The organism is Megamonas funiformis, from assembly GCF_010669225.1.
Classification (GTDB): Bacteria; Bacillota; Negativicutes; order Selenomonadales; family Selenomonadaceae; genus Megamonas; species Megamonas funiformis.
Genome location: NZ_CP048627.1, coordinates 1,787,815 through 2,018,500, shown reverse-complemented (window position 1 = coordinate 2,018,500; position 230,686 = coordinate 1,787,815). Strand labels below are relative to the sequence as shown.

Sequence of the window (230,686 nt, the reverse complement as noted above, 5' to 3'; positions counted from 1 at the left end):
GCACCATATTTTTTGATGATTTCTTCAGGAGATACAACATTTCCTTTAGATTTACTCATTTTAGAACCATCTTTGATAACCATACCTTGAGTTAAAAGGTTTGTAAATGGTTCATCAAATTCTACAAGACCTGCATCTTTTAATACTTTTGTGAAGAAACGGGAATATAATAAGTGCAAGATAGCATGTTCAATACCACCGATATATTGGTCAACAGGGAGCCAATAATTGATAGCATCTTTGCTAAATGGAGCTTTATCATTGTGTGGATCAGCATAGCGCATATAGTACCAGGAAGAGCAGATGAATGTATCCATAGTATCTGTTTCACGTTTTGCAGGTGCACCACATTTTGGACATGTGCAATTTACGAAATCTTCAGCTTGAGCAAGTGGAGAAGTTGCACCAGTTTCAAATTTTACATCTTTAGGTAATTTTACAGGTAATTGTTCTTCAGGAACGAGAACTTCACCGCAATGAGGGCAGTAAATAATAGGAATTGGAGCACCCCAATAACGTTGACGGGAGATGAGCCAATCACGTAAACGATAATTTACACGACGTTTGCCGAGGTTATTTTCTTCGAGCCAATCAATCATAGCTGTGATAGCTTTACGATTATTCATGCCAGTGAATTGACCGGACTCTACAAGTTCACCATCTTCAACGTATGCATTTTCCATAGTTTCAAGTGTTAAATTATGTTCTTTATTTTGAATAACAATTTTCATTGGTAAATTGTATTTTTTAGCAAACATAAAGTCACGTTCATCATGAGTAGGAACACCCATAACAGCGCCAGTACCATATTCAAAGAGAACATAGTTTGTTACCCATACAGGAACTTTTTCACCATTGAATGGATTTATAGCATAAACGCCTGTGAACATACCTTTTTTCTCAGATTCACTAGAAGTACGTTCGATTTCATTCATATTGTGTACTTCTTCAATGAATTTTAAGATTTCTTGTTCGTTTTCTTTGCCTTTGATGAATTTTTTTACAAGTGGATGTTCTGCTGCAAGTACAACATAAGATACACCAAATACAGTATCAGGGCGAGTTGTATAAACAGAAATTTTTTCATTGTAATCAGGTACATCAAAGCTAAATTCAGCACCTTCACTGCGACCAATCCAGTTATCCTGCATGATTTTTACGCGGTTTGGCCAGCCTTCAAGTTTATCAAGGTCTTTTAATAATACATCAGCATAATCTGTGATTTTTAAGAACCATTGTTCAAGGTCTTTTTTCACTACTGTATCATCACAGCGCCAGCATTTACCATCAATAACTTGTTCATTAGCAAGTACAGTATGGCAAGTTTCACACCAGTTAGCAGAAGCTTTTTTCTTATAAGCTAAGCCTTTTTTATAGAATAATTCAAAGAGCCATTGAGTCCATTTATAATAATCTTCATGGCAAGTAGCAACTTTTCTATCCCAGTCGTAAGAAAGACCCATTTCTTTTTGTTGACGAGTCATATTTGCCATATTATCTTCAGTCCAGTCAGAAGGACTAACGCCATGTTTGATAGCTGCGTTTTCAGCAGGCATACCGAATGCGTCAAAGCCCATTGGATGAAGTACATTGAAACCATTCATAGTTTTATAACGAGCAATAACATCACCGATGGAGTAATTGCGAACATGTCCCATATGTAAATTACCAGATGGGTAAGGGAACATTTCAAGTACATAATATTTTGGTTTGTTTGGGTCCATATTAATCTGGTAAGCTTTTGTTTCGTCCCAGATTTTCTGCCATTTTTTTTCAATGGATTGAGGACAATATTTTTCCATAAAATTAACACTCCTATACTATTTTTGGACATTAAAAAAGCCCCTGGCAAAATGCCAGGGACGAATTATCGCGGTACCACCCTGATTGATAACAAAAAGTTATCCTCTTTAAAATCTTAACGGGATTAGCGGTGCTTTTGCACTCCTCCACAGCGAGTTCAATTACATGATTATAGGCTCGCATCAACCGCCTACTTTCTGAAAAATCCTTAAATAATTTACTACTCTGTATCATTGGATTTGAATTTGATATAAACAAATATCATTATACTTAGCTATAATATTAAAGTCAAGTAATATTGTTACATTGTTAATTTTTTATATAATTAAATACCTGATATTTTATAGGTGTATAATTGAGAAAAAATAGAAAAAAATTGAGAATATAGCAGTTTTTAAAATTGATTTCCTACTAAAATAATAGTAAAATATTTATGAGGTGATTTTGATGAAGGTTTCAACAAAAGGTCGATATGCATTGAGAACAATGATTGATTTAACAGTGAATAATACAGGTAATCCCATTCCGTTAAAAGATATTGCAACTAGACAGAATATAAGTTTGAAATATATGGAACAGATAATTTCTTTATTGATAAAAGCAAAATTAGTAAAAAGCGTGCGAGGAAATAATGGAGGTTATTTATTAGCAAAATCTAGTATGCAATACACAGCTGGCGATATTTTGCGAGCAGCTGAAGGAGATATGGCTCCAATTGCTTGTATTGAAAAAGATCATTGTAATTGTAATAGAGCTGATTATTGTAGTGTATTGCCATTTTGGTTAGGTTTGAATAAAGTGATAAATGGTTATTTAGATAGTGTTACTTTATCAGAATTGGCAAGACAAGCTAAAGAAAATAATGCAATGATTACTTGCCAACAAAATGAAAAAGAAAATAAAAAAGATAAAAAATAATCCTTAGTATTTATGCTGAGGATTATTTTATTTTACATAGGATTATCATAAATTAATCAATAAAATGAAAAAATGATTAAAATTATATTTTTTAAAAAATATACAAATTTACATTTTTTGTATTGTGTATATTTTATTTTGCCTATATAATATAAAAATATGACTATAATCGTAATACATTAAAAGAAAGGATTTTATTATGCAAGTAAAAATTAGTGATGTAGTTGTAACGGGTTTTGCATTATTTGCAATGTTTTTTGGTGCAGGAAATGTAATATTTCCTCCATATTTAGGTATGACCTCTGGAACAGAGTGGTTAACAGGTTTCTTATGTTTCATATTTATTGATGTATTTTTATCTTGTATCGGAATATTTACTATAGTTTATGGTGGCGGTGGCATTAAAGCCTTAGAAAGTGTTGTAGGTAAAATTCCAGGCATGATTTTAAATGTAGCAGCTGTATTATGTACAGGTGTATTGATTGCTCCACCAAGAACAGCAGCAACTACTTTTGAAATGAGTATTGCGCCATTTACAGATAAGATTTCCTTATTTGTGTTCTCTATTATTTTCTTTGGTATAGTATTTGCTTTTACTATTCGCCCTACACGTTTTGTTGATATAATCGGTAAATTTTTAACACCTGTACTCATTATTTGTACATTTATTTTGATTATCGCAGGTATCCTTAGCCCTATTGGTGAAATCGCAGCTCCAGTATCTCAAACAGTTGCTGAAGATGGTATCATCGCAGGTTATCAAACAATGGATATCTTAGTTGTATCTGGTTTTGGTCTTGTAATGCTCAACACTTTGCGTTTAAAAGGATATGTAGAACGTAAATCCCAGATAAAAGCAATCATTGGTGTTTGTATCGTTGCTGGTATTTTATTATCTTTAATTTATGGTGGTTTAGCTTATTTAGGTGCTACTTCTAGCATTGTTTTAGGTAATAATAATCTCAACCAAGCACAGCTTATTGTAGCTATTACAAATCATTTAATGGGTCATACAGGTATGGTTATTTTAGGTATAATCGTAGGTTTTGCTTGTTTGACTACTGCTGTAGGTCTTATCGGTTCCACAGCTTGCTTCTTTGAAGATTTTACAAACAAAAAAATCAAATATCCTGTATGGGTTGTTATCAATACATTAATTAGTATTTCTCTTTGTAATTTAGGTTTGACTACTATTATAAATGTAGCAGTACCAATTTTAACAACAATTTGCCCACCATTTATGATAACAGTATTATTGTTATTATTCCGCAATCAAATTAAAAATACTTTAGTTTATAAAGGTATTGCTTTAGTGGCATTTTTATATGGTTTGATTTCTACAATTCAATCTTATATGTAATTTTAAATTATTATTTGTGAAATATTTATGAGATAAAAATAAAAACTAGGGAGTATATTCTTCCTAGTTTTTTTATATAATATTATTTATCTTTTATATAGGCTATAGGTATAGCTATTGCTAGAAACTTCTACTAAATGATATAATTATAACAATAAAATAATTAATGGAGGAACAACGTTGGACGCAAAACATATTAGAAATTTTTCGATTATTGCTCATATCGACCATGGTAAATCTACTTTGGCAGATAGATTAATTGAATATACAGGTACGCTCACTGAACGTGAAATGGAATCTCAAGTTTTAGATAGCATGGATTTAGAGCGTGAACGTGGAATTACAATTAAAGCACAGACTGTGCGTTTACACTATAAAGCAAAAGATGGCGAAATCTATGAATTAAACTTAATTGACACACCAGGCCACGTTGACTTTAACTATGAAGTATCTCGTAGCTTAGCAGCTTGTGAAGGTGCGTTATTAGTTGTAGATGCTACTCAAGGTGTGGAAGCACAGACTTTGGCAAATGTTTATTTAGCTTTAGAACATGATTTAGAAATCATTCCTGTAATCAATAAAATCGATTTACCAAGTGCTGAACCTGAAATGGTAAAACAGGAAATTGAAGATATCATTGGTTTGGATACTTCTGATGCAGTACTTGCAAGTGCAAAAGCTGGAATTGGTATTGAAGATATCTTAGAACAGATTGTACAAAAAATTCCTGCTCCACCAGATGACAGTGATAAACCATTAAAAGCACTTATTTTTGACTCTTATTTTGATGCTTATAAAGGTGTAATTGCTCATATTCGCGTAATTGATGGTTCTATTAAACCTGGCATGAAATTAAAAATGATGGCAACAGGTAAAGAATTTGAAGTTACAGATATCGGTTGCTTTAGACCACAGCCAGTTAATATCAATATGTTAGAAACTGGTGAGGTAGGATTTGTCGCTGGTAGCCTTAAAAATGTGCGTGATGTTCGCGTTGGTGATACTATTACTGATGCTAATAATCCGGCTAGTGAAGCATTACCAGGTTATCGTGGTGTAACACCAATGGTATATTGTGGTTTATATCCAGTTGATAGCTCTGATTATGAAAATTTAAAAGATGCTTTAGAAAAATTACAATTAAATGATGCTGCACTTACTTTTGAACCAGAAACTTCTATTGCTTTAGGCTTTGGTTATCGTTGTGGTTTCTTAGGTCTTTTACACATGGACGTTATTCAAGAACGTTTAGAACGTGAATATAAATTAAAACTCATAACTACAGCACCAAGCGTTATTTACCATGTATATAAAACTAATAAAGAAATGGTAAAAATTGATAACCCAGCTTCTATGCCATCTCCTACAGAGATTGAACATATTGAAGAGCCTTATGTAAAAGCTACTGTAATCGTGCCTAATGATTATGTGGGACCTGTAATGGAGATTTCTCAAGAAAAACGTGGCGTATTCAAAACTATGGATTATCTTGATGTAAATCGTGTAATGGTAATTTATCACATTCCACTTAGTGAAATTATCTATGATTATTTTGATAAATTAAAATCTGCTACTCGTGGATATGCTTCACTTGATTATGAAATGACAGATTATCAGACATCTAAATTAGTAAAACTTGATATCTTGTTAAATGGGGATCCTGTAGATGCTTTATCCACTATTGTTCATGTAGATAAAGCAGCAGCTCGTGGTCGTCAATTAGCGGAAAAATTAAAAACTATAATTCCACGTCAAATGTTTGAAATTCCTATTCAGGCAGCAGTGGGCAATAAAATTATTGCTCGTGAAAATGTACGTGCTATGCGTAAGGATGTACTTGCAAAATGTTATGGTGGGGATATCACACGTAAACGTAAATTATTAGAAAAACAGAAAGAAGGTAAAAAACGTATGAAAGCTGTAGGTTCTGTAGAAGTTCCACAAGAAGCTTTCATGGCGATTTTAAAAATAGACTAATGGGATTTGGCATATATATTCATATTCCATTTTGTAAACAAAAATGTTTTTACTGCGATTTTGCTTCAACTGCAAAAAAAGTAGATGAAACTTTATATGAACAGTATATAAATGCACTTTGTCAGGAAATAACCATGTATCAGGCGTTATTTCCTGATATTTGTATTGATACGATTTATTTTGGTGGCGGAACTCCTTCGATTTTGCCACCAAATTTAATTATACGAGCATTAAATACTGTAAAGGCAAATTTTGCGTTAAATTCTGATATAGAAATAACTTTAGAAGCAAATCCAGGAACTGTAAATGAGCAAAAATTACAGTATCTTTATCAAAATGGAATTAATAGATTGAGTTTTGGTGTACAAGCAGTACAAGATGATTTATTGCAAAAAATAGGGCGAATTCACACGATAAAAGAAGCTGATATGGCTATAGAAATGGCTCAGAAAATAGGTTTTAAAAATATAAGTGTGGATTTGATGTATGGACTACCTGGGCAAACATTAGAGATGCTCAAAGAAGCTGTATTTTGGGTAGTAAATAAAAATATACAACATATTTCTATTTATGGTTTACAAATAGAAGAAAATACCGTTTTTGGCAGATTATATGACCAAGGGAAATTGATATTGCCATCAGAAGACGAAAGTGAAATGATGTATGATTATTTAACAGAGCAATTGCCTAAATATAATTACAATCGTTATGAAATATCTAATTTTGCGAAGATTGGTTATGAAAGTAGACATAATTTAGCTTATTGGCAAGATAAATTTTATCTAGGATTAGGAGCAGGCGCTCATGGATATTATAATCAAAAACGTGTGCAAAATCCTTTTGATATAGATGAATATATAAAAAAATGCAATCAAAAAATATTGCCGTTTATCAATGAGGAAATAGTAGATGAAAAAGCACATATTGAAGAATTTTGTTTTTTAGGTCTGCGCATGGCTAAAGGCATAGATAAAGAAATTTTTAAGCAAAAATTTAATACAGATATAGAAAATTTATACGGTGAAATTTTGCCAAATCTAGAAAAAGATGGGTTGATAATCAATACTCAAAAGTATATTTATTTAACCTTCAAAGGCATGAAATTTGGCAATCAAGTATTTAGTGAATTTCTCTTAGATTAATAAAAATACGAATTGATATGTAGTTATGATTTATAACCAAAAGACATTGATAATGCAGGGGCTTCTTTACAAAGAATGAATTTAGTTATATAATTAATTCGAGTATTAAATGTTTCGGTGTATATATATTATTTATCAAAGGTCATCTGTACGGGACGGATTTACGTTTAAATTTACAATAATAATGAATACTAAAAAATAAATATATATATAAATATAAATTTGGAGGTGCTTTTTTTTTGGCAAAGGAAGCTCAAAAATTGCAAATAATTCCTTTGGGTGGACTTGGCGAAATTGGTAAAAATATGACCGTTGTACGTTACGGTGATGATATTATCGTTATTGATGCTGGGTTGATGTTCCCTGAGGAAGAAATGCTAGGTATAGATTTAGTTATTCCTGACATTACGTATTTATTAGAAAATAAAGATAAGATAAAGGCTATTGTGCTCACACATGGTCATGAAGACCATATCGGAGCATTACCTTATGTCTTACGTCAAATTCCTAATATACCAGTTTATGGTACACGTTTAACTTTAGGAATTTTAGAAGGTCGTTTAAAAGAAAATGGAGTGGATTCTAGTAATCTTCATCCTGTATATCATGGAGATATAATAAGTGCAGGTTGCTTTACTGTTGGATTTATACGTGTAAATCATAGTATTGCTGATGCATGTGGTTTATCCATTAAAACTCCTATGGGTATGATTGTACACACAGGAGATTTTAAATTTGATTATACGCCCGTAGATGGTAAAATGACTGATTTTAGAGCTTTTTCTGATTTAGGAAATAGAGGCGTTTTAGTATTATTAGCTGATAGCACAAATGCAGAACGCGAAGGGCATACACCAAGTGAACGTACAGTAGGTATTGCCTTTGAAAAAGCTTTCCGTAAAGCTAAAAATCGCATAATTATCGCGACTTTTTCTTCAAATGTACATCGCATACAACAAGTAGTAGATACAGCTATTAAATATAATCGTAAAGTAGCTATTTTAGGCCGTAGCATGATAAATGTAGTAAATATATCTATTAAATTAGGTTATTTAAATATGCCTGAAGATATGTTAATCGACATTGATGAAATCAATAATTATCCAATGAACCAAGTGGTAATAATCACTACAGGTAGCCAAGGTGAACCAATGTCAGCGCTCACTCGTATGTCTACAGCAAATCATCGCAAAGTAGGCATTGTGCCAGGTGATACAATTATTATTTCAGCTACACCTATTCCTGGAAATGAAAAGTTAGTATCAAGAACAATAGATAATTTATTAAAACAAGGCGCTGATGTTATCTATGGACGTGATGAAGGAATTCACGTTTCAGGTCATGCTAGTAGAGAAGAATTAAAATTAATGCATAATTTAGTTCGTCCTAAATTTTTCATACCTGTACATGGTGAATATCATCATATCGTAAAGCATGCTAAATTAGCTGAAAGTATTGGTATGCCGAAAGAAAATATTTTCATCAGTGAAATTGGACAAGTTTTAGAATTTACACGTGATAAAGGTCAAGTAGTAGGTAAAGTAACTTCTGGTAAAGTATTAATCGATGGTCTTGGCGTTGGTGATGTAGGCAATATCGTACTTCGTGACCGCCGTCAATTATCTCAAGATGGTATCTTAATCGTAGTTGTTACTATGGATAAAGAAGGTCGCTTTATCGCAGCTGGCCCAGATATCGTATCTCGTGGTTTTGTCTATGTTAGAGAATCAGAAGCTTTGATGGAAGAAGCAAAAGAAAGAGTAACTTCTGCCATTGAACATTGCTTAGATAATGATATTACAGAATGGTCTGTAATAAAAAATGACATTCGCGAAGCTATTGGTAGATATCTTTATGAAAAAACACGTCGTCGTCCAATGATTTTACCAATCATCATGGAAGTTTAAAAATAATAGCTAAATTTAAAGAGAAGAATGTATATTCTTCTCTTTTTTATTATAAAAAATAAATTCTGAAAATATTTACAAATTTAATAGTAAGTAGTATAATTATATTATGAAATTAAAGAAAACGTTTACTAAAGAATTGAATAGAGAAAAAAATAAAATATATTAAAAATAAAATTGTTGATAAGAAAATTTTAAGAAGGGGGAAAGTATAAAGTTCAATAAAATTAAGTTTTTATAAATTTTCATGATAAAATAATAAAATTTTCACAATATTTAAAAATAAAAGTTAATATATCTATATTTATGGAAAATAGTAAACGTTTGCTAAAAGGGGAAGTTAAAAAATGGGAAGTTTAATTAAATTGGGTAAAAAATATTTTTTTGAATTTAGTATTTTAAGCATTATATTAATTTGGTCATCAAACAATGCAGTAATGAAAATAGGAATTGAGGAAATAGGACCATTTATCTATAATGCTTTACGTTTAATTATTGTAGCACTATTATGTTGGCTTTGGTTATATAAGACACATACATATAGAAAAATGCCATGGAGAGATTTAAAATATTTAATATTATTGGCTTTAGGTGGATTTTGTTTGACACAAGTTTGTTTAACTTTTGGATTATCAAAAACAACCGCAGGTAATGCATCATTAGCTTCAGCTATTATGCCATTAGCAGTAGTATTATTAAATAAATTGTTTAAACAAAATCCTTTGTCCAAAAATGTTATTTTAGGTTTAATTATTTCTTTTGTAGGAATGATGGCAATTATTTTTAGTTCAAATAAAGAGATCAGTTTTGCTAATCATCATTTAATTGGTACATTAGTAGTAGTTTTAGGACAATTTAGTAATGCTTATTATACTATTTATGCTAAGGATTTACTTAATAAATATTCTCCTTGTCAAATTGTAAGTTTTTTAATGAGTATTTCGGCTATTGTATTTTTTCTATTAGGAATACCAGAGTTACAATTTATAAATTTTGAAACTTTATCTAATGAAGCATGGATAAGTGTAGTTTATTCTGGAGTTTTTGCTCTTTGGTTAGGTAATATTGTATGGGTATGGGCTGTTGGTAAAATTGGTAGTGTAAGAACTGCAATTTATCAGTATTTGTTGCCAGTATTTTCTCTTATATTTGCATATATATTATTAGGAGAAACTTTAGTATTAGGACAAGTTTTAGGTACTATATGCATTTTAGTGGGAATGATATTAAGTAAAAAATAAACATTGTGAATTATTTTTTTTATATTATAAATTGTTATACTTATAAAAAATGCACTTTAAAAGTAGAATATCAATCTAACTTTTAAAGTGCATTTTGTTTATTTTATAAGACAAACATTTTTAATTTATTAGAAACTGTATGAATTTCTAGTGGTAATACAGGACCAAGTTCACCATCTAAATCACTTTCTACGCGGTCTGGGCAAGAGAATTTGAAATAAGATGCTTGTTTATAGATGATATTTTTATTATCAAAAGATGTTTTTCCTGCCACTGTATCAGCTACAATTTTCATCAATTCAGGAATATTACATTGTTTTAATAATATCATATCTAATTTACCATCATTGATTTTAGCGTCCATAGATATATTTTTGAAGCTAGCTACAACAGGTGAATTAACGACTAATACAAAGAAGATTTTTTCTTTGATGATTTCACCATCAGCTTCAATTGTGAAATCTAAACCGCGAAATCTAGGAAGTTCACCGAGTCCACGGAAATAATAAGCTAATTTACCAAAAGTATTTTTAAGACGAGTATCAACTTCATGAGCAACGCCTGTCATCATACCAGCACTGATTACATTAATAAAGTATTCATCACCGATAGAGCCAACATCTACATATTGAGTTTTTCCAGTGATGATACTATTGATATATTCATCAAATTTGGCATCAATACCAAGATGAGAAGCAAAATCGTTAGATGTACCACTAGGAATAATACCTACAGGTACGTCAAGATTTTCTTTTAAGGTCATATTGATTATTTTATGCAAAGTACCATCGCCACCAGCTGCAATGATACCATCGGCATTTACATTGCGTACGCAATTAGCAAAGAAAGGGTCAAAACTTTCTTTTTTAGTGCGGTAAGGCATGATGATACAGTCACGACTTTGAAATTGATTGATAATATCGTCTAATTTTTTCTTAAACATGGCATCACCAGAAACTGGATTATATGCCAATAGAAATTTTTTCATTTTATAATCTCTCCATTAATTTTTTAAAACACCAATTTTTTTGAAGAAACGAATACTAGGGGCACCAATCATAGGAATGCGTTCGATATCTGATTCCATGATACCACCAATTAAAATTAAGACAATAATATAGAAGAACATACCAACAAATAAAGATGCAAAAGTAGCTAAAGCATTGCTTGCTGTTTCATATAATAAGAATTCATAGCCAAAATGAATAATACCAGCCATGATAGCAGCAGAAACAATAGTTTTTAATAATTGCATGATTTCAATTTTATAATTGATATATTTATATAAGAAATATAGATTGATTAAAGCTGCAATACCGATATCAGCAACAGTAGCCCATGCAGCACCCATGATGCCGAGTGAAGGTTGTGCTGTTAATACCCAGTTTAAAATAACTTTAGCAATGGCAGCGATAACCATATTAATCATTGGAATAGTAGGGTGTCCAAGTCCTTGAAGAACACCAGTAGTAACTTGATGAAGACCAAGTAATACTATACTAAAGGATGACACCCAAACAGCAGGGCCTGCTCCAGGTGCATTGTAGATTAAAGTTGAGATAGGCACAGCTAACATCATAACTGTTACAAATGCAGGGAAACAGATAAAATTTGAAATACGCATAGCAGCTGCTGTTTGATTGAAACAACGTGTTTTATCTTTTAACGTACGAGCTTCAGAGATAGCAGGTACGATACTTACAGCAAGAGAAGCTGTTAAAATAGTGGAAAGATTGACAAGTGGTACAGCCATACCAGTCAAATAACCGAATAATTCTGTAGCTTCATTTACGCTATAACCAGCTACTTCCAAGCGAGCTGGTACGATTAATAAATCAAGATTAGATACAATCGGAAGCATGATACTAGCAGCAGAAACTGGAAGTGCCAATACAAAGATACGTTTAATAATCTTCCAGACAGAAGCTGTTTGAGCATCATTTACCGGTTTTAATTCATTGCCGTAGTTTTTGACAATATCTTTTTCTAATTTTATGTGGAAATAAACTAAAACCATGACACCAGTAATAGCACCAGCTAAGGCACCTAAGGAAGCACCAGCTGAAGCATATTCAAGTCCATAAGGTAAGAGGAGTTGAGCAAATAAAATCATGGTTACAACGCGGAATATCTGTTCAACAATCTGTGATACAGCAGTTGGTGTCATGCGTTGCCAACCTTGGAGATATCCTCGAGAACTAGCTAAGATAGTAACGAAGAATACAGCTGGAGCAAGTGCAATAATGGAATAATATGCACGCGGGTCACGCACAAATTGCCAATCTATGAGCCATTGAGCACCAAAATAGGTCAGCAAACTAAAAAATAAACCAGTGCAGAACATAAAGCACATGGAAATGCGAAAAATGCGTTTTGCCCCAAAAATATCATTTAAGGCAACTCTTTCAGCTGTTATAATAGAGATAGCTACAGGAACACCTGCAGAAGAAACGGTCAAGGCTAAAAAATAAATAGGAAAAGCCATTTGATAAAGACCGATACCTTCACCGCCTAAAACGCGGGAAACAAAAATCCAGTTTAATGAGCCGATAACTTTAACTACTAAGCTAGCGACTGTTAATATAAAAGTTCCTTTTAAAAAGCTTTCAGCTTTATGAGATTTTTTTGAAGTATTATCTTGTTCGTTAATGGAAAACACCTGCTTTAAAACATCATTTTCTTTTAATTGAAAAGACTGTATAATAGTAAATACAGCTTAAAAAAGTAATTATACTAGAAAATTATAGCATTTATCGTAAAACTATGCTAGTATATTTTACTTTTATAGCTATAAAGCTAGGATTAAGTAAGCATTGAATGAGTTTAAGTAAAATAAAAAAAGAAAGGAAAATTCTTATGGAGTATAATTATCTAGGATTTGATATAAATATTGGTAAATCAAAACCTGAAAATATTGTACATAGAGAAGTTGCTTGTCCATTTTGTGATGTGAAAAGTTTAAAAAATATCATAGAAATAAAAAATGATATGATATTATTAGAAAATAAATATCAAGTTTTACAAGAAGCTTATCAATTATTAATTATTGAAGGCAGTGAATGTAATGCAGATATTCCAGATTATACTTTAGAGCATATGCAAGAACTCATGCATTTTAGTATAAATCACTGGCTCAATATCATTAATAGTAAAAAATATAAAACAGTGCTTTTCTTCAAAAATCATGGGCCTTTATCTGGTGGAACTATGCGTCATCCACATATGCAAATTGTGGGCATTAAAAATTTAGAGTTTAAAAATATGTGTGATAAGCGCCAATTTGAAGGCATTAAAATTGCAAAAAAAAATAATGTAGTTATGAACTTGTCTACAAAGCCACGTGTGGGATTTACAGAAGTCAATGTGATTATGCAAGGTCTAAATGATATTGATACCTTAGCTGAATTTGTGCAGATAGGCGTCGATTATATTATGAACCATTTCAGCGTAAATTGTAGCAGTTATAATTTATTCTTCTATTTAATTGAAGGCAATATACATGTAAAAATAATGCCTAGATTTGCGACATCTCCATTATTCATTGGCTATAATATCGAACTTGTGCCAAATAACTTACAAGGGATTGCAAAACATATAAAACAATTATATTTTGACAAAAAAAACGACTAAGCATTTAAGCGTAGTCGTTTTTTTATTTATTAAATTACTTCATATCGTCTTCAGCATCTTGTTTTTCTGGTGGTACAGGGAACATTTCTAAATCTGGATTATTATCTTGAATCCAGCCTAATGCCCATTCGTTGTTTACAAGAAGTACAGGACGATCTTTCATATCATATACGAACATTCCACGGTCAGCACCACGGAGAGATTCTGGAGTTACAGGACGATTATCTTTGAAGCGAAGCCAACGAGCAACTTCAAATGGTTGCATATTCATGACTATTTCTGTATTATATTCGCTTTTTAAGCGGTATTCTAATACATCAAACTGCAATTGTCCTACAGTACCAACAATATAAGATTCCATACCAGCACCTGCTTGTTGGAATAATTGTACAGCACCTTCTTGTGTAAGCTGCATGATACCTTTTACGAATTGTTTGCGTTTCATAGTATCTTTAGCAGAAACACGAGCAAATCTTTCTGGTGGGAATACAGGGAAATCTGCAAATTTGAATTTGTGAGAAGGCATACAAAGTGTATCGCCGATACCGAAGATACCAGGGTCAAATAAACCAACAATATCTCCAGGGTATGCAGTATCAATAATTTGACGGTCTTGAGCTAAGAATTGTTGTGGCTGAGAAAGTTTTACAGCTTTGCCACCTTGCATATGATAAACGCTCATACCACGTTCGAATTTACCAGAGCAAATGCGAATAAAGGATAATCTATCATGATGAGCAGGGTTCATATTAGCTTGAATTTTGAAGATGAAGCCAGAGAAATTTTCATCATCAGGGCTGATAAGACCATCGGAGCTCATACGAGGTTGAGGAGCTGGTGCAAGACGAAGATATTCTTCTAAGAAACCACGTACACCGAAGTTAGTCATGGCACTACCAAAGAACATAGGTGTCAATTCACCTTTATTTACTTTGTCCATAGACCATTGTTCGCCAGCAACATCAAGTAAATCAATATCATCTAATAAAGCTTGATAATCAGTGTCGCCAATGATTTCTTTAGCTTTTGGGTCTTTTAAATCAAAAATTACAGACTCACGTTCTTCTTGACCATGAGATGTATCTTCACTGAATAATTCTACTTTTTCAGTTTCGCGGTGATAAATACCTTTATAATGACCATCTGTACCGATAGGCCAATTCATTGGATAAGAGCGAATACCTAAAACATCTTCGATTTCTTCCATTAATTCAAGTGGAGCTTTACCAAAACGGTCAAGTTTATTAACAAATGTAAAAATTGGAATATGACGTTGTTTACAAACTTTGAATAATTTTTTTGTCTGTGCTTCGACACCTTTGGCTACGTCGATAATCATGACAGCACTATCTACAGCCATGAGTGTACGATAAGTATCTTCACTGAAGTCTTGGTGACCTGGAGTATCAAGGATATTGATACGGCAACCAGCATAATCGAATTGAAGTACACTAGAAGTTACAGAAATACCACGCTGTTTTTCAATTTCCATCCAGTCAGAAACAGCATGACGTTGAGTTTTACGGGATTTTATAGAACCTGCTAAATGGATTGCACCTCCATAGAGCAATAATTTTTCAGTTAAAGTAGTTTTACCAGCATCTGGGTGAGAGATAATCGCAAAAGTACGTCGTTTTTGAATTTCAGTTTGTAATTCCGACAATTTAAATCCTCCTATAAAAAAATAGTACTATCTTTTTATTCTATCATAAGTAATGATAGAGTGGTAGAAGTTTATTAAAATAAGCATCATAATTAAGCATTATAATTAAATGTCCTGTAATAATATACATAAATATATATATTTAAAGGTAACAGATTTAAATATATAATTAAGAAATAGGGAATTTATTTACTAGATAGTACATATTATTTATTGCTTATTAAAAGATAAAAAATATAAAATTTTTAAATTATGTACTTGACTGTTGTAAACTTGTAAAGTATAATAAACAACATCAAGACTAAGACCTACATAAAGGAATTATAATAATTATATTTTAGGCCTATGCTGGGAGGAATCATAATGAATTTTTCTAAAAAACGTTTGCGCATAGCAGGATTACTTCTTGGTATGACAATGTTCGGTAGCATTTTCGCTGGTTGTGGCGGTGAAGAAGCAGCAAATAGTGATGAAATTAAAATCGGTGCCAATTTTGAAATGACTGGTAATGTTGCCAACTATGGTACAACAACATTAGAAGGTTTGAAATTAGCTATCAAAGAAGCTAATGACGCCGGTGGAATTAATGGTAAAAAAATTACTCTAGTTGAAGCTGATAATAAATCGGACCCTGCTGAAGCAGCTAACGCAGCTACAAAACTTATTTCTGATGACAAAGTTGTAGCTATTGTAGGACCTGCAACTTCTGGTGCAGTACAAGCTGAATCTCAGGTAGCAACTGAAAATAAAGTGCCAATTATCGCACCTGATGCAACAAGCCCTGATATTACAGTAGAAAATGGTCAAGTTAAACCATTTGTATTCCGTGGTTGCTTCATTGACCCATTACAAAGTAATACAATGGCAGCTTTTGCAGCTAACGAATTAAAAGCTAAAACAGCTGTTATTTATTTAGACTCTAGTACAGATTATTCTAAGAGTTTAGCTGAAGTATTTAAAAATAAATTTGAAGCTTTAGGCGGTAAAGTCGTAATGGAAGAAGCTTTCGTAGCTAAAGACCAAGACTTTAAAGCAACTCTTACAAATATTAAAACAGCAAATGCAGATATAATTTATATTCCTGCTTACTATGAAGAAGTTGGTAAAATTGTAAAACAAGCACGTGAACTTGGTATTACACAACCAATTTTAGGTACAGATGGTTGGGATGATACAAAAGTAGTAGATATCGCTGGTGCAGATGCACTTAATAATACTTACTTCATCACTCACTATACTGAAACAGATCCAGATGCTAAAGCTTTTGTAGATGCATTCACAAAAGAATATGGTCATGCTCCAGGTGTATTTGCTGCTCTTGGTTATGATGCAGGTAAAATGCTCGTTGATGCTATAAAACGTGCAGGTAGCACAGATCCAGAAGCAATTCAGAAAGCATTAGCAGAAACTAAAGATTTACAAGTTGGTACAGGTAAACTTACTGTTGATGAAAATCACAACTTGATCAAAAATGCTTTCATTATTGAAATGAAAGATGGTAATAAAGTTCTTAAACAAAGAGTTACACCAACAACAGCAGAAGGCTGATTATACTAGGTGAAAGGGCCGCAATTTTGCGGCCTTTCTTTGTGAAGGAGGAAAGTAAGATGGATTTTTTTGAGCAATTAATACAGCAATTAATCAATGGTATTTCCTTAGGTAGTATTTATGCATTGATTGCTTTAGGCTATACCATGGTATACGGTATTATCAAGTTGATAAACTTTGCCCATGGTGATATTTATATGGTTGGTGCGTATGTAGGCTTTTATGCTGTAACAATGACTAAGATGTCAATTATTCCAGCACTTATCATCTCTATGGTTGTTACTGGTCTTTTAGGAATTTTAGTAGAAAAAATAGCGTATAAACCATTGCGTAAAGCTCCACGTATATCACTGTTAATAACAGCGATTGGGGTTTCATTTTTCCTTGAATATACAAGTATGTATTTTGTTTCACCAACACCAAGAACTTTTCCAAATGTTATTGATTCCTTATCTTTAAATATTGGTTCATTTGTAATTAATGGACAGCAATTATTAATTTTTATTATTACTGTAATTTTGATGGTATTACTCACTTACATTGTACAGAAAACTAAAATGGGTAAAGCTATGCGTGCTGTATCTTTTGATACAGAAACAGCTCAACTCATGGGTATAAATGCAGATAGAGTAATTTCTTTTACTTTTGGTATTGGTTCAGCACTAGCAGCCGCTGGTGGTGTTTTAGTAGGTGTATATTATAACTCTATTGACCCACTTATGGGAATTATGCCAGGGCTTAAAGCTTTCGTTGCCGCTGTATTAGGTGGTATCGGTAGTATCCCAGGAGCTATGACTGGTGGTATTGTTTTAGGTGTAATAGAAGCTTTAGTATCTGGTTTTATATCTTCTACATTCCGTGATGCAGCAGCTTTTGCGATATTAATATTAGTATTGTTATTCAAACCATCTGGTATTTTTGGTAAGAATACTAATGAGAAAGTGTAGGTGTTAAAAGTGAATTCTCTTAGAAAAAAAGATATAATAACTTTAATACTTGCGATTGTTTTATTTGGCGTTTTGCAATTTTTGATGGCTGAAAGAATTATTGGCTCATTCTGGGAATTAAATATTTTCCTTGTATGTGTCAATATTATCATGGCAGCAAGTTTAAATTTGATAAATGGTTATACAGGTCAATTTTCTTTAGGTCATGCTGGCTTTATGGCAGTAGGCGCCTATGTTGGCGTAATTTTAACAGTTAATTTTCATTCTCCATTTATTGTGGCTTTATTAATTGGCGGTTTTGCAGCTGGTATTTTGGGATTTTTGATTGGTTTGCCAACATTGCGTCTAAAAGGTGATTATTTGGCTATCGCTACATTAGGCTTAGGGGAAATCATTCGTATTGTTATCATGAATATAGAGTATGTAGGTGGTGCAGCTGGTTTTAAAGGTATACCACATAATACGACTTTTCCATGGGTATTTTTTATAATGTTATTTACATTGTTCTTCATTAAGAACTTTGTTAATTCTAAATATGGTCGTTCTTGTATTGCTGTACGTGAAAATGAGATTGCAGCAGAAGCTATGGGTGTTAATACTACAAAATATAAAGTAATGGCATTTACTATTGGTGCTATTTTTGCTGGTATTGGCGGTGGATTATTCGCTCATTGTTTCTATATTATCAATCCATCTTCATTTACTTTTATGGCATCATTTAATTTCTTAATCATGGTAGTACTTGGCGGATTAGGTTCAATTACAGGTTCAATCGCTGGTGCATTTGTAGTAACTTTCGTATCAGCAGCACTTGCTAGCTGGCCTGAATTCCGTATGATTGCATATGCATTAGTATTGATTTTATTAATGTTTTATCGTCCACAAGGTCTTTTTGGTTATACAGAAATTACAAGCCTTAAGATTTTCCAACGTTTTAAGGGAGGTCGTGGATAATTATGGAATTATTAAAAACAGATGGTGTATCAAAAGTATTTGGCGGATTAAAAGCAGTATCTAATTTTGATATAGAGATAAATGAGGGCGAACTCATAGGTCTTATTGGGCCAAATGGTGCAGGGAAAACAACTGCATTTAATTTATTGACAGGTGTATATCAACCAACTACAGGTACTATTGATTTTGCTGGTAAAAGTTTAGTTGGATTAAAACCTTATCAGATAACTTCTCGAGGAATTGCACGTACTTTCCAGAACATAAGATTGTTCTCGGAATTAACTGTTTTAGATAATGTAAAGATAGCATATGATTCTCATGCAAAATATAGTTTAGTGGAGTCTGTACTTCGTTTGGGCAGATATTTCAAAGAAGAAGATGAAATCACTAAAAAAAGTCTAGAATTATTAAAGATTTTTAAATTAGAAGATAAAGCTTATGAAGTGGCAAAAAATTTACCATATGGGGCACAACGTCGCTTAGAAATTGCCAGAGCTTTGGCTACTAAGCCAAAATTATTATTATTAGATGAACCAGCAGCAGGTATGAATCCACAAGAAACACAAGAATTGATGGAAATGATACGCTGGATACGTAAAGAATTTGGTTTATCTATTTTACTTATTGAACATGATATGAGCTTAGTAATGGGAATTTGTGAACGCATCTATGTTTTGGAATATGGTTGTATTATTGCCAGTGGAACTCCAGAAGAAATTCAGAAAAATCCTGAGGTTATTAAAGCTTATTTAGGTGGGGAGGTGTAGAATTTATGTTAAAAATAAATGATATGAATGTTTATTATGGTGCAATTCATGCTTTAAAAGGAATTAGCCTAGAAATCAATGAAGGTGAAATAGTTACTTTGATTGGAGCTAATGGGGCAGGAAAATCTACAACTCTACGCACTATTTCAGGGCTTTTAAAACCAAAGACTGGTACAATTGAGTTTGAAGGTAAAAATATTGCCGGAATGCCAGCACAAAATATCGTAAAAGCAGGTATTTCTCAAGTACCAGAAGGCAGACGTGTTTTTGCAGAAATGACTGTTATGGAAAACTTGGAATTAGGTGCATTTATTCGTAAGGATAAAGCTGGTATTGCTAAAGATTTGAAAATGGTATTTGAACGTTTCCCAAGACTTGAAGAAAGGGTAAATCAACAAGCAGGAACTTTATCTGGTGGGGAACAGCAGATGCTTGCTATGGGACGAGCTTTGATGAGTAGACCTCGTTTACTACTTTTAGATGAGCCTTCCATGGGTCTTGCACCATTATTGATAAGAGAAATTTTTTCAATAATACAAGATATCAATAAAGCAGGCACTACAGTTTTATTAGTAGAACAAAATGCAAATATGGCACTTTCTATTGCTAATCGTGCATATGTTTTGGAAACAGGACGAATTACACTTTCTGGTGATGCCAAAGAACTTGCTGCTAGTGAAGAAGTAAGAAAAGCATATCTTGGTGGCTGATTTTATATAGATAATTATTGTATGCAGGGATTCGTTAGATTTATAGCGAATCCTTTCTTATAGGATAATAAAATAAATTTATATGAGGTGAAAAAAATGTTTGTTATTAATAGAATGACGAAAAATCCTATGACAGTAACAGCTGATACTAAAGTTGATGAAGTAGCTCATTTAATGAAAAAACATAATTTTCGTCGCTTACCTGTTGTAGATGATGGAAAATTAGTAGGATTTTTAAGCGATAGTGATTTAATGCGTGTAGCACCATCGCCTGCAACAACCTTATCAAGATATGAGATAAATTCGTTACTTGCAAAAATTTGCGTTCGAGATATCATGAAAAAAGATGTTGTTTCTGTAAATGTAGGTGCAACTATTGAAGAAGCCGCACTTATTATGTATAAAAATAAAATTGGTGGTATGCCAGTTGTAAGTAATATGGGTGCTGTAGTAGGCGTTATCACAGAAACAGATATTTTCAAAACATTTGTAGATGTAATGGGCTTAGCTGATGGAAAAACTCGTATTACTTTGGAAGTTACAGATAAAATTGGTGTAGTTAAAGATATCGCAGAAATCTTTGGACAAGCAGGTGTTAGCATTGATAGCTTGATAACTTGCAAAAAAGAAGATAATAAATACGAAATCGTTATTCGTGGCGATATTACTAATATTGATGATATCAAAGCAAAATTAGAAGCTAAAGGTTATAAAGTTATTCATACAGTAAAAATTGGCTGATTTATAAAAATAAAAATGCACTGCTAAATTTATATTTAGTAGTGCATTTTTTGTTTAAAGATTATTATTCAAGATATTAGGAAATAGTAGTCCACCATTTGTTGAATTTTTGATTGTTTTGGTCAAGAAATACAGTTTCCCCTAATAGTGGAGTGAGCAATTTATATGATTTATTTTGACTAGCTGTATAAATACGTTCAAAAGGATCTTGCCAATGGTGTGGGCTTAGAGCAAATTTTCCACAATGTACAGGTAAAAGTATTTTAGCTTGTAAATCCATAGTAGCTTGAGCTACTTCTTCTGGCATCATGTGAATTTGTGCCCAAGATGTATTATATTGACCATTTTCCATGATAGCTAAATCAAAGCCTTGGAAATAATCACCAATTTCTTGGAATTGAGGGCTATATCCTCCATCACCACTATAAAAAATTTTTTTGGTAGGTGTAATGATGGCAAAAGAAGCCCAAAGAGTTTTATTATTATCTAAAAATCTTCCTGAAAAATGGCGAGAAGGTAAAATATGAATTTTTAAATTATCACTAAGTTTTATTTCACGATACCAATCTTCATCATGAATTATATCAGGATTAAATCCCCAATGATAAAAATGACTACTAACACCTAGAGGGCAAACAATATGCTTGATTTTATGCTTTAGGCTCATAATAGTAGCATAATCTAAATGGTCCCAATGGTCATGAGAGATGATTAGAACATCAATATCAGGCATATCATTAGCTGTATATATATTTGTACCAGCAAAGGCTTTATTGATGAAAAATAAAGGAGAGGCATAATCACTGAATACAGGATCAACTAATATCTTGATACCATCAATTTGTAAATAAAAACTAGAATGACCAAACCAAACAAGTAAATTTTCTTTAGGATTTAAAGCGTTTAAATCTGTTTTTTGCGTAGGAATATTTTCCTTAGGTACAGTTACACCCTTAGTAGGAAATAGAATTTCTTTGATACCATTATAATAATTATCTTTATTGACTAAAACAGATGTAGACTCAAGATTTTGAAATTCCCCATTTACATAATGAGGAGATTTTAAAATCTTAGCTAATTTATCACCCTTAGGTGAACGACCAATCTTAGGCTGATTGATAAAACCAATACCACCCATAGCTAATAAAGCTGTAGTAATACCAGCTAATTTAAAGAAATTGCGACGAGAAATAGACATAAAAATTACTCCAATATATAATAATTAATTTAATTATACATATTGGAGTAAACTTAAAGTCAACATTTTATTCGTTTTTCTTTTATATAAAAGAAAAATGAACCAAAAAGAAAAAGCCCCGCAATATTGATTTTACTTTGGCAAAGATAAAACTATGTCTACAACGCTCTAAACTCGCTTCGCTCAAACAGTAGGACTAAAACCGTAGCCCTAATTTTATCTTTGCCAATAGCTTTCAGCTACCGTAAAAGTCTGCTAATGCGGGGAAAATTTGCATTTATTATAATTGGTTGTAATTTTAAGTTATTTAAGTATAACATTATTATTTGCTATGTAATAATTTGTAACTTATATTTTCCGTATTATAAAATTTTAGTGGTAACCAAAGGTTATTGAAAATAATTATCGCTGAATACGGTTTTAGTCTGAATGTTTGAGCGAAGCGAGTTTCTAAGCGTTGTATGAAGCGATAATTATTTTCAAAACTAAAATTTTATCTGCGGTGGGTATTCTTTTGTTACTTTTCTTTGCCCATCAAAGAAAAGTAAGTTAAAGTGATTATTTTTTTATTAGTAAGCATACAGATTCTACATGACCTGTTTGTGGGAACATGTCTACAGGTTGGATTTCTGTAGCTTTATAGCCTAATTCGTCTAAGATACCGATATCGCGAGCAAGTGAAGCAGGATTACAAGATACGTAGACAATGCGTTTTGGTCTCATGGCAGCGAAAGTTTTTAAAACTTCTGGTGCACAGCCTGCTCTTGGTGGGTCAGTTACGATTACATCTGGACGAAGTCCTTTGCGATAGAGTTGAGGCATTAATTTAGCAGCATCGCCTGTCAAAAATTCAGCATTTCTTATATTATTATCACGAGCATTGGCGATAGCATCGCGGATTGCTTCAGGTACGATTTCCATACCGTAAACTTTTTTTGCTTTTTGAGCTAAAAATAAAGAGATAGTACCTGTGCCACAATAGCCGTCAATTACAGTTTCTTTACCTGTTAAATTAGCATATTTTAAAGCACATTCATATAATTTTTCTGCTTGTTCTGTATTTACTTGGAAGAAAGAAAGTGCGGATATTTTGAATTTTAGACTGCCTAATCTGTCTGTGATATGGGAAGCACCCCAAAGAATTTTGCATTCTTTGCCCATGATGATATTATTTCTACCAGTATTGATATTTTGTATGACACTTGTCAAATTTGGGATTTTAGAGCGTAGGAAATTCACGATTTCACGCACGCGAGGTATTTTTGGTTGAGCAGTAACGAGTACGACCATACATTCAGTTTCATCGCGATTAGTGCGACCTACAACATGGCGTAAAAGACCATAATGAGTTTTTTCATCATAGACACTTAATTTAAACTTTGTAGCCATTTCGCGTACAGCATTGGCGATTACATTATTTGTATGTTTTTGAATATGGCAGTTTTCAGTATTGATGATATTATGACTGCTATGGGCATAACAACCAACGATAATACCTTCTTTTTTACTTCTGCCGATTGGAAATTGCATTTTATTGCGATAGTGCCATTCGTGAACAGATGGCATAGTAGGGTGAATGATGATATCTTTTTTGATGGCGATATGTTCCATCATATCGATTACTTTTTGCTTTTTAGCATTGAGTTGAGCTTCATAAGAATAATGTTGAAGCTGGCAAGCACCACAGTCATCATATACTTTACAGATTGGTTTTATTCTGTCTGAAGTTTTTTCAAGAATAGATACTATTTCGCCTGTAGCATAATTTTTTTTCACAAGTGTGATTTTAGCTTCTACAGTTTCTCCAGGAAGTGCATAAGGAATAAATACAGTGAAATTTTCAAAACGTCCAACGCCTTCACCGCTTTGCCCCATTCCTGTGATTTTTATTTCATATTTCTGTCCTACTTGAACAGGAATTTTACTTTTCATTAATTAAAAAATCCTTTCTATAATAAATAATTATTTAGCAAATGATACTTGAGTTAATAAATCAAGTGGTTTAGCAATTAAAATATCTGCGCCATTTTGTTTTAATTCATCAGCAGGTCTAAAGCCCCATAATACACCAACAGCTAACATATCGGCATTTTTGGCAGTCTGCATATCTACATCAGAGTCCCCAAGATAAGCTATTTCTTGAGGTTTTAATTGCCAATTTTGGGTAATCATCAAGACTTTGCCTGGGTCTGGTTTGCGTTTTAATCCAGCTTTATCGCCGATTATTTCGCTGAAAATACCTTCACCAAATAATAATTTTACGATATTTTTGGCAGCTTCATCATGTTTATTTGTACAAATACCGAGTTTTATATTTTGTTGTTGTAATTTTTTTAATAAAGTTAAGATATCTTCATAAGGAGCTGTGTGGTCTAAATTATGTTTAGCGTATACTTGCTTGAATTTAGCTAAAGCTTCATCTAAAAGATATTGTTTATCTTGAGGTAGGGAACGCTCCATTAATTTTTTTATGCCGTTACCTACACGATATTTATAACTTTCGATATCATGAGTAGGTAAATTATATTCAGTAAGTACAGTGTTTACACTATTTGCTAAATCTGTTAAAGAATTGACAAGAGTGCCGTCAAGGTCAAATATAACGCCTTTGTAGTTCATAAAATCAACCTTCTTATATTTGTAGTTTTATATTAAAAATTAGTATGTGATTTTTCTAATTCTAAGAGATAATTTTTTAATTTTAATCCACCTGCATAACCGATTAATTTTCCATTAGAGCCAATAACGCGATGACAGGGAATAATAATAGGCAGTGGATTTTTATTATTAGCCATGCCTACAGCTCGATATGCTTTAGGCTTATTGATTTTTTGAGCGATTTCTTTATAACTAGTAGTTTGTCCATAGGGAATATTTTGAAGTTCTTTCCATACTGCAAGTTGAAATGGCGTACCTGTTAATTTAAATGGTAAAGAAAATGTAGTACGTTTTCCTTGGAAGTATTCATCTAATTGAATAGTAGCCATAGATAAAAGCTCTGTTGTTTGTAACAGAGCTTTTTGTGGTTGCGTAAATTGAATATTAATTAAATGAGTTTCTGTCGCTACTAGATATAAAGAGATATTTTCAAATTGATATTTACAAGTGTAAAGCATAGTTAGACCTCTTTTATCATAGTGGTTAAAATTTCAGCGATTTGTTTTAATTTCCAAGGTTGCATTTTCAATACAGGTATGGCTCTTTTGTATTGATGTATAGTCGCCATGATGATGACATCACTAGTTTCTTTGCTCAAATCAGCACAATGACGAGAGATAGCAACTTCGCCACCTTTACTTAAAAATGTTTGTTTTAAAATATTGGCAGCTTTACTATTTACATCATAAAGTTTTATCACTTTGAAAAGAGCTTTATCTTGCATTATTTTTATGCCAGCATCAGTGCAGTGGATATCTTGCATAGCATGGCGTGCTTCATCAATAGTATTTAAATCTAATATTTCAGGTGAAAAATCATTTATCATTTTCATTTAACCTAAATAAGGATTGATTTGTTTTTCATAGGCAATAGTAGTTGCTCCACCATGACCAGGAAAAACAGTTAAATTTTCATCTAAAGTCAAGATTTTTGCTTTTAAATTGGAAATTAAATCAGTCATAGAGCCAGTAGGAAAATCAGTTCTACCAATAGAGCCAGCAAATAAAGAGTCGCCACTCATAACAACGCCTTCACCAACAAGGCAAATTCCACCAGGTGTATGCCCTGGAGTATGAATTACTTTTAGATTGCAATTGCCAAAAGAAATAATGTCGCCTTCATGTAAGATTATATCGGCAGGTTGAGAAATTATAGGTCTACCCATATAGCCATTTTCAGAAAGATTGAGATGTGGGTCAGTGAGCATACAAGCATCATCAGTATGAATAGCCAATTTTGCTTTTAGAGCTAAACCTAATTCTTTATTAGCGCCAATATGGTCAGCATGACCATGTGTATTTACAATATATTTAATATGAAGTTTTAAATTATCGACTACATTTAAAATACTTATAGCTTCATCGCCTGGGTCGACGATTATGCCTTCTAAAGTTTGTTCATCATATAAAATATAGCAATTTTCCATGATTGGGCCAACTACTAAGGCTTTTATTTTCATGATAATGCTCCTTTGTAATTTTTATTAGTTTATTTTTCTTTAGCAGAACTACTCAAATTACGACGAACGCTGTAAACATCTTTAAGACGGCGGAGAGTATTCATTAATTGTTCTGCACGAGCTAAATTTTTTGTATGGAAAGTAATAGTCATTACAGCAGTTTTATTGCTAGGGATACTGCGAGAAGAAATATTTTCAATATTTATTTTCGCATCAGAAATTCTAGCAATAATTTCAGTTAAGATACCTTGTCTATCGTAACAACCAACTTCGATAGTTACAGGATAAGATTGGTCTGTGCTGATATCCCAATTTACATCAATGACGCGCATCATATCATTGCCTTCACGCAATACATTTGGACAATCGGCACGATGAACAGATACACCGCGACCACGAGTTATATAACCGATTATTTGGTCGCCTGGGATAGGATTACAACATTTTGCTAAATGCACAAGGAAACCATCTTCACCTTCGACTAAAATACCATGACTTGCTTTTTTCTTAGATGTTTTAGGCTTGATTTTTTCAAGCATTTGTGAAATATCCGGAGGGGTGATTTCTTGTAGGTCTTTTTTATAAAAAGCAATGAGTTTACTCATAATGCTATTTACAGTGATACCACCAAAACCGATAGAAGCAAACATATCATCAGTATTTTGGATATTTAATTTTTGAGCTACTTGTAAAAGTCTATCATTTTTGGCTAAATCTTTAAAATTGTAGCCTAAATGTTTAGCTTCATTTTCTAATAATTCAAGACCGCGGGAGATATTTTCTTCACGACGTTGTTTTTTGAACCATTGGCGGATTTTTGTTCTTGTCTGTGAAGATGCTACAATATTTAACCAATCTGGACTTGGCCCATTATTTTGTTTATTGGTAATTACAGAAACGATATCACCGTTTTGTAAAGTATATTCAAGTGGAACAATTTTGCCATTTACTTTAGCACCTACACAGTGATTGCCGATATCTGTATGAATGTGATAAGCAAAGTCTATAGGGTTTGAGCCTTTTGGTAAATTGATAACATCACCGCGAGGAGTATATACGAATACTTCATCGGAGAAAATATCAATTTTGAGTGCTTCAAAATATTCGCGTGGGTCGGAAAATTCATCTTGAAGTGTAATCATTTGGCGGAGCCATGAAAGTTTTTTATCGTATTCGCTATTAGCTCCTATGCTTTTATTGCCAGCTTCTTTATATTTCCAGTGAGCAGCAATACCATATTCGGAAATAGCATGCATGGCAAAAGTACGAATTTGAATTTCAAGTGGAAGGCCATTATCTGTGATTACAGTAGTATGCAAAGATTGATAGCCGTTAGTTTTTGGTACAGCGATATAATCTTTAAATCTACCTGGTAGCGGTTTCCACATAGCGTGAATAATACCAAGTACAGTGTAGCAATCAGGGATAGTCTGCACTAATACACGCACAGCGAGTAAATCGAAAATATCAGAGATATCTTTATTGCTTTTTTTCATTTTGCGGTAGATACTGTAGAAATGTTTTGCTCTACCTTTGATTTCACCTTTTAAATGAATTTTATCAAATTCTTGCTGTATTTTTGCTACAGCGTCATTGATAAAACCTTGGCGTTCTTCACGTTTTTGGTTTACTTTATCGACTAAATCATAATAAGTTTCAGGTTCAAGATAACGCAAACATAAATCTTCAAGTTCCCATTTGATATTGGAAATACCAAGGCGATTAGCAAGTGGTGCATAAACTTCTAGCGTTTCTTTAGCAATGCGTTTTTGTTTTTCTTCACGCATATATTTTAAGGTACGCATATTATGCAAGCGGTCAGCTAATTTTATCATGATTACACGAATATCTTTAGCCATAGCTAAAAACATTTTGCGGTATGTTTCAAGCTGTTGATCCTCTTTGGATTTATATTTCATTTTGCTGAGTTTAGTTACGCCGTCAATGAGCATAGCAACTTCTTCGCCAAAGAGTTCTTTCATTTGTTCAATGGTATAGATTGTATCTTCCACAACGTCATGCAATAAGGCAGCAGCAATAGTAACCTCGTCGATATGTAAATCAGTTAAAATCATAGCAACATGTAATGGGTGTGTGATATACATTTCACCTGAAATACGTTTTTGGTCAGCATGTGCCTCATAAGCAAGATTATAAGCTTTAGTAATTAAATCAAAATTAGCTTGTGGATTGTAACTTTTTACGGTATTGATAATATCATCAATTGTAATATCCATATTATCAGTTTTCATCTTAATCACTCCAGAGATTATGAAAAACATAATCATAAAATTTATCGAAAGACTAAAAAGGAATATATAAAATTATAAAATAATGATAATATATATATATAACATAATCAAGATAATATATGTTTTATAATTTATCAGAGATGCGTTTTTATTTTTATATTGATGATAAAAATATATTTTAATGAAGGAATGGTGCAAAATGAATTTAAAAGCAGAAAAATTTAAAGCTTATATAGCAGAAAATAATATTACAAATTTCAAAGTAGAAGAAAGTATAAATAATAATGAAGAAGAAAATGCACGAGTTACTTTTCATACATATGTAAAAGTATTTGGTCAAAAATTGCCTGCTGTAATTGTAATGGATGAAAGTATTTATGTTATTTTACGCGTGCAGGTAATACCAGACATTGAATATATGAAAAATAAAGATGAATTCATTCGTTGTGTAAATGAGATGAATATAAATTATAAAGCAGTAAAATATTATCTAGGTGCAGATAATGCTTTATATTTAGATATGTATATTCCTAATAAAAATGATGATTTAGATGGTGAATTAGTAATGGATTTATTAAATGCAATTACAGTTCATTTAGAAAAGGAATATCCAAATTGGATGAAATTATTATGGAATTGATGATAAAACTCTAATTTGATACAGTAAAGATACAGTAAAAAAGCAAATAAAATAAAGTGAAAAGAAAGCCATTACTAAAGATATAGTGATGGCTTTCTTTTAGGAATGTTAATGTGTCATTAATAGGTAAGTAATCTTGACACTGTTTCTAAAAACCTTTACAATACTTCTATATGGTTACGTCAGCTATATGAATTTGTAAAGAATATTTAGAAAAATTTAAAGTAAAGGGGGGTGGAGATTATCGTTGAATTATTATTAGCGATAATACTTGCACTAGTTGTAGGCTTAGGTGCGGGCTATTGGATGAGAAAACGCAGTGCAGAATCACAAATTGGCTCTGCTGAAGCTGAAGCAAGAAGAATTGTTACAGAAGCCGAAAAACAGATTGAAACTAAGAAAAAAGAAGCAACTCTTGAAGCAAAAGAAGAAATACATAGAATGCGTCAAGAGTTAGACCGCGATACAAAAGACCGTAGAAATGAACTTTCCCGTCAAGAACGTCGTTTGGTACAAAAAGAAGAAAATTTAGATAGAAAAATTGATTCTTTAGAGAAAAAAGAAGAAGTTTTAAATCGTAAAGAAGCTGAGATTGATAAATCTCAAGCAAAAATAGAAGCACTTCATGCAAAACAGTTAGAAGAATTAGAACGTATTTCTGGACTTACTACAGAAGATGCACGCAGTATGTTACTTGCAGATGCTGAAATCGAAATCAAACACGATAAAGCTGTAATGATTAAAGAATATGAACAGCAAGCAAAAGAAGAAGCAGAAAAACGTGCTAGAAATATCATTTCTTTGGCTATTCAAAGATGTGCTGCTGACCATGTAGCAGAAACTACTGTTTCTGTAGTAGCATTGCCAAATGATGAGATGAAAGGTCGCATCATTGGTCGTGAAGGTAGAAATATTCGTGCTTTAGAAACAATGACAGGCATTGATTTAATTATTGATGATACACCAGAAGCTGTAATTTTATCTGGTTTTGATCCTGTTCGTCGTGAAATAGCACGTATTGCTTTGGAAAAACTCATTACAGATGGGCGTATTCACCCAGCTCGCATTGAAGAGATGGTAGAAAAAGCTCGTAAAGAAGTAGACCAACGCATTAAAGAAGCAGGAGAACAAGCTTGCTTTGAAACTGGTGTACATGGATTACATCCAGAAATTGTAAAATTATTAGGTAGATTAAAATATCGTACAAGTTATGGTCAAAATGTATTAAATCACTCTGTAGAAGTATCTCATTTAGCAGGTGTAATGGCTGCTGAATTAGGTGTTGATGTAAATCTTGCTAAACGTGGTGGTTTATTACATGATATAGGTAAAGCTATTGACCATGAAGTTGAAGGTCCACATGTTACTATCGGTGCAGATTTAGCGAAAAAATATCGTGAATCTGCTGATGTTGTAAATGCTATAGCTGCTCATCATGGTGATGAAGAAGCAAAAACTGTGGAAGCTGTACTCGTTGCAGCAGCTGATGCTGTATCAGCCGCACGTCCAGGTGCTAGACGTGAAAGTTTAGAATCTTATTTGAAACGTTTAAAACGTCTTGAAGAAATAGCAGAATCCTTTGAAGGTGTTGACCGTTCATTTGCTATTCAAGCAGGTCGAGAAATTCGCATTATGGTTAAACCAGAAAAAATGGATGATATCTCAACTGTTGCTTTGGCTCATGATATCACTAAGAAAATTGAAGCTGAACTTGAATATCCAGGACAGATAAAAGTAACTGTAATTAGAGAAACTCGTGTAGTTGATTATGCAAAATAAAGATAATAATTTCTTTTGACATAAAGTAAAAGCAAGAAAGTAGTTATTAATATTGATAACTACTTTTTTTGCATTAAATCTCTTTTTGGATAAATTGAATAAATAGATATAAAATGAGTTTGTGATTAATATTATTTGATTTTGCAGTGAGGTTACAATAATGCAAATTACTAAAACTAAAGATGAGAAAAAACCTAATATGGATTGTGTTAATTTATTGACATCAGTATTAATTTATTATCCAGAGATTAGCAAGATATCTATAGAACCAGATGAAAAAATATATATAAATTATATTATCCAAAAGATATTGACTGATGAAGAAATAGAAAAAACACGAACTTTATTAGAAGAATGTTTAAAGTCCTATCATTATTTAGAAAAAACGCAAGTGGAATGTGATGAAGTAAAAATAAATATAGAAGAAAAAGCTACTTTTATAACGATAAAAAGAGATATGAAAACTTTTTCTCATGGAGAACTTCGTTTAATAAATACGTTAATTAATGAAGAATTTGGCGAATTACTCATCATGGATACTGATAAAATTCCTATGATAGATAGTACAATGTTAGCGCAAATGGATTTAATAGATACGATGTTTGCAAGTTTGAAAATTAATCCAGTAGTAGAAAAAATGATAGGTATTCGCGAAGCTGGTAGAGTCATTGTATTTAATAAATAATTATAGATTTTGTGAAGAATAAAATAAGAGGAGAATTTATTTTGAAATTTTTAATTGTTGGTGATGTATGTGGTAGACCAGGTAGAGAAGCATTTAGAAAATATGTTCCAGAATTGAAAAAAGAACATAATATAGATGTAGTTGTAGTTAACGGCGAAAATATTGCAGGTGGTAGAGGTATCAGTCGCAAAACTTTAGATGAAATTTATCGAGCTGGAGCAGATATAGTAACTTCAGGTAATCATATTTGGGATCAAAAAGAAATTGTATCTTTTATAGATGATGAACCATTTTTGATAAGACCTGCCAATTATCCAGAAGGCGCACCTGGCAAAGGATATTGTATCTATCCATTTAAAGCTAAAAATATTGGTGTAATCAATGTATCTGGTAGAACATTTATGCCACCAATGGACTGTCCATTCCAAAAGGTCGACGAAATTTTAAAAGAAATTAAAAATCAATGCGATATTATATTAGTAGATATACATGCAGAAGCTACATCAGAAAAAATAGCTATGGGATTTTATCTTGATGGTAAAGTAACTTGTGTCGTTGGAACTCATACTCATGTGCAGACAGCTGATAATAGAATTTTACCTAAAGGAACAGCTTATATCAGTGATTTAGGTATGGTAGGTCCTTATAATTCAAGCCTTGGTATAAATGTAAATAATGCAATAGATAAATTCATCACATGTAGACCAGTGCGTTTTGAAATGGCAGAAGGTCCAAATATTTTTTCTGCTGTTGTTTTAGAATTAGCAGAAGATAATAGCGTAAAATCCTTTGAAAGAATACTATTTAACGAAGAATAAAGAATATACAAGTATACAGTTATAAAAAAAGAATTTTGGAACTTGTTTGGCGAACTTATATAATAATTCCTAATCGTTAAGGGGTGTACATTATGGAAGTATTAAGAGTATCAACAAAATCCAATCCAAATTCTGTAGCAGGAGCTTTAGCAGGAGTATTAAGAGAAAAAGGAACAGCAGAATTACAAGCAGTAGGTGCAGGAGCATTAAATCAAGCAGTAAAAGCAGTAGCTATAGCACGTGGCTTTGTGGCACCTAGTGGCATTGATTTAGTTTGTGTACCAGCTTTTGCTGATATAGAAATCGATGGCGAAGAAAGAACTGCAATAAAATTGATCATTGAATCAAGATAAGGTCGTATGAGTACATAGACTAAATTATTCATATTCGCTAATTACTTTTTAGGTTAAGTTGAATTTTAAGACAGGGTATGTCTAAGGTTTAGTAATTTATTTATTGAGCTTTAGACATACTTTGCGTTTAAGGATAATAACCATTATAATTATATATAATATGAAATAATAACTGTATTTTTAAAATATATTGTTGATAAAAAACGAAAAATTCTAAAAATATGTTAATTAAGTAGCTTAATATTGATAAAAAGGAGCATAAGATATGGATGTTATTGCGTTAGTAGGACCAAGTGGAACAGGAAAATCCCATAGAGCATTAATGGTAGCAAGACAAAATAAAGCTGATGCCATTATAGATGATGGGATTTTGATAAAAGACAATAAAATCATAGCAGGTCATTCTGCTAAAAGAGAAGCAAGTAAAATCATGGCGATAAGACGAGCTGTTTTTGTAGTGCCTGGACATGCCGAAGAAGTGAGAAATGCTATAGAAAAAGAACAGCCAAATAGAATTTTGATTTTAGGCACTTCTGAAAATATGGTGCATCGCATTGACAAAGCTTTGAATTTGCCACCAATTAGTAAAATTATCAATATAGCAGATATTGCTACAAAAGCAGAAATGGCAAAAGCTCAATTTTATCGCAATCGTGAAGGTAAACATATCATTCCTGTACCAACTATTGAGTTAAAACCACATTTTTCAGGTTATTTGATAGACCCAATACAATCATTTTTTAAAAAATCAAGTACAAAACGCCGTCGTTTAGGTGAAAAATCCATAGTACGACCAATTTTTAGTTATTATGGAAGACTTATCATAGATGATGCTGCAATTTTATCCATTATTAAGCATATTGCTAAGGATAAAGATTTTGATTTTAAAGCTTCACATATACATGTTGACCATGTTTGGGAAAAAGGTGAAGATAAAGGTATAAAAGTTTCTTTTGAAGTAGTTTTAAATTATGGAAGTCATATTCCAACAATGATACAAGGCATACAAAAAAAGATAAAAGAAGTCGTAGAATATATGACAGGTATGTTTGTGCATGATGTGGATATTGTAGTCAAAGGATTGAAATTTAAATAAAATATTGTATCGATACAATATTGACTTTTTTCGTATTTTAATTGACTTTTAACTAATAGATATCTATAATTTTAAATAAATTTTTTATTCTATTAGATAAAGGTGATAATATGGCATTAGAGAATTATAAAGCATTGACTATAGCAGGTTCTGATACTTCTGGTGGAGCTGGCATGGAAGCCGATTTAAAGACTTTTGAAGAGATGGGCGTTTATGGAATGGTGGCACTAACTGTAATTGTGGCACAAAATCCAAAAGATTGGGCTCATGATATCTTTCCTATAGATTTGCCTACTATTGAACGTCAGATTGCAACTGTTGGTGAAGGTATTGGCATTAATGCCATGAAAACAGGTATGTTAGGTTCAGCTGCTCTTGTAGAATTAGTAGCGAAATCCATAGATAAATATAATTTTAAAAATGTAGTAATCGACCCTGTAATGGTTTGTAAAGGTATCGACGCTATCATGGTACCAGAAGCAGCCGAAGCAATAAAATCTTTATTGGTAAAAAAAGCTGATGTAATAACACCAAATACAGTAGAATCTGCTTATCTTGCAGGTATGGAAAAAGTGGAAACTGTAGAAGACATTAAAGAAGCTTGTGTAAAAATCAATAAACTCGGTGCGAAAAATGTCATTATAAAATCTGGTAGTCGTGTAGATGGCGATTATATGGTAGATGTTTTATTTGATGGTAAAGAATTTACTATCCAGAAAAAAGCTAAGATGAAAAATATCTATAATAGTGGTGCTGGTTGCACTTTCTCCGCAGCAATAACAGCAGGACTTGCTAAAGGTTTAGATATCCATCAAGCTTTTGAAAATGCTCAAAATTTCATTGATAAAGCTGTAGCAAACTCATTTAAATTGAATGAATTTACAGGAGCATTAGCTCATTGGCAAACAAGATAAATAAGTAAAATAAAAAGTATCTTTTTCTGACTTATATTTCAGCTAGAAAAAGATACTTTTTTTATTTATATTTAATTGAAATTAGCGCGCAATAAAGCTATTTCTTGAGCATATCCATCATGGTCATTTGGTGTTTCTAAAATAAATGGCAAATGTTTCAATTGTGGGTGGTTTATAATTTTTATGATAGTATCAAGACCTATTTTACCTTGACCAATTTTTTCATGGCGGTCTTTATGAGTGTTTAAGTCATTTTTACTGTCATTTAAATGTATAGCTTTTAATTTATCAAGACCGATTATTTTATCAAAATCAGCTAGGACATTATTTAAATTATTTACAATATCATAACCGCCGTCCCAAATATGACAAGTATCAAGGCATACACCTATTTTATCTTGTAAATTGATACGCTCAATAATTGCTTGAAGTTCAGCAAAAGTTTTGCCAACTTCAGTGCCTTTTCCTGCCATAGTTTCTAATAAGACAGTAGTCTGCTGTTCAGGCCACATCACTTCATTTAAGCAATCACTGATAGCTTTGATGGCAAAATCTATGCCTTGCCCTAAATGATTTCCTGGGTGGAAATTATAATAATTATGAGGCAATTTTTCCATGCGAAGTAAATCATCAGCAATTGTTTGGCGAGCAAATTCGCGTACTTCTTCACGATTGGAACATGGATTTAATGTATAAGGTGCATGAGCTACTAATTTATGGAATTTATATTGTTTGGCTAAAGCTAAAAATTGTTGGACATCATTATCGTCTATATCTTTGGCTTTGCTACCACGAGGATTTCTAGTAAAAAAAGAAAATGTATTAGCATTTAAACTTAAAGCTTCTTTACCCATTTGCAAAAAACCTTTTGAAGAAGATAAATGGTTACCTATATATAAAATAAAAATCACTCCTATAATTTAAATTAATTAAAAATAAATATTAGTTAATATATATTATATCATAGCTAAAATGTTTTTTAAATTAACAGGATTTTTTTATTTATATAGTGAATTAATAAATTAGTAATTAAATAGAAAAAGAGGGATACAAATGGAAAAGGCAAAAACTTTATTAGAGATAGCGCGAATTATAAGCGGTAATGACGATGATGTATTAGCGGAAATAGAAGAGAGTATCGATAATATAGAAGCATATGCACAAGAGCATTTAGAAGAGTTTGAAGAGCGCAATATCAGTATAAAATATGATTCTGTAGAAGATTTGCAATGGCTAGTTACAGTGAATATTTTAGTCAGAAATAATTATGTAATGCAAATACAAGAAGATTGTAGTATTACTGATTTTGGTTGGAGCCTGAAGAGTTTGCGAACTTTTAAAGAATATAATCTAGCTTTGGATAGTAAGTTTGAAGAAGAAGATTATGAAATAGATAAATATGACTATAATGAAGATGATGAGTACGATTATTATAATGAAGAAATGGACTTTATTGATGATGAAAATATCATAAATTGGTGTAAATATCTTGATAGTAAATGGTTTGATGAAGATATTTGCATTGGTATGATAGATTTAAGTCCAGATATTTTCACTTTATTTTTAGCATCAGAAGAAAATCTTGAAGACTTAGAAGATTTGGCTGATAGTCTAGGAAAAGTAATATCTACAGTATATTAAAATGAATTTTAGGGCATAATAAAAGACACTAGATTATTTCTAGTGTCTTTATTTTTTAGTAGATTTAATTATTACTTCGTTCTGTTTGGCTTACTGCGATAGTTACAGCAGCATCACCTGTAATATTAAGACAAGTACGGATCATATCTAATACACGGTCAATACCAGCAACGAGTGCAAGACCTTCCATAGGAAGACCTACAGTCTGTAATACGAGTGCAAGCATGATAACACCAGCACCAGGAACACCAGCAGTACCTACAGAAGCAAGTGTACCAGTTAAGACGATCATAAGCATTTGACCTGCTGTTAAATCGATACCGTAAACATTAGCGATAAAGATAGCACAAACACCTTGATAAATAGCTGTTCCGTCCATATTGATAGTTGCACCTAAAGGAAGTACGAAGCTAGCAATGGATTTATTAGCACCAAGATTTTCTGTACAGTTTTTCATATTTACAGGAAGTGCAGCAGCGGAGCTACAAGTTGTGAAACCTAAGAGCATTGTTTCTGTCATACCTTTAAAGAATTTCAAAGGACTCATTTTGCCAAGTGTAGAAACGATGGAAGAGTATACAACAAGTGCATGAATGATACAACCGATATAAACAGTAACGATAACGGATAAAAGTGGTAATAAAACTTTGGGACCATTAGCAGCAACTACTGGTACTAAAAGAGCAAATACACCATAAGGTGCAAGGTTCATAATCATGGAGATTAATTTATAACTTACTTCTGCTAAAGAATCAAAGAATGTGAGAAGTGGCTGACCTTTTTTGCCTACAGCAGTGATACCAATACCAATAGCTAATGCAAACACAATGAGAGGAAGCATATCAGCTTTTGCCATAGTCATGATAGGATTAGATGGTATCATACCAACTAAAACGTCCATAAAACCAGGAGCTTCTTTAATATCAGGAGCTTTTTCAGCTACTAAATCCATACCTAAACCAGGTTGTAAAACAGAAGCTAAACCAAGGGCAATGATAAGAGCAACAGCAGTTGTTACTAAATATAACAAAATAACTTTGATACCAATGCGACCAAGTTTTTTTGTATCACCTAGACTAGCAACACCACAAACTAAAGATGCTAATACTACAGGTACAATAATCATTTTGATTAGATTGATGAACATTGTACCAAATGGCGCAAGATAAGCTTTGAGCCATGGTAAATTTTCTTCGCCAAGGATAAGACCAACAATTACGGATAAGATTAAAGAGATGAAAATTTTTACAGATAAGTTCATATCCAAAACTCCTTTATGTAAAATTTATTTTCTAAGAAATATGAATGATAAATAAAAAAGGCTCTTAGAAAAAATACTTGTATATTATATAAAATATTTTTTTGCTTTACAATATTTTTAGCTAATGAATAAAAAATACATTAAAGTACAAAATAAAAAGACAAGCCAAATGACTTGTCTTTTTAGAAGAGATTTTTTATTTTAAATTATCAATAGCAGATTGTTCAATAGCAAGACCGTTGCGATATCTAGTCATGAATGTTTCAAAACCTTCGATACCTTCTTTTGTTGGAGCAATAGTTTCGGCAACGCTATTTTTGAATACTTTAGTGCTTAAATATTCATCAAGAGATAAGTTTCCTTTATTATTCATATAATCAGCTAAGAGTGCAATACCCCATGCACCGCCTTCGCCTGCTGTTTCCATAACTGTTACAGGAGCGCCGATAGCATTAGCCATGATTGTTTGACCTACGCCTTTAGTTTTAAATAAGCCACCATGACCTAAAATTTGTTCGATAGTAACATTTTCTTCTTTTGTTAAAATATCTAAACCAGTTTTCATAGCGCCAAGAGCTGTAGAAAGATGTACGCGAATGAAGTTTGCTAAATTGAATTTGCTGTCGGATTTACGAACAAATAATGGACGACCTTCAGTAAAGCCTGTGATATGTTCACCAGAATGATAGCAATAAGCAAGTAAGCCACCGCAGTCAGCATCGCCTTCTAAAGCTTTATTATATAATGTGGAGAATAATTCGTTAGCATCTACTTTTACACCAAAGCTAGTGAGGCATTCATGGAAGAGGCTAATCCAGCTATTTAAATCTGTTGTACAGTTATTGGAATGAGCCATAGCTACTAAATCACCAGCAGGAGTAGTAACCATATCAAGTTCTTCATAAACTTTGGATAAATCACGTTCAAGAACAATCATAGCGAATACAGAAGTACCAGCAGATACATTACCTGTACGTTTTGTAACTGTATTTGTAGCTACCATACCAGTACCAGCATCACCTTCTGGTGGGCACATAGGAGTACCAGCTTGGAGTGTTCCTGTTGGGTCGAGAAGTTTTGCACCTTCAGCAGTTAAATAACCTGCATTTTCACCAGCAACTAAAACTTTTGGTAGAATTTCACGGATAGACCATGGATAATTTTTATCAGCGATATGTGCATCGAAATCAGCAAGCATTTTTTCATTGTAATCTTTAGTGTTGATATCGATTGGGAACATACCAGAAGCATCACCGATACCGAGTACTTTTTCACCAGATAATTTCCAATGAACAAAACCAGCCAATGTAGTGAAGAATTTGATTTTATCTACATGTTCTTCATTGTTTAAAATTGCTTGATAAAGATGAGCAATGCTAAATCTTTGAGGAACATTGTAATTGAATAATTTAATTAATTTCTGAGAAGCTTGACCTGTGATATTGTTTCTCCAAGTGCGGAATGGTACAAGTAAAGTATCTTTTTCGTCAAAAGCAAGATAACCATGCATCATTGCACTGAAACCAAGACCAGCTAATTTAGTGATAGTAACGCCATATTTTGCTTTTACTTCTTCAACTAAATTTTTGTAGCAACCTTGAAGACCAGCCCAGATTTCTTCTTCGCTATAAGTCCAAATGCCATCAATAAGGCTATTTTCCCAGTCATAAGCACCAACAGCAATTGGTTCATGGTCAGTATTAATTAATACTGCTTTAATACGAGTGGAACCGAATTCAATACCAAGAGTAGTTAAACCCTGTTCAATATTAGATTTAATCATTTCATTTGTTTGCATATTATAGAACCTCCGCACATATATTAATATTTATTAAGATTTTTGTAAAGTTGTATGATAAATATTTGATTTATCTATATTATATAGTATATTATAAATTATTTCAATTTTTTTAATAATTTATAACGACTTTCATAACAAAATCTATTATATATCAATATTCTAAGAAATAAAAGGGATTTTGTTGAATTTTAATAAATAATTTTTTTACTCAAAGAAGATTTTCACTATATGTACATGTTTATTTTATCTTATAAGTTGTATGATAATATATTATTTTGATAGTTTTAGAAGAAAATTAGTATTATAAATTATTATGATAAAATATTTGTAAAAAATAATAATTATTTGTTAGCTTTTGTGATGAAGTCACTGAACTATGATTGAAAATCATTTATAATAAAACCATCAAGTGAGATAACTTATAGAATTATTCAGTTTGGAGGCAAAAATAATGTTAGTACATGCAGATGCAAATGCTTTTAATAAATTATTAGAAAATAAAGGGACTTTTGTAGTAGATTTCTTCGCTACATGGTGTGGCCCTTGTAAAATGTTGGGTGCTGTACTTGAAAAAGTAGCTCCAGAATATGATTTTGATATTTTAAAAATAGATATTGATGAAAATGTAAAACTTGCTGAAGAATATGAAGTAATGGTAGTACCTACTTTATTATTCGTAAAAGATGGCGAAATTATTCATCGTGAATCTGGCTTCTTCTCTAAAGATAAATTTAAATCTTTAATAGATGCTTATTTAAAATAAAAACCTCAAAATACCAAAACCCCTTTTTATAATCCTGTACAAGATAAAAGCTGTAGTTTTTAAACTACAGCTTTTGTTTTTTATTTATGTCTTAGTTTTTGTAATTCAAGTCCTTCTTTTCCTGTTATTTCTTCAATGCTTAATTCTAAAATGCAAGTGCGTTTGATGTAGGTTTTTATTTCTTCTAGTCCTTCTGTAAAATAATCAGCAGAAAATTTACGGATAAATTCTTCTAGGATTATTTGTTTATCATTTTCAGTTGTGATTTCTTTAATAGTGCCAAAAACTATGACACTAGAATAAGCGGTAGTGAATTTTTCCGGAATGACAGTATCTTGATTTATGATGCAAAAAGAAGCTTTATTGTTTTGATGGATAATATCTAATTTGCGACCTATATTGGCACAGTGAAAATAGATTTTGTCATTGAGATATACATAGTTTAAAGGAACGGTATAAGGAAAAGATTTTTTATCGCAAAGTGCTAAAATACCATGAGTTTTTTGTTTTAGAATAGCTATATTTTCTGATGAAGGTAAAGCTTGTTTAAATCTACGCATAACAAATCTCCTTTAAGATAATAAATTAATATACATTAGTGCCATCAAAATGAGGTACAAATTTAGTCGTAGCTGTTTTGCCTTGTTGGATATAGCAATTTTTAAAGCCTAAATCAAGTGCATAATCTACAACTTTATCGTATTCAAAAGTCGTCAATTTGCGTTTTAATTTAGGGTGAGTAAGTGCTTTATACATAGGTGTATATTGGTTCATAAGGCTAAGATAAACATCATCATGATATTTTTCCCAGATATATTTTACGATTTCCATACTTTCTTTATAATACCATGGCAAGATTAAATGGCGAATGATGACGCCTTTTTGCATGATATTATCTTTAAATTGTGGTTTACCTACAAGTGCAAACATTTTATCAATAGCTTCTTTGACTACTTGAGGATAATCGGGAGCATGGGAAAATTCTTTGGCTGTATCTGGTGAGTAGTATTTAAAATCGGGTAAAAATACATCAATATAGTCTTTGAGCATTTCTAAGATTTCAACTCGTTCATAGCCACTTGTATTATAGACTACAGGAATAGATAGACCTTGTTTTTTGGCTAATTTTAGAGCTTCAATTATTTGTAAAACGTAATGAGTAGGTGTTACTAATTCTAAACAGTGGGCATTACGAGCTTGTTGTTCTAAAAAAATTTGAGCTAAACGCTCAATAGTTACAGGAAATCCTTTACCTTCAGTGCTAATTTCGTGATTTTGGCAGAAGATACATCTCATATTACAATGAGAGAAAAAAACCGTGCCTGCTCCATTTGTTCCGGATAGGCACGGTTCTTCCCATTGATGTAAGGATACGAGAGCAATTTCCACTTTATCACTAGCATGACAGACACCATAATTTTTAGTGCGGTCAACATGGCATAAACGAGGGCAAAGTGTACAATTTTGCATATCCATAAAAAACACCTTTTACTTAATGATTTGCTAATTTAAAAATAGCATAGACGTCTTGATAATTTAATGGTGAAAAATTACCGATGGTTTTTGTATTATTATCTGTACACATTGAAGTGAGATAAGTCAATTCTTCATCAGTTAATGTTTTTCCTACTAATTGGCTGATATTTATAGGTAAGTTTAGACTAGTGAAGAAGTCTTCAAAATGTTTGATAGTTTCAAGGGCAATAGTTTCATCAGTTTTATTTAATGTATCAATATTAAATAAGATTTTTCCTAGATGACAAAAACGCTGAATATCTTTTTGATAGATATATCTAGCCCATGATGACCAAATAGCAGTCAATGAGGCTCCATGAGTAGCGTTATATTTAGCACTTAATTCATGACCAAATTTATGTACACTAAAATCTTTAGTGCGACCAAGACCTGTTATATCATTGTGGGACAAAGAACCAGCATACATAATTTCACTATGAGCAATATAATTTGTAGGCTCATTTATCATGATTGGAGCTTGCGCGATGACATCTTTTAATAGACCTTCAGCTATATAATCTGTGAGATAATTATTTTGTTCTTTGGCAAAATAACGTTCTAATGTATGCATTAAAATATCGGCAATACCACAGGCTTTTTGATAATTTGGGGCACTGTAAGTTAATTGAGGGTTCATAATAGCAAAACATGGACGATTAAATGGCGTACTAAGACCACGTTTTTGACCTGTTTGTTCGTTAGTTAAAACAGCAGAATCACTTGTTTCACTACCGGCAGCAGCTAAAGTAACAATGCTACCCATAGGAGTAGTATTAGTCAAGGTTATTTTTTTTGTCCAGATATCCCAAATATCATTTTGTGGATATTTCAGACCATGTGCAATGGCTTTAGCTGTATCGATGACAGAACCGCCACCGATAGCTAAGACAAAATCAATATTAGCTTGATATGCTTTTTTTACAGCATCATTTACAAAGCAAACAATAGGATTTGGCTGAACGCCACCTAAGGTCATATAAGATAAATTATCATTGGATAATTGTTGACAAATTTTATCAAGTAGTCCAGAACGTTTTACTGAGCCACCGCCATATACTATTAATACATTATGACCATTGTATTTTTTGATTAATGAAGCAGTGGATAATTCACTATCTTTGCCAAAAATAATTTCTGTAGGACAGTAAAATTTAAATTTTTCCATAATAAAACCTCAACAAAATTAATTTTGAAGAATATCAGAAACAACTATATCAGATAATGAAGAAACGATTTTATCAGCACGAGATAAATCTTGTGGGCCAGAATTTGGATTATCATATGCGATACAATAAGCTCCAGCATCCTTAGCCGCCATAATACCAGCAGTAGCATCTTCAATTACTACGCAATCAGCTGGCGCAAAGCCTAAAGCTTTAGCTGTTAACTGATAAATTGCAGGGTTTGGCTTGCTAGCAGGAAGTTCTGCACCACTTAAAATATATTCAAAACAATCCATTAAGCCGAATTTTATTAAAACAGCATTGATAACTTTTCTATCAGCAGAAGAAGCTAAAGCTACAGGAATACCTTCGCTGTGTAATTGATAAAGTAAATCTAAAACGCCATCAATAGGATAGATGGAATTACTTTCTTGAATATATTCTAAATAAATGCGATGTTTATAATCGACCATTTCTTGAATAGAAACGGGAGTTGTAGCAAATTTGGCAAAATCTGTAAAAAATGCTTTGGCAGAACGACCAACATAGGCTACACAATCTTCCATACTACAAGGGATACCAAAATGTGTTAAAGTGCGTATTTTCATATCAGCATGAATGGATTCACTATCGATTATGACTCCGTCCATATCAAAAATAACTGCTTTCAATTAGGTGCTCCTCCATTTTATATATTAATATTGTAAGTAATTTTACACTTACAATAACTTAGCATATCATTCAAAATCTAAAACTGCAAGGATATTTAAATATATTTATGATTATTCATGGTTAAATTTATCGATTATGAAATTTTGAAAACGATGGGCAGCAAGGGAAAGAGGTTTATTAGCATACCATGCAAGACCGATATCACGAGTGCATTTTGGATTATCTACAGAAATGAATTTTATATCGAGATGTTCCATTCCAGGAATTTTAGGCACGAGTGAAACACCTAAATTAGCTGCTACTAAACTAGCTACAGTAACAATTTCATCACCTTCAAAACGTATTTTAGGGCGAATAGAAGCTACTTCAAAGATATGTTCAGTTTTAGTGCGTAAACCATACATTGGTTTTAAAGTAATAAATGGTTCACTAGCAACTTCTGTGATATTTATAGAACTGCGATGAGCAAGTGGGTGAGTTGAAGGAACGATGATAAATAATTCTTCTGTCAATAATGGAACCCAAGCGATGCCTTCAGAATTTATCGGAGAACTGCAAAGGCATAAATCGGACTCTCCTTTGAATAATTGTTTTGATAATAAGAAAGAATGATTTTGACTAAGGCGAAATTGTATTTTAGGATAGATTTTACGAAACTCTTTTAATAATTCTGGCACAAGATATACACCTAAAGAGTGCATAAAAGATAAATTTACAACTCCGCTATCTGGTTCAGCCATATTAGTTATATCTTGGCGGGCAGTTTCTAATTCTTGCAAGATACGTTCAGCATAAGTTAAAAAGGTTTGACCATATTGAGTTAAATTTACTTTACGGCTATCTCTGATGAAAAGAGGTATATTTAAATCTTTTTCTAAGCGACTGATTGAACGACTAAGTGCTGGCTGAGATACATTCAGAGATTTTGCTGCTTTAGTAAAGTTTTTTATATGGGCTAGAGCAACAAAATATTCTAGTTGATTTAATTCCATAAAAAAGCCTCCAAATCCAAACTAATGGTAGTATTTCTAATGTGAATACTTTATATTTGATTATATTATAAGCTAGATTTGATATTTTGTATAATTATATGAAGCAAATATTGACAATAAATTTAAAATATTTTATCATAAAAGAAAATTAATGCTGATATAGCTCAGTTGGTAGAGCAATGTATTCGTAATACATGGGTCGCAGGTTCAAATCCTGTTATCAGCTCCATTTTGACAGATAATATAATTAAAACTATAACAAAAAGCTACTTTATAATAATTATTATGATGAGTAGCTTTTTTTATTTAAATACTTGCAGTTGAATTTTTTCTGTGGTATTATGTGGTTCGTAACAAACAATAGTGAACAGTATCAATATATATTAATAATTTGAACTGTATCTTAGTTGTTTAATTTTAAATAAAATAATTTAATAAGGTAAAATTTAAAAAGAAAAAAGACGCTTGGATCACTATGACCGAGACGAACTTGCAGAATTTTAAATACAAAATATAGTTGATGGATTTTTTTGTTATGAAATCAAATCAATTATATTTAATCAATAGGGAAAGTGCATTTCGTGTCGAGATGTACTTTTTTTGTGCTTTTATGTAAGTTCATTATAGTCTCTTTTTGTTTGTTATAAGAACATTAAAGGAGAAGAAAAAAATGATTTTATGTCAAGATGTGGCTAAATTACGTGAATTAGTCGCTAATTTTAAGAAGGAAAACAAATCTATTGGTTTGGTACCAACTATGGGAGCATTGCATGAAGGTCATGCTTCACTTATTAATGCTTCAGCAAAAGAAAATGATATTACAATCGTCAGTGTGTTTGTAAATCCTACTCAGTTTGGGCCAAATGAAGATTATGAAGCCTATCCTCGTACTTTGGAAAATGACTGCATAGTGGCACAAAATGCAGGAGCAGATGTAGTATTTGCACCAAAAAATAAAGATTTATATCCTAATGAAGATATGACATGGGTAGAAGTTACAGGTGATATCACAAAAGTTTTATGTGGTAGAACAAGACCTATTCATTTCCGTGGAGTTACTACAGTAGTTAGTAAATTATTCAATTTATCTCGAGCAGATAGAGCATATTTTGGCTTAAAAGATGCTCAGCAAACAGAAGTTTTACGCCGTATGGTTGATGATTTATTTTTCAATGTAGAACTTCGCATTATGCCTATCGTTCGTGAAGCTGATGGACTTGCTAAAAGTTCAAGAAATACTTATTTATCTCCAGAAGAAAGAAAATCTGCGTTGATTTTATCTAAGAGTTTAAATTTAGCAAAAGAAGCATTTACTAATGGTCAAAGAGATGTGGAAGCTATATTAAATTTAGTAAAAGATACTATACAGACTGAAAAAACAAGTCAAATTGATTATGTAGAAATGTATAAATTGCCAGGATTAAAACCAGTAGAAAATAAAATTGAAGGCAGAGTATTATTAGCTTTAGCTGTAAAATTTGGTACAACTCGTTTAATAGATAATGTCATTTTGGAGGATAAATAATAATGTTATATAATATGTTTCATGGAAAAATTCATCGTGCTACAGTAACTCAAGCAAATTTAGAATATATGGGAAGCATCACTATTGATGAGGAATTATTAGAGCTTGCAGGTATTTTACCAGGAGAAAGAGTACAAGTAGTAAATAATAACAATGGTGCTAGATTAGAAACTTATACAATTGCAGGTAAACGTGGTAGCGGTGTAATTTGTTTAAATGGAGCAGCAGCACGTAAAGCACAAGTTGGTGATACAGTTATTATTATTGCTTATGCTATGATGACAAAAGAAGAAGCTCAAAATTTAGTACCTGATGTAGTCATGGTTGATGAACATAATCGACCAGTAAGAGTACGCGGTACAGAGCTTGAAGGCGAAATTGGTTAATATATAATATTATTTTAAATAGAAAATAGAATTTTATAAAATAAGTAAAAATAGGTTGAGCATGGATTTATGAAAATAAAGTCTAAAGTGCTTAACCTATTTTTTTTTAGTTTATTGCTATATAATAAAATTTAGCAATTTATGATGGAGATGATTTTGGTGAAATTAATAACTTTAGCAGGGCCACCATCTGTGGGCAAAACTTCTGTAATTTTGCGATTAATAGAAGTGTTACATAAAGAAAAACAAAAAGCAGGCGTTATTAAATTCGATTGCTTGACGACTTTTGATAAAGAACCATATGAAAAAGCGAATATACCGATACAGATTGGTTTATCAGGAAAATTTTGTCCAGACCATTTTTTTATCAGCAATATTGAAGAAGCTGTAGCTTGGGGAAAAAGTCAAAATTTAGATTATTTGATTACCGAAAGTGCAGGTCTTTGCAATCGCTGTTCACCATATATTCAAGATGTATTGGCCATTGGTGTAATAGATTGCTTATCAGGGATTAATACACCAAGAAAAATTGGGCCAATGGTGAAATTTGCAGATGTAATAGTCATCACTAAAGGAGATATTATTTCTCAAGCTGAACGCGAAGTATTTATGTATAATGTCTATCAAGCAAATCCTAAGGCACAAGTTATTTTTATCAATGGCATAACTGGTCAAGGTGCATTTATGTTGAAAAAATATATAAATAAAATTGAAGATATAGATACATTAGAAGGAAAAAAATTGCGTTTTACTTCACCAGCGGCTGTATGTTCATATTGTACAGATGAAATGCGCATTGGTGAAAAATATCAATTAGGTATGACTAAGAAAATGGAATTTAATTGATTAGGTGGAAATTATGGATTTTAAAGAATTTGTAGAAACTCATACAATTGGAGAAATAAAAAAAGCATATCCTCAAATCAAAGATTATTTGGATAATACAGGTCTATGGAATTTGCCAGATAATTTGACTTTTGCTAAGGCTTTTGAAGATATAGATGAGGAAGATTTATGGCAAGTTGGTATTCGTGATGGCAATATTGCTGATGAACTAAAAAAATATCTTTCAGCTATGCAGAATTTAGAAAATAAAGATGAAGTAAAAGTACATAAATTAACCATCAATGGTGGCAAAAATAAATTGGGCGAAGCTGAAAACATCCAAGTAGAGATTTTTTCAGGGCAAGTAATAAGTATTGTAGGGCCAACAGGTTCGGGAAAAAGTAGATTACTTGCAGATATCGAATGTTTAGCACAAGAAGATACACCGACAAAACGACAGATTTTAATTGATGATAGAATTTTAGATGATGAAGCTAGATTTAATTTAGAAGGAAAATTAGTAGCTCAATTATCACAAAATATGAATTTTATCATGGATATTACTGTAGAAGATTTTTTAACTATGCATGCTAAAGTTCGTTTAGGCAAAGAAATCGAAAATGAAAAGGCTATAATTACAAAATGTTTTTCTATGGCAAATGAATTAGCTGGGGAAAAATTTACTTTAGATACAAAAGTAACTCAATTATCAGGTGGTCAATCGAGAGCTTTGATGATAGCAGATGTGGCATGTATAAGTAGTTCACCGATTGTATTGATTGATGAAATTGAGAATGCAGGGATAGATAGACAAAAAGCTATAAAATGCTTAGCAAAAAGTGAAAAAATCGTCATTATGTCTACGCATGATCCATTATTGGCTTTAAATGCTGATAAACGCATTGTGATAAAAAATGGCGGAATTAGTAAAATTATAGAGACAACAGCAAAAGAAAAAGCTTGTATTGAAAAAATTCGCCAATTAGATGAAACTTTATTAAATATTAGAAGCAGATTGCGTTTAGGTGATTTGATAGAAAATATAAATTAATAATTGAAATATATAATAAGTATAATGAAAATAAAAGAGGTTAGTATTTTGAGATTTTTATTGAGTTCTATTGTTATTTGTTTGGGGATTATTTTTAGTAATATATTAAATGTAGAGGCTAGAATACCTTATACATATTTAAATATAGGAGGACTTACTCCTGATCAACAGATAGATTCTTGTTTTTATGTATATGGTAGACCAACAGCAAATTTGGCAGTGCGAAATTGCAATGGTTTTAATATAAATGAAGTAACTTATAATGGTGAATTGATGGTTTATTATATAAATGGCGGATATAATGAAAATGGCAGAATTAGAGCGATAATCTGCAATGAAGATAATATCACTACTAATTTGGGGATAAGAGTGGGCATGAACAAAAATGATGTATTATATGCTTATGGTGATCCTGATAGAAATTATAGAGAAACACAAGGGACTACTTGGTGCTATTTAGCCGACAGTGAAGATCATCCGAATATGCCACTATATTTTTTCTTTGATAATAGAGATGTTATTAAGACTATTGTTGTTGGTGATATAGGATATTATTATTGATAATTTTAGTGAGATTGATTAGTTAATTTAGCTAATCAATCTTATTTTTTGAGGTGAATTTATTGTTTACAAAGGAAAATATTATAATTGCTTTTTGGGAAATATATCGAGAAAAAAGTATTAATAAAATTATAATAAAAGAATTAATGGATAAAGCAGGATATCATAGAAGTGTATTTTATACATATTTTAAAGATATATACGATTTATTAGAGCAAGAACAAGAAGATTTTTTTATACAAAATATATTAAATTGTTTTTTCTTAAATCAAGAAGATAAATATACTTTAAAATATATATAAATTTTTTCGATTAGATAAAAATGATTTAAAAGCGGAATTGGCTGTCGAGTTTTTTATAAATGGACATCTTAATGCTTTATTATATATGTATAAATATAAAGATAGATTATCTATAGAAGATTATTTGGAGATTGTAAAACCGGTGATAAATAATATATTTGTATTGAAAAATCGACAGTAAAGAAATAATTGTCGATTGAACAGAAAATTTGCCTATGACATAATTAATATAAGGGCGGTGATATAATATGCCAAAGAAGAAAATTGCTTTAGTTGTGATATTGTTAATTATGTTAGTGAGTATAGGATGGTACTATTTTTGTTATGATAAAGTGGATAAATTGACAGCAACAGGTACGATAGAAGTAACAAAATATGATGTTACACCTAGATTAACAGGATATATAAGAAATCTTAAATTAGAAGAAGGAGATAATTTAAATTTAGGAGATTTTGTTTGTGAGATAGAACGAGAAGATTTGCAGGCTCAAAATATTGGTGATTGGCAAGCTGTGAAAGAAGCACAAGCAAAACTGCAAGATTTAAAAGATGGCGCAAGGAAACAAGAAATTGCTATGGCAGAAAATAGTTTGCAAAAGGCACAAGTCATTTTTGATAAAGCTCAAACTGATTTAAAAAGAAATAAAGAATTATATGATGTAGGTGGAATAAGTAAGCAAACTTTAGATGATATGCAAAAAGCTGTCGATGTAGCAGAAAAGGAACTATATATTGCTAAAGAAAATTATGATTTAGTTTTAGCAGGAACAAGACAAAAACAGATAGAAGCACAACAGCAACAGGTTGAAAAATTAATTGCACAAGCTAATGCCAATGAGAGTATTTTAGCAGATACAAAAGTATATAGTCCAATTACAGGAGTCATATTAAATAAAAATCTTGAAAATAATGAATATATTAATCAAGGACAAGCAATTTTGACTATAGCAGATTTAACAGATAGTTGGGTTATTGTATATATAGATATTGCTTTTTATTTGTAAATGATGGATTGTATAATGAAGTGCGACACCTAAAAAAATAAAAAACTCATTATGAATTTTCGTGTAAAATAAAGTTACCACACAAAACCTACACGAAAGGAAAATTCATAATGAGCTATCATCATCTTACCATATCTGAACGTATTCGTATAGAGGTTCTTTCTATTTTAGGTTATTCTACCCGTTTTATTGCTAAATTTTTACATCGTCATCATTCTACTATTGCTCGAGAACTTTCTCGCAATAAATTTGAAAACAATTATTGCTCTACATTTGCTCACAATAACTATCTTAAACGTCGTAAAAATTCTTCTTATTGTGGTAAATATAATGAATTTCTTTCTAATCTTATTTCTGAAAAATTAAATGAAAACTGGTCTCCAGAACAGATTTCTAATGCACTTTTAAACGGTAAACTTTCCTTTAAAACTATTTATAATTGGATTTATACTGGTAAACTAAAAGGTATTTCGCTCAAGAATTTACGGCATAAAGGAAAACGTAGAAAAAAGGAAACTCGTGGTAAATTCTTAATAGGAAGTAGTATTTCAACTAGACCAAAAGAGGTAAAATGTAGAAAAATTTTTGGTCATTGGGAGTTAGATACTATGGTATCTAGTAGAGGAAAATCTAAAGATTGTTTAGCAACATTTGTAGAAAGAAAAACAAGATTTTATGTGGCAATAAAAATAAAAGATAGAACAGCTTCATCAATGCTAGAAGTAATAAAAAAATTAGTGAAAGTATTACCAAAAAAGGCGTTAAAATCGTTTACGACAGATAGAGGAAAAGAATTTGCATGTTATAAAGAAGTAGAAAAATTAGATATAAAAGTATATTTTGCAGATGCATATGCAGCATGGCAAAGAGGTAGCAACGAAAATTCAAATGGGTTGTTAAGAGAATATTATCCAAAGAAAACAGATTTAGGACAAATATCTAATGATGATTTAATAGAAAAATTAATATTATTAAATAGGAGACCAAGAAAATGCTTAAATTGGGATAATCCATTTAATTTATTTTTAAAAGAAGTGTCGCACTTGGATTGACAATTCATCAAATATAAATAAATGATATTTTTTATTTTATAAATTGGGATAATTAAGCTGAAAAAATAACTAAATAATCCATTTTATTGTCCTGCTAGTACAACTAAATTGATAAATTTTTCGCTAGAATAAATTTAAAGAATATAGCAGAAGGTGATTTTATGGTAGATTTTTCAGCACAATATAGATTGATTGGGGCAAGGATAGCTTATTTTCGCAAATTAAAAAGATATACACAAGAAGAATTAGCATTTAGAGCTTCAATAAGCACATCATATTTATCAAGAATTGAAAGAGGAATTTATAGTAAAGGAGTACCGATATCTACATTAATGCAAATAAGCAAAGCCTTAGATATTGATATTAAATTATTATTTGAAGAAAAAATTTAGCCCAAAATTTATAGAAAAGTAAATAAAAAATATAGAAAGATATAATAGCTTTAAACTCAAAAAAGATATGATATAATATAGATTAATATCTTATGTAGAAGGTGGCTATTTATAATGAGCGAAAATTGTAATCATGATTGTGCAAGTTGCGGTACGACTTGTGGAGAACGTACAGCTCCTCAAAGTTTATTAGCACCAAACAATCCAAGTTCAAATATTAAAAAAGTAATTGCTGTAATGAGTGGTAAAGGTGGCGTTGGTAAATCCTTAGTTACTTCTATGATGGCAGTAACAATGCAACGTCGTGGCTATAAAACAGCAATTTTAGATGCTGATATCACAGGTCCATCTATACCAAAAGTGTTTAATCTTAAAGAAAAAGTAACAGGAACACAAGAAGGCATGACACCAGCACAGACAAAAACTGGTATAAAAATTATGTCTACAAATTTGATTTTAGATAATGAAACAGATCCTGTTGTTTGGCGTGGCCCTATTATTGGTGGAGTAGTAAAACAATTTTGGAGCGATGTAAACTGGGGTGAAGTGGATTATATGTTTGTGGATATGCCTCCAGGAACAGGTGATGTACCACTTACTGTATATCAATCTTTACCAGTTGATGGTATTATCGTAGTTACAACACCACAAGAACTCGTATCTATGATTGTAGAAAAAGCTGTGAATATGGCTGGATTACTCAGCGTGCCAATTATTGGTATTGTAGAAAATATGTCTTATTTTGTTTGCCCTAATTGCAATGAAAAACATTATATTTTTGGTAAATCAAAAGTAGAAGAAGAAGCTAATAAATATGGTATAAAACATACAGCTACACTTCCAATAAATCCAAGTTTAGCTCAAAAATGTGATGAAGGTAGTTTTGAAACTTTTGAAGGCGATTTTTTAAATTCTTTAGGTAGCATTTTAGAAGGAAAATAATTCATAAAAATAGAATTTAATAAGTAAACTAAAAAGTCTTTCTGTTTAAGCAGAAAGACTTTTTTTATAAAAAATATTTAAGATTAGAGGGAGTAAAATGAGTCAGCAAGTATATTTACCAAGTTATAGTATTGGTGAAGATGTATATAAGAGAGTACCTCAAATCTGCAGTAATTATGGCAAAACGGCAATTGTAATTGGCGGTGAAATTAGTTTAAGTAAAGTAAAAGATAAATTGCTTATTGCGATGAAAGGGACAGATATAAAATTATTGGATTTTATTTGGTATGGAGGTAATGCTACACGAGAAAATATTGAGCGATTAAAAAATATGAAAACAGTGCAAATGGCAGATATGATATTTGCTGTTGGCGGTGGTAAAAGTATGGATACATGTAAAGCTTTAGCAGATATGCTGAAAAAGCCTGTATTTACATTTCCGACAATAGCATCAAATTGTGCTCCTGTTACAGCTTTATGTATTTTATATGGCAAAGATAAAGTAGAATTTTATGATGCACAAAAACCAGCTATTCATTGTTTTATAGATACAAAAATCATAAGTAATGCACCTATAAAATATCTGCGTGCTGGCATTGGTGATGCTTTATCTAAACAATATGAAGTTTGTTTTAATACGAGAGGTAGAATTTTAAATCACACAAATAATTTAGGGGTACAAATAGCAAAAGATTGTTCAGAAAGATTATTGCAATATGGAGTAAAGGCATTAGATGATGCTCAAAAAAATATTGTATCTGATGAATTTATCCAAACTGTATTGACGATTATTGTAAATACAGGATTAGTTTCTGTTTTAGTAAATTTAAATTACAATAGTAGTTTAGCTCATTCACTTTATTTAGCTAGTGTGAAAATACCAGATTGTAAAGGTCATATGCATGGTGAGATTGTCAGCTTAGGTGTATTATTATTATTACTTGTGGATAAGCAATTAATACAGGCAGAGAAAGTATATGATTTTAATCAGAAACTAGATTTACCTACTTCTTTAATGGATTTAGGGATAAAAGATGTAAAGCAAATAATTGATTTAATTTTACAAGATAAATATTTAAGTTTTGCTCCATATAATATCACAAAAGAGATGATAAAAGAAGCAATAGATATACTCGAAACCTTAAAGCACAAGAAAACTTTTTGAGTTCTAAAATATTTTGATATATAATATATGTATTGGTTTTTCACGAAAATTGTAAGATAAGTAATAGATTATTTTTTATCAAGAATGAGAAAAAATATTTTGCAGTAGTGAGTGTACTCTGATTGTGATATACTAATAAAAGATTAAGTTATTACGCCATTAATAATAGAAAGGGATTTGCATGATAGAATTACCAAGCATTCAACAATTAGAAAATTTTATTATTTATAGCAAAGTAAAAGATATAGCAACGGCAGCTAGAGAAGCAAATGTTACTCGTTCGGCATTTAGTTTTCAAATGAAAAAATTGGAAGAAATAGTTGGTACTCAATTAGTTGTTCACGGAGAAAATACAATAGAACTTACTAAAGAAGGTCAAATCTTCTTAGCTAAAGCGGAAAAAATCGTATCGGAATTAAAACAATCTTTAAGTGAAATGAAAAAATTAGCAGGAGAAGAAGTTTCTTTATCTGTAGGTGCGTTGATGTCTTTAGGCGATGTATTTATCAATCAGCACTTAATTTATTTTAAAAAATACAACACTAATATAAAGATTAATGTTTATAATTTAGAAGCAAAAGAATTGATAAATCAGTTAGAAGCAGATAAATTAGATATAGTATCATCATTTTCCTTAAAGGATTTACAAGATGATGAATATGAAAATATATTTTTCTGTGATGAAGAAATGGTTTATTATGCGCCAAATATTGAGCATTTAGGTAATATCATCAATGTAGAAGAAATCGCTCAATATCCAATGGTACAGTATTCTCCATATTATTTAATGAATTCTACTATAAAGAACTATTTTAGTAAATTAGGTTGTCATCCTCAAGTGGAAGCTTGGTTTGCTACTCCATATGCGATTATGCATTATTGTCAACAAAATCAGGTGGGGGCTGTATTGCCAAAACGCTTGTTAAATGCTATGGGCTTTTTTGATGGTTATTATGATATAGAACCAGATTTTACTTTAAAATGCCATCTATTGTATAAAAAAACAAATCCAAAATATAAATATATAAAGATTTTCATTGATTATATCAATACTTTATATAATAAAAATAACAATAATTGAGTTTAGTGTATGCAGGATAATTGAAAATATGAATTAAAATCGTCAGTGTAAAAAGCTGACGATTTTTTATTATAAAATGTATGATTTTATCGTTGAAATGAATAAATTTGTGTTATAATAATAAACTATAATGTAATGATGTTAATCTAGGAAGTGATTTTATGACAAGAATTTCAGTTGAATTAGTACCAAGAGATATTGAAGTATTAAAAGAAGAAGTAAAAACAATAAAAGAAAAATTAAGCGATGTTGATTTCATTAATATTCCAGATTTGTTGAGTTGTGATACTAGAAGTTGGGACGGAGCAAATATTGCAAAAGCTTATTTCGATGATGTAGTACCACATCTAAGAGCGATGGATTTTGATTTTACAAAAGAGTTACCGATAAAAGATAAATTGAGAGAATATAATATAAAAAAAGTTCTTGTTATAGAAGGTGACCCACCACAAAGTATGCTTTATCAAGTATATCCAACAATAAGTACAGATATTATTAAAAAATTTAGTGAAGAAATGCCGGAAATTACAGTATATGCAGGAATTGACCAATATCGCAGTAGTATGAAAGAAGAAGAATATCGCATTCGCCGTAAGCAATTAGCTGGAGCAAAAGGATTTTTTACACAACCATTTTTTGATATGCGTTATTTAGAAATGTATGCAGACCTTTTAGATGGTTTAGATATTTATTGGGGAGTTTCTCCAGTTTTATCCGAACGCTCTGTAAGTTATTGGAGAAATAAAAACAATGTTATTTTTCCAAAGGACTTTGAACCAACATTAGAATGGAATATAGAATTTGCTCGTAAAGTGATAGATTTTGCTCGCAAACATAATCATAATGTTTATTTAATGCCAATAAAAGCAAAAATAATGCCATACTTAGAAGGTGTTTTCGCTAAATAATAAATCTAAAAGCTGTGAAATAAATTTTTTTCACAGCTTTTTTTATTTACAATTGAATTCTATAATAGTCATATAAAAAACTGAAAATTAAGTAAAAACTTAAAATTTTTTATAGTATGATAAATTTTTATTATGATATTGAATTTGGGAAATGAGGAAAGTGTTATGTTTAAGATTTTAAATAAGAAAGTTTTACATGAAAATATTTTACAATTTACTTTAGAAGCTCCTTTGATAGCGAGAAAAGCAGAGCCAGGTCAATTCGTGGTGTTAAGAGTTAATGAATATGGAGAGCGAGTGCCATTAACTATTGCTGATTTTGATAGAGAAAAAGGAACTATAGATATTATTTTTATGGTAATAGGTGCGTCAACCACTGTATTAGCATCATTAAATGCAGGCGATAGTATTTTAGACTTAGTTGGCCCTTTGGGTAAAAAAACAGATATTAGACCTGATATGGGAACTGTAGTTTGCATAGGTGGTGGAATAGGTGTTGCTCCAATTTATCCTATTGCTAGAAAGATGAAACAAGTGGGCAATCATGTGATAACAATTATGGGGGCAAAAAATAAAGATATTTTGATTTTGAAAGATGAAATGGAAAAAATATCTGATGAAGTTATTGTTACTACAGATGATGGCTCTTATGGTATAAAAGGATTTGTAACGACAGCACTACAGCAATTAATTGATAAAGGAATTGATATTGCTGAAGTAGTAGCTATTGGACCTGTTATTATGATGAAAACTGTAGCTGATACAACTAGACCATATAATATTAAAACGATTGTTAGCCTAAATCCTATTATGGTAGATGGTACAGGAATGTGTGGTGGTTGCCGTGTACAAGTTGGTGATGAAACAAAATTTGCTTGTGTAGATGGGCCAGAATTTGATGGTCATTTAGTAGATTTTGTGAATTTGATGGAAAGACAACGCATGTATAGACCTAAAGAAGAAATTGAAAAAGACCATATTTGTCGTTTAGCTAAAAAGGTTGAAGAAATGGAGGAAAAATAATATGCCTTTAGTAATGCAAAAACATGAAATGCCAGAACAAGACGCTAATGTTCGCAGAAATAATTTTGATGAAGTGGCTTTAGGATATACAGAAGAATTAGCCTTAGCAGAGGTTAATCGTTGTCTTCATTGTAAAGTGCCACATTGTAGAAAAGGTTGTCCTGTAGATATCGATATACCAGCTTTTATTGCTAAAATAAAGGAAGGCGATTTTGAAGGAGCAAATGCAAAAATCAAAGAAGCTAGTAGTTTGCCTGCTATTTGTGGACGCGTTTGTCCTCAAGAAAATCAATGTGAAAAATATTGTGTAATGGGAATAAAAGGCGAACCTGTGGGTATTGGTCGTTTGGAAAGATTTGTAGCGGATTATTGCATGCAAAATTGTGAAGAAAAAATAGAAAAAACAGTAAAAGATGATGCTCAAAAAGTCGCTATTATTGGTTCGGGACCAGCAGGATTAGCTTGTGCAGGTGATTTAGCGAAAAAAGGCTATCAAGTAACAATTTTTGAAGCTTTACATACAGCAGGTGGAGTATTATCTTATGGTATTCCTGAATTTCGTTTACCAAAAGATAAGGTTGTAAAACCAGAAATTGATAATTTGCGTAAGTTTATGAGCTTATGCAAGAATTTAATTTTGATGCTGTATTTATTGCTACAGGAGCAGGGTTACCTCATTTTATGAATATTCCTGGTGAAAATTTAAATGGGGTATATTCTTCAAATGAATTTTTAACAAGATGTAATTTAATGAAAGCATATCGTTTTCCAGAATATGCTACGCCTATTAATGTAGGGAAAAAAGTGGCTGTAGTAGGTGGCGGTAATGTAGCTATGGATTCTGCTCGAACTGCTTTGCGTTTGGGAGCAGAAAAAGTATATATTGTTTATCGCAGAAGTGAAAAAGAATTACCGGCAAGATGTGAAGAAGTAGAACATGCCAAACAAGAAGGTATAGAATTTAAATTATTGAATAACCCAGTAGCTATCTTAGGTGATGAAAAAGGATATGTAAAAGCTATTCGTTGTATAAAAATGGAATTAGGCGAACCTGATGCTTCAGGTCGTAGACGCCCTGTGGAAATACTTAATTCAGAATTTGATATTAATGTGGATACTGTGGTTATCGCTATTGGTCAAGGGCCAAATCCATTGATACAATCAACTACTCCAGATATGCAGACAAATAAGAGAGGTAATATCGTAGCTGATGAAGAAACAGGAAAAACTACTAAAGAAGGTGTTTTTGCTGGTGGCGATATTGTAACAGGAGCTGCAACTGTTATTTTGGCTATGGGTGCAGGTAAAAAAGCTGCTAAAGCTATTGATGAATATTTGATAGAAAAACGCAATAAATGATAAATTTAAATAGATTGATTTTAGGGCAAAGATATGTTGACCGAAAATCAATCTATTTTTTTTAGAAAAATTTTTTGCTATAATGCTTTTATATTTGAATAGAATTTTTTTAGAGGTATAAAATGAGTTTAATGAATTTTACAAGTATAGATTTTGAGACAGCTAATAAAAATCGTGATAGTGCTTGTAGTGTAGCTGTAGTTGTTATTGAAAACGGTAGAATGGTGGATAGTTATAATTCACTTATAAGACCGCCAGAAATGTTTTTTGAAGAAGGTAATATAAAAATACATGGAATTACTCCGCAAATGGTAGAAAATGCACCTACTTTTGCAGATATATGGAAAGATTTACGTATGTATTTAGATAATCGAATAGTTATAGCACATAATGCTTTTTTTGATATGGGCGTATTGCGCAGTTGTATTTGGAAATATAATTTAGCTAAACCACAGTTTAAAACAGCATGTACTGTTCAAATTGCTAGAAAAGTATGGCCACAGTTACCAAATCATAAATTGAATACATTGGGAGAATTTTTTCAGATACAATTTAAACATCATGATGCTTTAGATGATGCAAAAGTTTGTGCAAAAATTCCTTTAGTTGCAGGCAGAACTGTAGGTGTGGATAATATGGATAGTTTATTAAGAAAAATAGGTTTAGAAGAAAAAATATTTAAATCATAAAAATTTATAAAAAAGTGTTGACAAAAAATATTTTATAGTGATATAATAAATCTCGCATTCAACGCGAGTGCCAGATGCGGAAGTGGCGGAATTGGCAGACGCGCTAGACTTAGGATCTAGTGTCTTTCGGCGTGCAGGTTCAAGTCCTGTCTTCCGCACCATTTGAAATTATAGGCTTTACAGATTTTCTGTAAAGCCTTTTTTGTTTTTTTAAAATTATAAAGTTATATTAATTTAATAAATGAAATTGCATTTTTGAGGTATTATTGATTATTTTTGATTATAAGCATATAATTTAGATAGGATTTATTTCTAGTAAGAAAGGTTGAATTTCAATGAAAGTTTTATTATTAAATGGCAGTAGACGCGAAAAAGGTTGTACATATACAGCTCTTAGTGAAATAGCACAAACTTTAGAAAAACAAGGTATCCAAGCAGAAATAATTCATGCAGTACCAGAAACAGAAATTATTAAAAGTGTTGCAGAAAAAGTAAAAACTGCAGATGGTTTAGTAGTAGGTTCTCCTGTATATTGGGCATCTCCATCTGGGGAAATCATTTCTTTTATGGATAGATTATCTAGCTTAGCAGGTAAAGATTTATTACACAAACCAGCAGCAGCTGTCGCTTCCGCTAGACGCGCTGGTACAACTGCAACTTTAGATGTACTTGCTAAATATTTTACTTATCATCAAATGCCAGTAGTTTCTGCAAATTATTGGAATGTAGTACATGGCAATACACCAGATGAAGTGAAAAAAGATGCAGAAGGTATGCAAATTATGCGTGTTTTAGGTAATAATATGGCATGGCTTTTAAAATGCATTGAAGCAGGTAAAAATAATGGTGTACAAATACCAGAAACAGAAGCAAAAATAATGACAAATTTCATTCGTTAAAATAGAGTAAACAGAGTTATAACGATTTTTTATTTCGTTATAACTCTTTTTTTGTGGTAAAATATAAATATAGTAGCCGATAAAGAAGGTGTAAACATGGGGAAAAAATCATTATTGACTAAAGAGGATATTGATATATTAGAGTCTTGGGCTGATGGATACTTTTACAAGATTTTTTATTATTTAGAAGATTTTGTTAAAAAAGGTATAGAGCAAAAATTGTTTACTTTGGAAGAAGCAAAGGAAGATTTAAATATTGCTTTATGGTATGCATATGCAGGCAATAATATTGATATATATGAATATTATTACAAAGTGATAAATTGGATGCCTTATTCAGAAAAAAATGCTAAAGGCTCAGGCGCATGGTATTATCGTTATTCAGTGGCTTTGACTTATTGCAGTGATTTGGAAAAAGCATATAGCTATGCACAAAAGGGTGTACAAGAAGAAGCTGATTATCCATGGGGTTGGTTGAATTTAGCAAAATTACAATATCATTTTGGCGAAAAAGAAAAAGCAATGGCTTCCATAGAAAAGGGCTTATCTCTTGTGCCAGATGATTATGAATTTAAAGTTTTACAAGAGGAAATAAAGGCAAATTGTAGCTTAGAAGAAATGTTATGTCATTATATAAAACCAGAAGATGATGCATTTTTCAAAAATCGACAAATGTATAAACAGCATTTAAAAGAGAAAATGCAAGCTGTAGATGGAGTAATTTGTCATGAGGAGTCTTTGCAGAAGGTAAAAGAATTTTTAAAGGGCAATAAATGGCAAGAAAATAATCCTTATTGTACTTGTATGGTAAAGTTAGATGATATAACAGTAAAAATTGTTTTTACCATGAATAGAGCGATGTTGTCAAAGATAAATATAGATTGGTTAATTAAAGAGTATACCGACATAAAAGATAATTTATTGACTTATGATAAATATGATGTTGAATATAAATTGCAGGAAATAGAGATAGATAGAGATTATCAAATAAAATTAACTTATTATAATAAAAAGAAAAAATTATCTTTAGTTTTGGCTAAAGATAGTAATAAAAAAATTCAAGAAAATCATAATGAACATTTAAAAAATGACAAAGAAGTAGAAAATTTAGCTTTGACATTATATAAAAGAGATGAACAATTTTCTTATGTGGAATGTTGGTTTGAAGATGATAAAATCGTTAAACATTATGGTTTAGTTGGCGATAAGGGAGATATCAAAAAATATGAAAATTGTTCAATTGATGATTATAAATTATACTTAGATATCTTCGTAGGACGATATGAAAAATTAGGTTATATCTCATGGCGAGAATTCACGAAAAAGACTTTATTAATGAAAATCACTATAGAAGATAATGAACAGAATTTATGGAAAGAAGAAAATGAAGCGCCGATATATTTCCTTTATGAAATGGTACAAAAAGCTTTAGAAATTAATGTAGTGGGCTTTTTAAATGATTGGGGCTATAGAAGAAATGAAAAGAAAAATCTGTATGAAATCGACTTTTATTTTGATACGGTTGATAAAGATATAGCAGTGAATTTAGTAAAACATGTCATAGAAGTATTTTCAATGAATGCTAAATCAAAGGTAGAAGAAGTCATAGAATTAGCAGAAGTTAAAAATGGAGTTGTTTAATTTTTCGTTTATAATAGACAATGCCAAAAATATCTGCTAATGCCCAGCCGATAGGGATAGACCACCAAATACCAATTACTCCGATAGAAGGTATGCTAGCAAGGTAATAGGCAAGTCCTACACGTGTGCCTAATGAAATAATGGTTAAAATTACAGACATGCTAGGGAAGTTAATAGCACGATAAAATCCATATAATAAAAATAAAATGCCAATGCCAAAATAGAAACTACCTTCTATGCGGAGATAATCCACACCGATATTGATAATTTCCGTTTCAGAACTATCAATGAAAATAGTCATTAGAGGGCGAGCAAAGATAAAGACGCCAACAGATATAATTAAACAAAATAGAAATGAGATTTTTATAGCAGATTTAATGCCTTGTTGAATTCTATCTGTTTTTTTAGCACCGTAGTTTTGCCCAATGAAAGTAGAGAAAGCATTGCCAAAATCTTGTGCAGGCATATAAGCTAGTGAGTCTATTTTTACAGCAACGGTAAAGGCTGCCATTACTGTTGCACCAAAGCTATTTACAAGATTTTGCACGAGTAAAATTCCAAAATTCATTACAGATTGTTGTGTAGATGTTAATAATGAAGAATTAGAAATATCTTTTATCATGGCTAAATCAAATTTGCAATGTTCTTTTTGCGGAATTAATTCAGGGCATTTTTTTATAGTGTAGATTGTTAGACCTAAGGCACAAAAACCTTGAGCTATTACTGTACCGAGTGCAGAGCCTGCCACACCCATTTGAAAATTAACAACTAAAATAATAGAAAGAATAATATTGAAAAGGGCAGAACTGGCTAAAAAGATAAGTGGTGTTTTTGAATTGCCAATAGCACGAAGTAGACAAGTGAAATAATTATAAACAAAAGAAAAACTAAATCCGATGAAAATAATATAAAGATATGTATAAGTCAAATCGAAAATTTCGCTAGGAACTTGCATAAAATAAATGATTTCATCAATGTAAATAAAAATAAAAATATTTATTATTATTGTAAGTATTAATATTAAGATGAAAGAGATAAAAATACTAGATTTTAATTTGAAATAATCTTTTTCACCATAAAATATCGAAAATAAAGCTCCGCTACCCATACAAAGACCTAATAATACTGAGGTCAAAAAAATGATTAAGGCATAGCTTGCACCAACAGCAGCTAAGGCATCTGTGCCAATAAAATGACCAACAATTAAGGTATCGGAGATATTATATAACTGTTGCATAAGATTGCCTAAAATCATAGGCAGTGAAAATTTTAACATAGTCATCGAAACAGACCCTGTTGTTAAATCATATTTCATAATAAAAGCACCTCGCTTAGACTATAAAGAAAATATATTGCATAAGTTAGAAAATATTTATATAATAAATATAACTAATTAATTGATTAATTTATACTAATACTTAGAATAATGAAAAAATAATTCAAAAGAAAAGAGGAAAACTAATGGAGGCTTTAGTTACGATTATTAATAAATCAGGAGTTCATGCACGACCAGCAGCAATGCTTGCTCAAATGGGACGCAGATATACGTCTAAAATCACATATACAGCAAAAGGTATCACTGCTGATGGGAAAAATATCATTCCTATAATCAATTTAGGATTATCTTGTGGTACACAAGTGCTTATAACTGCTGAAGGTGATGATGAACAAGAAGCTATTAAAGCTTTGAGTGAACTTGTAAATAATCGTTTTGGTGAGCATCAATAATAATATTTATAACACAAATATATTAAGAAGTTAAGAGTTGTCTTCGCTCTGAAATTATGCTAATATATCTTATACAATTTAATGTTTTGTAAAAGACAATGAAAAAGAGAGTATAGATATAATTGAGTTGTGCAGAGAGAAAATTTATAGCTGAAAAATTTTCCAACCCAGTATCTAGAAAGTAGCTTTGGAGTCCTCATACCGAAATAATATTAAGTATGAGCGCAGATACAGCGTTATGTAATGAAGTTTTATCTGAATTTTATGTAGTTGATTTATAAATTTAGATAAGAAAAATTAGGTGGTACCGCGAAGATATCTCTTTCGTCCTTTTATGAGGAATGAAAGAGATTTTTTTGTGTGATTTTTGCCTGATTTAATTGAATAACTTTAGTTTTTGTGTGAAAAATAGGAGGTATTTTTTGATGGAAGAAACAAATATTCCAAAGGTTTATGACCCGCAATCTTTTGAAAAAAAATGGTATCAATATTGGGAAGAAAATAAATTATTCCATGCAGAAGTAGATGAAACTAAAAAACCATTTAGCATTGTAATGCCACCACCAAATGTAACAGGTCAGCTTCATATGGGACATGCTATGGATAATACTTTGCAAGATATTTTAATTCGTTTTAGAAGAATGCAAGGATACAACACTTTATGGATGCCTGGTACTGACCATGCAGGTATAGCAACTCAAGCAAAAGTAGATGCACAACTTCGTGAACAAGGTGTATCTCGTTATGATATTGGTAGAGAAAAATTTTTAGAACATGCTTGGGCATGGAAAGAAAAATATGGTAATCGCATAAAATATCAAATTCGTACACTTGGTTCTTCTTGTGATTGGGATAGAGAACGTTTCACTATGGACGAAGGTTGCTCTCATGCCGTTCGTGAAGTATTTGTACAATTATATAAAAAAGGTTTAATTTATCAAGGTAAACGCATAACTAACTGGTGCCCACACTGCAATACAGCACTTAGCGATATTGAAGTAGAACATCAAAATGAACAAGGTCATTTATATCATTTAAAATATCAAGTTGAAGGCGAAGATAGATTTGTAGAAATCGCTACAACTCGTCCTGAAACTATGTTTGGTGATACTGGCGTAGCTGTTCACCCTGATGATGAACGCTATAGCGATTTAGTAGGTAAAACTTTGATTTTACCAATCGTTGGTCGTCGTATACCACTTTTTGCTGATAGTTATGTAGATCCACAATTTGGTACTGGTGCAGTAAAAGTAACACCAGCTCATGACCCTAATGACTTTGATATGGGTGCTCGCCATAATTTAGAACAGATTGTAGTAATTAACAATGATGGTACAATGGCAGAAAATACTGGTAAATATGCTGGTCTTGATCGTTATGAATGCCGTAAACAATTAATCGAAGATTTAAAACAACAAGGCTATTTAATCAGCATTGAAGAACATGAACATGCAGTAGGTCATTGCTCTCGTTGCTCTACAACTGTAGAACCACTTGTATCTAAACAGTGGTTTGTAAAAATGGAATCTTTGGCAAAACCTGCAGCTGAAGCTGTAAAATCTGGCAAAATTAAATTTGTTCCAGAAAGATTTTCTAAAATCTATTGCAATTGGTTAGATAATATACGCGATTGGTGTATCTCTCGTCAGCTCTGGTGGGGTCATCGTATTCCAGCGTGGTATTGTGATGATTGTGGTGCAACTATCGTAGAAAATGAAGATGTAACAGTTTGTCCTCATTGTGGTAGCAAACATGTTCATCAAGATGAAGATGTACTTGATACATGGTTTAGCTCTGGTCTTTGGCCATTTGAAACTATGGGTTGGCCAGAACAAACAGCAGAATTAAAACAATTCTATCCAACAAGTGTACTTGTTACAGGATATGACATTATTTTCTTCTGGGTAGCTCGTATGGTAATGATGGGCTTAGAATTTGGTAAAGATATTCCATTTAAACATGTATTTATTCATGGTCTTGTACGTGATAGTCAAGGTCGTAAAATGAGTAAATCTTTAGGTAATGGTATTGACCCTGTTGAAGTAATTGAAAAATATGGTGCAGATACACTTCGCTTTATGCTCATCACAGGTAATACACCTGGTAATGATATGCGTTTTTATTGGGAACGTGTAGAATCTGCTCGTAATTTCGCTAATAAATTATGGAATGCTTCTCGTTTCATGCTTATGAATCTTGAAGGTTTTGACAAAACTTTTGTTCCAGAAGCTAGCGACTATACTTTAGCTGATAAATGGATTTTAAGCCGTTATGCTAAAACTGCTATCAGCATTACTGAAAACCTAGAAAAATTTGAATTAGGTGAAGCTGGTCGTTCTTTATATGACTTCATTTGGAATGAATTCTGTGATTGGTATATTGAACTTAGCAAAGCTCGTCTTTACGATAAAGAAAATGTTCGTCCACGTAAAGTAGCTCAATATGTTTTAGGTTATGTACTTGAACATACACTTCGCTTATTACATCCATTTATGCCATTTATTACAGAAGAAATTTGGCAACACATTCCACATGAAGGTAAGAGCATCATGGTGGCTGATTGGCCAACAGGTGAAGAAGCAAAACTTGATGATGCAAGCGAAGTAGAAATGACTACTATCATGGAAACAATCAAAGCTATCCGTAATATGAGAGCTGAAGTAAATGCAGCACCAAGTAAAAAAACAGAAGTAATTCTTCATTTAAGTGATGAAAGCTTAACAGATGTATTTGCTAAAAACAGTGGATATTTAGAAACGTTAGCTTCTGCTAAAAATGTAACTATTTTAGCAAAAGATGATGCAAAACCAGAAAATGCAATGACAGCAGTAGTAAATGGTGTAGAAATTTATTTACCTTTAGCAGGCTTAATTGATGTAGAAAAAGAAACTGCTCGTTTAAATAAAGAATTAGCTACATTAGATAAAGAAGTATCACGTCTTGATAAAAAACTTTCTAACGCAGGCTTTATTGCCAAAGCACCTGCTGATATTGTAGAGAAAGAAAAAGAAAAATTAAAAGGTTATGAAGAAAAACGTGAAGCAGTAAAACAACGTTTGGCATATTTAGCAACTCTTTAATTTTAGATTTTTTTATGAAAGGCGTAATAAAATGAATTATCTAGAATCGCTAGAATATCTAGATGAGCTTAGTACCTTTGGTACTAAGCTTGGTCTAGGTCGCATTAAACAATTGGTAACTTATTTAGACAATCCACAAACAAGATATAAAACTATACACATAACAGGAACTAATGGAAAAGGTTCAACAAGTTCTATGTTATCTAGTATTTTAACAACATCTAATATTAAAACAGGTTTGTATATTTCACCTCATTTAGTATCATATACAGAACGTATTCAAATAGACGGAAATCCTATAAGCGAAGAAGATTTTGCTGATTGTATTAGTGCTGTTAAAACTTTTGTGGATAAAATGGTTGAAGATGGCGAAGAGTCACCTACACAGTTTGAAGTTATTACAGCAGCGGCATTTTTGTATTTTGCGATTAATAAAGTAGAATATGCTGTCATCGAAGTAGGATTAGGTGGATTATTAGATTCTACTAATGTGGTAAAACCAGAAGTTAGCGTCATCACAAATGTGGCATTTGAACATGCTCATTTATGTGGAGGAACTTTAGAAGGTATAGCAGAGCATAAAGCAGGTATTATAAAAGATGGCGTACCTGTGGTTACAGCAGCAAAAGATATACCATTAGATATAATTAATCAAACAGCTGAAGAAAAAAATGCTGATATTTTCATAGCAAATAATGATTTTTCAGCTATGTTTGTGAATTTTGATGGGCAGTATCAAGAATTAAAATTTAGTTCTGAATTATTAGGAGTTAATTTCAATTATAAATTGAAATTATTAGGCGACCATCAAATAGAAAATAGTTCTTTGGCTATTATGACAGCTAGTATCTTAGGTAATAATGATGAACGTATTACTAGAGAAAATATCATTGATGGTTTAGCATTAGCAAAATGGCCAGCACGTTTTGAAGTATTTAATTTTGATGGACAGATTTGCATAGTAGATGGTGCTCATAATCCAGCAGGTATGATGATACTTCGTCAAAATTTAGATAAATATTATCCAAATGAAAAAAGAGTTATTCTTTTAGGTATATTAAAAGATAAAGACATAGATACTATGCTTATTGATTTATTGCGTGATGATGATGAAATCGTTATAACTACTCCAAATTCAGAAAGAAAAGCTTCTCCTGAATATATTGCAAGTAAGATATCAAATCATCGTGTAGAGACTTTTAATAATATGCAAGAAGCTTTAACTTTAGCTCGTCAGTGGGCAGGTAAAGATAAAGTTTTATGTATAACAGGTTCTTTATATTTGACAGGCGAACTGAGAAATATTTTAGTCAATGAAGCATGATTTTAGTAAAGGTATTTTTAGCTTTTAGAGTAGTAGGTGTATAGGTGGATATATTTAAAAAAAATAGATTGAATAATGATTGTAAACGATTGATGTTTTACATTGTTATAGCTATGGCAACAATGTTACCTTTTTCCTATGTTGTATCAAGTCTATTGTTAGTAGCTGGCTGGGGTGTTTTTGCCTATAAATCATTTAAGGGATTTTTTGAATGGAAACGTACAATACTTGACTTTCCAATTATGATTTTTGTGATTATATCTTTTTTATCCGTTTTAGTATCACCAGATTCAGCATTTAGTTTTTACAATTGCTATAATTTAGTTGGTCGATATGTACTTACATATTACTTAGTTGTGCAAAGTATAGATTTAAAAAATATAGGACAATTAAAAGTATTTTTAAGCTGTATAAGCTTATCTTTATTTATTGTTGTAATATATGGTTTTATGCAAGCATTTTTAGGTATAGGACTAACTTCTGAGCAAATAGTATGGACTGATGGAGCAATGTTTCCTGGATTAAAAACGAGAGTATTTTCCACATGGCAAAATCCTAATTTATTAGGTGGCTACTTTGATTTGATGTTAGGCTTGATGGCTGGAATGTTTTTATTGATAAAACATAAAATCGTTCGCATTGTAATCGCAGTTTTATTCTGTTTAACAGCCTTTTGTTTGACCTTGACATATGCTAGAGGGGCTTGTCTAAGTATTGCCTTAGTAATCTTTGTCTACAGTATTTTATATAATCGAAAAGTATTATTAGCATTGATAGGATTAGCTGTCATCTTATTGCTTTCAGATGCAACTTTAGTGGATAGAATGACATCTATTTTTACGAAAATGGATACATCTTCAGAAATGCGTCTTGCTTTTTGGGAAAGTACTATAGCGATGATTTTAGACCACCCATTATTGGGCATAGGTTGGGGTTCATATTTTATGGTTTATCCTAATTATGATTATTATATGCAGGGGAATTTTATAAAAATTGTACATGCACATAATATGTATTTGAATTTTATGGCTGAAATTGGTTTATTTGGTTTTGCAAGTTATATGGTTTGTTTCTTTGGTGTAATTTACAAAGCCTTTAAAGCACAAGTTATGAAATTAGATATATTGGTTAAAGCTATGTTTTTAGGCATAGGTTTAGGTTTATCTGCATTGGCATTAAATGGTTTTACAGATTATGTAATGTTTAATACAGAATTATCTATGCTTGTATGGCTATTTTCAGGAATTGTAGTTTCTGGATATAAAAATTAAATTAATAATATTATTTAAACTCAAGCCTTAAAGGAGTGAATGCAGTGAAAGAACAAACTATTTCTAAAGCAACTATTGATAGATTACCACTATATTATAGAACTTTGAGATTGGCTCAAGATGATGGCATGGATATCATCTCATCAGATGAATTAGGCCGTCGATTAGAATTAACACCGGAGCAAATTAGAAAAGATTTAGCTTTATTTGGTCAGTTTGGTAAAAAGGGAGTTGGCTATTATGTCAATGAACTTAAATTTAATGTAGGCAAGATTTTAGGGCTTGATAATCATTGGAATATTGCAATCGTAGGGATTGGTCATTTAGGTGTGGCTTTGGCTAATTATCAAAATTTTATTGCTTTAGGTTTTAATCTAGTAGCATTATTTGATAATGACCCCAATATTATTGGTAAGACAGTAAATCATGTAAAAGTAAAAAGTATTGATGAATTGCAAAGTTGTGCTAAAAATCTGAAGATAGATATTGGGGTTATTGCAGTACCTGCTCAATTTGCACAACAGGTCGCTGATAAATTAGTTAAAGCAAATATAAAAGGAATATGGAACTTTGCTCCTGTAAAAATGAGAGTCCCTGAAGATGTGAAAATTGTTAATGAAGATTTATCTGTGGGACTTAGTAGATTGTCGTATTATATTACAGGAAAATAGCTTTCTTTTCCTATAGTAAAACTTGACGCTTTTCCCTAGTAGTGGTATGCTTTTGTTAGTGATATGCGTTATTATTTATTAAAAGATGGAGTGTTGATTTTTTATAATTTTTATTTATTTTTTATTGAAGAATTATAAATAAAAAAATTTATTTCATAAATGATACAATAATCTTTGATTATCGTATTAGACAATGATATAATGGAACACGACATAATAATGCAACAATATATTTTGGTAAGGAGGAGAATTTTTAATGATTGACATTTTAGATCGTGTGCGTAATAAAGCTTTGCATGCGAAAATTGTCAGTGCACAAGAAGCTGCTGAGTTAATTAAACCAGGCATGAATGTGGGAACTAGTGGATTTACACCATCTGGTTATCCTAAAGCTGTGCCTTTGGCTCTTGCTGAACGCATGAAAGAACACCCATTTAAAATTAATTTATATACAGGTGCTTCTGTAGGACCAGAACTTGATGGTGCACTTTGTGAAGTTAATGGTATCGATAAACGTATGCCATATCAAACTAACAAATTATTAAGAAATTTAATAAACTCTGGTGAAATCTCTTATAGCGATTTACATCTTAGTGAATCCGCTCAGTTATTACGTTATGGTTTCTATGGTAAACTAGATGTTGCTATCGTAGAAGCTTGTGCTATTACAGAAGAAGGTAACATTATCCCAACAACATCTATGGGTAATACAGCTTCTTTCGTTCAACAAGCAGATATGGTTATAGTAGAAGTTAATACTAGCCAACCATTAGAACTCGAAGGTATGCATGACGTTTATGTGCCTCTTGATCCACCACATCGTCTTCCAATTCCTATTGTTAAGGCTAACGACCGTATTGGTACACCTTACATACCTTGCACTCCAGATAAAATTAAATGCATTGTTCCTTGTGATATTACAGATAAAACTCGTCCATTTGGTGAAATTAGTGAAGCTGATCACAAAATGTCTGAATATATCATTGAACTTCTTCAAGATGAAGTTAAAAAAGGTCATATGCCTAAAAATCTCTTACCATTACAATCTGGTGTAGGTAATGTAGCAAATGCAGTAATCAGCGGGTTCGTTGATTCTGATTTAAAAGACTTATCTGTATATACAGAAGTTATCCAAGATGGTATGTTTGACTTAATTGATGCTGGTAAATTAAACTTTGCATCTGGTACAGCATTATCTCCATCTCCAGACGGATTAAAACGTTTCTATGAAAATATCAAAGAATATAGAAAACATCTTTTACTTCGTCCACAGGAAATTTCCAATAGCCCAGAAGTTGTAAGAAGAATTGGTGTTATTGCTATGAATACTGCTATTGAATGCGATATTTATGGTAATATAAACTCCACTCATATCATGGGTACAAAAATGATGAATGGTATTGGTGGTTCTGGTGACTTCGCTAGAAATGCTTACCTCACTTGCTTCTTTACAGCATCTACTGCTAAAAACGGTCTTATCTCTTCTATCGTTCCTATGTGCTCTCATGTTGACCATACAGAACATGATGTAGATATCATCGTTACAGAACAAGGTTTAGCTGACTTAAGAGGTCTTGCTCCACGCGAAAGAGCTCGTGAAGTTATTAACAAATGTGCTCATCCAGATTATAAACCTATGTTAATGGATTATTTGGAAAGAGCAGAAGCTGCAACAAAACATGCACAAACTCCACATATTATTAAAGAAGCTTTGTCCTGGCATGAAAAATTCATGGAAACAGGTTCAATGAAATAATAACCTTTTTAGGGAGGAATTTAAAATTATGAGCAATGAAAAAGAAAAAATCCAAGCTGGCTTAGCTGAATATAACGCTAGTGTAGAAAAAACAGTTGCAAGATTCCCAGAACGTGGACATCTTCCAGAACAACGTTTATATACTCCACTTGACATTGAAGGTACTGACTACACAGAAGAAATTGGTTTCCCTGGTATGTATCCTTATACTCGTGGTGTTCAGCCTACTATGTATCGTGGTCGTTTCTGGACAATGCGTATGTATGCAGGTTTCTCCACTGCTGAAGAATCCAACAAACGTTATCGTTATTTAATTGAATCCGGTGCTACAGGTCTTTCTTGTGCATTTGACCTTCCAACTCAGATTGGTTATGACTCTACTGATGACATCTCCGAAGGTGAAGTTGGTAAAGTTGGTGTTGCTATCGACTCCTTAGCAGATATGGAAATCCTCTTCGATCAGATCGATCTTGGTAAAGTTTCCACTTCTATGACTATCAATGCTCCTGCATCCGTACTTTTAGCTATGTACATTGCAGTTGCTGAAAAACAGGGTGTACCTGCTGATCAATTAAAAGGTACAATCCAGAACGATATTCTTAAAGAATATGCTGCTCGTGGAACATATATCTTCCCACCACGTCCATCTATGCGTCTTATCACTAACATCTTTGAATATTGCTCTAAATATGTACCAAAATGGAACACAATCTCCATTTCTGGTTACCATATTCGTGAAGCTGGTTCTACTGCTTCTCAGGAAATCGCATTTACTATTGCTGATGGTATCGCTTACGTTGAAGCAGCTATCAAAGCTGGTCTTGACGTTGATGCTTTCGCAGGTCGTCTATCCTTCTTCTGGAATGCTCATAACAACGTACTTGAAGAAGTTGCAAAATTCCGTGCTTCCCGTCGTATCTGGGCTAAAGTTATGAAAGAAAGATTTGGCGCTAAAAAAGCTAAATCCATGATGCTTCGTGTTCATACACAAACAGCTGGTTCCATGCTTACAGCTCAACAGCCTAACAACAACATTATCCGTGTTGCTTTACAGACTGCAGCTGCTGTTATGGGTGGTACTCAGTCCCTTCATACAAACTCCCGTGATGAAGCACTTGCTCTTCCTACAGAAGAATCCGTAATGATCGCTTTACGTACTCAACAGATTGTTGCATATGAAAGTGGTTTAGCTGATGTTGTAGATCCACTTGCTGGTTCTTACTATGTTGAAGCTATGACTAACAGAATCGAAAAAGAAGCTTGGGATTACATCAAAAAAATCGACGAAATTGGCGGCGCAGTATCTGCAATTGAAAAAGGTTATATCCAGAAAGAAATTCAGGATAGTGCTTACAAATGGCAAATGGATGTTGAATCCGGTGCTAGAACAATTGTCGGCGTAAACAAATTCCAGATCGAAGAAAAACCAGTTGAAGGTCTTCTCAAAGTTGACGCTTCCGTTGGTGAAAAACAGAAAGCTAAAGTTGAAGCTATGAAAGCTAAACGTGACAACGCTGCTGTAGAAGCTGCTCTTGCTGACTTAGAAGCTGCTTGTAAAGATGAAAACGAAAATCTTATGCCTCATATCCTCGCTGCCGTTAAAACTTATGCAACTCTCGGAGAAATCTGTGGCGTAATGCGTAAAGTATTCGGCGAATATGAAGCACATGTAAATCTTTAATAAGTGAAGATATTTGGAGGTAAATATAATGATTAGAGTATTAGTAGCAAAACCAGGTTTAGATGGTCATGACCGCGGAGCAAAAGTTGTAGCACGTGCTCTTCGCGATGCAGGCTTTGAAGTAATTTATACAGGTCTTCGTCAGACTCCTGAACAGATTGCAGAAGCAGCTTTACAGGAAGACGTTAATGTAGTTGCTATGAGTATCCTTTCTGGTGCTCATCCACATCTTTTCCCTAAAGTTGTAAAACTTGTTAGAGAAAAAGGCATGAACGATGTATTAATCATCGGCGGTGGCGTTATTCCAGAAGGCGATATCCCAGCTCTTAAAGAAGCAGGTATTGCAGAAGTATTTACTCCTGGTACACCAACAACTGACGTTATTGAATTCATCAAAGCTCACGTAAAAGAAGCTTAATTTTTAACAGTTAACGTTATTAATTAAATAATATAAAGAAAATCATCTTGTCTTTCTTAGTCTCTATAAGGAGACAAGATGATTTTTAATATAAATGTATTTGTGGCTTCTGTGCATAAGGGACAGGAGCTGACATCAAAGGTGGTGCTTATATGGATATAGCTCAAGAATTGTTAAATGGAAATCGTTTAGCATTAACTCGTGCAATCACAGCAATTGAAAATGAAACAGATGCTGCAGTAGAAATCATGAAAAAACTGTATCCACATACTGGGCATGCCTTTGTCCTTGGTATTACTGGCCCACCAGGTGCAGGTAAATCCACTCTTACCGATAGACTCGCAAGAGCTTATCGTAATCAGGGAAAAACAGTTGGTATTATAGCTATTGACCCAACTAGTCCATTCACAGGCGGAGCTATCTTAGGTGACCGTATAAGAATGAACAGCTTAACCCTCGATGAAGGTGTCTTTATCCGTAGTATGGGGACAAGAGGTAGCTTAGGCGGCTTATCTCATAAAACAGCTGATGCAATAAAAGCTATGGATGCTTTTGGTAAAGATGTAATTATTGTAGAAACTGTAGGGGTAGGACAATCTGAGGTTGATATCGTTAAAGCGGCTGATACTACTATGGTTGTAATGGTACCAGGCCTTGGTGATGATATCCAAGCTATAAAAGCAGGAATATTGGAAATTGGTGATATCTTCACTATCAATAAAGCAGATCTTGATGGTGCAGATAAATTATATACAGAGCTTAATATGATGCTAGACCTTGATGGAGAAACACCAGATTGGCGTCCTCCAGTTAAAAAAGTCATGGCTAGTAGAGGCGAAGGTATTAATGAATTAGTAGATACAATTACTGAACATCAAAATTATTTAGTAGAAAGTGGAACATTAGCTATTAGACGTCATAAACGTGCTAAAAATGAGTTATTGGACCGCTTGAGTGCATCTATTGGTTCTTATATAACAAAACATATTGTAGAAACTGGCGAATTAGATGCTTATGTAAAAGATATTGAAACTCGTCAGAATGACCCATATACAGTAGTTAATACTATTATGGATAATATGTTAAAAAAATAATTTAGATATAATATTTATATCAGGAGGGTTTTATCAATGAAAATCAACAGAGTTGACCATATCGGTATTGCTGTACCAAATCTTCAAGAAGCAAAGAAATTCTATGAAGAAACTTTAGGTATTAAAATCACTAAAGAAGATGAAATTGTAGAAGAACAAAAAGTAAAAGTAAGCTTCGTTCCATGTGGCGATTGCGAAATTGAACTTTTAGAATCCACTACTGAAGATGGCCCAATTGCAAAATATCTTGCAAAAAATGGTGGCCGTTCTGGTATTCAGCACATTGCATTAAACGTTGATAACATTGAAGAAGCTATCGCTGAAATGAAAGAAAAAGGCGTTCGTATGATTGATGAACAACCTCGTTACGGCGCTGGCAATTCCAGCATTGCATTCGTTCATCCAAAAGCTAGCGGTATCTTAGTTGAACTTGCTCAGCGTTTAGATGAAACAAAATAATCTATATTAAATTTTTTAATAGATATAGATTTTATTAAGGAGGTATAACTTTGGCTACAGTTCAAGAACGAATTGACCTCATGAATGCCAAAAAGGAACATATTTTACAAGCAGGCGGTCCTAAACGTGTTGCAAAACAACATGCTAAAGGTAAAATGACTGCTCGTGAACGTATTGAAAAACTTTTTGATGAAGGTACATTTGTAGAATTAGATCAGTTTGTAAAACATCGTTGCACTAACTTTGGTCAGGAAAAGAAAGATTTACCTGCTGAAGGTGTAATTACAGGTTATGGTACAGTTGATGGACGTTTAGTATATGCTTACGCTCAAGACTTCACTGTTGAAGGTGGTTCTCTTGGTGAAATGCATGCTAAAAAAATCTGGAAAGTACAAGAAATGTCCTTGAAAATGGGTGCTCCATGCGTTGGTATCAATGACTCTGGTGGGGCTCGTATTCAAGAAGCTGTTGACGCTCTTTCTGGTTACGGCGGAATTTTCCAGAGAAATACAGACGCTTCCGGTGTTGTTCCACAGATTTCTGTAATCATGGGACCATGCGCAGGTGGTGCAGTATATTCTCCAGCTCTTACTGACTTTATCTACATGGTAAAAAATACTAGCCAGATGTTTATCACTGGTCCTGCTGTTATCAAATCTGTTACTGCTGAAGAAGTAACAGCTGAACAGCTCGGTGGTGCTATGACTCATAACACTACTTCTGGTGTTGCTCATTTTGCTGCTGAAAATGAAGATGATTGTATCGAACAAATTCGTTACTTATTAAGCTTCTTACCAAGCAACAACATGGATGATGCTCCAGAAAGACCTACAAATGATGATCCATCCCGTATGGATGAAGAATTAAACACTGTAATTCCAGATAACGCTAACATGCCTTATGACATGAAAGATGTTATTCGTTCCTTAGTAGATGATGGTGAATTCTATGAAGTTCATCAGCATTATGCTACAAACATCATTACATGTTTTGCTCATTTTGATGGACGTTCCGTTGGTATCATTGCAAACCAACCAGCTGTAATGGCAGGTTGCCTTGATATTAATGCTTCTGATAAATCAGCACGTTTCATTCGTTTCTGTGACGCATTTAATATTCCTATCGTTAACCTCGTTGACGTTCCTGGCTTCTTACCAGGTACAGATCAGGAATATGGCGGTATCATTCGTCATGGTGCAAAAATGCTTTATGCTTATTGCGAAGCAACAGTACCAAAAATTACACTTATCACTCGTAAAGCATATGGTGGTTCTTACCTTGCTATGTGCTCTCGTGAACTCGGTGCTGACCAAGTTATGGCTTGGCCTACAGCAGAAATTGCTGTTATGGGTCCTGCTGGTGCAGCAAACATCATCTTCAGAAAAGACCCTGATGTTGCAGCAAAAACAGCTGAATATGTAGCTGAATTCGCTACACCATACAAAGCTGCTGAACGTGGTTACATTGATATGGTAATTGAACCTAAAGAATCCCGCCCTCGTATTATCACTGCATTGAACATGCTTGCAAGCAAACGTGAAGCACGTCCTGCAAAAAAACATGGTAATGTTCCATTATAATAAGAGGAGAGAGTTTTAAGATGGCAAATAATAATGCTCCTATCAGTGAAGAAATAGTAGCTGCTATTACTGCTGCTGTAGAAATGATGGTTGGTCATAAAGTTATGGCTGTTCGTATTAAACGTAGCGATGCATGGGTTATGGCTGGCAGACGCGATGCTGTTTAATAAATCATCAATCAAATAAAAAAGATAATTCTTGGAGGAATACGTCGTGAAAAAATTTAACATCACTGTAAATGGTAACGCTTATGAAGTTGAAATTGAAGAAGTAAAAGCTGCTGCTCCAGTTGCTGCTGCACCAAAAGCTGCTCCAGCTGCTGCACCTGCACCAAAAGCTGCTCCAGCTGCCGCTGCTGCTGCACCTGCTGCTGGTGACAACACTGTTACTGCTCCAATGCCTGGTAAAATTGTAAAATTAGTAGCTTCCGTAGGTCAAGCTGTTAATGCTGGCGATGTTCTTTTAATTCTTGAAGCTATGAAAATGCAGAACGAAATCACAGCTCCAGCTGCTGGTACAGTTAAATCTTTCGCAGTTAACGCTGGCGATAGCGTAAAACCTGGTCAGACTATGGTTGTTATCGGTTAATTTTAATCGATAAATTACAAAGAAAGGGCCCATTAGTTAAGCTAATGGGTTCTTTTTGTATTTGTATATAATCTTTATATTTATAAATGGAGAGATTATTATGGATATTGATAAAGTTTATAATCTGTTTTTTAGTCCAACAGATACAACAAAATTCGTATTACAGTTTTTGAGTGAGCAAATAAGCCCTAATTATAAAAATATAAATTTAACATCAAGAGATACAAATCTAGATGATGTATCTTTAGCTGAAAATGATTTAGTATTTTTAGGTGTTCCTTCATATGCAGGTAGAGTGCCTATTACTTTTAAAGAACGTTTTAGCAAAATTAAAGGTAATAATGCATTAGCGATAGTAGTTGTAACCTATGGAAATAGAGCACAAGAAGATACTTTAATAGAATTATTTGATATGGCTAAAGAGCAAGGTTTTAGAATTTTAGCAGGTTCAGCAGTTGTAACAGAGCATTCAATAATTCATGACTTTGGCAAGGGTAGACCAGATAGAAAAGATAAAGCTGAATTGATAAGTTTTATGCAAAAGTTAAAAAATAAACTCCAAGAAGATGTTTTATTAGTAGATGAAATACCGGGAAATAGACCTTATAAAGAAGTAAAATTAGCACCAATGGCGCCAGATTTTATAAAAGAAAATTGTGTAGCTTGTGGTAAATGTGCAAGTGAATGTCCTACAGGTGCTATTGATAGTAAGACTTATAAATGCAATAGTGAAAAATGTATTTCTTGCTTACGTTGTGTAAAAGTTTGTCCGATAAATTGTCGTTTTGTGGATAATAGAGTATTGGAAAATTTACGTGTTCATTTGACTCCATTGTGTAATGAATGTAAAGACAATCAATTTTATTTATAAAAAAAATACTCTAGAGCAATATAAGCTCTAGAGTATTTTTACATTAAAATTGATTAGTGTCAGTGAATACATCGTCCCAGAATGTATAAAGAAAAACTACAACGATTAGAAATAATAAAAATAAATCACCCATGATAAAATCTCCAATATAAAATATATTAAATTTTAATTATTATATTTGAGGATAAAGTAGCGTAAAGGCTTGTAAATATTATATAAAATGGCAGCTTTTATCGGTAATAGAAGAACTGATTTTACGATACGCATGATATAAAAAGAAGTAGCAGCATCTTTATACATTAAAGTAAGCCAGATATTGTTGAGAATACAATCAACAAATAAGAAAATAGTTAAATTCATAAGCAATAATTTTTTTAAAGTAATAGTTTTTTTATAAAGAAATTTGCCATAAATAAAACTAGAGGCAATAGCACTTATAGTAAATCCAGGAAAATATAAACCTGGCATAAAAAGATTGCTACCGATAATATCTGCAAGAGCTGACATAATAATAGTTTTTGTTGTGCCAAAACGCATGGCATATAAACAAATCGGAATAAAAGCAAAATCTACGCGAATGAAAGTGGTTTGAATGGCAAAAACATAAGTAAATAAAATTGTTAAAGCCATGAAAATACCACCATAAACGATAGATGATAATGATGAGTTGTTGTACATGAGATTAAACCTCCTTGATATTGCGTTGCCACATAGGAGGAATATTCCTTCATGTAGCAGCGGGATGCGATATTTGTACCGCAAGAAAAACTTTTCGTTCAAATAGCAACTCCCCGTCTATTTGACACTTAACGCACAAATATCTACTCTGCTGAATAGCACTATCAATTATAAAACTATAAAGAAGGCTTGTCTATATAAAAATTTCTAATGAGTATAAGTAAATAAAGATGGTAGTATTTTTAGCTAGATAATAGATACTACGAATAAAATGTGATATTATGTAAACGATATAATATAATTTTTTGGAGCAAAGGAATAGTGATTCATAATGAAAAAATTTATCGTATTTTTGCTTTTAGGCGTGATGTTTGTATTTAATACAGTAGCATATGCACAAGCTGAAAATACAGCGCAAGATAAGATTGGTGGAGCTGATGAGGCAACGGATATACAGGTAAATAATAATGTAAATACTGTAAAACGTTGGATTTTGATAAATATACCAGCACGTTCATTGCGTTTATATGATAATGATAAATGTATAGAGATGTATCCTGTTGGCGTAGGTAAAATAGAAACTAAAACTCCAGTTGGTTTTTATAAAGTTGTAGAAAAAATTGTAAATCCTACATGGACAGACCCTGCTGATGTAAGCGTAGTTATTCCTTCCGGTGAAGATAATCCACTTGGTTATCGTTGGATTGGCATTGGTGGCAATTATGGTATACATGGGACAAATAGACCAGACTCTGTAGGTCATTATGTTTCTAATGGCTGTGTACGTATGGTTGAAGCCGATGTAGAAAAAGTATTTGATAAAGTTGAAGTTGGTACAGAAGTTCAAATTATGTACAACCGTCTAGTTATTGATAAAACTTTTGATGGTAGAGTAGCTTATTATATTTATCCAGATGGATATGATATGCAAAATTTAACAGTGGATTTTGTAAAACAAGGTCTAAAAGGTTATGGTATAGCTGATTTCATAACTGATGAAGCTGTGGCTAAATCTATAGAATTATCTAATGGTCAACCAAATTATGTAGCAGCACCTGTAAATATTATGTTTAATGGTAAAAAACTTAATTATAAAGCAGTTAATTATAAAAATTTAATTTATGTACCAGTAAAAGCTTTAGCTACTACATTAAATACGCCAATAACTATGGATAATAATTTAGTAAAAACACAAAAAGGTGAAGCTGATACCAGTCTTTATAGTAATGTAGCTTATATGCGTTTGACAGATATAGCAAATATTTTTGATTATGATTATAGCTTAAATAAAAATGTTACAGAAATAACTTTAAATAAAATTACTGCTGATAAAAATGTAGTAGATATCCCTGCTAATACTACAAATAAAGAAATTGTTGTTCCTAAAAAACAAACAGATGAAAAAATTAATTTAATGGAAAACGACAATAAAAATCTTGAACAAGATAATAATACACAATCCGATAAAAAAGCTGTAGCAGATAAGAAAAACAAACAGGAAAAAGCAAATACAGATGTTAAAAAATAATGGAGGTCATTGTGGAGCGAAGAGAAGATAATAAGAAAAGATTTATTATTATAGATGGTAGTAGTTTAATGTATAGAGCATTTTTTGCTTTGCCACTACTTACTTCTTCAAGTGGTATATATACAAATGCTATCATGGGTTTTTCTAATATGTTGGGAAAAATCTTAACAGAATATAAGCCAGATAATATAGTTGTGGCTTTTGATAAAAGTCGTCAAACTTTTCGTACACAAATGTATGCAGAGTATAAGGGACAAAGAGAAAAAACTCCAGATGAATTAAAATCACAGATACCGTTACTACGTGAATTTTTGGAAGCTTTGGGTATTGCTTTTATTGAAAAAGATAATTATGAAGCAGATGATATCATCGGTACTTTGGCAACAAAAGCAGCTAGTCAAGATTATGAAGCCTTGATTGTAACAGGTGATAAAGATGCTTTGCAATTAATTCGCCCTAATTTAAAAGTTATGCTCACTAAACGCGGTATCATGGATATGCAGATTTTTGATGAAGAAGCATTTAAAGAAAAATATGCAGGTCTTGAACCGATAAAATTAATTGATATAAAAGCTTTGATGGGTGATAGCTCAGATAATATTCCGGGTGTACCAGGAATTGGCGAGAAAACAGCTTTGAAATTATTATCACAATATCAAGATTTAGAAAATCTCTTGAATAATATAGATAATGTTTCAGGTAAAAAATTAAAAGAAAAATTACAGGAAAATCAAGAATTAGCTAGATTATCTTATAAATTGGCTACTATATGCTGTGAAGTAGATGTGGATTTTAAACCACAAGAGTTTGAATTGACTCCTAATTTGCAAAAACTAAATGATTTTTGTCAAAAATATGAGTTGAAAACAGTTTTGACTCGTATGAAAAAAGTCTTAGCTGATAAATTAGAAGTTGCAAGTCAAAATGATGATGCTGAATTAGCTTTGAATTTTGAAGCTACTATGCCAGTTTATGAGGAATTTACGCAAGATAAAATTGATGCTTTAATATCAAAGATAAAAGCAGAAAAATCTGTTTCCTTTATGGTTTTATTTGAAGGGAAAGTGCCGGATATATCCATTGATATGATGGCTATTTGTTGCAAAGATAGTCTTGGTATCATAAGAGCAAAAGAAGATATAGATAAACTCAGTGAAGTATTGCAAGATGAAACAATCACTAAATTTGTTTATGATGTAAAAATGCTTTATCATTTGAATTTAGATTTAAAAGGTAAGATTTATGATACTTTGCTTATGGCATATCTTTTAGAACCTGCTAAACGAAGCTATGAAATGAATGTATTGTGGCAAATGGCAGATATTGAAGAAGAAATTCCATGGGAAAATCTCAATGAAGAAGAAAAATTAATTTGCGGTGCAAGACATTTAGCTGATTTGAGTAATGTTTTGGCGGATAAATTAGTTGATGAAAAAATGGTAAATCTTTATGAACAGATAGAATTACCACTTGCTAAAATGCTTTGTGATATGGAAACTGTAGGTATTTATATTAATGAGCAAAAACTCGATGATATGAATGAACAGATGTATAAACAAATCACAGCTTTAGAGCAAGATATTTATGAATTGGCTGGAGAAATATTTAATATTAATTCACCAAAACAATTAGGCGATATTTTATTCAATAAATTGGGCTTGCCAGCTTTGAAAAAGACAAAGACAGGATATTCTACAAATGCGGAAGTACTAGAAAATTTAATATATGCTCACCCTATTATCGCTAAGATTTTAGATTATCGTATGTTAAATAAATTAAAAACTACGTATTTAGATGGCTTGAAAGCATTAATCAATCCACAGACTAAGAGAATTCATACAAGTTTCAATCAGACTGTAACAGAAACAGGAAGACTCAGCAGTTCTGAGCCGAATTTGCAAAATATTCCTGTACGCACAGCGGAAGGTAAAAAAATTCGCAGTCTATTTGAGCCCGGCGAAGGTTATGATTATATCTTATCTGCTGACTATTCTCAGATTGAGCTTAGAATAATGGCTCATATGTCAGAGGATAAACATTTTATAGATGCTTTTTGTCATAATCAAGATATTCATACAGCGACAGCAGCTCAAGTATTTAAAGTGCCTATAGATGAAGTTACTTCAGAACTTAGAGGTAAGGCAAAGGCTGTAAATTTCGGTATTATCTATGGTATAAGTGCGTTTGGTTTGGCAAAAAATCTGCATATTTCGCCAAAAGAAGCTAGGGAATATATAGATAATTATTTACAAGAATGTAGTGGCGTGAAGAATTTCATGCATGAAATTGTAGAAAAAGCATATCAAGATGGTTTTGTTACGACTTTATTTGGTCGTCGCCGTTATTTGCCAGCGATTAAGAGCAGTAATTTTAATCAGCGTGCATTAGCAGAACGCATGGCTATGAATACACCAATCCAAGGAACAGCAGCTGACATCATAAAAATTGCGATGAACAGAGCTAGTGAAGCGATAAAAGAAGCTAATTTGAAAAGTAGAATTTTATTGCAAGTACACGATGAATTAGTGTTAGAAGTTGTAAAAGAAGAAATAGAAAAAGTATCAGAAATTTTGACAACAGCTATGCAAAATACAGCTAGTTTAAAAGTGCCACTTATCATTGATATTAATTATGGTAAAAACTGGGCAGAAGCAAAATAAAAAGTAAATTAATTATAAAAAAGGTGGTGGTTTTGTGCCTGAAATGCCAGAAGTAGAAAATATTGTCGTAGGGATTAAAGATTTTATCGAAAATAAAAAAATCGTAGATGTAGAAATCATAAAAGGTGATATAATAAAATCTCCTAGTAGTGATGAATATAAAAAGCTTTTGCAAGATAGAATTATCAAATCTTTAAAACGCAGAGGAAAATATATCATCATGTCCTTAGATGATGGCAGATTAAATATCATTCATTTGCGAATGACAGGAAAGCTATTATATAAACAGGAAAATGAGGATATAGATAAATATAGTTGTGTAATATATCATTTAGAAGATAAAACTAAATTGATATATGCAGATATCCGCAGATTAGGAACTTTGGATTTAATAACTACAGATGAAATTTCTCGCTTAAAAGGGCTATATACTTTAGGTGCAGAACCATTATCTTCAGAATTTACCATAGAGTATTTAAAAGATTGTCTAGATAAGAGTAAAACAAAAATAAAACCATTTTTATTAAATCAAAAAAATGTGGCAGGTTTGGGCAATATATATGTAGATGAAGCACTAGCCATCAGTAAAATTCATCCAGAACGTAAAGCAAATTCTTTAAGTGATGAAGAAATAGAAAAACTTCATCAAGCTATTAATTTGGTTATAAGTGAAGGTATAAGAGATGGCGGCACAAGTTTTCGCGATTATCGCAATGGTTTAGGTGAAAAAGGAAGTCATCAAGATAAATTATATGTATATAATCGCAAAGGCAAAAAATGTAGATTTTGCCATAATTTAATAACTAAAATCGTATTAAATGGCAGAGGTACTTATTTTTGCCCTAATTGTCAAAAATTAAATGATGATAAATAAATTTTAAATAAAAGCTAGAAAGGAGGATTTTTATGAAGATTATAGGTCTTACTGGTGGTATAGCTTGTGGAAAAAGTACGGTTAGTGCTTATTTAAAACAAAAAGGAGCTTTTATCATTGATGGTGATGCTATAGCTCGACAACTATCTGAGCCTAAAAAATCAATTTGGCAAGCGTATGTAAATCATTTTGGCGATAAAGTTTTAAATGCAGATAATAGTTTAAATCGTAGACTCATTGGGCAGATTGTATTTACTGATGAAAAAGAAAAAACATGGATGAATACAACAATGCACCCGTTGATTAGAGATGAAATCGTAAAACAAATAGATGAGTGTAGACAAAATGGTATAGAAGTAGTAATCTTAGATATACCTCTTTTATATGAAGCTAATTGGGATAAATTTGCAGATGAAGTTTGGGTTGTAAAAATCAGCAGACAGTTGCAAATAGAGCGCATTCAAAATCGTGATGGCTTAACTAAAGAAGAAGCAATAAGTAGAATAGATGCACAGATGTCTTTAGAAGAAAAAGCAAAACGTGCAGATGTGGTAATTGATAGTAGTAATGCTCCAGAAGTTACGTTACAATTAGTAGAAAAAATATGGAATGAGAGATTATTATAAAGGGTTGATAATTCATGTCTAGTTTGATTATTGTGAACCGCACACTTGTGATTTTAATCATGAGTTAGGCAAACAAAATAGTCAGCGTATATAGAAATATGTACGTAGAGATAGACAAAGAGCTATCCAATACTGTTTGAATTGCTGGAAAACCCTAAAGATATCTGAACTACAACGTAAACATGAAATAAGGTTAAGCGTGAATGTGGCGAAAGCAGAAAAAATCAGATATATAGCATAAGGTTAAATCCTAAGTGCTGAAAAATGGATAATCAGCAGCGAAGCTCCAAATAGGAGAACGTTCAACGACTATTCCTCTTGAGGGAAGTACTCAGTAAGCGATTGACTGAGGAAGTGGACAGACTCTAACAGATAAAGCTGAGGGATAAGATATAGTCTGTGCCGTTATGAAAGTAACGGAAGTTCATAAGAGAACTGTATAGAAAGTAGCGTTTCTATATGAACGAGACCTCATAATACGACTAAAGTAGAACCTACAGTTTTTGTATATGTTATTTAAAATAAGTAGTTAATATATAAACACTTGTTATATTACTATAGATATGTCATGATTATATTAGATGATAGTATGGAAGTAATATATGGCAAAAGATATGTTTATTCATTAGAAAGAGTAAGTGTTTATTATGGAAAAAGCTTATAAATTTAGGATATACCCCAACAAAACACAAGAGTGTTTACTTCAAAAAACTTTTGGCTGTGTACGTTTTATATATAATTACTTTTTAGATAGAAGAATTAAAGCATATGAGCAAAATAAGAAGACCATAGGTTATAATGAATGTTCAAAAGAGCTTACTCAATTAAAAAAAGAAAAAAAGTGGCTTAAAGAACCAGATAAATCCTCTTTACAAAATGCTTTAAAAAATTTAGATACAGCATATAAAAACTTTTTTAATAGACAAAAAGTAGGCTTTCCTAAATTCAAATCTAAAAAGAATCGGTATAAATCGTATAAAACAAATATGACAAATAACAACATTGTATTTTTAGGAAATAAAATAAAACTACCTAAAATAGGCAAGATTAAAACAAGAGATAAATATCGCCAAATAGAAGGTAGGATTTTAAGTGCGACAGTATCGCAGACTCCTAGTGGAAAATATTACGTTGCACTATGTTGTACAGATGTGCCTCAACCTGAATCTATCAAAACGAATAAATATGTTGGCTTAGATTTAGGGATAAAGAATTTTGTCATAACCTCAGATGCAGTAAAATATAGCAATCCTAAATACTTGCAAAAATCACTGACTAGATTAGCTAAGCTTCAAAGAGAGCTTTCTCGAAAAACAAAAGGAAGCTCAAATTGGGAAAAGGCTAGAGTAAAAGTGGCTAAATTGCATGATAGAATTGCTAATCAAAGATATAATTTACTACATCAAGTAACATGTCAACTTATCAGAAATTACGATGTGATCTGTCTTGAAGATTTGCAGGTTGAAAACATGATGAAAAATCATAAATTAGCAAGAAATATAGCTGATGTTAGCTGGTCAGAGTTTATGAGACAACTAATATATAAAGCCAAATGGTTTGGTAAAATTATTGTCAAAATAGATAAATTTTATCCTTCGAGCCAATTATGTCATATTTGTGGATATAAAAATACTGAAGTAAAAAACTTAAATATTAGAGATTGGAACTGTCCTAAATGTAAAACACATCATGATAGAGATGTAAATGCAGCTATAAATATTAGAAATGAAGGATTAAGAATATTAAACATAGCATAAATAATATATACAAGAACCGTAGGAACTATGGGGATAGCTCGGAGATACTGTATTCGTTAGAATACTTGACCGAGAACCCCGCGACTTTAGTTGTGGGAGGTTCAGGAGTGAGAGGATACACCATCAAGTAAATATTAAGACAAAACGTAAAATGAGTTTTTGGAAAAAATTATTGCTAATGATTTTAGTATTAGCTAGTTTAAGTTATTTTGTTTGGCAAAATGAGGATTTTCAACGAAAATATTTATATCCATATGATTATCAAGATACAATAAATTTTTATGCAGATAGATATGAAGTAGATAGAAATTTAGTGGCAAGTGTTATTTTAGCAGAGAGTAAATTTCGTCAAGATGCTACTTCTGTCCATGGGGCTAGAGGACTTATGCAAATCATGCCAGAAACTGGTAGCTGGATTGCTACGCAAATAGAAGATGATAGTTTTTCTGTAGATAAATTGTATAATGTGAATATGAATATAAAATATGGTACATGGTACCTATCTGAATTGCAGACAGAATTTGAAGGAAATGAAGTATTAGCTCTTGCAGCTTATAATGCAGGTAGAGGAAATGTATATGAATGGATGGAAAAATATCATTGGGATATAAATTTTAAAGATTATACCAAAATACCTTTTCCTGAGACAAGAGAATATGTAAAACGTGTACTAGAAAATAAAAAACATTATAATAAGTTATATAAATAAAGAAGGCTATATATTATGAATAAATCATGATATATAGCTTTCTTCACATATAAAAAATAATATGATAGAATAAGATGCTAAAAAAATAGAATTATAATATGAAGGAGATATTGTGAAACCTATAATAAAGTGGCCAGGTGGAAAATCTGGAGAAATTAAAAATTTTGAATATTTAATTCCAAAATATGATAGATATATTGAGCTTTTTTTGGTGGTGGTGCATTATTTTTTCATTTATCACCACAGAAAGCTTTGGTAAATGATATATCAAAGTCTTTAATTAATTATTATGAATTAATTAAAAATCAGGATAATCAGTTGTATAAATTATTAATTAATTATGATAAAAGTTTTATGGATTTATTATCATTTTGTAATAAATTTTATAATGATATATTAGAAATATATATAAAAACTAGAGATAAAAATTATAAAAAAGAAAATATTGTATATGATTTAAAAATTTTCTCTAAAAAATTAATGCAAAATTTTGATTTAGAATTTTATAATACATTGCTTATAGACAAAAATGAATTTTTTAGACAGATAATAGAAACAGAAACAAATAAAATATTAAGAGTTGTAAAGTTAAATGAAAAGAAACCATTATTAGAAGAGGATTTGAGGGAGAATTTAATAACTGGTTTTATGAGTGGTTATTATATGTATTTTAGAAAGGTGTATAACGATATTAACTTAAAAAGAAATACATCATTATCTAGAGCATATCAAGTAGCTAATTTTTACTTTATAAGAGAATATTGCTATGGCTCTATGTTTAGATATAATAATAATGGTGAATTTAATATACCATATGGAGGAATATCTTATAATAAAAAAATATTAAGAAATAAAATCGAAAATATGTTTAATGAAGAAATTAAACATGTTTTTCAAAATACTAAAATATATTGTTTAGATTTTGCAGATTTCTTTAAACAAGTACAGGTAACTGAAAATGATTTTATCTTTTTAGATCCACCATATGATACAGATTTTTCAGATTATGAAAATAGACAGTTTACAAAAGATGATCAAATACGATTAGCAAATGAGTTAAAAAAAATAAAAGCTAAGTTTATACTAGTAATAAAAAATACAGATTTCATTCGAAATCTGTATGAAAATAATTTTAATATAATATCTTTTGATAATACTTACACATATAATGTACGTGGTAGAAATACAAGAGATGTTGAACATTTAATAATAACAAATATTATTGATTAATGATAAACAGAGTTTAATCTATCAAAGCAAGCTTTAAAATATGTCTTATTTATTTCGCATCCAGCAAAACGTCTGTTTAATTTTAAAGAAGCAATACCAGTTGAACCAACTCCCATGAATGGATCGAAAATTAAATCTTTAGGATTACTGGCAATAGATATAAGATGTTTTAAAAGTTTTATTGGTTTTTGTGTTGGATGATATGGAGATTTTAATCTCTCAGGATAGGAACTTCAAAAAAATTATGCATTTCTTTTTGTGTAGAAAAATTCCAAGTATGACCTTTATTCCATAGACAAACAATGAGTTCACAACTATTTAGAAATCCATTTTTATATATTTTAGGCGGTGGATTAGTTTTATGCCAGATAAAAATTTGAAAAGTATCAAATTCTTTATCGAAAGCTTCATGCCACTGTCCTAATTTATTATAACCAGTAAAGATAAAAATATTTCCAGTTGGTTTTAAAATACGTTTAAAATCATATACTAAATTATGTGGATTTATTGAATTTTTATCCCAATTTGCAATATCATTATTGATGGGTTTTCGTTTAGGCAAAAAAATATTTCCTGTTGAATATTGAGCTATATTATAAGGTGGATCAGTTAAAATTAAGTCAATGCAATTATCAGGAATTGTTTTCATTAAATTAAAACAGTCATCATTTATTAATTTAAACAAAATATTAATCCTTTTTTCAATACTAGCAAAATATGTTCTGTCCATATTAATAGAAAGAGCAAATTTTTCTTGGCTTAAGCCTAATTGCAAACGTTTTTCTTTTATACGTTGCCCTAATTTTTTTCTTATCATAAGAACTCCTTTAGAATTTATGATTTTAAATAAATCGTATAAATATTATGTATATAAATCAACGGATTATAAGTAACAATAACGATGGTAATTTTCGAATAAACATTTATAATATTTTTTAAAATAATTTGGAATAATATAGATAATTTTTGGTATAATATTTATAGAAGATATGCAGGCATTTTTATTTGACAGGATTACTAGTTTATGATAGTATTTGAGTAATAAAAATATAGCCCTTTAAAAAAATCCAGCGAGGTTGAAAGGGAGCACTATATATCTTTATATTGCGCTATCAGTAGCTTTCTTATGCCTTCGCATAGGAAGGCTTTTTTTGATTTTGGGTTTCATTTAAAGTGCGAAGGAGTGACTATGTTGAGTAGAAACAGCGTTTCATTACGTGGTAAAAATATTCTTGGATTAGAATATTTTTCTCCGGAAGAAATCGAATTAGTGTTGGACACAGCAAAAGAGATGAAAAATATCATTCATCGTGATATTAAAAAATTACCAACATTAAGAGGAAAATCAGTTGTTACTTTATTTTATGAACCAAGTACAAGAACACGTACTTCGTTTGAATTAGCAGGCAAATATCTAAGTGCAGATGTAGTAAATATTACATCTAGTACAAGTAGTATTGTTAAAGGTGAAAGTCTTCGCGATACACTACTTACACTTGAAGATATGGGCGTTGATGCTATTATCATGCGTCATAGTGCCGAAGGTGCAGCTGAATATGCAACTAAAGTTGTAAGCCCAGTTATCATAAATGCAGGGGACGGAGCACATGCACATCCATCTCAAGGATTGTTGAATTTATTCACAATTAGACAACATAAAGGAACTTTAAAAGGTTTAAAAGTTGCTATTATTGGGGATATACTTCATAGCCGTGTAGCTCGTAGCGATATTTGGGGTATGAGAAAAATGGGCATAGAAGTTCATCTTGCAGGTCCAAAAACATTATTACCAAGATATTTAGCTGAAGAACCTGGCATTTTTGTACATGACCGTGTGGAAGATGCAATTAAAGATGCTGATGTAATCAATGTTTTACGTATTCAACTTGAACGTATGAAATCAGGTTTATTCCCATCTCTTCGTGAATATGCACGTATCTTTGGCTTGAATAAAGAACGTTTAGCTTTAGCTAAAAAAGATGTATTAATTCTTCATCCAGGTCCAATGAATAAAGGTGTGGAAATTTCTCCAGAAATTGCTTATGGTTTAAATTCTGCAATTCAAGACCAAGTACAAAATGGTGTTGCTGTTCGTATGGCTTTATTAACTCTAACTTTAACAGGAGGAAAAGACAATGAAATTACTGATTAAAGGTGGACGAGTTATAAATCCTGGCAAAGATTTTGATGCTGTCAGTGATGTCCTTGTAGAAAATGGTAAAATCGTAGCTATTGGTGAAAATTTAGAAGCTAGTGATGCAAAAGTAATAGATGCTAAAGGCAAAGTAGTAGCTCCAGGCTTTATTGATATGCACACTCATCTTCGTGAACCTGGTCAAGAAGCTAAAGAAGATTTTGCTTCTGGCTCTAAAGCTGCTGCTGCTGGCGGATTTACAACAGTTGCAACAATGCCAAATACAAAACCTGTAGTAGATAATGCAATCTTAGTAAATGGATTAAAACAACGTGCTCAAGATGAAGGTATAGTGCATATTGAAGTTATTGGTGCACTCACTAAAGGGCAAGAAGGAAAAGAATTAGCAGAAGTCGGCGATATGGCACAAGCTGGTGCTGTAGCTTTTTCTGATGATGGTCACTTTGATAATAATTGCAAATTAATGCTTAATGCATTTGATTATTTAAGAACTTTTGATAAAGCAATTATGTCTCATGCAGAAGAAACAAGTCTTGTAGCAGAAGGTGTAATGAATGAAGGTCATCGTTCTGCTATGCTTGGTATGAAAGGTAGACCAACAGTAGCAGAAGATATCGCAGTAATGCGTGAAATTTTGTTAGCTGAATATGCTGATGCATGGGTGCATATCTCTCATATTAGTTCTAAAAATGCAATTGATATGGTTCGTCAAGCTAAAAAACGTGGTGTGAGAGTTACAGCAGAAGTAACACCTCATCATTTGACTATGACTGATGAAATGGTAGATCCAACAGATTCTTCAACAAAAGTAAATCCACCGCTTCGTGGACAAGCTGATGTAAATGCAGCTCTTGAAGGATTAAAAGATGGTACTATTGATATCATTGCAACAGACCATTCACCACATGCTCAAGAAGAAAAAGACCGTGAATATAAATTTGCTCCAAGTGGATTCCCAGGTCTTGAAACTGCGCTTGGTGTATTATTAACAGATTTATATCATAAAGATTTAATTTCTTTAAATGAGCTTGTAGCTAAAATGAGTTATATGCCAGGTAAATTATTCTTCGATGGTAAACGTGGTATCTTAGAAGAAAATGCTATGGCAGATATAACTATTTTTGACCCAGAACTTGAATGGACAGTAGAAAAAGAAAAATTCTACACAAAAGGTTCTCATAGTCCATTTGTAGGTCGTACATTAAAAGGTAAAGCCGTTATGACCATTGTTGAAGGCAATATTGTAATGGATAATGGTGAAATTATAGCTTAATAATTTGGAGGTGCTCTTTTGAAAGGCAAATTAGTATTAGAAGACGGAGCAGTTTTTTATGGCGATATGCTTGATGAAAGACCTGTTTTAGGTGAAGTTGTATTCAATACTGGTATGACAGGTTATCAGGAAATTTTAACTGACCCATCTTATTGCAGTCAAATCGTTACACTCACTTACCCATTAATCGGTAACTATGGTGCAGCAAAAAAATTCAATCAATCTCGTAAATGTTTCTTCAATGGTTTTATCATTGGCGAACTTTGTGATATTGGTAGCAACTGGCAAAAAGAAGAAGAATTAGCTGAATTCTTAAAAGCACAAGATATTCCTTGTTTATATAATGTAGACACTCGTGCTGTTACTCGTCATATTCGTTCTTTAGGTGCTATGAAAGGTGTTCTTGTACCTGAAACTGCAACTCAAGAAGAAATTGACGCTTTAATGAAAAATGAAATTCCAAAAGAAGTAGTAAAAATTGTTACTACACCAAAAATTTATAAAATGGAAAATCCAGGCGGTCCACATGTTGTAGTTATGGACTTTGGTATAAAACAACATATTTTAGATTCTCTTCATGGTATTGGTTGTGATTTAACAATCGTTCCAGCTGATACTAAAGCTGATGAAATCATGGCTTTAAATCCAGATGGTATCTTCTTATCCAATGGCCCTGGGGATCCAAAAGATTTACCAGAAATCATTGAAGTAGTACGTGAAATTGCAGGTAAAAAACCTACATTTGGTATTTGTCTTGGTCATCAGTTATTATCCTTAGCTTTTGGTGCAGACACTTATAAATTAAAATTCGGTCATCGTGGTTCCAATCAACCAGTTAAAAACTTACTCACTGGTAGAGTTCATATTACATCTCAAAACCACGGTTATGCTGTAGATGAAGAATCTTTAAAAGGATTGCCACTTGAAGTAACTCATAGAGCTGTAAACGATGGTACAGTAGAAGGTATTCGTCATACACAATTACCTATTTTCTCTGTACAATATCATCCAGAGGCTTCACCAGGTCCAGATGATAATAGATATTTATTTGACCAATTTTGGGCAATGCTTCAGAAAGGGGAATAATTAAGTGCCAAAAAAACAAAATCTAAAAAAAGTAATGGTTATCGGTTCTGGTCCTATTATCATTGGTCAGGCTGCTGAATTTGACTATGCAGGTACACAGGCTTGCCGTGCATTAAAAGAAGAAGGACTTGAAGTTGTACTTGTAAACAGTAACCCTGCTACAATTATGACAGATAAAGATATCGCTGACCGTGTATATATAGAACCTCTTACAGTTGAATTTTTAGATGAAATTTTAGCAAAAGAACGTCCAGATGGTTTACTTGCAACATTAGGTGGTCAGGCTGGTCTTAACCTTGCTGTAAAATTATCTGAAGCAGGTCTTTTAGAAAAATATAATGTTGAATTATTAGGTACTTCTTTGGAAGCTATTGAACGCGCTGAAGACCGTGAGCTTTTCAAAGAAACTATGCAAAAATTAGGTGAACCAATTCCAGAAAGTACAATCGTTGATGATGTAGCTTCTGCTGTAGATTTTGCAAATCAGATTGGTTATCCTATCATCGTACGTCCAGCATATACTCTTGGTGGTACTGGCGGCGGTATTGCAGAAAATGAAGAAGAATTAATTGAAATCGTTATTCGCGGTTTAAAATACAGTATGATAGGTCAAGTACTTATCGAACGTAGTGTTGCTGGTTGGAAAGAAGTAGAATACGAAGTTATGCGTGACTCCAACGATAACTGTATTGTAGTCTGCAACATGGAAAACCTTGACCCAGTTGGTGTGCATACAGGTGATAGTATCGTAGTTGCACCATCTCAGACACTTACTGACCATGAATATCAAATGCTTCGTAGTGCATCTTTACGTATTATTCGTGAACTCGGTATCGAAGGTGGATGTAATGCACAATTCGCATTAGATACAAAATCCAATCAATATTATGTAATCGAAGTTAACCCACGTGTTAGCCGTTCTAGTGCGCTCGCTTCTAAAGCTACTGGTTATCCAATCGCTAAAGTTTCCGCTAAAATTGCTATCGGTTATACTTTAGATGAAATCACAAATGCAGTAACAAAGAAAACAAAAGCTTGCTTTGAACCTTCCTTAGACTATTGCGTAGTTAAATTCCCTCGTTGGCCATTCGATAAATTCGTATATGCTGACCGCACACTTGGTACACAGATGAAAGCAACAGGTGAAGTTATGTCTATCGACCGTTGCTTTGAAGGTGCATTATTAAAAGCAGTACGTTCTCTTGAAATCGGTGTAAATCGCTTACACATTGATAAAATTGATACTTGGAGCGATGAAGAACTTAAAAATCATTTATCTCGTATCAATGATGAACGTTTATTCGTTATCGCTGAAGTATTACGTCGCGGCATTTGTGATATTGATGAAATCAATGCAATCACAAAAATTGATAAATGGTTCTTACGTAGAATTAAAAATATCACAGATACAGAAATTGCACTTGCAAAAGATGGCTTAACAGAAGAAAACTTACGTCGTGCAAAACGCTATGGTTTAGCAGACCGTTCTATTGCTGAAATTGTAGGCAAAGAAATGAATGAAGTTCGCAACATGAGAAAAGATATTAATCTTTTACCTTGTTATAAAATGGTTGATACTTGTGCTGCTGAATTTGAAGCTGCTACACCATATTATTACTCTACATTCCATGCTCAAGAAGATGAAGTACAGACTACAAATAAACGTAAAGTAATCGTTTTAGGTTCTGGTCCAATCCGCATTGGTCAGGGTGTAGAATTCGACTATTGTTCCGTTCATTCTGTATGGGCACTTCGCAAAATGGGTATTGAAGCAATCATCATTAACAATAACCCAGAAACAGTAAGTACAGACTTTGATATTTCCGATAGACTCTATTTTGAACCACTTACAACAGAAGATGTTTTAAATATCATTGATAAAGAACAGCCAGAAGGTGTTATCGTTCAGTTCGGTGGTCAGACTGCAATCAACCTTGCAGCATCTTTAAAAGCTGCTGGTGTAAAAGTATTCGGTACATCTGTTGATGATATCGACCGTGCTGAAGACCGTGAACGTTTTGATGAAGTATTAGAACAGACTAATATCGCAAGACCTCAAGGTGCTAGCGTAACAAATGTTGAAGATGCAGTAAAAGCAGCTGAAAAAATCGGATATCCTTCCATGGTTCGTCCATCTTACGTACTTGGTGGTCGTGCAATGGAAATCGTATATAATGAAGATGAATTACGCGATTATATGAACCGTGCTGTAAAAGTTACACCAGATCATCCTGTACTCATCGACCATTATATGCAAGGTACAGAAGTAGAAGTTGATGCTATTGCTGATGGTGAAACAGTAGTAATTCCAGGTATCATGGAACATATCGAACGTGCTGGTGTTCACTCTGGAGATAGTATTGCGGTATATCCTCCACAGACTTTATCTTCTAAAGTAATCTTCACTATCATTGACTATACAAAACGTCTTGGCTTAAATCTCAATGTTAAAGGTTTATTAAATATCCAATACGTTGTAGTAAATGATAATGTATATGTAATCGAAGTAAATCCTCGTTCTAGCCGTACTGTACCATTCTTAAGCAAAGTTACAGATATCAATATGGTAGAGCTTGCTACTCGTGCAGCATTAGGTGAAAAACTTACAGATCTTGGTTTAAAATCTGGTCTTGTAGAACCAAAACCATATGTAGCTTTAAAAGCTCCTGTATTCTCCTTTGCTAAGATGCAAGATGTAGATATTTCCCTTGGACCTGAAATGAAATCCACAGGTGAAGTAATGGGTATTGACTACCATTATGCACGTGCTTTATATAAAGCTATCACAGGTGCAGGTATGAATATTCCTCATGAAGGAACAATTCTCTTCACTGTAGCTAATAAAGACAAAGAAGAAATGAAACAATTAGGTAGAGCTTTTGCTGAACTTGGTTTTAAAATTGCAGCTACAGAAGGTACAGCTAAAGCATTAAAAGAAGTAGGCGTAGAATCTTCTATCGTATATAAAGTTCATGAACGTGGACAAAATGTAGGCAGTGATCGTAGCAGCGATATCATTAAAATGATTAAAGCTGGCGGTATTAATATGGTTATTACTACACAAACTCCAGGTCAGAAATTCGCTAAAGATGGTTTCAGAATTCGCCGTGCTACTGTAGAACATGGTATTGCATGTCTTACATCTTTAGATACTGCTTGGGAAGTATTGCGTGTATTGAGCTTCATTCGTGAACGTCGTTTAGTATATTCTTTAGCACTTCAAGATTATATTGGTCGTGGCGATGAACTAGCATAATTTAACGTAAAATTTATACGCCGATAGGATTTCTTATCGGCGTATATTTGTAAAAATACACATTGCAATGTCGAGTTTATATTGTTGGATAATTGTAGTAAATTCAATTAAATGATAACGAGGTATTTTTATGGTAAAAGATAAATTAATCGTTGCTCTTGATTTCCATACAAAAGAAGATGCGCTTGCTTTAGTTGATAAATTAGGCGATAGTGTTGTTTTCTATAAAGTAGGAATGGAATTATTCTATAGAGTAGGTTCATCTATTATTGAAGAATTGAAAAAACGCAATAAAAAAATCTTTTTAGATTTAAAATTGCATGATATTCCAAACACAGTAGCACAAGGATTATGTTCACTTTTATATCAAGGTGTAGACATTATGAATGTACATGCTTCAGGTGGATACACTATGATGAAAACAGCAGCAGATACAGTGCGTGCTGAAGCAAAAAAAATGGGTATTGAAGCACCAAAAATTATTGCTGTAACAATTTTAACAAGTATCAATGAAGCTGATTGGGAAGGTCTTGGTCAAACTGCTTCTATAAAAGATCAGGTAATTCGCTTAGCAAAACTCACTAAAGAAGCTGGACTTGATGGTGTAGTAGCATCACCACAAGAAGCAAAATTCATTCGTGAAGCTTGTGGCGAAGATTTCCTTATCATAACACCAGGTGTGCGTCCTGCTGGTGCTTCTATTGATGACCAAAGCAGAATTGCAACTCCAGCTAGAGCTTTAGCAGATGGTGCTACTCATCTTGTTGTAGGCAGACCAATAAGAGTAGCTCAAAATCCAGTGGAAGCTGTTGAAAATATATTAAAAGAAATGGAGAATGCTTAATCATGACTGAACAAGAAGTAAAAGAATTATTAATAAAAACTAATGCTATTATGGAAGGTCATTTCCTTTTAACTTCTGGACTTCATAGCCCAATGTATGTAGAAAAATTCAATGTATTACAGCAACCAAAATACACAGAACAGCTTTGCAAAGCACTTGCTGAATATTTTGCTGATAAAAATATTGATACTGTAGTAGGCCCTATGACTGGTGGTATTTTACTTGCTCATGAAGTTGGTAAAGCACTTGGTACAAGAGCTATTTTCACAGAACGTGTTGATGGTAAAATGACTTTTCGTCGTGGTTTTAGCTTAAAACCAGGTGAAAGAGTTGCTATTGTTGAAGATATCGTTACAACTGGTGGTTCTGTAAGAGAAGTTATTGATGTAGTAAAAGCTGAAGGTGCTATTCCAGTAGGTGTAGGTCTTCTTGTAGATAGAAGCGGTGGTAAAGCTACATTTGAAGATGTTCCTGCTCATGCACTTTTACATCTTGATGTTACAACTTATAAACCAGAAGAATGCCCACTTTGCCATGACAATGTACCTATGACAAAACGTGGTCGTACTGGTAAATAATTTTTAATGAAAAAAGAACAATTAGAAAAAGTCCAGGCTGAAGTTTCGGTCTGGACTTATTTGCAATCTTTACCACCTAAGAAAAATAATTTTAAATTAAAAATATTGATGCAAGAAGTGGCTGACACGTTTTTAATTTATAGTTATGAAAATGATGATTTAAAACGAAAAACAACGATTTATTATCATGAAGAAACAAAAGAATATAAACTGTTGGTAACTATTGGGCTTACGGAATTTTGTGCTATAGAGTATATTTCTGAAAGTCTTGATAAACTGGAAAGAATTCTAAAAGAGCGATTTGATAATCTATTAGGAGATATTTCTCATTTTAAGAGAGAGCATATAAGTTCTATTATTGAAGATAAAGCTATTATGGATTGGGAATATATTGATAATTTACCAAAAGAAATAGATGGTTTTAAATTATTTATCAATCCTAAAGAGCCTGTGAAGATAATAAATGGTTCATATATTATCATTGATTATTGTGACTTTAGTAAAGAAAGTAATTTTATTATTTATTACAATGTTTTTAGAGATGAATTTTTTGGTGAAGCACGTTTGCATCGTATACCAGAGGTAACGTATGAATATGATTGTTCAGAGTTAAAAGATTTAGAATCACTTTTAGCAAAGAACTTGCAAGCGACTTTGCATAAAATTCGTGAGCGTATATAAGAGATATCGAAGGGTATCTCTTTTTTTTATATATAACAATATGTAATAGAAAACCAAAAATAATGTAATTGTTTTTCAATAAATTAAAAATTTTTAAAAATTTTTTTCGCCTTAGAAGGATTTAAAATTTTTATAAAGAATTAGTAATATATATAATTTCAGAAGGGTGGAATAAATATGGACGCACCAAATCCTGTATTAATTATGGTTATTAATATGACAATAGTATTTGTAGTATTGTACATTCTAGGCTTATTTATTAGGCTAATACATGTTATTGACCCTACAAGAATAAGAAAAGCTGAACCTAAAAAAGAAGAGGTAAAGCCAGTTGAGCAGGTTCAAGTCCCTAAAGATGATATGGCAGATAAAACTTTAGCAGCAATAATAGTTACTTCTTTAATGGCTTATGGATGTAAAGATTTTGAAATAAAATCAATAAGAAAATTATAGTATTATGCAATATAATCATAGAGCTATAAAGAAAGTATATAAAAGAATGGGAGGCATTATAATATGGATGCTTTTTTAGTGGCAATTCAATCTGTTTGGACAGATAGTGGATATGTAGCCTTGAACATGGGAAATATTACTATGATAGTAGTTGGACTTATTTTATTATATTTAGCAATTGGTAAAGGTTATGAACCTTTGCTTTTAACACCAATTGCATTTGGCTGTGTATTAGCAAATTTTCCAAATAATGGTTTCCACGAAGGTGTTATGTGGGCTATTGGTCAAGGTATTCAGATGGAAATTTTCCCACCACTTATCTTTTTAGGTGTAGGTGCAATGACTGATTTTGGACCACTTATTGCTAATCCTAATACATTGATGTTAGGAGCTGCTGCACAATTTGGTGTATTTGTGGCTTTAGGTGGAGCAATGTTACTTGGCTTTAATGTTCAAGAAGCAGCTTCCATTGGTATTATTGGTGGCGCTGATGGCCCTACAGCTATTTACTTAGCAACAAAATTGGCTCCAGATTTATTAGGTGCTATAGCAGTAGCAGCATATTCATATATGTCCTTAGTACCACTTATTCAACCACCTATTATGCGTTTATTTACAACTAAAGAAGAACGTGCTATAAAAATGGGTCAGTTAAGAGAAGTTACTAGATTTGAACGTATTGTATTCCCTATTATGGCTACAATCATTATAAGCTTATTATTACCACCTATTGCTTCTTTAATTGGTATGTTGATGCTTGGTAATTTATTCCGTGAATCTGGTGTTACAGATAGATTATCTGATACATCACAAAATGCACTTTGTAATATAGTTACTATTTTCTTAGCATTAGGTACAGGTCTTACAATGTCTGCTGATAAATTCTTGCGCTTACAGACTGTAGAAATTATTTTCTTAGGTTTAGTTGCATTTGCTGGTGGTACAGCAGCTGGTGTATTACTTGGTAAAGTAATGTGTAAATTGAGTGGTGGCAAAATTAATCCACTTATTGGTTCAGCAGGTGTATCCGCTGTGCCAATGGCAGCTCGTGTATCTCAAATTGAAGGTCAAAAAGCAAATCCTAGTAACTATTTATTAATGCATGCTATGGGTCCAAATGTTGCAGGGGTAATTGGTACAGCAGTAGCTGCAGGTACTATGCTTGCTATGTTCGGTGGCTGATAGAGATAAAGGAGTAATTGATAATGAAACAAAAAAGATATCATGTAATTGTAAGCGGTACAGAATTTTTTCTTGATGTAGAACAAATAGGTGGTACACAAGACGTTCCTATGATTGGTAGACAAGAAAATAATATTAGTTGGAATAGATATGGTAGAGAACATATTAATCCTTCACAGAAAAAATAGCTAATAATAAAATAAAAATATATATGCAATAAAAAAGGTAAGTTACTTAATATAATTAATAAAGCAACTTACCTTTTTTGTTTATATTTTTATATTTAATTAGAAGTGAAAATTTTATTATTTACCTTCAACAAAGTTTAAAGCATTTAATGTTTTTTGAGCAATACCATGCATTTTTTCAGCAGAAATAGAGCAAACTGCAATTCTTACACCGCGTTTTAATGGTACAGCGAAGATTAAATCGTCATGTAATTTATCGCAAACAGCAGCAGGATCGCTAGATGGAATGGATAAGAAGAAACCTGCTTTATAAGGTAATGCTTTAAGACCGCAAGCTTTTGCTTCTTCCATGAAAATTGCACCACGTTGTTTAATAGTTTGATAAATAGCATCGCGTTCTGCTTCAAATTGAGCAAGTAAAGTTTTATCTTGATCGATAGCAGCAAGTGTAGCCATAGCGCCACGGTTGATATTAGACCATGTAGCACGGCTTGTATATTTGCAGACATTTAAAAATTCAGTAGTAAGTTCTTTGCTAGAAGAAAGACCAACCATAGCACCAGTACGTTGACCATAAAGTGTATAACCTTTAGACATACTGAAAGCGAAAATAGTGAAGATATTTTCAGGAAGATTGGAGAATTTTCTCATGAATTTGCGACATTCATTTTTTTCACCGGCATAGTCGATGTAAGCGATATCTACAAGTAAAGTGATTTTTTTATTGCCACCTTTAGCATGTTCTTTACAAACATCAAGAACTTTATCCCAATCTTCTTCAGATAAGCTATATCCTGTTGGATTATGTGCAGGAGTATTGATGATGATAAGTAAGGAGTCTTGGTCCGCTAAAAGAGTATTTACTTTATCTGTGAAACTTTCGATATTATAGTTCATATTTTCATCGAAAAGTTCATATGTTTCTAATTTACGGCCAGCTTCTTGACATAAAACGTTATAAGTACCCCAATACCAATCAGAAGTTAAAACGCTATCGCCAATTTCAGAATAATTCCAAATGGTATTATGTATAGCACCAGTACCACCAGCAGTAGCAACAGCTTCAAGGTATCCGTCTGGTTTATTATCAGCAAATGTAAGATTTTTTACAGCTTCAAGATATGCAGGAAGACCAATGATAGGAGCATAAGCAGCAAGTTCATTTGTAGGTAAGGAGCGAAGAACTTTTTCTACTGTAGGAATGCAAATAAGTTTGCCTTCGTCGTCCATAATAGCACCAATTGTACCATTAGTTACTTTGTTTGCTCCATATTTTTGAATAGCTTCATTGCAAGCAGCACTTGCACCAAAAATGACATCTTTCAAAACTTTTCCTGTACTATGAGATGCAACCATACTAAAACTCATATGTAAATTCCTCCTAAATATAAAAGACAAAATTTATTTGATTAATAACACTGTTAACTGGGAACTCTTATGATTATACTACAAATTGTAAATTTTTTTTATATATATCCATCATGTATACATGTATATTTTTTTATTCATTATGTTTTAAGTTAGTGGATTTATTCTAATTATAAATTGACTAAAGTTCTCAATAAATGTTATAATCAGCTTATTATCTGTTAACATGTAACAATTTTAAAACACAGATATAAAGATTATGTAATAAATATAAAATCAGGAGGCAAATAAATGGCAATTAAAAAATTTCCTATTTCTCAAGAAAGATTAGAAGAAATTATAAAAGAATATCCTACACCTTTCCATATTTATGACGAAAAAGCAATTCGAGCAAATCTTCGCCGTTTTAAGAAGGCTTTTGATTGGGCTCCTGAATTTAGAGAATATTTTGCAGTAAAAGCAACACCAAATCCTCGTATTTTACAGATTATGCAAGAAGAAGGAGCAGGTGCAGACTGTTCTTCTTTACCAGAATTATTACTTGCAGATGCGTCAGGTATTCATGGTGAAAAAATAATGCTTACTTCTAATGATACTCCAGCAGATGAGTTTCAAAAAGCTATTGAATTAGGTGCTATTATCAATTTAGATGATATTACACATATTGAATATTTAGAGAAAAATGCTGGTATGCCACAAGTTATGTCTTTTAGATATAATCCTGGTAACTTAATTGAAGGTAATGATATTATTGGTAAACCAGAAGAAGCTAAATATGGTTTGACTAAAGAACAGATGCTTGAAGCTTATAAAATAGCTATGGATAAAGGTGTTAAACGTTTTGGTCTCCATACAATGGTAATTTCCAATGAAACTAGACTTGAAGGTTTATTATTAAATGCTAAAATTGTTTTTGATTTAGCTGCTGAAATCGCAACTAAATTAGGTATCAAATTTGAATTCATCAATTTAGGTGGCGGTATTGGTATTCCTTATCGCCCTGAAGATAATGCTGTAGATTTAGAAGCATTAGGCGAAGGCGTGCATAAATTATACGATGAAATTTTAGTGCCAGCAGGTCTTACTACTACTGCTATTGCTTATGAATCAGGTCGTGCAATAACAGGTCCTTATGGTTATCTCGTATCTACTGTATTGCATCAGAAAAACACTTATAAAAATTATATTGGCTTAGATTCTTGCATGGCAAATTTAATGCGTCCAGCTCTTTATGGTTCTTATCATCATATTGTTGTTGTTGGTAAAGAAAATGAACCTTGTGATCATGTATATGATGTAACTGGTTCTTTATGTGAAAACAATGATAAATTTGCTATTGATCGTAAATTACCTAAGATTGATATTGGTGATCGCATTGTTATGTTTGATACAGGTGCACATGGTCATGCAATGGGCTTCAATTATAATGGTAAATTGCGTAGTGCGGAATTATTATTACATGAAGATGGTTCTGTAGAATTAATTCGTCGTGCAGAAACAATTGAAGATTATTTTGCTACATTATATTATGATGGTTCCGTTTTAAAAAAATAATAGATAATAAATAAGTAAGATAAAATGAAAAACCTCGTTAAAAGTTATCAGAAAGCTTTTAACGAGGTTTTATTTTGTACTTTAGTTAGTTGAGTACGCAGAGCGTGCGAAACAAAAAACCACTCGTTTTACGAGTGGTTAATAAGTTTCTTATAGAAATAGAAATTCTCCTCTATTAAAATAATAAGTGTTCAAGTCATTATTAAAGAGAGGAGAATTTCTATGGAAAGAAGTTTAGCACATACAAGATGGATGTGCAAGTATCATATAGTATTTACCCCAAAATATAGAAGAAAAATTATATATAATAAATTGCGTAGAGATATTGTACAAATAATAAAAGATTTATGTAAGTGGAAAGGCATAGAGATAATAGAAGGGAAAGCTATGCCGGATCATATTCATATTTTGGTTAAGATACCACCAAAAATGAGTATATCAAATTTTATGGGGTATTTAAAAGGAAAAAGTGCAATGATGATATTTGCAAGACATGGAAATTTAAAATATAAATTTGGAAACAATAATTTTTGGTCAACAGGATATTATGTATCGACAGTAGGACTAAATGAAGCAACAATAGCGAAATATATAAGAGAACAAGATACGTATGATAAAATGATGGATAAAATAAGCACAAAAGAATTAAATGATCCCTTTAGGGATTGTTAAGTAATCAGTGCACAATGGCTTGAACGAAGAGAAAGCCAGCGTCATTTAGGCGCTGGCTATTGTTAAAAGCCTTATAGGCTTGTGCAAGCCACACGTTTTACGTGTGGTACTGACTATATAAATTTATTCGGATTTTGTTTGTGTATCGTTTGTAGATATTGGCTCTATTTTAGGTTGAGTGTGGTTTTCAATACAATCTTTGGTGATGATAACTTTTCTTGGTTCATCAGATTGAGGAATTTCATACATTATATCAAGCATAACATCTTCTAAGATACCACGAAGACTTCTAGCACCAGTTTTGCGTTCGATAGCTTTTTTAGCTACAGCTAAGAGTGCATCATGTTCAAATTCTAATTTTACTTTATCCATAGCTAATAATTCTTGATATTGGCGCACAGGTGCATTTTTTGGTTCAGTTAAGATTTTTAATAAATCATCTTCAGTGAGTTCTTCAAGTGTGCAGATAACAGGTAAACGACCGATAATTTCTGGAATGATACCGAATTTTATCAAATCTTCTGGGCGAACTTTATGGATTAAATCATTAAATACTGGTTTATCATTTTTAGTTTTAACATTTGCTCCAAAACCAATACCACTGTTATCTGTTTTTAAACGTTTGGCGATGATTTCTTCAATGCCAACGAATGCACCGCCAACAATGAATAATATATTAGTAGTATCTACTTTAATAGTAGGTGCTTCTGGATGTTTACGTTGTCCTTGAGCTGTGAATTCAACAACGCCACCTTCCATCATTTTTAAAAGACCTTGTTGTACACCTTCATGACCAGGGTCTGCTGTGATAGAGTTATTAGCACCAGATTTACGAGCAATTTTGTCAAATTCATCAAGATAGATTATACCATGCTCAGCTTTTTCAATATTTTTGTCGGCAGCATAGTAAAGATTTCTTACAGCAACTTCAACGTCAGAACCAACAAAACCTGCTTCTGTGAGGCTAGAAGCATCAGTTACAGCAAATGGAATATCTAAGAGTTTAGATAAATGTTGAAGCATAGCTGTTTTACCACAACCAGAAGGACCAAGCATAATTACATTAGATTTTTCGATATTCATATCGCGTTTATCATGAGTATAACCATATTTCATGCGTTTATAGTGGTTATATACAGCAACAGATAATATTTTTTTAGCGCGGTCTTGGTTGATGATATATTGATCTAAGAATTCTTTGATGACATGAGGTTTATTTTTAGCTAAGATATCATCAAGACTATTTACGAATTTGCGATTTTGAGATTTTTCATCACGTTTATCATGTTCAACAATATATCCATAAATATCTTTGATACAATTTTTACAGATAGCAAAACCTGTTTGAGGGTCATAAATAGGCATATCATATTGGGAACGTATAGTTATATTGCGTTTACAAAAACTACATACATGTTGCAAATCATTATTATTTTTCTTCATAAAAAACTTATCCCTTCTCTATTATCAAATAAAAACATTATATCAGATTTTATAATTAACTTATTTTATTATAAGTATTTACAACGATATTTGCAATTACTATTGATTGTTGATAAAAAATATTGTAAACTAATGTAGTTCGTATAACTAAAGCTTGCAAGTATGTCAAGTCTGTGATATAATCAATCAGTAAATGTCAGAGAGTGAGGTGCGACAGAATGAAACAAGGAATCCATCCTGATTATAAAGAAACTACAGTTATCTGTGGTTGTGGCAATACTTTTAAAACTGGCTCTGTTAAAGGTGAATTACGTGTAGACGTTTGCTCCAAATGTCATCCATTCTTCACTGGTCGTCAACGCGACATGGCAGCTGGTGGACGTATTGAAAAATTCAACAAACGTTATGGCAAAAAATAAAAATACGAATGCTAAGCAGAGCAGAAATGCTCTGCTTCATTTATATTTAAAAATAAATACTAATTATAGATTTATAATTAAATAAGGTAGGTGGATTTTAAGTGTCAGAAAAATTAATGGTAGGTGGACAAGCTGTAATTGAAGGTGTAATGATGCGTGGCCCTAAAAAAGTGGCAACAGCAGTAAGAGAACCTTCTGGCGTAATTACAGTTGATGTAAAACCAATAAATTCTCTAGCAGAAAAATATCCTATATTTAAAAAGCCATTTTTCCGTGGCATATTATCCTTAGGTGAGTCATTAGTTATGGGGCTTAAATCCTTAACTTATTCAGCACAGATGGCAGGAGAGGAAGAAGCAGATAAGCTTACAAATAAAGATATTGCAATTACTATGGTTATATCTTTATGTGCAGCTATTTTATTATTTGTAGTAATTCCTACAGCTTCTGTTAATTTGATTACTACAGATAGTCATGTGGTTATGAATTTATGGGAAGGATTAGTCCGCATGATTGTTTTCTTCTTATATATATATGGCATATCGAGAGCTAAAGATATTCAAAGAGTATTTCAATATCATGGCGCTGAACATAAAACAATTCATGCTTATGAAGCTGGCGTTGAATTGATACCAGAAAATGTACAGAAATTTTCTCGATTACATCCACGTTGTGGAACATCATTTTTATTAATTGTTATGATTGTCAGCATTTTTATGTTTTCTTTCTTAGGTTGGCCAAGCCTTTGGGAACGTATTATTTCTAGGGTTTTATTATTACCAGTAGTAGCGGGTATATCTTATGAATTAATTCGTTTTGCTGGTCGTTCTAAAAATAAAATAGTACATGCTATTTCTTTGCCAGGTTTGTGGTTACAGTATCTAACAACTAGAGAACCTGACGATTCAATGATAGAAGTTGCTGTAAAATCTCTAAAGGCTGCTATTGAAGTAGAAGAAACAGCAAAAGTAGAAACTAAAAATGATGATACTATAGATAAACAAGATTTAAATGATTTGAAAGTAAATGCTAGTATTTGATATAGTATTTTATTATAGAAATAAATAAATGTGTAAATTAAAATTAGCGGAAGGTTTTTATTAGCCTACCGCTAATCTTTTAGTTGAATAAAATTAATGAGGTGGAAAGGCATTGTTAGATAAGTTACAAGCAGTTGAAGATAAGTATTTAGAATTGGAATCTTTGATTAGTGACCCAGATATTATTGCAGATATGCCAAAATGGCAAAAATATAATCAAGAACATGCTGCACTTACTGAACTTGTGGATAAATTCCGTGAATACAAAAAAATATGCAAAACAATAGATGAAGATAAAGCTATGTTTGATGAAGATATAGATGATGATATGAGACATATGCTTGAAGATGAAGTAAAAGAATTATCTGCACGTAAAGAAGTATTAGAAGGCGAGTTTCCTATTTTATTATTGCCAAAAGATCCAAATGATAGTAAAAACGTTATCATGGAAATTCGTGGTGGTGTAGGTGGCGAAGAGGCTGCTCTTTTTGCTGGTGATTTATTCAGAATGTATTCTCGTTATGCAGAAATGCAGGGCTGGAAAGTTGAAATGCTTGATGCAAATCCTACAGAACTTGGCGGATTTAAAGAAGTATCTTTCTGTATCAATGGTTATGGTGCTTACAGTAAATTAAAATATGAAAGTGGTACTCATCGTGTACAGCGTGTACCACAGACTGAATCTTCTGGACGTGTGCATACTTCAGCCGTTACAGTAGCAGTTTTACCAGAAGTTGAAGATGTAGAAGTAGATATTAAAGCAAATGAATTGCGTATTGATACTTACTGTGCTAGTGGTGCTGGCGGTCAGTATGTAAACAGAACAGAAACAGCCGTACGTATTACTCATATTCCAACAGGTATCGTAGTACAATGTCAAGATGAAAAATCTCAGCTTAAAAATAAAGAAAAAGCGATGAGAGTACTTCGTGCAAAAGTACAAGAACAAGCTCAACAAGCACAAAATAATGAAATTGCAGCAGATAGAAAATCTCAAGTAGGTTCAGGCGATAGAAGTGAACGTATCCGCACATATAACTTTCCTCAAGGTCGTGTAACAGACCACCGTATTGGGCTTACACTTCATAAATTAGATTTTGTTTTAAATGGTGAAATTGATGAAATCATCAATGCACTTATAACTGCTGATCAAACTGAAAGATTAAAACAGGTAAAATAATATGGAAAAATCAAGAGATGTATGGACTATAAGTTCTTTGTTAAATTGGACAATTAATTATTTTAAATCAAAGGGTATAGAGTCTGCTCGTCTTGATGCTGAAGTGCTTCTGTCTCATGTTTTGGGACAGAAGCGAATTTATTTGTATGTGCATTTTGATGAGCCTATGGAAGCAAAAGAATTGGCAAAATTTCGTGAATATGTAGCCAAAAGAGCTCGCCATATACCTGTAGCGTATATTTTAGGTCAAAGAGAATTTATGGGACTTGATTTTAAAGTTACAAAAGACACTTTGATACCTAGACCTGATACTGAAATTTTAGTAGAAAATACTATAGCTAAAGTAAATGAAAATTTTGGTGATAAACAAAGTTATGATATTGTAGATATTGGCACAGGTAGTGGAGCAATTATTTTATCTTTGCTCAAAAATTTGCCTAAAGCAAAAGGCTTTACAGTGGATATTTCTGCAAATGCTGTAGCTGTAGCTAAAGAAAATGCTCAGAATTTGCAAGTAGATGATAGATGTGAATTTTTTGTAGGCGATTTATTTGAGCCAGTAAAAGATAAAGTTTTTGACGTGATTGTATCTAATCCGCCATATATTCCGCAAAAGGATATAGCAACTTTAGAAATTGATGTTAAAGATTATGAACCATTATTGGCACTTACAGATAATAAAGATGGGTTGAGCTTTTATCAAAGATTATTTACTCAAGGCATGAAATATTTAAAAAATGGTGGTTTTATGGCTGTGGAAATAGGCATTTATCAAGCTGAACCTGTGAAACAGATGGCAATAGATAATGGTTGGCAAAATATAGAAATCATCAAGGATTATGCAGGTATTGACAGGGTGGTATTGGCATGGAAACAGAATTAATAAAAATAAATTCAATAGATGATGAAGCTTTAAAAAGAGCTGGGCAATGTATAAAAGATGGTGGTTTAGTAGCCTTTCCAACAGAAACAGTATATGGATTAGGCGGAGATGGTTTAAATGAAGTAGCAGCAAAAAATATATATTTGGCTAAAGGAAGACCATCAGATAATCCTTTAATTTTGCATATCAATGACCAAAAAATGTTAGGTCGCATTGTGAGTGAAGTAACACCAATGGCAAAAAAGATAATGACTGCTTTTTGCCCAGGCCCTATCACGATTATTTTACCGAAAAGCAATATCGTACCAAAAGCAGTAACTGGTGGTCTTGATACTATAGCAGTACGTATGCCAGATAATGACATAGCCAGAGCTTTGATTAAATATGCTGATACACCAATAGCGGCACCAAGTGCCAATATTTCAGGTAGACCAAGTCCAACAACAGCACAAGCTGTTTATAAGGATTTACAAAGTAGAATAGATATGGTTTTAGATGGGGGAGCTTGCCAATTTGGTGTAGAGTCTACAATTGTAGATTGTACAGAAGATGTTCCTATCATTTTACGACCAGGAGCTATTACTAAAGAAATGTTAGAAGAAATTTTCCCTGTAGTGAAAATTGATAAAGCTATTGTTGGAGCTAATGTAGTACCAAAAGCTCCAGGCATGAAATATAAACATTATGCACCTAAAGTGGATATGATTTTAATTGAAGGTGATAACGAGAAGATGTCATCATCAATAAAAGAGATTTTGCATAAGTATGAAAATGAAGGAAAAAAAGTTGGCTTACTTGTAAGCGATGAAGTGGCTAATGAATTAAATCATCAAAATACTTTTTCCTATGGTAGCCAAGAAAATTTAGCGCAAATAGCTAGTGAAATATATGAAGGTTTGCGCTATTTTGATGATAAAGATGTGGATATAATTTTAGCACAAGGTACAACAGATAAAGGCATAGGGCTTGCTATTATGAATAGGTTCCATAAGGCTAGTGGCTTTAATAGTATTTTTATTTAATCCTTTGATTAACTTTTGTATTATGATAAAATAATCATAGTATGAAATAATTGAGCTTTAGCTATTAAAGCTATAAGGAGGGAAAGACTGGATACAGTCGATTAAGATGAAATTAATTATTGGTAGTGACCACGGTGCTGTGGATTTAAAAGAAGAAGTAAAAAGAGTATTAAAAGAAGAATTTGCTGAAGTAGAAGTAGAAGATGTAGGAACTTTTGGCACAGAATCTGTAGATTATCCAGATATCGCTGAAAAAGTTTGTACACCAGTAGCTAATGGCGAAGCTGATAGAGGTATTGTACTTTGTGGTACAGGTATTGGTATTTCTATTGCTGCAAACAAAATCAAAGGTATTAGAGCTGCTCTTTGCCATGAAACATATACAGCAAAAATGTCTCGTGAACATAATAATGCTAATGTTTTAGCAATGGGTGGACGTACAACTGGTTTTGAAATTGCAGATGAAATCGTGCGTACATGGATGAAAACTGAATTTGCTGGCGGTCGTCATGAACGTCGTGTAAATAAAATCATGGCTTTAGAAGCAAAATAATAAAATCAATCTCTAAAATTAATTATTATAAATAATTAATAACCCTTTAGGTGGAGGAATAATTATATGGATTTATTGAAAAATTTAGATGTTGTTGATACAGAAATACAAGAAGCCATCAACAAAGAACTTTCTCGTCAACGTGATAAATTGGAAATGATTGCTTCAGAAAATATTGTAAGTAAAGCTGTTATGCAAGCACAAGGTAGTGTACTTACAAATAAATATGCAGAAGGTTATCCAGGTAAGCGTTATTATGGCGGTTGTGAATATGTTGATGTTGTAGAACAATTAGCAATTGACCGTGCTAAAAAATTATTTGGTGCAGAATATGCAAATGTACAACCACATTCCGGAGCACAAGCAAATACAGCAGTATATTTTGCTTTGCTACAGCCAGGAGATACTATTTTAGGTATGAACCTTACAGATGGTGGTCATTTAACACATGGTAGCCCTGTAAATATTTCTGGTAAATATTTTAAAATTATTCCTTATGGTGTAGATAAAGAAACTGAACGCATCGATTATGATGAATTAGAAAGATTAGCAAAAGAACATCAACCAAAATTAATCGTTGGTGGAGCTAGTGCTTATTCTAGAGTTATCGATTTTGAACGCATGGCACAGATTGCAAAATCTGTAGGTGCATATCTCATGATTGATATGGCACATATCGCAGGTTTAGTAGCAGCAGGACTTCACCCAAGCCCAGTGCCATATGCAGATGTAGTAACAACAACTACACATAAAACACTTAGAGGACCTCGTGGTGGTTTAATCCTCTGTCGTGATGCAGAATTTGGCAAACAATTTAATAAAGCTATTTTCCCTGGTATTCAAGGTGGCCCATTGATGCATGTAATAGCAGCAAAAGCAGTAGCATTTAAAGAAGCTTTAAGTGATGAATTTAAAGTTTATCAGCAACAAGTTTTAGATAATGCAAAAGCCTTAGCAGATGAACTTGTGAAAAAAGGATTTAGAATTGTATCAGGTGGTACAGATAATCATTTAATGCTTGTAGATTTGCGCTCTAAAAATATCACAGGAAAAGAAGCTCAATTCTTATTAGATGAAATAGGTATCACAGCAAATAGAAATACAATTCCATTTGAACCATTGAGTCCATTTGTAACAAGTGGTATTCGTCTAGGAACACCAGCACTTACAACTAGAGGATTAAAAGAAGAAGATATTCGTGAAGTAGCAGATATCATTGCTGATGTTATCGAAAATCGCGAAGATAGTGCTGTTATTGAAACAACAAAAGCAAAAGTTCAAGCTATTTGTAAGAAATTCCCATTATATGAAGAATAAGAAAAATAAGAGGATATTATGTCAGATTTAAAAGTAAATATTATAAAACATCCATTAATTCAACATAAGTTGACTTTAATGCGTAAAAAAGAAACAGGTGCAAAAGATTTTCGTCAATTATTAGATGAAATTTCTATGTTAATGGCTTATGAAGTAACAAGAGATTTCCCAACAAAAGATATAGAAATAGAAACTCCTGTGGCAAAATGTGTAGCAAAAACATTAGCAGGAAAAAAAGTGGCAGTAGTTCCTATTTTACGTGCAGGTCTTGGCATGGTTAATGGTATTATTAATTTAATACCAGCTGCGAAAATTGGTCATATTGGTCTATATCGTGATGAAAAAACATTAGAGCCAGTTGAATATTTTTGTAAAATGCCAAAAGATATTGATGAACGTTTATTATTAGTAGTAGATCCTATGCTTGCTACTGGTGGTTCAGCAATAGAAGCTGTAGAAATGCTAAAAAAACGTGGAGCAAAATCCATGATTTTCATGTGTTTATTATCTGCTCCAGAAGGTATAAAGGCATTTAATGAAAGACATCCAGACATCCCAGTTTACACAGCTTGTGTAGATGATCATTTGAACGAACATGGATATATTGTTCCAGGTATTGGTGATGCTGGCGATAGAATTTTTGGTACTATTTAAGAGGTTTTTATAAATGACAAAACAAGTTCGTCCTGATTGGACCACATATTTTTTAGATATTGCCACAGCAGTGGGCAAACGTTCCACATGTTTAAGACGCAAATATGGTGCAATTATTGTAAAAGATAAAATCATTATTTCCACTGGTTATAATGGTGCACCAAGAGGCGAAGTAAACTGTATAGATACTGGTAATTGTGAACGTGAAAAATATAATGTTCCGAAAGGACAGCGTTATGAGCTTTGTGTAGCAGTTCATGCTGAACAAAATGCAGTTATTGCAGCTGACCCTGTAAAGATGAAGGGAGCAACTATTTATATAGTAGGTTATAATGCTGATGGTACATTAGCATCTGGTAAACCTTGCTTACTTTGTCGTAGAATGTTAAAAAATGCTATGATTGCAAAAGTTGTATATTTAGAAACAGATGGTTCCATTATTGAGGTAGCTCCTAGTGAAATACAATGATAAATAAGCAAAATAGGCTTGATTATTTATTGACAATCAAATTATTAGTGAGTTATAATCTGTGTTAATGGAAAAGGAGTGCGAATGTAATGCCTAGTTATTTTTTAGCATTTATTACAGCATTAATAGCTGTATATGCCCTAACACCGTTAGTTATAAAATTTGCAGTTAAAACAGGTGCCATGGATAAGCCAGACCCAAGAAAAGTTCATAAAAAACCTATTCCTCGTTTAGGAGGACTTGCGATTTATTTGGCTTTCATGATAGCAGTTTGTAGTATGCTTGATTTTAGCAAAGAAATTGTAGGTTTATTATTAGGTGGAACTTTCATTGTAATTGTAGGTATAATAGACGATTTCATCAGTCTTCCTGCAAAAGTGAAGTTATTAGGACAGATTTTGGCTGCATGTATTTTAGTGGCATTTGATATTAGAATTGATTTTATTACAGACCCATTTGGTGATTTTATCTTTTTGGAATATTTAGCAATTCCAGTTACTATTTTTTGGATAGTTGGAATTACTAATACAGTTAATTTGATTGATGGTTTAGATGGTTTAGCAGCTGGGGTATCAACAATTGCGACTGTTACTATACTTTTAGTAGCTTTGCAAAGTGGTGATTTACCAGTAGTATTTTTAACAGCAGCCTTAGCAGGTTCATCTTTAGGATTTTTGCATTATAATTTTAATCCAGCAAGAATTTTCATGGGAGATACAGGCAGTATGTTCTTAGGATATATGTTTGCAGCTATCTCTGTTATAGGTGCTGTAAAGAGTGCTGCTACTATAGCGCTTATTGTACCGATATTAGCTTTAGGACTACCAATATTAGATACTACTTTTGCGATTGTACGTCGTTACCGTGGAGGAGTTCCTATATTTAAGCCAGATAAAGGACATTTACATCATCGTTTATTGGCAATGGGCTTTTCCCAAAGACAGGCTGTACTCTTAATGTATGTTTTCAGTGCATTCTTAGGTTTAGCGGCGATTGCCTTAACTGAAGTAAGTACTAGTGTAGCTGTTATGATTGTTGTATTTGTAGCTGTAATAATCCTATTTGGTGCTAAAAAAATAGGTATTTTCAGTATGAAAAATAATGCAGGAACACATTAGTTATTAAAGAAAAGGCAGGGAAAACCTGCCTTTTTTGTATATATGAGGTATAAATATGAAGAAAATTAAAGTAATGACAGTTTTTGGTACACGACCAGAAGCAATTAAAATGGCACCTGTGGTGTTGGAATTGAAAAAATATCCTGATTTAATCACACCAATAGTTGCAGTAACAGCTCAACATCGTGATATGTTGGACCAAGTTTTGAATTTATTTAATATTAAGCCAGATTACGATTTAAATATCATGGCACAAGGTCAAACTTTGTTTGATATTACAACTAAAGCTATGAATGGCTTAAATGAAGTATTATCTAAAGAAAAACCTGATATAGTATTAGTTCATGGTGATACAACTACTACTTTTGCAGGTGCATTAGCAGCTTATTATCATGAAACAGCAGTAGGTCATGTAGAAGCTGGTTTGCGCACATATAATAAATACTCACCATTCCCAGAAGAAATGAACCGCAAATTAACAGGTGCAATAGCAGATCTTCATTTTGCTCCTACTGATACAGCTAGTGGTAATTTGAAAGCTGAAGGAACAAAAGAAGATAAAATTTTCGTAACAGGAAATACAGTTATTGACGCATTGCATAAGACAGTAACAGATGATTTTAAATTTGATGATGAAAAATTAGCAAATATAGATTATGAAAATAAACGTATCATTTTGGTAACAACTCATCGTCGTGAAAATTTAGGCGAACCAATGCGTCATGTATATAAAGCTTTAAAAGATATAGTCAATGAATTTGATGATGTAGAAATTGTATTCCCAGTGCATAAAAATCCAAAAGTTCGTGAAGTGGTTAATGAAGAATTGGGCAATATCAAAGCTGTACATTTAATTGATCCATTAGATTATGAACCATTTGCTAATTTAATGCATAGAGCATTTTTGGTATTGACTGATTCAGGCGGAATTCAAGAAGAAGCTCCATCTTTAGGAAAACCTGTATTAGTTCTTCGTGATACAACAGAACGACCTGAAGCAGTTAAAGCAGGTACTGTAAAATTAATTGGTACAGAACGTCAAAAAGTATATGAAGAAACAAAATATTTATTGACTGATCATGATGAATATCAACGTATGGCAAATACATGTAATCCATATGGTGATGGTAAAGCTTCTAAACGAATTATTGAAGCTATTTTATATCATTATGGTTTATCACAAGAAAAACCAGATAGTTTTATTGCTGGTAAATAATATGAAAATGCCAAGACTTATTTATTGAGTTTTGGCATTTTTATTAATGAAAGGAATTATAAGTAATGAAAGTATCAGTAGTGAAAGCTGATAATTATAATATCGAAACTGTAGATAAGGCTGTAAATGACGCAGTAAATTTAATTGGAGGTTGGCAAAATTTTATAAAAAAAGGTGACAAAGTTTTAATAAAACCTAATATGTTGACGAATGTAACACCTGAAAAAGCAGTAACAACTCATCCAGAAGTAGTAAGAGCTGTTATAAAAGCAGTAAAAAATATGGGAGCTTTACCAGCTGTTGGCGATTCACCAGGAATTAGCAATTTAAAATCTACAGCAAAAAGAACAGGTATATTAACAATTTGTGAAGAGGAAAACGTTCCATTTGTATATTTTAAACAAAGTAAAGCTTACAATTATATGGAAGGTAGATTTATCAAACAATTTGAGTTGGTAGATTGTTTATCTGATTTTGACAAAATCATTTCAGTAGCAAAGATGAAAACTCATGTTTTTATGGGAGTTACAGGAGCTGTTAAAAATCTTTTTGGCTGTATAGTAGGTACAGATAAAGCTAGATTTCACTTAAGAATGCAAAAACATATAGATTTTGCCCATGTGATGGTAGATTTATATCAAACAATAAAACCGACATTGAATATTATTGATGGTATAACAGCTATGGAAGGTCAAGGTCCTATGAGTGGTGATGTTGTAGATGCTAAAATCATTATCGCAAGTAGTGACGGTTTTGCTGCTGATTTAATTATGGCAGATAAGATGGGTCTTGACGCAGAAGCAATGCCAATTGCTGCAGCTGGTATTGAAGAAAAAAGAATTATTCGTTTAAAAGATATAAAAGTTGTTGGTGATGGAAAAGATGAGCAATTTCATTTCGCAAAGCCACATACATATAAATCTATGCAAGATACATATGTACCAAAATTTATTTTAAAATTGGGGCAAAATCAGTTAACATCTAAACCTGTAATAAATAAAAATTGTGTAGCTTGTGGTAGATGTAGTCATCATTGTCCACCAAAAGCAATAACTATAATAGATAAAAAAGTAAATATTGATTATCAAAAGTGTATAAGATGTTATTGTTGTCAAGAATTATGTCCACACCAAGCTGTAGATTTAAAAGATGGTTTGATTTTATCTTTATTGAAATATATAGGTATATATAAGTAAAAATAATGAAGAAAAATAAAAGGATAGTAACTTATAAAAGTGGCTATTCTTTTATTGTTTTTAACCCTTAATATATTGATATATATGGGTTTTCAAACTTTTTTTATATTTTTATAAAAAAGTTTGAAAAAAGTTATTGACAAGTTTTATGTATATGATATATAATAATCAACGTTGCTGATGAGCAACAAACAAAATAAAGAGTTTTGAAAACAGCAAAACAAACAAAATAAAAAAGTTTGAAAAAGTTGTTGACAAAACAAAAAACATAAGATATAATTTTAAAAGTCAGCTCGAGAGAGTTGGAAAAACAGAAATGTTCTTTGAAAACTAAACAATGCACAATATGTTTTCTAACATAAACGAATGTGCGGTATCTGCTGTATAGCAGATTACCTAATAAATTCTTTTTAAACAGATAATTAAAGAGCCAATCGGTTCTTCGAAAAATAATTTTTTTTGGAGAGTTTGATCCTGGCTCAGGACGAACGCTGGCGGCGTGCTTAACACATGCAAGTCGAACGGGGTGTTTATTTCGGTAAACACCAAGTGGCGAACGGGTGAGTAACGCGTAAGCAATCTACCTTCAAGATGGGGACAACACTTCGAAAGGGGTGCTAATACCGAATGAATGTAAGAGTATCGCATGAGACACTTACTAAAGGAGGCCTCTGACATAAGCTTCCGCTTGAAGATGAGCTTGCGTCTGATTAGCTAGTTGGTGAGGGTAAAGGCCCACCAAGGCGACGATCAGTAGCCGGTCTGAGAGGATGAACGGCCACATTGGGACTGAGACACGGCCCAGACTCCTACGGGAGGCAGCAGTGGGGAATCTTCCGCAATGGGCGAAAGCCTGACGGAGCAACGCCGCGTGAACGATGAAGGTCTTAGGATCGTAAAGTTCTGTTGTTAGGGACGAAGGGTAAGAATCATAATAAGGTTTTTATTTGACGGTACCTAACGAGGAAGCCACGGCTAACTACGTGCCAGCAGCCGCGGTAATACGTAGGCGGCAAGCGTTGTCCGGAATTATTGGGCGTAAAGGGAGCGCAGGCGGGAAACTAAGCGGATCTTAAAAGTGCGGGGCTCAACCCCGTGATGGGGTCCGAACTGGTTTTCTTGAGTGCAGGAGAGGAAAGCGGAATTCCCAGTGTAGCGGTGAAATGCGTAGATATTGGGAAGAACACCAGTGGCGAAGGCGGCTTTCTGGACTGTAACTGACGCTGAGGCTCGAAAGCTAGGGTAGCGAACGGGATTAGATACCCCGGTAGTCCTAGCCGTAAACGATGGATACTAGGTGTGGGAGGTATCGACTCCTTCCGTGCCGGAGTTAACGCAATAAGTATCCCGCCTGGGGAGTACGGCCGCAAGGTTGAAACTCAAAGGAATTGACGGGGGCCCGCACAAGCGGTGGAGTATGTGGTTTAATTCGACGCAACGCGAAGAACCTTACCAAGACTTGACATTGATTGAAAGACTTAGAGATAAGTTCCTTCTCTTCGGAGAACAAGAAAACAGGTGGTGCATGGCTGTCGTCAGCTCGTGTCGTGAGATGTTGGGTTAAGTCCCGCAACGAGCGCAACCCCTATACTATGTTGCCAGCATTTCGGATGGGAACTCATAGTAGACTGCCGCGGACAACGCGGAGGAAGGCGGGGATGACGTCAAGTCATCATGCCCCTTACGTCTTGGGCTACACACGTACTACAATGGGATGAACAGAGGGAAGCGAAATCGCGAGGTGGAGCGGATCCCTAAAAGCATCTCTCAGTTCGGATTGTAGGCTGAAACTCGCCTACATGAAGTCGGAATCGCTAGTAATCGCAGGTCAGCATACTGCGGTGAATACGTTCCCGGGCCTTGTACACACCGCCCGTCACACCACGAAAGTCATTCACACCCGAAGCCGGCTAAGGGCCTATGGTACCGACCGTCTAAGGTGGGGGCGATGATTGGGGTGAAGTCGTAACAAGGTAGCCGTATCGGAAGGTGCGGCTGGATCACCTCCTTTCTAAGGAGCATGCGTTACCGAGGTAACGGCATGTGTCGAGCACATTCGAGCATTGTTTGGTTTTGAGAGAATATTTCTCTCAGATATTGATCTTTGAAAACTGCACAGAAGAAGAAATGCAAAAAAAACAAATTCACCATATAAGTAGGCTGTTAATGATTTATCATTTACAGATACTATAGTTAGAACAAAAGTTCTAACCTCATTAAAAGAATTAGCTTCTCTTATGAGTTTAAAGTGGATTGAACCAAGCATTTTAGGATTTAAACAAATTACATTAGCGAAGACAAACGCAAATGACCTTAAGTAAGTTAAGTGAACAAGGGCATACGGCGGATGCCTTGGCGCCAAGAGCCGATGAAGGACGCGGTAAGCTGCGAAAAGGCATGGGTAGGAGCAAGCATCCAGTGATCCATGCATATCCGAATGGGGCAACCCACCATCAGTCATGTGATGGTACGAAAGAGGCAGACCTGGGGAACTGAAACATCTAAGTACCCAGAGGAAAAGTAATCAATTGAGATTCCCTAAGTAGCGGCGAGCGAAAGGGGAAGAGCCCAAACCATGAAACTTCGGTTTTGTGGGGTTGAGGACCGGCAAAAAGAGGAAACTTCTTAGTCGAATGGTTTGGAAAGGCCATGCACAGAAGGTAAAACACCTGTAGGCGAAAAGAAGTCAATCGGGCTGGTATCCAGAGTACTGCGAGACACGTGAAACCTTGCAGGAAGCAGGGGGGACCACCCTCCAAGGCAAAATACTACTTGGCGACCGATAGCGCATAGTACCGTGAGGGAAAGGTGAAAAGAACCCCGGGAGGGGAGTGAAATAGAACCTGAAACCGTATGTCTACAAGCAGTCGAAGCACCTTAAGAGTGCGACGGCGTGCCTATTGAAGAATGAACCGGCGAGTTACATTATGTTGCGAGGTTAAGTGGGAGACACGGAGCCGAAGCGAAAGCGAGTCTTAATAGGGCGACTAGTAACATGGTGTAGACCCGAAACCGCAGTGATCTATCCATGGTCAGGTTGAAGCGCAGGTAAAAATGCGTGGAGGACCGAACCCGTGAGTGTTGAAAAACTTTGGGATGAACCGTGGATAGGGGTGAAATGCCAATCGAACGCGGAGATAGCTGGTACTCCCCGAAATAGCTTTAGGGCTAGCCTCAGGGAAGATTATAGACGGTAGAGCACTGATCTGGCAAGGGGGCGTAAAGCCTACCGACCCTAGTCAAACTTCGAATGGCTATAATTAAGACCCTGGGAGTCAGACTGCGAGTGATAAGACCCGTAGTCAAGAGGGAAACAGCCCAGACCGCCGACTAAGGTCCCCAATGCTGTACTAAGTGGAAAAGGATGTAAGACTTCATAAACAACCAGGATGTTGGCTTAGAAGCAGCCACCATTAAAAGAGTGCGTAATAGCTCACTGGTCGAGAGGCCTTGCGCCGAAGATGTCCGGGGCTCAAGTACAGAACCGAAGTCGCGGCAGGATTATATAATTCTGGGTAGGGGAGCGTTGTATATCCGACTGAAGGTGTACCGGAAGGAGCGCTGGAGGATATACAAGAGAGAATGCCGGTATGAGTAGCGAAAAGAACAGTGAGAATCTGTTCCACCGAAAGCCTAAGGTTTCCTGAGCAACGCTCGTCGACTCAGGGTAAGTCGGGACCTAAGCCGAGGCAAAAAGCATAGGCGATGGACAACAGGTTAATATTCCTGTACCGCTTCAAATCGTTTGAGCAATGGAGTGACACAGAAGGTAGCTTGAGCACGCGAATGGATGTGCGTGTCGAAGGTGGTAGGTTGCAGTATAGGTAAATCCGTACTGTATAAGACCGAGAACTGATAGATAGACGATACTTCGGTAAAGTCAAATTCAAGTGAGCCATGCTGTCGAGAAAAGCTTCTAGTGAGAGATGAGGCGCCCGTACCGAAACCGACACAGGTAGGCGGGGAGAGAATCCTAAGGTGCGCGGGACAACCCTCGTTAAGGAACTCGGCAAATTGTATCCGTAACTTAGGGATAAGGATAGCCGGAGGATGTGAAGGGATTTACTTCTGGAGCGTCAGCCGGTGGCACAAGAGAGGCCCAAGCGACTGTTTAGCACAAACACAGGTGCCTGCAAAAGAGAAATCTGACGTATAGGTGCTGACACCTGCCCGGTGCTGGAAGGTTAAGAGGAGGGCTTAGAGGAAACTCGAAGGCTTGAATTGAAGCCCCAGTAAACGGCGGCCGTAACTATAACGGTCCTAAGGTAGCGAAATTCCTTGTCGGGTAAGTTCCGACCCGCACGAAAGGTGTAACGACTTGGGCACTGTCTCAACGAGGGACCCGGTGAAATTGAAGTACCTGTGAAGATGCAGGTTACCCGCGACTGGACAGAAAGACCCCATGGAGCTTTACTGCAACCTGACATTGATGTTCGGTAAATAACGTACAGGATAGGTGGGAGACGGAGAAGTATTGGCGTTAGCTGATATGGAGTCAACCTTGGGATACCACCCTTTATTTATTGGACCTCTAACTGAAGAAGTAACGACTCTCAGGACAGTATCAGGCGGGCAGTTTGACTGGGGCGGTCGCCTCCCAAAATGTAACGGAGGCGCCCAAAGGTTCCCTCAGCGCGAACGGAAACCGCGCAAAGAGTGTAAAGGCAGAAGGGAGCTTGACTGCGAGTCAGACACGACGAGCAGGTACGAAAGTAGGGCTTAGTGATCCGGTGGTTCCGAGTGGAAGGGCCATCGCTCAACGGATAAAAGCTACCCTGGGGATAACAGGCTAATCTCTCCCAAGAGTCCATATCGACGGGGAGGTTTGGCACCTCGATGTCGGCTCATCACATCCTGGGGCTGGAGCAGGTCCCAAGGGTTGGGCTGTTCGCCCATTAAAGTGGTACGTGAGCTGGGTTCAGAACGTCGTGAGACAGTTCGGTCCATATCCATCGCGGGCGTAAGAGACTTGAAGGGGGCTGCTCCTAGTACGAGAGGACCGGAGTGGACGGACCAATGGTGTACCAATTATCCCGCCAGGGGTACAGTTGGGTAGCTACGTCTGGAAAAGATAAACGCTGAAAGCATCTAAGCGTGAAACTTGCCTTAAGATGAGGTCTCCCAAAGCGAAAGCTTGAAAGACACCTTGAAGATGACGAGGTTGATAGGCCAGGAGTAGAAGTTCAGTAATGAATGTAGCGTACTGGTACTAATATGTCGAGAGCTTAACTTAAAAAAGAAATGACTTGGAGCAAAGTAATCTTCTGAGTGGTTTTGAAAGATTAATATCTTTCAAAAAAGAAAAAAGAGAATATCTGGTGACGATGCCTAAATGGTTCCACCTGTACCCATACCGAACACAGTAGTTAAGCATTTAGAGGCCAAAAGTACTTGCATGGAGACGTGCTGGGAGGATAGGAAGTTGCCAGTTATGATAGGGGTATCGCCAAGCGGTAAGGCATGGGACTTTGACTCCCACATGCGTTGGTTCGAATCCAGCTACCCCTGCCATATATCGGTTCACTAGCTCAGTTGGCAGAGCACCTGACTTTTAATCAGGGTGTCCCGAGTTCGAATCTCGGGTGAGCCACCATCTCTTTGGCGCGTTGGTCAAGTGGTTAAGACACCGCCCTTTCACGGCGGCTTCATGGGTTCGAATCCCATACGCGTCACCAATCTCTCGGGCGGTTAGCTCAGCTGGGAGAGCGCTTGCCTTACAAGCAAGATGTCAGCAGTTCGATCCTGTTACCGCCCACCATTAGTAATTAATCTCCTTGATTTCAAGGAGTTTTTTTATTTTATAAATAAATAGATGGTGATGGAGTTCACCGATAAATCTGTATAGATACAGTAATGACTCCTGTTATATTATATTTTTATTTTAAATATATATAACAGGAGTTTTTTATTTTATAAAAAGATAATAAAATAGTGAGGAGATTTTTATGAGTAATTTATTAGTTGTTATGTTAGGTTGTGCTTTGGGTGGTGCTATGCGATATTTAATCACTACATATATAAATAAATTAGGATATTTTCCTTATGGTACCTTAGCTGTAAATTTAATAGGTTGCTTCTTAATTGGCATGATAGCTACATTATTAACAGAAAAAATACAAGGAACATCGCCCTATCTTTCTTTATTTTTGACAGTAGGGTTTTTAGGTGGACTTACTACTTTTTCATCATTTACAAATGAAACTCTAATATTGTGGCGTACGGGAGATTTCATTTCTGTAGTATTAAATGTAGGATTAAATACATTTGGTGGGCTTTTAGCAGTTTGGATAGGTAGAATATTAATCTATATGGCTTTTTAATAATAATAAAGGCGATACATTTATTTGTATCGCCTTTATCTTTTATATATTGCAATATTAATGAAAAACTTTTAATAAACTTAAAACCATATAAGTCATACCAGCAGCGATTAAAGGTCCAACAGCAACTCCTTTAAAGAAAAATACACCAATCATTGTACCAATGATAAGAGATGATACAATATCTGGAGAGTCCTTTAATAAAGAGACACCAGAGCCACCAGCAATAGCAGCAAATACACCGGCTAATAGGGCCAATATACCGACAGGAGAGGTAAAACTATGTATCATCATTTGAATTGTTATCTTACCAGTAGCTAGAGGTATTAAAATGGCAATTGTAAGTAATATGATTCCATAATTTAAACCATTTGTTTCTACGAATTGCATTAGAGCATCTAACTGGAAAACTTTTAAAATTAAAATTACACCAACAGCATAAAAAACGGACATATTATGTCCAATATAACTTAAGGCTAAAAGTACTAAAAGAATAATATATTCATTACTCATATAAACACGTCCTTTAATTAAATTTTCTTAAATTGTTTTTTTATTGTAGCATATGGTTTTTGAAAAAACAAAAATTCTTTAAAATTTTTTCTAAAAAACTATAGCTTTTTTAATTTATTTTTGTTACAATATAACAAGTTAATGCTTTAGCTAATTAAAGTATTACAATGCAATTATAGATAATATATATTCGTATTAGGAGGAAATATTTATGAAAAAGGTATTATTGCTATGTATGTCTATGCTTTTAGGCGCAATGTTAGTAGCTGGCTGTGGAAGTGAGGAAAAAGAAACATCTTCTGCTACTGGTGGCAGTGATAAACCTATCGTTATTGGTTTAGATGATAGTTATCCACCAATGGGCTTTAAAGATGAAAATAATGAAATTGTTGGTTTTGACGTAGATTTAGCAAAAGAAGCAACAAAAAGACTTAATCGTCCAGTAGAATTCAAAGCAATTGATTGGTCTAGTAAAGAAGCTGAACTTAAAAGCGGTCGTGTAGATATTCTTTGGAACGGTTTAGATATTACTGAAAAACGTAAAGAAAATATGTTATTTAGTGATCCTTACATGAAAAATCGTCAAGTTATCTTCGTTCCAGTTAATTCTGATATAAAATCTCTTGACCAGTTAAAAGGTAAAGTAATCGGTACTCAAAGCGGTAGTACAGCAGAAGATTTCTTAGATAATAACCAAGATTATGCTGCACAATTTGCTGAAGTAAAAAAATATGGTGATTACATTGATGCTTTCATGGATTTAGAAAATGGTAGAATTGATGCAGTAGTAACTGATGAACTCATCGGTACTTATTACATGCAAAAACATGCTGATTCTTTCAAAGAAACTGATATTGTTGTAGGTGAACCTACTGATTTTGGTATTGCATTTGCAAAAGACAACCAAGCTCTTCGTGATGAAGTTCAAAAAGTAATGAATGAAATGAAAGCTGATGGTACAATCGCTAAAATTTCCGAAAAATGGTTTGGTAAAGATATCACTACAAAATAATAAGATAAATAAAAGCGAGGACGAAAAGTTCTCGCTTTTTATTTGGATAATATAGTTACAGCTAAAATAATGATGATAGCACCAATTAATTCAAATAAACCAAAGGAAATATTTAAGAAGATAATTGATAAAATAATTGAAGAAAAAGGTTCTAAAGAAGCAAAAACGCTAATTTTTGTAGGAGAGAGATATTTTGTACTTTCAAGATAAGCACAAAATGCTATTGCTGTACCAAAAATAATGATAGCAGATAAAGTAAGAGCTGTATCTAAATCCCATATGCCATTGAATTCCCATGGTTTTTGATAAAAGGACATCAAGATACCACCGATTAGCATACCCCAGCCAATGATTAGTGTGGAACGCCATTTTTTGATAATAGTTCGAGGTTGCAATGTATAAAAGGCAGCAAAGCAAGCACAAACAAGTCCCCAGATAAGAGCCTCTAAAGATATAGCTAGAGTGGAAAAATTTCCTTTAGTAACTAAAAAGAAAGTTCCGACCATAGCAAGAAAGATAGAAAATAATTCTTTAAAAGAAGGTAAGCGATGAGTGGTGAACAATAAGTAAAATACGATTACAATAGGCATTAAATATTGCAGTATAGTAGCTGTAGCAGCATTACTGTGAATGATTGTACCAAAATATGTATATTGAACACCTAGCATACCAAAGATACCAAAACAAATTAATGGAAATTTATCTTTAGTGCGCCAAATAGAAAAAATATCGCCTTTATTTAAGATGGCATCAATACATAATAAAATAATACCAGATAAAATTAGACGAACAGTAACAAGCCACTCGGCAGAGATGATTTTATCAACAAATAAATGTTGGGATAATACACCAGAAGCCCCCCAAAGTATAGTACCTGTAACTATAAATAGTGTACCTTTTAATTGGCAAGACATAAGAACCTCCTGAAATATGAAAATAATAGATATATTCTATTATTTTTTTTATTTATTGTAAATAAGTATTGCTTTTGGAGGATTATTGTATTAAAATTTAAATAAGATATTAATTAATAATAATTATTTATTAGAATTGAGTTGAGGAGAAGAAATTATGGAAATGTCAGCATTATGGAAATTAAGTTACGGAATGTATGCTATTGGCACATTAGATGGAGAAAGACCGACAGGTTGTATTGTAAATACAGTTATTCAAATCACTAGCGATAATCCAGTGATTGCTATTAGCATGAATAAAAACAACTATACTTATGATTGTATAAAACGCACAGGTAGATTTTCTGTATCTATTTTATCTGAAAAAACAACACAGAATGTAATTGCTAAATTAGGTTTTTCTTCTGGTAGAGATACAGATAAATTTGATGGCGATATTTTTGCTTGGGAATATATGGACGGACTTCCTGTAGTAAATGAAAATAGTTGTGCGCATATAACAGCAGAAGTTATTACAATGACAGAAATGGAAACTCATTATGTGATTTTAGCGCGTGTACAAGATGCGAAAGTAACTTCTGATTACAATCCAATGACTTATAAATATTATCATGAAGTAATCAAAGGTAAAGCTCCTAAAAATGCACCTACTTATCAGGCTCCAGAAAAAATAACAGATAAAGAAACATGGGCTTGCCAAATTTGTGGATATATTTATGAAGGTGATTTAACTAAAGAACCAGAAGATTTTGTTTGCCCAATTTGTAAACAACCAAAATCTATGTTTAAAAAACAATAAGATAAATTGGTAAAATAAAAAGCTGACCATTATTAGGTCAGCTTTTATTAATTTAGAAAATATTATTTTTTGGAACGAGCTTTAGCTTTTGCAGCTTGTTTTTTCTCTTGTTCATGTTTTGCGTAATCTACGCCCCAGCTTTTCATTTTATGTTTAAACGCTAATATTGGATGGCGTAAAAACATTTTTTTCTGAGTGCTTTGCATGATAGAGCGAAATTCTTTTGTTTGTTTAGTGCCAAAACAAGGACGGTCACAACGTTCGCAAATTGGTTTAGTAATACCATATGGACATCTACTGATTTTCGTCATTACAGTAGTGAGTAAAGCTGTACATTTTGGACAAAGTTTACTTCCAGATGTATTATGATGGCTGTGACAATAAACACCAAATGTTTTACGGATTTCTTCTTTTTCCTTAGGAACATTGTTTTTTATTTCAACCGGTTTACGTTTTGGTAAAAATCTTGAAAAAATTCCCATAGCAGTCTCCCTTGATTATATAATTATTGATTTATAAGTACTTATTTAATTTTACGGTTTATTATAATTTATGTCAAGAAATAGCATAATAGTTTGACAAGGTTTAATTTTTATGATAGTGTCATTGTTAATAAGATTAAGGTATTATTTGGAGTGTATAATTGATATGATAAAGTTAAAAAATATTGTAAAGACTTACGATACCCCAAATGGTTCAGTTCATGCGTTAAAAGATATTAATTTAGAAATTAAGCGTGGAGAAATTTATGGGATTATCGGTCTAAGTGGTGCTGGTAAATCTACATTAGTTCGTTGCATAAATATGCTAGAAAGACCGACTTCTGGTAACGTCATCGTCAATGGTAAAGATTTGACAACAATGACAGAATCTCAGCTTCGTGAAGCGAGAAAAGATATCGGCATGATTTTCCAACATTTTAATTTATTGTCTACTTCTACAGTATACGATAATATTGCTTTTCCTTTAAAATTAGCAGGAAAATCTAAAGAAGAAATCAAGGCTAAAGTAGAACCATTATTAAAATTGGTTGGTCTTGAAAATAAAGCTCATCAATATCCATCTCAATTATCAGGTGGTCAAAAGCAGCGTGTAGGTATAGCTAGAGCTTTAGCTAATGATACAAAAGTATTATTATGTGATGAAGCGACATCAGCTCTTGACCCTCAGACAACAAAAGCTATTTTAGAATTAATTAGAGATATAAATAAGAAATTACAATTAACAGTAGTAGTAATTACTCATGAAATGCAAGTTATCAAAGACCTTTGCGATAAAGTTGCTGTATTAGACCATGGTGTAATTGCAGAAAATGGTACAGTATTAGAAATATTTACTAATCCTAAAGAACCTATTACTAAGGAATTTATGAGCGTACTTAGTAGCAATGAACTTCCAGCTGCTTATCGCAATGGCAAAGTGCATAAAGAATATATAAAAGATGCAACTATGTTACTTCGTTTGACTTTTATTGGCGAGTCTGCAGACAATCCAGTAATTGCAGGTCTTATTCGTAAATTCCCTGAATTGGATATAAGTATTTTATTTGGAGATTTATCTCAAATTCAAATGGTACAATTTGGTAGAATGATAATCGGCTTAGATGGAAAAGAAGATCAGATTAAAGATGCGATAAAATCTCTAATGGAACAAGATTTAAAAGTGGAGGTGATAGGATATGTTCAGCGACGCACTCATGCTACTGCCTAAGGCATTAGGTGAAACTGTATATATGGTAGCTGTATCTATGATTGTTGCTTCTGCTATTGGTATTCCTCTTGGTGTATTATTATTGGCTACTGGTAAAAATCAAGTTTTAGAATTAGGTATAGCTAATAAAACATTATCAGCTATTGTAAACTGTGTACGTTCTATTCCATTTATTATTTTAATGGTGGCAATTATTCCTTTTACAAGATTGATAGTAGGCTCTTCTATAGGTACTACAGCGGCTATTGTACCGCTTATTATAGCTTCTATACCTCTTATTGCTCGCCTAGTGGAAACTTCACTTCGTGAGGTGCCTTATGGCTTGATAGAGGCTGCTTTATCTATGGGAGCTACTCCTTATCAGATTATTAGACGTGTATTACTTCCAGAAGCTATGCCAAGTATTGTGGCACAGTTGACAACAGTTATTATTGTGTTGATTGGTGAATCTGCTATGGCTGGTGCTGTAGGTGGCGGTGGCTTAGGTGATTTGGCTATTCGCTATGGTTATCAGCGTTTTAATCCAGAAGTAATGTTGGCTACAGTTATTGTACTTATAGTATTAGTTCAAGTAATTCAATTTTTAGGTAATATGTTAGCTAAAAAATTGAATAAAAAATAATTTTATTTATGTATTAAGGAGGAATTTTGATGAAAAAATTGCTAGCAGTAATTGCTACTGCACTTTTTGCAGTAGTGGCTTTAGCTGGTTGTGGTTCTAGTACAGATACTGCATCTAGTGAAAAAACTGTGCTAAAAGTAGGAGCAACAGCTGTTCCTCATGCAGAAATCTTAGAACAGATTAAACCAGAGTTAGCAAAAGAAGGTGTTGACTTACAGATTATTGAATTCAATGATTATGTACAACCAAACTTAGCTTTAAATGATGGTGAATTAGATGCAAACTTTTTCCAACATCAGCCTTATTTAGATGAATTCGCAGCAGAACATAGTGTAAAGCTTGTAAGTGCTGGCGGTGTTCATATCGAACCTATGGGAATTTATTCTAAAAAAGTAAAAGCTCTTGATGAATTAAAAGATGGCGCTTTAGTAGCTATTCCTAATGACCCTACAAATGGTGGTCGTGCTTTAATTTTAATGGCAAAAGCTGGTATTATTACTTTAAAAGATAATAACGATATCAAAGCAACTGTACAAGATGTTGTAGCTAATCCCAAAAATATTCAATTCCAAGAAGTTGAAGCAGCTCAGCTTCCACGTGTTTTAGATGATGTAGATGCTGCGGTAATTAATACAAACTATGCAATGCAAGCAGGCTTTGTACCAGCTAGCGATGCTTTGATTATCGAAGATAGTACATCTCCATATGTAAATATTGTAGCTGTTAGAGAAGGAGATCAGGAAAAACCTGCTATCCAAAAATTAATGAAAGCTTTAAAATCTGAAGCAGTTAAAAAATTCATTGAAGAAAAATATAAAGGTGCAGTAGTTCCTGCTTTTGAATAAGTTTAAAAGAATGAAGATATCTACAATAGATAATAAATTATTGTGGATATCTTCTTTTTTTAGCAGGAATAAAAATTATAAATATCTAAATAATAAATATGATATTTTTCTTTTAAATGTCAATGGAGGGATTTATATATGAAGAGCAAGAAAAATAAAAAGAATGCTGTAAATAAAGATGTAAAAAAAGCTGTAAAAGTATCAGTAGTGAAAAAAGAAGATATGTTTGAAGCTAGATTACATAAACATTATGATGAATTAAAATGGCTTTATTGTGAATTGTATCAGCAACAACCAAATCCTTTAAATTATTTTGATGATTTAATTAAAAACTTAAAAGACTTTTATGAGCAAAGGGAAGCTTATTTAAAGGAATTAGATATTGCACGTGAAAAAAATACTAATTGGTATAAAGGCAATGACTTCATCGGCATGATGATGTATGTAAATAATTTCTCTGGCACTTTAAAAGGCTTTGAAAAAAGAATACCTTATTTACAAGAAAGCAATGTAAATTATATCCATTTAATGCCTTTGTTGACATCTCCAAAAGATGAAGGTGATGGCGGTTATGCTGTAGCAGATTTCCGCAATGTTCAAGAAGAATTAGGAACTATGGAAGATTTGCGTAAATTAGCTAAAAAATGTCATCGCAATAAAATAAGTATTTGCTTAGACTTTGTAATGAACCATACTTCTAATCAACATGAATGGGCAAAAAAAGCAAGAGCTGGTGAACAAGAATATCAAGATAGATATTTCTTCTTTGATAATTATGATATGCCAAGATTATTTGAAGAAAAATGCCCACAGGTATTCCCTACAACAGCACCAGGCAATTTCACTTATTTAGAAGATATTCATAAATTTGTAATGACTACTTTCTATCCATATCAATGGGATTTAGATTATCGCAATCCTATAGTTTTCAATGAAATGGTATACAATATGTTATATTTAGCAAATCAAGGTGTAGATATCATTCGCTTAGATGCTGTGCCATATATTTGGAAACAATTAGGTACAAATTGCCGTAATTTACCGCAGGTTCATACTTTAGTACGTATGATGCGTATGATTACAGAAATTGTTTGCCCATCTGTATTGTTATTGGGTGAAGTAGTAATGGCACCTGAAAAAGTAGTTCCATACTTTGGTACAATTGAAAAACCAGAATGTCATATGCTCTATAATGTAACTACTATGGCAACAACATGGCATACAGTAGCTACTAGAGATGTAAGCTTATTAAAACATCAACTTGATATTTTAGCTTCTTTACCAAAACAATATATTTTCCAGAATTATTTACGTTGTCATGATGATATCGGTTGGGGCTTAGATTATGGTTTCTTGAGATATCAGGGAATAGAAGAAGTTGCGCATAAAAAATATTTAAATGACTTCTTCACTGGAAAATATCCAAATTCTTTCAGCTGTGGCGAATTATATAATGATGATGAATCATTAGGTGATGCTCGTCTTTGTGGTACTACAGCTTCTTTATGTGGTATAGAATACTATGATAAACAAAAAGATAAAGATGGTATTCAGTCAGCTATTGATTTAGACTTAATGTTGCATGGCTTCTTATTGAGCTTATCTGGCATACCTGTTATTTATAGCGGTGATGAAATAGCTCAATATAATGATTGGGAATATAAAAACGATAAATATAAACAAGCTGATTCTCGTTATATTCATCGTGGAGCATTTAATTGGCGTAAAGCTGGTCGTCGTAAAATAGATAATGCTATTCAGGCGAAAGTATATCAAGGTATTAGCAAAATGGAAAAAATACGTTTACAATATGATGTATTCTCCACTGATGCCAATATCTATACTTTAAATACATGGAATAAATCCACAGTTGCTTTAGTTCGTGAAACAGAAAATGAAAAATTCATTGGTATTTATAATTTCAGTGAGTATGAAGAAATGGCATGGATTGACGAACAAGATGGCTTATATAAAGAATTATTGACAAAACAGAAAGATTTCAAAGCATCAGGATTAAAATTACTAGGACATGGTATTTTATGGCTCTGGAGAAGTAAAAAAGCATAATATAAAACCATCATAAATAAAAAAGGCGTTAACTCTAAATTTTAGGTTAACGCCTTTTTATTATTTTTTATTTATCTGTGTAACTAAGATGCGGTCAATGCGGGCTTTATCCATACTGATGATTTCAAAACGGAATTTATGCCAGATGATTTTTTCACCGACTTTAGGAATGTAACCAAAATAGGAAGTAATAAAGCCACCCATAGTTTGGAAATGTCCACTGTCTTCATTTGGCAATACTTCGATATCGAATTTTTCTTTGAAATCGTCAATATCAAAAAGTCCATCAATATACCAAGAATGTTCATCTCGTTGAATGATTTGAGGAGAATTAGCAACAGGTTTACCAGTTATATCACCTAAGACTTCATTGATGATGTCAAAGATAGTGATAAAACCTACAACACCGCCGTATTCGTCAAGTACTACAGCTTCATTTATTTCACTTTCACGGAATTTTTCAAGAACACGAAAGCTTTCCATTGCACGAGGCACAAACATTGGCTTATGCATGAGTTTTTCTAAATCAAGAGGTTTATTAGCTAATAATTCATTTAAAATATCTTTAGCATAAACAATCCCTACAAATTCATCAAGATTATCTTTACCTACAAGAAAAACATTTTGATTATGTTCTTGAATAAATTTTAAATTTACCTCTAAGCTATCTTCAAGGTCAATCCACATCATTTGTGTACGTGGTGTCATTAGAGAATAAGCTGTTTGGTCACTCATATGGAAAATACGGTCAACAATATCTTGTTCAGCTTTTTCAAAAGTACCATCTTCTGTACCTTTTTCGATTAAGTCTTTTACTTCATCTTCAGTAACACTATCATTGTTTTGAGGATTGATGCCAAAAATCAATAATAAAGTATTAGCTATAGAAGTAAATAGACTAATGAATGGAGATAAAAGTTTTTTCCATATTTTTAATGGTGTAAGTAGAGTTAGTAAATAATACTCAGGTTTTGTAAGGGCTATATTGCGAGGTAGGGTTGTACTTAAAATAGAACATAATAATATGATGATAAAAGTACTGATGATTAGAGAAATAGGCTCTATATAATTATCGCAATCAGGAAAAATCGCTTGTAAAGCATGAATGAAAAATGGTGCAAGTGAAATGCCAGTCAATAAACCTATTAAAATATTGCAAGAAACATTACCTATTTGCACAGCAATTAAATAAGTAGTAGGTTTATCAATTACTTTTAAGGCTTCAGAAGCTTTCTTTTTACCTTCATCAAGCATTTTTTCTAATTGATTTTTATGAGAATCAGCAATAGCCACTTCAGTGAGAATAAATAAAGCATTTATTAAAATTAATATAAAAATTAATCCAATAAATAAATCCGTCTCGGGAATATCCAAATATCAACACTTCCTTATTTAAAAATATACTATATTATACCACTTATAACTGATAAATGCTATTTTACCAATAATTTTTACAAATATTATAAAAAACTTACAAAAATTTTTCAAAAAAAGTGTTGACAATCTAATATAAGTTAATATATAATAATTAACGTTGCTTATACATTTACTAAAGCAACAAGACAATGCGGGAGTAGCTCAGTGGTAGAGCATCACCTTGCCAAGGTGAGGGTCGCGAGTTCGAGCCTCGTTTCCCGCTCCATATCATGCGGAAGTAGCTCAGTGGTAGAGCATCACCTTGCCAAGGTGAGGGTCGCGAGTTCGAGCCTCGTTTTCCGCTCCATTTAATAAATATCCCAGTAGCAATACTGGGTTTTTTTGTTATAATGATAAATAAAATAAGATACAGCTTATTATTTTTGTTAAAATAAATTGTTAATTATTAATTTAAGTAGGTGATAAAATGAAACCATTTATGCAAGAATTTATTGTAGGATTTATTTTGGTCATGGTATTGGTAATATTCACCATAGGTGGATTGAGTAATATGCATGATGCTCAAGAATTAGTGGCAGGACTTATATTATTAGCTACTTTGATTGTATTTACCTTAGGCAAAAGCCCAGTATTTAGGGTAGATAGAGCAGGTATGTCTATTATTGGTGCGTCGTTAATGACAGCTTTTGGTATTTTGTCCCTTGAAGAAGCCGTCCAAGCAATTGATGCTAAAACTATTGTGGTATTATTTTCATTGATGGTAGTTGTGAGCAATTTAAAATTAGCAGGATTTTTTACATATATAGGCAAAGTAGTATTCACTCATATTCATACAGGAAAAACTTTATTATTAGCAGTAATTTTTATGTCAGGAATTTTATCTTCTATTGTAATTAATGATATAGTTTGTTTATTATTTACACCTGTAGTTATCATGATATGTTTGAAAGTAAAGGTAAATCCTATTCCTTATTTGCTCGCGGTTGCAATGGCTTCAAATATTGGTAGTGCTTGTACATTTATTGGTAATCCCCAAAATGTATTAATAGGTAGTTTATCTCAAGTTCCTGCTGGAGAATATTTCTTATCAGCAGCTCCAATATCTTTTTTAGGCTTAATCATGCTTTATTTAGCAATATCATTTAAATATAAAAATGATTTGTCAGTGAGCTTTGAATATAAGAGTGATAACAATAGCATCATTCATAAATATTTATTGAGTAAAACAATAATTGTATTAGCACTTGTCATTGTTTTTTATTTAGTTGGTTTCGATTTATCATTGACAGCAAGTTTTGGGGCAGCATTTTTATTGATTAATGCTCGTATAAAACCAGAACGTGTTTATGAAGATATAGATTTTAACTTATTAATTATGTTCATTGGCTTGTTTATCATCATTGCTGGCGTAGAAAAAAGTGGTTTACTTGATTTAATAAATAGTTTTTTACCACCAGAATATATGAAAGAAATACCACTGTTTTCAGTGATGGCAATAGTGCTTTCTAATATAGTAAGTAATGTACCAGCAGTATTACTTTTAAGATATTACATTCCTGTAGATGAACAAATCTTATGGCAGGCTTTAGCTTTATTATCCACAATTGCAGGTAATTTGACAGTTTTTGGCTCTATTGCGAATTTGATTGTTATTGAAATTGCCAAAAAGCAGGGGATAAAAGTAACTTCTAATCAATATTTAAAGATAGGTTTTCCATTAACGATATTATTATCCATTATAAGCATTATTTGGTTTGAATTTATAAATTAAAAGTATGAAAAGTGTTGACTTTTTGTTTTTTATCATTTATAATAGTTCATGTTGTTAAGACAAGTGCGGAAGTAGCTCAGTGGTAGAGCATCACCTTGCCAAGGTGAGGGTCGCGAGTTCGAGCCTCGTTTTCCGCTCCATAAGAAATTGGTCCCCAGTCAATAAGACTGGGGTATTTTTGTACTTAGACTTGTTTTTATGAAAGTATTGTGATATCATTCATTTAGTATAGTAGGTGTACTGTGACTATTAAGGTGAATGACAGTAACATATACAATAAGAATTTTGGTTTACTAGTTAAACAGGAGGTTTTTTTTTACAATGAACGTTACTACAGAAAAGATTGAAAATCATAAGGTAGTACTTACAATTGAAGTACCAGCTGAAGAACTTGATAAAGGTATTAAAGCTGCTTGCAAATCCCTTGCAAATCGTGTAAACATTCCTGGTTTCAGAAAAGGTAAAGCTCCTCGCCGTATTCTTGAAATGAACATCGGTAAAGAAGCTATCTTAGATGAAGCTTTTGATCGTGTTGCACAGAAAGCTTTTGATGAAGCTTTAAAACAAGAAAACTTAGATCCAGTAGACCGTCCACAGGTTGACATCGTAACTTTAGAAGAAGGTAAAGACGTAGTATTCAAAGCTACTATTACTCCTGTTCCAGAAGTTACTCTTGGCGAATACAAAGGATTAAAAGTTGCTAAAGACGCTGTTGAAGTAAAAGACGAACAAGTTGAAGAACAAGTAAAAAATATCTTAAATCACCATGCAAAAATGGTTGACGCTGAAGAAGGTGCAACTGTTGCAAACGATGATTTCATCACTTTAGATTTCAAAGGTGAAGTTGACGGTGTAGCATTTGCTGGCGGCGAAGGTAAAGATTACCCACTTCAAATCGGTTCTCATTCTTTCATCGATACTTTTGAAGATCAACTCGTTGGTCTTAAAGTTGGCGAAGAAAAAGACGTTAACGTAACATTCCCAGAAGAATATCATGCTAAAGATTTAGCTGGTAAAGCTGCTGTATTCCATTGCAAAATTAACAGCATTAAACATAAAGAAATGCCTGAACTCACTGATGAATTCGTAAAAGCATCTACTTCTTATGAATCCATCGAAGACATGAAAGCAAAACTTCGTGAAAACATTGAAAAAAATGCACAGCGTGAAGCAGATACTAAACGCCGTAACGAAATCTTAAAACAGGCTACTGACAATATCACTGTAGATATTCCAGAAGTTATGGTTGAAAACCGTGTAAGCAACATGATTCAGGAACTTTCCGTAAATCTTGAAAACCAAGGTATGAACCTTGATGCTTACTTAAAATATGCTAACATGGATATGGCAAAACTTCGTGAACAGTACAAAGAAAGTGCTGCAATCGCAGTAAAAACTGACCTCATGTTAGATGCTGTTGCAAAAGCTGAAGATATCAAAGTTGAAAACGCTGATATCAACGCTGAAATCGCTTTACTTGCTGCAACTTATGGTACAACTCCACAAGAAGTAAGCAAAATCATTAAAAAGAACCACAGCATTGGTAACTTAGTAGCTACTGTACTTCACAAAAAAGCTGCTAACTTCATCATTGACAGTGCTGTAGAAGCTTAATTAAAAAATTAAATGTAATATTTTTGACCGGGGTGAATGATATGAACTATGTACCTATGGTAGTTGAACAGTCAGGACGTGGAGAACGTGCCTATGATATTTATTCTCGTCTTTTAAAAGACCGTATAATTTTTTTAGGTGGTCCTATTGATGATAATGTAGCTAACGTGGTAATAGCCCAACTTCTATTCTTAGAATCTGAAGACCCGGATAAAGATATTCACCTTTATATTAATAGTCCCGGCGGTGTTGTTACTGCCGGGCTAGCTATTTATGATACTATGCAATATATTAAGCCAGATGTATCAACTATATGTATTGGACAAGCTGCTAGCATGGGCTCTGTGCTTTTAGCTGCTGGTGCAAAAGGCAAAAGATATGCACTTCCATATTCTCGCATTATGATACATCAACCACTTGGCGGAGCTCAGGGACAATCAACAGATATTCAAATTCAGGCTCGTGAAATTTTGCGTATTCGTGAAACTTTAAATGAAATCTTAAGTCGTCATACTGGTCAGTCTGTAAAAAAACTTACAGAAGATACAGAACGTGACAATTTTATGTCAGCGTTAGAAGCTAAGAAATATGGTTTAATAGATGAAGTTATTATTCGTCCACAAGAAGAAAAAAAGTGATAAATAGTCAATCATGATTAGCTGTAGATAAGAGGTGAATGTTGTTGAATTTCGGTGAGGGTAATAAAGGCAAAATGAAATGTTCATTCTGTGGAAAAACTCAGGAACAAGTACGAAAACTCGTGGCTGGACCAGGAGTCTATATCTGCGATGAATGTGTTAAGCTTTGCGATGAGATTGTAGAAGAAGAAGTTAATGATAATGAGCCTGTTGAACTTAGAGAGTTGCCAAAACCTAGAGAAATATATGATGTATTAAATCAATATGTAATAGGACAAGATGAGGCAAAAAAATCTCTTTCTGTAGCTGTATATAACCATTATAAACGTATAAACAGAGTTACAAAGCAGGATGATGTTGAATTACAAAAATCTAATATTTTGATGTTAGGACCAACTGGTAGTGGAAAGACTTTACTTGCACAGACCTTGGCTAAAATATTGAATGTTCCTTTTGCTATAGCCGATGCAACATCACTTACAGAAGCAGGCTATGTTGGTGAAGACGTAGAAAATATTCTACTAAAACTAATTCAAGCTGCTGATAATGATATTGAACAAGCTCAAAAAGGTATCATCTATATAGATGAAATTGATAAAATTGCTCGTAAATCCGAGAACCCTTCAATAACAAGAGATGTTTCTGGTGAGGGAGTGCAACAGGCACTTTTAAAAATCCTAGAAGGTACAATTGCTAGCGTTCCACCACAAGGTGGAAGAAAGCATCCTCATCAAGAAGGTATGTTACAAATCGATACTACAAATATATTATTTATTTGTGGTGGTGCTTTTGATGGTATTGAAAAAATAATAGATGCACGTTTAGGCAAAAAAAGTCTTGGTTTTGGTGCAGATATAAAAAGTAAACGCAAACAAACTACAGGTGAAATTTTGAAAAATGTTTTACCTGAAGATTTATTAAAATGTGGTTTAATTCCAGAATTTATAGGGCGTGTTCCTGTAGTAGTTACTTTAGAATCTTTGACAGAAGATGCACTAGTGGATATTTTGGTAAAACCAAAGAATGCTTTAGTAAAACAATATGGCAAACTTTTGGAAATGGACGGTGTAAAACTTCATTTCGATGAAGAAGCTTTACATTTGATAGCCAAAGAAGCTTTGGAGCGTAAGACAGGTGCTAGGGGACTTCGCTCAATTATTGAACGTATTATGCGTGATGTAATGTTTGAGATACCTTCCAAAATGGGTGCTGTTTCTTGTGAAATAACTAAAGAGATTATTGAAAAGAAAAAAACTCCTGTAATCACTTATGCTGATAAAAAAGCTGTAAAAAAATAACTTATTTTTAGCAAAGTAACAGGATATTAATATGCCATTAATAAAGAGTTGTTGCCAGGCTAAATAAAACCGCAGCAACTCTTTTTTATAATAAATATTTTATACTCATAGGAGGATTTCTTTCGTGGGGAAAAAAAGTACATTGAGCTTTTTACCATTAAGAGGAATGGTGTTATTTCCAAATAATGGAGCACATATTGATATAGGTCGTGATAAATCTGTTGCGGCTCTAGAAGAATGTTTGGCACATGGCAGACAGATTATGCTTAGTGTTCAAAAAGATGTCGAAGTAGAAGACCCAAAACGTGAAGATGTATATGAGATTGGTACAGTATGTCAAGTACAGCATGTAACTAAACTCAATAATGGGATTATGCGTGCGCAAATAGAAGGATTGTATCGCGCTCGTATTTTAGATTTTCGCGATGATGGTCTATTCATTGAAGTAGATGTCGAAGAAATTGAAGAAGATAAAACAGATACTAAAGAAATTCAGGCACTTATAAGAGCATGTATTTCTAAATTTGAAGATTGGGTAAAACTAAGTCATAAAATACCACCTGAAGTCATGATTGCAGTTAATGTAGCTATGGACGATGGCGGAATTTTATGCAATGTAGTTACTAATCATTTAAATTGCAAATATCAAGATAAACAAGAAATTTTGGGTATTGTTGATTTAAAAAGCAGATTAGAAGCTCTATATAAATTGTTATTACAAGAAGTAGAAATTATGGAGCTTGAAAATAAAATAGTTTTTGATGTGAACAAGCAAATGAATAAAATTCAAAAAGAATATTATTTGCGTGAACAGATAAAAGCTATCAATAAAGAATTGGGCGAAGATGATGAAATAGCAGAAGCTATTGAAGAATATCGCCAAAAAATGAAAGAACATACTTATCCAGAGTATGTAACAGAAGCATTGGAAAAAGAATTAAAACGTTTAGAACGTACAAATCCAGCTTCTCCAGAAATGGGAGTAATTCAAAATTATATTGAATGGGTACTTGATTTACCATGGGATATAGAAAATCAAGAAACTATAGATGTAAAAGAAGCACAAAAAACTTTAGATAAACATCATTATGGACTTACAAAAGTAAAAGAACGTATTATTGAATATTTATCTATAAAAGCTTTATCACCAGATATAAAAGCGCCTATCGTATGTTTAGTAGGCCCTCCTGGTGTTGGTAAAACTTCTATTGCAACATCTATAGCACAAGCTTTGAAACGTAAATTTGTCAGAGCATCTTTAGGTGGTGTACGTGATGAAGCTGAAATCAGAGGTCATCGTCGTACTTATGTAGGTGCTATGCCTGGTCGTATCATTGAAGGTATAAAGAATGCAGGTAGCAAAGACCCATTATTCTTATTAGATGAAGTGGATAAAATGGCGTCAGATTATCGTGGCGACCCTGTGTCTGCTCTTTTAGAAGTATTAGACCCAGAACAAAACAGCACATTCTCTGACCACTATATCGGGCTTGCATTTGATTTATCTAAAGTAATGTGGATAATCACAGCAAATGATTTAGGTAATATTCCTCGTCCGCTTCGCGACCGTATGGAAATCATCATGCTTCCAAGCTATACTGAAGTAGAAAAAATGCATATAGCAAAAGAACATTTACTTGATAAAGTAAAAAAAGCAAATGGTCTTAAAAAATCTCAAGTGAATATGTCTGATGAAGTAATCAGCAAAATCATCGAAGATTATACTCGTGAAGCTGGTGTACGTGAATTAGAACGTCAATTATCTAAAGCTTGTCGCAAAGCTGCTTATAAAATAGTTACAGAAAAGAAAAAATCTGTACGCATCACTAAGAAGAATATAACTGATTTTTTAGGTAAAGCAAAATACACAGAAACTAAAGCTGAAAAAGAAAACCAAGTAGGTCTTTGCACTGGTCTTGCATGGACTGAAGTCGGCGGTGTTATCTTGCCAGTTGAAGTAGCTGTTTTAAAAGGAAAAGGAAATTTATTACTCACAGGTCAACTCGGTGATGTAATGAAAGAGTCTGGTAGAGCAGCACTCACATGTATTCGCGCTCGTTCTGAGAAATTAAAAATAGATGAAAAGTTCTATGAAGAAAATGACATTCATGTACATTTTCCAGAAGGTGCAGTACCAAAAGATGGCCCATCTGCTGGTATCACTATGACTACAGCTATAGTATCAGCACTTACAGGTAAGAAAGTAAGAGCTGATGTGGCTATGACAGGAGAAATCACTCTTCGTGGCAAAGTATTACCTATTGGTGGATTGAAGGAAAAATCTTTGGCGGCTTATCGTGAAGGTATCTATACTGTAATCATGCCAAAAGCTAATGAAAGAGATTTAGACGAAATTGCACCAGAAGTAAAAGCTAAGATGAAATTTATTCCTGTAGAAACTATAGATGAAGTTTTAAAAGTAGCGTTGGTGGATTAAATGACACAGACAGATATACAAGAAAATAATGCAAATAAAATAAAAGCTCAAGATAAAATAAATATTATCCGAGCTAAATATATTGCGTCAGCTGTAAAAAAAGCGCAATATCCAGAAGAACGTTTAAAAGAAATAGCTTTTATTGGTCGTTCTAATGTGGGTAAATCTTCTTTGATTAATTCTTTGACACGTGTGCATAATTTAGCACGTGTCAGCGGTCAGCCAGGGAAAACGCAGACAATTAATTTTTATGAATTAACTGCTAGATTTAATGAAACTGGTAAGGATAAATTATTTCATTTAGTCGATTTACCAGGATATGGCTATGCAAAAACAGCTCAAACTAATCGCAAGCAATGGGCAAAATTTATCGAAGAATACTTTTTACATTCAGAGCATCTTCAATTTGTTTGCCAACTTATAGATATTCGTCATGAGCCTATGAAATCAGATAAAGAAATGTTTGATTGGCTCATAAAAAATAATATTCCTGTGCTTATTATCGCGACTAAAGCTGATAAAATAAGCCGTGGAGCAGTGAATAAACAAATAGCTCAAATTCGCAAATCCTTAGGTGTGAAAGAAATAGATATTTTACCTTATTCTTCACCGAAAAAACAGGGAAGAGCAGAGCTTTTAAATGTAATTTATGAAATGTTAGTTGATTAATAATTAAGTGCCTTTAACATATGTTAGAGGCACTTTTTGTTTAATTTAGATTTTAAAAATGAATGATATTCATATTTACTTGACTGTATAATCTATAGTTTGTTACAATAAAAACCAGATATTTTGATAAACGAGGATTATTATTATGCTTACAAATTTTGATAAATCATTATTAAATATTATTCAAAGAAACTTGCCAATCAGTGAGCGTCCATTTTTGGAATTGGCTAAGATTTTAGAGACAACTGAAGACCATGTAATAGAGCGTTTACGTTATTTAAAAGAACATGGTTATATTCGCCGTATAGGGCCATTTTTTGATTCGGGAAAATTAGAGTATAAAGGAACTCTTGTGGCTTTAAAAGTAAAAGAAGGCTATATGCAACAAGTGGCTGAATTTATAAATCGCTATCCAGGGGCTACGCATAATTATGAGCGTGAAGGCGAGTATAATTTATGGTTTACATTGCTTACACATAGCGAGGAAAAGAGAAAACAGATATTAGATGAAATCAAAGCTCAAGAAGGCGTAGAAAAATTGATGAATTTAGTATCTAATAAAAAATATAAGATAAATGTACAATTTAAATTAAAATGATTTATTTTTAGTATATTTATGCTTATAGATAGAATAACAAAGTTACAAATATATTTAATGACTTAGAAAAATTTTTTACTGTATTTGAATTTATAAAAATTTTTTTGTATAAAGTAAAAATATATAGAAAAAACGCTGTAATACTTGATTTTGTTGAAGAAAGGCAGACTAATGGATTTATTAGATAAACAAATTATTAGAATTATGCAAGATGAATTTCCACTTGTAAAAGAACCTTATAAAGAATTTGCAAAAAAACTTAATATATCTGAGCAGGAATTATTAAATCGTTTGCGAATTTATAAAGAAGAGGGTAAAATTCGTAAAATGGGTGCTGTACTTCGTCATGTAGAAGCAGGATTTTGTGCAAATGCTCTTTGTGCATGGGTAGTGCCAGTGGATAAATTAGATGAGATAGCACAAAAATTAGCTCAATGTCCATCTATTTCTCATTGTTATGATAGAAATACTACCCCAGATTGGCCATATAATATTTATACAATGATACATGCTCATACACGTCAAGAGTGTGAAGTCATTGCAGAAAAATTGGCCAAAGAAAATAATCTTCAGCAATATACTATGCTTTATTCTGTGAAGGAATGGAAAAAAACAAGTATGCGATACTTTGATGAAGCTGAAGATGAATAATTTTTGGAAGGTGATTTAATGGTTTCAGAAAAAATGTATGAATTAGGTACAAAGAAATCTACTATTCGTACTATTTTTGAATATGGTCGCAAACGTGCGTTAGAAGTAGGAGAAGAAAATATCTATGATTTTAGCATAGGTAATCCAAATGTTCCTGCTCCTGATTTTGTAAAACAGGCTATCATTGATATTTTAAATGAAATGGATCCATGTGCTGTACATGGTTATACTGTAGCTCCGGGTAATCCAGAAGTTAGAGAAGTTTTAGCTAAAGATATTAATCGCCGTTTTGGTACTAATTTCGCTGGTAAAAATTTATTTATTACTGGCGGTGCTGCTGGTGCGATTACAATTACTTTTAAAGCGTTAAGTGAAGCAGGCGATGAATTCATCACATTTGCTCCATATTTTCCTGAATATAAATGCTTTGTAGAATCCACAGGAGCTAGTTTAAAAGTAGTTCCTGCCAAAATAGATGATTTTCAAATTCAATTTGATAAGTTTGAAGAAATGATAACTGCAAAAACAAAAGCAATTATTGTAAATTCACCTAATAATCCTAGCGGTGTTGTATATAGTGAAGAAACTATCAAAAAATTGGCAGAAGTTTTGAATGCAAAATCAAAAGAATATAATCACCCAATTTTCTTAATTTCTGATGAACCTTATCGTGAAATTGCTTATGGTGTAGATGTACCATATTTGCCAAAATACTATGATAATACTATTGTTTGCTATTCTTATAGTAAATCTTTCTCACTTCCTGGTGAACGTATCGGTTATATCGTAGTACCAGATGAAGTAGCTGACTTTGGCAAAGTTTATGGCGCTATTGCTGGAGCTGCTAGAGTATTGACTCACGTAAATGCTCCATCTTTATTCCAATTAGTAATTGCTCGTTGTGCAGGTAAAGAGTCCGATATGTCCACTTATGAAAAAAATGGTAAATTACTCTACAATGGACTTATCGAAGCTGGTTTTAAATGCGTAAAACCACAGGGAGCATTTTATCTTTTCCCTCAATCTTTAGAACCAGATGATTATGCTTTCTGTAAACGCGCTCAAAAATATGATTTATTATTAGTTCCAGGTAGTGACTTTGGTTGCCCAGGACATTTCAGAGCTTCTTATTGCATAAAGACAGAAACAATTGAAAAATCTTTGTCTTTATTTAAAAAGTTAGCCGAAGAATATAAAAAATAAAAATAAATAAAAGGTATTGTTGATAGAGTTTTAAATATCAGCAGTACCTTTTTTATTAATTAATTTAAGTTTGTGAAATAAAAAGTAGGAGTATAAAAATAGTATTTTATGGATAGAGAGATTTTAAAATATTATATAGAAGAATATAAAGAAGATTTTGATAGAATAAATCAAGATGAGATTTATAAATGGTATATAGTAGCAAAATTTCAAAAAAATTGGGATATTGAAGCTGTAGACTTTTATAATATGTTAAATAAAGCTTTAGTAGATTATGTTCAAACGCCTTTTGCTAAAGTAGCTAATAATTTAATTTGTAGTAATAATTTTTATCCAAAGAGTGTATTGTTAGAGTTTGTAAAAAAGGATAAAGATACAGTAAAATCAATGTTTGAATATTTATATGATGAAAATATTTCTTTAAATAAAAGAATGAATCATTTTAAAACGAAAGCAGATAATTTATTTTTAAGAGATGAACATAATAAAAATAAATCGCATTATCAGACATTCAATATAATAAGTTTATATTTGTTTCTTAGATATCCTGATAAATATTATATATATAGGTATTCTATATTTAAATTGTGTGCCGAAAAATTAAAATATAGCAAAAAAGTAAAAAAAGGTGATATTAAAGAAGCTATAAACTTATATGATGAAATAAAGTCTGTAATAAAAGAAGATGAAGAATTAATTAATTTATCAAAAAATAGATTAAATAAAGATTGTTATCAAGATGAAAATTTAAATTTACTAACTATGGATATAGCTTATTTTATAGAAAATTTTAATGAGGAAAAGAAGCAGGAAATGATTAAGGTTGATAAATGTTGGTATGTTGGAGCTAATATGGAAGGGGTGGATTATTTTGATGAATTTGTGAAAAATGGATATTGGGAGAATGGATATGAAAATAAATATTTAGATAAAGTAAAGAGTATGCAGGTAGGCGATAAAATTGTTATAAAATCTGCATATACACAAAAAAGAGATTTACCATTTGATGTAAATAATAAATCTGTAGCTGTAATGAAATTAAAAGCAAAAGGAACGATAATAGAGAATAAACAAGATGGAAGGCGAGTATCAGTAAAATGGGATAAACCATGGGAAAAACCTAAAAAATGGTTTTTTTTACAATATAGAGGTACAATAAATAAAGTTGAACGCAAAGATGATGATTGGGTCTATGGTGCTTTATTGGATTTTACTTTTAATGATATAGAACAAGATTATGATAAATTTTTAACATATCCTTATTGGGCAAATAGATATGATATAGATATTGAAAATGAGGAAGATTATGAAGAAAATAATGAAGTAAAAATATATACTAAAGAAAATTTTTTACAAGAAGTATTTATTGAAGAAGATTTTTATAATAATTTATTGAATGTATTAAAACGAAAGAAAAACATTATTTTAGCTGGTGCACCAGGTGTTGGTAAAACTTTTATGGCTAAAAGATTAGTATATTCATTATTAGGAAAAAAAGACGATAAATATATACGTATGGTACAATTTCATCAAAGTTATGCTTATGAAGATTTTGTAATGGGTTATCGACCAAGTGAAAATGGTTTTGTATTGAAAACAGGTATTTTTTATAATTTTTGTCAAATAGCTCAAAGTGATAGAGAAAATGATTATTTCTTTATTATTGATGAAATTAATCGCGGTAATATCAGTAAGATTTTCGGTGAATTATTGATGCTTATTGAAGCAAATTATCGAGATGAAGAAATAATTTTATCGTATAATGGAAAAAATTTTGCTGTACCGAATAATTTATATATTATAGGCATGATGAATACTGCAGATAAAAGTCTAGCCGTTGTTGATTATGCTTTGCGTAGAAGATTTAGCTTTTTTAAGATTAAGCCAGCATTTGAAGATGGTAGCTTTAAAGAATATCAAAAGAAATTAGAAAATGATTATTTTAATAAATTAGTAAATCTATTGATAAAATTGAATCATGAAATTAGTGATGATATATCTTTAGGTGAAGATTTTTGTATAGGGCACAGTTATTTATGTAATTTGAATAAAGATATTTGTACAAGAGATTTATTAAAAGAGATAGCATATTATGAAATTTTACCTATATTGAGAGAATATTATTTTGATGATTTAGATAAAGTAAGTTATTGGCAAGATGAATTTGAAGGTATTTTTGATAATGAAACAAAATAACATTTTGATTAAAAACATATATTATATGCTTGCTTATGTCTATTGTGATTTGAATAAAAAACAATATGCTTGTTTAGCCGTAGAGAATTTTGAGGATATAGAAGATTTGTTGACAAGCATTTTAATAAAAGGCGTTAATTATCAATTAAAAAAGGGATTATATACTGATTATCAAGAAAAAGAAGATTTATTGCTTGTAGTACGAGGAAAAATTGTATTACAGAAAACATTAAATCTATTAAATACAGGGAAAAAACAAATTTATTGTCAATTTGATGAACTTAGTTATGATAATATTTTTAATAGAATTATAAAAGCAACAATGATACTTTTATTAAAAGATACGAAAATCAAAGAAGAATATAAGATTATCATAAAAAAATATTTACGGTATTTTTCTAAGGTAGAATATATAGATTTAGTAAATATAAAATGGAAACAATTAAAAAATTATTATCATAGAAATAATATGTCTTATGAGTTATTGATGAATATTTGTTATTTGATATATGATAGACATATATTAAGCGATAAACAAGGCGATAATTATTTATGGAATTTTATTGATGATATAAATATGGCTAATTTATATGAAAAATTTGTGCTTAATTATTATAAAAAGCATTATCCAGAATTGAAGGCAAAATCAGCGGTTATTAGATGGAACGTAAATAGTATGAATAGTGATGATGAAGCATTAGCTTTTTTGCCTAGGATGAGAACAGATATTACGTTGACATATGCAAATAAAATATTGATTATTGACACTAAATTTTATCAATATAGTTTAGTAAAACATAGTAGATATCAAAATAGCCATTTAAAACATCATTCAGATAATTTGTATCAAATTTTTACGTATGTAAAAAATAAAGATAAGATAAATACAGGTAATGTAAAAGGATTATTATTGTATGCTCAAACTGTCAAAGATGGGGAAATAAGACACAAATATATGATGGCTGGAAATGAATTTTATGTACAAACTTTAAATTTAAATCAAGATTTTGCAAGGATAAAAGCACAGTTAGATGATATTGTTAATTTAATTAAAGATAAAAAAGCTCTATAGAATAAAAATCTATAGAGCTTTTTATAATATTATTTTTCTTTGTGTTTATTTTTTTCGGCTAAATCAGCTTCACATTTTTCAAGAGCTGTAGAGAATTTACGCCAGAGGTGTTTTCTACCTAATGTACGGAATAATCCAGCACGATACATATGACGGCGAACTTGTGGATTAGCTTCGCAAAGATATACTTCAATGCCACGTTTTTGAAGATGTTTAACGATTTCATTGAGCATTTTAAGACCACTTAAATCTACGAATGGCACGCTTTCAAAGCGTAAAATTAAAGATTTTGGATCTTTATCGATATGGGCAAGGGAACGTTCAAAGGCACTTACAGCACCGAAAAAGAGTGGCCCTTCGATAGTATAAACGAGCATTTCAGGGTGATGTTCTAATTCTTTTTGGAACTGTGGTTCAATTTCTGTATGGTGGATAGCGTGAACATCAACAGAAAATACCATTTTACGCATGAACTGTAAAATAGCAAGTACGACACCAACGTTTACAGCAACTACTAAATCAGTGAAGATAGTCAAAAAGAATGTGATGAGCAAAATAAGGGAGTCTGCACGAGGGGCAACACGGATAAGGCGAATAAAATTCGGTACATCACTCATATTGTAGGATACGACGAATAAAATCGCAGCCATAGAGGCAAGTGGAATATTAGCAGCAAGTGGAGCTAAGAAGAATAATACTAATACTAAAAATACGCAGTGAACTAAGCCTGCAAGTGGATTTGTACCACCTTGACGAATATTTGTAGCAGTACGAGCGATAGCACCAGTAGCAGCGATACCACCAAAGAGAGGACAAACGATATTAGCAAGACCTTGACCGAATAATTCTTGGTTAGAATTGTGTTGATGACCTGTCATACCATCAGCAACAACGGCAGATAATAATGATTCAATAGCACCGAGCATGGCAATAGTAAAAGCTGGGCCAATCAAAGCAAATACATCAGAAATAGATATTTCAGGAAGTGTAAGACTTGGTAAGCCTTGAGGAATACCACCAAAAGCAGTGCCGATAGTAGCAACCCCAGGGAATTGATAATAAGATTGGATACAAGTAGCGACAACCATTGCCCAAAGTGGTGCTGGGAGTTTTTTAGCAAGTGGAATTTTTGGCATGATTAGGATAATAGCAAGGCTGATTAAACTAATCATGAGTGTAGGCATATGACTTTGTGGTAAAGATAAAATCATCAAATAAAGTTTTTCATGGAACATTTCAGCGTGAGCAATTGGCGGGAAACCAAAGAAGGATTGCCATTGACCAACCCAAATAGTAACACCGATACCAGCAGTGAAGCCAACGATAACAGGAGCAGGAATAAAGCGAATGACATCACCGAGTTTGGCGATAGACATTAAAACTAAAATAATACCAGCCATGATAGTGGCGATTTGTAGGCCTGCTAGACCATATTGTATCAAAATGCCACTGAGTAAAACGATAAATGCACCTGTAGGGCCTGCAATCTGTACACGAGAGCCACCAAAGATAGAAACGAAAAATGCGGAAATAATAGCAGTATAAATACCTTGTGCAGGAGATACGCCACTAGCGATAGCAAATGCCATAGCAAGAGGCATAGCCACGATACCGACTACGATACCTGCGGAGATATTTTTTCCTAAATGTTCAGATTTGAATAAACCAGCGTTATAAGCTTCTTTTAATGCAATCAACAGTAATTCTCCTTTAGTTAAATATTAAATTGTTAAGTGAAAAACGATTAAAAAATATGTAATAGCTATAATTTTTCTTAGATGATAAAATACCTCCTTTATAAATAAAATATAAGTGATAAATTTTTTATAAACTTCATAAATATGATAAAGCTAATAAAAAATACAAAGAATAGTTTATCACTAGATTTTAAGACTAGCAATAAAATTTAGGTGAAAAATAAAAAAGAAATTAGCAAAATACTAATTCCTAGCAAAATTTTAATAAAATATGATATGAAAATGTAGTTTTAAGCTTCAAGATATCGTTGATACATATTATAAGTTTTTTCATCAAAACAAGAGAAAATAATATCAAGTTTATAATCTTTATGCATATCTAGCCATGTTTTGACTGTAGAGATAGCAATTTTTGTCGCTTCTTCTAGTGGATAATGATATACACCAGTGGAGATAGCAGGAAAAGCGATACTGTGAATATCGTGTTTCAAAGCTAAATCTAAAGAATTTTTATAGCAATTGGCAAGTAGCGAAGCTTGATTTTTTTGAGTAGAACAAATTGGCCCTACTGTATGAATTACATATTTTGCTTTTAAATTATAGCCCTTAGTGATTTTAGCTTCGCCAGTTTCACAGCCACCGAGAGTGCGACATTCTGCTAAAAGCTCACGACCTGCACGGCGATGAATAGCACCGTCGACTCCACCACCGCCGAGAAGCGTTTTATTCGCAGCATTGACGATTGCATCACAATCAAGAATAGTAATATCACCTAAATCAATAGAAATCATATTAACACCTTCTATAAAAATTAATTAGTTAAATCATCTAATAGGAATTTTAGAAATAGTTATCTTTGTTTTTTTCAAGCCATTAGCCTTGAGAAAATGGCTTAATTCTTGTTTATTTTGTCTACACATAGCACCGAGAGTGATTTCAGGAATTAGTTCACTATCCCAAATATCAGCTAAACATAATTTATGATAACTGCGGATTTCGTTTTTAAATAAAGAAAAATGCGTCTGTTCAATGGAAGACATTCGCAATAGTGAATGGAATTTGTCATGCAAAGGTTTGAGCGTAGCAGGTAAGATAATATTACGGCTCATGCTCAAAAAATCTTTTTTCATAGATAGAGTTTTAGGATAAAAAAGCAGACGAAATTCATGTTCATCAGCAAAATAATTATTTTTAGCAAAGTTCATGACTTTATTATAGGCAATGACTAAAACGATAAAGCCATATTGTTCGATATATTTTTGAAAAGGGTCATTATAATTGCGGATTTGTTCTTCAAATAAATCGTAAAAACAAGCACAGATATGGGATAATTTATCTAAGATTTCAGCATCACTATAGAGAATTTTTTCTAGTTCTGTTATGGAAAAATGGGAATAATCTTTGAAATTTACATTGAGTTTATCCATGTTGATACCGATACAAACACCACTATAACTAGAAGCATATCTTTCCCAATGTGAGAGATTATCTTTTTTATCGGTTAAACTTAGCGAATAACCATCACTTTTTTTGAGATAATTTTTTAAGTCAGGCATATGGGTTTCAAAACTTTTTTTCAATAATGATAGATATTGCTTGAAATTATCATCAGTAGAATTATTTATAATTTCGTCCATATCTTTGAGCATATGATTTACAGTATAATATCTCTCTGATTTATCATTAGAAGATTTTAGATTGGTCAGCCAAAGCTCACGACTCATGATGATATTATAAAGTGAATTGATTGATGTATAATGATAAAAAATATTTTGTCCGTCCATAATTATTACCTCGTAGAAGTCTTATTAATTATAATTATGAAAGGGAAAAAGAGAAAATGCAATAATAATAATATAGTTGTTCATTTCTTTAATGATAAAGAAACGAACCAAAGAAATCACCCGCTCACGCACTTTTTACTTTGCTGATAGCTACCGTAAAAAGATGCTAAAATGTGGGAAAAAGTTTGGTATTATTAAAGATTTTCAATAACTAGCGTTACCATTAAAATTTTAAAATGCGAAAAAACGATAAATAAAATAATAACCAAATATTCCTCACGTTAGCAAATTTTGCGGTAGCCGTAGGCTATTGGCAAGGATAAAACCATGACTATGAATTTAGCTCTACTGTTTGAGCGAAGCGAGTTTAGAGCGTTATAGTCATGGTTTTATAATTGACAAAGAAAAATTGGTATCGGGAGGTAGAGTTCTTTTGTTACTTTTCTTGCTCATGAAAGAAAAGTAAGCGGACTATACGAACATTTGTTGTAATAGTCCTTTTTTTATTTGTTTCCAGTGTTCTAGTTGTGCTTTTTGGTTTTCGAGTTTGCGGTCAAATGCTGAAAGGAAATCGGCTATTTTTGTTTGTTCTTCTAAACAAGGTAAATTAACATATAGTTTGGATAAATTATCTTGATTTATATTAGTATTAGCACTAGAAGAACTTTTTTTCAATAAAGCTTTTCTAAAACTAAATTCTAGAAAACAATATTTTTTATAGTGAAGATAAATATTTTCATTTATATTAAATCTACACCTGATAATAAATCCAGAATAAACGGTATCAATCAGATTTTCCATGATTACACAAGGTAAACCTACGCCTTCACGTTTTACAGAAGAACGAACAAAAAGAACATCACCTTTTAACAAATTATTTTCTGAAAGTTCTTTTTCTGTTACATCAACTAATGAATAATTATCATTAAAAATATAAGACTTATTAAAAATGTCTTGTAAATTAATGAATTTTTTTCCGTGTCCAAACGCTTCATTACTTTTAGAAATACCATTTTTTAAAGTAGCAATATCGCCTAATTTTTTCTTTTCCCAATTAGGATAATTATTGCCGTTTTTATCTTTAAAGCGTAGTTTTTGGCTAAAGATTTGTTGTAGCAATCCTTTTTTCTGATTTTCTAGGCTAATGATAGTATTTTCTAGGTTTGTTATTTTTTTATCTACTGTAGTAAGGAAATTAGCAATTTTATTTTGTTCTTCTAATTTAGGAAAAGGTATTTTAAAAGATTTTATATCTTGAATACTAACGTTAGCTTGATTACCAGTGCCACCAACTGAAAATCTAAAAAATTTGTTTAAAAATGTATTATTTAATAATATATATTTCAAAAAATTAGCAGAGTAATTTGAATTGGTTATTTTAAAAACAGCTAATCTTTGATTTAAAAGTAAATTAGTTTCATTTTTTATTTGATAAGAATATCCAAAATCTTTTTTTCCAAACGTTCCAGTTAAAGTTAATATAATATCATTTTTTTCTAATAAATATGGTAATTCTTTTTGAGAAATAGTATTTAAATATCTAGGATTTTTTTCTAAATTTAAAGTATTGTTATTTACATTTCCCATTTTTATAACTTGATATTTAGCTTTATAATTTAACAAGTTTTCACTTTTAAAAGCATATCCACCATATATATTAGTAAATAAATTTAATGGAACTTTTTGCCATTTATCAGTGAATTCTTTAAATCTTAATTTTGGTACATTCATTATTTTAACCCCAATTCATGGAAGTATTTATCTAATTCTTCATCAATATTTTGGCTTTCGTTTTGGAGTTTGGTCAATGTGGCAAATTCTGCTTGTAGGTCTACTGGTTCTTCTTCTTCAAATGTATCTACATAACGAGGAATATTGAGGTTATAGTCGTTTTCTTCGATTTCTTCGATAGTGGCAACATGAGCATATTTTTCTACATCTTGGCGGTTTTTATATGTTTCGATGATTTTATGGATATGTTCATCTGTGATGAGGTTTTGATTTTTGCCTTTGTCGAATTCTTTGGAAGCATCAATAAATAATATATCTTTGTTTGGACGATTTTTCTTGAAGACTAAGATACAAGTCGGAATACTTGTGCCATAGAATAAGTTTGCAGGTAAGCCGATGACTGTATCAAGATAGTTGTAATCACGGATAATTACTTTGCGGATTTGTTCTTCAGCAGAGCCACGGAATAATACACCATGTGGCAATACTACAGCCATAGTGCCGTCTTCATCTAAGGAGTTTAACATATGGCAGACGAAGGCAAAATCTGCTTTGCTAGAAGGTGCAAGTTTGCCGTAAGGGCTGAAGCGTTCGTCTTCTAAGAATTTTTTATCAGCAGACCATTTGGCAGAATATGGCGGATTGGCTACGACTGCACTGAATTTTTTATCCATGAAAGCAGGTTCTTCAAGTGTATCGCCATTTGCTATTTCAAAATGTTGATATTGAATATTGTGTAAAAGCATATTCATGCGAGCAAGGTTATAGGTAGTTGCAGTTTTTTCTTGTCCGTAGTAATAAGTAACTTTAGTTTCTTTGCCGACACGAAGAAGAAGCGAACCACTACCGCAACATGGATCGTATACGGAGAATGATTTATCTTTATTTAAAGTTACAAGGCGAGCTAAGATTTTGGATACTTGTTGTGGTGTATAGAATTCGCCAGCTTTTTTGCCTGCTGTCTGGGCGAACATGCCTATTAAATATTCGTATGCATCACCGAGTACATCAATTTCAGCATTATCAAAATCTAAATCAAGATTGTCTATACTAGCTAATACTTTGCCGATTACTTGGCTACGTTCTTTGACATCTTTGCCAAGTTTGGTGGATTTTAAATCCATATCATCAAATAAACCTTCAAAATCATGCTGGCTTTGTGTACCGAGTGATGATTCAGAAATGGCAGAAATAGCTTTGTCGAGTTCTTCAATATCGAAGCTATTTGTTTCTTTTAAGACTTTAGTGAAGTGAGAAAATAAATATTGTGGTGCGATAAAGTAACCAAGAGATTCAACAATATCAGAACTAAAATCGTTTCTTACATCTTCATCATTATCAGCATAGAAATCTTCAAAAGAGATATTATCATCTTTTAATAATAAATGAGCATTTTTTTCTACTTTTTCAGATAGATAGCGATAAAAGATCAATCCTAAAATATAAGATTTGAATTCGTAAGCTTCCATACTACCACGCAAATTATTTGCCATGTCCCAAAGTGTAGAATGAAGTTGTGCTTGTTGTACTTTTTGAATATCAGAAGTTGACATAAAAATCCTCCTAAAAATAAAATGATGTTCATTTCTTTTATAGTAAAGAAACGAACTAAAGAAAATTATTATAGATAAAATTTTAATTTAAAAATACAAAAAAGTAATGTATTATATTTATTTGTTCATTTCTTTGGTGGCAAAGAAACGAACCAAAGAAAGCCACCGCAGATAAAATTTTAGCTTTGAAAAAAATTATCATTTCATACAAAGCTTAAAACTCGCTACGCTCAGACAGTTAAGCAAAAAACGTATTCAATGATAATATTTTTCAATAATCTTACGATTACCGCTAAATTTTATAATGCGGAAGAAGTAACGTAATAATAACCGAATATCCCTCACGTTAGCAAATTATAATTGTTCATTTTTTTGGTGGTAAAGAAATAGATAAAAAAGATATCATAAATAAATTTTAAAATACAAAAGAGGTTAATATATGAAATTTGATTTTGTTTTTGTGCTATAGTATAATATAGGCAAAAGAAGAGAATAAACTGATGTTCGCTACGTCAGCCCTCTTCTGAGAATTCTGCAAAAATGGAGAAGAGGCTGTCCGTTAAGACGGCTTCTTTTTTATTTCAATTTTAATTGAGATAAGAAAGTATAGTAAATACAAGAGTTAAGAAAGAGATTATCAAAGATAATACTTCATAATCGGTCATATTTACCACCTCCCTCAAAAGAGAGAGAGCCGACACATCAATTTATTCTCCGCAGGATATTGTATCATAAAGGCAAGTGAAAGGCTTGTCTTTTTTTATGCCTTTATTAAATTTTTAAAATACGAAAAATGATAAATAAATATATTTGTTCATTTCTTTGATGGCAAAGAAACGAACCAAAGAAAACCACCGCAGATAAAATTTTTAATTTTGAAAACAATTATCGCTTCATACAACGCTTAGAAACTCGCTACGCTCAAACATTCAGACTAAAACCGTATTCAGCGATAATTTTTTTCAATAACTAGCGTTACCATTAAAATTTTAAAATGCGGAAGAAGTAACATAATAATAACCAAATATTCCTCACGTTAGCAAATTTTGCGGTAGCCGTAGGCTATTGGCAAGGATAAAATCATGACTATGAATTTAGCTCTACTGTTTGAGCGAAGCGAGTTTAGAGCGTTATAGTAATGATTTTATAATTGACAAAGAAAAATTGGTATCGGGAGGTAGAGTTCTTTTGTTACTTTTCTTGCTCATGAAAGAAAAGTAAATATAAAATAGGGTGTTTGTTCATTTCTTTAATGATAGAGAAACGAACCAAAGAAAGCCATTGCAGATAAAATTTTAGTTTTGAAAATAAAATTATAGATTAAAAATATTTTGCTACGTGTTCTTTGATGAAGTCTATAGCTTTATTAGTTATAGTTTTTTTCTGTGAATATCCTTTATTAATTTTACTAGCTATATCCATTCTATTGGTGAGTCCGCTATAATTGTATTCTTGAATTTGTTCAGCTATGAAAGCTGGTTCTAGGTCGTATTCTGTAGCGAAGTTTTTGATTTCTTGTTGTTGTTGTTCATCTTCAAAATTTTTGAAGGCATCATCAATAGAACTGTCTGGATTTAAATTTGGAATGACTTCATCTAAGAATTTTTCAATTAAATCTATTTTATAACGTAATTTTTGATTGCCACTGCGATTTAATTCTGTTTTTATTTGTTGTACTTCTGTCTGTTGTTTGGTTTTGTCATGTCGTTCTATATTATGGATAAGGTTCATAATATAATCAAGATTAATATTGTCTGTGGCTACAAGTTCAATACAGAAATCTATGTCATCTAAAATAGAAGTCTTTGTTTTATCATAAGAGTATTTTAGATTTTCATGGATTAAGAAATATTTTGATTTGTAGTCTTCAAAATCTTGTATGTTGATATCTTGAATTTGTTTATCAAAGTCAAATTCAGTGAAGTTATTTAAAACATTTTTTGTTTTGATTAAATCACGGAAGGCTAAAACGAATTCTTTTTGTTCTTTTTCGGTGATTAAATCATCTACATATTCAGGTTTTGAAGCAACGGATAATAATGTTTTTATTTTTTCACGGAATTGATTTAAATAATAATCAAAGTCTTTTACTAAAACATCATCAATATTGCTAGTTTGAGAGAATAAGCGGATAGCGTCATCAGTTTTTGTCTTTAAATTGCGATAGCAAACGATATTGCCAAATGGTTTTGTAGTATGTTCTACGCGATTGGTACGAGAATAAGCTTGTAGTAGATTGTGATATTCTAAATTTTTATCTACATATAAAGTATTCAATACTTTGGCATCAAAACCAGTTAACATCATACCGACTACAATTACAATATCTATTTGAGCTGTTTTGATTTTTTTCATTAAATCACTAGCAAAAGCAGGGAATGTAGTTACATGGTAATTTGTATTATACATTTTATTATAGTCAGTGATGATTTTTTCAAGGCTATCTTTAGAATGTTCTTGTTTAAATTCTAGGTCTTCATTTTCTTCGTAAGTGAAGATAGCAGATATTCTTAAATCTGTATTTAATTCTTTAAAAATATTGTAATAAGCTATCAATGTTTTTATATTAGCTACAGCGAATAAAGCGTTATATCTGCGGTTATTTGTTTTTCTATCGTGATTATCTATGATATGTTGGGCAATGAGTTGTAGTCTTTTTGGTTCAGAGAAAACTTCTTCTTTGTCGATATTTTCTACTTTTGTATCATCAAATGGATCATATTTTCCTTCAAATGTTTTGATATATTCTACATTGAAGCCCAACACATTATGGTCGAAGATAGCATCTTTGATTAAATAAGTGTGTAGACATTTGCCGAAGATATCTGCTGTGGTGCGGTTGTCTTGTGATTTATTTTCTATAAAACGTGGTGTACCAGTAAAACCGAAGATTTGAGCTTTAGTAAATGCTTTTTTGATATTAGTTAGCTGTTTGCCAAATGTAGAGCGATGACATTCATCAAAGATGATGATTACTTTTTCTTGAGCGTATTTGGCGAAATAATCGTTATATCTTGGCGTAGTAGTGGCTTTGGCTAATTTTTGAATAGTAGTAACGATGAAATTTGTATGTTCATCTTTTATTTGTTTAGCTAGTATGGCTGTATTATCAGTAGCGTCTATAGAGTTAGCTTCAAATTTATTGAATTCCTGTGTAGTCTGGCGGTCAAGGTCAGAGCGGTCGACTACGAATAATATTTTTTTGATAGATGGTTGTTTAGCTAATAATTGCCCACATTTAAAAGAAGTGAGTGTTTTTCCTGAGCCTGTAGTATGCCAGATATAGCCACCTTCATTAGTATTGAGTGCTTGTTGAATTAATTTTTGTGTAGCATATACTTGATATGGTCGCATAATCATTAAGTTTTTATCTGTATCATTGATAATCATATAATTATAAATCATGTCTAATAGATGATTAGGATTTAAAAAGCTTTGTGCAAAATCAGCTAATTTAGTTATGCGTTTATTGTGTTCATCAGTCCAAAAGAAAGTAAGACTATATAGAGGATTGTAATCGCTGTTGGCATAATATTTAGTATCGACACCATTGGAGATGACAAAAATCTGAATGAAGCGAAAGAGATTGCAATAAGAATGTATTTTGTAGCGATTAATTTGATTAAAGGCTTTTTTGATATCTTGACCACGTTTTTTTAGTTCAATTTGTACAAGTGGCAAACCATTGATAAGAAGTGTTACATCATAGCGAGCATCATTTTTTGTAGTTGCATTATGCACTTTTATTTGATGAGTAATTTGGAAAGTATTATTGCTAAAATTTTCTGTATCTAATAATTTAAAATAAATTTGACTACTATCATCACGTTCTATAGTGAATTTATCATGTAAAAATTTAGCTGATTGATGGATACTTTTACCACCAATTTTAGTCAATAAACGATCAAATTCTTTATCTGATAAATCTTTGCCATTGAGTGTTTCTTGATTAAGTTTATTTATTTGTTTGCGAAAATTAATAAATAAGTCATCAGCATTACTGCTTTTAACTTTTTTATATTGGCTAGATAATTGTTGGATAAGCTCTTTTTCTAATTCATTTTCACTTTGTGGGTACATAATAATAATACCTTTCTAGTTTATTTTTTTATTTTATGTAATAAATATATAAAGAAAGACTACTCCTAATCATCAGGGAATAGTCTTTTTGTCTTTTATTATACTATATCTAAAGTTGTATTTCAAAATACATAAAAGAGTGTTCATTTTCTTTAGTGGTAAAGAAAATGAACCAAAAGAAAGCCACTGCAGATAAAATTTTAGCTTTGAAAAAAATTATCATTGTATATAATACTTAAAACTCGCTACGCTCAGACAGTTAAGCAAAAGACGTATTCAATAATAATATTTTTCAATAATCTTATGATTACCGCTAAATTTTATAATGCGGAAAAATAACGTAATAATAACCAAATGTCCCTCACGTTAGCGAATTTTGCGGTAGCCGTAGGCTATTGGCAAGAATAAAACCATGACTATGAATTTAGCTCTACTGTTTGAGCGAAGCGAGTTTAGAGCGTTATAGTCATGGTTTTATAATTGACAAAGAAAAATTGGTATCGGGAGGTAGAGTTCTTTTGTTACTTTTCTTGCTCATGAAAGAAAAGTATGTATAAAATAGGGGGTTTGTTTATTTCTTTAGTGATAAAGAAACGAACCAAAGAAATCACCCGCTCACGCACTTTTTACTTTGCTGATAGCTACCGTAAAAAGATGCTAAAATGCGGGAAATGTTTGGTGTTATTAAAGATTTTCAATAACTGACATTATCATTAAAATTTTAAAATGCGGAAAAAGTAACGTATTATTTATTGTGAAGTAGATATTCTTGAAGATTTTGTAAAAATAATTGAGCTGGTTTAGTGAGTATTTGATGTTTTTTCCAGACTAAATCTATTTGTGCTTCAAGTGGTGGATATAGTGGTTTGAAGCATAAATTAGTGCCGTTTGTGTTCACTAGATTAGCAAGACAAAGGGCTGAGCCTAGATTTTCTTGAACCATGATAGAGGCGTTATAGATTAAGTTATAGTTAGCAACTATATTTAATTGAGTGAAATTTTGATTGAGCCAGCCTGCTATTTTATTGCTGACCATTGTTTGACTTGAACATATTAAGGGGATATTCAAAATATCAGAAGATGTTATATATTCTTTATCGGCAAGAGGAGAATTTTTTAACAGTAATAGTCCCCAAATGTCTTTTACAGGTAAGGTGATAAAATTATATTTTTGTTTATCATGGGCATCAATCAATAAGCCAAAATCTAATATACCTTTATCTAGTTGTTCGATTACAGTATCAGCATTTCCACTAAAGATATGATAATGTATATCTTTATGTGTTTTTTTTATTTTAGTCATAGTTTTGGCTAGAAATTTAAAGGCATTTGTTTCTGCACAGCCGATATATATATCGCCACTGATGATTTCATGAGAATTTTTTAGAGCATTAATCGTTTTTGCTTGTAATAAAATTATTTCTTTGGCTTTGTTATATAAAAATAGACCTTCGGAAGTCAAAGTAATTTTGCGATTGGAGCGGATAAATAATTTACAATTTAGTTCTTTTTCTAAATCCATTAATTGACGAGATAAAGTGGGCTGTGTTATATGCAAAACTTGAGAAGCTTTTAAAATATTTTCTTCTTCAACTACTGTTACGAAATATTTTAAAACACGTATATCCATAAAAACCTCCAGATTTTAGTATTAAAAAATATAGATGAATTATATTATATTTTATTATGCTTAAAAAGTATAGTTTATTATTAAATATAAGTATTTGATATAGTAGAAATGGTAAATTATAATGAAAGCAAAGAAAAAATTATTTATTAATCTAAAAAAGAGAGTAAATATAAAGGTGGGTTAGTGATGAACTTTAAGAAAAATTTAAAAATAGTTAGAGCAATTACCATGTGTTTGGCATTAGGGACAATGGGGTGCATAAATATGAATATGGTATCAGCAAGTGATAATTTGCAAGCACCAAAAAGTGCCTTCGATAAGAATTATAAACCAGATATGTCAAGAGGTGCAGATAATTTTTATCAAAGTGATAAAGTAAATATGCAAAAAGTTGAATTTAAAAATCAATATAATATGACAGTTGTGGGCAATTTGTTCGTACCTAAAAATTTAGCGCAAAATGAAAAAGCTCCAGCTATTATTGTAGGGCACCCTATGGGAGCTGTAAAAGAACAATCGGCAAATTTATATGCTACAAAAATGGCAGAACAAGGTTTTGTAACTTTAGCTATGGATTTATCTTTCTGGGGAGAATGTGAAGGTCTACCAAGAAATAGCGTATCTCCTGATATTTATGCAGAAGACTTCAGTGCAGCAGTTGATTATTTAGGTACACGTGATTTTGTGGATAAAGATAGAATTGGTGTTATTGGCATTTGTGGTAGTGGTAGTTTTGCTATCAGCGAAGCAAAAATTGATTCTCGTTTAAAAGCTATAGCTACAGTTAGTATGTATGATATGGGTACAGCTACTAGAAGTGCTTTAGGTCATAGCCAAAGCGTAGACCAGAGAAAAGAAATCATCAAAGAAGCGTCTAATCAGCGTTATAGTGAATTTTTAGGACAAGAACGCAAATATACAAGTGGTACAGCTGATAAATTGAGTGAAAATCCTTCTGATATTGAAAAAGAATTTTATGATTTTTTATCGTACTACAAGAGGATATAGTGCAAATACAACAACACACCCAACACTTACAAGTAATGTGAAATTCATGAATTTCTATCCATTTAATGATATCGAAACAATTTCTCCAAGAACATTGTTATTTATCGCTGGCGAAGATGCTCATTCTAAAGAATTTAGTGAAGATGCTTATAAATTAGCAGCAGAGCCAAAAGAATTATATATTGTGCCGAATGCAGGTCATGTGGATTTATATGATAGAACAGATGTAATTCCATTTGCAAAATTAACAGAGTTCTTTAAAGATAATTTATAAGAAATAAAAAATTTACTTAAAAGAATTTTAAAGTAATTAAGTATTTAACGTAGTATTTGTTAGTGAGAAAGAGAAGTAGAGTTACTTCTCTTTTTTATTGGTAAGTGAAATTGGAAGTAATTTTTAATCAAAAATAATATAAATAAAAGGGAGCGATAAAAGATGAAATTATGTATGAAAATAATATTATGATGTTATTTAATTTTGATGATGTCTGTTAGTGCATTGGCAAAAGATATATCAGATACAGAAGCAAGAACAGATAAAGAATTATTACCAGCATTAAAACAAAGTAGAGAGATGGATTTTGCTAAAACTGGTGTGCAAGGATATAAGGATTTATTCAATAATTTAGTTGGTTCTAAGGATTTGCCGAAAGATGAAAATGTAAATGTATATGATGTATATGTAGAAAATCCTGATAGTGATAAGGATTTACGTTTGCGCATTTATAAGCCAGTGAATAAACAAGATAATTTAGCTGGTATTTTGTGGATACATGGTGGTGGATATTTATTTGGTGTGCCTGAACAAGATGAGATGCAAAGTATTCGCTTTGCTAAAGAAGTAGGTGCAGTAGTTGTAGCTGTAGATTATAGATTAGCGCCTGAAAATAAATATCCAGCTAGTTTAAATGACTGTTATACAGCTTTAGGTTATTTATTTAAAAATGCAGATAAATTAGGTGTAGATAAGGAGAGAATTGCTGTAGCTGGTGCTAGTGCAGGTGGCGGATTATGTGCAGCTACTGCTTTAATGGCTAGAGATAAAGGCGAATATAAATTAGCTTTTCAAATGCCTCTTTATCCAATGATTGACGATAGATTTCAGACGCCAGCAAGTCAAGAAAATATAGATTTGCGAGTTTGGAATAATGTAGCTAATAAATACGCATGGCATGCTTATATTGGTGATTTAGCAGGAACAGATGAAGTGTCTTATTATATGGCTCCAGCTAGAGCAAAAGATTTGACAGGTTTGCCACCAGCATATTCTTGTGTAGGTAATTTAGACCCATTTAGAGATGATACTATAAATTATATGGCAAGATTAGCTCAAGCAGGTGTGCCAGCAGAATTACATGTTTATCCAGGAGCGTATCATGCTTTTGAAGTGATTGCACCTGATACACAATATGCAAAAGATGTAGTCAATGAATATGTAAAAGTTTTAAATAAAGCTTTGAATAAATAAAATAGTTTATTGATATTTTCAAGATGTATTTAGGAGCGAAATTATGACTAAGAATAATTTAATCGTATTTATTTTGACTATAGGCGTATTTAGTATCTTAAATACGGAGATGGGTGTCATTGGTATATTGCCAATAGTTGCAAGTACTTATAATATAGAAATATCTGTGGCTGGTTTATTAGTTAGCTTATTTGCTTTAGCAGTAGCTGTGTCTGGTCCGATATTACCTTTATTATTATCTAAATATAATCGCAAAACGATTATGATAATATCTTTGGGAACTTTTTTTGTTTGTAATGTGATATCTGCTTTTGCAGGAAGTTTTTGGCTTGTATTAGTGGCAAGAGTAGTGCCTGCATTTTTACACCCTGTATATGTTTCATTATCTTTTGCTATAGCTTCTTCATCTGTATCAGAAAAAGAAGCACCTAAGGCAGTAGCAAAAGTAATGGTTGGTGTTTCAGCTGGTATGGTGCTTGGTGTACCAGTTATGAGTTATATTGCAAATTTATTTTCTTTAGAAATAGCTATGCTTGCTTTTGCTTTGGTGAATTTAATCGCTTTAGCATTGACAATAATATATGTACCATCTATGCCAGTCAAAGAAAAAATGTCTTATGGCTCTCAGCTCAAAATTTTAAAAGATATTAATTTATGGTGGGCTTTGATAGCTGTAATTTTATTAAATGGTGCAAATTTTGGTGTATATAGTTATTTAGCCGATTATTTAGAAAGAGTATCGCTATTATCCACAGAATTTGTGAGCATTACACTTTTGATTTTCGGTTTAGCGAATATTTTAGGCAATGTTATTGCTGGTAGATTATTAAGCCAAAGACCACTTTCATTTGTAGGGATATATCCATTTTTGTTAACAGTATTATTTTTAGTAATGCTATTTTTAGGCAATATGGGTTTTGTAATCATGGGTATAGTTTTAATCTGGGGAATACTCGTGGGTTGTGCTGCTAATATTAATCAGTATTGGATAACAAGAGTGGCATCTAATGTGCCTGATTTTGCTAATGCTTTATTTTTAGTAGCTACAAATGTAGGTACTTGTATAGCAGCTTTTGTATGTGGTATTTTCATTGATGAATTTGGTATAAATAATGTAGTTTTAGGTGGCATTTTATTCACTGTATTGAGTATAGGTTTCTTTTTTGCGGGAATAAAAAAATCACCAAAGGAGAAAATGTTAAAAGTAAATAAAGCAGTATAAAAAAATCCTCTATAGTTAAATGAATTATTCATCACTAACTATAGAGGATTTTTTATATATTTAGGAGCATGTCATACCAGACAACGCCACCATGTGTAGATTTAGAAATACCTAAATTTTGAAATCCAAATTGTTCATAAAATGGAATAAGTTGATGTTTACAGCATAAAATAATTCCAGTGCGTTTTTCTTTTTGAGCCTTTTCAATAAGATTTTTCATTAATTTAGTTGCAATGCCTAAATGTTGATAAGATGGCAATACATCAATACCAAAGATTGTTTGATACTTTCCTTGAGGTTGATGAAGTTTAGCATTTGTATACATTTCATCAGTAATAGTTTCTTCATCAGTTACCATACCATTGACAAAACCTATAATTTCATTATCATCATGTTTATGAATTTTGGCTACTAAGAAATGATTAGGAAATACATCAAATCTAGATTTTAAAGTATTTAAACTAGCACTTTCTTGGGATGAAAAACATATTTGCTCAATATCTGCAAGAGTTATTAAATCATCAGCTGTTGCAGTAGTAATAGATATCATAAAAACCCCATCACATCATTTATTATTTTGCTCATTAAAGAGAGCTTTTAATTTTTTTTTGCGTTTTTTCTTGAAAGAATTGGAATAACGTTCTTCTTCACTGAAGATACAACCACAATAAGGCTGACGATATAATTCTAAATCAATGCTTGTTTGTGTTCCTTCAGCAAATCCTGGTCGAAAATCTTCATAGAAGAAAGGAATACCTACCGCTTGAGAAATTTTTTGAGCGACATCTTTCATCATTTCATGGTTTTGATAAGGACTGACAAATAAAGTTGATGAGAATGCATCAAAATTATTTTCTTTAGCATAAATTGCTGTTTGATGAAGTCGCCAAGCATAACACATACGGCAGCGTCGATTATCTAAATTAAGACCATCTGTATTTTTTTCGATAGTTAAAGCACGTTGTAAAAAATCTCGTAATTGATAATTTGTATCTACGATAAGTTTTAAATCAACTTTTTGTGCATATTCTTGTGCAGTTGTTAAACGGTGCTTAAATTCTTTATAAGGGTGAATATTAGGATTGAAAAAATATCCTGTAATATCATGACCTTCTGAACGAAGTTTTGGCACTGGATAACAAGCGCATGGACCACAACACATATGAAGTAATATATTCATTTATAAACTCCCTAAATAAATATAAATTATTCCGTTTTTGTCAAACCAAGATGTTCATAACCAAGCTTGGTAACAACTCGCCCTCTAGGAGTGCGATTGATAAAGCCTAATTGAAGTAAATAAGGCTCATAAACATCACCGATAGTATCTGTTTCTTCGCTTACTGCTGCAGCTAATGTTTCAAGACCGACAGGGCCACCGCCAAATTTATTAATCATAGTGAGTAAAATATTGCGATCAATATGGTCAAGCCCCATCTTGTCAATTTCAAGCATAGCTAGAGCCGTATCTGCGATTTCATCAGTGATAATACCGTCGCCTTTTATTTGAGCGAAATCACGAACTCGTTTTAAAAGGCGATTAGCTACTCGAGGTGTTCCACGAGAGCGACGTGCGATTTCCAAAGCTCCTCTATCTTCGATAGGTATATTTAAGATTTCAGCGGAGCGCTTGATAATAAAAACTAATGATTCAGGTGTGTAATATTCTAGGCGAGAAATAACACCAAAGCGATCACGTAGTGGAGAGGCTAAGGCACCAGCTTTAGTAGTCGCTCCAATGAGTGTAAATGGCGCAATATCAAGACGAATAGAGCGAGCGCTTGGCCCTTTACCGATGATGATATCCAAGGCAAAATCTTCCATAGCGGAATATAAAACTTCTTCTACGCTATGAGAAAGACGGTGAATTTCATCAATAAATAATACGTCTTTTTCGGTGAGGTTCGTAAGTAGTGCTGCTAAATCGCCAGAGCGCTCAATAGCTGGCCCAGAAGTTACACGGAAGTTTACTCCCATTTCATTAGCGATAATATTGGCAAGTGTAGTTTTACCGAGTCCAGGAGGTCCGTATAAAAGTACATGGTCAAGAGCTTCATTGCGATTTAAAGCTGCTTGAATGAAAATAGATAAATTATCTTTGACTTTATCTTGTCCTATATATTCTTGTAATTTCTTAGGGCGTAGAGAATACTGCCAATTATCAATATCCATCTCGCCACCAGAAACTATGCGTTCATTAAAGTCTTCCATTAAATAAAATTTGCCTCCATAGATAAAATTTTAAAAGATTATTTTATAAGTGGTTTATTTAAAAAATCTCGACCAAAGACTTTAATTGTATAGTAAAAACCAATGAGGAAAGGTATATATTCAGCGATTAAGCGCCATGTAACAGCTACAATACCGACAGTACCTTCTGGTAACATAGAGTTAAACAATAATATAAAACCACCTTCGGCGATACCAGAACCTCCTGGCGTTGGAGAAAAGTAAAGTAAGATGTTTAAAATTATCATACGTCCCATGGCTAAGACACCATCAAAATCATCAGTTAAACTAAACATTAAAATTGGTACGATAGCATAGATAAAAAGTAAACTTAAGCCCGACGTAATATAGACTTTAAGCATTTTTAAAGGAGAAGCTAATAAAAGTTTTATAGCTAATTTATTATCTCGATAAAAAGAAAGAAATGCTTTTGCTTTTTTGTAAGAAAGTCGACGAACAAATTTAATTACTAGATAATCTAAGTAATTATGCTTGAAACACCAAATCAACATCAAAATAACTAAAAAAGCCAAACTAGAGATAATCATTAAAGTTTCATCAGAAATCCATGGGATTATACCTGCATCATGCATGAAGATAAACGGCATGCACATGATTAAAAACATGATGGATAAAATTGTGCGGACAATGACAATTATAGTGGCTTTTCCGACAGGTATTTCAGCATGACGTAAAAAGAGTACTTGAGCAATTGCACCACCGCTGAAACCAGGTGTTAGCAGTGCTAAGAAATAATTGCCAAATACTACATGTAATGCTTGTGAAAATGAGATTTTTTCGTTGGAGATATTAACTAACTGGACAAGTCTTAAACCATCTAAAAATAAACCAAAGCTAATGGAAATCAAAGCTGCGATTATTGCTAGAGGATTGAACTGTGTCAAACTAGATAAAGTATTAATATCCACTGTGAAATAAATGACTCCAGCAGAAATCACAGATACGAAAAAAATTAAGACACAAAGTCTTTTATGGAATTTGTTCATTAATATAAACCTCATTAATATGGGATAATTTGATAATCATTATGTTATATTGTACCATTTTTTTAGATGAAGTGTAAAGCAAAGCAATAAATACTAATCTAATAAATAGATGATAAATATTGAGTAAAAAATAAAAGGACAAGCACTTATTAAAAATAAATGCTTGCCTATAATTTATCTATCTTTTAGCTTGATTTTTAATGCGATTTACAGGGATATTAGCTAATAATGCAACAGAATTATCATCATTTTCCAAAGAAATTTCCATTTCATTTTTATTTATATCCATGTAATGAGAAATTACCTCAATTATATCGTTTTTTAAAGCTTGCATAACTTCAGGAGAAATATTAGCACGGTCATGAATTAATACGACTTTTAATCTATCTTTAGCAATTTCTTTAGATGTTTTTTGATTTCTATTTAATAATTTCATTACAACCTCAAACATAATATTATGCTCTCCTTAATTAAAATAATTTTTTTAATCTATCAAAGAAAGACTCTTTAGTACGGAAAGTCATAAATGGAACATCTTCACCACAAAGACGTCTAGTGATATTTTGATAAGCTATACCAGCTTGAGATTTTGTATTAGCAATTACAGGTTCACCACGGTTAGTAGAAGATACGACCATTTCATCATCTGGAATTTGACCGATACATTTTATAGCTAAGATATCGTTGATATCATCAAGGTCTAGCATTTCACCTTTAGCTACCATATCAGGACGAATTCTGTTGACGATTAATAAGATATTTTCTTTATCAGCGCGGTTCAATTCACCAATAATTTTATCGGCATCACGAACAGCAGAGATTTCAGGCATAGTAACAACTAAAGCGATATCAGCAGCGGCTACAGCTGTTTTGAAACCTTGTTCAATACCAGCAGGGCAGTCAATCAAGATGAAATCAAAATCTGCACTCATTTCTGAACATAAAGCGACAACTTGTTCAGGAGATACGGCGAGTTTATCTTTTGTCTGAGATGTAGGCAATAAGAATAATGTCTCATATTTTTTATGGCGAACAAGGGCTTTTTTGTAAGGAATTTTACCAGATGTTACATCTACTAAATCATACATAATGCGATTTTCTAAACCTAATAATAAGTCAAGATTGCGAAGCCCTGTATCTGTATCAATAAGTGCGACTTTATATCCTTTCATGGCAAGACCAGCACCTATATTGGCTGTAGTAGTAGTTTTGCCTACACCACCTTTACCAGAAGTAATAACAATGATTTTACAATTTGTATTAGTTTGGGTCATATAAGATTACTGTTGCCTTTTTGCACTACAAGACAAACAGAAAAGCACCTCTCTTTACAATTATATACTTTTACTTTGTGCAAATTAATTTTCTCGATTGAATGGCTCTAGGATAATGGTATTATCACAGATAATAGCTTTTTCAGGAGTTGATGATTTTTTATTATCAGTAATATTTTCACTATTATCTGGTGCTCTAGCAATTAAATGTGCTATACGTATTTGCAGTGGCGATAATTTATCAGCAATTATATAAGAATTAATATCGCCATAGGCTCCAGCATAGACAATGCCACGACAATGACCATGAATATCAATATTTCCACCAGCTATGATTTTAGCACCAGGATTGACATTTCCTTCAATGACGATAGAGCCTTTAGAAAAAATTTCTTCGCCTCCACGTACAGTGCGTTTGATGATTAATGGCGGATTTTGTGCTGAACAATGTTGGTTTGTAGCTGTCTTGTCAACAGTTACAATTTTTAAATTTAATTGATATTGTTTTAAGATATCAGCTAATATATTTTGCTCTTCTTGAGAGAATTTATCATCTTTGAGCAATATAGTAGTATTAGCTTCAAAAAAATTGGAACAAGAAGCTAATTTTTTACTTAATGCTTCTTTAATTTGATTGAAATTAGCTTTTTTTGTTATGACTAAAATTAAGCCATCATTAGAACCTTTAAACGTTATTAATTCATTCATATAATCACTTCATTTTATTATTATTATTGTGCAGGAGCTGGTTGATTTTCTGGAGTTTTTGGCTTATCTAAACCAAAAGCAGCACTTAGAATTTTATATCCAATAGGTACGGCAGAAGTAGCACCATAACCTGCATTTTCTACGATAACAGCTACAGCAATATTAGGATTATCAAATGGACCGTAGGCTACAAACCAACCATGATCACGACCATGAGAGTTTTCGGCAGTACCTGTTTTACCAGCAATTGGTACAGGGAAGTCTTTAAACATGGCAGCTGCTGTACCGACAGTACTAACTTCATGTAGACCTTCTTGAACAAGACTGATAACAGATGGATCAATATTTAAATCACGTTCAACTACTGGATCAAAATGTTTGATTACCGTACCATCTAGAGCTATGATATCTTTTACTAAATATGGGCGATATTTTTTACCACCATTAGCAGCTTCACTCATAACTAAAGCCATTTGTAATGGTGTAGCAAGTGTGAACCCTTGACCTATAGAAGCGTCAAATGTTTCAGCAAGATACCAATCTTCATCAAATACCTTACGTTTGTATTCAGGGCAAGCAACATTACCTACTGCTTCATATGGTAAGTCTATGCCTGTTTTTTCACCAATACCAAAGATACGAGCCCATTTTGCTAATCTATCAATGCCTAAACGGTTACCCATTTCGTAGAAATAAACGTTATCAGAATGAGCTAAGGCTTGTTCAAAATTGATATAACCTAAAGCTTCACCATCAGCATTTGTTTTTGGAATTATCCAGTGCTGACCAGAGTCAAAAATTAATTCATCAGGAGTTACTACTTTTTCCATTAAAGCAGCAGTACCTGTGATGATTTTGAAAGTAGAACCAGGAGGATATTCACCAGTTACAGCTTTATTATCAAGAGGATAATGTGGATTATTATTTATAGCATTCCAGTCTTTAGTGGAAATACCAAGAGCAAATAAATTTGGGTCATAAGTTGGACGACTAACCATAGCTAATACTTCGCCAGTTTGAGGATTTAAAACTACAGCGGCAGCAGCCTGCGCATTGATGCCAGACATTACTTCGTCCATGGCTTTTTCTGTAGCTTCTTGAAGATTGTGGTCAATAGTCAAAGTAAGACTTGCACCACTTACAGGATTTTTCATGCCTAGACGTTGAACAGGACGACCGGTAACGTCAACTTCGACTTGTTCACCACCAGGAATACCACGAAGGTATTTATCATAGTATTTTTCAAGACCGAATTTACCAATGATATCACCTAATTTATAGGAATCATCACCAGCTTTTTTCTTGTCTTCAAGTTCACTATCGCTGATTTCACTTACATAACCAAGAGCATGAGCTCCTTCATATTTATAGATATAGTTACGTACTGGTTTTGTATCGATAAATACACCTGGGTATAAATCTTGTTGTTCTTCAATGATAGTTACTATTTCAGGTGGCACATCTATTTTTAAGGTAACAGGGTCAAAACCAGAGTGATGAGAAATTTTTTCATTTATTTCATCAACACTGATATTTAATAAAGTAGCCAAGCGAGCCACTACTTCAGGAGATACAGGCTCTAAAGATGGCAATAATTCTACAGTAAAAGCAGGTCGATTATTTACTAATTGTACACCATTGCGGTCATAGATAATGCCTCGAGGTGCAGACGTGGAAACAAGACGAATGCGGTTACCATCTGCTAATTTAGAAAAATATTCGCCTTGATAGATTTGTAAATAAACTAATCGACTAATGAGTGCAACAACTATAAGTGTTACAATAGCAGCTAAAATTTTTAAACGTTTATCAAGAAATTTCAACTTTAATTTACTCCTATAATAAATTAAGACACCCTTAGGTGTCTTAAAGTCATTTAATATCGTATAGATATAAAAATATGCTTACCTAAAAGTTAATATAATTATATCATACTCTTTTAGATTTTTTATAAATTATTTATGATTGTGAGCTATTCATCACTCTAAAATTAATTTCTAACCTAAGGTTAGAATTGTTCAGATCTTTTTATCCAATATTGAAGTTTAGCGTCGATTTTAACAACGATAAAATATACAGGATAAGCAAATACTAGATTATAGATAAGAGCGATAATCATATTGTTTATGACAAGCCAGATATTATAACTATAACCTAATAAAAAGATGAATAAAGCAATGATAAAATAATTTAAAAAAGTAGAAAATACACTAGCTACAATAGGTAAAAATATATTTTCTTTGTAGATTAGTTGAGATATCTTATGGATTAAGATACAGATGATAACAAGACTTAAAGTATGGATACCAAGGAATGTACCAGAAGCTAAATCTTGAAATAATCCTGCACAAAATCCATATAAAATAGCATATTTATCATAAATAATGCTAAAGAAAATAACTAATAATAAGATTAAATCTACAGAAATTCCATCATAAGCAATAATGTTAAAAACAGATGATTGTAGAATATAGGCAATGAATATTAATAAAAAACATGGTATTACTGTTTTCATTTTGTATCACCTGTAGTAGGTTGAGCTGGAGTTTGAGCATTTGCTTGAGCTGGTGCTGTAGGAGCTGGAGTTGCAGCAGGTTGAGCTACTTCACGATGGTTAATGATAACAGCAACATTTTCAAGTTTTTGAAAATCTACACAAGGATATAAAGTTGCATATTGTAATAATCCACCAGAATCATTTTTTATAGCAGCTACAGAGCCGATAGGAATTCCTTTTGGATAGATACCACCAAAACCAGAAGTGATGATAGTATCGCCTTCTACGATATTAGCATTTTGAGGGATATTAGTCATATTGATTGCTGAATTGGAATCAGCAGAACCCTTGACTATACCAGCTACTCGAGAATCAGCACGTTGAACAATAGAACCAACAGCAGAGCGAGGGTCAGTGATAAGTTCAACTTCAGAATAAGAAGCATAAGCTTCATGAATATTACCTACAAGACCATCAGGAGTAATGACAGTCATATTTTTTTGTACACCATCATCTGTACCACGATTGATAATGATATGACTGCTCCAAGTAGCACTATCACGACCAATAACGTTGGCAGGTAATAAATCAAATTGCAAATTAGCTTTTTTATAATTTAATAATTGACGCAGATTAGCATTTTCTGCTTCAAGCTCAGCTGTACGAGCAACCTTGAGTTTTAAATCATCGTTTTGAGCTTTTAATTCTCTATTTTGGTCGTAAACATAAAATACATCATAAACATAGTTACGGAAATCATTACATTTACTTGAAACTGCGCTAGTAACAGATTGAAATGGTGCTAAAACATTTACAACAATAGAATTAGCAAGTGGTGCATTAAATCTACCAATAGCAGCAAAAAAGAGAATACAAATTATGCTTATAATGATAAATAAGACGATTAATGAACGTTTAGAGGGTGATTTCATTATTTATTCAACTTCTTATCACTAATAATTACATTGTTTAAGAGATTGATATTTTCTAAAGATTTACCAGTACCTTCACCAACACAAGATAATGGGTCTTCAGCAATGATTACAGGCATACCTGTTTCTTGAGAAAGTAATTTATCTAAATTGTGTAATAAAGCACCGCCACCAGTTAGCATGATACCACGGTCTAAGATATCAGCAGCAAGTTCAGGTGGTGTTCTTTCAAGTGTTACTTTTACAACATCAACAATTTTCTTAACTGGTTCTTTCAAAGCTTCAGTGATTTCTTCAGCATGAATTTTTAATGTTTTTGGCAAGCCACTAACGAGGTCACGACCACGGATTTCAAAATCTTTTTCCATGTCATCACTAACCATAGCATTACCGATAGACATTTTGATTTCTTCAGCAGTACGTTCACCAATCATGAGGCTGTATTTACGTTTTATATATTGAATGATAGCAGTGTCTAAAGCGTCACCAGCAACACGAAGAGAACAGCTTGTAACAATACCACCAAGAGATATAACAGCGATTTCTGTAGTACCACCACCGATATCAACTACCATACTTCCAGTAGCTTCTTCAACAGGTAGACCAGCACCAATAGCAGCAGCCATAGGTTCTTCAATTAAATATGCTTCTCTAGCACCTGCTTGAATAGCAGCATCTATAACAGCACGTTTTTCTACTTCAGTTACACCAGATGGTACACCTACAACAACACGTGGTTTGCTAAAGGAAGAACCATTTCTAGCTTTATTGATAAAGTATTTTAACATTGCTTGAGTAACTTCAAAATCAGCAATTACGCCATCTTTCATTGGGCGAATAGCTACGATATTGCCTGGAGTACGACCAATCATGCCTTTGGCATCAGAACCAACAGCAAGAACTGCTCCTGTATCCTTTCTAATAGCAACAACAGATGGTTCTCTAAGCACAATACCTTTTCCTTTTAAATGCACAAGGGTATTGGCTGTTCCTAAATCGATACCGATATCTTGGGAAAAACCACCAAATAAATTCCACTTCATGTTAAAACATTCTCCCTTCAATTTTATAACAATCTGACTACTTATTTTATCATACCTTGTTGTTTTAAGCTAGTAAATTTATTATCTCCAACAATAATATGATCTAAAATTTCTATATCAAGTATTTTACTGCCTGCTATTAGCTTTTTTGTTATATGAATATCTTCCATACTTGGGCTAGGATCGCCACTAGGGTGATTGTGTACAAGTATCATAGATGAAGCAAAATGATTGATAGCACAGCGAAAAACTTCACGAGGGTGAACTATAGAAGCATTTAAGCTTCCTATAGAAATATCTGGAAAAGCAATGATTTGATTTTTAGTATCTAAAAGTAAAATGGCAAAGTGTTCTTTTTTCTCATAGCGAAGTCTAGGCATTACATAATTTACTACATCTAAAGGTCTTTTTATCGCCAATTTTTGTGCAGAAGGTTTTTTAGCTAGACGCAAACCTAATTCAATAGCAGCTAACAGCGTAGTAACTTTAGCAAGCCCTAAACCTTTTATGGAAATCAATTCTTTTGGTGAAGAATTCACAAGAGAAGCCAAGCCATCTTCTTTGTATTTAGCTAGAATTTCTTGAGATAATTCAAATACAGATTTTTTTCGTGTACCAGAATGTAATAATATAGCTAATAATTCAACATTGCTTAAAGCTTTAGCTCCAAGAGTTAAAAGTTTTTCGCGGGGTCGTTCTTCATCAGGTAAATCTTTGATACTTGTGCTCATAAATCAACATCAGCTTTTTTACATAAATTATATAAACAATTTAAAGGCAAACCTACTACATTGAAATAACAGCCATTGATTTTTTCAATAAAAATAGAAGCTAATCCTTGAATAGCATAAGCTCCTGCTTTATCTTGTGGTTCTTTTGTTTTAATATAATTTAAAATTTCCTCATCAGATAAATTTTTCATGGTAACATCAGTAGTACAAACATCAGAAAATATTTTTCCATTTTTTATCAATGCAATACCAGTGCAAACTTGATGTGTTTTTCCTGAAAGATTTTTGAGCATACAAAAAGCATCATTATCATCTTTAGGTTTACCATAAATTTTGTTGTCTAAGGCAACTACAGTGTCGGAACCTAAAATTATTTCATCTTTATGATGGTTATCAACGCTGGCTTTTGCTTTTAAAATAGCATTTTGCATGACTAATTTTTGTGGATTGGGTTCATCGCGAAAAGTGAGTTCTTCACAACTGCTAGGACGACAAACGAATTTGCAACCGATTTGTGATAATAACTCTTTACGACGCGGTGAAGATGAAGCTAAGACTAACATAAAAAATCCCTTCTATAAGTAATTTTGTTTATTAATATGCTTTTACATATGAATACTAATCATACGATATAAGATAACTATTGTATTAGGATTTATATAAAAATAAAAAATAGCATATTATGAATGGTTAAGTTCATTATAGCAGAGAACATAAAGCTTTTCATCTAATTTTACTAAATTTTAATTTTGCATAATATTAAAATCAAACTGTATAAATATTCTGATTATCTATAATATTGGCTTGACTGAAACACAACCTCAATGGTATAATTCTGGATATAACTTGCAAATTTTGGAAATCGTTGTTATTTTCACAGAGGAGATAGTGCGATGGAGATAAATAATAGTAAAGAATTAGAAGAAAAAATTAAATGTCTAGATAAAATGACTGATGAAGAAATTGTAATGCAGATAAAAGAAAAGCATGATGATGTCGCACTAGATTATATCATAAAAAAATATCGCAATTTAGTTAGAGTAAAGGCAAGAGCGTATTTTTTAATTGGTGCTGATAGAGAAGATATCATTCAAGAAGGAATGATAGGACTATATAAAGGCGTCCGAGATTTTCGCAGTGATAAATTATCTTCATTTAGAGCATTTGCCGAAATGTGTATTACACGACAAATTATAACGGCAGTAAAGACAGCTACAAGACAAAAACATATACCATTAAATTCATATGTATCGCTAAATAAACCAATTTATGATGAAGAATCAGACCGTACCTTGCTAGATATAATTTCTGGCTCTGTTGTTATTGACCCTGAAGAGATGATGATTCATCGTGAAGAATTCTTAGATATTGAAGATAAGATGGAAAAATTATTAAGTGATTTAGAATGGAAAGTCTTAATTGCATATCTTGATGGTAAATCTTATCAAGAAATTGCTGTAGAATTACATAGACATGTAAAATCAATTGATAATGCGCTACAAAGAGTAAAGAGAAAACTAGAAAAATATGTAGACGGTCATGGTAACATAGACATAAAAGGTAGTATGAGTGATTTTGGTTCTGTAGGTAAATATTTAAGAGATATGTATTAATTAAAAAGCTGTAATTTTTAAGTTTTTATGCTTAAAAATTACAGCTTTTTTTAAATGTATTCGCCAATGAAAACTTTATCGCAATCGTCAGTATCAGTTAATTTTACTGCAATAGCTTCTTTTGTAGCAGTAGGAACATTTTTACCTACATAGTCAGCGCGAATAGGTAATTCACGATGTCCTCTGTCGATTAAAACAGCTAATTGAATTTTTTTAGGTCTGCCTAAATCAATTAGAGCATCTAAGGCAGCACGGATAGTTCTACCTGTGTATAAAACATCATCTACTAAAACAAGAGTTTTATTAGTGATATCTTCATCAATATGAGTTTCTTGAATTAGTGGCTGATAAGACATATGAGCTAAGTCATCACGATATAAAGTGATATCTAAAACACCGATAGGAATATGAACACCTTCGATATTTTCGATAATAGAAGATAATCTTTCAGCTAAAGGCACACCACGTTTTCTAATGCCAACGATGATGACATCTTTAGTGCCTTTATTTTTTTCGATTATTTCATGTGCTATACGAGTCAAAGCACGTTCGATGGCTTTACCGTCCATGACAACAGTTTTTTCAATTAGTTTAGCCATTATTAATCACATCCTTAAATAAACTTCATGATATTGATGATTTAGATAAAAGTTTAAATGGTTTGACGAAAATATTTTAATAAGTTTTCCATATCTTCAGGAATTGGTGCAGTAAAAGTCATTTCTTCTTTTGTGCGTGGGTGAATGATTTTTAAATTTAAAGAATGAAGTGCTTGTCCTTCGATATTGAATTTATTTTTACTATTGCAATATTTAGAGTCACCGATAAGTGGGTGTCCGATATATGCCATGTGAACACGAATTTGATGTGTTCTACCTGTCAATAATCGACATTGTATGAAAGTACAATTTTTATAGCGTTCTAGTACATGAAAAACAGTAGTTGCTGGTTTTCCACCATTTGTTACAACTGCCATTTTTTTACGGTCAATAGGGTGGCGACCGATATTACCATTGATAATACCTTTTTCTTCTGTGATATTACCATGAACTAAAGCTACATATTCTTTAATAGCTGTTTTACTGCCTATCTGTAAGGCTAAGTCATTATGAGCAAAATCATTTTTGGCAACGACCATGACGCCGGAAGTATCTTTATCTAGGCGATGAACAATACCAGGGCGAATTTTGCCATTGATACCGGATAATTCATCATGACAATGATAAAGTAAAGCATTTACTAAAGTTCCACTATAAACTCCAGCGGCAGGATGAACTACCATACCACGAGCTTTATTGATGACGATAATATCGTTATCTTCATAGAGAATATCAAGTGGAATGTTTTCTGGTTTTACTTCTATTTCTGTAGGTGGTTCAAACACCATAGTGATTTGGTCATTAGCTTTTAATTTATAATTAGCACGTTTTACTTCATTGTTGACAGTTATAGCACCATCAGTAATCATTTTTTGAATACTAGCACGAGATGGATTATCTTCTTGACCGGCAAGAAAAACGTCTAATCTAGTGCCTATTTCATCAGAGATTGTATATGTTTTTATCATGAGTTTGTTCCTTTATCTGTAATAAATAATAGTTCGTAAATGATGATGATACAGCCACAAACAATAGCAATATCAGCAAGATTGAAAATAGGCCAAATGCGAAAATCGATATAATCGATTACTTTGCCGATGAATATGCGGTCAATCATATTGCCGATAGCACCACTGAAAAGCATAGCTATACCTAACTGAAATAATTTATTTAGTTTTATGATTTTAGAATAAAAATAAACGATAGCGAATATCAAAATTACAGCGATAAGGATAAAAAAGAAACGCTGATTTTCTAAAATACCAAAGGCTGCACCTGAATTTAAAATATAAGTGAGATGCAATAAATGAGGAATAACAGGAATGGACTCACCTAAAAACATATTGTTTACAACTAAATATTTAATTAATTGGTCTAAGACGATGATTAAAATAACAAAAGAGGATAAAAAAAACACAAATAAGTCTCCCATTTTTAAAGATAACGTTTTAATAAAACAACAGTACGTCCTTTTTTTGTAGTTCCACGAACTTCAGCTACTTCTAGGCGACCACGTCCGCGAATGGAAATGATATCACCTTGTTTTACCATTTGGGAGGCACTTTTCACAGTTTGCCAATTTAATTTGAGTTTTTCCGCATCAATCATAGAAGACATTTTACTGCGAGAAGCTCCAAATCCAGAAGCTGCGATAGAATCAATACGTAAAGAGGCCACAGTGGAAGTTATTTCTTTGCAACGTTCTTCACGAGGAGCGATAGTTTCAAGGTTATCTAATTCACAACTAACTTTAGCTGAACCGATTTGTGTTAAATTTTGTAAGATGAAATCAGCCATTTTAGTAGTGCAAATAATTTTTACCATACCTAAAGTTATTAATAAATCACCAATTTGCTCACGTTTGATGCCAAGTCCCATGAGAGCACCTAAAACATCACGATGAGAAAGACGATAGAATTTATCGTTCCATGTAGCTTTGACAACAGAGATATTATAAGAAGGTTTTCCCATAAAATCTTCATGTACAAAGTTAGCACATTGTCTTTCTGCACCGATATATCCGCCAAAGAAATCAACAGATATACCATCATAGTGAGCGACTACAGTTTCAGCTATTTCACAGCCATAAGGGTCAAGAAAATCTGTAGCACGGAATTTTCTTGTTTTGTTTACAGCTTCTACTGCGTCTATTAATTTTATAACAATTTCTTCGCCTTCAGTTCCTTTATAAAAGCGAATAATCTTTTCACGGTCTGCCATTATAAAAAAATCAATCCTTTTTGTTTATTCTTCCCAAGGCATAGTTGTTGAAGAAGATGGTTTTTTCAATTCTTCAGTAAAGTTAACACTAACATTATTTGGGGCACACATAAATACATTTTTACCAACTTTTTTGATATCGCCGGATAAAGCGTAAGTAGTACCACTGATAAAATCAATAATGCGTTTAGCAATATCGCTACTAGTGTTTTCAAAGTTTACTACAACTGGTTTGTGGTTGCGAATATGGTCAGCTACTTGCTGAGCATCGTCAAATGAAACTGGTTCAATTACCATTACTTTTAATTGGTTGTTTTTAGCTTTATTTTTAAAATCTACAACATTATCAGGATTTTGATAAGTTGTTGCTTGTAAATCACTATCATCAGTGTTATCTACTTCTTCAATATACTCTTCAGATTCAGGATTTTGTCCCATCTTATTGCGGATTTTGTCGACAATTTTCATAATATATATTTCTCCTTAATATTGACGTGGGCCGAAGATACCTGTGCCAACACGAACGACATTAGCACCTTCTTCAATAGCTATTTGGTAATCATGTGTCATGCCCATAGATAGATATTTTATTTCTGATGTAGCAAATGTTTTAGCTTGGACTTGTTTAAAGAGTTTAAACATTTGAGCAAACATAGGACGAACATCTTCTAAATTATCTACTTTTGGTGCAATAAACATTAGCCCCATAAGTTTTAAATTGCTTAATATATCAATTTTCGCTAAAAGCTCGTCTAATTCCTCTAAATAAACCCCAGTTTTTGAAGCTTCTTTGACTAAATTAACTTGTACTAATACTTGTTGAACTTTGTCGATTTTTTGTGCTTCTTTATTTAGAGCTTCAGCTAATTTGATACTATCTACTGATTCAATCATATCAAATAGTTTTACAGCATATTTAGCTTTATTAGTTTGTAAATGACCAATTAAATGCCATGTTACATCACGATTTAAAGTTTCATGTTTTTGCAAGGCTTCTTGTACTCGATTTTCACCGATTACATTAGCACCAGCATCAATAGCTTCTTGCATAGAAGCTACATCATGATTTTTAGTTACTGCTACTAATAAAACATCTTCACTAGCAGCATTATGTCTTTTTGTTATACTTTCTTTAATATGTTCTTGAACAGTTTTTAAATTTTCTTTAATCATAGAAATTCATCCCCTGAAAATCTTATAATCTATTTAATAATATAATAATTTATGAAAATTATCCATAGTTTAGGTAAAATTATTTATCTAAGTGAAATAATGGAAGCTATTCTACCTGTTTTGCCATTATCTGCGCGATAAGAGAAAAATACATCTTTGTTACAAGCAGTGCAAGTATTAGCCATATCAATATTATCAGCTAAAACTCCTGCTTTTTGTAAGATAATAGCATTTGCTTGCCAAAGGTCTAAATGATATTTTTTACTATCTTGATTAAAATGCAAGATTTTATCGCTATCATTTTGGAAGACTTCATTAAATTTTGCAACTACCTCATCACCTATTTCATAACAACATGCTCCAATAGATGGACCTATGGAAGCTAGGCAATCACTAGGATTTGTGTGATAATGTTTAGTCATTTCTGCTACTGTATGTTTGGCAATTTCGCCTACAGTGCCACGCCAACCACCATGAGCTACGCCAATAGCATTGTTTTTAGGGTCATAAATCATAATAGGTGTGCAATCTGCAAAAAACAAAGTGAGTGGTACATTTTTTAGATTGGTGATTAGAGCATCTGTATCGTCGATGGAATTTGCAAAAGAAATAGCACCACTGCCGATATTTTCTTCAGTAATACAAGCTACTTTATTGCCATGAACTTGCTTACAAGTAGTCATTTTATGACTATCTAAATTTAAACCTTCACAAAATAATTGGCGATTGGCGATGACATCATCTGGATTATCATTTACATGAAGAGCTAAATTTAAGCCATCAAATGGTGTTTTACTATGACCATTAAATCTAGTAGATATGGCATGAATTACTTTATCTTGAGGGAAAATGGAAAATTGTCCATACCATAAATTATTTTGAGCGTGAATTAATTTGAACAAAAATATCAACTCCTAAATATACATATAAAGGATAAAAGATAATAGATATGGATTATTTGCAGACACCACAGCGCTTGCAACCATCAAAGCATTGTATAGTGTGTTTTTCTTGAAGTGCTGTTTGCAATTCTTTCCATAAATAATCTTTAGTAAATCCCATATCTAAGCTATCCCAAGGAAGTAATTCTTCTTTATCAAAATTGCGATATAAATAATCATCAGCATTGATTTTGAAAGTTTTTAAGGCACGTTTAAATGCTTTGCTACCGCCATTTAAATGAGCTTCATAAATTACTTGAGAAATTTTTCTATCTCCTCTAGCTAATATGCCTTGGATAAATGATTCTCTGGTAGATTCAAATTGAACTTCGATATTTTTATATTTTTTTAGTTCTGATTTTATATATTTAAAATATTTTTCCGTTTGTTTTAAATCTGCCATAGCACTCCATTGAAATGGTGTGCATGGTTTAGCGATAAATGGATTGATACTCAAGGTTAAAGTGCCCTTAGAACCAAGTTTTTCCATATATTGTTTTAAGCAAATGGTCATATCGACAATGGCTTTGATATCATTTTCATCTTCATTAGGAAGACCTACCATGATATATAAACGGTAATTTTTAACACCAGCATTTATACCCATAGAGATGGATTTAAAGAGATGTTCTTCTTCGATGCCTTTGTTGATGATATGGCGGATTTTTTCACTGCCTGCTTCAGGTGCTAGAGTCAATGTTCTTTGTCCACTTTGAGCAAGGGCATTTACTAATTCTTGTGTTACAGAGTCAGCACGAAAAGAAGCGACAGACATAGGCATATTTTGGTTGCGAATATGTGAGCAAAGTTCATTGATTTGCGGATAATCAGATATTGCAGGACCCATTAGACCTACTTTTTTATTCAGATTTTTTGCCTGTGGTAAATATGATAATAATTTATCTAAACTGCGATGGCGAGGTTTTCTAAAGCAATATCCTGCCATGCAAAAACGACAATGACGACCACAGCCACGAGATGTTTCGATTAGAAATAAGTTGAATTCCGTATTTTCTGTGGTGATGACAGTTTTACCATCATAAGCATCTAAATCTCTTATCCATTGACGAGAGACTTTTTGAGGAACCGTATCATTTGTTTTGATGGCGGAAAGTTTATTATTTTCATCATATATATGGTCATAAAAACAAGGTACATAGACACCTGGCACTTGAGCAAGTTTAAATAATAATTCTTTGCGGGATAAATTTTCATTAGATGGATCATTATATACATCTAAGAAATTATTGATAGTTTCTTCTCCTTCGCCAATGATGAAAGCATCAATAAATAATGAGAGTGGTTCAGGATTAAATGTAGCACAAGGACCACCAGCGATGACAATTGGGTCTTTTTCTGTGCGTTCGTTAGCTAATAATTTTACTTTACCTAAAGAGAGCATTTGTAAAATATTGAAATAGTCCATTTCAAAAGAAATAGCAAAGCCAATTAAAGCAAAATCATGGAGTGGTGTTTGTGTTTCCATACTCATAAGCGGAGTATGAGTGCGTGTATAATCATCTATTAAATTTTTATCAGGCAAAAAGAAACGTTCACAAGCACTGTCATTGCGGTTGTTTATTTGGTCATAAATTATATGAAAACCTAGATTAGACATACCAACAAAATAAGAATTTGGATAAGCTAGGGCAAATCGTTTGCGAAAGCCACCAGGAAAGATTTTATATCCTTGTTCTTGTTTGAGCATTTCTTGTAATTGTTGTTTTAATTTCCAATTCAAAGTGGGCGTATTCTCCTTTATTTTATAGTTAAATTTATGATAATAAATAAGAAAAAAGCTCACAAAAGTGAGCTTGAATAAATTTATTTTAGTTTATCTTTATTCATAGAATTAAGATTTTCTAATTCTTGCTTGAAATTATCGATATCTGAGAATTTACGATAAACAGAAGCAAAACGAATATAGGCAACTTTATCGAAAGTCTTGAGATGTTTCATGACGATTTCACCAATAATCTTGCTGGGAATTTCATGTTTCATCGTATTGCAGATTTCGCGTTCAATATCATCAGCTAATTTGATGATTTTTTCAGTAGGTATATCTCGTTTATAACAAGAGCGAATAATACCTTGGAGAATTTTTTCTTTAGCGAATACAGCACGACTACCATCATTTTTTATGACCATTAAAGGTACTTTTTCCACAGTTTCATAAGTGGTAAATCTTTTCCCGCAAACTGTACATTCGCGGCGTCGTCTTATAGAATTACCATCATCAGTAGTACGGGAATCTACTACACGGCTGTCGGGAGCTGCACAGAATGGGCATTTCATAATATCACCTCTAAGTAAGTCTGTAATTTTTTAATTATTTTGCTTGTTGCTGAGTAGCATTTTGAGCATTGGCAGCAGGTGCGTTTTGTGCATTATTAGCAGGAGCTGGATTTTGTGGTTGAGCTGTAGCTGGTTGCTGATTTTGAGCATTTTGTGCATTTGGAGCAACGAAGGACTTAGTTACAACAGCACCGATATCACCTAATTTGCCAACTGGTTGATTGTTGAATGTAATATCAATAGCACCAGCATTACCTACAGTAATATCTATTTGATTATTACCTTTCCAATTTAAATTGCTACCTTTTTTTACAGTTTCAGAAAGAACAACGTTACCATCAACTTTTACTTCAGTCCAACAATCTTCATTAAATACAGCTGTTACTTCAGCTCCATTTACAACTGGAGCTGAAGCAGGTTGTTGAGCTTGTTGCTCTGGTTGTTGTGTAGATTCCTGCTGTGTAGTATGTACAGGAGCTTTAGTATCAGAAGTATCTTGGCTAGATAAAAAGAATACTGCACCGCCGATTATAACAATTAAGATGATAATAACGAGAAAAATATTTTTTTTGCTATTGGATTTAGTTGGTTGCAAATATGCTTGATTGCTAGCAAAAGAGTCTATTTTAGGAATGTTTTTTTCTTTAGTTGGTTCAGCAGTTTTTTCAGTTATTTTTTCTTCAACTTTTGGAGGTTGAGCAGGAGAAACAGGTTGTTTTTGAACTTGATTAGTTGGTTCTACTTCTTTTTCAGAGGCAGACGCATTTTTTTCTTTTTTGTATTGCTCAATAAGTTCTAGGCTGTTTAAACCTAAAAATTTACCATATGTTTTGATAAAACCTTTTAAAAATACTTCGCCAGGAAGTTTATCATAATCACCATCTTCAATGGATTTTATATATAATTTACGTATATTAGTACCTTGTTCTACATCTTCTAATGATAATTTCTTTTGTTCACGTGTTTCACGTAATAAATCACCTAACATCATGGTTCTCCTTCTCTAAGTGTAATTTAATTATAAACATTATACAATAAGCTTGTTTATAAATAAAGTTCTTCTTTACGAATATATTGCTGAACTTGTTCTGTAGTTATATATTGTATAGAATATCCTTTTTTTATACGTTGTCTAATATCTGTAGAAGATATTTCAAGTTCAGGTGTCTCTAGAAGTGTTATATTGAAATTTTTAAAATGTTGTTGAATGGTAGTTAAATCTAAAGTATAGCTTGGTCGTTTTGTAGCAATGAATTTGCAACTTGCAAGCAGTTCATCAATTTTATGCCATGTAGGTAAATCATTGATACAATCAGCACCGATAATAAAATAAAAATCAGTATCTTCACCATAGATAGTTTTAAGTGCTTTTATCGTATCTATGGTATATGATGGACCAGAACGTTCCATCTCAATAGAAGATACTTCAAAATGAGGATTGGAGCAAGTTGCAAGTAATGTCATATTAAAACGATGTTTAGCCGAGGTCATTACACTGTGTTTATGAGGGGGATTAGCTGAAGGAATGAAGATAACTTTATCTAGTTTAAATTCATCCCAAACAGCTTCCGCTATCATTAAATGTCCGACGTGAATTGGGTCGAATGTACCACCCATAATACCTATTTTTTTCATGATAAATATCTCCAAACTTTAATAGTTTTAATAGAAAATATATATTAAAATAAGGGAAAAAATTATAGATAAAAATATAAATAAGAAAAAAGCACGACTATAATCTAAAATATCATGATGACCTTTTGGAGTGGAATAATATTGTTTTAATAATTTTAGACAATTAGATAAATATTTAAACATTAACGAATTTGACCTTCACCATAAATTAAATATTTCATGGTAGTTAAAGCTTCTAGTCCCATTGGCCCACGTGCATGGAGTTTTTGTGTACTAATGCCGATTTCTGCACCAAAACCAAATTCATTTCCATCAGTGAAACGTGTAGAAGCATTTACATATACAGCAGAAGCATCTACTAATTTTTGGAATTTCAAAGCGTTATTATAATTAGTTGTGATGATGGCTTCAGAATGACCACTGCCATAAGTATTGATATGAGAAATAGCCTCATCAATATTTTCAACTATTTTTATAGAAATAATTAAATCTCCATATTCAGTAGACCAATCTTCTTTGGTAGCAGTTTTTAATTCAGGGCAAATAGCCAAACATTTTTCACAGCCACGAATTTCAACTTTAGCCTCTGATAATTTTTGACAAATCATAGGAAGATATTCGTTGGCAATTTTTTGGTCAATTAAAACTGTTTCTATAGCGTTGCAGACTGCAGGACGAGAAGTCTTAGCATTGAGAATGATTTTTGTAGCTAATTCTAAATCAGCAAATTCATCAACAAATACATGACAAATACCTACGCCAGTTTCAATTACAGGAACAGAACTATTTTCAACTACACGTTTTATTAAACCAGCGCCACCGCGTGGAATGATTACATCAACATACTTATTTAAACGCATCATCACATCTACAGCCTCATGTTCTGTTATGCTGACAAATTGAATAGCTCCATGAGGAATACCTGCGCTATAAGCAGCTTCAGCTAAGATGGAAGCTAAGATTTTATTTGAATGAATAGCTTCTGAACCGCCACGTAAAATCACAGCATTACCAGATTTTAAGCAAAGACCTATGGCATCAGCTGTAACATTTGGACGAGCTTCATAAACTATGCCAACAAGACCAAGTGGTACACGAATACAGCGAATATCTAAGCCATTAGGACGACGGCAAGACATGATGCCATTACCAACAGGGTCGTTTAAATTAGCAATTTGACGAAGACCATCAGCCATTTGAGCAATTCGTTCTGTAGTCAAAAGCAATCTATCTAGCAAAGAAGCAGATAAGCCTTTTTGGCGACCATTTTCCATATCAATATTATTTTCTTCTAAAATAATTGGAGTTTTTACTTCTAAAGCATGTGCCATAGTAAGTAAAGCTTTATTTTTTTCTAATGAAGATAATGTAGCCAATTTTTGAGAGGCTTTTTTGGCCATCATTGCTTGATTAGTAATGATTTCTTTTATATCTATTTGTACATTTGAACTCATATAATCACCTTTTTTAATTAGACCATAATAACCATATTATCACGATGAACAGCTTCATCAAATATTGGTGAATTGTCCAATAAAATATTTTTAAATTCGTCGGAGTGTAAACCTTTTAATTTTTGTAATGTTTGAGAACTATAATTTACACTGCCACGAGCAATTTCACGACCAGATTGAGATAAAATACGTACAGTATTTCCCTGTTTAAATTCACCTGCTATAGCTAAAATGCCTACAGCTAGTAAACTAGAACCAGAAAGCACAGCTTTTTCACAGCCTTTGTCGACAATGATATCGCCAGCTATTTGTTTGCCAAAAGCAAGCCAAGATTTGCGTTGTTTAAGATGAGTTTCTTTAGCAGGGAAGATAGTGCCTAGCTCTTCACCTTTTAATAAACGACGTAAAACATCATGTTCTGAACCTGAGGCGATGACCATTGTACAGCCGGAATTAATAGCTATTTTAGCTGCTTTGATTTTAGTACTCATTCCGCCTGTTCCCATAGATGTACCAGCACCACCAGCCATATTTTCAATTTCAGGAGTGATATGTGGTACTTCATGGAGAAGTTTTGCGTTTTTATCTTTGCTTGGATTAGCAGTATATAATCCATCAATATCGGATAAAATTATTAAAGCGTCAGCATCTACTAAAGTTGCAACAGTTGCAGATAAAGTGTCATTATCGCCAATTTTTAATTCATCAACGGCAACAGCATCATTTTCATTGATGATAGGAATTACCCCCATGGATAATAAAGCCATCAAAGCGTTGCGTGAATTTATATATTGAGAATATTGACGAGAATTTTCTTTAGTCAATAAAACTTGAGCTACTATTTGGTCATATTCTGCAAATAATTTTTCATATATATGCATCAATATTCCTTGACCTACAGCAGCCATTGCTTGTTTTTCGGGAATACTTGCTGGTCGAGTATTTTTCTTCATACGTTCAAGACCTGCACCTACAGCTCCTGAAGAAACGAGAATTATTTCTTTTCCTTGATTAGCTAAATCGGAAAGTTCACGTACTAGATGTTCTATTCTTGAGATATTTAATTTTCCTGTATCATAATTTAAAGTACTAGTGCCGACTTTGATTACAATACGTTTGGCTTTAGTTAATTCTTGACGAGGTAACATAATCTTTACTCATTTCATTATTTATATTTTTATTTGTTAAATTATATTATTTAGGAAGTTCGATTTTTGGTTTTTTGAAATTGCGACGCCATAAAAGACCGTTACGACCAATGACTTGAACTAAATCACAATTAGTGCGTTCTGCTAAAGTAGTGATAGCAACTTCAATATCTTCTGGGCAGTTTTGAAGAACACGAACCTTGATGAGTTCACGTTTTTCAATAGCTTCATCAGCACTGTTTACAACAGCAGGAGTGATGCCTTCTTTGCCGATTGGAACGATTGGCTCTAATGTCATACCTAAAGAGCGTAAAAATCTTTTTTGTTTACCTGTGAGTGTGTTTTTTATCAATGAAAAATCCTCCTATAAATAAGTTTTAAAATTAAATAATTTTTTAGTGGGTATAATTAAGTTTTTACCTAATTAAAATACCCACTAAAATAAAAATTCTTTATGTGATTTGCTAACTTAGAAATTTAAATTAAAACAATAGCTATATATTATTGTCTATATTCAAATTCCATTTCACCGATATATACAGTATCGCCTTCTTTAATACCTTTAGCGCGAAGTTTTTCATCGATACCTTTTAATCTCCAAATATATTGGAAACGACGAATTGCTTCATCATTGCCAAAGTTAGTCATGGCAACGAGTTTTTCTAAAGATTTACCAGAAACGATAAAGCCTTGACCTGTCATATCACGTTTGATAGTGATATCATCAGCGTCATCTTCTTGAGCATTGTAAATTTTTTCTGCATTATCTTCTTCATCTACTTCTTCAACATAATCTTGAAGCATTTGATATACATAACGCATTAAATCTTGAAGACCTTCTTTAGTTGCTGCAGATACAGGGAAAACTTTTAAGCCTTCTTTTTCAGCCATTTCTTGAATTCGAGCTAAGTTTTCACTAGCTTGTGGTAAATCAAGTTTATTAGCTGCGATTACTTGACTGCGTTTAGCAAGTTTTGGGCTGTATAAAGATAATTCTTTATTTATTTTGTAGAAGTCTTCTACAGGGTCGCGTCCTTCAATGCCAGAAGCATCTAAAACGTGAATGATAACTTTTGTGCGTTCAATATGACGTAAGAAATCATGACCAAGACCAACGCCTTCAGAAGCTCCTTCGATAAGACCTGGAATATCAGCCATGACAAAGTTTTGAGCATCTCCAAGACTTACTACACCTAAAACTGGAGTTATAGTAGTGAAGTGATAATCAGCAATTTCAGGGCGAGCTGCTGATACACTTGCGATGATACTAGATTTACCAACACTTGGATAGCCTACTAAGCCAACATCAGCTAATAATTTTAATTCTAAAAGAAGTGTTCTACCTTCACCAGGTTCACCGAGTTCAGCAAATGTAGGAGCACGATTAGCACTAGTGGCGAATTTAGCATTTCCACGACCACCGCGACCGCCTTTAGCAACGATTGCTTCATCACCTTCATTTACGAGGTCAGCTAAAACTTCACCTGTTTCAGCATCTTTGACTAAAGTACCAGCTGGCACTTTGATAATGCATTGAGGTGCATTTTTACCATATTGATTTTTTATATCACCATTGCCACCGTTTTTACCAACGAATTTGCGATGATAACGGAAATCTAAAAGTGTATTCATATTGCGGTCAACTTTTAAAATGACGTCAGCACCACGACCGCCATCACCGCCACTTGGTCCACCTTTAGGTATGAATTTTTCACGGCGAAAAGCAGATTTTCCGTGTCCACCATCGCCTGCTTTTACAATAATTTTTGTTCTGTCAATAAATTGCATTTTTTCCTACCTTATTAAAATAAAATTAATATTAAATTACCAAAAAATATTCTATGGCACTAAACATACCAAAAAAATAATAATTTGTAAAGAGTATAGCAAATTTGTAGTATAATATAAATAGGATAGGTTTTGCAAGTATAATTGATAGATATTTCATTGATGTATATAATTCTTTATGCTAAAATATATATTTGTGAATTATGGACTTTATCATAAAAAGTTATAAAAAAGGAGAGTTTCTCTTGGAGTTTCGTAAAGCAGATATATTAGGAGTGAGAGTCGCAGCTTTGACCATGGGTGAAGCTGTGAAAATAGCTGAAGCTTTTATGGACAGTGAAAAACCGCATTTGATAGCAACTGCTAATGCAGAGATGATTATGCGAGCAACACATGATACTGAATTGAAAGAAATTTTAAACACTGCTGATTTAGTAGTTCCCGATGGTGCAGGTACAGTTTGGGCTTCTAATTATTTAGGAGTGCAAATGCCAGAGAGGGTAGCAGGTTTTGATTTAGTACAAGCTTTATTTGCTAATGCTCCTGCGAAAAAAAGACGTATATTTTTCTTTGGTTCTGCTCCAGGTGTAGCAGAAAAAGCAAAAGCAAAAGCAGAAAAAGATTATCTAGGTATTCAAATAGTAGGAACACGAGATGGATTTTTTACAGCTGAAGATGAGGCTGAAATAATTGCTCAGATAAAAGAAGCTAAGCCAGATTTATTATTGGCAGCTTTGGGCGTGCCAAAACAAGAAAAATGGCTAAAGGCGCATATGCAGGAATTGAATTGTCCACTATGCATAGGCGTAGGTGGTACATTTGATGTTATGGCAGGTGTTATGAAAAGAGCACCACTTTGGATGCAAAAAGCCAAATTAGAATGGTTATTTAGGGGTATGCTACAGCCAAAACGCATAGGCAGATTGATGGCTTTGCCACGATTTGTAATGGCGGTAAAAGCTTCTAAAAAATAATAAATAATTAATTAAATAAATATATAAAAATAAATAGTCTAGATAGACAAATATTTTAGGATAGCATATAATGTTTTTAAGGGTTTTTAGTAATTTTTCATAGGAGGGGTTGGAGTGTTAAGATTGCCCATTGTTAAAGAAGGGTTTCCGTTCATTGGTATTGGTGTAGTAATTACCTTTCTTTTGGGTTATTTTGTGCATCCTGTAGTTGCTGTTTTTCCTGCGATATTAACGTTATTTTTCACGTATTTTTTCCGCAATCCACGTCGTAATATTCCACAAGGAAAAGATATTTTAGTATCTCCGGCAGATGGGACAGTGATGGAAGTATCAGATGTAGATAATGATGAGTTTATAAAAGCTCCAGGTCGAAAAGTAGTAATATTCTTATCAGTATTTAATGTACATGTAAATCGCAGCCCAATTGCAGGCGAAATAAAATGTCAGCAATATAGTTGTGGAAGATTTGACCCTGCATATAAAAAAGATGTAGGTTTTGAAAATGAACGTCATATGATAGGTATTGAAAATGAGGATTTGCGCATAACAGTAACGCAAATTGCAGGTATTTTAGCTCGCAGAATTGTTTCTTGGGTTACTTTAAATGATGGACTTTCTAAAGGTGAATTATACGGTATGATTCGCTTTGGTTCTTGCACAGAAGTTGTTGTACCAAAAAATGTAGAATTATTAGTAAAAAAAGGCGACAAAGTTGTCGGTGGAGAAACAATTATTGGGAGGATTAAAGAGTAATGAATTATAGAGTAATCATACCAAATCTGTTTACTTCTAGTAATTTAGTTTTTGGTATGTGTTCAATTATTTCCACATTTAATGGAAATATATTCTGGGGTGCTGTATTCATCTTATTGGCATTAGTAGCTGATGGTTTAGATGGTAGAACAGCTCGTTTTTTTGGTGTTAGTAGTGAAATGGGTAAAGAGATGGACTCTTTATGCGACTGTGTTTCCTTTGGTGCAGCACCAGGATTTTTAGCATATAGCTTTGTTATGCATGAATTTAGTTATTTTGGTTGGATAGCTGTGATTTTTTACGCTGTGTGTGGCATGTGGCGATTAGCTCGTTTTAATGTAAATGCTTCCGTAATACATGGCTATTTTATGGGAGTACCTATTCCAGCTGGCGGTTGTTTAATCGCCACATGGATTTTATTATCCACTCATTTAGGTATTACACCAGCTATGCAAATTGATACATTGGGATATTTTTTACCTATTTTAATTATGTTTGTAGGATATTTATTGGTTAGTACTTTTAAATATCCAGATTTTAAGGGCAAAGGCGAAAAAATTAGCAAAGTAGCATTAGGTATAATAGCTATTTTTGCTATTTGTGTATTGTATTTTGGTCGCGATGCTATAGGATATGCAATTTTGTTTGATATCTTTATATCTTATGCATTGTTAGGTATTTTAAATACTATATTTTCTTTAGGTCGTAACTAAAATAAATAGCTAAAAGGGGATTTAAATGTATATTCTCGATTGGATTATGGTGCCAATTCAGATAATAATTTTCTTATTTACAGTTTATTATTTTTTAATAGGTGTAAATGGTCTGTGGCGCAAAAAGGAAAAGAAAATTTTAACACCACAAAAAACTTTTGCAGTAATTGTGGCAGCACATAATGAATCTGCAGTAATCGGTCAATTAGTGGATAACTTAAAAATGTTAGATTATCCAAAAGAACTATATGATATTTTTGTAATTGCTGATAACTGTACAGATAATACAGCTCAGATTGCACGCGATTGCGGAGCTATTGTTCATGAACGTTTTAATGATAAAGAACGTGGTAAAGGATTTGCAATGGAATGGATGTTTGCTAGATTATTTGAAATGAAACGCAAATATGATGCAGTAGCAATCTTTGATGCAGATAATTTAGTAGATAAACGCTTCTTATTAGAAATGAATAATCGCTTATGTAAAGGGGATAAATTAGTACAAGGTTATCTTGATGCGAAAAATCCTTATGATACATGGGTTTCCGGAACTTTTGCGATTGCCTTTTGGGTTATTGACCATATTTGGCATTTAGCAAAAACAAATATTGGTTTATCTTCTGTACTTGGTGGTACAGGTATGTGTATTACAACAGATGTTTTGAAAAAACATGGTTGGGGTGCTACTTGTCTTGTTGAAGATATGGAATTTACTATGAAATCTTTAGCAGAAGGTATAAAAACAACATGGGCTCATGATGCGATTGTTTATGATGAAAAACCACTTACTTTTAAACAATCTTGGAACCAGCGTAAACGTTGGGCACAAGGTCAATTTGACGTGGCACATCGCTTTATTCCGAAGATGTTAAAAGAAGGTATTCGTCGTCGTGATATTCGTATTTTAGATGGTTGTCTACATTTATTACAGCCTCATTTCTTATTGATTTCCACATTCTTTGTCATCTTATCATATGTACAGATGGGATTAGGTTATCCATTATTTACAAATATATATCAATTTTTACCATCTAGTTTGCTAACTGTAATTACTATGGGGCAATATATTTTACCTATTATTATTTTGGCAAAGATACATGTTAAATGGAAAGCATGGTTTTACTTAATTTTATATCCAGTGTTTATTTATAGTTGGATCCCAATTGTATTTTTAGGATTTTTAGATAGAAATAAACATGAATGGTCACATACAAAACATACTCGTGCAGTTAGTTATGATGAATTGACTCGTTAATTTAAGAAAAGAACTATTAGATTAAACTAATAGTTCTTTTTTAGCTATATAAATAAATTATTATAAAATTTTTATAGTAGATAAATATATGGTATAATTTTTATATTAATTTTATTAATTATTAAGGAGGAAATTTTTTTGTTTGAATTAGTAGTAAATGGAGCTTTTGAAGCAGCTCATCGCTTAGTAGATTATCCTGGAAAATGCAACAGATTACACGGTCATAGCTGGACTGTAGAGATGTCTGTCAGTGGAGATAAATTAGATAATATTGGTATGGTTGCAGATTTTAAAGTATTAAAATCTATGTTAATGGAAGTATTAGATGCTATGGATCATCAATACTTAAATGAATTACCTCAATTTAAAGAATTAAATCCTACAGCAGAACATTTAGCTAAATATATTTATGAAACAATTGAAGCAAATGATTTATTTAAAACTAATTGTAAATTAAATTATATAAAAGTATGGGAATCACCAAAAGCAGCAGTTATATATAGAAAGGATGCTTAATTTGCAAGCAGGAGTATCAGAAATTTTTTCTTCTATTCAAGGTGAAGGAAAATATGTAGGTTGCAGGCAATTATTTATTCGTCTTATTGGTTGCAATATGGATTGTCCTTATTGTGATACGGATAAATTGGCACATAGTAATTTAGTTCCATGTGTTTTAGAAAAATGTGAAGGATATGAAGGCGATTTAGAATTAAAAAATCCTTTAGATTTAAATGACATCATGCCTTATATCAATTATCGTTTACAACAGCCACATCATTCTATTAGTATTACAGGTGGAGAGCCATTATTATATCCACAGATTATTTTAGAATTAGCTAAAAATCTAAAGCCATTATCTATACCATTATTTTTGGAAACAAATGGTACTTTGGTTAAACAATTAGCTCAAGTTATTGATGAAATAGATATAATCAGTATGGATATGAAATTGCCAAGCGATATTGGTAAAGCTTATTGGCAAGAGCATGAAGAATTTTTGAAATTGGCTAGTAAAAAAGATGTTTATGTAAAAATTGTAGTTTCCAATGAGTCTACAGTTGAAGATTTTGAAAAAGCATTATCCATCATAAAAAATATTGATGAAAATATTTTATTAGTTTTACAGCCAATTACACCATTAGGAGGATTGCATGAAGCTCCTCCAGAAAAAATGCTCAAATGGCAAACTAGAGCAATGCAAGTATTGAAAAATGTTAGAGTAATACCACAAACTCATAAAATGATGAACCAATTATAATATTGATGAGGTTTTTATGAAGATTTTATTAGTTAACGATGATGGCATAAAAGCCGAAGGCTTAAAAGCTATAGCTAAAGAATTATCTTTAAAACATGAAGTTTTTATTGTAGCACCGATGACAGAGCAAAGCGGAATGTCGCAGGCTTTGACTATGGGTGTTCCTTTGCGTGTAGAAACTGTGGATATGAAGATGGAAAACGTAACGGCTTATGCTGTGGAAGGAACACCAGCAGATTGTACTAAATTAGCTTTGGAATTTTTATTAAAAGAAAAACCAGACTTGATAATTTCTGGTATAAATAATGGAGCTAATTTAGGAACAGATGTGCTTTATTCGGGAACAGTAGGAGCGGCTTTAGAAGGATATAATCATAAAATATCTTCTATAGCCGTTTCTGTATCTAGTAAATCAAATGTATCATTTTCAACGATTGCAAAAGTAATGGCAGATAGGATTAGTTTTTTTTATAATACTGATAAATTATTTATGTATAATATAAACTTCCCTAAAAGCTTGAAAGATAATAAAATAAAATTTGTATTTACTAAACATGGGCGTCGTATTTATGAAAATGAATTTGATGCTGTGATTTTAGATGATGGCTCTATAGCGTATAAAATGCAAGGGCGAGCTAAAGATATAGGCAATGATGAATTTACAGATATTGAAGTTGTAAAAAATGGTTATATATCAGTTACGCCTTTACAGATAGAGCGTACTGATTTTAGTAAATTAGAAACTTTAAATAATTTAGGAGGAATTCTTAATGGAATCAATGATTAGAGATATTAAACTTGCACCATCAGGTCATGATAAAATTGCATGGGTAAAAAACTTTATGCCTGTACTTCGTTCTATAGATGAAGAGTATAGTAAAACAAAACCTTTTGCAGGTAAAAAAGTAGTTATTACTATGCACTTAGAAGCTAAAACTGCATATTTAGCTTTAGTATTTAAAAATGCAGGAGCAGAAGTTATCGCTACAGGCAGTAACCCACTTTCTACACAAGATGATGTCGTAGCTGCACTTGTTGAAGACGGCGTAACAGTATATTCTTGGTATAATTGCACAAATGAAGAATATGATATGTTCATTGATAAAGCATTAGATTGCAATCCAGATATGATTATTGATGATGGTGGCGATTTAGTAGCACGTATTCATAATGAACGTCCTGAATTAATTGATAGAATTATTGGCGGTAGTGAAGAAACTACAACAGGTGTTATTCGCTTAAAAGCTTTAGCTGAACAAGGAAAATTAAAATTCCCTATGATTGCAGCAAATGATGCATATTGTAAATATTTATTTGATAATCGCTATGGTACAGGTCAATCTACTTGGGATGGTATCATGCGTACCACAAATTTAGTAATTGCAGGCAAAACAGTAGTAATTGCTGGCTATGGCTGGTGTGGTAAAGGTGGAGCTATGCGTGCTAAAGGTCTTGGTGCGAATGTAGTTATCACTGAAGTTGACCCAATTAAAGCTATTGAAGCAGTATTTGATGGCTTTAGAGTAATGCCTATGGGAGAAGCTGCTAAAATTGGTGATATCTTCTTGACTCTCACAGGCTGTGATAATGTCATCAATGAAAAACATTTTGCACTCATGAAAGATGGCGCAATGATGGCAAATTCTGGACATTTCGATGTGGAAATCAACAAAGTGGATTTACTCAAAAATTCTGTATCTCATCGTTCTGTTCGTAAAAATATTGAAGAATATGTACAAAAAGATGGACGTAAATTATATCTTTTAGCTGAAGGCCGTTTAGTTAACCTTGCAGCAGGTGATGGACATCCAGCAGAAATCATGGATTTATCCTTTGGTGTACAATTCTTCTCTGCACTTCATATTTTGAATCATCATCAAGAAATGGAAAATAAAGTATATTTAATGCCAGAAGAAATCAATACAAAAATTGCTCAAATTAAATTAAAAGCTCTTGGTGTAGAACTTGATGAATTGACAGAAGAGCAAAAAGCATATTTAGCAAAAGCATAATTAAGAGGTTTAAATATGAATATTTTAATAAAAAATGCTAACGTTTTATTAGCTGATGGTAAAGTAAAAATTGCAGATATTGCAATTAAAGATAGCGAAATTTTAGCTATAGAAAATATACCAGAAATATTTAAAGCAGAAAAAGTGATTGATGGTACAGATAAATTAGCAACAGCTGGTTTTGTTAATGCGCATACACATGTATCCATGACTTTATTGCGTAGCTATGCTGATGATATGAAGCTTATGGATTGGCTAGAAAATAAAATATGGCCAATTGAAGCTAAAATGAAAAAAGAAGATATTTATTGGGGCGCTATGCTTGGTATCGCTGAAATGATAAAAAGCGGTACAACTACTTTTGCTGATATGTATGGCGATATGGACCAAGTGGCACAGGCTTGTATTGATACAGATATTAGAGCAGTGCTTTCCCGCGGTATTATTGGTGTAGCACCAAATGGCAATCAAGCATTAGAAGAAAATAAAATCTTATTTAGAGATTTTAACAATGCTAATGATGGTAAAATAACAGCTATGTTTGGTCCTCATGCACCATATACTTGTCCTCCAGATTTTCTACAAAAAGTAGTGAAAGCTAGTGAAGAATATAATGGAGAAATTCATATTCATTTAGCAGAAACTAAAGGTGAAGTAGAAAATTGTTTAAAAGAATATGGCAAAACACCTATAGCTTTAATGGAAGAAGTAGGCATTTTAGACCGTGGCGTATTAGCTGCTCATTGTGTTCATTTAACAGATGAAGATATTCAAATTATGAAGAAATACAATGTACGTGTAGCGCATAATCCAGGAAGCAATATGAAACTTGCCAGCGGTGTTGCTCCAGTTCCACAATTATTAAAAGCAGGAGTTTGCGTAGGCTTAGGTACAGATGGAGCTTCTAGTAATAATAATCTTGATATGTTAGAAGAAATTAATTTAGCAACTTTACTGCATAAAGTAAATACTTTAGACCCATTAGCTGTGCCAGCTCTTGAAGGTGTAAAAATGGGAACAGAATACGGTGCTAAAGCTGTAGGATTAAATAAGGTAGGCTTAATCAAAGAAGGATATAAAGCCGATATCGTTTTATTTGATATGTCTGCTCCACAATGTTATCCACGTCATGATTTAGTATCTTTATTAGCGTATAGCATGAATGGCTCAATGGTTGATACAGTATTAGTAGATGGTAAAGTTTTATTAGAAAATAGAGCTTTTACTACTATTGATGAAGAAAAAATTAAATATGAAGCTAATCGTTGTGCTATGAATTTAACATTGCGTTAAAATTTTTATAAATTATAAGTTAAATAACCATAGTTTATTGATTTGTGCTATACTAAAACCATAAATAAAAATAAATAATAAAATATTATTTAGTATTTAGATAATGAGATGTATGTTTTTGATTACAAACAAAGCTACTTTTTATTTGCAATTGGGATTATTCACCCCATTATCCAATATTGAAAGGAAGCTTTGTATTATGACAATTAAATATAATATTTGCGAAAAAAGACATGAAAAAAAGATGACTCAGAAACAATTAGCTATGAGAGCAGGTATTAGTACAGCTATGGTTAGCTTTATAGAAAATGATAAACGCCAACCAACTTTTTTAGTAATAGCGTCTATTGCAAAAGCTTTAAATGTAAAATTAGATGAATTAGTTGAGATAAAAGACAATTATCATTACTTTAGACAATAAGATATGAAATAGAAAACAGCACCTTTTAAGGTGCTGTTTTTTTGATAATAAAAAGGAGTTAGTTTTAAACTAACTCCTTTTGTTATTTGATTGATATATCTTTTATTATTTATCAAAGATATTTTTAAGAGCTTGTTTATTTACATCACGGTTTAACTGAGCAAGATAAGTAGTTAATTTGATGTGTTTTGGACAAGCTTCTACGCAGTTTTGGCTGTTACCGCAGCTAGTGATACCGCCTTTTTCCATAAGAGCATTAAGACGTTTTTCTTTGTCAAATTTACCATATGGATGTAAATTGAAGAGATAAGCTTGAACTGTTGGAGCAGGTCCGATGAAGTCAGACTGTGGACCAACGTTAGGGCAAGCTTCTAAGCAGCAACCACAAGTCATGCAGTGGGAAATTTCATATGCTGTAGCAGCAGTATATGGGTTTTGAATTGGAGCTTCACGATTTTCCCAGCTACCATCAACATTAATCCAACCTTGGATACGTTTGAGGCTTTCAAACATAACGCTACGGTCGATTAAGAGGTCACGGATTACAGGGAAAGTACGAGCTGGAGCAATGCGGATTGGTTGAGGAAGTTTGTCGATAAGAGAAGCACAAGCTTGACGTGCACGACCGTTAATAACCATCATACAAGCACCACATACTTTTTCTAAGCAGTTGCATTCCCAAACTACAGGAGTAGTTTTTTTGCCATCTTTAGTTACAGGGTTTTTCTGAATTTCCATTAAAGCTGCAACTACGTTAAGTGCAGGACGATAAGGAATTTCAAATTCTTCTGTGTAAGGTTTGCCAGTAGGGCTATCTTGACGTTCAATAATCAAATGAACAGTTTTTTTAGTATCTGCCATTATTTTTTGCCTCCTTTAGTAACATCATAACGACGTGGACGAGGTTTAACTAAGGAGTGATCAAAATCGATATAGCTGATTTCTGGTTCACAAGTTTCAGGGTTCATTCTAACAAGTGTAGTTTTTAAGAAATGCTCGTCATCACGGTTAGGGAATTCTGGTTTGAAGTGAGCACCACGGCTTTCATCACGCATACGAGCTGCTTTACAGATAGCAAGAGCGTAGATGATCATGTTGCGAAGCTGACGTACGAACATAGCTTCTTGGTTGGCCCAGCGACTAGTATCAGTAAGACCGATATGATCCCATTTTTTGAGGATTTTCTTAACTTCTTCATAGCAATATTCAAGGTCTTTGTTAATACGTTCAATTGTGCAGTAACGAAGCATGAGCTCGCCTAATTCCATATGGAGTTTATGAGCGTTAACGTCGCCTTTCATATTCATGATTTTTTCAAATTCATCAACAGTCTGTTGTTTTGCTGCAGCAAGTTCTGCATCAGTAAGAGCAGCTCCATTATCTTCAGCAATAGTTTTACCTTCAATTGTCCAAGCGGAATCACCGTTAGCCCAACGAATAGCTTCTGGACCAGAAACAGTACCAGAGTGAGCAGCGGAAAGAAGGGAGTTAGCACCAAGACGGTTAGCACCATGGTACTGATAGTCACATTCGCCGGAAGCGAATAAACCAGGAATATTTGTTCTGTGTTTACGGTCTACCCAAATACCACCCATGGAATAGTGAACGGAAGGGAAGATCTGCATAGGAACTTTACGAGGGTCGTCACCAACGAATTCTTCATAGATTTCCATGATACCAGCGAGTTTACGGTTTAAGTAATCTGCATCAATGTGGGAAAGATCGAGGTATACACGATTTTCGCCATTGATACCAAGACCCATGTGTACGCAAACTTGATAAATTTCACGAGCTGCGATATCACGAGGAACGAGGTTACCATAAGCTGGATATTTTTCTTCGAGGAAGTACCAAGGTTTGCCATCTTTGTAAGTCCAAACACGACCACCTTCACCACGAGCTGCTTCAGACATAAGACGGTTTTTATCTTCACCTGGAATAGCTGTTGGGTGAATCTGAATGAATTCAACGTTACCGAGGTAAGCACCTTCTTGGTATACATCGGAAACAGCAGAACCGTTACAGATTGTAGAAGCTGTACATTTACCGAAAATAACACCAGGACCACCTGTTGCTAAGATAACTGCATCAGCTGGGAAAGCTTCAATTTCCATGGAATTCATGTTTTGAGCAGTGATACCACGGCAGATGCCTTCGTTGTTTTTAATGATGTGAACGAATTCCCAGAATTCGTATTTTTTAACTTTGCCTTTTACTTCAAGTTTACGAACTTGTTCATCAAGAGCATATAAAAGCTGTTGACCAGTAGTAGCACCAGCGAAGCAAGTACGTTTATGTTTTGCACCACCGAAGTTACGAAGGTCAAGGTTACCTTCTGGTGTACGAGTGAAAGGAACACCCATGCGGTCGAACATTTTAATAAGTTTTGGAGCGTTTTCGCACATACCTTTAACTGCTAATTGGTCAGCAAGGAAGTCGCCACCATAAATTGTATCATCGATATGATCCCAAACAGTATCATGTTCACCTTTGGAATCCATACAAGCATTAATACCACCCTGTGCACAGAGGGAGTGGGAACGTTTTACTGGGCAATAAGAGAATAAGTCTACAATACCGCCAGATTCACAAATTTTAATCGTAGCCATAAGACCGGATAAACCGCCACCGACAACGATGATTTTTTTTGTAGATTTCACGTGAGTCTCTCCTTATATCAGAATTTATAGATTAAAACCAGTACATGCTCATGAAAGCAATTGTTAAAAGGGATAATACTACAAAGATTGCCATGAATACACGAGAGAAGAAAGTCTGGATACGAGGACCTTTTGCAATACCCCATGTCATAGTGAATGTAGTAAGACCGTTAAAGAAGTGGAAAATAGATGCAATCATAGCGATTGTATAAGCACCCCATACAAGCGGATTTTGGAAATAAGCTTGTAATAATTCGAAGGAAATAGGAGTACCGCCACCTTTTACCATAATGCGGAGATAAACAACATGCCAGATTAAGAAAAGGAAGATAATAACAGCAGTTATTCTTTGGAAATAGAAATTCCAGTTGCGAGCATAACCATAGCTTTTTACGTTATTTTTAGCTTGCATTAAAATGTACAAACCATAAAGACCATGGAAAAGGAATGGAACTAAAATGAAGCAAATTTCCAAAGGAAGCATAATTTCATGTGGAATAGATGCAAGATGCTCAACTGCTGCATTGAATGGAGCTGGTCCACCTAATACCATAGAGTTTGTAAAGATATGTTCGAGTAAGAATAAACCTACAGGAACAATACCGCAGAGGGAATGTAATCTGCGAATATAAAATGTTGTGTGAATCATCCTTGAACCTCCTGTACTTTTTAATTTTCATAGGGAAAATTTACACACCTTATGACATGCTTAAAAAAGCTTCCATATATTAATTATATGTAATATAAATGATAGATGGCTATCCCCGTGTGTCCCACGGTTCGCAAAATAAACTGAGCTCCTCCTAGAAGATAATAAAGGAGCTCAGGATTTTGTTAATTATTAAAGTTTATCCATATCTAAAGTGCGATATGGAGCCTGACCCATTTCATAGAAATTATTACCTTCAGAGTCAATAACTACGATTGCAGGGAAATCTTCAACAGTAAGAGCTGCAAGTGCTTCAGGACCAAGTTCTGGATAAGCGATTACTTCATATTTTTTTACACATTTGGAAATAAGTGCAGCAGCACCACCAACAGCGGCAAAATAAGTAACACCATTTTTCTTCATGGATTCGATAACAGCTTTATCACGAGAACCTTTACCAATCATACCTTTAATACCCTGTTCGAGCATTGTAGGAGTATAAGCGTCCATACGACCAGAAGTTGTAGGACCGCAAGAACCAATTGGATTACCAGGTTTAGCTGGAGTTGGTCCAAGATAATAAACAATTTGATTGCTCCAATCAATTGGAAGTTTTTCACCACGAGCAAGTGTTTCTGTCATAACTTTATGAGCAGCATCACGTGCGCTATAGATAACGCCAGAAATAAGAACGCTATCGCCTACTTTTAATTTACGAGACTGTTCTTCAGTCAAAGGTGTTGTAATGCGAATTTTATCAGCCATTTAAATGTACCTCCCGAATAAATTATAATACGCGTTTAGAATGACGGCATGCATGGCAACAAATTGTTACAGCCACAGGAAGGCCAGCGATATGAGTAGGACCCCATTCGATATTAACAGCAAGAGCACTTGTTGTACCACCGAGCTGTGGACCAATACCTGTCTGGTTGATTAATTCTAAAAGCTCTTCTTCAAGTTTTGCATATTCAGGATGAGCATTACGAACATTAGTTGGACGAAGTAATGCTTTTTTAGACATAACAGCAGCACGGTCCATAGTACCGCCAATACCAATACCAACAACCATTGGTGGGCAAGGATTGCAGCTAGCATGAAGGATAATATCCATAACTGCTTTTTTAACGCCTTTTACACCATCAGCTGGTACAAGCATTTTTAAGCCAGATTTATTTTCGCTACCGAAACCTTTTGGTTCAACTTGGATAGTTAATTTATCGCCAGGAACGATTTCTGTGTAGATAACAGCTGGTGTATTATCTTGAGTATTTTTACGATCGAAAAGTGGTTCAGCTACAACGGATTTACGTAAATAGCCTTCAGTATAACCTTTAGCTACACCAGCATTGATAGCGTCGTTTAAGTTGCCGCCTTCAATGTGAACATCTTGACCTAATTCAACAAAAACAATAGTCATACCAGTATCTTGGCAAATAGGTCTGTCTTCTTCTTTTGCAATTTTTGCATTTGTGATAATTTGGTCGAGTACTTCTCTTCCTACTGGAGATTTTTCACTAAGTCTACCTCTTTCTAATGCGGCAAACACATCTCCTGGTAAATAGTAGGCAGCTTCTTTACACATCTGCGCTACTTCTTGAGTGATTTGTTCTGCTTGGATTGTACGCACCATAACCCCTCCAATGGATTAAAATATTTAGTCATTGTTTTATTAAACTTCCTAAATTTAGGCAATCCCCATTAATGACTAACGGTTAAGGACATATTTTTACTTAATAAGTATATATTTTTTAAGTAGAAAATTTTTAAATAAATAAGAATTTATCTATTTTGAGATCTGTCCCATCTCTAATAAATTAACTCTCACCACTGGTTAAAAGTAGTGGGGGATTTATCACGAACAAATTGGATAAAAATATCCTCATGTAATGAAAATTTTAGCATATTTTTGAATGTCTTTCAACACCTAAAATGGCTGGAAGCCTTAATATTATTAAAGTTGAAGGCTGTTCACTTTTATAAATAAAATATATTTATAGACTAAAAAATATAAAAAGTTATTTATTTTAGTACATAATTTTATTAAATAAATATATAAAATCATTATAAATATTTATCTTAAATATAAAAAACTTTTATTTTAAAAATATGCGTTGAAGATTTATTTTTTCATTATTTATATCAATTATCATGAAAGAAGGGTCTAGACCATCTCGAGGTTCAGAAACACTTCCTGGATTAATGATTATTTTATCATTTACATGCTCTTCGTTACCTACATGACTATGACCATAAACTATTATATCTGCACCTAATTTAGAGGCTTGTTCATATAGATATTTAGTTGTCCATTTTACATTATATTTATGACCATGGGTCAAAAATATTTTTTTGCCAGCAATTTCTACTAATATTTCTTTTGGCTTAGTGGAAAACCAATCTATATTACCAGGAACAGCATATACAGGTTTTTTAGATACATCAGCTAAATAGCCAGCATCATCAATACTATCGCCTGCATGAAGCCAACAATCTACATCGTCAGCTAGACAAATTGCATCATCAATAGCAGATAGATCATGATGACTATCACTCATAATTCCTATTTTCATTTTAAATATTCACCTAGTTGGATTTCCATTTCACGTAGTGCTTTACCACGATGACTAATATTATTTTTTTCTTCAATTGTTAATTCAGCCATAGTTTTTTGCAAATCAGGAACAAAAAAATATGGATCATAACCAAAGCCATTATTTCCTTGAGCAAAAATGCGAATGATACCTTCACATTTTTGAGTACAAGTTAATGTTTTGCCATCAGTATCTACAAAGACCAAAGAACAAACATATTGAGCAGTTGATTGCTCTACATTTTTTTTCTGTAGCTCTTCAATCATTTTTTTATTATTAGCTAAATCGTCTGCATGGTAACCAGCAAATCTAGCTGAATAAATACCAGGAGCTCCATCTAAAATATCAATGGTTAAACCTGAATCATCTGCTAAGCAAGCATAGCCTGTTTTTTGAGCGTAAAATTTTGCTTTTTTGATAGCATTTTCTTCAAAAGTAGTACCATCTTCAACAGCATCAGGTAAAGGGCCAAATTCACTTAAAGAATGAAGTTCTACAGGTAAATTTTTAAATGCATTTATCATTTCTTTTATTTTGCCTTGATTTTTTGTAGCTACAATAATTTTTTTCATCATGGAATCCTTCCTATTTTCCAAACTAAGTCATTACCTAAAATATCTTTTTGATAAGAGATTAATTCATCAATACCTTTTTGAGCATAGGCGAGCATTTTACTGAATTGTTCATGTGTAAAAGGTTGTTTTTCACCAGTACCTTGAATTTCTACAAAATGCCCTTCGCCTGTCATGACGATATTCATATCAGCTATAGCAGTAGAATCTTCTTCATAGCATAAATCTAATATAGGTTCATTATCTTTAGAGATACCTACGCTTATGGCAGCCATGAAATCTTTTAATGGAAATGGTTTTTTAGGGTCGTAGATAGTGGCTAAAGCTTCAGCTAATGCAACAAAAGCTCCAGTGATTGAAGCTGTTCGCGTACCACCATCGGCTTGAATTACATCACAGTCAATAATGACTGTTCTTTCACCTAAAGCTTTAAAATCTATAACACTGCGAAGACAGCGTCCTATAAGACGTTGGATTTCCTGTGTTCTGCCATTTTGTCTACCACGAGAAGCTTCTCTAGGAGAACGGGTCAATGTTGCTGATGGAAGTAAGGAATATTCAGCATTTAACCAGCCTGTACCGCTACCACGTAAAAATGAAGGAACGCCATCTTGAATAGTAGCAGCACAAATTACTTTAGTATTGCCTGTTTCAATTAAAACAGAGCCAGCTGGATATTTTTGAAAGTATTTTGTTATTTTAAAACGACGCAATTGGTCTGCATTTCGTCTATCAATTCTAGTCATATAAATAAAAAGTCTCCAAATGAAATCATAAAATTTAAGTTATTTTAAACTATCAAGATAGCCCTGTAAAATAAATACAGCAGCCATTTTATCAATAACTTTTTTGCGTTTTGCACGACTGACATCAGCTTCTAATAAATAACGGTCAGCAGCAACAGTAGATAAACGTTCATCCCAAAAGATAATTTCAGCATCAGGAATATCTTCTAGGATTTTATCTGTAAAATGTTTTACAATATCGCATCGTTCGCCAACTGTACCATTCATATTTTTAGGTAAGCCAACGACAAATTTTTTAGTTTCGTATTGTTTGCTTAATTCGCGAATACGAGCTAAATCGTGTTTATAAGATTTACGGCGAATTGTTTCTACACCTTGTGCTGTAAATAAAAGTTCATCACTTACTGCAATGCCAACAGTTCTATCACCGATATCAAGGGACATTATTCTCATAAATATTTATTCACCTTTTTTTATATTCTCATTGTTTTCTAAATAGAAACGTACAAGTTCTTCTAGTAATTCATCTCGTCCTAATCTACGAATTTCATTTCTAGCATTTTTGTTACTTGTGATATAAGCTGGGTCATCAGATAAAAGATAACCAACTAATTGATTGATTGGACTGTAACCTTTTTCGAGCATAGCACGGCAAGATAAACAAAGTGCTTTTGCTGCTTTATCATCATCTGCACCAAAATTAAACATCATAGTTTCATCTTTAATGTTGGACATAATAATCACCTCAATAATATCTATATATTGTCATATAGTAGATTAATCTATAATCTATGTACTAATTATAACAAAAAAATAGTTTTAAAGACAGTCAATATTACTTTAAGAAAACAAAAGGAGGCTAGATAATTAGCCCCCTTGCTAGTTTAAATATAATTATTTAATTTGAGATTGAATTACTTCATGACCTTTAGCAAAAGCATCATTTAATTTTTCTGGTTGTTTACCACCAGCTTGAGCCATATCAGGACGACCGCCACCGTTACCGCCAGTCACCATAGCTACTTCTTTTACGATTTTACCAGCGTGTAAGCCACGAGCTACACCGTCTTTATTTACTTTTACAACGAAGTTAACTTTATCATTGAGTATAGCACCGAGAACAACTACACCAGCTTTATCGAATTTGTTGCAAAGAAGGTCTGCATTGTTGCGAAGTTCATCCATGTTAGCAGCTTGGATTTTACCAACAATTACATTAACACCATTATATTCTTTTAATGCCATTAATAATTTATTGGAATCAGCTTTAGCACGTTCAGCTTGAACTTTAGCAATTTCAGCTTTCATTTCTTTATTTTCTTGAAGAAGGTTTGCAATTTTATCGCAAAGATTGCTTTCGTTAGTTTTTAAAGTTGTTATAGCTGTTTGTAAAAGTTTAGCTTTAGCATTCATATAATCAATAGCAGCTTTACCAGTGATAGCTTCAATACGTCTAACGCCAGCAGCTACACCAGATTCACCGATGATTTTGAACATGCCGATTTGACCGATATTTTTAACATGGCTACCACCGCAAAGTTCCATACTAAATCCAGGTACAGTAACTACACGAACGATATCGCCATATTTTTCACCGAATAATGCCATAGCACCAGCTTTTTTAGCATCTTCTTGGTTCATATGAGAAATTTCTACATCTTTACCTGTTAAAATTTCAGCATTTACCATTTCTTCTACTTGTTGTAATTGTTCAGCAGAGATTGGTTCAAAGCTAGAGAAGTCAAAACGTAAATGATGAGCATTTACAGCAGAACCAGCTTGATTGATATGGTCGCCAACAACACGTTTTAAAGCAGCTTGTAAAAGATGTGTTGCTGTATGGTTACGTGCAGAAGCAAGTTTATTTTCCATATCTACAGTTATTTCTACAGTATCTCCAACATGAAGACTACCTTCAGTTACATGAACAATATTATAAACAGAACCATCAGGTAATTTTTTAGTATCAATAACTTGTGCATTACCCATATCTGTTTTTAAGCTACCAATATCGCCTTCTTGTCCGCCACCTTCAGCATAAAATGGTGTAACGTCTAAGATAAGACCAGCTTCATCGCCGTCTTCAAGGCTATTTGTAGTTTTAGCATCTTTCCAAATGCAAACGATTTTAGCTTGACGAGCAGTTTCATCAACTTTTAATTCACCGATATTGCTATCACGTAAATCAGGAATATCCATGCGTTTGTTTTCGCCACGAGCATTACGTGCACGAGTGCGTTGTTCGTCCATAGCTTTATCAAAAGCTTCTTTATCTAAAGTCATATGATTTTCATGGAGAATTTCATCTGTTAATTCCCAAGGGAAACCATAAGTATCATAGAGTTTGAAACCAACTTCACCATCAAGAACAGTTTTATTTTCAGCTTTTAGTTTTTCAACTTCAGCATTTAATAAATCCATACCTTGAGTTAATGTAGTTGCAAAACGATCTTCTTCTAAGCTGATTACTTTTTTGATGTAATCTTTTCTATTTGTGAGTTCATCATAAACACCACTGTAGATTTCAGCAACTACATCAACAGCGCCAGCTAAGAATTTATCTTCGATGCCAAGCATACGAGCATGACGTACAGCACGACGTAATAAACGACGAAGTACATAGCCACGACCTTCATTAGAAGGTAAGATACCGTCCATAACCATGAAGGAAATACTTCTAGCATGGTCAGCAATAACTTTTAAAGAAATATCTGTTTCTTTATCTTTGCCATATTCTTTATTAGCAACTTTGCTAGCATATTCAATGATAGGGAACATTAAATCTGTTTCAAAGTTAGATGGTTTATTTTGTAATACTGAAGCAAGACGTTCAAGACCACAACCTGTATCAATGTTTTTATGTACAAGTGGATTGTATTTTCCATCTTCAGTACGGTCAAATTGAGTAAATACAAGGTTCCAAATTTCAAGATAACGGTCACAATCGCAACCAACGCCACATGTAGGGCTACCACAACCACGTTCTTCACCGAGGTCAATGAAAATTTCAGAGTCAGGACCGCAAGGACCGCTACCAATTTCCCAGAAGTTATCTTCTAATTTAACGATATGTTCTGGATTGATGTCAGTTTCTGTTGTCCAAATTTTATATGCTTCTTCATCATCAGGATAGATTGTAGCCCAAAGTTTATCTTTTGGAAGTTCTAATTCTCCAGTTAAAAATTCCCAAGCCCATTTAATAGCATCATATTTGAAATAATCGCCAAAGGAGAAGTTGCCAAGCATTTCAAAATAAGTATGATGGCGAGCTGTGCGACCTACGTTTTCAATATCACCAGTACGAACACAACGTTGACTTGTAGTGATACGAGTGCAAGGTGGTGTCATTTTACCTGTGAAATAAGCTTTGAAAGGAGCCATACCAGCACCAATCATCAATAAGCTAGGGTCATCTTTTGGAATTAAAGATGCACTAGGAAGTTCTAAATGTCCATTTTTGACAAAAAAGTCAAGGTATCTTCTACGGAGTTCTTTTCCGCTCATATACTTCAAACTAATCTACCTCCAATATTTTAAGTTGAAATTTTTGATTATTTACTAATAAAAAACTTCTATAATTATATATAATAAATTATTTCAAGTCAATTTATCAAGGTTTTTAAAGCTTTTGTAGATTAAATCGCTTAGCAAAAGTTGGGGAATTTTTTATATCTATTTTTTGATTAGGTAAAGATAATAATTTAATTTTATCTTGATTTATCGTTAAAATGTTAATTTCACTTAAAATAATCAAGCATTGTTTCATACTGTAATCAGATAAATTTAGATTGTAAATTTGTTTTAATAAAGCTTGACAATCTTTAAGGGAAAATATACTTTGACCATATTTTTTTTCTTGATTGCGCAGACAAAGATATATTTTGCCGATTGTGTCATAAGCAGGAAACTCTTCTAGATAAGAAATTTTTCGTTTGCTTTGACGTAAATCACTCAATTTAAACTGTAGATAAGTATGGTCATTCCAGTGGTTTAATTCAGGTTGGAATAAAATATCTACATATTTATTATTTATATCATCGGCAACATCTGCCATATGCCAACCAATAGCAGTATATTGTGTATTATTATAAGCAAAATTAAAGCGTAAATGATTATTTTCTTTGCCCATTTTCATGCTTTTAGTGACTAAGAGATTTTGACAGACAAATTGTGGTTTAGGATTTCCCATGCCAAAAGGTTCAAGTAAGGATAATTCCTCGATAAAATCCATGGTTATATCTTGAGGTGTTAAAACTGTTTCTACTTGATAAATTGGTATTAAATCTTCATCTGTTAAATGTTTATCAGCATATGTTTGCATATGTGAAATAAAATCATCTAATTTAGCTAAATCAATCGTAAAACCTGCTGCTTTGGAATGACCTCCATAAACCATTAAATCTTGCTCACAATAAGTGAGGGCATTTTTCATATGAAGTCCATCTATGCTACGACAAGAGGCTTTACCAATATTATCTTTAGTCGCTATGATTATTATAGGTCGATAATATTTTTCTTGTAGGCGAGATGCTGCTATACCGATAACACCTTCATGCCAATTTTCGCCAACAACAATGATGATTTTATTTTCTTGAAGATTATTTTCTTCAATTTTTTTGACAGCTTCGTGAAAAATATCTTCTACAATTTCTTGACGTTGTTTATTTTCTTCATCTAGATATAATGCTTTTTGATGAGCTGTTTGTTTATCAGTGGCTAATAATAATTCAACAGCAATACTAGCATGAGTTAATCTTCCCGCAGCATTTAAGCGAGGAGCTACACCAAAACCAATATGACCAGTATTTATATTATTTTCATCATAATTGCAGATTTCAATTAAAGTTTTTATACCTAAGTTTTGAATATGAGCTAATCCTTTTTTGACAATGCGACGATTTTCATCAACAAGAGGTACAATATCAGCTATAGTACCTAAAGCTACAATATCCAAATAATTTTCTAATTCATGAATATCTTTATTTAAGCTTTGATATAGTCCTTGACAAAGTTTGAAGGCTACACCTACACCGCAAAGATTTTTGTTAGGATAATTACATTGTGTTTGTGTAGGATTGATAATAGCAAAGGCATCAGGAAGAATTTCACGAGGTAAATGGTGGTCTGTGATAATCATATCGATTTTATCTTTGGCATAATCAACTTCATCAAGAGCTGTAATACCGCAGTCAACAGTGATTAATAAATCGTATTTAGGTATTAATTTTTGTAAGGACTCGATATGAAGACCATAGCCTTCACTATGGCGGTCAGGTAAATAATAGTCTATATTAAAGCCTAATTTAGTAAAAACTGTCATTAAAAGGGCAGTGGAGCTGACACCATCTACATCATAATCGCCATAAATGCAGATTTTTTCTTTATTTTTTAAAGCTAATAAAAGTCTTTGGCAAGCTTTTTCCATATCTTTTAGCAAAAAAGGGTCATGATAAGGAATTTTTGTGGGATTGAGAAATAATTTAGCTGAGTTTTCATCAAGATTTTTTCTAGTTAAAATTTCAGCTAGACTAGAAGATATATGCAAATTCTTTTCTAATAAGATTTGTTTTTTTTCATCAATGGGTAGAATTTCCCAACGTTTATTCATAAATAAATATTACCTCCTATACTTGATTTTTATAGATAGTATTTAATTTATTTTTTACATATAATTAATAGCTATTTGTTTTACAGTATAAAATGAATATGATAAAATGTAAATTATTGCAAGTAATAAGAAGACTTTAATACATATTTAACAAATTCGAAATTAAAATATGATTGAATTAAGTTGATAATCTGGGGGAAAATATATGTCAGGTAAAAATATTCTAGTGGTTACAGCATCAATGGGGTCTGGTCATAATAAGGCTGCCAATGCTGTTGCAGAGGCGATAAAGAGAAAATATCCTGTCAATAAAATAAATGTTATTGATTTTATGTCAACAGAAACAGCCTATTTCAATAGTCTAGTTAAAGATATATATTTAAAGATGCTCGACCATACACCAAGTGTGTATGAATTTTTCTATAAATTTACATCAGATTCTACAAAAGGAAGTACTATACAATCTGTTTTTGCTCATGCTATGAAAAAAGATATGCGTGAGCTTATAAAAAAATATGAAGCTGATATGGTTATTTGTACACATCCTTTTCCATGTGCAGCTGCATCTTATCTGAAGCAAACAGGAGAAATAAATATTCCTTTAATCACAGTGATGACAGATTTCTGTGTACATCAATTTTGGTTATATAAAAATATTGATATTTATTTTACTGCTAATGATTTATTGAAAAAAGAAATGGTAAATCAAGGTTTATTAGAAGAACGCATTTTTGTTACAGGTATACCTGTGGGATATAATTTCCGTGTAGATTATAATCGAGATGATTTATTGGCAAAATTCAAATTGGAAAAAGATAAACCTGTAGCTTTGATTATGGGTGGCGGTCTTGGTTTAGGTGGCGTAAAAAATGCACTTTGCCAATTAGAACGCTTGAAAAAAGATATTCAAATTCTCGTAATTACAGGAGCAAATGTAGCGCTTTGGTCAGAGATGAATGAATATGCACAGCATTCTAAACACAAAATTTTCGTATGGGGATATTCGCATAATATTCAAGAATTTATGTCTGTAGCTACATTTTTAATCAGTAAACCTGGTGCGCTTACAATAAGTGAAGCATTGACTAGAGAATTACCAATGATTTTACACGACCCAATACCAGGACCAGAGGTGGATAATGCAAAATTTGTTTCTGATAATGGAGCTGCCATTTGGGTGAAACATCAAGATACCTTAGATGCGGTAGTACGTGAAGTATTATCTGATGCAACTATTTTGCCAAAACTTAGAAATAATGCTAAGGTGTTAAAGAAACCATATGCTTCCGATAATATAGCAGATGTTATTGCAAATATGTTAGGTTTAGATTAGTATTAGGGAAATATAAATTAATAGGTGAAAATATGTTCAGAAAAATAATGGAGCGGTTTATAATATTCGCTTTTGTGATAATGATTGGTTATCTGGGATTTATAATTATTAAACAAGAAGTATATTTAAGCCAAGTAGAAGAACAGACTATTATAGCCGAAGAGCGATTAAATAAAGCAAAGCAAATAAATGAAGAATTAAGTAGAGAAAAAGATAATTTAAATAAGTTCGAATATGTGGAAAAAGTAGCTCGTGAAGAGCTAGGTATGACAAAACCAGGCGAAGTGCCATATATTTCTGAAGAAAAAGAATAACATTTTATTGACACTATTTGTTTAGCAAGGTTATAATAATAAAAGCTTAAAGCTAATTATCTTAAGGAGGACATAAAAGTAGTATGTCAATCGAAGTTGGCAATATCCTAGAAGGTGTTGTAACAGGTATTACTAAATTTGGCGCTTTTGTTGAATTACCTGGTGGAAAAGTTGGTTTAGTACATATCTCTGAAGTTGCAGATGTTTACGTTAAAGATGTAAATGATTTTTTGAAAGAAAAAGACAAAGTCAAAGTTAAAGTACTAAGTGTTGATGACCATGGAAAAATAGGTTTATCTATTAAACAATTACAGGAGAAAAAAGTCGAAGAACAAAATACTCGTCCTGCACAGAGTAGTAATTATCGTCCTGCTCCTCGTAAGCAATTTAATAATGACTTCCGTAAACACAATAATAGCGGCGCTTCTTTTGAAGATAAATTATCCAAGTTTTTAAAAGATAGTGATGAAAAACTTACTGATTTACGTCGTAAGACAGATTCTAAACGTGGTGGCCGTGGTGGCGGTTCTCGTAAATATGAATAAAACTAAGAAGCACTCTTTAATTTTTTAAAGAGTGCTTTTTGTTAATAGCTGGAAAATTATATGAATATGAATTTAATCTTGAGGTAATTTTTTATGAGCGTAAATAGTAATGTAGATGTAATAAATATAATGGAAATAATTGAGTGCGTAGAAAATTTTGCTAGAGAATATGATTTATTTAAGGCTCATGATAAATTATTGATTGCTTGTTCTGGTGGGCCAGATTCCATGGCACTTGTGGATATCTTCCAAAAACTTAGTGTTAAATATAAATTAGAGATTATTGTAGCTCATGCTGAACATGGTATTCGTAAGGAAAGTTCATTAAATGATGCATGGTATGTAAAAAATTATTGCGAGCAAAAAAATATTTCTTTTTTTATGGAACATTTAAATGTATTAGAACATCTTAAAACAGAAAAATTATCTGTAGAAACTTTGGCTAGAAAATTGCGCTATCAATTTTTACGCAAAATAGCGAAAGCACAAAATGCCACAAAAATAGTAACAGCACATCATTTAAATGACCAAGCAGAAACTGTATTACAGCATCTTTTAAGAGGTGCAGGAACAGCAGGTCTTAGCGGTATGAAAGCTAAAAATGAAGATATTATACGACCATTTTTATGTTTATATCGTGAAGAAATTGAAGCATATTGTTTAGCTGAAAATATCAATCCTTGTTTAGATGAAACGAATAATTGTTTAGATTATGAACGCAATCGCATACGTTTAGATTTAATCCCTAGATTAAAAGCATATAATCCAAAAGTAGTAACAGCTATTTGCAATAGTGCCAAGATTATTGCTCAAGAAAATGATTTTATAAATTACTATGTAAAAAATTTTTATCGAGATAAAGTCATAGTAGATATAGATAATCAAGGTAGAAAATATATAAAAATAGATATCAAAGTATTAAAACAAGAACATAAGGCAATAAGAAATGCTTTATATAGGTATATTATAAAAGAATTTAAAAGGAATTTAGAAAATATTAGTTTTGTTCATATTGATAAAATTGATAAGTTTTTATACAATGGACATACTGGTTTAATTTTGCAATTACCGAAGAATTTGCAAGTAAAGATAAATTATGATAGATTAACTTTTAGTGAAAAAGAAATTTTGCCAATTGAAAATTCTGAGGAAAAAGAGCAAAATATATCCATAAAAATAGATTTAGGTTTACTTTTGACGAAAAAAGAAATAAAATTGCCTTATGAACAATCATTGATTATAGATAAAATCTGCGGGCAAGATGAGGTCATGAAATTATCTGGTCGAGAACATTGTTTTATTGATATGGATAAGATTAATGGAGATTTATTTATTCGCAAAAGACAAAATGGGGATAGAATAACTCCTAAAGGCATGACAGGTAGTAAAAAAGTAAAAGACATTCTAATTGATAGAAAGATACCGGCAGAAGATAGAGATAAAATTCCTTTGATTTGTGATGAAAAGGGAATTATTTGGATAGCTGGTATACAACAAGATAATAATTATTTAGTAAATAAAAATAGTAAACATATACTATATTTAAAATTAAAAAAATAATAATTAGGTGGGTTTTAAATTATGAAAACAATGAAAGATGATATCCAGAGTGTACTTTATACAGAAGAGCAATTACGTGAAGGTGTAAAGAGAATTGCAGATGAAATCAATCGTGATTATGCTGGTAAAGAAATTTATGCTATTGGTATTTTAAAAGGTGCTATTATTTTCTACGCTGATTTAGTGCGCGAAATCAATGTTCCTGTATCTTTTGATTTTATGGCAGCATCTAGCTATGGTAAAGGTTCTACTAGTAGCGGTGCAGTTAAAATCTTAAAAGATTTAGATTTTAGCATTGAAGGCAAACATGTTATCATCATTGAAGATATCGTAGATTCTGGTCTTACTTTATCTTATTTATTGAAAAATATGGAATCTCGTCATCCAGCTAGCGTAAAATTATGTGCATTATTAAATAAACCTGAACGCAGAGAAGTTGATGTAAAAGTTGATTATGTAGGATTTGAAGTGCCTAACGAATTTTTAGTTGGTTATGGTTTAGATTATGATAGCAAATATCGTAATTTACCATATATTGGTATTTTAAAACCAGAAGTATATACAAAATAATGATAATTAACATAGAATAACTATTAATTAACTTGTTTATATGATATAATTAATCATTATGATTTGAAGACAATGCTATGAGGAGGCGTAAGATTGAATAAATTTTTGAGGAATGTGGGTTTTTACTTGTTAATCATTCTTGTAGCAATAACTGTAATCGACCATTTTTCAGTAGATACAAGCAATAAACAAGAAATAAATTACACTGAATTTGTAAAACAAGTCGATGACAAAAATGTAGCTAAAGTTGTTATGCAAAATAGCAATATTAAAGGTACATTGAAAGATGGTACAGAATTTACAACTATTACTCCAGGATATCCAAATAGCGATGAAGAACTTGTAAAAACTCTTCGCGATAATGGCGTAGATATAAAAGCAGAAAATCCGCCTGAAACACCATGGTGGACAACATTATTTTCTTCTTTACTTCCTATGCTTTTACTCATTGGTGTATGGTTTTTCATCATGCAACAGTCACAAGGTGGCGGTAGCCGTGTAATGAGCTTTGGTAAAAGCCGTGCCAAAATGATGGGTGATGGTAAAGTAAAAGTTACTTTCAGTGATGTTGCTGGTGCTGATGAAGCAAAACAAGAACTTGCTGAAGTTGTAGAGTTCTTAAAACATCCAAAGAAATTTAATGACCTTGGTGCAAGAATTCCAAAAGGTGTGTTATTATTTGGCCCTCCAGGTACAGGTAAAACTTTACTTGCTAAAGCTGTAGCTGGTGAAGCTGGCGTTCCATTCTTCACTATCAGTGGTTCTGATTTTGTGGAAATGTTCGTTGGTGTTGGTGCATCTCGTGTTCGTGATTTATTTGAACAAGCTAAGAAAAATGCACCATGTATCGTATTTATCGATGAAATTGATGCTGTTGGTCGTCAGCGTGGAGCAGGTTTAGGTGGCGGTCATGATGAGCGTGAACAAACACTTAACCAATTACTCGTTGAAATGGATGGATTTGCAGCTAATGAAGGTATTATCATCATCGCAGCTACAAATAGACCAGATATCTTAGACCCAGCTCTTTTACGTCCAGGACGTTTTGATAGACAAATCGTTGTTGATAGACCAGACGTTCGTGGCCGTGAAGCTATTTTAAAAGTGCATACAAAAGGTAAACCTGTAGATAGTGATGTTAATCTTGATGTATTAGCTCGCCGTACACCAGGTTTTACAGGTGCTGATTTAAGCAATCTCGTAAATGAAGCTGCACTTTTATCTGCACGTAGAAATAAAAAGACTATTTCTATGAATTCTTTAGAAGAGTCAATAGAACGTGTAATTGCAGGTCCTGAAAGAAAATCTAAAGTAATCAGTGATCGTGAAAAACGTCTAACTGCATATCATGAAGGTGGTCATGCGTTAATTGGTTTATTATTACCAAATGCTGATCCTGTGCATAAAGTAACAATTATTCCTCGTGGTAGAGCTGGCGGTTATACTTTAATGTTACCAAAAGAAGATCGCTCTTATGCTACACGTGGAGAGTTACTTGATAGATTGAAAACTATGCTCGGTGGTCGTGTTGCTGAAGAAGTTGTACTTAAAGAAATCAGTACAGGTGCTTCTAATGATATTCAACAAGCTTCTGGTTTAGTTCGTAGCATGATTACTCAATATGGTATGAGTGATGTATTAGGTCCAATTGCTTTTGGTGATGGACAAGATCATCAAGTATTCTTAGGTCGTGATTTCAATAATCAACGCAATTACAGTGAAGATGTAGCTTGTGCTATTGATAAAGAAGTTCGTCGTTATATTGAAGAAGCTTATGATGAATGTCGTAAATTATTAATCGAAAATATAGACAAACTTCATTTAATCGCTAAAGCTTTGATTGAAAAAGAAACTTTAGAAGAAAAAGATTTAAAAATTATCATGGAAACTGGTAGCTTAGAAGGCGTTTGTGAAATCAAAGAAGCAAATAGCGAAGAAAAAGAAACTTCCACTACAGAAGAAGTGAAAAATGCTGAAGTAGTAGAAGAAAAACAAGCAGATGCTGTAGCTAAAGAACCTGCTATTTCCACTACTGAAAAAATCTAAATATATTCACCTTGTTTGTAATATAAAAATAGGGTAAGCTAAAAGTGTGTAAGAAAAAGTTTTTACTTTATCTTATGCACTTTTTTTATAAACTTTTAGAATAAAAAATATAGATATAAAGGGAGTTTTTTTATGAAGGTTTTAATTGTAGATGATAATAAACAAATTATTTCTATTTTAGAAGCTTATGCTAAAAAGGAAGGATATCAAACTGTTATTGCTGTAGATGGACAAGAGGCTTTAGATGTATTTCAAAGGGAAAGACCAGATATTATTTTATTAGATGTCATGATGCCTAAAATAGATGGTTTTGAAGTATGTCGAGTAATTCGCAAAACATCTAATGTGCCAATTATAATGATTACTGCTCGTGGTGAAGATTTTGAAAAGATTATGGGACTGGAAATCGGCGCTGATGATTATATAGTAAAACCTTTTTCACCAGGAGAGATAATGGCTAGAATAAAGGCTATTTTAAGACGTATTCAGCCTAAAACAGAAAATTTACAAGTTTTTAGTTATGATAATTTACAGATAAATTTAGTTGATTATACAGTGAGTATAAATAATAAAGTATTATCACTTACAAAAAAAGAAATTGAAATTTTATGGACTTTAGCTACTAAAAAAGATAGAGTTTTTTCTCGTGATATGTTATTGAATAAATTATGGGGATATGATTATATTGGCGATAGTAGAACGGTAGATAGCCATATAAAGAGATTGCGTGCTAAATTGGAAAAATATCCTCATGGTAAGTGGGAAATAAAAACTATCTGGGGAGTTGGCTATAAATTTGAGGTAAGTGATGATGTTAAACAATAAAATAGCTCTAAAATTAAGCTTAAGTTTTGCGCTAGCTTTGATAATTTTTTCCATTATAATTAGTGGTGTGTTTTTAGTATTATTCAAGCAATATACTGTGGATTTGCATAAGACGCAATTACAAAATTATGCGCAATCGTTAGCACAATCATTATCAAGTGGTAGACGATATAATGGCATGGGATATGGCGCGCATTTGTATTTTAGTAGTGAAATTATGGGCTATAATGTTTGGATTGTAGACGAGAATATGAATGTCATCACACCAAGGAATATGCAACATCATAAAATGATGCATGCAAATTATACTTTTTCTGAGTTGCCACCAAATGCCAGTGAGGTTATCAGAGAAGTTTTTCAAGATAAAACAGTATTTAGTGAAGGCTTTAGTGATGTTTTATCACAATTGACGTTAACTGTAGGTGTGCCGATAAAAGATGAAAATGGAAAAGTATGGGGAGCTGTATTGTTGCATTCACCTGTAGAAGGTACCACTGATGGGATTTATCAAGGGCTTATGATTTTAGGCATAAGTATAATTTTAGCACTTATTATTGTTTTAGCTTTAGCAATATTATTTTCATATTTTTTCACTAAACCTTTGACAAAGATGAAATCTGTGGCAATGCAATTAGCCGAAGGCAATTATCAAGCTAAATGTAATATAAAACAGAAAGATGAAGTTGGTGAATTGGCAAATGTAATGGATTTATTAGCTGGACGTTTAGATGAAGCTAGTAAAGAAAGTTTAAAATTAGAACAAATGCGAAAGGATTTTGTGTCTAATATATCACATGAACTTAGAACACCAGTAACTGTTATTAGAGGCTCTTTAGAAGCACTTTGTGATAAGATTATTACAGACTCTAAGCAAATTGATGAGTATCATTTACAGATGTTAAATGAAGCTAAATTTTTGCAAAGATTAGTGGGGGATTTACTTGATTTATCTAGATTACAAAATCCAGATTTTGCGATTGAAAAGCAGGAGTTAAATTTAAATGATGTAATTTCTGATGTAGTTAGAAGTGCAAGGCAGATTGCTAAAAATAAAAATATTAATATAAATATTGATTTAGAAAATCCTAATTTAAAAATTTCTGGTGATTATGGAAGACTCCGTCAAATGTTTTTGATTATATTAGATAATGCCATCAAATTTTCTTTTGAAAATAATAAGGTAGATGTTTTGGCTAAAAATGACACAATTATTATTCGTGATTATGGCATAGGTATAAATGAAAAAGATTTGCCACATATTTTTGATAGATTTTACAAAACTCATGGTGAGCATAATAAAGTAGGTACAGGCTTAGGTTTAGCTATAGCAAAACAGATAGCGGAAAGACATAATATAGAATTAATTACTAAAAATAATTTTGATGGTGGGGCAAAATTTATTTTTAAAATACCATTAAAATAAAACAAAAAAGACATAATTTTGACAAAAAGTCTTGCTACAATATAATCAAAGATAAGAGATAAGTAGGGAGGAATAAATATGAAAAACTTAAAGAAAATTATCGTTACAGGATTATTAGCATTGAGCGTTGCAACTACAGCTTTTGCGACATCTGCTTATAATAATCCAGCAGAAATAGTTGCTGGACTCACTGGTCGTAGCGTAGAAAGTGTTATTGATGAAAGACACGATACAGGTAAATCTTTTGGCACTATCGCTAAAGAAGCTGGCAAATTAGATGAGTTTAAAGCAGAAATTTTAGAACTTAGAAAAGATCAATTAGCAGCACGTGTAGCAGATGGCAGACTTACTCAAGAACAAGCAGATAAAATTTTAGCTTCTATTGAAGAAAGACAAGCTCTTTGTGATGGCGAAGGCTATGGATATGGTTGTGGCTATGGTCGCGGTTACCGTGATGGTAATGGTGATGGCTATCGTGATGGTGGCAGACATCATCATAACCGCTGTGGCGATTGCAGATGGTAAAAGATTACTTAAATTGACAGATTAAATTTAATAAATATATATTAATGATATAAAAAAGACTGATATGCACCCAAAATATTGGACATATTAATTAAGCTACTAATTGAGACTTAGTTCTGTATTCTACAGGACTAAGTCCTTTTAGTTTTATCTTTATCCGTTTTGTATTATAATATTTTATATAAGATTTTAACTCTTTTATAAAATCTTCAACGAATTTGAATTTTTTTAAATAGAATAATTCGCTTTTTAGTTTTTAGTAAACCAAAGAAATTTTCTATTACGGCATTATCTAAGCAATTGCCTTTTCGGCTCATGCTTTGGATAATGCCTTTTTCTTTTAATAACTTCTGATACCTCTTATTTTGATACTGCCATCCTTGGTCTGAGTGTAGAATTATCCCTTTTGTTTCTTTTATCTTTCTTGTTGCATCTTCTACCATATCTAATACTTGCTTTAGTATTGGTCTTTTCGATATTTTATAACTTATTATTTCTCCGTTATATAAATCTATTATTGGTGATAAGTATATTTTTTCATTACATAATGCAAATTCTGTTACATCTGTTGCCCATTTTTCGTTTGGTTTTTCTGCTTTGAAATTTCTATTTAATATATTTTTAGCTATTTTTCCTTCTTGCCCTCTATACGATTTATATTTTTTTGCTCTTACTTTGCATGTTAAATTTTCTTCTTTCATCAATCTCATAACTACTTTATGATTGATTTTTATTCCCTGTTTATGCAGCTGCATAGTTACTCTTCTATATCCATATCTTCCATGATTTTTATTACAAATATTATGAATTAATGTTTTTAATCCTTTATATTTATCTTCTCTAGATAATTTTTTTAATGCATCATAATATGTGCTTTTAGCTAATTTTGTATAGTTTAATAGGGCTTTTAGAGTATATTTTTTCCTTAATTTAGCAATTACTAAAACTAGTGTCTTCCTTCCTTTTCCCATTGCTTCATTAAGGCATGCCACTTTTTTAATAGGTCATTTTCCATCCTTAATTGATAAACTTCTTGTTCCAATTTTTCAACATAAGAAAGTTCTTTTTTAGGTTTGTTAACTTTGTATTTAGATTTAGATTTTTTCATAGATGGTCTACCTCGTTTCTTAGCAAGTAAGCCAGAAAAGCCATAAGAATGATACAACTTTTCCTATGTAGAAATTGTACCAGTATTAGGAATGGAAAATTTGGCTGCTGTTTGATTTAATGATAAATGATGTAGCCATTTATATTCAATAACTTTTTGCTTAAAGATAGGAGTATATTTAAGATTTTTATGAAGAAGTTGTGGAATACCACCATGTTCATAATGAGATATCCATCTGCAAAGAGGAGCTATATCTGGCTTGTTTAGAATTTTAGCTACATGAGAAATAGAATTTCCTTTTAAAACCATTTTAATTGCTTTAACTTTAAATTCATTTGAGTATTTAGTCATAAAAAAACTGCACCTCCAAAAGTTGTTTTGTGTCTAACTTTTGGGGTGCAGTTCAATTTTGAAATTAAATTGCAAAAATTAATGATGATTTAGAATATTTATTGCAATGTAATACTAGCTTAGTATATAATAAATAAAAAACGTAAGTAGTATGTTTAAGATTTTGGAGGATAAATAAATGGGATTATTTTCAAAACTATTTCAGTCTAATGAAAAAAATTTTGTTTCACCGATGACAGGTAAAGTGGTGGCTATGAGCGATATTCCAGACCCTGCATTTGCTCAAAAAATGATGGGTGATGGTTGCGGTATTGAATTAACAGATGGTACAGTTGTTGCACCTTTTGATGCTAAAGTAACAGCTGCTTTCCCTACTGGTCATGCTTTTGGTTTAGAAGCTAAAGAAGACGGCACAGAAGTATTAATTCATATTGGAATTGATACAGTTGAAATGGAAGGCGAAGGTTTTTCTTCTAATATAAAAGTTGGTGATGAAGTAAAACAAGGTGATGTTTTAGTAGTTGTGGATTTAGAAGTTGTACAAGAAGCAGGTAAATCACTCGTATCTCCTATTGCTTTTACTGGCAATAATAAAGTTGAAGTTTTTAAAATTGAACAAAATGTTGTTGCTGGTGAAAAAGGTCTTTTAAATTACAAATAAAATAGTGTATAATAGTAACATCTATTTGTACTATTAATAATTAAACCCTGTAGGAATAGAAAACCTACAGGGTTTTTAATTAATTACCTTATTTGATTGATGGAGGGAATTAAAATGAAAACAAATTCACAGCAAAGTCTAAAGCGTGGTTTGAAAAATCGTCATTTACAGATGATTGCTTTAGGTGGCGCTATTGGTACAGGTCTATTTTATGGTTCGGCTTCAACAATTCAATTGGCTGGGCCAGCTATTTCACTATCTTATTTAATTGGTGGCTGTGTAATATTTTTTATTATGCGTATGTTAGGGGAAATGGCTGTAGATAATCCAGTTTCCGGCTCATTTAGCTCATATGCAAATACTTATTGGCATGAATTCGTAGGCTTTTTATCTGGTTGGAATTATTGGATGAATTATGTCATCGTTAGTATGGTAGAATTAACAGCTGTAGGTATTTATATAAATTATTGGTTGCCAGATGTACCACAATGGCTTTCTGCTCTTATTTGTTTAATTATCATTACAGTGATTAATTTAATTAATGTAAAATTATATGGTGAATTTGAATTTTGTACAGCTATTATTAAAGTAGTGGCTATTTGCTGTATGATTATTTTTGGTATATATATTATTTGTACAGATATGGGAACATTTCCTGAAAATCTCAGCAATCTTTGGAGTCATGGCGGTTACTTGCCAAATGGCTGGTGGGGTCTTGCTCTTTCTTTAGTAGTAGTTATGTTCTCTTTTGGCGGTATAGAATTAATCGGTATTACTGCAGGTGAAGCAGATGAACCACAAAAATCTATCCCTAAAGCTATAAACCAAGTTATTTGGCGAATTCTTATTTTTTATATTGGTACTTTAGTCGTTTTAATGATTTTATATCCATGGAATGAAGTGGGATTAGAAGCAAGTCCATTTGTACAGATTTTCTCTAATATTGGTATACCTGCTGCAGCAAATTTATTAAATATAGTAGTATTAACAGCGGCTATATCTGTTTATAATAGTGCTATTTATAGTAATTCACGCATGTTATATGGTTTAGCTAGTCAAGGAAATGCTCCTAAGATTTTAACTGCTTTAACTAGAAATGGCGTGCCAATGGTTGGTATTTTTATTTCTTCAGGAATTACATTAATCGCAGTAGTTTTAAATTATCTTTTCCCTGGAAAAGTATTTATGTATCTAGTTTCTATTGCAGTAGCAGCAGTACTTGTTAGTTGGTTTATCATCATTGTTACACATTTGAAATTTAGAAAAGCTAAAGCTCGTTTAGGGCAAGATAAAGATTTACATTTTAAATCTATTGGTTATCCAATCATCAATTATTTATGTATTGTATTTTTGATTTTTATTGCATTTATGATGTATCAAATCCCTGATACTAGAAATGCTTTGTATATTTTACCTTTATGGATTATTATTTTAGCTATAGGTTATATGCTTAAAAAGAAAAAATAAATATAAAAATAGAAATATAAATATAAACAGAAATAAAGAGTACAAAATTTATCTGTACTCTTTTTATTTGAACTCTAATTTTAAATTAACGCCAACTTCTTGAATGTTCATATACTTAGCCATTTGAATTTTTGCTTGAAGGCAAGTACAATGGGCAGGATAAATAATATCGATATCTTGTTCTTTTAAATAATCAATAGTTTTTCTTAATTTATCATCGACTTTTAATAGATGAAAACCACCAATAATACTGTGAATTTTTGTATTAGGAAATAAAGATTTACTATATTCGATAATATTACAAATTCCACTATGAGAACAAGCAGTTATGATAACTAATCCGTCTTTGCCTTTATAAACCATAGCACTATCATCAAAATTTAAATCATCTTGCCATTGATTATCTTTAAAAACTTCTCCCACTTTTATGCGCTCAAATGGAAATTTAGTGGGAATTTCACTTAAAAATACAAGATTGTCATCAGTCCAATATGGCTCTTTTGTAAGTATAGGCTCTAATTTATATGATAATTCATCAAAAGACATAAACATTCTAATATCTATATTATTTTTTCATTTAGGATAAAGAATTTGAGGATAAGCTATTAATTTTGTCTTTTCTAGATTATATTTATGTAAAAGACTTTTTAGCCCACCAGTATGGTCGCTATGGCCATGAGATAAAACAATATAATCTAAGTTAGCTAAAGAAATATTCATTTTACTTGCGTTAGTTAAAAAAATGTCTGAATATCCTGTATTAAAAAGAATTTTTTTATTATTTAACTCAATGAAATAACTAAGTGCAGGTTCACCTAAAAAATATTTATCAATAAAAGTATTATTATCTACTAAAATATTTAATATCACAGAAATCACCTCTTTAAATTTAATAAAAATAAAAAGACATTCTCTTCTATATCAAATTTTAAATTAAAATTTATAAAAAAGAATGTCTTTATTTTATATATTACATATTTTTTACAGGAATAGTACCACGGGACATAGTAAGTGTACCAGTTCTAGCTACTTCGATTACTTCATAATCTGCAAGCATTTCACAAAGGGCATCAATTTTTGTATGGTCGCCAGTTAATTCAATAACGAGTGTTTCGCGATTGATATCAACTATTTTTGCACGGAAGATATTTACTATATTTACAATATCATTTCTAGTTATAGGGTCAGCTTTTACTTTTATCATCACAAGTTCACGATTGATTGAATCAATATGAGTCAAATTAACGATTTTGATTACATTAATGAGTTTATTGATTTGCTTCATAACTTGTTCTACTTCATTTTCACTATCAGCAGTCAAGACAAAGCTCATTCTAGTAACATGTTCTTCTTCTGTATAGCCTACAGATAAGGTATTGATATTAAATGAACGTCTGCTGATAAGGGAAACAATATGGCTCAATACTCCAGGAGTATCTTCAGCTAATAGTGTTAATTGATATTTCATTGTTCTGCCTCCAATACCATTTGATCAAGTCGTCCACCAGCGGGAACCATAGGGAATACATTTTCTTCATCAGGAATTAATATATCAATGAGACAAGCGCCATCACTATTGATGTAATTAGCTAATTGTTCATTGAATGTAGTTTTATTATCAATGCGATAACCATTTACACCCATAGCTTGAGCTAATTTTACTAAATCAGTTTTACCTCTTAATACGGAATGGGAATAATGATGATTGTAGAACATACGTTGCCATTGAGCAACCATGCCAAGCATATGGTTATTGAGTACTACTACTTTTATATCTAAATTATAATCAGCAACAGTAGCAAATTCTTGACAATTCATCATAATACTACCATCACCAGTAAATAAAACTACTTTTTTATCAGGATTTGCAAGTTTAGCGCCAATTGCAGCAGGAAGACCAAATCCCATAGTACCAAGTCCACCAGAAGTGATAAATTTGCGAGATTTTTGTAAATTGTAATATTGTGCTGCCCACATTTGATGTTGACCAACATCTGTTACTACAATAGTGTTTTCATCACAAATTTTACTGATATTAGTGATAATATTTTCAGGCATGATTAAATTTTCATCATCACGATATAATAAAGGATTGAAATGTTTCATTTCAAAGATGTAATCACGCCAAGGTTTATATTGATCTTTTAATTGTGCACCAATGATAGAAAGTTTAGCTGTGAACAAAGGTAAAGACCAACGTAAATCACCGACAACAGGATAATCTACATGTACATTTTTATTTATTTCCGCACTATCAATATCAAAATGAGCGATTTTGGCATTAGGGGCAAATTCAGAAACTTTACCAGTAACACGGTCATCAAAACGAGCGCCTAAAGCAATTAATAAATCACATTCCATTACTGCCATATTTGCTGTATAAGTACCATGCATACCTACCATGCCTAAGGATTCTAATTGGTCGCATGGAATAGAACCTCTACCCATAAGGCTTTCAACAACAGGAATGCCAGTTATTTCAGTTAATTGTTTGATATACGCAGAAGTATTTGAAGAAATAACGCCACCGCCGACAAATAAAATAGGTTTTTCAGCAGTTTTTACAGCTTCGATTAAAGTATCAATATCGTCTGTATTGCCATCTTTTTGTAATTTATATCCACGAAGATTAACTTCTGTAGGATATTCAAAATCTATTTCAGCTTCAAATACATCTTTAGCAATATCAATGACAACAGGGCCAGGTCTACCAGTAGAAGAAATATGGAATGCTTCTTTAAATACTCGTGGTAAATCGCTAACTTTTTTTATTAAGTAATTATGTTTAGTTACAGGTGCTGTAATACCACATACATCGGCTTCTTGGAAAGAATCTTTACCGATTAGATGAGTAGCAACCTGTCCTGTAATACAAACGATAGGAATAGAGTCTATATTAGCTGTCGCAATACCTGTGATTAAATTGGCAGCACCTGGACCAGATGTAGCAAAACATACTCCAACTTTTCCACTAGAACGAGCATAACCGTCAGCAGCATGAATAGCACCTTGTTCATGTTTGGTTAGAATATGAGGAAATTTATTTTGATATAAAGCATCATATAATGTCAAAACAGCACCGCCAGGGTAACCAAAAACAAGATTTACATTTTCTTTTTTCAAACATTCAATAATTGCTTGAGCGCCGTTTATTCGCATGAATTTTTCCTCCTTTATATATGTAATCAAATATTTTGATAAAAAAAGAGATGCTTTGCAGCATCTCTTTTTGCTTTATATATCGCCGCTATTAATTGTTGATAAGTTTATCGGAATCATTCCAGCTATAAAGTTTACGAAGTTCAGCACCAACTTTTTCGCATTCATGTTCAGCTGCACGTTTACGCATAGCAAGGAAATGAGCACAACCAGTTTGGTTATCCATGAGCCAATCTTTAGCAAAAGTACCATCTTGAATATCGGAAAGAATTTTCTTCATAGCTTTTTTAGTATCTTCTGTAATGATTTTTGGACCAGTGATATAATCACCATATTCAGCAGTATTGGAGATAGAATAACGCATACCAGCAAAACCGCTTTCATAGATAAGGTCAACGATAAGTTTCATTTCATGAATACATTCAAAATATGCATTACGTGGGTCATAACCTGCTTCAACTAATGTTTCAAAACCAGCTTGCATTAAAGCGCAAACACCACCGCAAAGAACAGCTTGTTCACCAAAGAGGTCAGTTTCTGTTTCAGTTTTGAAAGTTGTTTCAAGAACACCTGCTCTAGAGCAACCAAGACCATTTGCATAAGCAAGAGCTAAATCTAAAGCGTTGCCTGTAGCATCTTGATATACAGCAACAAGACATGGAGTTCCACGACCTCTTAAATATTCGCTTCTAACTGTATGACCAGGAGCTTTTGGTGCAATCATAGTAACATCAACATCTTTTGGTGGAACGATTTGATTGAAATGAATAGCAAAACCATGAGCGAACATGAGCATTTTACCAGCTGTTAAATTAGGTTCGATAGATTCTTTATACATTTTTGCTTGTTTTTCATCATTGATAAGAACCATGATAACATCTGCTTGAGCAGCAGCTTCAGCAGCTGTGAAAACATCAAAACCTTGAGCTTCTGCTTTAGCCCAGGATTTACTTCCTTTGTAAAGACCTACAACAACATCTAAACCAGATTCTTTTAAATTTAACGCATGTGCATGACCCTGACTACCATAGCCGATGACAGCAATTTTTTTACCTTTTAATAAGTTAAGATTACAATCTTCTTGATAATAAATTTTTGCCATAATAAAAAATCTCCTTTTGTATCTTTTGTATTAAAAAATACTTTATAAATTTATGCAAACATGCATTAATATAATAAAAAAGTTCATCTCTTAAAAATATATATGAAATATATTTCTAAGGGACGAACTTTTTAAATCCGTGGTACCACCCAAATTTTGCTAATAATAGCAACACTCAGAATACATTTATAATAATTAATCGATAACTAGAATATACAAATGTATTTTCCAATAACGAGGAAAAGCCGTTTTGACTTACTAAGTATAATTACTTTTCAGTCAAAATCCTCCCAGATGATGTTCACTATAACATCACACTGATTTGCACCAACCATCAGCTCTCTGTAGCTTTTTGCTATAAGTTACTTGTCTGTTCATAGGATTTATTATATTTGATTTCATGTTTACAACTTTACGATATGTATACATTAAACTATTCTGTTAAATTTGTCAAGTGTTTTTTATTTATTAACTTTTTCTATTTAACTAAAAGCATGATTATTAAGGCTGTTTGTAAATTGTAAAATTGTAATTAATATTGAATGAATTTTAGTAGTTATTTATGTTAAGGTATTTTAAATATGCTAGAATGAAGTTAATAAAGTAGTAAATTTATTAATTTAAAAATTTGAGAAGAAATTATTTTATGATTTATTGGTCGAATGAAAATGGTGAAGGCAGTTTTCAAAGTAAATTTTTTCAAGATGATGAATATAAGCATAAATTAAGTATTTATATAAATGACGATAAGTTAAAAGAATGTGCTGAAAAATGTGTAGAGTCTTTGAATAATCTCACAGATGGTATGATAGATGAAATTTGCACACAACTTTGGGAAAATGTAAAAGATGAATTTACATTACCAAAGATAAATGATGTTCGTGAAATCTTGAATTATTGTTGGTTTGAGGCTTTATATGTGGATATGATAAATGATGATGATGAAATAGCTTATGCTGTCGAAGGTGAAGGCGATTGGGGTACAGAAGTTGGTTTTGTTATAAGAGATAATAAAGTAATTTATGCAGGCATTGATTATTTAGATTATATAAAAAATGTATGAGAAAAATTTAATGATTAAAAGCATAAATTTAACTATAGATTTTAAAATTTTTATGATAAATATTTTATCTAAGTAATAAATTTTAGTAATAAAGATGTAAATATAAAAATTTTTACAATTATCGTGCTATAGTGTTATAATTATGCTTAAAATAATTAAATTTGTTAAAGAAAGGTTTGAAGTTATGGGGGCTTTAAAAGAAATTCAACCGATAAAAACAGGATTAAAAGGAGAAATTTTAATACCTGGAGATAAATCAGTATCACATCGCAGTGTAATGTTTGCTGGTCTTTGTGATAGTGAAGTAAAAATCACTAATTTTTTACATGCAGCAGATTGTATGTCTACTGTTAATTGTATGAGAGCTTTAGGTGTAAAAGTTAAAGAATTAGATGAAAATACTTTGATTGTAAAAGGTAATGGTTTTCATGGACTTCAAGAACCGCAAAGTATAATTGATGCTGGAAATTCAGGCACAACACTTCGTTTAATGATGGGAATATTGGCAGGTCAAAAATTTTTAACTACTTTTACAGGTGATGCTTCACTTAGTCGTCGTCCTATGGGAAGGGTAATTAACCCATTGAGCCAAATGGGGGCTAATATTGTAGGAAGAAAAGAAAATAAATTATTGCCTATAACTGTAATTCCTGCAAAAGAAAGTTTACAAGGTATTGATTATCAAATGCCAATGGCTAGTGCGCAGGTGAAATCTGCTATTTTACTCGCTGGCATGAATGCTGAAGGCAAAACTACAGTAACTGAGCCATATACTTCTAGAGATCATACAGAACGTATGCTTGAAGGTTTTGGCGTAAAATTAGAAAAATCTGGCACAAGTATAACAATTAGTAAAGTGGAAAAAATGACAGCTCCAAAAGAAATTCATGTACCAGGTGATATTTCTTCAGCTGCTTTTTGGCTTGTAGCTGGTTCAATTATCGAAGATAGCGATATTATTTTAAAAGATGTAGGTATAAATGAAACACGTACAGGAATTATTGATGTATTAAAAGCTATGGGAGCTAATATTGAACTTTTAAATGTTCGCGATGAAGTAGAACCTATTGCTGATATTCGTGTGCGTTATGCTAAATTACATGGTACAAGCTTTGGTGCAGATATCATGCCTAGACTTATTGATGAAATTCCTATTATCACTGTAGCTAGTATGTTTGCAGAAGGTGAAACTATTATTACAGGTGCTGGTGAATTACGTGTAAAAGAAACAGATAGATTGCAAGTTATCACAGATGAATTTAACAAAGTTTGTCCATGCATAAAAGGAACTCAAGATGGCTTAATAATCACTGGCAGTCAAAGAAATAATTTACAAAAAGCTGTATGTAATTCTCATAATGATCATAGAATTGCCATGGCACTTGCAATATTAGGAGCTAGTGGTGTAGGTATTGAAATTGAAAATAGTGAATGTGTAAATATTTCCTATCCAACTTTTTATGAGATATTAACTCGTTTTGAATAATTTACAAATTTTATATAGGTGAGAATGATGAAGAAATCTGTAATTGCTATTGATGGTCCAGCGGGAGCAGGTAAATCTACCATAGCGAAAATGGCAGCTAAAAAATTAAATTATATTTATATTGATACTGGTGCGATGTATAGAGGTGTAGCTTGGCTTGTATTGCAAAAATATCAAGTGCCTGTAAATACAGCACAAGTTTTATCTGTAATTGAAGATATTAATGTACGATTGGCGTATGATGATAATGGAAATATGCTCATTTTTGTAAATGAACAAGATGTAAGTACAGCGATTAGAACACCAGAAGTAACAGCTTTAGTATCACAGGTAGCAGCAATTAGTGAAGTTCGTCAAAAAATGGTAGAACTTCAACGTAAAATGGCACAAGATGGCTCTGTATTGATGGATGGTAGAGATATTGGAACATGTGTACTTCCTAATGCTGATTTAAAAATTTATTTAACAGCTTCTGCTGATGAAAGAGCAAATCGCAGAGCCAAAGAAATGAGAGAAAAAGGCTATGATGTAGATGTAGAAGAAATAAAAAAAGATATTATAGCTAGAGATGAAGCTGATATGCAAAGAGAAGTTTCTCCATTGAAAAAAGCAGACGATGCTATTTTATTAGATACAACAAAAATGACTATTGATGAAGTTTTACAAGAAATTATAAGATTAGCTAATGCTTAAGGCTATTTTTGTGAATTTATAATTTGAGGATTTTTAATTATGTTATATGGATTACTTAGAATAATATTTACATTTATTTATTCTGTTATTTTTCCTACAACAGTCAAAGGAAAAGAAAATATACCTAAAGAAGGAGCTGTAATTTTAGCTGCTAATCATTTAAGCAACTGGGATCCTCCACTGGTAGGAACATTCATACCTCGTCATTTGGCTTATATGGCTAAAGAAGAGTTGTTTAAAGTGCCGATATTGAAAAATATTTTAGAAAATGTGCATACTTTTCCTGTAAAAAGAGGTGCTTCAGATAGAGCTGCAATAAAAACAGCATTGCAGATGTTAGAAGCAAAAGAGTGTATATGTATGTTTCCTGAAGGTACTAGAAGTAAAGATGGAAAATTACACAAGGGTGCACCAGGGGTAGCACTTATTGCCGCAAAATCAAAAGCAACAGTTATTCCTGTAGCAATACAAGGAACATTTAAATTAAGACCGTTTAGAAAAATAACTTTAATTTATGGAAAACCTATGACTTTTGAAGCAGAAAAAGTGGATAAAGAAAATTTACAAGAATTTACTGAAAAAATAATGCAAGAAATTGCGTCAATGCTAAAAATAAAGTAGAATAAAGATAGCATAGTATGGTATACTATATGGTAAGCTTAGTAATATAATTTTTGATGGTGATAAATTTTGGAAGTAATTTTAGCTGACGATTATGGATTTTGTTATGGTGTAAAAAGAGCAATAAAAACTGCTAAAGATAATATTGATTTATCAAAAAAAGTTTGCACTTTAGGACCAATAATTCATAATCCGCAAATGGTAAAATCATTAGCTGATGAAGGTATCGGAATAGTAGAATCAGTTGATGAAATGGAGAATGGGAAAATAATAATTCGCTCTCATGGTGTAGGTCCAAGCATATATGATGCGATAAAAGCAAAAGGGCTAGAGCTTGCAGATGCTACTTGTCCACATGTTAAGAAAGCTCAAATGTCAGCCAAA

217 protein-coding genes, 9 tRNA genes, 3 rRNA genes, 2 pseudogenes, 2 riboswitches and 3 other annotated features (2 of these 236 running past the window's edge) are annotated in these 230,686 nt (G+C 32.5%); of the genes and pseudogenes, 147 read left to right on the top strand and 84 right to left on the bottom strand.

All coding sequences use genetic code 11. The features are described 5' to 3' along the window. A protein-coding gene (leuS, locus tag GXM21_RS10170; RefSeq protein ID WP_008539856.1) for a leucine--tRNA ligase crosses the window boundary here: on the bottom strand, positions 1-1,802 show its 5' portion. It extends 670 nt beyond the left edge of the window; the window shows 1,802 of its 2,472 coding nt (coding positions 1-1,802); its start codon is at positions 1,800-1,802; its stop codon lies off the left edge, out of view. A 53-nt stretch (positions 1,803-1,855) separates the two neighbouring features. Beyond that, positions 1,856-2,046 (bottom strand) — a binding site (T-box leader). Positions 2,047-2,250: 204 nt separating this feature from the next. Here leuS and GXM21_RS10165 point away from each other — a divergent pair. The 6 genes from GXM21_RS10165 (at position 2,251) to GXM21_RS10140 (ending at position 10,348) form a co-directional block, all read left to right on the top strand. Further along, positions 2,251-2,721 (top strand): RrF2 family transcriptional regulator, encoded by a 471-nt coding sequence (locus tag GXM21_RS10165; RefSeq protein ID WP_008539857.1) that lies wholly within the window; start codon positions 2,251-2,253, stop codon positions 2,719-2,721. Positions 2,722-2,920: 199 nt separating this feature from the next. Beyond that, positions 2,921-4,081, top strand: coding sequence for a branched-chain amino acid transport system II carrier protein (brnQ, locus tag GXM21_RS10160; protein ID WP_008539858.1), 1,161 nt, complete (start codon positions 2,921-2,923; stop codon positions 4,079-4,081). A 180-nt stretch (positions 4,082-4,261) separates the two neighbouring features. Next, positions 4,262-6,058 carry a translation elongation factor 4 gene (gene lepA, locus GXM21_RS10155; RefSeq protein ID WP_008539859.1) on the top strand — a complete coding sequence of 599 codons (1,797 nt, stop codon included), beginning with the start codon at positions 4,262-4,264 and terminating at the stop codon, positions 6,056-6,058. Further along, entirely contained in the window at positions 6,058-7,200 is a 1,143-nt protein-coding gene (hemW, locus tag GXM21_RS10150) for a radical SAM family heme chaperone HemW (protein ID WP_008539860.1), read from the top strand. The genes lepA and hemW overlap by 1 nt, the downstream gene beginning before the upstream one ends. Before the next feature lie 239 nt (positions 7,201-7,439). Then, on the top strand, positions 7,440-9,107 hold the full coding sequence (locus tag GXM21_RS10145; protein ID WP_008539861.1) for a ribonuclease J: 1,668 nt from the start codon (positions 7,440-7,442) through the stop codon (positions 9,105-9,107). A 347-nt stretch (positions 9,108-9,454) separates the two neighbouring features. Then, positions 9,455-10,348: a DMT family transporter gene (locus GXM21_RS10140; RefSeq protein ID WP_008539863.1), complete on the top strand. Its 894-nt coding sequence runs from the start codon at positions 9,455-9,457 to the stop codon at positions 10,346-10,348. 103 nt (positions 10,349-10,451) lie between these two features. On the opposite strand, the gene GXM21_RS10135 is transcribed toward GXM21_RS10140, so the two are convergent. Both GXM21_RS10135 and GXM21_RS10130 read right to left on the bottom strand, forming a co-directional pair. Further along, positions 10,452-11,336: a diacylglycerol/lipid kinase family protein gene (locus GXM21_RS10135; RefSeq protein WP_008539864.1), complete on the bottom strand. Its 885-nt coding sequence runs from the start codon at positions 11,334-11,336 to the stop codon at positions 10,452-10,454. Between the two features lie 15 nt (positions 11,337-11,351). Further along, complete coding sequence (locus tag GXM21_RS10130) at positions 11,352-13,007, bottom strand: putative polysaccharide biosynthesis protein (protein WP_008539865.1); 1,656 nt, start codon at positions 13,005-13,007, stop codon at positions 11,352-11,354. 197 nt (positions 13,008-13,204) lie between these two features. Between GXM21_RS10130 and GXM21_RS10125 the strand changes: the two genes are divergently transcribed. Continuing rightward, positions 13,205-13,978, top strand: coding sequence for a DUF4931 domain-containing protein (locus tag GXM21_RS10125; protein WP_008539866.1), 774 nt, complete (start codon positions 13,205-13,207; stop codon positions 13,976-13,978). A gap of 34 nt (positions 13,979-14,012) precedes the next feature. Here GXM21_RS10125 and GXM21_RS10120 read toward each other — a convergent pair whose 3' ends face one another. Beyond that, positions 14,013-15,641, bottom strand: coding sequence for a peptide chain release factor 3 (locus GXM21_RS10120; protein WP_008539867.1), 1,629 nt, complete (start codon positions 15,639-15,641; stop codon positions 14,013-14,015). A gap of 363 nt (positions 15,642-16,004) precedes the next feature. Here GXM21_RS10120 and GXM21_RS10115 point away from each other — a divergent pair, with 363 nt between their 5' ends. The 6 genes from GXM21_RS10115 to GXM21_RS10090 all read left to right on the top strand — a co-directional run bounded on the left by GXM21_RS10115 (position 16,005) and on the right by GXM21_RS10090 (position 21,308). Beyond that, the gene (locus GXM21_RS10115) at positions 16,005-17,189 is read left to right on the top strand and encodes an ABC transporter substrate-binding protein (RefSeq protein WP_008539868.1); all 1,185 of its coding nucleotides are present in this window, start codon (positions 16,005-16,007) and stop codon (positions 17,187-17,189) included. Positions 17,190-17,248: 59 nt separating this feature from the next. Continuing rightward, positions 17,249-18,136, top strand: a complete 888-nt coding sequence (locus GXM21_RS10110; protein WP_008539869.1) for a branched-chain amino acid ABC transporter permease — start codon at positions 17,249-17,251, stop codon at positions 18,134-18,136. A gap of 9 nt (positions 18,137-18,145) precedes the next feature. Next, positions 18,146-19,090 (top strand): branched-chain amino acid ABC transporter permease, encoded by a 945-nt coding sequence (locus GXM21_RS10105; RefSeq protein ID WP_008539871.1) that lies wholly within the window; start codon positions 18,146-18,148, stop codon positions 19,088-19,090. A 2-nt stretch (positions 19,091-19,092) separates the two neighbouring features. Next, positions 19,093-19,857, top strand: coding sequence for an ABC transporter ATP-binding protein (locus tag GXM21_RS10100; RefSeq protein WP_008539875.1), 765 nt, complete (start codon positions 19,093-19,095; stop codon positions 19,855-19,857). Between the two features lie 5 nt (positions 19,858-19,862). Then, on the top strand, positions 19,863-20,567 hold the full coding sequence (locus tag GXM21_RS10095) for an ABC transporter ATP-binding protein (RefSeq protein ID WP_008539876.1): 705 nt from the start codon (positions 19,863-19,865) through the stop codon (positions 20,565-20,567). 96 nt (positions 20,568-20,663) lie between these two features. After that, entirely contained in the window at positions 20,664-21,308 is a 645-nt protein-coding gene (locus GXM21_RS10090; RefSeq protein ID WP_008539877.1) for a CBS and ACT domain-containing protein, read from the top strand. A gap of 76 nt (positions 21,309-21,384) precedes the next feature. Here the strand turns inward: GXM21_RS10090 and GXM21_RS10085 are convergent, their stop codons facing one another. The 7 genes from GXM21_RS10085 to GXM21_RS10055 form a co-directional block, all read right to left on the bottom strand. After that, positions 21,385-22,506 (bottom strand): MBL fold metallo-hydrolase, encoded by a 1,122-nt coding sequence (locus GXM21_RS10085; RefSeq protein WP_008539878.1) that lies wholly within the window; start codon positions 22,504-22,506, stop codon positions 21,385-21,387. 558 nt (positions 22,507-23,064) lie between these two features. Then, complete coding sequence (rlmD, locus tag GXM21_RS10080; protein WP_008539881.1) at positions 23,065-24,438, bottom strand: 23S rRNA (uracil(1939)-C(5))-methyltransferase RlmD; 1,374 nt, start codon at positions 24,436-24,438, stop codon at positions 23,065-23,067. 30 nt (positions 24,439-24,468) lie between these two features. Further along, on the bottom strand, positions 24,469-25,125 hold the full coding sequence (locus GXM21_RS10075) for an HAD family hydrolase (protein WP_008539882.1): 657 nt from the start codon (positions 25,123-25,125) through the stop codon (positions 24,469-24,471). A gap of 32 nt (positions 25,126-25,157) precedes the next feature. Beyond that, positions 25,158-25,622, bottom strand: a complete 465-nt coding sequence (locus tag GXM21_RS10070) for a methylated-DNA--[protein]-cysteine S-methyltransferase (protein WP_008539883.1) — start codon at positions 25,620-25,622, stop codon at positions 25,158-25,160. A gap of 2 nt (positions 25,623-25,624) precedes the next feature. Then, positions 25,625-25,990 carry a hypothetical protein gene (locus GXM21_RS10065; RefSeq protein ID WP_008539884.1) on the bottom strand — a complete coding sequence of 122 codons (366 nt, stop codon included), beginning with the start codon at positions 25,988-25,990 and terminating at the stop codon, positions 25,625-25,627. Between the two features lie 6 nt (positions 25,991-25,996). Then, positions 25,997-26,623 carry an MBL fold metallo-hydrolase gene (locus tag GXM21_RS10060; RefSeq protein ID WP_008539885.1) on the bottom strand — a complete coding sequence of 209 codons (627 nt, stop codon included), beginning with the start codon at positions 26,621-26,623 and terminating at the stop codon, positions 25,997-25,999. A gap of 29 nt (positions 26,624-26,652) precedes the next feature. Beyond that, the gene (locus GXM21_RS10055; RefSeq protein ID WP_008539886.1) at positions 26,653-28,875 is read right to left on the bottom strand and encodes a RelA/SpoT family protein; all 2,223 of its coding nucleotides are present in this window, start codon (positions 28,873-28,875) and stop codon (positions 26,653-26,655) included. Positions 28,876-29,074: 199 nt separating this feature from the next. Between GXM21_RS10055 and GXM21_RS10050 the strand changes: the two genes are divergently transcribed. The 7 genes from GXM21_RS10050 to thiD all read left to right on the top strand — a co-directional run bounded on the left by GXM21_RS10050 (position 29,075) and on the right by thiD (position 35,160). Then, positions 29,075-29,515, top strand: a complete 441-nt coding sequence (locus GXM21_RS10050; RefSeq protein WP_008539887.1) for a hypothetical protein — start codon at positions 29,075-29,077, stop codon at positions 29,513-29,515. Between the two features lie 306 nt (positions 29,516-29,821). Next, a complete protein-coding gene (rny, locus tag GXM21_RS10045) occupies positions 29,822-31,294 on the top strand; it encodes a ribonuclease Y (RefSeq protein ID WP_227411321.1) in 1,473 nt (490 codons plus the stop codon). A 160-nt stretch (positions 31,295-31,454) separates the two neighbouring features. Beyond that, positions 31,455-31,979: a hypothetical protein gene (locus GXM21_RS10040; RefSeq protein ID WP_008539889.1), complete on the top strand. Its 525-nt coding sequence runs from the start codon at positions 31,455-31,457 to the stop codon at positions 31,977-31,979. A 41-nt stretch (positions 31,980-32,020) separates the two neighbouring features. Continuing rightward, on the top strand, positions 32,021-32,797 hold the full coding sequence (locus tag GXM21_RS10035; protein WP_008539891.1) for a TIGR00282 family metallophosphoesterase: 777 nt from the start codon (positions 32,021-32,023) through the stop codon (positions 32,795-32,797). 92 nt (positions 32,798-32,889) lie between these two features. Continuing rightward, positions 32,890-33,150: a stage V sporulation protein S gene (locus GXM21_RS10030; protein ID WP_008539893.1), complete on the top strand. Its 261-nt coding sequence runs from the start codon at positions 32,890-32,892 to the stop codon at positions 33,148-33,150. 265 nt (positions 33,151-33,415) lie between these two features. Continuing rightward, positions 33,416-34,246 (top strand): Asp23/Gls24 family envelope stress response protein, encoded by an 831-nt coding sequence (locus tag GXM21_RS10025; RefSeq protein ID WP_008539895.1) that lies wholly within the window; start codon positions 33,416-33,418, stop codon positions 34,244-34,246. Between the two features lie 110 nt (positions 34,247-34,356). Beyond that, on the top strand, positions 34,357-35,160 hold the full coding sequence (gene thiD / locus GXM21_RS10020; protein ID WP_008539897.1) for a bifunctional hydroxymethylpyrimidine kinase/phosphomethylpyrimidine kinase: 804 nt from the start codon (positions 34,357-34,359) through the stop codon (positions 35,158-35,160). Between the two features lie 71 nt (positions 35,161-35,231). Here the strand turns inward: thiD and GXM21_RS10015 are convergent, their stop codons facing one another. After that, on the bottom strand, positions 35,232-36,014 hold the full coding sequence (locus GXM21_RS10015) for a deoxyribonuclease IV (protein WP_008539899.1): 783 nt from the start codon (positions 36,012-36,014) through the stop codon (positions 35,232-35,234). A 199-nt stretch (positions 36,015-36,213) separates the two neighbouring features. Here GXM21_RS10015 and GXM21_RS10010 point away from each other — a divergent pair, with 199 nt between their 5' ends. Next, a complete protein-coding gene (locus tag GXM21_RS10010; protein WP_008539901.1) occupies positions 36,214-36,801 on the top strand; it encodes a DUF6630 family protein in 588 nt (195 codons plus the stop codon). Between the two features lie 64 nt (positions 36,802-36,865). On the opposite strand, the gene GXM21_RS10005 is transcribed toward GXM21_RS10010, so the two are convergent. Both GXM21_RS10005 and GXM21_RS10000 read right to left on the bottom strand, forming a co-directional pair. Then, positions 36,866-38,062 (bottom strand): dicarboxylate/amino acid:cation symporter, encoded by a 1,197-nt coding sequence (locus GXM21_RS10005; RefSeq protein WP_008539902.1) that lies wholly within the window; start codon positions 38,060-38,062, stop codon positions 36,866-36,868. Between the two features lie 196 nt (positions 38,063-38,258). Continuing rightward, on the bottom strand, positions 38,259-39,860 hold the full coding sequence (locus GXM21_RS10000) for a xylulokinase (RefSeq protein WP_008539904.1): 1,602 nt from the start codon (positions 39,858-39,860) through the stop codon (positions 38,259-38,261). Between the two features lie 454 nt (positions 39,861-40,314). Between GXM21_RS10000 and trxA the strand changes: the two genes are divergently transcribed. Next, the gene (gene trxA, locus GXM21_RS09995; RefSeq protein ID WP_008539906.1) at positions 40,315-40,626 is read left to right on the top strand and encodes a thioredoxin; all 312 of its coding nucleotides are present in this window, start codon (positions 40,315-40,317) and stop codon (positions 40,624-40,626) included. An 80-nt stretch (positions 40,627-40,706) separates the two neighbouring features. Here trxA and GXM21_RS09990 read toward each other — a convergent pair whose 3' ends face one another. From GXM21_RS09990 to GXM21_RS09970, 5 genes are all read right to left on the bottom strand, one after another. Beyond that, a complete protein-coding gene (locus tag GXM21_RS09990; RefSeq protein ID WP_008539909.1) occupies positions 40,707-41,186 on the bottom strand; it encodes a pyridoxamine 5'-phosphate oxidase family protein in 480 nt (159 codons plus the stop codon). Between the two features lie 25 nt (positions 41,187-41,211). After that, on the bottom strand, positions 41,212-42,102 hold the full coding sequence (locus tag GXM21_RS09985; RefSeq protein ID WP_008539910.1) for a radical SAM protein: 891 nt from the start codon (positions 42,100-42,102) through the stop codon (positions 41,212-41,214). A 16-nt stretch (positions 42,103-42,118) separates the two neighbouring features. Continuing rightward, a complete protein-coding gene (locus GXM21_RS09980) occupies positions 42,119-43,306 on the bottom strand; it encodes an iron-containing alcohol dehydrogenase (protein WP_008539911.1) in 1,188 nt (395 codons plus the stop codon). Positions 43,307-43,324: 18 nt separating this feature from the next. Next, the gene (locus GXM21_RS09975) at positions 43,325-43,975 is read right to left on the bottom strand and encodes an HAD family hydrolase (protein ID WP_008539912.1); all 651 of its coding nucleotides are present in this window, start codon (positions 43,973-43,975) and stop codon (positions 43,325-43,327) included. 111 nt (positions 43,976-44,086) lie between these two features. Next, the gene (locus tag GXM21_RS09970) at positions 44,087-44,968 is read right to left on the bottom strand and encodes a LysR family transcriptional regulator (RefSeq protein WP_008539918.1); all 882 of its coding nucleotides are present in this window, start codon (positions 44,966-44,968) and stop codon (positions 44,087-44,089) included. A 153-nt stretch (positions 44,969-45,121) separates the two neighbouring features. Between GXM21_RS09970 and GXM21_RS09965 the strand changes: the two genes are divergently transcribed. The 20 genes and pseudogenes from GXM21_RS09965 to GXM21_RS09870 all read left to right on the top strand — a co-directional run bounded on the left by GXM21_RS09965 (position 45,122) and on the right by GXM21_RS09870 (position 61,773). Continuing rightward, positions 45,122-45,197 (top strand) — tRNA-Thr (locus GXM21_RS09965). Positions 45,198-45,638: 441 nt separating this feature from the next. After that, on the top strand, positions 45,639-46,493 hold the full coding sequence (panC, locus tag GXM21_RS09960; protein ID WP_008539921.1) for a pantoate--beta-alanine ligase: 855 nt from the start codon (positions 45,639-45,641) through the stop codon (positions 46,491-46,493). A gap of 2 nt (positions 46,494-46,495) precedes the next feature. Beyond that, a complete protein-coding gene (panD, locus tag GXM21_RS09955; RefSeq protein ID WP_008539924.1) occupies positions 46,496-46,879 on the top strand; it encodes an aspartate 1-decarboxylase in 384 nt (127 codons plus the stop codon). A gap of 159 nt (positions 46,880-47,038) precedes the next feature. Next, positions 47,039-47,725, top strand: a complete 687-nt coding sequence (locus tag GXM21_RS09950; protein WP_008539925.1) for a GTP-binding protein — start codon at positions 47,039-47,041, stop codon at positions 47,723-47,725. Positions 47,726-47,738: 13 nt separating this feature from the next. Next, complete coding sequence (locus GXM21_RS09945; protein WP_008539927.1) at positions 47,739-48,755, top strand: ATP-binding cassette domain-containing protein; 1,017 nt, start codon at positions 47,739-47,741, stop codon at positions 48,753-48,755. 48 nt (positions 48,756-48,803) lie between these two features. Beyond that, positions 48,804-49,316 (top strand): hypothetical protein, encoded by a 513-nt coding sequence (locus GXM21_RS09940; RefSeq protein ID WP_008539928.1) that lies wholly within the window; start codon positions 48,804-48,806, stop codon positions 49,314-49,316. Between the two features lie 62 nt (positions 49,317-49,378). After that, entirely contained in the window at positions 49,379-49,618 is a 240-nt protein-coding gene (locus GXM21_RS09935) for a TetR/AcrR family transcriptional regulator (protein WP_008539929.1), read from the top strand. Between the two features lie 248 nt (positions 49,619-49,866). Then, complete coding sequence (locus GXM21_RS09930; RefSeq protein WP_008539930.1) at positions 49,867-50,622, top strand: HlyD family secretion protein; 756 nt, start codon at positions 49,867-49,869, stop codon at positions 50,620-50,622. Between the two features lie 110 nt (positions 50,623-50,732). Then, positions 50,733-51,674: an IS30 family transposase gene (locus GXM21_RS09925; protein WP_008539931.1), complete on the top strand. Its 942-nt coding sequence runs from the start codon at positions 50,733-50,735 to the stop codon at positions 51,672-51,674. 161 nt (positions 51,675-51,835) lie between these two features. Then, on the top strand, positions 51,836-52,066 hold the full coding sequence (locus GXM21_RS09920; RefSeq protein WP_008539932.1) for a helix-turn-helix domain-containing protein: 231 nt from the start codon (positions 51,836-51,838) through the stop codon (positions 52,064-52,066). Between the two features lie 114 nt (positions 52,067-52,180). After that, complete coding sequence (locus tag GXM21_RS09915; protein WP_008539933.1) at positions 52,181-53,008, top strand: Mrp/NBP35 family ATP-binding protein; 828 nt, start codon at positions 52,181-52,183, stop codon at positions 53,006-53,008. Positions 53,009-53,105: 97 nt separating this feature from the next. Continuing rightward, positions 53,106-54,173, top strand: coding sequence for an iron-containing alcohol dehydrogenase family protein (locus tag GXM21_RS09910; RefSeq protein ID WP_008539934.1), 1,068 nt, complete (start codon positions 53,106-53,108; stop codon positions 54,171-54,173). A 181-nt stretch (positions 54,174-54,354) separates the two neighbouring features. Continuing rightward, positions 54,355-55,254, top strand: coding sequence for a LysR family transcriptional regulator (locus GXM21_RS09905; protein ID WP_008539935.1), 900 nt, complete (start codon positions 54,355-54,357; stop codon positions 55,252-55,254). Between the two features lie 161 nt (positions 55,255-55,415). Beyond that, positions 55,416-56,162: a methylenetetrahydrofolate reductase gene (locus GXM21_RS09900; protein ID WP_008539936.1), complete on the top strand. Its 747-nt coding sequence runs from the start codon at positions 55,416-55,418 to the stop codon at positions 56,160-56,162. Positions 56,163-56,327: 165 nt separating this feature from the next. Continuing rightward, on the top strand, positions 56,328-57,185 hold the full coding sequence (locus tag GXM21_RS09895) for a sulfide/dihydroorotate dehydrogenase-like FAD/NAD-binding protein (RefSeq protein ID WP_008539937.1): 858 nt from the start codon (positions 56,328-56,330) through the stop codon (positions 57,183-57,185). 1 nt (position 57,186) lies between these two features. Next, positions 57,187-58,544 (top strand): annotated as a pseudogene (gene gltA, locus GXM21_RS09890) (NADPH-dependent glutamate synthase). A gap of 122 nt (positions 58,545-58,666) precedes the next feature. Next, positions 58,667-59,233 carry a 3'-5' exonuclease gene (locus tag GXM21_RS09885; RefSeq protein WP_008539940.1) on the top strand — a complete coding sequence of 189 codons (567 nt, stop codon included), beginning with the start codon at positions 58,667-58,669 and terminating at the stop codon, positions 59,231-59,233. Positions 59,234-59,309: 76 nt separating this feature from the next. Beyond that, positions 59,310-59,394 (top strand) — tRNA-Leu (locus GXM21_RS09880). 174 nt (positions 59,395-59,568) lie between these two features. After that, on the top strand, positions 59,569-60,132 hold the full coding sequence (locus GXM21_RS09875; protein ID WP_008539941.1) for a flavodoxin family protein: 564 nt from the start codon (positions 59,569-59,571) through the stop codon (positions 60,130-60,132). 96 nt (positions 60,133-60,228) lie between these two features. After that, positions 60,229-61,773 (top strand): tetratricopeptide repeat protein, encoded by a 1,545-nt coding sequence (locus GXM21_RS09870; protein WP_008539942.1) that lies wholly within the window; start codon positions 60,229-60,231, stop codon positions 61,771-61,773. Here GXM21_RS09870 and GXM21_RS09865 read toward each other — a convergent pair. Beyond that, positions 61,754-63,088 carry an MATE family efflux transporter gene (locus GXM21_RS09865; RefSeq protein WP_008539943.1) on the bottom strand — a complete coding sequence of 445 codons (1,335 nt, stop codon included), beginning with the start codon at positions 63,086-63,088 and terminating at the stop codon, positions 61,754-61,756. The two genes, GXM21_RS09870 and GXM21_RS09865, sit on opposite strands and share 20 nt — an antisense overlap. A gap of 146 nt (positions 63,089-63,234) precedes the next feature. Between GXM21_RS09865 and GXM21_RS09860 the strand changes: the two genes are divergently transcribed. The 14 genes from GXM21_RS09860 to GXM21_RS09800 all read left to right on the top strand — a co-directional run bounded on the left by GXM21_RS09860 (position 63,235) and on the right by GXM21_RS09800 (position 78,294). Further along, a complete protein-coding gene (locus GXM21_RS09860) occupies positions 63,235-63,501 on the top strand; it encodes an HPr family phosphocarrier protein (RefSeq protein ID WP_008539944.1) in 267 nt (88 codons plus the stop codon). Positions 63,502-63,590: 89 nt separating this feature from the next. After that, positions 63,591-63,836 (top strand) — a binding site (T-box leader). A gap of 90 nt (positions 63,837-63,926) precedes the next feature. Then, positions 63,927-66,581, top strand: a complete 2,655-nt coding sequence (locus GXM21_RS09855) for a valine--tRNA ligase (protein WP_008539945.1) — start codon at positions 63,927-63,929, stop codon at positions 66,579-66,581. A gap of 31 nt (positions 66,582-66,612) precedes the next feature. Continuing rightward, on the top strand, positions 66,613-67,905 hold the full coding sequence (locus GXM21_RS09850) for a bifunctional folylpolyglutamate synthase/dihydrofolate synthase (RefSeq protein WP_008539946.1): 1,293 nt from the start codon (positions 66,613-66,615) through the stop codon (positions 67,903-67,905). 44 nt (positions 67,906-67,949) lie between these two features. Continuing rightward, positions 67,950-69,176, top strand: a complete 1,227-nt coding sequence (locus GXM21_RS09845) for an O-antigen ligase family protein (RefSeq protein ID WP_008539947.1) — start codon at positions 67,950-67,952, stop codon at positions 69,174-69,176. A gap of 44 nt (positions 69,177-69,220) precedes the next feature. Beyond that, positions 69,221-69,847 (top strand): redox-sensing transcriptional repressor Rex, encoded by a 627-nt coding sequence (locus tag GXM21_RS09840; protein ID WP_008539948.1) that lies wholly within the window; start codon positions 69,221-69,223, stop codon positions 69,845-69,847. A 256-nt stretch (positions 69,848-70,103) separates the two neighbouring features. After that, a complete protein-coding gene (locus GXM21_RS09835; protein ID WP_008539950.1) occupies positions 70,104-71,603 on the top strand; it encodes a succinyl-CoA:acetate CoA-transferase ScpC in 1,500 nt (499 codons plus the stop codon). Positions 71,604-71,631: 28 nt separating this feature from the next. Continuing rightward, the gene (locus tag GXM21_RS09830) at positions 71,632-73,284 is read left to right on the top strand and encodes an acyl-CoA mutase large subunit family protein (protein ID WP_008539952.1); all 1,653 of its coding nucleotides are present in this window, start codon (positions 71,632-71,634) and stop codon (positions 73,282-73,284) included. Positions 73,285-73,312: 28 nt separating this feature from the next. Continuing rightward, on the top strand, positions 73,313-73,702 hold the full coding sequence (locus GXM21_RS09825; protein ID WP_008539953.1) for a cobalamin B12-binding domain-containing protein: 390 nt from the start codon (positions 73,313-73,315) through the stop codon (positions 73,700-73,702). A gap of 152 nt (positions 73,703-73,854) precedes the next feature. Then, complete coding sequence (gene meaB, locus GXM21_RS09820) at positions 73,855-74,796, top strand: methylmalonyl Co-A mutase-associated GTPase MeaB (protein WP_008539954.1); 942 nt, start codon at positions 73,855-73,857, stop codon at positions 74,794-74,796. 36 nt (positions 74,797-74,832) lie between these two features. After that, positions 74,833-75,255, top strand: coding sequence for a methylmalonyl-CoA epimerase (gene mce, locus GXM21_RS09815; protein ID WP_008539955.1), 423 nt, complete (start codon positions 74,833-74,835; stop codon positions 75,253-75,255). A 50-nt stretch (positions 75,256-75,305) separates the two neighbouring features. Further along, positions 75,306-76,835 (top strand): methylmalonyl-CoA decarboxylase subunit alpha, encoded by a 1,530-nt coding sequence (gene mmdA, locus GXM21_RS09810; protein WP_008539956.1) that lies wholly within the window; start codon positions 75,306-75,308, stop codon positions 76,833-76,835. Between the two features lie 20 nt (positions 76,836-76,855). Next, the gene (locus GXM21_RS12870) at positions 76,856-77,002 is read left to right on the top strand and encodes a hypothetical protein (protein ID WP_008539962.1); all 147 of its coding nucleotides are present in this window, start codon (positions 76,856-76,858) and stop codon (positions 77,000-77,002) included. Positions 77,003-77,048: 46 nt separating this feature from the next. Then, positions 77,049-77,423, top strand: a complete 375-nt coding sequence (locus GXM21_RS09805; protein WP_008539964.1) for a biotin/lipoyl-containing protein — start codon at positions 77,049-77,051, stop codon at positions 77,421-77,423. A 100-nt stretch (positions 77,424-77,523) separates the two neighbouring features. Further along, positions 77,524-78,294 carry a 4Fe-4S binding protein gene (locus tag GXM21_RS09800; RefSeq protein ID WP_008539965.1) on the top strand — a complete coding sequence of 257 codons (771 nt, stop codon included), beginning with the start codon at positions 77,524-77,526 and terminating at the stop codon, positions 78,292-78,294. A 165-nt stretch (positions 78,295-78,459) separates the two neighbouring features. Here GXM21_RS09800 and GXM21_RS09795 read toward each other — a convergent pair whose 3' ends face one another. Next, positions 78,460-78,972: a folate family ECF transporter S component gene (locus GXM21_RS09795; RefSeq protein ID WP_008539967.1), complete on the bottom strand. Its 513-nt coding sequence runs from the start codon at positions 78,970-78,972 to the stop codon at positions 78,460-78,462. A gap of 55 nt (positions 78,973-79,027) precedes the next feature. Beyond that, a riboswitch (THF riboswitch) is annotated at positions 79,028-79,125 on the bottom strand. A 178-nt stretch (positions 79,126-79,303) separates the two neighbouring features. Here GXM21_RS09795 and GXM21_RS09790 point away from each other — a divergent pair. The 8 genes from GXM21_RS09790 to GXM21_RS09755 all read left to right on the top strand — a co-directional run bounded on the left by GXM21_RS09790 (position 79,304) and on the right by GXM21_RS09755 (position 88,356). Next, positions 79,304-80,500, top strand: coding sequence for a L,D-transpeptidase (locus GXM21_RS09790; protein ID WP_008539969.1), 1,197 nt, complete (start codon positions 79,304-79,306; stop codon positions 80,498-80,500). An 11-nt stretch (positions 80,501-80,511) separates the two neighbouring features. Then, complete coding sequence (gene polA / locus GXM21_RS09785; RefSeq protein WP_008539971.1) at positions 80,512-83,160, top strand: DNA polymerase I; 2,649 nt, start codon at positions 80,512-80,514, stop codon at positions 83,158-83,160. A gap of 43 nt (positions 83,161-83,203) precedes the next feature. Next, complete coding sequence (mutM, locus tag GXM21_RS09780; protein WP_244263891.1) at positions 83,204-84,034, top strand: DNA-formamidopyrimidine glycosylase; 831 nt, start codon at positions 83,204-83,206, stop codon at positions 84,032-84,034. Positions 84,035-84,066: 32 nt separating this feature from the next. Continuing rightward, on the top strand, positions 84,067-84,660 hold the full coding sequence (coaE, locus tag GXM21_RS09775; RefSeq protein ID WP_008539973.1) for a dephospho-CoA kinase: 594 nt from the start codon (positions 84,067-84,069) through the stop codon (positions 84,658-84,660). Positions 84,661-85,307: 647 nt separating this feature from the next. Next, positions 85,308-86,417 (top strand): IS200/IS605 family element RNA-guided endonuclease TnpB, encoded by a 1,110-nt coding sequence (gene tnpB / locus GXM21_RS09770; RefSeq protein WP_008539974.1) that lies wholly within the window; start codon positions 85,308-85,310, stop codon positions 86,415-86,417. Between the two features lie 151 nt (positions 86,418-86,568). Then, positions 86,569-87,126, top strand: coding sequence for a lytic transglycosylase domain-containing protein (locus GXM21_RS09765; RefSeq protein WP_015562059.1), 558 nt, complete (start codon positions 86,569-86,571; stop codon positions 87,124-87,126). A gap of 112 nt (positions 87,127-87,238) precedes the next feature. After that, positions 87,239-87,385, top strand: a complete 147-nt coding sequence (locus GXM21_RS09760; protein WP_154645574.1) for a hypothetical protein — start codon at positions 87,239-87,241, stop codon at positions 87,383-87,385. Further along, positions 87,379-88,356 carry a DNA adenine methylase gene (locus GXM21_RS09755; RefSeq protein ID WP_249068210.1) on the top strand — a complete coding sequence of 326 codons (978 nt, stop codon included), beginning with the start codon at positions 87,379-87,381 and terminating at the stop codon, positions 88,354-88,356. The genes GXM21_RS09760 and GXM21_RS09755 overlap by 7 nt, the downstream gene beginning before the upstream one ends. On the opposite strand, the gene GXM21_RS13255 is transcribed toward GXM21_RS09755, so the two are convergent. After that, on the bottom strand, positions 88,353-88,511 hold the full coding sequence (locus GXM21_RS13255) for a DNA methyltransferase (RefSeq protein ID WP_421648075.1): 159 nt from the start codon (positions 88,509-88,511) through the stop codon (positions 88,353-88,355). The genes GXM21_RS09755 and GXM21_RS13255 overlap by 4 nt on opposite strands. A gap of 56 nt (positions 88,512-88,567) precedes the next feature. Then, positions 88,568-89,173: a DNA methyltransferase gene (locus tag GXM21_RS12935; protein ID WP_008539978.1), complete on the bottom strand. Its 606-nt coding sequence runs from the start codon at positions 89,171-89,173 to the stop codon at positions 88,568-88,570. A 372-nt stretch (positions 89,174-89,545) separates the two neighbouring features. Here GXM21_RS12935 and GXM21_RS09740 point away from each other — a divergent pair, with 372 nt between their 5' ends. The 10 genes from GXM21_RS09740 to GXM21_RS12865 all read left to right on the top strand — a co-directional run bounded on the left by GXM21_RS09740 (position 89,546) and on the right by GXM21_RS12865 (position 100,052). Next, positions 89,546-90,508, top strand: a complete 963-nt coding sequence (locus tag GXM21_RS09740; RefSeq protein ID WP_008539980.1) for an aspartate carbamoyltransferase catalytic subunit — start codon at positions 89,546-89,548, stop codon at positions 90,506-90,508. Then, entirely contained in the window at positions 90,492-91,784 is a 1,293-nt protein-coding gene (locus tag GXM21_RS09735) for a dihydroorotase (protein ID WP_008539981.1), read from the top strand. Before GXM21_RS09740 ends, GXM21_RS09735 begins: the two co-directional genes overlap by 17 nt. 18 nt (positions 91,785-91,802) lie before the next feature. Further along, positions 91,803-92,870 carry a glutamine-hydrolyzing carbamoyl-phosphate synthase small subunit gene (gene carA, locus GXM21_RS09730; protein ID WP_008539982.1) on the top strand — a complete coding sequence of 356 codons (1,068 nt, stop codon included), beginning with the start codon at positions 91,803-91,805 and terminating at the stop codon, positions 92,868-92,870. A gap of 4 nt (positions 92,871-92,874) precedes the next feature. Continuing rightward, positions 92,875-96,126 carry a carbamoyl-phosphate synthase large subunit gene (gene carB / locus GXM21_RS09725; protein WP_008539983.1) on the top strand — a complete coding sequence of 1,084 codons (3,252 nt, stop codon included), beginning with the start codon at positions 92,875-92,877 and terminating at the stop codon, positions 96,124-96,126. A gap of 130 nt (positions 96,127-96,256) precedes the next feature. Beyond that, positions 96,257-96,970, top strand: coding sequence for an orotidine-5'-phosphate decarboxylase (pyrF, locus tag GXM21_RS09720; protein ID WP_008539984.1), 714 nt, complete (start codon positions 96,257-96,259; stop codon positions 96,968-96,970). A 2-nt stretch (positions 96,971-96,972) separates the two neighbouring features. After that, positions 96,973-97,548 carry an orotate phosphoribosyltransferase gene (gene pyrE / locus GXM21_RS09715; RefSeq protein ID WP_008539985.1) on the top strand — a complete coding sequence of 192 codons (576 nt, stop codon included), beginning with the start codon at positions 96,973-96,975 and terminating at the stop codon, positions 97,546-97,548. 6 nt (positions 97,549-97,554) lie between these two features. Next, the gene (locus GXM21_RS09710) at positions 97,555-98,229 is read left to right on the top strand and encodes a hypothetical protein (protein ID WP_008539986.1); all 675 of its coding nucleotides are present in this window, start codon (positions 97,555-97,557) and stop codon (positions 98,227-98,229) included. Positions 98,230-98,406: 177 nt separating this feature from the next. After that, positions 98,407-98,682, top strand: coding sequence for an OadG family protein (locus GXM21_RS09705; RefSeq protein WP_008539987.1), 276 nt, complete (start codon positions 98,407-98,409; stop codon positions 98,680-98,682). Between the two features lie 63 nt (positions 98,683-98,745). Further along, positions 98,746-99,864 (top strand): sodium ion-translocating decarboxylase subunit beta, encoded by a 1,119-nt coding sequence (locus tag GXM21_RS09700; protein ID WP_008539988.1) that lies wholly within the window; start codon positions 98,746-98,748, stop codon positions 99,862-99,864. A gap of 23 nt (positions 99,865-99,887) precedes the next feature. Continuing rightward, entirely contained in the window at positions 99,888-100,052 is a 165-nt protein-coding gene (locus GXM21_RS12865) for a hypothetical protein (RefSeq protein WP_008539989.1), read from the top strand. A gap of 117 nt (positions 100,053-100,169) precedes the next feature. Here the strand turns inward: GXM21_RS12865 and GXM21_RS09695 are convergent, their stop codons facing one another. After that, positions 100,170-101,420 (bottom strand): pyridoxal phosphate-dependent aminotransferase, encoded by a 1,251-nt coding sequence (locus GXM21_RS09695; RefSeq protein WP_008539990.1) that lies wholly within the window; start codon positions 101,418-101,420, stop codon positions 100,170-100,172. Between the two features lie 291 nt (positions 101,421-101,711). On the opposite strand from GXM21_RS09695, the gene lysA reads away from it, so the two are divergent. Then, on the top strand, positions 101,712-102,974 hold the full coding sequence (gene lysA / locus GXM21_RS09690) for a diaminopimelate decarboxylase (RefSeq protein ID WP_008539991.1): 1,263 nt from the start codon (positions 101,712-101,714) through the stop codon (positions 102,972-102,974). A 222-nt stretch (positions 102,975-103,196) separates the two neighbouring features. Then, a complete protein-coding gene (tnpA, locus tag GXM21_RS09685) occupies positions 103,197-103,646 on the top strand; it encodes an IS200/IS605 family transposase (RefSeq protein ID WP_008538396.1) in 450 nt (149 codons plus the stop codon). Positions 103,647-103,769: 123 nt separating this feature from the next. Here the strand turns inward: tnpA and clpX (GXM21_RS09680) are convergent, their stop codons facing one another. Then, positions 103,770-105,089, bottom strand: a complete 1,320-nt coding sequence (gene clpX, locus GXM21_RS09680; protein WP_008539992.1) for an ATP-dependent Clp protease ATP-binding subunit ClpX — start codon at positions 105,087-105,089, stop codon at positions 103,770-103,772. 218 nt (positions 105,090-105,307) lie between these two features. Between clpX (GXM21_RS09680) and rpmE the strand changes: the two genes are divergently transcribed. From rpmE to crcB, 20 genes are all read left to right on the top strand, one after another. Continuing rightward, positions 105,308-105,508, top strand: a complete 201-nt coding sequence (rpmE, locus tag GXM21_RS09675; protein WP_008539999.1) for a 50S ribosomal protein L31 — start codon at positions 105,308-105,310, stop codon at positions 105,506-105,508. A 101-nt stretch (positions 105,509-105,609) separates the two neighbouring features. Continuing rightward, positions 105,610-106,548, top strand: coding sequence for a DUF1385 domain-containing protein (locus GXM21_RS09670; RefSeq protein ID WP_008540001.1), 939 nt, complete (start codon positions 105,610-105,612; stop codon positions 106,546-106,548). A 112-nt stretch (positions 106,549-106,660) separates the two neighbouring features. Further along, a complete protein-coding gene (prfA, locus tag GXM21_RS09665) occupies positions 106,661-107,728 on the top strand; it encodes a peptide chain release factor 1 (protein ID WP_008540005.1) in 1,068 nt (355 codons plus the stop codon). A gap of 1 nt (position 107,729) precedes the next feature. After that, a complete protein-coding gene (gene prmC / locus GXM21_RS09660) occupies positions 107,730-108,611 on the top strand; it encodes a peptide chain release factor N(5)-glutamine methyltransferase (RefSeq protein ID WP_008540007.1) in 882 nt (293 codons plus the stop codon). Further along, on the top strand, positions 108,596-109,633 hold the full coding sequence (locus GXM21_RS09655; RefSeq protein ID WP_008540008.1) for an L-threonylcarbamoyladenylate synthase: 1,038 nt from the start codon (positions 108,596-108,598) through the stop codon (positions 109,631-109,633). The genes prmC and GXM21_RS09655 overlap by 16 nt, the downstream gene beginning before the upstream one ends. Before the next feature lie 106 nt (positions 109,634-109,739). Next, positions 109,740-110,186: a ribose 5-phosphate isomerase B gene (gene rpiB / locus GXM21_RS09650; protein WP_008540009.1), complete on the top strand. Its 447-nt coding sequence runs from the start codon at positions 109,740-109,742 to the stop codon at positions 110,184-110,186. A 66-nt stretch (positions 110,187-110,252) separates the two neighbouring features. Continuing rightward, a complete protein-coding gene (gene glyA / locus GXM21_RS09645) occupies positions 110,253-111,503 on the top strand; it encodes a serine hydroxymethyltransferase (RefSeq protein ID WP_008540010.1) in 1,251 nt (416 codons plus the stop codon). An 18-nt stretch (positions 111,504-111,521) separates the two neighbouring features. Next, on the top strand, positions 111,522-112,157 hold the full coding sequence (gene upp / locus GXM21_RS09640) for a uracil phosphoribosyltransferase (protein ID WP_008540011.1): 636 nt from the start codon (positions 111,522-111,524) through the stop codon (positions 112,155-112,157). A gap of 13 nt (positions 112,158-112,170) precedes the next feature. Next, on the top strand, positions 112,171-112,626 hold the full coding sequence (locus tag GXM21_RS09635) for a deoxycytidylate deaminase (protein WP_008540012.1): 456 nt from the start codon (positions 112,171-112,173) through the stop codon (positions 112,624-112,626). A gap of 89 nt (positions 112,627-112,715) precedes the next feature. Further along, entirely contained in the window at positions 112,716-113,744 is a 1,029-nt protein-coding gene (locus GXM21_RS09630; protein WP_008540013.1) for a glycosyltransferase family 4 protein, read from the top strand. Positions 113,745-113,799: 55 nt separating this feature from the next. Beyond that, positions 113,800-114,960, top strand: a complete 1,161-nt coding sequence (wecB, locus tag GXM21_RS09625) for a non-hydrolyzing UDP-N-acetylglucosamine 2-epimerase (RefSeq protein WP_008540014.1) — start codon at positions 113,800-113,802, stop codon at positions 114,958-114,960. Positions 114,961-115,025: 65 nt separating this feature from the next. Beyond that, complete coding sequence (locus tag GXM21_RS09620; RefSeq protein WP_008540015.1) at positions 115,026-116,156, top strand: DUF362 domain-containing protein; 1,131 nt, start codon at positions 115,026-115,028, stop codon at positions 116,154-116,156. Between the two features lie 456 nt (positions 116,157-116,612). After that, positions 116,613-118,167, top strand: a 16S ribosomal RNA gene (locus tag GXM21_RS09615). Positions 118,168-118,476: 309 nt separating this feature from the next. After that, positions 118,477-121,389 (top strand): 23S ribosomal RNA (locus GXM21_RS09610). A gap of 81 nt (positions 121,390-121,470) precedes the next feature. Next, a 5S ribosomal RNA gene (gene rrf / locus GXM21_RS09605) occupies positions 121,471-121,587 on the top strand. The 16S, 23S and 5S rRNA genes sit together here with 4 tRNA genes alongside, the layout of an rRNA operon. Positions 121,588-121,592: 5 nt before the next feature. Continuing rightward, positions 121,593-121,667 (top strand) — tRNA-Gln (locus GXM21_RS09600). A 6-nt stretch (positions 121,668-121,673) separates the two neighbouring features. Next, positions 121,674-121,749 (top strand) — tRNA-Lys (locus GXM21_RS09595). A gap of 7 nt (positions 121,750-121,756) precedes the next feature. Further along, positions 121,757-121,831, top strand: a tRNA-Glu gene (locus GXM21_RS09590). A 7-nt stretch (positions 121,832-121,838) separates the two neighbouring features. Further along, positions 121,839-121,914: transfer RNA gene (locus GXM21_RS09585), tRNA-Val, on the top strand. A 47-nt stretch (positions 121,915-121,961) separates the two neighbouring features. Then, a riboswitch (Fluoride riboswitch) is annotated at positions 121,962-122,026 on the top strand. 75 nt (positions 122,027-122,101) lie between these two features. Continuing rightward, on the top strand, positions 122,102-122,476 hold the full coding sequence (crcB, locus tag GXM21_RS09580; RefSeq protein ID WP_008537157.1) for a fluoride efflux transporter CrcB: 375 nt from the start codon (positions 122,102-122,104) through the stop codon (positions 122,474-122,476). Positions 122,477-122,533: 57 nt separating this feature from the next. On the opposite strand, the gene GXM21_RS09575 is transcribed toward crcB, so the two are convergent. Beyond that, a complete protein-coding gene (locus tag GXM21_RS09575; protein WP_008537158.1) occupies positions 122,534-122,989 on the bottom strand; it encodes a DUF441 domain-containing protein in 456 nt (151 codons plus the stop codon). 211 nt (positions 122,990-123,200) lie between these two features. Between GXM21_RS09575 and GXM21_RS09570 the strand changes: the two genes are divergently transcribed. Then, positions 123,201-124,001 carry an amino acid ABC transporter substrate-binding protein gene (locus GXM21_RS09570; RefSeq protein WP_008537159.1) on the top strand — a complete coding sequence of 267 codons (801 nt, stop codon included), beginning with the start codon at positions 123,201-123,203 and terminating at the stop codon, positions 123,999-124,001. A gap of 38 nt (positions 124,002-124,039) precedes the next feature. Here the strand turns inward: GXM21_RS09570 and GXM21_RS09565 are convergent, their stop codons facing one another. Beyond that, entirely contained in the window at positions 124,040-124,915 is an 876-nt protein-coding gene (locus GXM21_RS09565; protein WP_008537161.1) for a DMT family transporter, read from the bottom strand. Between the two features lie 157 nt (positions 124,916-125,072). Here GXM21_RS09565 and GXM21_RS09560 point away from each other — a divergent pair, with 157 nt between their 5' ends. Beyond that, the gene (locus GXM21_RS09560) at positions 125,073-125,714 is read left to right on the top strand and encodes a flavin reductase family protein (protein WP_008537162.1); all 642 of its coding nucleotides are present in this window, start codon (positions 125,073-125,075) and stop codon (positions 125,712-125,714) included. 62 nt (positions 125,715-125,776) lie between these two features. Here GXM21_RS09560 and GXM21_RS09555 read toward each other — a convergent pair whose 3' ends face one another. Then, on the bottom strand, positions 125,777-126,196 hold the full coding sequence (locus tag GXM21_RS09555) for a nitrous oxide-stimulated promoter family protein (RefSeq protein WP_008537163.1): 420 nt from the start codon (positions 126,194-126,196) through the stop codon (positions 125,777-125,779). A 166-nt stretch (positions 126,197-126,362) separates the two neighbouring features. Between GXM21_RS09555 and GXM21_RS09550 the strand changes: the two genes are divergently transcribed. The 4 genes from GXM21_RS09550 (at position 126,363) to GXM21_RS09535 (ending at position 130,958) form a co-directional block, all read left to right on the top strand. Next, the gene (locus tag GXM21_RS09550) at positions 126,363-127,424 is read left to right on the top strand and encodes a methionine ABC transporter ATP-binding protein (protein ID WP_008537164.1); all 1,062 of its coding nucleotides are present in this window, start codon (positions 126,363-126,365) and stop codon (positions 127,422-127,424) included. Further along, positions 127,393-128,046, top strand: a complete 654-nt coding sequence (locus GXM21_RS09545; RefSeq protein WP_008537165.1) for a methionine ABC transporter permease — start codon at positions 127,393-127,395, stop codon at positions 128,044-128,046. The genes GXM21_RS09550 and GXM21_RS09545 overlap by 32 nt, the downstream gene beginning before the upstream one ends. 29 nt (positions 128,047-128,075) lie before the next feature. Beyond that, complete coding sequence (locus GXM21_RS09540) at positions 128,076-128,891, top strand: MetQ/NlpA family ABC transporter substrate-binding protein (RefSeq protein ID WP_008537166.1); 816 nt, start codon at positions 128,076-128,078, stop codon at positions 128,889-128,891. Positions 128,892-129,029: 138 nt separating this feature from the next. After that, positions 129,030-130,958, top strand: a complete 1,929-nt coding sequence (locus GXM21_RS09535) for an alpha-amylase family protein (protein ID WP_008537167.1) — start codon at positions 129,030-129,032, stop codon at positions 130,956-130,958. A 60-nt stretch (positions 130,959-131,018) separates the two neighbouring features. Here GXM21_RS09535 and GXM21_RS09530 read toward each other — a convergent pair whose 3' ends face one another. Then, positions 131,019-132,332, bottom strand: a complete 1,314-nt coding sequence (locus GXM21_RS09530; RefSeq protein ID WP_117464044.1) for a hemolysin family protein — start codon at positions 132,330-132,332, stop codon at positions 131,019-131,021. Between the two features lie 193 nt (positions 132,333-132,525). On the opposite strand from GXM21_RS09530, the gene GXM21_RS09525 reads away from it, so the two are divergent. The 14 genes from GXM21_RS09525 (at position 132,526) to GXM21_RS09460 (ending at position 146,482) form a co-directional block, all read left to right on the top strand. Further along, positions 132,526-132,600 (top strand) — tRNA-Gly (locus tag GXM21_RS09525). Positions 132,601-132,606: 6 nt separating this feature from the next. After that, a tRNA-Gly gene (locus tag GXM21_RS09520) sits at positions 132,607-132,681 on the top strand. A gap of 120 nt (positions 132,682-132,801) precedes the next feature. Continuing rightward, positions 132,802-134,106, top strand: a complete 1,305-nt coding sequence (locus GXM21_RS09515) for an ArsB/NhaD family transporter (RefSeq protein ID WP_008537169.1) — start codon at positions 132,802-132,804, stop codon at positions 134,104-134,106. A 65-nt stretch (positions 134,107-134,171) separates the two neighbouring features. Beyond that, positions 134,172-134,246 (top strand) — tRNA-Gly (locus tag GXM21_RS09510). A 181-nt stretch (positions 134,247-134,427) separates the two neighbouring features. Further along, complete coding sequence (tig, locus tag GXM21_RS09505; RefSeq protein ID WP_008537171.1) at positions 134,428-135,720, top strand: trigger factor; 1,293 nt, start codon at positions 134,428-134,430, stop codon at positions 135,718-135,720. Between the two features lie 41 nt (positions 135,721-135,761). After that, complete coding sequence (clpP, locus tag GXM21_RS09500; RefSeq protein ID WP_008537172.1) at positions 135,762-136,358, top strand: ATP-dependent Clp endopeptidase proteolytic subunit ClpP; 597 nt, start codon at positions 135,762-135,764, stop codon at positions 136,356-136,358. A 44-nt stretch (positions 136,359-136,402) separates the two neighbouring features. Further along, entirely contained in the window at positions 136,403-137,656 is a 1,254-nt protein-coding gene (clpX, locus tag GXM21_RS09495) for an ATP-dependent Clp protease ATP-binding subunit ClpX (RefSeq protein ID WP_008537173.1), read from the top strand. Between the two features lie 124 nt (positions 137,657-137,780). Further along, positions 137,781-140,093, top strand: a complete 2,313-nt coding sequence (gene lon / locus GXM21_RS09490) for an endopeptidase La (RefSeq protein WP_008537174.1) — start codon at positions 137,781-137,783, stop codon at positions 140,091-140,093. Further along, positions 140,094-140,762, top strand: coding sequence for a ribosome biogenesis GTP-binding protein YihA/YsxC (gene yihA / locus GXM21_RS09485; RefSeq protein WP_008537175.1), 669 nt, complete (start codon positions 140,094-140,096; stop codon positions 140,760-140,762). A gap of 145 nt (positions 140,763-140,907) precedes the next feature. After that, complete coding sequence (gene ahbA, locus GXM21_RS09480; RefSeq protein WP_008537176.1) at positions 140,908-141,360, top strand: siroheme decarboxylase subunit alpha; 453 nt, start codon at positions 140,908-140,910, stop codon at positions 141,358-141,360. Positions 141,361-141,531: 171 nt separating this feature from the next. Then, entirely contained in the window at positions 141,532-142,011 is a 480-nt protein-coding gene (gene ahbB, locus GXM21_RS09475; protein WP_008537177.1) for a siroheme decarboxylase subunit beta, read from the top strand. A gap of 18 nt (positions 142,012-142,029) precedes the next feature. Next, positions 142,030-143,214, top strand: coding sequence for a pyridoxal phosphate-dependent aminotransferase (locus tag GXM21_RS09470; RefSeq protein ID WP_008537178.1), 1,185 nt, complete (start codon positions 142,030-142,032; stop codon positions 143,212-143,214). Positions 143,215-143,322: 108 nt separating this feature from the next. After that, the gene (locus GXM21_RS09465) at positions 143,323-145,410 is read left to right on the top strand and encodes an AAA family ATPase (RefSeq protein ID WP_211373391.1); all 2,088 of its coding nucleotides are present in this window, start codon (positions 143,323-143,325) and stop codon (positions 145,408-145,410) included. Further along, positions 145,397-146,482 (top strand): 5-methylcytosine restriction system specificity protein McrC, encoded by a 1,086-nt coding sequence (locus GXM21_RS09460; RefSeq protein WP_008537181.1) that lies wholly within the window; start codon positions 145,397-145,399, stop codon positions 146,480-146,482. Before GXM21_RS09465 ends, GXM21_RS09460 begins: the two co-directional genes overlap by 14 nt. Positions 146,483-146,511: 29 nt before the next feature. Here the strand turns inward: GXM21_RS09460 and GXM21_RS09455 are convergent, their stop codons facing one another. The 7 genes from GXM21_RS09455 to GXM21_RS09425 all read right to left on the bottom strand — a co-directional run bounded on the left by GXM21_RS09455 (position 146,512) and on the right by GXM21_RS09425 (position 158,957). Beyond that, positions 146,512-148,179, bottom strand: coding sequence for a SulP family inorganic anion transporter (locus GXM21_RS09455; RefSeq protein ID WP_008537182.1), 1,668 nt, complete (start codon positions 148,177-148,179; stop codon positions 146,512-146,514). A gap of 290 nt (positions 148,180-148,469) precedes the next feature. Then, a complete protein-coding gene (locus tag GXM21_RS09450) occupies positions 148,470-148,970 on the bottom strand; it encodes an O-acetyl-ADP-ribose deacetylase (protein ID WP_008537183.1) in 501 nt (166 codons plus the stop codon). Between the two features lie 33 nt (positions 148,971-149,003). Beyond that, positions 149,004-149,963: a DUF2971 domain-containing protein gene (locus GXM21_RS09445; RefSeq protein ID WP_008537184.1), complete on the bottom strand. Its 960-nt coding sequence runs from the start codon at positions 149,961-149,963 to the stop codon at positions 149,004-149,006. Between the two features lie 471 nt (positions 149,964-150,434). After that, entirely contained in the window at positions 150,435-151,694 is a 1,260-nt protein-coding gene (locus GXM21_RS09440) for a restriction endonuclease subunit S (RefSeq protein ID WP_008537185.1), read from the bottom strand. Further along, positions 151,694-153,247 carry a type I restriction-modification system subunit M gene (locus tag GXM21_RS09435; protein WP_008537186.1) on the bottom strand — a complete coding sequence of 518 codons (1,554 nt, stop codon included), beginning with the start codon at positions 153,245-153,247 and terminating at the stop codon, positions 151,694-151,696. The genes GXM21_RS09440 and GXM21_RS09435 overlap by 1 nt, the downstream gene beginning before the upstream one ends. 1,320 nt (positions 153,248-154,567) lie before the next feature. Further along, positions 154,568-157,327 (bottom strand): type I restriction endonuclease subunit R, encoded by a 2,760-nt coding sequence (locus GXM21_RS09430; protein WP_008537187.1) that lies wholly within the window; start codon positions 157,325-157,327, stop codon positions 154,568-154,570. Between the two features lie 745 nt (positions 157,328-158,072). Further along, on the bottom strand, positions 158,073-158,957 hold the full coding sequence (locus GXM21_RS09425) for a LysR family transcriptional regulator (RefSeq protein WP_008537188.1): 885 nt from the start codon (positions 158,955-158,957) through the stop codon (positions 158,073-158,075). A 186-nt stretch (positions 158,958-159,143) separates the two neighbouring features. On the opposite strand from GXM21_RS09425, the gene GXM21_RS09420 reads away from it, so the two are divergent. From GXM21_RS09420 to GXM21_RS09410, 4 genes are all read left to right on the top strand, one after another. After that, entirely contained in the window at positions 159,144-159,965 is an 822-nt protein-coding gene (locus tag GXM21_RS09420) for an alpha/beta hydrolase (protein WP_008537189.1), read from the top strand. Then, a complete protein-coding gene (locus GXM21_RS13075; protein ID WP_008537190.1) occupies positions 159,934-160,239 on the top strand; it encodes an alpha/beta hydrolase in 306 nt (101 codons plus the stop codon). Before GXM21_RS09420 ends, GXM21_RS13075 begins: the two co-directional genes overlap by 32 nt. A gap of 207 nt (positions 160,240-160,446) precedes the next feature. Next, on the top strand, positions 160,447-161,433 hold the full coding sequence (locus GXM21_RS09415) for an alpha/beta hydrolase (RefSeq protein WP_008537191.1): 987 nt from the start codon (positions 160,447-160,449) through the stop codon (positions 161,431-161,433). 43 nt (positions 161,434-161,476) lie between these two features. Continuing rightward, positions 161,477-162,655 (top strand): MFS transporter, encoded by a 1,179-nt coding sequence (locus GXM21_RS09410; RefSeq protein ID WP_008537192.1) that lies wholly within the window; start codon positions 161,477-161,479, stop codon positions 162,653-162,655. A gap of 52 nt (positions 162,656-162,707) precedes the next feature. Here GXM21_RS09410 and GXM21_RS09405 read toward each other — a convergent pair whose 3' ends face one another. From GXM21_RS09405 to GXM21_RS09345, 13 genes are all read right to left on the bottom strand, one after another. Continuing rightward, a complete protein-coding gene (locus GXM21_RS09405) occupies positions 162,708-163,205 on the bottom strand; it encodes a GNAT family N-acetyltransferase (protein ID WP_008537194.1) in 498 nt (165 codons plus the stop codon). Between the two features lie 15 nt (positions 163,206-163,220). Continuing rightward, on the bottom strand, positions 163,221-163,835 hold the full coding sequence (locus GXM21_RS09400) for an epoxyqueuosine reductase QueH (RefSeq protein WP_008537195.1): 615 nt from the start codon (positions 163,833-163,835) through the stop codon (positions 163,221-163,223). Positions 163,836-163,861: 26 nt separating this feature from the next. Then, positions 163,862-164,866, bottom strand: a complete 1,005-nt coding sequence (gene ruvB / locus GXM21_RS09395) for a Holliday junction branch migration DNA helicase RuvB (RefSeq protein WP_008537196.1) — start codon at positions 164,864-164,866, stop codon at positions 163,862-163,864. Positions 164,867-164,904: 38 nt separating this feature from the next. Further along, positions 164,905-165,891, bottom strand: a complete 987-nt coding sequence (locus tag GXM21_RS09390) for a lysylphosphatidylglycerol synthase transmembrane domain-containing protein (RefSeq protein WP_008537197.1) — start codon at positions 165,889-165,891, stop codon at positions 164,905-164,907. A gap of 178 nt (positions 165,892-166,069) precedes the next feature. After that, the gene (gene minE, locus GXM21_RS09385) at positions 166,070-166,342 is read right to left on the bottom strand and encodes a cell division topological specificity factor MinE (RefSeq protein WP_008537198.1); all 273 of its coding nucleotides are present in this window, start codon (positions 166,340-166,342) and stop codon (positions 166,070-166,072) included. Between the two features lie 19 nt (positions 166,343-166,361). Continuing rightward, the gene (gene minD / locus GXM21_RS09380) at positions 166,362-167,165 is read right to left on the bottom strand and encodes a septum site-determining protein MinD (protein ID WP_008537200.1); all 804 of its coding nucleotides are present in this window, start codon (positions 167,163-167,165) and stop codon (positions 166,362-166,364) included. Positions 167,166-167,249: 84 nt separating this feature from the next. Next, entirely contained in the window at positions 167,250-167,873 is a 624-nt protein-coding gene (locus GXM21_RS09375) for a septum site-determining protein MinC (protein WP_008537201.1), read from the bottom strand. 23 nt (positions 167,874-167,896) lie between these two features. Continuing rightward, entirely contained in the window at positions 167,897-169,696 is a 1,800-nt protein-coding gene (gene mrdA, locus GXM21_RS09370; protein ID WP_008537202.1) for a penicillin-binding protein 2, read from the bottom strand. A gap of 185 nt (positions 169,697-169,881) precedes the next feature. Beyond that, a complete protein-coding gene (gene mreD, locus GXM21_RS09365) occupies positions 169,882-170,388 on the bottom strand; it encodes a rod shape-determining protein MreD (RefSeq protein WP_008537203.1) in 507 nt (168 codons plus the stop codon). Then, the gene (gene mreC, locus GXM21_RS09360; RefSeq protein ID WP_008537204.1) at positions 170,385-171,302 is read right to left on the bottom strand and encodes a rod shape-determining protein MreC; all 918 of its coding nucleotides are present in this window, start codon (positions 171,300-171,302) and stop codon (positions 170,385-170,387) included. The genes mreD and mreC overlap by 4 nt, the downstream gene beginning before the upstream one ends. After that, positions 171,302-172,345: a rod shape-determining protein gene (locus GXM21_RS09355; RefSeq protein ID WP_008537205.1), complete on the bottom strand. Its 1,044-nt coding sequence runs from the start codon at positions 172,343-172,345 to the stop codon at positions 171,302-171,304. The genes mreC and GXM21_RS09355 overlap by 1 nt, the downstream gene beginning before the upstream one ends. A 41-nt stretch (positions 172,346-172,386) precedes the next feature. Continuing rightward, positions 172,387-173,076 carry a RadC family protein gene (gene radC / locus GXM21_RS09350; RefSeq protein WP_008537206.1) on the bottom strand — a complete coding sequence of 230 codons (690 nt, stop codon included), beginning with the start codon at positions 173,074-173,076 and terminating at the stop codon, positions 172,387-172,389. Then, entirely contained in the window at positions 173,073-173,639 is a 567-nt protein-coding gene (locus GXM21_RS09345; RefSeq protein WP_008537207.1) for a Maf family protein, read from the bottom strand. Before GXM21_RS09345 ends, radC begins: the two co-directional genes overlap by 4 nt. Before the next feature lie 330 nt (positions 173,640-173,969). On the opposite strand from GXM21_RS09345, the gene sigH reads away from it, so the two are divergent. Beyond that, entirely contained in the window at positions 173,970-174,689 is a 720-nt protein-coding gene (gene sigH / locus GXM21_RS09340; protein ID WP_008537208.1) for an RNA polymerase sporulation sigma factor SigH, read from the top strand. Between the two features lie 50 nt (positions 174,690-174,739). On the opposite strand, the gene pyrR is transcribed toward sigH, so the two are convergent. From pyrR to obgE, 15 genes are all read right to left on the bottom strand, one after another. Next, positions 174,740-175,288 (bottom strand): bifunctional pyr operon transcriptional regulator/uracil phosphoribosyltransferase PyrR, encoded by a 549-nt coding sequence (gene pyrR / locus GXM21_RS09335; RefSeq protein ID WP_008537209.1) that lies wholly within the window; start codon positions 175,286-175,288, stop codon positions 174,740-174,742. Between the two features lie 53 nt (positions 175,289-175,341). Beyond that, positions 175,342-176,256, bottom strand: coding sequence for an RluA family pseudouridine synthase (locus tag GXM21_RS09330; protein ID WP_008537210.1), 915 nt, complete (start codon positions 176,254-176,256; stop codon positions 175,342-175,344). Next, the gene (lspA, locus tag GXM21_RS09325; protein ID WP_008537211.1) at positions 176,253-176,705 is read right to left on the bottom strand and encodes a signal peptidase II; all 453 of its coding nucleotides are present in this window, start codon (positions 176,703-176,705) and stop codon (positions 176,253-176,255) included. Before lspA ends, GXM21_RS09330 begins: the two co-directional genes overlap by 4 nt. Positions 176,706-176,722: 17 nt before the next feature. Further along, the gene (locus GXM21_RS09320; protein ID WP_008537213.1) at positions 176,723-177,508 is read right to left on the bottom strand and encodes a YlmH family RNA-binding protein; all 786 of its coding nucleotides are present in this window, start codon (positions 177,506-177,508) and stop codon (positions 176,723-176,725) included. A 24-nt stretch (positions 177,509-177,532) separates the two neighbouring features. Further along, positions 177,533-177,976, bottom strand: a complete 444-nt coding sequence (locus tag GXM21_RS09315) for a cell division protein SepF (RefSeq protein ID WP_008537214.1) — start codon at positions 177,974-177,976, stop codon at positions 177,533-177,535. Between the two features lie 15 nt (positions 177,977-177,991). Then, positions 177,992-178,681 (bottom strand): YggS family pyridoxal phosphate-dependent enzyme, encoded by a 690-nt coding sequence (locus tag GXM21_RS09310; RefSeq protein WP_008537215.1) that lies wholly within the window; start codon positions 178,679-178,681, stop codon positions 177,992-177,994. 83 nt (positions 178,682-178,764) lie between these two features. Next, positions 178,765-179,583 (bottom strand): peptidoglycan editing factor PgeF, encoded by an 819-nt coding sequence (gene pgeF, locus GXM21_RS09305; RefSeq protein ID WP_008537216.1) that lies wholly within the window; start codon positions 179,581-179,583, stop codon positions 178,765-178,767. A 52-nt stretch (positions 179,584-179,635) separates the two neighbouring features. After that, complete coding sequence (locus tag GXM21_RS09300; protein WP_008537217.1) at positions 179,636-181,363, bottom strand: TIGR03960 family B12-binding radical SAM protein; 1,728 nt, start codon at positions 181,361-181,363, stop codon at positions 179,636-179,638. Positions 181,364-181,446: 83 nt separating this feature from the next. After that, entirely contained in the window at positions 181,447-181,917 is a 471-nt protein-coding gene (gene nrdR, locus GXM21_RS09295) for a transcriptional regulator NrdR (protein ID WP_008537218.1), read from the bottom strand. Between the two features lie 34 nt (positions 181,918-181,951). Continuing rightward, the gene (locus tag GXM21_RS09290; protein ID WP_008537219.1) at positions 181,952-182,905 is read right to left on the bottom strand and encodes a helix-turn-helix domain-containing protein; all 954 of its coding nucleotides are present in this window, start codon (positions 182,903-182,905) and stop codon (positions 181,952-181,954) included. Between the two features lie 56 nt (positions 182,906-182,961). Next, on the bottom strand, positions 182,962-183,552 hold the full coding sequence (gene nadD, locus GXM21_RS09285) for a nicotinate-nucleotide adenylyltransferase (protein WP_008537220.1): 591 nt from the start codon (positions 183,550-183,552) through the stop codon (positions 182,962-182,964). A 182-nt stretch (positions 183,553-183,734) separates the two neighbouring features. Next, positions 183,735-185,006: a glutamate-5-semialdehyde dehydrogenase gene (locus GXM21_RS09280; RefSeq protein WP_008537222.1), complete on the bottom strand. Its 1,272-nt coding sequence runs from the start codon at positions 185,004-185,006 to the stop codon at positions 183,735-183,737. Positions 185,007-185,023: 17 nt separating this feature from the next. Further along, the gene (gene proB, locus GXM21_RS09275) at positions 185,024-186,154 is read right to left on the bottom strand and encodes a glutamate 5-kinase (protein WP_008537223.1); all 1,131 of its coding nucleotides are present in this window, start codon (positions 186,152-186,154) and stop codon (positions 185,024-185,026) included. Positions 186,155-186,200: 46 nt separating this feature from the next. Beyond that, a complete protein-coding gene (gene yhbY / locus GXM21_RS09270; RefSeq protein ID WP_008537224.1) occupies positions 186,201-186,506 on the bottom strand; it encodes a ribosome assembly RNA-binding protein YhbY in 306 nt (101 codons plus the stop codon). Between the two features lie 149 nt (positions 186,507-186,655). Then, positions 186,656-187,942: a GTPase ObgE gene (gene obgE, locus GXM21_RS09265; RefSeq protein WP_008537225.1), complete on the bottom strand. Its 1,287-nt coding sequence runs from the start codon at positions 187,940-187,942 to the stop codon at positions 186,656-186,658. A 203-nt stretch (positions 187,943-188,145) separates the two neighbouring features. On the opposite strand from obgE, the gene GXM21_RS09260 reads away from it, so the two are divergent. The 10 genes from GXM21_RS09260 (at position 188,146) to GXM21_RS09215 (ending at position 196,621) form a co-directional block, all read left to right on the top strand. After that, positions 188,146-188,916, top strand: coding sequence for a WecB/TagA/CpsF family glycosyltransferase (locus GXM21_RS09260; protein WP_050900402.1), 771 nt, complete (start codon positions 188,146-188,148; stop codon positions 188,914-188,916). Between the two features lie 114 nt (positions 188,917-189,030). Further along, positions 189,031-189,669 (top strand): phosphatidylserine decarboxylase family protein, encoded by a 639-nt coding sequence (locus tag GXM21_RS09255; RefSeq protein ID WP_008537228.1) that lies wholly within the window; start codon positions 189,031-189,033, stop codon positions 189,667-189,669. Next, complete coding sequence (pssA, locus tag GXM21_RS09250) at positions 189,669-190,382, top strand: CDP-diacylglycerol--serine O-phosphatidyltransferase (RefSeq protein ID WP_008537230.1); 714 nt, start codon at positions 189,669-189,671, stop codon at positions 190,380-190,382. The genes GXM21_RS09255 and pssA overlap by 1 nt, the downstream gene beginning before the upstream one ends. Positions 190,383-190,407: 25 nt before the next feature. Beyond that, complete coding sequence (locus tag GXM21_RS09245) at positions 190,408-191,637, top strand: glycosyltransferase family 2 protein (protein WP_008537231.1); 1,230 nt, start codon at positions 190,408-190,410, stop codon at positions 191,635-191,637. A 138-nt stretch (positions 191,638-191,775) separates the two neighbouring features. Then, positions 191,776-192,153: a 6-carboxytetrahydropterin synthase QueD gene (gene queD, locus GXM21_RS09240; protein ID WP_008537232.1), complete on the top strand. Its 378-nt coding sequence runs from the start codon at positions 191,776-191,778 to the stop codon at positions 192,151-192,153. Continuing rightward, on the top strand, positions 192,146-192,895 hold the full coding sequence (locus GXM21_RS09235) for a 7-carboxy-7-deazaguanine synthase QueE (RefSeq protein ID WP_015563118.1): 750 nt from the start codon (positions 192,146-192,148) through the stop codon (positions 192,893-192,895). Before queD ends, GXM21_RS09235 begins: the two co-directional genes overlap by 8 nt. A gap of 16 nt (positions 192,896-192,911) precedes the next feature. Further along, positions 192,912-193,682, top strand: a complete 771-nt coding sequence (surE, locus tag GXM21_RS09230) for a 5'/3'-nucleotidase SurE (protein ID WP_008537234.1) — start codon at positions 192,912-192,914, stop codon at positions 193,680-193,682. Then, the gene (locus GXM21_RS09225; RefSeq protein WP_008537235.1) at positions 193,666-194,907 is read left to right on the top strand and encodes an adenosylhomocysteinase; all 1,242 of its coding nucleotides are present in this window, start codon (positions 193,666-193,668) and stop codon (positions 194,905-194,907) included. The genes surE and GXM21_RS09225 overlap by 17 nt, the downstream gene beginning before the upstream one ends. Positions 194,908-194,922: 15 nt before the next feature. Then, positions 194,923-196,200, top strand: a complete 1,278-nt coding sequence (locus tag GXM21_RS09220) for an amidohydrolase (protein ID WP_008537236.1) — start codon at positions 194,923-194,925, stop codon at positions 196,198-196,200. A gap of 199 nt (positions 196,201-196,399) precedes the next feature. Continuing rightward, on the top strand, positions 196,400-196,621 hold the full coding sequence (locus GXM21_RS09215; protein ID WP_008537237.1) for a helix-turn-helix domain-containing protein: 222 nt from the start codon (positions 196,400-196,402) through the stop codon (positions 196,619-196,621). A 105-nt stretch (positions 196,622-196,726) separates the two neighbouring features. Here the strand turns inward: GXM21_RS09215 and sdhB are convergent, their stop codons facing one another. The 12 genes from sdhB to recJ form a co-directional block, all read right to left on the bottom strand. Then, the gene (gene sdhB, locus GXM21_RS09210; protein ID WP_008537238.1) at positions 196,727-197,482 is read right to left on the bottom strand and encodes a succinate dehydrogenase iron-sulfur subunit; all 756 of its coding nucleotides are present in this window, start codon (positions 197,480-197,482) and stop codon (positions 196,727-196,729) included. Further along, a complete protein-coding gene (gene sdhA / locus GXM21_RS09205; protein ID WP_050900413.1) occupies positions 197,482-199,230 on the bottom strand; it encodes a succinate dehydrogenase flavoprotein subunit in 1,749 nt (582 codons plus the stop codon). Before sdhA ends, sdhB begins: the two co-directional genes overlap by 1 nt. Positions 199,231-199,312: 82 nt before the next feature. Then, positions 199,313-199,930: a succinate dehydrogenase/fumarate reductase transmembrane subunit gene (locus tag GXM21_RS09200; protein WP_008537240.1), complete on the bottom strand. Its 618-nt coding sequence runs from the start codon at positions 199,928-199,930 to the stop codon at positions 199,313-199,315. Positions 199,931-200,122: 192 nt separating this feature from the next. After that, on the bottom strand, positions 200,123-200,695 hold the full coding sequence (locus GXM21_RS09195) for a Fe-S-containing hydro-lyase (RefSeq protein WP_008537241.1): 573 nt from the start codon (positions 200,693-200,695) through the stop codon (positions 200,123-200,125). Between the two features lie 22 nt (positions 200,696-200,717). Then, positions 200,718-201,563, bottom strand: coding sequence for a fumarate hydratase (locus tag GXM21_RS09190; protein WP_008537243.1), 846 nt, complete (start codon positions 201,561-201,563; stop codon positions 200,718-200,720). A gap of 463 nt (positions 201,564-202,026) precedes the next feature. Continuing rightward, complete coding sequence (locus GXM21_RS09185; RefSeq protein WP_008537244.1) at positions 202,027-202,503, bottom strand: metallophosphoesterase family protein; 477 nt, start codon at positions 202,501-202,503, stop codon at positions 202,027-202,029. Continuing rightward, positions 202,500-203,096: an XTP/dITP diphosphatase gene (locus tag GXM21_RS09180; RefSeq protein WP_008537245.1), complete on the bottom strand. Its 597-nt coding sequence runs from the start codon at positions 203,094-203,096 to the stop codon at positions 202,500-202,502. The genes GXM21_RS09185 and GXM21_RS09180 overlap by 4 nt, the downstream gene beginning before the upstream one ends. After that, complete coding sequence (rph, locus tag GXM21_RS09175; protein ID WP_008537246.1) at positions 203,096-203,842, bottom strand: ribonuclease PH; 747 nt, start codon at positions 203,840-203,842, stop codon at positions 203,096-203,098. The genes GXM21_RS09180 and rph overlap by 1 nt, the downstream gene beginning before the upstream one ends. A 39-nt stretch (positions 203,843-203,881) precedes the next feature. Further along, the gene (gene ruvX / locus GXM21_RS09170) at positions 203,882-204,295 is read right to left on the bottom strand and encodes a Holliday junction resolvase RuvX (RefSeq protein WP_008537247.1); all 414 of its coding nucleotides are present in this window, start codon (positions 204,293-204,295) and stop codon (positions 203,882-203,884) included. Between the two features lie 6 nt (positions 204,296-204,301). Continuing rightward, the gene (locus tag GXM21_RS09165) at positions 204,302-204,577 is read right to left on the bottom strand and encodes an IreB family regulatory phosphoprotein (RefSeq protein ID WP_008537248.1); all 276 of its coding nucleotides are present in this window, start codon (positions 204,575-204,577) and stop codon (positions 204,302-204,304) included. A 159-nt stretch (positions 204,578-204,736) separates the two neighbouring features. Then, positions 204,737-207,355: an alanine--tRNA ligase gene (gene alaS / locus GXM21_RS09160; protein WP_008537249.1), complete on the bottom strand. Its 2,619-nt coding sequence runs from the start codon at positions 207,353-207,355 to the stop codon at positions 204,737-204,739. Between the two features lie 106 nt (positions 207,356-207,461). Beyond that, positions 207,462-209,450 (bottom strand): single-stranded-DNA-specific exonuclease RecJ, encoded by a 1,989-nt coding sequence (recJ, locus tag GXM21_RS09155; protein ID WP_008537250.1) that lies wholly within the window; start codon positions 209,448-209,450, stop codon positions 207,462-207,464. A 205-nt stretch (positions 209,451-209,655) separates the two neighbouring features. On the opposite strand from recJ, the gene GXM21_RS09150 reads away from it, so the two are divergent. From GXM21_RS09150 to GXM21_RS09110, 9 genes are all read left to right on the top strand, one after another. After that, positions 209,656-210,783: an MGDG synthase family glycosyltransferase gene (locus tag GXM21_RS09150; RefSeq protein WP_008537251.1), complete on the top strand. Its 1,128-nt coding sequence runs from the start codon at positions 209,656-209,658 to the stop codon at positions 210,781-210,783. Between the two features lie 32 nt (positions 210,784-210,815). After that, a complete protein-coding gene (locus tag GXM21_RS09145; protein WP_008537252.1) occupies positions 210,816-211,097 on the top strand; it encodes an FtsB family cell division protein in 282 nt (93 codons plus the stop codon). An 83-nt stretch (positions 211,098-211,180) separates the two neighbouring features. Next, positions 211,181-211,642, top strand: coding sequence for a S1 domain-containing RNA-binding protein (locus GXM21_RS09140; RefSeq protein ID WP_008537253.1), 462 nt, complete (start codon positions 211,181-211,183; stop codon positions 211,640-211,642). A 93-nt stretch (positions 211,643-211,735) separates the two neighbouring features. Beyond that, on the top strand, positions 211,736-213,202 hold the full coding sequence (gene tilS, locus GXM21_RS09135; RefSeq protein ID WP_008537254.1) for a tRNA lysidine(34) synthetase TilS: 1,467 nt from the start codon (positions 211,736-211,738) through the stop codon (positions 213,200-213,202). A gap of 21 nt (positions 213,203-213,223) precedes the next feature. Beyond that, positions 213,224-213,772, top strand: a complete 549-nt coding sequence (gene hpt, locus GXM21_RS09130; RefSeq protein ID WP_008537255.1) for a hypoxanthine phosphoribosyltransferase — start codon at positions 213,224-213,226, stop codon at positions 213,770-213,772. A gap of 93 nt (positions 213,773-213,865) precedes the next feature. Further along, positions 213,866-215,818 (top strand): ATP-dependent zinc metalloprotease FtsH, encoded by a 1,953-nt coding sequence (gene ftsH / locus GXM21_RS09125; protein ID WP_008537257.1) that lies wholly within the window; start codon positions 213,866-213,868, stop codon positions 215,816-215,818. A gap of 132 nt (positions 215,819-215,950) precedes the next feature. After that, positions 215,951-216,643 carry a response regulator transcription factor gene (locus GXM21_RS09120; protein ID WP_008537258.1) on the top strand — a complete coding sequence of 231 codons (693 nt, stop codon included), beginning with the start codon at positions 215,951-215,953 and terminating at the stop codon, positions 216,641-216,643. After that, the gene (locus tag GXM21_RS09115; protein WP_039881286.1) at positions 216,630-218,066 is read left to right on the top strand and encodes a sensor histidine kinase; all 1,437 of its coding nucleotides are present in this window, start codon (positions 216,630-216,632) and stop codon (positions 218,064-218,066) included. Before GXM21_RS09120 ends, GXM21_RS09115 begins: the two co-directional genes overlap by 14 nt. Before the next feature lie 78 nt (positions 218,067-218,144). Then, positions 218,145-218,591 (top strand): DUF2680 domain-containing protein, encoded by a 447-nt coding sequence (locus GXM21_RS09110; protein ID WP_008537260.1) that lies wholly within the window; start codon positions 218,145-218,147, stop codon positions 218,589-218,591. Positions 218,592-218,682: 91 nt separating this feature from the next. On the opposite strand, the pseudogene GXM21_RS09100 reads toward GXM21_RS09110, so the two are convergent. The 3 genes and pseudogenes from GXM21_RS09100 to GXM21_RS09090 form a co-directional block, all read right to left on the bottom strand. Then, positions 218,683-219,562, bottom strand: a pseudogene (locus tag GXM21_RS09100) (IS3 family transposase). Next, positions 219,538-219,699, bottom strand: coding sequence for a hypothetical protein (locus GXM21_RS09095; protein WP_163604705.1), 162 nt, complete (start codon positions 219,697-219,699; stop codon positions 219,538-219,540). Before GXM21_RS09095 ends, GXM21_RS09100 begins: the two are co-directional and overlap by 25 nt. 63 nt (positions 219,700-219,762) lie before the next feature. Next, positions 219,763-220,050 (bottom strand): helix-turn-helix domain-containing protein, encoded by a 288-nt coding sequence (locus tag GXM21_RS09090; RefSeq protein WP_008537263.1) that lies wholly within the window; start codon positions 220,048-220,050, stop codon positions 219,763-219,765. A 178-nt stretch (positions 220,051-220,228) separates the two neighbouring features. Between GXM21_RS09090 and GXM21_RS09085 the strand changes: the two genes are divergently transcribed. After that, positions 220,229-220,711, top strand: a complete 483-nt coding sequence (locus GXM21_RS09085) for a PTS sugar transporter subunit IIA (RefSeq protein WP_008537264.1) — start codon at positions 220,229-220,231, stop codon at positions 220,709-220,711. A gap of 114 nt (positions 220,712-220,825) precedes the next feature. Then, positions 220,826-222,178 (top strand): amino acid permease, encoded by a 1,353-nt coding sequence (locus tag GXM21_RS09080; RefSeq protein WP_008537265.1) that lies wholly within the window; start codon positions 220,826-220,828, stop codon positions 222,176-222,178. A 63-nt stretch (positions 222,179-222,241) separates the two neighbouring features. Here GXM21_RS09080 and GXM21_RS09075 read toward each other — a convergent pair whose 3' ends face one another. The 5 genes from GXM21_RS09075 to ilvC all read right to left on the bottom strand — a co-directional run bounded on the left by GXM21_RS09075 (position 222,242) and on the right by ilvC (position 226,439). Continuing rightward, entirely contained in the window at positions 222,242-222,730 is a 489-nt protein-coding gene (locus GXM21_RS09075; protein ID WP_039881287.1) for an MBL fold metallo-hydrolase, read from the bottom strand. Between the two features lie 21 nt (positions 222,731-222,751). Next, complete coding sequence (locus GXM21_RS09070; RefSeq protein WP_008537268.1) at positions 222,752-223,048, bottom strand: MBL fold metallo-hydrolase; 297 nt, start codon at positions 223,046-223,048, stop codon at positions 222,752-222,754. 100 nt (positions 223,049-223,148) lie between these two features. Next, positions 223,149-223,646, bottom strand: coding sequence for an acetolactate synthase small subunit (gene ilvN / locus GXM21_RS09065; protein ID WP_008537269.1), 498 nt, complete (start codon positions 223,644-223,646; stop codon positions 223,149-223,151). Next, positions 223,643-225,337: a biosynthetic-type acetolactate synthase large subunit gene (ilvB, locus tag GXM21_RS09060; RefSeq protein ID WP_008537270.1), complete on the bottom strand. Its 1,695-nt coding sequence runs from the start codon at positions 225,335-225,337 to the stop codon at positions 223,643-223,645. Before ilvB ends, ilvN begins: the two co-directional genes overlap by 4 nt. A gap of 91 nt (positions 225,338-225,428) precedes the next feature. Continuing rightward, positions 225,429-226,439 carry a ketol-acid reductoisomerase gene (gene ilvC / locus GXM21_RS09055; protein ID WP_008537271.1) on the bottom strand — a complete coding sequence of 337 codons (1,011 nt, stop codon included), beginning with the start codon at positions 226,437-226,439 and terminating at the stop codon, positions 225,429-225,431. A 115-nt stretch (positions 226,440-226,554) separates the two neighbouring features. Beyond that, positions 226,555-226,826, bottom strand: a binding site (T-box leader). 259 nt (positions 226,827-227,085) lie between these two features. On the opposite strand from ilvC, the gene GXM21_RS09050 reads away from it, so the two are divergent. The 5 genes from GXM21_RS09050 to ispH all read left to right on the top strand — a co-directional run. After that, entirely contained in the window at positions 227,086-227,502 is a 417-nt protein-coding gene (locus tag GXM21_RS09050) for a DUF6985 domain-containing protein (protein ID WP_008537272.1), read from the top strand. Positions 227,503-227,686: 184 nt separating this feature from the next. Beyond that, entirely contained in the window at positions 227,687-228,988 is a 1,302-nt protein-coding gene (aroA, locus tag GXM21_RS09045) for a 3-phosphoshikimate 1-carboxyvinyltransferase (RefSeq protein ID WP_008537273.1), read from the top strand. Between the two features lie 27 nt (positions 228,989-229,015). Continuing rightward, positions 229,016-229,681, top strand: a complete 666-nt coding sequence (gene cmk / locus GXM21_RS09040) for a (d)CMP kinase (RefSeq protein ID WP_008537274.1) — start codon at positions 229,016-229,018, stop codon at positions 229,679-229,681. 39 nt (positions 229,682-229,720) lie between these two features. Next, positions 229,721-230,302 carry a lysophospholipid acyltransferase family protein gene (locus GXM21_RS09035; protein WP_008537275.1) on the top strand — a complete coding sequence of 194 codons (582 nt, stop codon included), beginning with the start codon at positions 229,721-229,723 and terminating at the stop codon, positions 230,300-230,302. A gap of 69 nt (positions 230,303-230,371) precedes the next feature. Then, on the top strand, positions 230,372-230,686 hold the start of the coding sequence (ispH, locus tag GXM21_RS09030; protein ID WP_008537277.1) for a 4-hydroxy-3-methylbut-2-enyl diphosphate reductase. Its footprint extends 522 nt past the window's final position; only the first 315 of its 837 coding nucleotides appear in the window; it begins with the start codon at positions 230,372-230,374; its stop codon lies off the right edge, out of view.

Bases quoted from the DNA above. Each gene is read 5' to 3' on its own strand.
- GXM21_RS10165 (WP_008539857.1), top strand. From the start codon at position 2,251: ATGAAGGTTTCAACAAAAGGTCGATATGCATTGAGAACAATGATTGAT.
- brnQ (WP_008539858.1), top strand. From the start codon at position 2,921: ATGCAAGTAAAAATTAGTGATGTAGTTGTAACGGGTTTTGCATTATTT.
- hemW (WP_008539860.1), top strand. From the start codon at position 6,058: ATGGGATTTGGCATATATATTCATATTCCATTTTGTAAACAAAAATGT.
- GXM21_RS10140 (WP_008539863.1), top strand. From the start codon at position 9,455: ATGGGAAGTTTAATTAAATTGGGTAAAAAATATTTTTTTGAATTTAGT.
- GXM21_RS10135 (WP_008539864.1), bottom strand. From the start codon at position 11,336: ATGAAAAAATTTCTATTGGCATATAATCCAGTTTCTGGTGATGCCATG.
- GXM21_RS10125 (WP_008539866.1), top strand. From the start codon at position 13,205: ATGGAGTATAATTATCTAGGATTTGATATAAATATTGGTAAATCAAAA.
- GXM21_RS10115 (WP_008539868.1), top strand. From the start codon at position 16,005: ATGAATTTTTCTAAAAAACGTTTGCGCATAGCAGGATTACTTCTTGGT.
- GXM21_RS10110 (WP_008539869.1), top strand. From the start codon at position 17,249: ATGGATTTTTTTGAGCAATTAATACAGCAATTAATCAATGGTATTTCC.
- GXM21_RS10100 (WP_008539875.1), top strand. From the start codon at position 19,093: ATGGAATTATTAAAAACAGATGGTGTATCAAAAGTATTTGGCGGATTA.
- GXM21_RS10095 (WP_008539876.1), top strand. From the start codon at position 19,863: ATGTTAAAAATAAATGATATGAATGTTTATTATGGTGCAATTCATGCT.
- GXM21_RS10090 (WP_008539877.1), top strand. From the start codon at position 20,664: ATGTTTGTTATTAATAGAATGACGAAAAATCCTATGACAGTAACAGCT.
- GXM21_RS10085 (WP_008539878.1), bottom strand. From the start codon at position 22,506: ATGTCTATTTCTCGTCGCAATTTCTTTAAATTAGCTGGTATTACTACA.
- rlmD (WP_008539881.1), bottom strand. From the start codon at position 24,438: ATGAAAAGTAAAATTCCTGTTCAAGTAGGACAGAAATATGAAATAAAA.
- GXM21_RS10075 (WP_008539882.1), bottom strand. From the start codon at position 25,125: ATGAACTACAAAGGCGTTATATTTGACCTTGACGGCACTCTTGTCAAT.
- GXM21_RS10070 (WP_008539883.1), bottom strand. From the start codon at position 25,622: ATGCTTTACACTTGTAAATATCAATTTGAAAATATCTCTTTATATCTA.
- GXM21_RS10065 (WP_008539884.1), bottom strand. From the start codon at position 25,990: ATGATAAATGATTTTTCACCTGAAATATTAGATTTAAATACTATTGAT.
- GXM21_RS10060 (WP_008539885.1), bottom strand. From the start codon at position 26,623: ATGAAAATAAAAGCCTTAGTAGTTGGCCCAATCATGGAAAATTGCTAT.
- GXM21_RS10055 (WP_008539886.1), bottom strand. From the start codon at position 28,875: ATGAAAACTGATAATATGGATATTACAATTGATGATATTATCAATACC.
- GXM21_RS10050 (WP_008539887.1), top strand. From the start codon at position 29,075: ATGAATTTAAAAGCAGAAAAATTTAAAGCTTATATAGCAGAAAATAAT.
- rny (WP_227411321.1), top strand. From the start codon at position 29,822: ATGAGAAAACGCAGTGCAGAATCACAAATTGGCTCTGCTGAAGCTGAA.
- GXM21_RS10040 (WP_008539889.1), top strand. From the start codon at position 31,455: ATGCAAATTACTAAAACTAAAGATGAGAAAAAACCTAATATGGATTGT.
- GXM21_RS10030 (WP_008539893.1), top strand. From the start codon at position 32,890: ATGGAAGTATTAAGAGTATCAACAAAATCCAATCCAAATTCTGTAGCA.
- GXM21_RS10025 (WP_008539895.1), top strand. From the start codon at position 33,416: ATGGATGTTATTGCGTTAGTAGGACCAAGTGGAACAGGAAAATCCCAT.
- thiD (WP_008539897.1), top strand. From the start codon at position 34,357: ATGGCATTAGAGAATTATAAAGCATTGACTATAGCAGGTTCTGATACT.
- GXM21_RS10015 (WP_008539899.1), bottom strand. From the start codon at position 36,014: ATGGGTAAAGAAGCTTTAAGTTTAAATGCTAATACATTTTCTTTTTTT.
- GXM21_RS10010 (WP_008539901.1), top strand. From the start codon at position 36,214: ATGGAAAAGGCAAAAACTTTATTAGAGATAGCGCGAATTATAAGCGGT.
- GXM21_RS10005 (WP_008539902.1), bottom strand. From the start codon at position 38,062: ATGAACTTATCTGTAAAAATTTTCATCTCTTTAATCTTATCCGTAATT.
- GXM21_RS10000 (WP_008539904.1), bottom strand. From the start codon at position 39,860: ATGCAAACAAATGAAATGATTAAATCTAATATTGAACAGGGTTTAACT.
- trxA (WP_008539906.1), top strand. From the start codon at position 40,315: ATGTTAGTACATGCAGATGCAAATGCTTTTAATAAATTATTAGAAAAT.
- GXM21_RS09990 (WP_008539909.1), bottom strand. From the start codon at position 41,186: ATGCGTAGATTTAAACAAGCTTTACCTTCATCAGAAAATATAGCTATT.
- GXM21_RS09985 (WP_008539910.1), bottom strand. From the start codon at position 42,102: ATGGATATGCAAAATTGTACACTTTGCCCTCGTTTATGCCATGTTGAC.
- GXM21_RS09980 (WP_008539911.1), bottom strand. From the start codon at position 43,306: ATGGAAAAATTTAAATTTTACTGTCCTACAGAAATTATTTTTGGCAAA.
- GXM21_RS09970 (WP_008539918.1), bottom strand. From the start codon at position 44,968: ATGGAATTAAATCAACTAGAATATTTTGTTGCTCTAGCCCATATAAAA.
- panC (WP_008539921.1), top strand. From the start codon at position 45,639: ATGATTTTATGTCAAGATGTGGCTAAATTACGTGAATTAGTCGCTAAT.
- panD (WP_008539924.1), top strand. From the start codon at position 46,496: ATGTTATATAATATGTTTCATGGAAAAATTCATCGTGCTACAGTAACT.
- GXM21_RS09945 (WP_008539927.1), top strand. From the start codon at position 47,739: ATGGATTTTAAAGAATTTGTAGAAACTCATACAATTGGAGAAATAAAA.
- GXM21_RS09930 (WP_008539930.1), top strand. From the start codon at position 49,867: ATGCCAAAGAAGAAAATTGCTTTAGTTGTGATATTGTTAATTATGTTA.
- GXM21_RS09925 (WP_008539931.1), top strand. From the start codon at position 50,733: ATGAGCTATCATCATCTTACCATATCTGAACGTATTCGTATAGAGGTT.
- GXM21_RS09920 (WP_008539932.1), top strand. From the start codon at position 51,836: ATGGTAGATTTTTCAGCACAATATAGATTGATTGGGGCAAGGATAGCT.
- GXM21_RS09915 (WP_008539933.1), top strand. From the start codon at position 52,181: ATGAGCGAAAATTGTAATCATGATTGTGCAAGTTGCGGTACGACTTGT.
- GXM21_RS09910 (WP_008539934.1), top strand. From the start codon at position 53,106: ATGAGTCAGCAAGTATATTTACCAAGTTATAGTATTGGTGAAGATGTA.
- GXM21_RS09905 (WP_008539935.1), top strand. From the start codon at position 54,355: ATGATAGAATTACCAAGCATTCAACAATTAGAAAATTTTATTATTTAT.
- GXM21_RS09900 (WP_008539936.1), top strand. From the start codon at position 55,416: ATGACAAGAATTTCAGTTGAATTAGTACCAAGAGATATTGAAGTATTA.
- GXM21_RS09895 (WP_008539937.1), top strand. From the start codon at position 56,328: ATGTTTAAGATTTTAAATAAGAAAGTTTTACATGAAAATATTTTACAA.
- GXM21_RS09885 (WP_008539940.1), top strand. From the start codon at position 58,667: ATGAGTTTAATGAATTTTACAAGTATAGATTTTGAGACAGCTAATAAA.
- GXM21_RS09875 (WP_008539941.1), top strand. From the start codon at position 59,569: ATGAAAGTTTTATTATTAAATGGCAGTAGACGCGAAAAAGGTTGTACA.
- GXM21_RS09870 (WP_008539942.1), top strand. From the start codon at position 60,229: ATGGGGAAAAAATCATTATTGACTAAAGAGGATATTGATATATTAGAG.
- GXM21_RS09865 (WP_008539943.1), bottom strand. From the start codon at position 63,088: ATGAAATATGATTTAACAACAGGGTCTGTTTCGATGACTATGTTAAAA.
- GXM21_RS09860 (WP_008539944.1), top strand. From the start codon at position 63,235: ATGGAGGCTTTAGTTACGATTATTAATAAATCAGGAGTTCATGCACGA.
- GXM21_RS09855 (WP_008539945.1), top strand. From the start codon at position 63,927: ATGGAAGAAACAAATATTCCAAAGGTTTATGACCCGCAATCTTTTGAA.
- GXM21_RS09850 (WP_008539946.1), top strand. From the start codon at position 66,613: ATGAATTATCTAGAATCGCTAGAATATCTAGATGAGCTTAGTACCTTT.
- GXM21_RS09835 (WP_008539950.1), top strand. From the start codon at position 70,104: ATGATTGACATTTTAGATCGTGTGCGTAATAAAGCTTTGCATGCGAAA.
- GXM21_RS09830 (WP_008539952.1), top strand. From the start codon at position 71,632: ATGAGCAATGAAAAAGAAAAAATCCAAGCTGGCTTAGCTGAATATAAC.
- GXM21_RS09825 (WP_008539953.1), top strand. From the start codon at position 73,313: ATGATTAGAGTATTAGTAGCAAAACCAGGTTTAGATGGTCATGACCGC.
- meaB (WP_008539954.1), top strand. From the start codon at position 73,855: ATGGATATAGCTCAAGAATTGTTAAATGGAAATCGTTTAGCATTAACT.
- mce (WP_008539955.1), top strand. From the start codon at position 74,833: ATGAAAATCAACAGAGTTGACCATATCGGTATTGCTGTACCAAATCTT.
- GXM21_RS12870 (WP_008539962.1), top strand. From the start codon at position 76,856: ATGGCAAATAATAATGCTCCTATCAGTGAAGAAATAGTAGCTGCTATT.
- GXM21_RS09800 (WP_008539965.1), top strand. From the start codon at position 77,524: ATGGATATTGATAAAGTTTATAATCTGTTTTTTAGTCCAACAGATACA.
- GXM21_RS09795 (WP_008539967.1), bottom strand. From the start codon at position 78,972: ATGTACAACAACTCATCATTATCATCTATCGTTTATGGTGGTATTTTC.
- GXM21_RS09790 (WP_008539969.1), top strand. From the start codon at position 79,304: ATGAAAAAATTTATCGTATTTTTGCTTTTAGGCGTGATGTTTGTATTT.
- mutM (WP_244263891.1), top strand. From the start codon at position 83,204: ATGCCAGAAGTAGAAAATATTGTCGTAGGGATTAAAGATTTTATCGAA.
- coaE (WP_008539973.1), top strand. From the start codon at position 84,067: ATGAAGATTATAGGTCTTACTGGTGGTATAGCTTGTGGAAAAAGTACG.
- tnpB (WP_008539974.1), top strand. From the start codon at position 85,308: ATGGAAAAAGCTTATAAATTTAGGATATACCCCAACAAAACACAAGAG.
- GXM21_RS09765 (WP_015562059.1), top strand. From the start codon at position 86,569: ATGAGTTTTTGGAAAAAATTATTGCTAATGATTTTAGTATTAGCTAGT.
- GXM21_RS12935 (WP_008539978.1), bottom strand. From the start codon at position 89,173: ATGATAAGAAAAAAATTAGGGCAACGTATAAAAGAAAAACGTTTGCAA.
- GXM21_RS09740 (WP_008539980.1), top strand. From the start codon at position 89,546: ATGTTGAGTAGAAACAGCGTTTCATTACGTGGTAAAAATATTCTTGGA.
- GXM21_RS09735 (WP_008539981.1), top strand. From the start codon at position 90,492: ATGAAATTACTGATTAAAGGTGGACGAGTTATAAATCCTGGCAAAGAT.
- pyrF (WP_008539984.1), top strand. From the start codon at position 96,257: ATGGTAAAAGATAAATTAATCGTTGCTCTTGATTTCCATACAAAAGAA.
- pyrE (WP_008539985.1), top strand. From the start codon at position 96,973: ATGACTGAACAAGAAGTAAAAGAATTATTAATAAAAACTAATGCTATT.
- GXM21_RS09710 (WP_008539986.1), top strand. From the start codon at position 97,555: ATGAAAAAAGAACAATTAGAAAAAGTCCAGGCTGAAGTTTCGGTCTGG.
- GXM21_RS09705 (WP_008539987.1), top strand. From the start codon at position 98,407: ATGGACGCACCAAATCCTGTATTAATTATGGTTATTAATATGACAATA.
- GXM21_RS09700 (WP_008539988.1), top strand. From the start codon at position 98,746: ATGGATGCTTTTTTAGTGGCAATTCAATCTGTTTGGACAGATAGTGGA.
- GXM21_RS12865 (WP_008539989.1), top strand. From the start codon at position 99,888: ATGAAACAAAAAAGATATCATGTAATTGTAAGCGGTACAGAATTTTTT.
- GXM21_RS09695 (WP_008539990.1), bottom strand. From the start codon at position 101,420: ATGAGTTTTAGTATGGTTGCATCTCATAGTACAGGAAAAGTTTTGAAA.
- lysA (WP_008539991.1), top strand. From the start codon at position 101,712: ATGGCAATTAAAAAATTTCCTATTTCTCAAGAAAGATTAGAAGAAATT.
- tnpA (WP_008538396.1), top strand. From the start codon at position 103,197: ATGGAAAGAAGTTTAGCACATACAAGATGGATGTGCAAGTATCATATA.
- clpX (WP_008539992.1), bottom strand. From the start codon at position 105,089: ATGAAGAAAAATAATAATGATTTGCAACATGTATGTAGTTTTTGTAAA.
- rpmE (WP_008539999.1), top strand. From the start codon at position 105,308: ATGAAACAAGGAATCCATCCTGATTATAAAGAAACTACAGTTATCTGT.
- prmC (WP_008540007.1), top strand. From the start codon at position 107,730: ATGGAAAAATCAAGAGATGTATGGACTATAAGTTCTTTGTTAAATTGG.
- GXM21_RS09655 (WP_008540008.1), top strand. From the start codon at position 108,596: ATGGAAACAGAATTAATAAAAATAAATTCAATAGATGATGAAGCTTTA.
- rpiB (WP_008540009.1), top strand. From the start codon at position 109,740: ATGAAATTAATTATTGGTAGTGACCACGGTGCTGTGGATTTAAAAGAA.
- glyA (WP_008540010.1), top strand. From the start codon at position 110,253: ATGGATTTATTGAAAAATTTAGATGTTGTTGATACAGAAATACAAGAA.
- upp (WP_008540011.1), top strand. From the start codon at position 111,522: ATGTCAGATTTAAAAGTAAATATTATAAAACATCCATTAATTCAACAT.
- GXM21_RS09635 (WP_008540012.1), top strand. From the start codon at position 112,171: ATGACAAAACAAGTTCGTCCTGATTGGACCACATATTTTTTAGATATT.
- GXM21_RS09630 (WP_008540013.1), top strand. From the start codon at position 112,716: ATGCCTAGTTATTTTTTAGCATTTATTACAGCATTAATAGCTGTATAT.
- wecB (WP_008540014.1), top strand. From the start codon at position 113,800: ATGAAGAAAATTAAAGTAATGACAGTTTTTGGTACACGACCAGAAGCA.
- GXM21_RS09620 (WP_008540015.1), top strand. From the start codon at position 115,026: ATGAAAGTATCAGTAGTGAAAGCTGATAATTATAATATCGAAACTGTA.
- crcB (WP_008537157.1), top strand. From the start codon at position 122,102: ATGAGTAATTTATTAGTTGTTATGTTAGGTTGTGCTTTGGGTGGTGCT.
- GXM21_RS09575 (WP_008537158.1), bottom strand. From the start codon at position 122,989: ATGAGTAATGAATATATTATTCTTTTAGTACTTTTAGCCTTAAGTTAT.
- GXM21_RS09570 (WP_008537159.1), top strand. From the start codon at position 123,201: ATGAAAAAGGTATTATTGCTATGTATGTCTATGCTTTTAGGCGCAATG.
- GXM21_RS09565 (WP_008537161.1), bottom strand. From the start codon at position 124,915: ATGTCTTGCCAATTAAAAGGTACACTATTTATAGTTACAGGTACTATA.
- GXM21_RS09560 (WP_008537162.1), top strand. From the start codon at position 125,073: ATGGAAATGTCAGCATTATGGAAATTAAGTTACGGAATGTATGCTATT.
- GXM21_RS09555 (WP_008537163.1), bottom strand. From the start codon at position 126,196: ATGGGAATTTTTTCAAGATTTTTACCAAAACGTAAACCGGTTGAAATA.
- GXM21_RS09550 (WP_008537164.1), top strand. From the start codon at position 126,363: ATGATAAAGTTAAAAAATATTGTAAAGACTTACGATACCCCAAATGGT.
- GXM21_RS09545 (WP_008537165.1), top strand. From the start codon at position 127,393: ATGTTCAGCGACGCACTCATGCTACTGCCTAAGGCATTAGGTGAAACT.
- GXM21_RS09540 (WP_008537166.1), top strand. From the start codon at position 128,076: ATGAAAAAATTGCTAGCAGTAATTGCTACTGCACTTTTTGCAGTAGTG.
- GXM21_RS09535 (WP_008537167.1), top strand. From the start codon at position 129,030: ATGAAGAGCAAGAAAAATAAAAAGAATGCTGTAAATAAAGATGTAAAA.
- GXM21_RS09515 (WP_008537169.1), top strand. From the start codon at position 132,802: ATGAAACCATTTATGCAAGAATTTATTGTAGGATTTATTTTGGTCATG.
- tig (WP_008537171.1), top strand. From the start codon at position 134,428: ATGAACGTTACTACAGAAAAGATTGAAAATCATAAGGTAGTACTTACA.
- clpP (WP_008537172.1), top strand. From the start codon at position 135,762: ATGAACTATGTACCTATGGTAGTTGAACAGTCAGGACGTGGAGAACGT.
- yihA (WP_008537175.1), top strand. From the start codon at position 140,094: ATGACACAGACAGATATACAAGAAAATAATGCAAATAAAATAAAAGCT.
- ahbA (WP_008537176.1), top strand. From the start codon at position 140,908: ATGCTTACAAATTTTGATAAATCATTATTAAATATTATTCAAAGAAAC.
- ahbB (WP_008537177.1), top strand. From the start codon at position 141,532: ATGGATTTATTAGATAAACAAATTATTAGAATTATGCAAGATGAATTT.
- GXM21_RS09470 (WP_008537178.1), top strand. From the start codon at position 142,030: ATGGTTTCAGAAAAAATGTATGAATTAGGTACAAAGAAATCTACTATT.
- GXM21_RS09465 (WP_211373391.1), top strand. From the start codon at position 143,323: ATGGATAGAGAGATTTTAAAATATTATATAGAAGAATATAAAGAAGAT.
- GXM21_RS09460 (WP_008537181.1), top strand. From the start codon at position 145,397: ATGAAACAAAATAACATTTTGATTAAAAACATATATTATATGCTTGCT.
- GXM21_RS09450 (WP_008537183.1), bottom strand. From the start codon at position 148,970: ATGATTTCTATTGATTTAGGTGATATTACTATTCTTGATTGTGATGCA.
- GXM21_RS09445 (WP_008537184.1), bottom strand. From the start codon at position 149,963: ATGGACGGACAAAATATTTTTTATCATTATACATCAATCAATTCACTT.
- GXM21_RS09440 (WP_008537185.1), bottom strand. From the start codon at position 151,694: ATGAATGTACCAAAATTAAGATTTAAAGAATTCACTGATAAATGGCAA.
- GXM21_RS09435 (WP_008537186.1), bottom strand. From the start codon at position 153,247: ATGTCAACTTCTGATATTCAAAAAGTACAACAAGCACAACTTCATTCT.
- GXM21_RS09430 (WP_008537187.1), bottom strand. From the start codon at position 157,327: ATGTACCCACAAAGTGAAAATGAATTAGAAAAAGAGCTTATCCAACAA.
- GXM21_RS09425 (WP_008537188.1), bottom strand. From the start codon at position 158,957: ATGGATATACGTGTTTTAAAATATTTCGTAACAGTAGTTGAAGAAGAA.
- GXM21_RS09420 (WP_008537189.1), top strand. From the start codon at position 159,144: ATGAACTTTAAGAAAAATTTAAAAATAGTTAGAGCAATTACCATGTGT.
- GXM21_RS13075 (WP_008537190.1), top strand. From the start codon at position 159,934: ATGATTTTTTATCGTACTACAAGAGGATATAGTGCAAATACAACAACA.
- GXM21_RS09415 (WP_008537191.1), top strand. From the start codon at position 160,447: ATGATGTCTGTTAGTGCATTGGCAAAAGATATATCAGATACAGAAGCA.
- GXM21_RS09410 (WP_008537192.1), top strand. From the start codon at position 161,477: ATGACTAAGAATAATTTAATCGTATTTATTTTGACTATAGGCGTATTT.
- GXM21_RS09405 (WP_008537194.1), bottom strand. From the start codon at position 163,205: ATGATATCTATTACTACTGCAACAGCTGATGATTTAATAACTCTTGCA.
- GXM21_RS09400 (WP_008537195.1), bottom strand. From the start codon at position 163,835: ATGAATATATTACTTCATATGTGTTGTGGTCCATGCGCTTGTTATCCA.
- ruvB (WP_008537196.1), bottom strand. From the start codon at position 164,866: ATGGAAGACTTTAATGAACGCATAGTTTCTGGTGGCGAGATGGATATT.
- GXM21_RS09390 (WP_008537197.1), bottom strand. From the start codon at position 165,891: ATGAACAAATTCCATAAAAGACTTTGTGTCTTAATTTTTTTCGTATCT.
- minE (WP_008537198.1), bottom strand. From the start codon at position 166,342: ATGTTTGAGGTTGTAATGAAATTATTAAATAGAAATCAAAAAACATCT.
- minD (WP_008537200.1), bottom strand. From the start codon at position 167,165: ATGACCCAAACTAATACAAATTGTAAAATCATTGTTATTACTTCTGGT.
- GXM21_RS09375 (WP_008537201.1), bottom strand. From the start codon at position 167,873: ATGAATGAATTAATAACGTTTAAAGGTTCTAATGATGGCTTAATTTTA.
- mreD (WP_008537203.1), bottom strand. From the start codon at position 170,388: ATGAAAACAGTAATACCATGTTTTTTATTAATATTCATTGCCTATATT.
- mreC (WP_008537204.1), bottom strand. From the start codon at position 171,302: ATGAAATCACCCTCTAAACGTTCATTAATCGTCTTATTTATCATTATA.
- GXM21_RS09355 (WP_008537205.1), bottom strand. From the start codon at position 172,345: ATGAAGTGGAATTTATTTGGTGGTTTTTCCCAAGATATCGGTATCGAT.
- radC (WP_008537206.1), bottom strand. From the start codon at position 173,076: ATGAGCACAAGTATCAAAGATTTACCTGATGAAGAACGACCCCGCGAA.
- GXM21_RS09345 (WP_008537207.1), bottom strand. From the start codon at position 173,639: ATGTTAGTCTTAGCTTCATCTTCACCGCGTCGTAAAGAGTTATTATCA.
- sigH (WP_008537208.1), top strand. From the start codon at position 173,970: ATGGAGATAAATAATAGTAAAGAATTAGAAGAAAAAATTAAATGTCTA.
- pyrR (WP_008537209.1), bottom strand. From the start codon at position 175,288: ATGGCTAAACTAATTGAAAAAACTGTTGTCATGGACGGTAAAGCCATC.
- GXM21_RS09330 (WP_008537210.1), bottom strand. From the start codon at position 176,256: ATGATAAAAACATATACAATCTCTGATGAAATAGGCACTAGATTAGAC.
- GXM21_RS09320 (WP_008537213.1), bottom strand. From the start codon at position 177,508: ATGGCAGACCGTGAAAAGATTATTCGCTTTTATAAAGGAACTGAAGGC.
- GXM21_RS09315 (WP_008537214.1), bottom strand. From the start codon at position 177,976: ATGAAAATTGTCGACAAAATCCGCAATAAGATGGGACAAAATCCTGAA.
- GXM21_RS09310 (WP_008537215.1), bottom strand. From the start codon at position 178,681: ATGATTAAAGAAAATTTAAAAACTGTTCAAGAACATATTAAAGAAAGT.
- nrdR (WP_008537218.1), bottom strand. From the start codon at position 181,917: ATGAAATGCCCATTCTGTGCAGCTCCCGACAGCCGTGTAGTAGATTCC.
- GXM21_RS09290 (WP_008537219.1), bottom strand. From the start codon at position 182,905: ATGTTAGGTGATTTATTACGTGAAACACGTGAACAAAAGAAATTATCA.
- nadD (WP_008537220.1), bottom strand. From the start codon at position 183,552: ATGAAAAAAATAGGTATTATGGGTGGTACATTCGACCCAATTCACGTC.
- GXM21_RS09280 (WP_008537222.1), bottom strand. From the start codon at position 185,006: ATGAGTTCAAATGTACAAATAGATATAAAAGAAATCATTACTAATCAA.
- proB (WP_008537223.1), bottom strand. From the start codon at position 186,154: ATGTTACCTCGTCAAGAATTAACTAAAGCCAAACGTATTGTAATCAAA.
- obgE (WP_008537225.1), bottom strand. From the start codon at position 187,942: ATGCAATTTATTGACAGAACAAAAATTATTGTAAAAGCAGGCGATGGT.
- GXM21_RS09260 (WP_050900402.1), top strand. From the start codon at position 188,146: ATGGACTTTATCATAAAAAGTTATAAAAAAGGAGAGTTTCTCTTGGAG.
- pssA (WP_008537230.1), top strand. From the start codon at position 189,669: ATGAATTATAGAGTAATCATACCAAATCTGTTTACTTCTAGTAATTTA.
- GXM21_RS09245 (WP_008537231.1), top strand. From the start codon at position 190,408: ATGTATATTCTCGATTGGATTATGGTGCCAATTCAGATAATAATTTTC.
- GXM21_RS09235 (WP_015563118.1), top strand. From the start codon at position 192,146: ATGCTTAATTTGCAAGCAGGAGTATCAGAAATTTTTTCTTCTATTCAA.
- surE (WP_008537234.1), top strand. From the start codon at position 192,912: ATGAAGATTTTATTAGTTAACGATGATGGCATAAAAGCCGAAGGCTTA.
- GXM21_RS09225 (WP_008537235.1), top strand. From the start codon at position 193,666: ATGGAATCAATGATTAGAGATATTAAACTTGCACCATCAGGTCATGAT.
- GXM21_RS09220 (WP_008537236.1), top strand. From the start codon at position 194,923: ATGAATATTTTAATAAAAAATGCTAACGTTTTATTAGCTGATGGTAAA.
- GXM21_RS09215 (WP_008537237.1), top strand. From the start codon at position 196,400: ATGACAATTAAATATAATATTTGCGAAAAAAGACATGAAAAAAAGATG.
- sdhB (WP_008537238.1), bottom strand. From the start codon at position 197,482: ATGGCAGATACTAAAAAAACTGTTCATTTGATTATTGAACGTCAAGAT.
- sdhA (WP_050900413.1), bottom strand. From the start codon at position 199,230: ATGGCTACGATTAAAATTTGTGAATCTGGCGGTATTGTAGACTTATTC.
- GXM21_RS09200 (WP_008537240.1), bottom strand. From the start codon at position 199,930: ATGATTCACACAACATTTTATATTCGCAGATTACATTCCCTCTGCGGT.
- GXM21_RS09195 (WP_008537241.1), bottom strand. From the start codon at position 200,695: ATGGCTGATAAAATTCGCATTACAACACCTTTGACTGAAGAACAGTCT.
- GXM21_RS09190 (WP_008537243.1), bottom strand. From the start codon at position 201,563: ATGGTGCGTACAATCCAAGCAGAACAAATCACTCAAGAAGTAGCGCAG.
- GXM21_RS09185 (WP_008537244.1), bottom strand. From the start codon at position 202,503: ATGAAAATAGGAATTATGAGTGATAGTCATCATGATCTATCTGCTATT.
- GXM21_RS09180 (WP_008537245.1), bottom strand. From the start codon at position 203,096: ATGAAAAAAATTATTGTAGCTACAAAAAATCAAGGCAAAATAAAAGAA.
- rph (WP_008537246.1), bottom strand. From the start codon at position 203,842: ATGACTAGAATTGATAGACGAAATGCAGACCAATTGCGTCGTTTTAAA.
- ruvX (WP_008537247.1), bottom strand. From the start codon at position 204,295: ATGAGAATAATGTCCCTTGATATCGGTGATAGAACTGTTGGCATTGCA.
- GXM21_RS09165 (WP_008537248.1), bottom strand. From the start codon at position 204,577: ATGTCCAACATTAAAGATGAAACTATGATGTTTAATTTTGGTGCAGAT.
- recJ (WP_008537250.1), bottom strand. From the start codon at position 209,450: ATGAATAAACGTTGGGAAATTCTACCCATTGATGAAAAAAAACAAATC.
- GXM21_RS09150 (WP_008537251.1), top strand. From the start codon at position 209,656: ATGTCAGGTAAAAATATTCTAGTGGTTACAGCATCAATGGGGTCTGGT.
- GXM21_RS09145 (WP_008537252.1), top strand. From the start codon at position 210,816: ATGTTCAGAAAAATAATGGAGCGGTTTATAATATTCGCTTTTGTGATA.
- GXM21_RS09140 (WP_008537253.1), top strand. From the start codon at position 211,181: ATGTCAATCGAAGTTGGCAATATCCTAGAAGGTGTTGTAACAGGTATT.
- tilS (WP_008537254.1), top strand. From the start codon at position 211,736: ATGAGCGTAAATAGTAATGTAGATGTAATAAATATAATGGAAATAATT.
- hpt (WP_008537255.1), top strand. From the start codon at position 213,224: ATGAAAACAATGAAAGATGATATCCAGAGTGTACTTTATACAGAAGAG.
- GXM21_RS09120 (WP_008537258.1), top strand. From the start codon at position 215,951: ATGAAGGTTTTAATTGTAGATGATAATAAACAAATTATTTCTATTTTA.
- GXM21_RS09115 (WP_039881286.1), top strand. From the start codon at position 216,630: ATGTTAAACAATAAAATAGCTCTAAAATTAAGCTTAAGTTTTGCGCTA.
- GXM21_RS09110 (WP_008537260.1), top strand. From the start codon at position 218,145: ATGAAAAACTTAAAGAAAATTATCGTTACAGGATTATTAGCATTGAGC.
- GXM21_RS09095 (WP_163604705.1), bottom strand. From the start codon at position 219,699: ATGAAAAAATCTAAATCTAAATACAAAGTTAACAAACCTAAAAAAGAA.
- GXM21_RS09090 (WP_008537263.1), bottom strand. From the start codon at position 220,050: ATGACTAAATACTCAAATGAATTTAAAGTTAAAGCAATTAAAATGGTT.
- GXM21_RS09085 (WP_008537264.1), top strand. From the start codon at position 220,229: ATGGGATTATTTTCAAAACTATTTCAGTCTAATGAAAAAAATTTTGTT.
- GXM21_RS09080 (WP_008537265.1), top strand. From the start codon at position 220,826: ATGAAAACAAATTCACAGCAAAGTCTAAAGCGTGGTTTGAAAAATCGT.
- GXM21_RS09075 (WP_039881287.1), bottom strand. From the start codon at position 222,730: ATGTTTATGTCTTTTGATGAATTATCATATAAATTAGAGCCTATACTT.
- ilvN (WP_008537269.1), bottom strand. From the start codon at position 223,646: ATGAAATATCAATTAACACTATTAGCTGAAGATACTCCTGGAGTATTG.
- ilvB (WP_008537270.1), bottom strand. From the start codon at position 225,337: ATGCGAATAAACGGCGCTCAAGCAATTATTGAATGTTTGAAAAAAGAA.
- ilvC (WP_008537271.1), bottom strand. From the start codon at position 226,439: ATGGCAAAAATTTATTATCAAGAAGATTGTAATCTTAACTTATTAAAA.
- GXM21_RS09050 (WP_008537272.1), top strand. From the start codon at position 227,086: ATGATTTATTGGTCGAATGAAAATGGTGAAGGCAGTTTTCAAAGTAAA.
- aroA (WP_008537273.1), top strand. From the start codon at position 227,687: ATGGGGGCTTTAAAAGAAATTCAACCGATAAAAACAGGATTAAAAGGA.
- cmk (WP_008537274.1), top strand. From the start codon at position 229,016: ATGAAGAAATCTGTAATTGCTATTGATGGTCCAGCGGGAGCAGGTAAA.
- GXM21_RS09035 (WP_008537275.1), top strand. From the start codon at position 229,721: ATGTTATATGGATTACTTAGAATAATATTTACATTTATTTATTCTGTT.